Source organism: Anaeromyxobacter diazotrophicus (assembly GCF_013340205.1).
Classification (GTDB): domain Bacteria; phylum Myxococcota; class Myxococcia; order Myxococcales; family Anaeromyxobacteraceae; genus Anaeromyxobacter_A; species Anaeromyxobacter_A diazotrophicus.
Genome location: NZ_BJTG01000008.1, coordinates 57,672 through 281,634, shown reverse-complemented (window position 1 = coordinate 281,634; position 223,963 = coordinate 57,672). Strand labels below are relative to the sequence as shown.

Below are 223,963 nucleotides of genomic sequence, written 5' to 3'. Positions count from 1 at the left end.
CGCGCAGCACCTCGCCGCGCAGCGCGGTGCCCCCGCTCGACAGCCCGGCCACGCCGCGGGCCAGGATCTCGGGGCCGCGCACCACCGCCCGGCTCGCCCGGTCCACGCACACCACCACCGCGCACAGCCCCGCCTCGGCGAGCTGGCGCCGGTCGCCGATGACCGCCTCCTCGACGGCGGCGCCGAGGGCGTCCCGGTCGGCGTAGACGCGGCCCACCGGCGCGCGCTCGTCGAGCACCCGCGCCCCGCCGTCGGAGAGCTCCAGCACCTCGCCGTCGACGAGCAGGTGCCGGTGCTGGACCCCCTCGGCCGAGGCGTGCTGGGCGTGGCGGGCGAGGTGCCGAAACTCGCCGTGGATGGGGACGAAGCGCTCGGGCCGGGTGAGCTGCATGAGCCGCCGCTGCTCGCCCTCCTGGGCGTGGCCGGAGACGTGGAGCGGCCGCACCTCCTCGTAGGCCACCTCGGCGCCGAGCCGGGCGAGCGCGTTCATCACCTCGCCGATCGCGATCTCGTTCCCCGGGATGTAGCGCGACGAGAGCACGACCAGGTCGCCCGGCTGCACCTCGAGGCTCGGGTGCTCCCCGCGCGACAGGCGCGCCAGCGCGCTGCGCGGCTCGCCCTGGGTGCCGGTGGTGAGGACGCACAGCTCGCGCGGCGGGAGCTCGCGCGCCTCCTCCAGCGAGCAGAGCTGCCACCCGGCGAGCTTCAGGTAGCCGAGCTCGCTCGCGAGCCGGACGTTCTGCTCCATCGAGCGGCCGAGCAGCGCCAGCCGCCGCCCGAGCCCCCGCGCCGCGTCGGCCACCTGCTGGATGCGGTGGATGTTGGAGGCGAAGCAGGCCACGAAGATGCGCCCGCGCGAGCGCTCGAAGGCGTGGTCGAGGGCGGCGCCCACCTCGGACTCGGAGAGCGAGCTCCCCGGCCGCTCGGAGTTGGTCGAGTCGGAGAGGAGCAGCCGCACCCCCTCGCGCCCGAGCGCCTCGACCCGCGCCAGGTCGAAGCCTCGGCCGCCGACCGGCGCCTCGTCGATCTTGAAGTCGCCGGTGTGGAAGAGCAGCCCCTGCGGCGTCCGCAGCGCGAGCGCGCAGGCGTCCGGGATGGAGTGCGTCACCGCCACGAACTCGGCCGAGAGCGGCGCGCCGTCGCCGGCGCCGCGCACCTCGCCCGGCCGGACCTCGCGCAGGTCGGCCTGGACGCCCGCCTCGCGCAGCCGGCCCTCCAGGAGCGCCCGCGCGAAGCGCGGCACGTGGACCGGCGCCTTCACCGCCGCGAGGAGCTGGGGCAGCGCGCCGATGTGGTCCTCGTGCCCGTGGGTGACGTAGATCGCGCCCACCTGCTCCTTCCGCGCGACCAGCCAGGACAGATCGGGGACGATGACGTCGACGCCGATCGCCTCGTTCGGGAACATGACCCCGCAGTCGACGACGGCGATCCGCCCGTCGCACTCGACCGCGAGGCAGTTCATGCCGATCTCCCCGAGCCCTCCCAGGGCGACGATGCGGACGGACGGTGCCACGATCGGTCGAGTATCTCCCAGCCCGTTCGCCGGGCCTGGGTTAAAAGGTGGAGACCTGGTTCTAGGGCGGGGGCGCCTCCCCCGCCGCCGCGATCCGACGCCCCCTCCGTGCCCGACCCCATCCTCGACAGCCTCAACGACGCCCAGCGCGAGGCGGTGCTGCACGGCGAGGGGCCGCTGCTCGTCCTGGCCGGGGCCGGCTCGGGCAAGACGCGCGTCATCGTCCACCGGGTGGCGCAGCTCGTCCTCCGCCAGGGCGTCATGCCGTGGCACGTGCTGTGCGTGACCTTCACCAACAAGGCCGCGGGCGAGATGCGGGAGCGGCTCGAGTCCCTGCTCGGACCGTCCGCCGGCCAGCTCTGGGTCTCCACCTTCCACGCCTTCGGCGCGCGCTTCCTGCGGCGTGAGGCGGCCGCCGCCGGGCTCGACCCCTCCTTCCCCATCTACGACACCGACGATCAGCTCCGGCTGGTGAAGCAGCTCATGGGCGAGCTGAAGCTGCCCGAGGGCGAGCCGGTGACGGCCCGCGACGTCCTCTCCTGCCTCGACCGCTGGAAGAACGACGCGCTCCGCCCGGGCGAGGTGCGGGTGGGCGACCTCGACGTGGAGCGCCAGGCCGCGCGGACCGTCTACGCGCGCTACGAGCAGGCGCTGAAGCGCGCCGGCGCGGCCGACTTCGGCGACCTCCTCATGCGCCCGCTCCACCTCCTGGAGGAGGACGCGGGAGTGCGGGCGCGCTGGGCGGGGCGCTTCCGCCACGTGCTCGTCGACGAGTTCCAGGACACGAACCACGCCCAGGTCCGGCTGGTGCGGCTCCTGCTCGGCCCGAAGCGCAACGTGTGCGTGGTGGGCGACGACGACCAGGCCATCTACCGCTGGCGCGGCGCCGACGTGTCGAACATCCTCGACTTCGACCGCGAGTACGAGGGGGCGCGGGTGGTGAAGCTGGAGCAGAACTACCGCTCCACCCGCCCCATCCTCGACGCCGCGCACGCGGTCATCGCCAAGGCGCACCGGCGCCGCGACAAGAAGCTGTGGACGGCCCAGGAGGGCGGCGCGCCGCTGGCGCTCGTCGTGGGGCAGGACGAGCACGACGAGGCGGAGCGCATCGCGCGGGCGGTCGAGGTGGCGCACGCGCAGGGCGCGGCCTGGGACGCGGTGGCGGTGCTCTACCGCACGAACGCCCAGTCGCGGCCGGTCGAGGCGGCGCTGCGGGCGCGGCGCATCCCCTACGTGGTCGTGCGCGGGACGAGCTTCTACGAGCGGGCGGAGGTGAAGGACGCCGCCGCCTACCTCCGCCTGGCGCTCACGCCCCGCTCCGACCTCGACCTCCTGCGCGTCGTGAACCGCCCCGCCCGCGGGGTGGGCGAGAGGTCGGTGGAGCGGCTCGCCGCCTTCGCGCAGGATCGGGGGCAGGCGCTCTTCGACGCGCTGGCCGAGGTGGACGGGATCCCGGAGCTCACGCCGCGGGCCCGCAAGGCGCTGGGCGAGTTCCGCGCGCTGGTGGCGGGGCTGCACGAGCGCGTCGGGGAGCTCGACGCCGGGCTGGCGGTGCAGGAGGTGCTGACCCGCAGCGCGATGATCGACCGGCTCAAGGAGGAGGGCACCGACGAGGCGGTCGAGCGCGCCGAGAACCTCATGGAGCTCCTCGCCGCCGCGCGCGAGTTCGACGAGGCGCAGGCCGGGCGCCCCGAGGCGCGCGGCGCGGAGGACGCGGACGAGCCCACGCCCCCGCCGCTGGCGCGCTTCCTGGAGCAGATCGCGCTCCTCGGCGACGCCGACGCGCCCACGCCGGAGGGGCGGGTGGCGCTCATGACCCTCCACGCGGCCAAGGGGCTCGAGTTCGACGCGGTGGTGCTCACCGGCCTCGAGGAGGGGGTGCTCCCCTATCGCCGGCCCTGGCGCCGCCCCGAGTCGGCCGACGCCTCGCTCGCCGACGACGACGAGGAGCGGCGGCTCTGCTACGTCGGCATGACGCGCGCCCGGCGCCTGCTCACGCTCAGCCTGGCGCGGCGGCGCATGACCTACGGGGAGTCCGGGCCGACCTTCCACCAGCAGGAGCCGTCGCGCTTCCTGGGCGATCTGCCGCCCGAGCTGTTCGGGCTGCCTACCCTCGCCGCGCCGGCGCCCGCCCCGGTGCGCGCCGCGCCGCCGCGCATCCGCCGGCTGCCGGGCGCGCTCGAGGGCGAGCCGGTGATCGAGCTCGACGGCGAGGACGGGTTCAGCGCCCCCGCTCCGCCATCCGCGCCGCGGGCCGGGGAGCGGGGCCGGCTCGCGCCGCCCCGCGGCGAGCCGCACGTGGAGTACGACGCCGACGAGCAGCGCGGGCTCGCCCCCGGCGACCGCGTCGTGCACGCCTCGCTGGGCGAGGGGGTGGTGCGCGCCTGCGAGGGACCCGGGCCCGAGGCCAAGGTCACCGTCGCCTTCTACGACCGGGGCGAGAAGCGCGTCGTCGCCCGCTACCTGCGGAGGGCGTGAGGTGGGCGCGCCCCGCGGCGGTCGCGAGCCGGTCCGCGCCGGCGGGCTGCGGGTCACCGCGCTTGCCGCCGGCCCGGGGCAGGCGCGGGCGCTCGAGCTCGGCGACGAAGGCCCCGCGGTGGTGGTGCTGGCGAGCGCGCCCGGTGGCGCGGGAGCCTTCCGACCCCTGCTGGAGGCGCTCTCCGGCCGGTTCCGGGCGGTGGCGCTCGAGCTCGCCGCGCCCGACCCGGAGCGCGCCGAGGCGCGCGACGCGCAGCTCGTCGAGGTCGCCGCCGCGGCGCTGGAGGCGCTCGAGGTCGGGCGCGCCGCCGTCGTGGGGCAGGGGGCGAGCGGGCGGGTGGCGGTCGAGCTCGCGGTCGCCCGGCCTGGCCTGGTGGCCGGGCTCGTGCTGGCGGCGCCCGCGCCGCTGGCGCGGCTGCAGGACGTGCACGTGCCGGTGCTGCTCTACCGCCGGGGCCGCATCGTCGAGCACCCGGGCCTCTTCGCGCGCGCCCTCGCGGCGTTCGCCCTCCGGCTGCAGCCCCGGACCGCCTAGCGCGCCGGCGCCAGGGCGCCCTGGCCCAACGTCCGGGTGACCCCACCCGAGACCCGGGGAGGACCGGCACACCCGCCGCCGGGCCGCATACCATCGACGGCATGTCCCTCGACGCGCAGGTGACGGAGCTCCTCGCGCGCGGGCAGCGCGACGAGGCCGCCACGCGGGTGCTGGAGGCGCTCGGGCCGGAGGTGCTCGGCTACCTGCGCGCGGTCCTGCGCGACGAGGGCGAGGCCGGCGACGCGTTCTCGCACTTCGCCGAGTCGGTGTGGCGCGGCCTGCCGGGGTTCCGCGGCGACTCGACCGTGCGCACGTGGTGCTACGGCATCGCCTGGCGCTGCGCCGTGTCGCTCCGGCGCGAGCCGCGCCACCGCCGCGGCGAGCGCCTCGGCTCGACGCTCGCGTCGCAGCTCGCCGGGCGCATCTTCGCCACCACCGCGGTGGAGCGCGAACGGCAGGCGGTCGCGCTCGAGCGGCTGCGCGCGACCCTCGACCCCGAGGAGCAGACCCTGCTCACGCTCCGGCTCGACCGGCGGCTCTCCTGGTCCGAGGTGGCCGACGTGCTGGCGAGCGACGCGCCGGCGCGGCCCGACGAGGCGGCGCTGCGCAAGCGCTTCGAGCGCCTCAAGGCGAAGCTCGCCGACGCGGCGCGCGAGGAGGGCCTCGTGCCGTGACGGCGGCGCCGGGACCGGCGCCCGCGGGCGCGGCGGACGACGGCCGCACGCGCTGCCACGAGGGGGCGCTCTCCGCGCTGCTCCAGGAGCTCGCCCGCGCGCCGCCGGTCCAGGAGGAGGGCTGGGAGCGGCTCCTCGTGCCGGGGGCGGTGGTCGGCCGCTTCGAGCTCCTGCGCGAGGTGGGGCAGGGCGGCTTCGGGGTGGTCTTCGAGGCGGAGGACCGCGAGCTGCACCGGCGGGTCGCGTTCAAGGCGCTCCGGCCCGGCGCCGGCGCGCGGGCGCCCGCCTCGGCCTGGATGGCCGAGGAGGCCGAGGCGGTGGCGCGCCTCAACCACCCCGGCATCGTGACGCTCTACGACGCCGGCCGCTGCGAGGCGGGGCCCTACCTCGTGCTGGAGCTGCTCCGCGGCGAGACGCTGGCCGAGCGGCTCGCGCGCGGGCCGCTCGCCCCGGAGCGCGCGGTGGCGCTCGCGGCCGGGGTGGCGGCGGCGCTCGCTCACGCCCACGCGGCGCGGGTGGTCCACCGCGACCTCAAGCCCGGCAACGTCTTCGTGACCGAAGAGGGCGGGGTGAAGCTCCTCGACTTCGGGATCGCCCACGTCCTCGGGCGCGACCTCAAGTCCGCCGGCACGCCCGCCTTCATGGCGCCCGAGCAGCGCCGGGGCGGCCCGGAGGGGCCGGCGGTGGACGTGTACGCGGTGGGCGCGCTCCTCGCCGCCATGGTGGGCGGCGCGCCGCCCCGGGAACCCGGCGCGGCGCCGCGCCTGCCCGCCGGCACCCCGCGCCCGCTGGCGGAGGTGATCGCGCGGGCGCTCCAGCCGGACCCGGCGCTCCGACCGGCGGACGGGGCGGCGCTGCTCGTCGCCCTGGAGGAGGTCGCCGCGGCGCTGCCGGGCGGCGCCCGCCGCCGCGCCGTGCGGAGGAGGCTCGCGCTGGCGGCCGGGCTCGCCTGCGCCATCCTCTCCGGCGCAGTCGCCGGGCACCTGTGGCGCCGCTGGCACGCGCCGGTCGGACCGGTCCCGGTGGCCGTGGCGGACCTCGAGAACGCCACCGGCCAGCCCGCGCTGGACGGGCTGGCGGGGCTGCTCGCCACCTCGCTCGAGCAGTCCCGCGCGCTCGACGTCGTGACGCGGGCCCGGCTGGTCGAGCTCGCCCGCCAGCGCGGGCGCGAGGAGGCGCGCCTGCAGGGCGACCTGGCGCGCGAGGTGGCGCGCGCGGCGGGCGTGAGGGCGCTGCTCCTCGGCCGGCTCACCCGCGACGGCGCGGGCTACGCCCTGGCGCTCGAGGCGGTGGATCCGGCGGCGGAGCGGCGGCTGTTCGAGGTGCGCGAGGTCGCGCCCGGCGAGGCGCAGCTCTCCGCGCTGGTCGACCGCATCTCGGCGCGCGTGCGGCGCGAGCTCAACGAGCGCGCCGAGGACGTGCGCGCCTCGGAGGTGCGGGTCGCCCAGGCGCTCACCGGGAGCCTCGAGGCCTACCAGCGCTACTTCGAGGGCGAGCAGTGCTCGGAGCGGGTGGCGCGCGTCGGGCAGGCGAGCCTGGACGAGTGCGCCGAGCTCTACCGCCGGGCGCTGGAGGTCGATCCGACCTTCGCGCTCGCGCGCTACGCGCTGGCGGTCGCGCCGCCGGGCGGCCGGGAGCCGGGCGAGGAGGAGCGGGCCCAGATCGCGGAGGCCGTGAAGCACCTCGACCGCGTGCCGGAGAAGGAGCGGCTCCTCATCCGCGCCTGGGCCGCGCACCTCGACGGGCGGGACGAGGACGCCCTCGGCCTCTACCGCACCGCGGCGAGCCGCTTCCCGCGCGAGACCAAGGTGCTGCTGACCGCGGGGGAGTTCCTGCACGACCGCGGCGCCTTCTCGGAGGCGCTGCCGTGGCTCGACCGCGTGCTCGCCCTCGATCCCGCCCACGGCTGGGCCCTCGAGTACCTCGTCGACTCGCTCGGCCACCTGGGCCGGGGCGAGGAGCTGCGCCGGCGGATCGAGGTGCTCCAGGCGCTGCCGCGCCAGCCCGCGGTGCTGCACGCGCTCTCGGAGGCGCGCGGGTGGGCGGGAGACCGCGCGGGCGCGATCGCCGCCGCCCGGGACGAGCTGGAGGCCGGGGGCGGCGCGACCGCGGAGGAGGACCTGGTGAAGGCGCTCGTCTTCGACGATCGCCTGGAGGAGGCCGAGCGCGAGCTCCGGCGGCAGCTCGCCCTGGCCCCGAACGACCCCTGGGCGCGGCTCGACCTGGCGGCGGTGCTCGGCACCCAGGGCCGCCGGCGGGAGGGGCTGGAGCTCCTGCGCTCGCCGGGGTTCAGGGCGGATCCCGGCCACGCGCTCGGGCGCTCGTTGCGGGTGAGCTACCTGGCCGGCGGCGACCCCGCCGCGCTCGCGCGCGAGGCCGAGCACCTCGATCCCGCCGGCGAGAGCGCCAACCTCGCCTCCACCCTCGCCTACGGCCGGCTCCCGGCGCTCGCCGAGCGGCTGGCGAGCCGCCTCGATCCGTCCTCGCCGCCGGCGCGCATGTACGCCGCCGTGCGGCTGTGGCGGGCGGGGAGGCCCGAGGACGCGGCGCGCGAGCTCGCGGAGGCGGAGCCGCGCGATCGGTCGCCGAGCTACACGCTCCCCCCGGCCTTCCTCGCGGCCGAGGTGGCGCTCGACGCGGGCCGCGACCGCGAGGCCGTCGACGCGGTGCGGCGCTTCCACGCCGTCTACGACCCGGTGCGCCTGCTGCGGAGCTGGGCCTATCCGCGCAGCTTCCTCGTCCTGGCGCGCGCCAGCCTGCGCCTGGGCGACGAGGACGCGGCGCGCGGCGCGCTGGCGCGCCTCCTCGCGCTCTGGCGCCGCGCCGACGAGGGGGAGCCGCTGCTCGCCGAGGCGCGCGCGCTGCAGCGATCGCTCGGCCCTGAACGGGGCCGCCCTTGACGCTCGGTCGGCGCCGCCTCCAGCGTGCGGAGCTGGCGCGCCGGCGCGCCGGGCGAGGCGGCCGTCACATCCGCCGCGCCCGAGCCACTGACCGTCGTCCCAGGGAGGAGAGCGTCATGTCAGACGAGTCGAGCGGGTTCACGGCGGAGCCGCGGGGAGGGGACCCGAAGAGCACCAGCGCCGCCGGCGAGCGTACGGGCGAGTCGCCGTCCAAGGGCGGCCGCACCCCGCCCGCCCCGGGGGGCGCGCCCGGCAAGCCGTCGCCCGGCGCGACCAAGGCGGCGGGCGAGCGCGTGAGCGAGACCCCGCCGGCGGGCGATCCCCCGGTGACCGACGCGACCGGCGTGGTGGCCGACCACGTCCAGTCGAGCATCATCCCGCCGGGGACGCCGCCCTGGATCGCCGGAGCGCCGGGGCCGGCGGCGGTGCCGTTCGCGCTCGCCACGCCCCACCACTTCCCGGCCGCGCCCGGGCGGTGATCCTCGCGGTCACCCACGGGTCCGACGAGCACGCGCCGCCGCTGCTGGCGGCGCTCGCCGCCCGCGGGGAGCGCTGCGCCCGCTTCGACGCCGCCAGCTTCCCGAGGCGGGCGGCGCTGCGCATGAGGCAGGGCGCGGACGGCGCGGAGGCGGTGCTCCAGGTCGAGGGCGAGCCCCCGGTGACCGCGGCGGAGGTGCGGGCGGTCTGGTGGCGGCGGGTGCGGATGCCGGAGCTCCACCCGGAGATCTCCGACCCGGCGCACCGGCAGTTCGCCTGGGACGAGTGCGAGCACGCGCTGGGCGCCTTCTGGCTCGCGCTCGCCGGCGCGCGCTGGGTGAACCCGCTCGGCGCCGACCGCGATGCGCACCGCAAGCCGCACCAGCTCGCGACCGCGCGGGCGGCGGGGCTGGAGGTGCCGCGGACCCTCGTCACCAACGACCCGGACGCGGCGCGGGCGTTCGTGGAGGAGCTGGGCGGGCCGGGTCGGGTCCTCTACAAGCCGTTCACCGGGTCGGCGGAGCTGTGGCGCGAGGCGCGCCTGCTGCGCCCGGAGGAGCTCGCGCTCCTGCCGGCCCTCCGCTACGCGCCGGTCATCTTCCAGGAGTACGTGCCCGGGCTCGACCTGCGCGCGACCGTGGTCGGCGAGCGCGTCTTCACCTGCCGCATCGACGCGCGCGAGACCGCCTACCCGGTGGACTGGCGGCTCGACCCGGAGCGTGCGCGGTTCGAGGCGGTGGGGCTCCCGGCGGCGGTGGAGCGCCGGCTGCTCGCCCTCCACCGCACCCTGGGCCTGCGCTACGGCGCGGCCGACCTGCGGGAGACGCCGGACGGGAGGGCGGTCTTCCTGGAGGTGAACCCGGGCGGACAGTGGCTGTTCGTCGAGCGGCGGACCGGGCTCCAGCTGACGGACGCGCTGGCGGGCCTCCTCGCGGGCGGGTGATCGTCACGTCGCCGGGCGCCGCGCGTCCACCCGCCAGGCAGGCCGCGGGCCGCGAGCCGCCGCGAGGAGGGACCATGCACCTCGACCCCGAGCGCCGCGCGCGGCTCGACGCACCGCGGCGTCGCTGGGCGGGGGGGCTCCTCCTGCTCCTCGCGCTGGCCGTCGCCTTCGCGCTCGCCTTCGCGGTGGCCTCCGGCCACGCCTGAGCGGGCGCTCCGCGCGCGACCGCGCTCCAGCCTCCGTGACGATGAGTAGATGTCCACGGACCGTGTGACGGCGCAGGCTGCGCTGACAGTGTAAGGTCGCCGCCTTCACTCGCCGGCCGTCTCCACGGAGGTCACATGCGCCACCCCCGCCCCGGTCTCGCGCCGCTCGTCGCCGCCCTCGCGCTCGCCTGCGGAGGGGGCAGCAAGGCCCCGGCGCCCGGCGCCGCGCCGCTCGCGGCCGACGACGTGGCGACCGCGCGCGACGGCGCGCCGGTGACCATCGACGTCCTCGCGAACGACAGCGCGGCGGGCGGCAGGACGCTCACCGTGACCGCCGTCGGGGCGCCGGCGCGCGGGGCCGCCGCCCTCGCCGGCGGCCGGGTCGTCTACACGCCGGACGCGCCCGGCTTCATCGGCCAGGTCGCGTTCTGGTACACGGTGAGCGACGGGGCGCGCGCGGCGACCGCCACCGTCACCGTCCGCGGCGTGCAGACGCTCGCGCTCCGCGGCCGCGTCTACGACGAGCCGGTCCCCGGCGCCACCGTCACCGCCACCACGGGCGGCGAGAGCTTCACCGCGGTGGCCGGGCCCGATGGCGCCTACACGCTCCCGATCGAGGTGGCCGACCCCGCCGCCACCATCACCCTCGTGGCGCAGGGCACGGCCGCCGCGGGCCAGGAGCAGGTCAAGCTGGCGACGGTGCTCCCCGGCCTCGACGCGCTGCCCGCCGACGCCGCCGCGGCGCACGAGCTCGCGGCCGAGGCCGATCCGAACGTCAACCTGACCAACGTGACCACCGCGCGCTACGCGCTCCTGCAGCAGGCGAACGGCGGCGCGCCGCCGGCCGACGCGACGGCGCTGGTGCAGGCGGAGAAGTCGGTGGACCCGGCCCTGGTGCTCGACCTCGCGTCGGCGATCAAGGCCGCCGTCGACCTGGGTGCGGCCCTGCCCGCGGGCTGCCCGGACACGCTCGCGCTCGCCGCCGACCCCGTCCAGACGAGCGCCTTCACCGCCAGCGCCGGCGCCGCGGTCCTGGCGCAGGCGCGCGACGCGACGCTCGCCGACCCGGTGCTCATGCCGCCGGCGGCGCCGGTCCCCCCCTCGGGCACGTCCTACCTCACCACCACCGCGTCGACCCCAGGCTACCTGGCGCGCTCCGGGGACAGGTTCACCATGGCGCTGGACGGCACCGGGCTCTACGTGACGACGACGGGCGCGAACGCGCTCACCTGGAGCCAGAGCGGCTCGACGGTCGTCCTCGACCTCGCGGCGCCGCTCAGGGTCACGAGCTGGGACAGCATCCAGGACTCCCCGTACCCTCAGGCCGTCCAGGACGCCTACATCGCCGAGCGGCACGACGCCGGGATCTCCACCGCCAACGCGATCGGGCGCATCACCTACCAGGTCTTCGCCCGCGGGGCGCTGGTCGACCTGGTCACGGTCCAGCAGGACTTGACCACCACCTGGGAGGCCGTCACCCTCGGCAGCGGTCCCATGGCCGGCACCTACGGCCCCCTCACCAGCTCGCGGCAGTGGCGGTTCGAGGGCTCGCTGCGCGATCCGGCGCGCGTGCCCACCACCCCGTGGACGGCGGCGCTCGCCGCCGGGACGTGGGCCATGCCCGCCTACTACGCCGCCGGCGTCGACCCCTGGGGCGCGACGCTCCCGGCCCAGTTCAACGGCGAGGCGGTGACGCTCGCGCCCGATCAGACCGGCGCCGGCGCCTACGCGGGGCAGAGCCTCGCCTGGAGCCTGGGCGCCGCCGGGGAGCTCCACCTGCGCTACGCGAGCGGGGACGAGCAGGTGGTCACGCTCCTGGACGCGCTCGACGACGTCCGCGCCGTCTACTGCGAGCGCCTCGACGCGGCCGGCCAGGTGGTCGCCGGCACCTACGACTACGCGTTCAAGTCCGACGTGGCGCCGGCCGCGTTCGCGCAGGCGGTGGTCACAGCCCCCGGGACCTTCTGGCAGACCATGATCAACGCCTGGATGGCCGACCAGTGGGCCGGGCCGGACCTGAAGCTCGAGAACAAGTTCGGGTGGTCGCTCTTCGCCGACGGCAGCGGCCAGCGGATCCACGTGGCCGTCGACCCCAGCGCGACCCCCACGACCAGCGTGGTGGGCGACCCGCTCGCCTGGTCGACGTCGGGCGACGAGGTGGTGCTGGACATGGCGCGAAACGGGGACCTTCACAAGGAGCTCCGCCGCTTCCTGCCCTTCCACCTCTCCCAGGACGGCAACCGGGTCTTCGTGATCGAGCGGTCGGTGCTCCGCGCCACCCCGAGCTCCGCCTACGGCGTCTACATCGCGCCGCGGCTCAACATCTACGTGCGCGCCCCCGTGCCCGTCGCGCCCTGAGGGGCGCGTCACCGCCGTCCGGAGCAGACGACCGCGAGGAAGGTCGTCGGGCGCCGCGCGAACAGCGCGCGAAGGCAGCGCAGGTACGTCCGCGGCCCCGAGCAACGGACGATGGTCGGGCCGTGCAGCAGGACGTCGCGGGTGGTGATGGCTCCCTGCATGGCCGAATGCTCCTCCTCGCCATCGGACGTCGCTCGAGCCGAATCGTTCCACTTGCCGCTTCCAGTGGGCCGAGCGGGGCTGCGGAGGCGCTCGCGGCTTGTACCCGTGGTGGCCCCTCGCAGCAACAGCGCTTCAGGGCTGCGCGTGCTCGGCGTGGCAGCGGGCGGCCGCCGTGAGCGGGCAAGGCCGTGGCGCCGGCGCCGGCGAGCCGCGGCCGGCGCCGTCACCACCAGTGACACCAGCGCGGATCGTAGTCGCTGGAGTCGGGGTCGCAGTAAGGGTCGTAGTACGTCGGGTAGAACGGAACGAGGACCCCGAAGCCGAAGAACGGTCCGAAAAACGGCCTGAAGTGGTGTGGAAAGCGCGGGAACCGCGGGAAGGGGCGATACGGCCCCCGGCGGAACGCAGGCCCAAACCTGGCCGACCCGCGCATGCCACCGTGGACGCCGAGGCCTCCGCCGCGCGCGGACACAATCCCGTGCCCGCCGTGTGTCCCTCGAGCGCCCGCTGATCCGGGCAGCGCCATGCCGACGGCAAGCGAGAGAATGACCGCGGCTCTCCGAAGCATGACCCGATCTCCCTTCTCCCTCGGACCGAGCAAGGATCGCGCCGCGCGCGGCCTGCGCCCTGGCGCGGCGGCGCTGGCCTTGCGCCACGACGCCAGCCCGCAACAGTGTGTGTGAACCTCCGCGGGGAGCGGCGAGGCGGGCGGCCCTTCTCCTGCTGGCGAGAGCGCCGCCTGGCTGCTGGCGACCCTGCGCCTTCCCAGGACGGGTGGTCACATCGGTGGAGCAGGCCCGAGGGAGAAGAGAGGACGGTTTGGGCCTCTTGATTTGCCACAGGTCTCCCTCGGCGCGTCCCAGCCGGCCGAGAGGTGCGCGGCCGTCCAGCGCTCGCCGCCTCGTCGAGCCGGGGCGCCGTCCGGCGAGCGGCGCCGACGAGGCGTCGTCCCCGCGTTCGCGGCGCCGTCCGCGAGATCGGCTCACGATCCGGTACCGCGCTGTCGCTGCGTCCGCGTCGAGCCAGCGGCCTCAGCGCCCTCCCCGCACGCCCCAGAAGTGCTTCCGCCAGCGGCGGTGGATGGAGCGCTTCGGTCCGCGTCCTTCCGGAACTTGTCCATGTGCTCCCGGCCGAAGACGTGCTCCGCGTGCAGGGAGTTGTGATCCCAGCAAGCCACTCTCAGGTTGTCGGCGGTGCTGCGCCCACCGAGCGCCACCGGGCGGATGTGGTCGAGCTCGAGTCGCTTCGTCGAGCCGCAGACGCTCCCGTCCGGCAGGCGGAAGCTGCAGCGGCCGCCGTCCCGCTTCCACACCTCCCGCGCGACCGCCGCCGGGACGTGGCGCGGGTCAGCGGAGGGCTTCTGAGGCGCCGGCCGCGGCCGCTTCACGAGGCCGCGCCGGCGGTCGGTCTTCTCGAGGAGGAGGTCGAGCGCGGCGGTGAGCACCGCCTCGGTGTCGCCGTCGGGGATGGCGTGGGAGAGCGCGTCCTTGGCGGCGTCGAGCTTGGCGAGGAACGCCTTCGAGACGGTGACGTGGTAGCGGCGGAGGTCAGCGTCGAGGGGCACCACCTCATCGCGCGGGCGAGCCGGCGCGGAGAAGAGGTCTGCGTCTGGCTGTACCCTTTCGGACTTCGCCGGCGAAGTCCGTTCGGGTGCAGGCGCGGCGGTCAGCGCCTCCGCGGGCGCGCTCGCGCGCAGTGGCGGGGCGGGGCGCGCGAGGGCCGTGACCACCTCGCGGCGCGGCGGATTCGCGACCGGCCTGAGCTCCGCGACGAGCGCCTCCGCCTCGCGCTTCGAGAGGCCGTAGAAGCGCGGCAGCACCTGGCCCGCGTTCTCAGGGGTGAGTGCCTTCGAGAGCTCGCACACGACGGACATGCAGACGCGGCCGTCGCGGAGCGGCTCCACGACCGCGGGGAAGCGCTGGACGAGCGCAGCCGCGGTCATCCGACGAGCGGCGGCGCTGCTCGTGAGCCGGAGCTCGCGCTCGAGGTATTGGAAGAGCGAGGCATAGCCGAGCGTGCCCCACCCGCGCTTCCGGTCGAAGTCCGCCAGGGCGACGAGAAACTCGGCGAGTCGGCTCCGCTCCCCGGCGAGGAGCGAGGCGATGCGGCGGGAGAGGGCACGGGCGTCGGTCATACCCAGAGTGTCTCATGCGTTTCGCGGGGCTCCTGGGACGCGCGAGCTTCGCGCGGAAGCGGTCCGGAGGGAGGACGCGGCGAGAACGGGTTCGGCCGATCGTAAAGGCTTCCAGTCGCCCGGGGCGGCCGCGGGAGAGGCCTCCTCGCGCCTTCGCGTCCGCCGAAGCGCGAGCCGCGCGGGAACGCGTCAAGCTCCCATGTGGGACGACCCAGTATAGTGACGCACCGTGAATGGCGGTCCGCCCAGCCATGCATCGCCGCCGGTCACGCGTGTTCACCCTCAGAACTCGTCGTGAGCCGGGCCACGCGCGGCCGCCTCGAATGCGCGGCCCCGCCTCGGACGCGACGCCCCAACGTCCAGGAGCGCCCGCGGCCGCGGCGCCGCCCGCCCACCTGCCGCGCCCCTCTCAGCCCCAACCCCGCCCGCTCGCCCGAAACCGCTCCGAGCTGCGGGCAGGATCGCGAGGCCTCTCCCCCGGCCCGATCCCCGCTCCGCGGGGCCAGGGAGAGCAGTGAGCCCGCGGGAATCCCGCAGCTCGCGACTTCCGTGAAGACGTGATGAATCGTCAGGTGAGGGCGGCCCCTCTCCCCGCTCCCGCAGGGATCCGAGCGTGCTCCAGCAGGGCGGGTTATGGCCACGCGCCGCCGAGGCCGCAGGGCCTGGCGGGAGGAGGGTGACGCCGTGGCCAAGACGCAGCAGTCCGTGCTCACGCAGGCCCAGCTCGAGGCGCTCCGCCGCAAGCTCCAGGAGGAGCGAAGGCGGGTGCTGTCGGTCCTGCAGCAGCCGCTCTCGAGCGCGCCGACGGACGAGCCGCGGGAGCTGGAGGAGACGGCGCAGCGCGCCAGCGAGCTGGAGGGAGAGCTCGAGGTCGACGCGCCGGAGACCGCGCTGCTGGCGGAGATCGACCGGGCGCTCGGGAAGATGGACGCCGGCAAGTACGGCCTGAGCGAGCGGACGGGCGCGCCCATCCCCTACGAGCGCCTGATCGCGCTGCCCTGGGCGCGCCACGGCGCCGACGAGTGAGGCTGCTCGCCTCGCGCAGCCGCGACGACGTGACGTCAGGGCCCGACGGCTCGTGCGGGACGTACCTCCTGGCGCGCCGCCACCCAGCCGTCGATCGCCTTCCGGATCGCCGGGGCCGCCCGGTGGGCGGCCTCGATGCCCGCCTGCATGCACTGCTTCTTCTGCGTGAAGTCCAGCATGGCGACCGCGCCGACGGCGGGCGCGATGATCACGTCGGCGTCGCGCTTGGAGTGCTCGGCGTTCAGGGCGAACATGATGTTCGTCGCCTGCATCGTCACGTCCAGGAGGTTCGTGATCCTGGTGTTGGCGACGTCCTCGCTGATGTCGCTGGCGATGACGATGTCGGCGCCCTTGGCCCGCGCCACGGACACGGGGATGTTGTCGACCACCCCGCCGTCCACGAGGAGCTTGCCCATGAGCTGCACCGGCTGGAAGACGCCGGGGATGGCCGAGCTCGCGCGCACCGCTCGCGCCAGAGAGCCGCGGTCGAGGACCACCTCGGTGCCCCAGTTGAGATCGGTGGCGACCGCGGCGAAGGGGATCCGGAGGTCCTCGATGTTCTGAGCCTTGGTCCGGCTCCGCACGAACTGCTCGAGCCGGTCCCCTCGGGCGAAGCCCATCCCCATCACGGCGGTCACGACGCCGAAGTCGAACAGGTCGTCCTTCTCCAGCTTGAAGGCTGTCCACTCCAGGTCGAAGCTGTCGAGGTTGCTGGCGTAGAGGGCGCCGATGAGGCTGCCGACGCTGGTCCCGACGACGAGGTCGATCGGGATGTGCTCCTGCTCGAGGGCGCGGATGACCCCGACGTGCGCGAAGCCGCGCGCAGCGCCGCCGCCCAGCACCAGGGCGATCCGGGGCTTCGGCGGCGGGGCAGGCGGCTGCTGCATGAGAGGCGGGGGTGGGGGGAGCGGGGCCGGCGCGCTCTTGCAGGCCAGCGCCAGCGCTAGGCTCCCGAGGAGCGTGAGGCGTGCCAGGCGCATGGGTCAGGTCCTCCGGCCGCGCAGCATACCGCCGCCGCTCGGGCGAGGAGCAGCGCGAGCCCTTCGCGCGCTGACCTGCGTCCGTGAACTTGGACCCCTGCAGCTACTGCGGCGTGAAGGGGGGAGGCATCAGCGGCCCGCCCCGCTCGCTCAGCGGCCGGCATTGGCACACCTCGCAACCCCGCGCGCGGTCGAATGAACACTCAGGAGCCGTGAGGCAGCGCAAGCCCCGGCTGTCCTCGCAGACCGCCTCCGCGTCCTTGAAGTGGGCACAGCCGACGAAGAGGAAGGCGGCGGCCACGAGGAGTGACCGCGCGAGGCCATGGATGCCGGCGCCGCCTACCCGCACGTCAGTTCGCATGGGCGGCGAAGCGTGCCAGAGCTCCCGAGTCCTCGCAACGAGAAGATCCGAGCGGCCCCGCGACTGCGGCCCTCGGCGCTGCGCTCCACGAACTGAACCACGAGGACCGGCGACCCATCGCGTGAAACCAGCACCCAGCGGCGATGCCTGCCGCTACCGCACAACCACCGCGAGCCCGGCCGCCCCCGCCGCGGCGCGGGCGGCGTCGAGCAGCGCCGGCGCGGGCGGCGCGAGGCCGCTCGCCGGGTCGAGGTGGCCGCCGGGGCGGAAGCGCTGGAGCGCCCAGCGGCGCGCGCCCGCCGCCCACCGCGCCAGCGCCTCCACCTGGCGCTCGTCGTGCACCGGCGCCGCGAGCGTGGTGCGGACCTCGTGGTCCACCCCGGCCCGCAGCGCGAGCGCGAGGCAGCGGCGCGCCCCGGCGGCCTGCCGCGCCGCGCCGGTGAGCCACCCCGCGCGCGCCGGCGTCGCCTTGAGGTCGATGGCCAGGTAGTCGACGAGCCCCTCGGCGAGGAGCGCCGCCACGGCCGCGGGGCGCGTACCGTTGGTGTCGAGCTTCACGCCCAGGCCGAGCGCCTTCACGCGCCGCAAGAGCGGAGCGAGCCCGGCGTGCAGCGTGGGCTCGCCCCCGGTCACCACCAGGCCGTCGAGGCGCCCTCGCCGCGCCGCCAGCAGCCGCAGGACCTCGCCCTCCGGCACCGCGCCCGCCGCGCCGGCGGCGCCCCGGGGGACGAGCGCGGGGTTGTGGCAGTAGCGGCAGGCGAGGTTGCAACCCTGCGTGAACGCCACCGCCGCCAGGCGCCCGGGCCAGTCGACGAAGGAGCAGGGGCGGAGCGCCGCGATCACGGCCGCGCCCGGGGCGCCTCGGCGGGGCGGAGCGAGCGCCGCCGCGCGTACTCCGCCTGCTTGCCCGGGTTCCACTGCTGCAGCGGGCGCAGGTACCCCACGATCCGCGAGTAGACCTCCGCCGCCGCGCCGCAGCGCGGGCAGGTGGGGTGCTCGCCGGCCAGGTAGCCGTGCTCGCCGCACACGGAGAACGTCGGCGTCACCGTGAAGTAGGGGAGCCGGTAGCGCTCGCACACCACCTTCACGAACCGCTTCACCGCCGCCGGATCGTGGATGGCCTCGCCCACGAAGACGTGCTGGACCGTGCCGCCGGTGTAGCGCGCCTGGAACGCGTCCTGGTGGTCGAGGACCTCGAACACGTCGTCGGTGGCGTCGACCGGGAGCTGCGACGAGTTCGTGTAGTAGGGGGCGGCGCCCTGGGCCACCGCCGCCTCGTTGGCGCAGCGGATCGCCGGGTGCCGTGCCTTGTCGAGCCGCGCCAGGCGGTAGCTGGTGGCCTCGGCCGGCGTCGCCTCCAGGTTGAAGGGGGTGCCGGTCTCGGCCTGGTAGCGCTCCAGCCGCGCGCGCATGTGGTCGAGGACGCGCAGCCCGAAGGCGCGGCCGGGGTCCTGCGCGAACGGGACGCCGAGCAGGTTCTCCACCGCCTCGGCCAGGCCCACCAGGCCGATGGTCGAGAAGTGGTTCCGCCAGTACGAGCCGCTGCGCGCCCGGATGTGCCGCAGGTAGTGGCGCACGTACGGGTAGAGCCCCTGCTCCGTGTAGCGCTCCAGCACCTTCCGCTTCAGCACCAGGCTGTCGCGGGCCAGGTCCATCACGCGGTCGAGCCGCCGGAGGAAGTCCGCCTCGTCGCGCGCCAGGTGGCCGAGGCGCGGCAGGTTCACGGTGACGACGCCGATGGAGCCGGTGAGCGGGCTCGCGCCGAAGAGGCCGCCGCCGCGCCGCTCCAGCCCGCGCGTGTCGAGCCGCAGCCGGCAGCACATGCTGCGAGCGTCCTCGGGAGAGAGGTCGGAGTTCACGAAGTTGGCGAAGTAGGGCAGCCCGTAGCGGGCGGTGACCTCCCACAGGCCGTCGAGGCGCGGGTCGTCGTAGTCGAAGCCGGGCGTGACGTTGTAGGTGGGGATGGGGAAGGTGAAGACCCGCCCCTTCGCGTCGCCGCCCGCCATCACGTCGAGGAAGGCGCGGTTGAAGAGGTCCATCTCCGGCTGGTGCTCGCCGTAGGTGGTCTGGCCGCGCGCGCCGCCCACGATCACCGCCTCGCCGCGGAGCGCGGCCGGGCACTCCAGGTCGAGCGTGACGTTGGTGAACGGCGTCTGGAACCCGACCCGCGTCGGCACGTTGAGGTTGAAGACGAACTCCTGCAGCGCCTGGCGGACCTCCTCGTAGCCGAGGCCGTCCTGCCGGATGAAGGGCGCGAGGTAGGTGTCGAGGCTGGAGAAGGCCTGGGCGCCGGCCGCCTCGCCCTGCAGCGTGTAGAAGAAGTTGGCGATCTGGCCGAGCGCGGTGCGGAAGTGGCGGGCGGGCGCGCTCTCGGCCTTGCCCGGCGCGCCGCGGAAGCCGTCCTCGAGGAGGTCGGCCAGGTCCCAGCCGACGCAGTAGACCGCGAGCAGGTTGAGGTCGTGCAGGTGCAGGTCGCCGGCGCGGTGGGCGTCGCGCACCTCCGGCGGGTAGAGCCGCTCGAGCCAGTAGGTCGAGCTGACGTGGCTGGCCACGTAGTTGTTGAGCCCCTGCAGGCTGAACGCCATGTTCGCGTTCTCCGACACCTGCCAGTCGGCCCGCTCCAGGTAGGCGTCGACGAGGGCCACGCTGGCCGCGTCGGAGATCTCGCGCAGCGCGCGGTGCTGCTCGCGGTAGACGGCGTAGGCGCGCGCCGTCCGGCGGTGGGGGCTCGCCAGGAGCACGTCCTCGACGACGTCCTGGACGCGCTCGACGGTCGGCCGGCCCTCGAACGTCGCCGCGGCGATGGCGAGGACGCGCTGGCCGAGCCGCCGCGCCTCGCCCGCGTCCAGCTCGCCGGTGGCCGCGCCCGCCTTGGCGATGGCGGCGATGATGCGCTCGGCGTCGAACGGCACCACCCGTCCGTCGCGCTTCTCGATGTGTTCGAACACGGAGCCCCTCCTCGTGGCGGCCTCGCGGGCGCGGAGGAGGGACCACGGCGCGCGTCGCCGCCCGGGGGCGGCCTGGAGCGCCGAGGACCATCCGCCCTCCCACGAGGCGTGTCGGTCGTGCCGCGGCCGGCTCTCTCCGGCCGCGGGCGCTGGCAGGTCTTCGGGCTCGCGAGCGCTCCGGACTTCCGGAACCTACTGTCCGCCGCTTCCCGACCTTACGGTCAGTGCGTGTGGCGGAGGTCGTTCTCGCTTACCGCTGCGGGGCAGCCCCGGAGTCTCACCGGGTTCCCTTTTCGCCCGGAGCATGGCTCCGGGCACCAGCGCGACCACAACCTACGGTGGTTCGCGGTGGCGGTCAACACCAGAGATTGTGGTGCTCCGGGTCCGGCGGGGATGGGGCCCGCGGTGCGAGGGGGTGGCGGCGCGGCTATACGCAGGCCGGCGTGGACGCCCAGAGGGGTCGCCTGTCGATCCGGGCGGTGGCCGTTCGTCGCCTGATCGGAACACCACACCGGAGGAACCACACGATGAGATACCTGACGTTCATCCGCCACGCCGAGACCTACCGTCAGTCCGGGCCGCCCGCGGCCTTGATGGAGGCGATGGGGAAGTTCGTGGAGCAGTCCTTCAAGGACGGCACGCTGGTCGACACGGGGGGCCTGCTGCCTAGCAAGGACGGGACCCGGCTGCGCCTCGCCAAGGGCAAGCTCACGGTGACCGACGGCCCCTTCGGCGAGAGCAAGGAGGTCATCGGTGGGTACGCCATCCTGAAGGCGGCCTCGAAGGCCGACGCGCTCCGGGTCGCGACCGAGTTCATGGAGCTGCACCGGAAGCACTGGCCCGAGTTCGAGGGCGAGGCGGAGGTGCGCCCCATGTTCGAGCCCGGCGAGGGCCCGTGAGCGGGCGCGGCGTCGCGGTTCCAGTGAGCAGCCCCACCCCTGCGAGAGGAGCAGACCGATGCGCGTGATGGTGCTGGTGCCGGGCGACCGGGACTCCGAGGCCGGCAAGATGCCGAGCCAGGAGCTGATCGCGAAGATGATGAAGTTCAACGAGGAGCTGGTGAAGGCCGGCGTGATGCTGGCCGGCGAGGGGCTCACCCCCACCTCCCGGGCGAAGCGGGTGAGGTTCTCGGGCGGGCAGCGGACCGTCCTCGACGGGCCGTTCGCAGAGTCGAAGGAGCTCGTCGCCGGCTACTGGATCTGGCAGGTGAAGTCCGTCGACGAGGCGGTCGAGTGGCTGAAGCGCGCGCCGTTCGACGGCGGCGTCGAGGTGACGATCCGGCCGGTGTTCGAGCCCGAGGACTTCGGCCAGGAGCTCACACCCGAGCTGCGCGCGAAGCAGGAGCAGCTGCAGGCGGAGATCGGGCGGCGGCGCGCGCCGTAGCCGCGCCTCCGGGGTGGGCGATGGGCGGCGGCGCGACGCGGGCGGCCATCGAGGCGGTCTGGCGGATCGAGTCCGCGCGGGTCATCGGCGGGCTCGTCCGCCTCGTCCGCGACGTGGCGCTGGCCGAGGACCTCGCCCAGGAGGCGCTCCTCGCCGCGCTGGAGCGGTGGCCCGAGGCCGGCATTCCCGCCAACCCCGGCGCCTGGCTCACCGCGACGGCGCGGAACCGGGCGATCGACGAGGCGCGCCGGCGCGAGCGGCTGCGCCGCGAGCACGGCCAGCTCGAGGAGGACGCCGCGGGGCGACCCCCCGCGGCGCCCGACCTCGAGGCGGCCCTCGACGAGGACGTGGGCGACGACCTCCTGCGCCTCATCCTCGTCGCCTGCCACCCGGTCCTCTCGGCCGAGGCGCGCGCGGCGCTCACGCTGCGCCTCCTCGGAGGCCTCACCACCCAGGAGATCGCCCGCGCCTTCCTCGTCCCGGAGCCCACCATCGCGCAGCGCATCGTGCGGGCGAAGCGCACCCTGGCCGAGGCGCGCGTCCCGTTCGACGTGCCGCGCGGCGCGGAGCTGTCGGCGCGCCTGTCCTCCGTGCTGGAGGTCATCTACCTCGTCTTCAACGAGGGCTACACCCCGACGGCCGGGGGCGACTGGACGCACCCGGCGGCGTGCGAGGAGGCGCTCCGGCTCGGCCGCATCCTCGCCGAGCTCACCCCGGACGAGCCGGAGGTCCACGGGCTCGTCGCGCTGATGGAGCTCCACGCGTCGCGCCTGCGCGCGCGGCTCGGGCCGTCCGGAGCCCCGGTGCTCCTGCTCGACCAGGACCGCTCCCGCTGGGATCAGCTCCTCGTGCACCGCGGGCTCGTCGCGCTCGCGCGGGCGGAGGCGCTGCAAGCGCCGCTCGGGCCCTACACGCTCCAGGCGGCCATCGCGGCCTGCCACGCGCGGGCGCACACCGCGGGAGAGACGGACTGGCCGCGGATCGTCGCGCTCTACGACGCGCTGGTCGAGGTGACGGGATCGCCCGTGGTCGAGCTGAACCGCGCGGTCGCGGTCTCGATGGCGTTCGGGCCGGCGGCCGGGCTCGAGCTGGTCGACGCCCTGCGGGGCGAGCCGGCGCTCGCGTCGTACCACCTGCTGCCGGCCGTGCGCGGGGACCTGCTCCTGAAGCTGGGCCGCGACGCCGAGGCGCGCGAGGAGCTCGAGCGCGCAGCGTCCCAGACACGGAACGCGCGAGAGCGGGAGCTCCTGCTCGCGCGCGCGGCGGCATGCGCCTTGGGGCGAGGCGCGCCGAGTCCCTAGCCGTTCAGTCTGGCTGGGAGGGTCACGGGTGTTCGGGGCGCGATCCTGGCGCGGCGCCGCCGCGCGCCCCCGCGCGAGGTCCAGGCACCGGGGCGGTGCCCGACAGCGTCGGCCGCGCGCGCGCCACGAGCTCGTCCACCCAGTCGATGACCTCCCGCACGCGCGGCGAGCGGCGCAGATCGCCGTGCACGAGGAGCCAGAGCTCGTGGGGCACGGGCTCGGGTCCCTCCAACCGTACCAGCGCGGCGTCCGCATCCGCCACGAAGCGCGGGAGCACCGCCACGCCGACGCCGATCCGGGCGGCGGCCACCAGCGAGGCCGTGCTGTTGCAGCGGAAGACCACCCGCCGCTCCGGCCCTGCGCGCGCCAGCCACCGCTCCTGCGGCGTGCTGGCCAGGCTCTCCTCGAAGCCGACGAACGGGTCAGCCGCGAAGTCGACGGCTCCGCGCCGCCCGGGGGCGGAATCCCGGCCAGCGTAGAGGCCGTAGGCGACGTCGGAGAGCTTGCGCGTGACGAGGCCGGCCTCGCGCGGGCGGCCCATGCGCAGCGCCAGGTCCGCCTCGCGGCGCGCGAGGTCGAAGGTGCGCTGGTCGGCGACCACCTCCAGCACCAGCCCGGGATGGCGCTCGCGCAGCGCGGGCAGCGCGGGCACGAGCAGGAACGCGGAGAGGTGGGTGGCGGTGGTGAGCCGCACCGTGCCGGAGAGCGTGCGGTCGTGCGCGTCCGCATGTCGCGCCAGCGCGAGCACGTCGGCCTCGACCTGCGACGCCATCTCGGCCAGCTCCTGCCCGGCGGCCGTGCAGCACCACCCCTGCGGCCCGCGCTCGAAGAGCGCCAATCCCAGCTGCTCCTCCATCGACGCCACCCGGCGCGCCACCGTGTTGCGGTCCACGCCGAGCCGCTGCGCGGCGCGGGCGTGGCTGCCCGTGCGCACCAGCTCGAGGAGGAAGCGCAGGTTTCCCCAGTCCAGCCCCGCCGCGCGTTCTTGCGCGGGGGCGGCGCTCACCTGCGCCTTCAACGGCCCCTTTGCCATCGGTAGGTTCCCTCGCGCCGCAGCCGAGCGGTGCCGCCGAGCTCGGTCGGCCGAAAGGAGTATCCAGATGACGTCGCGATCAGCGAGGACCGTTTCATCGCCCTGGTGGGGTGCGCCGCGCGAGCCCGCGCCCGCCCGGTGGCTCGTGCGCGGTGGGCTGGCGCCCGACCTGCTGGGCGCCGGCGCCTTCCTCGCGCTGTGGGTGATGGTGTGGGGCTTCTTCCTCGTCGCCGTGGCCGGGCCAGCGGCGCGGCTGCATGGCGCTGGCCAGCGGGAGGCTCCGGTCACGACCGAGCCCGGCACGCGAGCGCTGGCCGTGGCCGGACCCGGGTCCAGCCCGGAGCGGAGCACGCCATGAGCACGCACGCCGAGGCGCGCGAGCTGATCGGGACGGGCCAGCGCGCGACGCGCGCGGAGGGGTCGCGCGGGTTGCAGGAGCTCCCGCGCGACGCCACGGTCGCCCTGCGCCCGGGCCCCCGCGGCCTGCGCCTGCGCTGCCACCGGGGCACGCTGATGGTCACGCAGGAGGGCGACCCGCTCGATCACGTCCTGGAGCAGGGCGAGGTGGTGGAGCTCGGGCGGCGCGGGCTGGTCGCCGTGTGGGCGCTCTCGGACGCGGCGATGACTGCCGAGCGCGCGTAGGGGACCGCCGTACGGGACTGGAGATCCCGGGGCGAACGCCCCTCACTTCCCGAACCCCCGCAGCACGTCCCCCAGGCCCTTGCGCGCCTGCACCTTCGCCTTCTCCTGCAGGTTCTGCTGGAGCTGCTGCACCTGCTGCTTGGCGGCGCCGGTGACGAGGCCGGCCACCGCCTGCTGCGCCTCGACGTGGACCGACGGCTGGGACAGCGTGCCGCCGAGCGCGAGCGGGACCGCGAGGCCGTTCCCCAGCGGCAGCTTGGTCCCGCCGGTGAGCCCCTGCAGCGCCTGCTTCGACAGGTTGGCCGTCCCCTGGAGCGCCAGCGCGCCGTCGAGGCCGATCTTGCCGCCGAGCTGCGCCGCGCCGAACGGCGCGCCGAAGGAGAGGGGCTTCGCGAGCGCCATGGCCCCGTCCTTCACCGTGAAGCTGGCGGCGAGGTCGCGGAGCTGCGTCTTGCCCGCGGCGCCGCTCACCTGGCCGGCGAGGCCGCCCTTCCCGACCGCCTGGAGCCCCTTCGACACGGCGCCCAGCACCTGACCGCCCAGGTCGGCGGTGGTGAGCTCGCCCTGCTTCACCGCCAGCGCGCCGCGCCCGGTGAGCGCCTGGCGCAGCTTCGCCCAGTCCACCCCGGTGCCGTCGAGGTCGAGCGCGCCGTCGAGCTTGCCGGCCAGCGGCGCCGCGCCCGCGAAGGACTGGAGCGCCGGGCCCAGCTCCACCGCCTCGAGCTTCGCCTTGAGGTTCCACTTCGGGTCCGCCTGCGAGAGGTCCACGCGGGTGCCGCCGGCGTCGACGCGCCCGCCGAAGAAGCGCGCTTGCGCGTCGCGCAGCACGAGCTCCCCGCGGTCGAGGACGGCGCTGGCCTTGAAGTCGTTCGCGACCAGGCCGCCCTTCACCACCTTCTGGATGTCGATCGTGCCGGCCACGTCGAGCGCGCCCACCTGCTTGCGCTGCGCGGCGGTGAGGAGCGGCCCCTCCTGCTTCGCCTGCTGCTGCTGCGGCAGGAGGCCCATGACCTGGCCCAGGTCGAGGAGCGGCCCCGCGATGGCGAAGCGGACGCGCGGCGGCTTCAGGTCGGCGGCGACGCGGCCGCCCAGGTTCACGCCAGGTCCCTCGAGCGCGATCTTCTCCAGCGCGGCCGTCCCGGCGCCGGTGGCCGGGTCGACCGCCGCGTGCAGGTCGAACCCGCCCTGCGCCGGCTCGCCGCGGAGCCGCACCTGCGAGAGCTTCCCCTGGCCGTCCACGTGGTACTTGCCCTCGGCGGTGGCGAGCTTGGCCGAGGCGTCCACCCGGCCGCCGCTCATGAGGTTCGTCACCGAGGGGGGCAGGAAGGCGCGCAGCCGCGCGAGGTCGAGGCCGCGCAGGGCGAGCTGGCCCGTGAGCTCGGGGTACTGGCCGGGGCCGAGCGCTGCCAGGCTCGCCGGCAGCGTCGAGGCGTGGAGGTCGAGCTGGAAGTTCTGCTCGGGGTTCACCAGCGCCGCCGAGATCTTGGCCGCGAGCGGATGGCCGAGCCCGACGTCGTCGGCGGTGAGGTCGATCTTCGAGACCGCCACCGCCGCGTTCGCGCCGGCGAGCGCGTCCACGTAGTGGACCTCGCCCCCGGAGATGGAGGCGTGCCCCACCACCACGCTCGCCGAGGAGCCCGAGCTCGACTTCGCCTCGGGCGGCGGCGCCTTCGCCTGGGCCTCGCCGCCGAGCCCTTCGTAGTTCCAGGTGCCGTCCTTCGCGCGGACGAGGTTCACGATCGGCCGCACGAGCCGGATCTCGCTCACCTGGACGTCCTTCCCCAGCGAGGTGAGGAGCGGCCACAGCCGCAGGCCCACCTCGAACGCCTCCACCTTCACGAGGGGCGGCTCGCCGGGCCGGCCGGCCACGGTGGTGCCGTCGAGCGCGACCCTGGCGTGCGGGATGATCCGGAGCTTCGCCTGCTCCACGGTGACGTCCCGGCCCAGCGCGGCCGAGATCCGCGGCACGACGAGGTCCTTCACCCGCGAGGTGACGGCGCTCGTCTGGAGCAGCAGCGTGAGCGCCACCACGAGCACGACGAGCGCGCCGACGACGCCCACCACGACCTTCAGCAGGGTTCTACCAGGACTCTTCGCCATGCCCTCAAGGTCGGCCCGCTCGCCTGCCGGGGCAACGGCGGCAGGCGCTCGCCCGGCTACAGGCCCCGCAGGCCGAAGACGAGCGACACCAGGAGCGACAGGAGCGTGAGCGCGATGGCGAGCAGGAGCGCCGAGAAGAACCCGATCCCGTAGGCGCCCATCACCGTGGCGAGCCAGATGGCCGCGTAGAGGAGCCAGGGCAGGAGCAGGAACCACAGGAAGCGCGCCAGCGTGAGGTACGACGCGAGGGAGAGGAAGAGCGCCACCAGCGCGGCGCGCCCGACGGTGTTGTACGGGTTCCCCGGATCGACCCACCCCACCGCGGCCCACAGCACGAGCGCCGAGACGACCAGCCGGACCAGGAACGCGCCGAGGTGGCGGAGCATGGCGGGAGGATACTCGGGTCTCCCCCGGCCGCGCGGCCTATGATCGGTGCCGTGCCCCACAACGCGCCCGCCGCCGGCCCCATCCCGGATGGTCCTCTCCCCGCGGTCTCCGAGGAGCTGCTCCGCGCGCTCCCCAAGACCGACCTCCACTGCCACCTCGACGGGTCGCTCCGCCTCGGCACCATCCTGGAGCTGGCCGAGGAGCACGGCGTCCACCTCCCGGCCGACACGCCGGAGGGGCTCGCCCGCGCCATCCACCAGGGCGAGCTGTGCGCCGACCTCGAGGACTACCTCAAGGCCTTCGACGTCACCCTCTCCGTGCTGCAGACGGAGGAGGCGCTCTACCGCGCCGCCTACGAGCTCGCGCTCGACTGCGCGGCCGAGAACGTGCGCTACCTCGAGGTGCGCTACGCGCCGGTGCTGCACACGCGGCGCGGGCTCAAGCCCACCACCATCGTGGACGCCGTGCTCGACGGCCTGCGCGCCGCCAAGCGGGAGACCGGCATCAAGTCCTCGGTCATCATCTGCGGCATCCGCCACATCGACCCGGTCACCTCGCTGCGGCTCGCCGAGCTGGCGGTGGCCTTCAAGAACCGCGGCGTGGTCGGCTACGACCTGGCCGGCGCCGAGGAGGGCTACCCGTCGAAGGACCACGCGGCGGCGTTCCAGCTCATCCTCGCCAACAACGTGAACGTCACCATCCACGCGGGCGAGGCGTACGGCCCGGAGTCCATCGCGCAGGCGGTCCACTACTGCGGCGCGCACCGCATCGGGCACGGGGTGCGGCTGCGCGAGGACGGCGACCTCCTCAACTACGTGAACGACCACCGCCTCCCGCTCGAGATGTGCCCGTCCTCGAACGTCCAGACGCGCTCGGTGGCCGACATGAAGAGCCACCCGCTCAAGTTCTACTTCGACTTCGGCCTGCGGGTGACGGTCAACACCGACAACCGGCTCATCACCGACACCACCTCGACGAAGGAGCTGTGGATCGCCCACCGCGAGATGGGCTTCACGCTCGAGGACCTCGTCACGCTGGTGGTGCAGGGCTTCAAGAGCGCGTTCATGCCCTTCCGCGAGAAGAGCGATCTCCTGAAGCAGGTGAACCGCGAGATCGCCGCCACCCTGACGCGCTTCGCGGCCGGGCCGCGGGCGGTGGACGCGGGCACGCAGCGCTCCGCGACGTGAGAAGGGGCCGCCCCTCTCCCAGGACCCTCAGCGCCTGACCGCGCTCACCACCATGTTGTCGCCCAGGTTCACCGGCACCGGCCACCGCCCCGGCACGAGCCGCCGCGCGAGGCGGAAGAGCGGCGCGGCGGCCGGGAAGCTCGCCGCTGCCTTGCGCAGGAGGTAGTCTGCCGAGACCGTGTGCGTGTAGGCGCGCCGCCGCACGACGCGGAAGCCCGTCTCCTCGAGCAGCCGCGGCAGCGTGCGGCGGTCGAAGTAGACGACGTGCATGTCCATGAGCCACGGCCAGCGCGCGCCGAGCGCCCGCGCGAAGAGGCTCCGCGCGTCGATGGTCGAGACGTGGAGCTCGCCGCCCGGGCGCAGGAGCCGGGCCGCGGCGGAGAGCTCCTGGCGCGGGTCGGGCAGGTGCTCGATCACGTCCCACAGCGTGAGCACGTCGTAGCGCGCCCCGGCGCGGGCCGCCTCGGAGAGGGTCTCGTTGCGCACCGGCAGGCCCTGCGCGCGCGCCTCCCGCACCGCCCAGCGCGAGAGCTCGATGCCCTCGGCCGCGAACCCCGCCTCGCGGGCGACGTCGACGAAGATGCCGCAGTAGGCGCCGACGTCGAGCAGGCGGCGCCCCGCCGGCGGCCCGAGCAGGCCGAGCGCCCGCCGGAAGGTGAGGTACCGGTTCTCCTTCTCGGCGAGGTAGAGCGGGTCCTCGACCGCGCCGTACGCCTCGAGCAGCCGCACCGGATCGGGCGCGGGCCACTGGACGAGGAAGCCGCAGGCCTCGCAAACCCAGATGGGACCGTGGGCGCGGTGCCCGAAGCTGGTACACGCGTAGGCGGCGTGGCTGACGCCTGCGCCTCCGCGGGCCGGAAAGCGCAGCGTGAGCGCGCCCCCGCCGCACAGGTAGCACCGCTCCGGCTCGCCGGGGCGCTCGGAAGGGGTCGCCGGAAGGGGATCGACGGTCGCGGGGTCCACGTGCGGCCCCTTATAACTTCGTCGGCCACCGCGCGGAAGGAGCGACCCTGTTCCTTGCCGGCGGCGTCGCCCCCGCCTAGCATCCGGCCCACCGCGAGGAGCCCGCACCGATGGCGAAAACCCTGGCCATGATCCTCGCGGGCGGTGAAGGGCGGCGGCTCGACCCGCTCACCCGCGAGCGCGCCAAGCCGGCGGTCCCGTTCGGCGGCCGCTACCGGATCATCGACTTCGTCCTCTCGAACTTCGCCAACTCGGGCCTGCTCCGGATGAAGGTGCTGGTCCAGTACAAGTCGGAGTCGCTCAACACGCACATCCAGCGCGCCTGGCGGCTGGCCGCGCTCCTCGACCAGTACGTCGAGCTCGTGCCGGCGCAGATGCGGGTGGGGCCGAAGTGGTTCGAGGGCTCCGCCGACGCCATCTACCAGAACCTCAACATCATCACCGACGAGGAGCCGGAGTTCACCTACGTGTTCGGCGCGGACCACGTCTACCGCATGGACGTGCGGGAGATGCTGGACTACCACCGCGACAACCGGGCCGACTTGACGGTGGCCGCCATCCCCATCCCGGTCGAGGAGGCCCACGAGTTCGGCATCATCGAGGTGGACGGCGAGGGGCGGATGGTCGGCTTCGTGGAGAAGCCGAAGCAGGATCCGAAGACGATGCCCGGCGATCCGACCCGGTGCCTCGCGTCGATGGGGAACTACCTCTTCACCACCGACGTGCTGGTGCAGGAGATCGTCCGCGACGCGGGCGACCCGCAGAGCGCGCACGACTTCGGCAAGTCGATCGTGGCCGGGATGTACGCGCGCAAGCGCGTCTTCGTCTACGACTTCGCGAAGAACGTGGTGCCCGGCCAGTCGGAGCGGGAGCGCGGCTACTGGCGCGACGTGGGGAGCCTCGACGCGTACTACCAGGCGAACATGGACCTCGTGGACGTGGACCCCATCTTCTCGCTCTACAACGACCAGTGGCCGATCTTCACCATCCAGTACAACTACCCGCCGGCCAAGTTCGTCTTCGCGAACGAGCGCGAGGGGCGGGTCGGGCGCGCCACCGACTCGCTCGTCAGCGAGGGGTGCATCATCTCCGGCGGCACCGTGCACGGGTCGATCCTGTCGCCCAAGGTGCGCGTGAACAGCTACGCCAGCGTCGAGGGGTCGATCCTGTTCGAGAACGTCACCATCGGGCGGCACTGCCGCATCCGGAAGGCGATCATCGACAAGCACGTCGAGATCCCGCCCGGTACCTCCATCGGCTACGACCTCGAGGCGGACCGGCGGCGCTTTCACGTCACCGAGACCGGGATCGTGGTCATCCCCAAGGGGATGCGGGTGGACGCGGGGTAGGCCGGGCTTCGTGAACGAGCGCTCCGCTCGACCGCCCACATCCGACGATGGCGTGCGTGGAGGCGACCCCCTCGGCTCGCGGTACACGCACTGTGACCACGATCAACGCTGAGTGATGTCGGGGCGTATACGTTGGCCGGCGCAGGGTGGCTCCATCGTCGTGCACGTCTTCGACGTCTTCAATCTATCCAGCCGGGGAGAGCGATGGTCAAGAACGCGTGGGGTGTCGCAGTGGTGCTGGCCGTCATCCTGGCCGGCTGTGGCGGTGGATCGGATTCCGAAAGCGCGGCGAGCCTTGCGTGCAACGATTGGTCGACGGGGGCCGCGAGCACGCAGTTTTGCGGGTGCGTGGCGGTGCCGGCCGGCACGGGCTCGGGGCGCTGCTCCGAAACGGACTGCTGCGTCATGTATGACGTGAGCGGCTTGGGGAGCGCGTGCGACTGTTACAGCAACGCGTACTTCGCCTATCCCGGAGCTTCGTTTGGATCGTTCGGCAGGAGCTGCTCGGCGGTGCTGCAGTGGCGCGCGTCGCAAGGGAGCCTGAGCAACGTGCGGCAGGTCGCGAGCTGTCCCCTGTGAGGGCCGGCGCGCTGGCGCGGCCCATGCGCGGCTCCCGAACCGATCGCTGATCCCTGACGGCGGTGGGGGGCAGGAGTCGCGCTCGCCGCGGCGGCGGGAGGGGATGTTTCACGGCCCCCCCTCCCGCCACGGCCCCGAAGCTCCGGTCGACGCCCGACCGCCGCCGCGCTATGACGCGCTGCATGCACCTCGCCCTCGCCCTGTGCGGCGCGCTCGCGCTCGCGGCCGCCCCGGCGTCGAAGCCGACGCCCATCCCGGCCACCCCGTACCAGCAGTTCAAGCTGCCGAACGGGCTCAACGTCATCCTCTCCGAGGACCACACCGCGCCCATCGTCGGCGTGGACGTGCACTACGACGTCGGCTCCAAGGACGAGAAGCCGGGCCGCACCGGGTTCGCGCACCTCTTCGAGCACCTCATGTTCCAGGGCTCGGAGCACCTCGCCAAGGGGGAAGCGGACCGGCTCATCGAGAACGTGGGGGGCGGCGCCAACGGCGCGACGAGCCAGGACCAGACCGTCTACTGGGAGCAGGTGCCGTCGAACGCGCTGGAGCAGGCGCTCTTCATCGAGTCCGACCGCATGGGGTGGCTGCTGCCCACCCTCGACCAGGCGAAGCTCGACAACCAGCGCGAGGTGGTGAAGAACGAGCGGCGCCAGTCCTACGAGATGCAGCCGTACGGCACCGCCTTCATCGAGCTCATGGCCAACGTGTGGGACCCCGAGTTCCCGTACCACTGGCTCCCCATCGGCTCGCACGAGGACCTCACCGCCGCGACGCTCCAGGACGTGCGCGACTTCTTCAAGCGGTGGTATGGCCCGAACAACGCCTCGCTGGCCATCGCCGGCGACTTCGACCCGGCCGAGGCGCGGCGGCTGGTCGAGAAGTGGTTCGGCGCCATCCCCGCCTCGCCGCCGCCCGACCACCGCGCCCCCTCGCCGAAGCCCATCGCGGGGGAGAAGCGGGTGACCATCGAGGACGAGGTGGAGCTGCCGCGCGTCTACGTGGCCTGGCAGTCCCCGCGCGCTTTCGCGGCGGACGACGCCGCGCTCGACCTCCTCGCCGACGTGCTCGCCGACGGCAAGAGCGCGCGGCTGGTGAAGCGGCTCGTCATGGACGAGCGGATCGCCCAGAACGTCTCGGCCGGACAGCAGTCGGAGCTGCTCGCCGGCACCTTCCTCGTGGTCGCGACGCCGAAGCCTGGGCAGACGGTGGAGAAGCTGCTCGGGGAGATCGACCAGGAGATCGAGCGGCTGAAGCGCGAGCCGCCGCAGCCCGAGGAGCTCGAGCGCGCCGTCAACAAGACCGAGTCGGGCGCCGTGTTCAGCCTGGAGCCGGTGGGCGGCTTCGGCGGCCGCGCCGCCACCTTGAACCGCTACTGGTTCCAGACCGGCGACCCCGGCTACTTCCCCAAGGACATCGCGCGTTACCGGCAGGTGACGCCGGAGGACGTGCGCGCCGCCGCCGCGCGCTGGCTGAAGAAGGACGCGCGGGTGGTGCTCACCGTGAAGCCCAGGGCGACCGCCGCGAAGGAGACCAAGTGATGCGCAGGCTCGCCGCCCTCTCGTGCCTCACCGCCGCCCTCGCCTGCGCCGGCGCGCCGCCGCGCCCCGCGCCGGAGGCCGCCGCGCCGGCCGCCGCACCGGCCGCGCCGGCCGCGGTCCCGGTGGTGAAGGACGCGGTCGCCCCTGCCGACCGGTCCCAGGTCCCGCAGCCCGGGCCCGCCCCCGCGCTCAAGGTCCCGCCGCAGCGCCACTTCCAGCTCGCGAGCGGCCTCAAGGTGCGGCTCGTCGAGTACCACCGGCTCCCCATCGTCGCCCTCCACCTGGTGGTGGACGCGGGCGCGGTGCACGACCCGAAGGGCCGCCCCGGGCTCGCCAGCTTCACCGCCTCGATGATGACCGAGGGCACGAAGCAACGGAGCGCCACGAAGATCTCCGACGACCTCGGCTTCATCGGGGCCAGCCTCTCGGCCGGCGCCGGCTTCGACTCCGCGTCGCTCTCCGGGTCGGCGCTGGTGGCCCACCTCGACGAGCTGCTGGAGCTCTTCGACGACGTGCTCGAGCACCCGAGCTTCCCGGCGGCCGACTTCGCCCGGGTGCAGGACCAGCGGCTGGTGGGGCTCCTGCAGCAGCGCGACCAGCCCGGCGCGGTGGCGTCGAAGGCCTTCGCGCACCTGTTCTGGGGCGAGCACCCGTACGGCCACTGGATCATGGGCACCGAGAAGTCGGTCAAGGCCATGAAGCGCGCGGACCTGGTCCGCTACCACGCGGCGCGCTGGCGGCCGAACGTCTCCGAGCTGGTGGTGGTGGGCGACGTGACCGAGCCCGAGCTGCGGGCCAAGCTCGAGAAAGCGCTCGCAGGCTGGACCGGCGCCGCCGCCGCCGCGCCGCCGGTGAAGCCCGCGCCGGCGCCGGCGCTCCGCACGGTGCTCGTGAAGAAGCGCGGCGCCGCCCCGCAGTCGTTCGTCATGATGGGCATGCCCGGCTTCCCGCGCGCCTCGCCCGACTACGTGCCCTCGGAGGTGGCGGCGCAGGTGCTGGGCGGCGGCACCGCCTCGCGGCTCTTCCGCGACCTGCGCGAGAAGGAGGGCTACACCTACGGGATCTACGCCCGCGCCGAGGCGCGCAAGCTCGGAGGGACGAGCTTCATCGTCGGCAGCGTCAAGGCGGACGTGACCGGCGCCGCCACCCGCGCCCTGCTGCGCCAGCTCGACGGGCTCCGCGGCGCGCCGGTGCCCGAGCCCGAGCTCGAGGTGGCGCGGAACGCGCTCCTCCTCTCGCTGCCCTCCGACTTCGCGGTGGCGGCCGGGATCGCGGGCAAGGTGGCGGAGGAGGTGGTCTACGGCCTCCCCGACGACTACTGGGACGGCTACGCGGCCCAGGTGGCGAAGGTGGGCCCGGCCGAGGTGCAGCGGGCGGCGCAGCGCTACTTCGACCCCGCCCGCCTCACCACCGTGATGGTGTGCGACCCGACCGCCGTGAAGCCGCAGCTCGAGGGGCTGCCGCTCGGGCCGGTCGAGGTGAGGACCGCGCCGTCAGCCCCGTGAGCTAGGATGGTCGGCCGCTGGGGGGCTGCTCCCCCGGCAGCCCCCATGGCCGACCTCACGAACGACTTCACCTGGTCGAAGTCCCGGCACGAGAAGTTCCGGCAGTGCCTTCGGGCCTACTACTTCCAGTACTACGGCAGCTGGGGCGGCTGGGAGGCGCCGGCCGGCTCGCCGGTGCGCGAGCTGTACGTCCTGAAGAAGCTCTCGTCGCGCTGGCAGTGGGCGGGCTCGGTGGTGCACGAGGCGCTGAAGGGCCTCCTGGCGCGCGCCCGCGGCACCGGGCAGTTCCGGCCCCTCGACGAGCTGCTCGAGCAGACGCGCCAGCGCGCCCGGCGGACCTGGTCCACCTCCCGCGAGAAGAGCTACTGGCGCGAGCCCTCCAAGATCGCGGGCCTGGTCGAGCACGAGTACGGCGAGCCGGTCCCCGGCGCGGAGTGGAAGCGGCTGTGGGACGAGGTGATCGAGGGCTCCCTGCGCGCCTTCTACGCCAGCGAGACCTTCGAGCGCATCCAGCGCACGCCGCGCGCGAAGTGGCTCACGGTCGACGAGCTCGACTCCTGGGTGTTCGAGGGCGTGAAGATCTGGGTCGCCATCGACTTCGCCTACCAGGACGAGGGCGGGCTCATCCACGTCCTCGACTGGAAGACCGGGCGCGAGCGCGGGGTCGACCACACGCAGGTCGGGATCTACGCCCTCTACGCGCAGCAGAAGTGGGGCGTGCCGCCGGAGCAGGTGCTGGGCGGGCTCGTCTACCTGTCGAACCCGGCCGGCGAGCGGGTCAGCGTGGCCGCGGATGCGGCGGGGCTGGACGGGTGCCGCGACGAGATGCGGGGCTCCATCGCCGCCATGCAGGAGCTGCTCGAGGACCGCCCCCGCAACGTGGCGCGGCTGGAGCGCTTCCCGCAGCTCGCCGCGCCCGACGGCTGCGCCCGCTGCGCCTTCCGCCGCCCCTGCGGCCGGATGTAGTCAGGCGCGGGCCGCCTCGGCCGGCCGCGCCTCCCCCGGCGGCCGCCGCCAGGCCCAGGCCACGGCGAAGCGCAGCGCGACCACCAGGAGGAGCGCCAGCGCGACCGGGGGCCGGGCGAAGAAGAGCAGCGTGAAGAGGAACAGCGCCGCGGTGGCCGCCAGGAGCCAGCGGCCGGCGGCCGGGCGGCGCCGGAGCGCGGCCGCCAGCGCGGCCAGGCCGAGCGCCGCGGTGGTGAACCAGAGCGCCACCTCCACCGCCTCCCTCCACGCCGGCTCGACCGGCCGCCCCTCGGCGCGCTCCTTCACCCCGAGCATGAGCCGGCGCTCGAAGGCGAAGTGCAGGGGGTCGAGGACGAGCGCGCCGAGGGCGCTCGCGGCCAGCGACGGCGCGACGTGCTCGGACCCGCGGCGGCTGCGGACCACGAGCCGCGTGCGGCCGTCCGGCTCGGGGGCGAGCACGAAGGCCCAGCTGCCGGAGGGGGGAGGCGCGCCGCCGGCGCCCATCATCCGCAGCGCGTAGGTGCGGAGCACGAGCGCGCGGCCGGGCTCGACCCGCTCGTGGACGGCGTAGGCGCGCCCGCCCATGGCGGGGCGGGGCGACATGAGGAGCTTCTCGCCGGGGCGCGGGTCCGGCAGCCCGAGCAGCCGGTCGCCCCGCGGCATGTCCATGCCGAACAGGTTCTGCAGGAAGCCGTAGGAGTAGAACCCGGCCCGGTCCTGCCCGAGCTGCGCCAGCCAGGGCCAGACCCGCTCCGGCGGCGCGTCGATGGTGAGGGCGCGGGTCTCCACCTCGCGCGCGTCGGGCGCGAGCTCGTCGCCGGGCAGCCGGGCGCGCAGCTCGACCGCGGTCGCGCCCCAGCCCTGGTACCAGGGCCGGATGAGGACGAAGTACTGCACCAGCAGGGCGGTCAGGGCCGCGCCCACCACGGCGACCACGGCGGCGAGCTTCATGGGGTCCTCCGCCGGCACTGCACGCCAGCGAGGCACCGGAAGCAAGGGACCTTGTGGAGCGCGGCCCCCGCTCACCCCGCCTTGGCGCCGTTCTTCTTCCCGTTCGGCTCGCCCTCCTGGACGAGGCCGATCCGGGCCAGCTTCTCGTAGAGCGTGGAGCGGTGCAGGCCCGCCAGCTCGGCCGCCTTCGCCACCGAGCCGGAGGCCGCCTCGAGCAGCTCCTGGAAGTAGCGCTTCTCCCAGGCGTCGCGGGCGTGGCGGTAGTCGCCCTCGCCGTGGTCCGCCTCCGGCACAGCCGCCTTGAGCTCCGGCGGCAGGTCGGCGACGGTGATGACCTCGCCGCGCGCGAGCAGCAGGGCGCGCTCGAGCGCGTGCTCCAGCTCGCGCACGTTCCCGGGCCAGGGGTGGTCGAGGAGGGCGCGCATCGCGTCCTGGTCGGGGACGAGCGGCGGGCGCGCGAGGCGCAGCGCGTGCTTGCGGGTCAGGTGCTCGACCAGCAGCGGGATGTCCTCGCGCCGCTCGCGCAGCGGCGGCAGGCGCACCGGCACCACCCGGATCCGGTAGTAGAGGTCCTCGCGGAACTTGCCCTGCTCCACGTTCTTCTTCAGGTCCTCGTTGGTGGCGCAGACGATCCGGACGTTCGCCTTGCGCGGCTTGCGCGAGCCGACCGGGATGTAGTCGCCGTCCTGCAGCACGCGGAGCAGCTTGGCCTGCAGGGTCGAGGGGAGCAGCCCGATCTCGTCCAGGAAGAGCGTGCCGTTCTCCGCCTCGGCGAAGAACCCGGCGCGCGCCGCCTCGGCCCCGGTGAAGGCCCCCTTCTCGTGCCCGAACAGCTCCGACTCGGCCAGGTGCTCGGGGATGGCGCTCATGTTGAGCGCCACGTAGGGCCCGCCCGCGCGCTTCGACATGCCGTGGATGGCCCGGGCCACCATGTCCTTGCCGGTGCCGCTCTCGCCCTCGATGAGCACCGCCACGTCGGTGGGGGCGATCCGCTCCAGCACCGACACCATCTCCCGCATCGCGCCGGAGCGCCCGACGATCCCGTGCACCGAGAAGGAGCCGTCGAGCGCGCTCTTCAGCTGGGCGTTCTCGCGCTTCAGCCGCGTGTGCTCGACCGCGCGCGCCACGATGAGCTCGAGCTCCTCCGGCTCGAACGGCTTCGTGAGGTAGTCGAAGGCCCCTGCCTTCATCGCCTCGACCGCGGTCTCGACGGTCGCGAAGGCGGTCACGATCACCACCGGGAGGTCGGGGAGCTTCTGGCGGAAGCGGCGCAGCCCCTCCAGGCCGTCGATCTCCGGCATGCGCAGGTCGGTGATGACGCAGTCGAACTCCGCGCGATCCACGGCCGGCAGCGCCTCCGCGACCGACGCGAAGTCGTACACGTCGTAGGAGCGCGACAGCGCCCGCTTCACCATCTGGCGGGCGGAGTCGAGGTCGTCGATGACCATCACGCGCGGCTTCATGCGATCGCCTCCGTGGCGGGCGCCCGGGCGGGCAGCCGGACGCGGAACAGCGCGCCCTGGCCGGGCCGGCTCTCCACCTCGACCGTCCCGCCGTGCGTCTCCGCCGCCTGGCGGACGATGGCGAGGCCGAGGCCGGTGCCGTTGGCCTTGGTGGTGAAGAAGGGCTCGAACACGTGCTTCAGCGCCTCGGCGGCGATCCCGGGCCCGGAGTCCCGGAACTCGGCCACCACCGCGCCGCGGTCGGCGAAGAGCCGCACCGCCAGCGTCCCGCCGCCGGGCTGCATGGCCTGCACCGCGTTCACGCACAGGTTGAGGAACGCCTGGCGGAGCAGCTCCGCGTCGGCGCTCACCTCGGGGAGCCCCGGCTCGATCTCGAGGCTGGTCCGGACGTGCCCCTGGGCGGCGGCGGGCCCCACCACCTCCACCGCCTCGCGCAGGACCGGCTCGAGCGGCTGCGGGGTGACGAGGGTGGTGCGGCTGCGCGCGAAGACGAGGAACCGCTCCATGAGCGAGGCGGCGCGGTGCGTCTCGCGCTTCACCGCCTCCAGGTCGGGCTTGTTGGGGTGCTCCGCCGGGAGCTCGCGCAGCACCACCGCCGTGTAGCCGCGGATGACGTTGAGCGAGTTGCCGAGCTCGTGCGCGAACCCGGCGGCGATGCCGCCCAGGGTCGCCAGCCGGTCGGCGCGCAGCACGTCGCGCGTCTTGTCCTCGACCCGCTTCTCCAGCGTGGCGATGAGGCGCTGGTTCTCGTCGCGCCGCTCCTTCAGCCGGGTGCTCATCGCGTTGAACGCGCCCACCAGGTCCCGGAGCTCCTGGTCGGCGGGCAGCGCGAGCTGGCGGCCGTCCTCCTCCCGCCCGAGCGCGTGCGCCGCGTCGATGACCCGCTGCACCGGTCGGGCGATGCCGGCGAAGAGGAGCGCGGCGAAGGCCTGCCCGAGCACGATCCAGAAGCCGGCCACCAGCGCGGAGCTCCAGGCGAGGCGCCGCGCCGAGCCGACCACCTCCTCGTGGGAGAAGTCGACCCGCACCGCCCCGACCAGCTCGCCCTCGCGCAGCACGGGCGCGCCGGTCACGATCCCCTCCGGCTCGATGAGCCGCTTGAGGGCCTGCACCGGGCTCTCGGCCGGCGCGAACTCGGTCGGCGGCCCCGGCGTGCAGTCCTCGTGGGTGGGCGACACACAGGCCACCACCTTGCCGGCGCGGTCCACCACCCAGGCGCGGTCGAGGGGCGCCGCCTCCACCAGCCGGCCCAGCACCGCCGTGAGCGCCTCGCCGGCGCCGGGCTGCGCGCCGTCCGGGCGGAGCCAGCGCGCCGCCGAGGAGGCGGTCGCCTGCGCCATGGCCGCGCCCTCGCGGTAGAGGAGCTCCTGGCCGCGCTGCACCTCGCGCCAGAGCGCCACCGCGGTGACGCCGGTGGTGGAGAAGACGGTGATGCCCGCCATGAGCAGGAAGAGCTTGAGCCGGAGGCTCATGGGGCGTCCTCCCGGCCGGGGGACACCTGCGGCAGGGCCGCGCAGGGTAGTATGCCCGGCACATGTCGCGCGGACGCCTGGCCCAGCTCGCCTTCGCAGCCGTCGCCGCGGCCGCCCTCGCCGCCGCCTACGGCGCCGCGCGCCTCAAGCGCTACGTCGACACCGACCCGCGGCTCTGCGCGCAGTGCCACAAGAGCACGCCCGAGTTCGCGCTTTGGCTGAAGGGGAGCCACCGCACCGTCGCGTGCCAGCGCTGCCACCACTCGACCCCGCAGGAGGGGCTCGCCATGCTGCGCGCCTTCCTGGCCGGGAAGAGCCCCGACGGCGCGGCGCCGCACGGTCGGGTCGAGGTCGGCGCCTGCGCCTCCTGCCACCTCTCGCACGACACGCGCTGGCCGCAGATAGAGGGATCGCGCGGGCACCGCATCCACGTGGCCAAGGCCAAGATCGAGTGCGTGAGGTGCCACGCCGCCAGCGTGCACGGTTTCGAGCCCGTCGTCGCGAGCTGCAAGGGGTGCCACGGCGAGCACCTCGTCCGGCAGAGCGGGATGCAGAAGCTGCACTGCTTCACCTGCCACAACTTCCTGTCCACCGACCCGGGCCTGCGGCCCACCCGGCGGGACTGCCTCAACTGCCACCGCGCCGAGGGCGTGCTGCCGGCCCGCTTCGCCGACGACGCCCCCATGCAGTTCGAGTGCGGGGCGTGCCACAAGCCGCACGCGCGGACGGACGCCGAGGAGCTGGTCCGATGCCAGAGCTGCCACGAGGACGTGGCGCGCGCCGGCCTGCACGCGCACCGGGGGCACGCGACCTGCGCGTCCTGCCACGCCGCCCACCTGTGGCGCAGCGAGCCGAAGGGCTGCCTGCGCTGCCACGGGAAGGCGGCGGAGCACGCTCGCGGCCGGGCCTGCGCCGCGTGCCACGCCTTCCGCGGGGCGGGGCGCGCGTCGGCCCCGCGGCCCGCCGGAGGGTGAAGCGACCGGGCGGGGCGCAGGGAGGGGCCGCGCGGCCGCCCCTCCAGCTGGACCCCGCCCGGACATCTACCGCTGCTCCTTGTCCTCGCCGAACACGCGGTCGTACTCCGCGGCGTGCTCGTCCTTCATGTACTCGAGGGTCGTCTGCCCGTTCAGCCAGGCCCAGTTCATGGGGAAGATGCTGGGCTTGAGGTGCACGTTGTAGAAGTGCACCACGAACAGGAAGATGGCCGCGAGCGTCGCCTCCTCGCCGTGGATGATCTGGGCGCTGGTGAGGACGAAGGTGGGCAGCACCTTCGCGAACTGGACCGGGAACCAGAAGATGAACCCGGAGCCCACCATCATGATGATGCCCCAGAACACCGCCCAGTAGTCGAACTTCTCCAGGTAGTTGTAGCGCTCGAACTTCGGGCGCTCCTTGCTGAGCCCCAGCATGAAGGTGAGGTTGTCGCGGATGTCGAAGGCGTCCTTGAGCGTCGGGACCATCGACAGGGGCAGCGTCCGCTTCTTGGCGAGGAACGTCAGGTAGACGAGGTGGTAGACGCCGGAGAGGATGATCATCACCGCGGCCACGCGGTGGACGATCCCGGCGCCGTGCGGCCCGCCGAAGAGGGCGAGGAACTTCCGCGAGGACTCGACCCGCTGGGCGAAGTCGCTCATGCCCATCGACTCGACCGCGCCCGCGCCGCGCAGCGGCCAGCCGGTGATGGCGAGCAGGATGACGCCCGCCAGCATGAGCCAGTGCTGGATGCGCTGGTGGATGTCGAACCGCACCACCGTGCGCGTGAGCAGGCTCGCGTCGGCCGCGTGCTTCTTCCCGAACCGCCGGCGCAGCTCGTAGATGAAGTCGACGAGCACGTGGAAGGCGAAGAAGAGCAGCGTGAGGGTCGTGAGGTACGAGAACATCACGTGGATGAAGTGCGGGATGGGGCCCGTCTCCTGCGGCTGCTTGTGCGCGATGAGCGCGGCGAAGCTGGCCGAGGCGCCCCGGTGGCACTGGGCGCAGGTCTGGACCCGGTGGTCGGAGTCCTTGGGCGGCTCGCCGAAGGCGACCGTCGAGGCGGCGATCCCCTTGCCGGAGAGCGTGGCGTGCCCGCCCGCCAGGGCGCCCTTCACGCCGTCGGGGCGCACGGACCAGGCGTGACAGTCGGTGCAGAGCGGCGCGCGCTGGCTGCCGATGGCGACGAGCCGGCCGTGGATGGAGTCGTGGTAGTTGACCGCCACCTCCTCGTCGAGCTTCGCGGCGGCGACGAACTTCGGGTCGTTGTGGCAGCCCTCGCAGCTCTTCGAGAGCTTCGCCCAGTACGGCCGGAACTCGGCGGTGCCGCGCTTCGGCGCCGGCGTCACCTCGTGCGGGGAGCCGTGGCAGCTGGCGCAGGAGGGCCCGGCCACCGCCGTCTCGGCGACCAGCCACTTGGCGTGGCTGGAGGCCTTGAAGCCGTCGACCGAGTCGCCGTGGCAGCCGCCGCAGGCCAGGTAGGCGCGGGGCGACTTCACGCGGGGCTCGCCGTCGGGCGTCTTGCCGGCGGTCAGCCGGGCGAGGAGGGCCTGGTCGGCCGGATCGGTGGGCGCGGCGACCTCGTGCGGGCCCGGCGCCGTGTAGCCGGCGTGGCAGGCGACGCAGTCGAGGGAGGCGTGCACGGACTGGCCGAAGAGGCCGGCCACGACGCCCTGGCGCCCGACCGCGTCCGGCTCGCCGTGCTTCGGCGACTCGTGACAGGCGAGGCAGTCCTGGTTCGCCGGCGCGGCCGGCTGGGCGGCGGCTGCGGCGGCGCCCGGCGAGGGCACCGCGGCGCGGGCCGCGGACGAGAGGGTGAGGGCAACGATGAGGAGGGTGGATCGCATGCGCGTCTAAGCCCCGTGGTGGTGTGGAGCGGAAGAGTCGATGTCGGACGTCGCCGACCTGACCGGCAATTGCGCCGGATCAATCGACCGGAAAATTCAGCGGATCTGCCGTTCCGGTGCGGACGCGTGTGCATGGATTGGGCCCTTATGGTCCGCGCGGAGGCGTCGCCGGTTTCCGCCAAGGCGTGTCGGGGGTTTCGGATCGTGCGGCAGATTGACCCGACAACTCAGCCCGCGAACAGGGGTGCAGCACACCTGAAGTGACGGCATTTCTTGCGCCGTCTATAATGAAGGCGCGACGGGCCGGAGGAGCTGCGGCGTCGCGGCGCACCCTTGACCACGGGTCACACGTCAGGGTGCGGCGAATCGTCACGGGCTCAGGGGATGGCCGAATGACGCACCGGGGAGTCAACTGCGACACCATGGCACGCTCGAGTCTCGCCGCCGCCCTCGCCGCCGTGTTCGCGCTGATGCTGGCCGCGCCCGCGGCCGCCAGCGCGTTCGCGTTCGAGGTGGGGAGCGAGCTGCCCGACGACGAGCTGCCGGTGCTGGGCGGAGGGAAGGCGCACCTGCTCGCCCCCACCCGCGTGAGCGTGTTCGTGTTCTTCCGCACCGGCCAGGAGAACTCGGCCGACGTGCTGGCCCGGCTGGCGCGGGTGGAGAAGGAGCTGGCCGGGAAGGCGGTGCGCTTCGTGGCCGTGGCCTCGGGGGACGAGGCGGAGGCGGAGGTCCGCCGCGTGGTGAAGCAGTCCGGCATCGCCATGCCGGTGCTGCTCGACCGCGGCGACGCGCTCTACGGCAAGCTGGGCGTGCGGCTGCACCCGGTGATCGGGATCGCCGACGAGCAGCACCACCTGGCCGCCTACGAGCACTTCCGGAAGGTGAACCTGGAGGCGCGGGTGGTGGCCCAGGTGCGGCTCCTGCTCGGCGAGATCGGCCGGAGCGAGCTGGCCGCGGTGCTCGACCCGCCGGCCGCGCCGGTGGACGAGTCCGACGCCGTGAAGGCCGGCCTGCAGGCGCGCTTCGCGCGGAAGCTGCTCGAGGCGGGGCAGCTCGACCAGGCGCTGGCGATGGCGCGGACCGCGGTCGAGCGCGCGCCCGGCGCGCCCGAGCCGCACGTCGTGCTGGCCGAGGTGCTCACGGCGCGCGGCGACTGCGCCGGCGCGGCCAAGGAGCAGCAGCTCGCCCGCGCCGCCCAGGCGAAGGGCGCGGTGCTGGCGTCCGCCACCCTGCGCCCCTGCGCCGCCCAGTAGGTCGCTCCGGGGCGCGAGAGCCACAGGGCTGCTCGCTGGGGTGGGGGCCCACCGCAGGTGGGGAGGGGGCGGAGCCCCCTCTTCGGCGGGGCGCCGGAGCGGACGCGGCGAAGCCGCGCGCGAAGGCGCACGGGACCCGCCGAGCAGGGTGGGGCCCCGACGGGCTTCGCTCGGCGGGGCGGGGCGCAGCCCGGCTCTAACTGTGCGCCGCGACCTGCCGGAGGATGTCCAGCTCCTCCAGCGCCTTCCCCGCGCCGATCACGACGGCGGAGAGGGGATCCTCGGCCAGGAACACCGGCAGCCCGGTCTCCTCGCGGAGCAGGGTGTCGAGGTTCTTCAGCAGCGCGCCGCCGCCGGCGAGGACGATGCCGCGGTCGGCGATGTCGCCGGCGAGCTCGGGCGGCGTGCGCTCCAGCGTCACCTTGACCGCCTCGACGATGCCGTTGATGGGCTCGGAGAGCGCCTCGCGGATCTCGCTCGAGGTCACGGTGAGCGTGCGCGGGACGCCGGCCACGAGGTCGCGGCCCTTGATGTCCATCGTCAGCTCCTCCTCGGTCGGATAGGCGGTGCCGATGCCCATCTTGATGAGCTCGGCGGTGCGCTCGCCGATGAGGAGGTTGTACTTGCGCTTGATGTGCTGGATGATCGCCTCGTCCATCTTGTCGCCGGCGATGCGCACCGAGCGGCTGTAGACGATCCCGCCCAGCGAGATGACCGCCACGTCGGAGGTGCCGCCCCCGATGTCGACGATCATGTTCCCCGACGGCTCGGTGATGGGGAGGCCGGCGCCGATGGCGGCCGCCATGGGCTGCTCGATCAGGTAGACCTCGCGCGCGCCCGCGCTCTCCGCCGCCTCGCGCACCGCCCGCTTCTCCACCTCGGTGATCCCGGAAGGGATGCCGATGATGATGCGCGGCCGGACGAACTTCTTCCGGTTGTGGGCCGAGTTGATGAAGTACTTGAGCATCGCCGCCGTGATCTCGAAGTCGGCGATGACGCCGTCCTTCATCGGCCGGATGGCGACGATGTTGCCGGGCGTGCGGCCCAGCATCTCCTTCGCCTCCTTGCCCACGGCGAGCACGCGCCGACCGCCGCGCGCGTCCTGCTGGACGGCCACCACGCTGGGCTCGTTCGAGACGATGCCCATGCCACGGATGTAGATGAGGGTGTTGGCCGTCCCGAGGTCGATCGCGAGATCGCGGGACAGCACGTTGTGGAGCCAGTCGAGCACGGTCTTGTCGTCCGGGGGCGGGAGGGCGGGAGACGGCGGGATATGAACGCTTCCCGCCGAAGATTTCAAGGGTTATCGGGGCGGGCCGCGGGGGCCGGCGATCGGCCCAGGTGGTCCGCGATCCACGACAACACAACATCGTGGAACACGCGCGCATTCTTCGGACGGAGGATCCAGTGCCCTTCGTCGGGGAAGACGAGCAGGCGCGACTCCACCCCGAGCCGCTGCAAGGCGGTGTAGGTGGAGAGGGCCTGCGTCACGGTGACCCGATAGTCCAGTTCACCGTGCGTCACCAGGGTGGGGGTGCGCCAGCGCTGCACGAAGCGGTGGGGCGACCAGCGCTCGTAGGCCGTGCGGTCCTCCCACGGCCGGCCGAGCTCCCACTCCGGGAACCACAGCTCCTCGGTGTCGTAGTACGCCGCCTCGAGGTCGAAGTCGCCGGCGTGCGCGACGAGGCAGCGGAAGCGGTCGGTGTGGCCGTTCATCCAGTTCACCATGTACCCGCCGTAGCTGGCGCCCGCCGCGCAGAGTCGCGCCCCGTCCGCCTCACCCCCTGCCAGGGCCGCGTCGGTGAGCGCCATGACGTCGTCGAAGGGCGCGCCGCCCCAGCTCATCCGGACCGCGTCCTGGTAGGCCTGACCGAACCCGGTCGAGCCGCGCGGGTTGGGCAGCACCACCGTCCAGCCCCGGGCGGCGTAGAGGAGCGGGTTCCAGCGGAAGCTCCAGGCGTCCTTCCACGCCCCCTGCGGCCCGCCGTGGACGAGGACCACGCCCGGATGGCGCTCGCCCGCCCGGTGCCCGGGCGGCGTCATCAGCCAGCCGTGGACCTCGGCCCCGTCCCTGCTCTTCGCCCCGAGCGGGCGGAAGGAGGGCAGGGCGACCCGGGCCATCACCTCGTCGCCGAAGCGGGTGAGCACCTTCACCTTCCCGCCCTGCACCACCGCCACCTCCGGCGGCCGGAGGAACCCGTCCACCAGCGCCGCCAGGGTGCGCCCGTCGCGCGAGGCGGACAGCGCGTGGAGGTTCGCGCCGCCGAGGAGCCGCCGCACCCCGCCCGCGGCGGCGTCCACCTCGTACAGGTTGGCGAGGCCGCCCTCGTCGGCGGTGAAGACCAGGCGCCGCTCCGACGTCCACACGACCTCGTCCACCGACAGGTCGACCCCGGCGGTCAGGTCGCGCGGCTCCTCGCCCGCCGGGCCGCCCACCAGCAGGCGGAAGCGGTCGGCCTCGTAGCCGCTCCGCGCCTGCGAGCGCCAGGCGAGCTGCTTGCCGGAGGGTGAAGGGCGGGGCGACCCGTCCCAGCCGGGCCCCTCGGTGAGGCGCCGCGCCGGTCCGCCCTGGAGCGGGACGGCGTAGAGGTCGGCGTTGGTCGAGATGGCCTCCACCGGGTCGGTGATGCGCGCGTAGAGCAGCGTCCCGCCGTCGGCGGAGAGGGCGAGGTCGCCCGCGTCGCCGCGCTGGTACGGCGGCACGTCCCGGTCGCCCGGCGTGAGGTCCTCCGGCGCGCCCCCGGCGAGCGGCACCCGCAGCACGTGCGTGCGCACCCGCTCGCGCCAGGCGTTCCAGTGGCGGAAGAGGAGCCGCGTGGCGAGGCGGGGCGCGCCCGGCTCGGGCGCCGCGCGCGCCGCGCAGGCGTCCCCGGAGCCACAGGCGGGGTCGACGTCGGTGGCGACGAGGAGCGCCTGCCCGTCGGCGGTCCACAGCAGGTCGCCGGCGCCGGCGGGGAGCCGCGTCACCTGCGCTGCCTCCCCACCGGCGAGCGCGAGCACCCAGGCCTGGGGGGCGCCGCCCCGCGCGGCCGTGAACGCGAGCCGCTTCCCGTCGGGGGAGAAGCGCGGGGTGCTCACCTTCTCGCCGGGCGCCGAGGTGAGCCGGCGCGGCGCGCCGCCGTCGGTCGCCACCACCCACAGCGAGGACTCGATCCCGGACTCGTCGGCGGCGGCGCGGCCGAGCGTGAACGCGACCAGCTTCCCATCGGGCGAGACGGCGGGGGCGCCCACGCGGGGCAGCGCCAGCAGGTCGTCGACGCCGAAGGGGTGCCGCTCGGCGGGCGGGGTGGCGGCGAGGAGCGCGAGCGAGGCGAGCAGCGGGGAGAGCGTCGGCACCGTGATCTCCGGTGAAAAGAGAAGGGGCGCCTGGCTCGCGCCCGCGCCCCTCCTCGAAAGAACTCCTGCGGGTGAGCCGCTACGCGGGCTCGGCCTCGACCTTCACCTTGGCCTTGCCGACCACCTCGCGGTGGAGCTTCACCGGGACCTCGAAGTCGCCCAGCGTCTTGATGGGCTCCGAGAGGTCGATGGTGCGGCGATCGAGCTGGAGGCCGCGGGCGGCGAGCGCCTCGACCACGTCGAGGGCGGTGACCGACCCGTACAGCTTGTCCTGCTCGCCGACCTTGCGCTTCAGGGTGATGGGCGTCTCGGCCAGCCGCTTCGCGACCGCCTCGGCGCTCGCCTTCATCTTGGCCGCCTTGGCCTCGGCGATCTTCTTCTGGTGCTCCAGCTCGCGGACGTTCTTCGGGTTCGCCGTCACCGCCAGCCCGCGGGGGAGCAGGTAGTTGCGGCCGAAGCCGGGCTTCACGTCGACGAGCTCGCCGCCCTTGCCCAGGTTCTCGACGTCTTCACGGAGGATGAGCTTCATGGGATCTCCTTAGGCGCTCGCCACCGTGTAGGGCAGGATGGCCAGCATCCGCGCGCGCTTGATGGCGGTCGCGACCTGGCGCTGGTGGAGCGCGCAGTTGCCGCTGATCCGCCGCGGGATGATCTTGCCGCGCTCGGTGAGGAAGTACTTGAGCTGGCCCTGATCCTTGTAGTCGACCTTGAGGGCCTTGTCGGCGCAGAACCGGCAGACCTTGCGCCGGCCGAAGCCGCGCCCGCGGCCGCCCATCTCGTCGCCGCCGCGATCCTCGCGGCCGCCGCGCTCGCCGCCGCGGTCGTCGCGGCCGCCGCCGCGGCCGAACCCGCCGCCGCCGAAGCCGCCGCCGCCGCCGAACCCACCGCCGAACTTCGCGCCCGCTTCACCAGGACGTGCCATGGATTAGTCCTCCCCGATCTCGGCCGGGGCCTCGAAGGCCTCGCCGTCGCTGCGCTCGCCGAACTCACCCGAGCGCTCCTCGCGCGGGCGGGCCGCGTCCTCCTCGGGAGGCGCCACCTTGATGTCCTGCTCGACCTGGCGGGCCTCGAAGTCGACGTCGTCGGCGAGCCGGATCGACTGGAACTTCACCACCGTGTCGATCATCTTCAGGTTGCGCTCGAGCTCGGCCACGAGCCCCGAGCCGCCGATGTACAGGCAGTGCATGTAGAGCGCGCGCGGGTTCTTGCCGATCGCGAAGGCGGTCTTGCGCTTGCCCTGGTTCGTGAACCGGATGACCTTGCCGCCCTCGCGCGTGACCACCGCGCGGAGCCGCTCCTTGATCTCTTCGACCTGCTCGTCCGGCGTGTCCGCCTTCAGCAGGTAGATGGTCTCGTACTCGCGCACGAGACGCTTCTGCGCTTCCGCCATGTCACTCCCCTCGGGTCCGTGGAGCGGCGGTTCGCCCGCCGCGAGGAGCCAATGTGTCCCGGCGCGGCACCATTGCCGCCGCGGGGTGCATCACCTTCGGTTCACTTCGTTCATCGCCTTGACGGCGCCCTGCTCGCAGATCGTCCGGGCCGCCACCACCGCCCGCGCCACGCCGTCGGAGAGCGCCCCCTCCTCGCCCTTCGCGAAGCGGCCCAGCACGTAGTCGGCCGGGTCCATGCGGGGGGGAGGCCGCCCGATGCCGAAGCGGAGCCGGACGTAGTCCGGGCCGCCGACGTGGGCGTTGACGCTCTTCAGGCCGTTGTGGCCGCCGTGCCCCCCGCCGACCTTCACCTGCAGGCGGAAGGGGTCGAGCTCGAGGTCGTCGTGGACGACCAGCAGGTCCTCGAGGCCGAGCTTCAGGAACCGGAGGGCCGCGCCGACCGCCTCGCCCGACTGGTTCATGTAAGTCTGCGGCTTCACGATCCAGACCCGCTCCTGGCCCACGCTGGCCTCGGCGATCTCGGCCCCGAACTTGCGGGTCGAGAAGGACGCCCGGCACGTGTCCGCCACCCCGTCGGCCACCAGGAACCCGACGTTGTGGCGGGTACGCGCGTACGTCTCGCCGGGGTTGCCCAGGCCGACGACGAGCTTCACGGGAGCTACTTCTTCCCGCCCGCCTTCGCGTCCGCCTTGGGAGCCGCGGCCGGGGCCGCGCCCTTGGCGGCGCCCGCAGCCGGGGCCGCACCCGCGGCCGGAGCCGCGCCCGCGGCGGGAGCCGCGCCCTCGGCCGGCGCCGCGCCGGCGACCGCCACCGGGGCGACGACCTCCTCCTTCTCCGGGGCCGAGACGACGGCGACGGTGAAGTTGGTGGCGTACTTGATCCGGACGCCCTCGGGCGCCTTCACGTCGGCGATGTGGAGCGAGCCGCCGATCTTGAGCGGCGTGACGTCCACCTCGATGCGGACCGGGATCTTCTCCGGGAGCGCCTCGACGGCGATGTCGTGCGCGGAGACGGTGAGGATGCCGCCGGCGGTGACGCCCTCGGCCTTGCCCGTGGTGACCAGCGGGACCTCGACCTTCACCGGCTTCGACAGGTCGACCTCGAGGAAGTCGGCGTGGAGCAGGCGGCGCGAGACCGGGTCGACCTCGTACTCGCGGAAGAGGACGCGCTTCTCCGCCCCGTCCAGCTGGAGCGTGAGCAGCGTGTTGAACTTGTGCGGGGTGGCGATCGCCTTCTCGAGCAGGCCGGGGTCGACGGCGATGTGCGTCGGCTCCTTCTTCTGCCCGTAGACGACGGCGGGGATGAGGCCCTTGGCCCGCAGCCGGCGCGCGGGGCCCTTGCCCTTGTCGCTGCGCGGAGCTGCGCTGAGAACGTTCGTGGACTGCGCCATGTTTTCCTCCCAGTGGACTCGTCCGCGGAGCGCGGCGACGAGGGGCCCGTGCAGGAACGGCTCAGGCCCTGGGGAACACAGAATGAGGGCGGGCTTTTAGCGGACTTCCGCCCGCCCGTCAAGGCGGGCCGGCCGGATCAGGGGACGGAGGCCGCGGCGTAGGCCGCCACCGCCCGCCAGGTCGCCTCGAAGTGGGGCCGGGCGAAGCCGGTCCCCGAGGCGACCCAGTCGAAGTGCGGCGGGACGTGGGTGGGCTGGTGGAAGTGCCCGATCACGTCGTGGTGGTCGGCCCACACCGCCGCGATCACGTCGCCCCAGACCTGGGAGAGCGTGGGGACGATGCCGTCGTTCGCCGCGGCGTCGGGGATGCGACCGTAGGCGACGCGCAGGGCGGCCGCCTGCTCGGCGGTGAGCCGGAGCTGCCGGTCGCGCGGGGTGCGGGAGGCGAAGCGGTAGAGCGCAAGGTAGAGCGCGTGGGTGGCCTGCGCGTAGGGGTCGAGCCCGGCGCGCGCCAGCGAGCGCAGCCCGGGCGGGCGGCCGCGGCTCACCACGCAGCCGTAGCGCACGCCGTCGCGGGCGTGGGTGGAGGTGTTGAAGAGGTCCATCCCGGCGGGCGTGATCTGCTCGACGAGCGCCTGGTCGCAGCGGACCGCGTCGAAGAACTGCTCGACGGCGCGGCGGCGCGCGCCGGAGAAGTCGGCCAGGAGCTGCAGGAAGAGCTGGTCGAGGACGCCCTGCGGCTTCGCGCCCGGCCGCCGCAGGACGCGCGCCAGCCGCAGCGCCACCGCCAGCGGGAGCCGCCCGGTGCGCAGGGCGTGGATGGTGGCGAGCGAGAGCAAGGACAGGAGCTGCTGCCCGAGCAGGCTGCCGAAGAGGTGCGCGAGCGGCGTGCCGTGGTGCGGGGTGGAGATGGTGACCACCGCCCGCACGCGGCGCGCGCAGCGCTCCACGTCCGCGGAGGTGGGGAGCGCCACGCCCGGCTCGACCAGGAGCCGCGCGTCGAGCCCGCCGCTCGAGTGGCCCACCAGCGTCACCTCGCCGTCGCGCTCGTCGAGCAGCGCCGACACCGCCTCGGCGAGGAGCGCGGCCCGGCGCGGCAGCGAGGCGGTGGGCTCGGTGTGCACCACCCGCACCTCGCCCTCGAGCCCGAGCGGCGGCCCCGCCTCGCCGAGCAGGTCGCGGACGTGCGCGAAGTAGGCGAAGTCGCCGAGGTTCGCGAACCCGAAGAACCCCGGGACGAGGACGACGTGGTGGCGGCGCGCCACGCTTTACACGAAGAGGGAGCTCAGCGAGTCGGCGTTGTGGATGCGCTTCACCGCCTCCGCGAAGAGGCGCGCCGTCGGGAGCTGCTTGATCTTGGTGAGCGCCCGCGCCGGCTCGGCGAGCGGGATGGTGTCCGTCACCACGATCTCCTCGATGGGGCTCTTCTGGATGCGCTCCACCGCCGGGCCGGAGAGCACGGCGTGGGTGGCGTAGGCGACGACGCGCGAGGCGCCCTTGTCCATGAGCGCGTTGGCCGCCAGCGTGAGCGTCCCGGCGGTGTCGATCATGTCGTCGAGGAGTACCGCCGTCTTGCCGGACACGTCGCCGATGACGTTCAGGACCTCGGCCACGTTGGGCCGGGTGCGCCGCTTGTCCACGATGCCGAGGCCGGCGCCGAGCCGCTTCGAGTAGGCGCGCGCCCGCTCCACGCCGCCCGCGTCCGGCGAGACCACCACCACGTCCTCGGTGTGGCCGTCGAACCGCCGCCGCAGGTGGTCGAGCAGGACCGGCATGGCGTAGAGGTGGTCGAAGGGGATGTTGAAGAAGCCCTGGATCTGCCCGGCGTGCATGTCCATCGACACGACGCGGGTGGCGCCGGCGGTCTCGATGAGGTCGGCGACCAGCTTGGCGGTGATGGGCGTGCGCGGCGCCACCTTCCGGTCCTGCCGGGCGTAGCCGTAGTAGGGCAGGACGGCCACGATGGAGCCGGCCGACGCGCGCTTCAGCGCGTCGATCATGACGAGCAGCTCCATCAGGTTCTGGTTGGCGTCGCGGCAGGTCGACTGGATGACGAAGGTGTCGGCGCCGCGGACGTTCTCTCCGATCTCGACCTGGATCTCCCCGTCGGAGAAGCGGCCCACCGTCGCCTTGCAGAGCGGGCGCTCGAGCTGCTCGCACACCGCCCGCGCGAGCGGCAGGTTCGAGTTGCCGGCGAAGATCTTGTAGCCGTTCCCGTTGGCGGACATCGGAGGCGCCTCCCAGTGGCGGGACCATCGCGGCCCCGCTGCGAGCGTTTGAACGTATGTGACGAGCCAGCCGGGCGTCCGGGGTGGGCGTCCAGACCGGCGCGTTATACCGAAGCGGTCTGACGGAGTCGACGGGTCGGGCCGGCCCGCGGGCGCCTCAGCCCGCGTCGGTGCCGGTGGGCCGGGGCTCGCCCTTCGCGAGCTCGCGCTCGTACTCGGCCAGGATCACCTTCTCCATCCTCTCGCGCGTCTCGGAGTTGAGGGGGTGGGCGATGTCCTTGAACGTGCCGTCCTTCCGCCGCTTGGCCGGCATGGCGACGAAGAGGCCGGTGGAGCCGTGGATCACCTTGAGATCGCGCACCACGAAGCAGTGGTCGAGCGTGATGGTCACGTACGCCTTGAGCTTCTCCTCGCTGACGGGGAAGACCCGGACCTCGGTGATTTCCATCGAAGGACCCCCGGATGCCGTACCAAGGTGCGGACCACGTGAACCTCGACGTGCTGCCCTGCCCCTTCCCCCGCGGCCAGCGCCGCGCGGCGAGCGGCCGCGCGGTCCTCGAAGATCCCGAACACCGTCGGGCCGCTTCCCGACATTATAGCCGCCTTCGCCCCCTGTCCTACAAGGCGCCCCGCCAGCGCCCGGAGCGCCGGGTGGCGCTCGAAGCAGGGCTCCTGCAGGTCGTTCTCGGCGTGCGCCGGCCGAAAGGAGCCGCGCCGCGCCAGCGGTTTCCGGACGGCCGCCCCCTGGCGCGCCGCGTCGAGCCAGCGGTAGGCCTCCCCCGCACGGATGGCCAGGCGGGGGTCCTCCGGGTAGAGCAGCACGAGGTCGAGCGGCGGCACGATGGCCGGCGCGAGCCGCTCGCCGCGCCCGGCCGCCCAGGCCGGCCCGCTCCCGAGGAAGAACGGCACGTCCGAGCCCACCGCGAGCCCGGCCTCCGCGAGCGCCTGCCGGTCGCGCACCCCGTAGGCGCGGGCGAGCGCGCGCAGCACCGCCGCGGCGTCCGAGCTGCCGCCGCCCAGGCCGGCGGTCACCGGGACGCGCTTCTCGACGGTGAGGGCGACCGCGTCGGCGACGCCGAAGCGGCCCCGGAACGCCTCGGCGGCGCGCGCGGCCAGGTTCGACGGTCCGTCGAGCTCGGGGCGGCCCGGCACGCGGCAGGTGACGGGCCCGCGCCGGCCGCGCGAGAGCCGGACCTCGATCCGGTCGGCCAGGTCGAGCGGCACCATGAGCGTCGCGAGGTCGTGGTAGCCGTCCTCCCGGGGCGGCCCGACCCGCAGGACGAGGTTCACCTTGGCGGGGGCGCGGACGCGGTAGAGCTCGGTGGCCATGGGCGTCACCAGACCCGGCAGACGTGCTCGGGCGCCATGGGCTGCCCGGCGCGGCAGGCGAACGCCTCGCGGAACTCGGGCATGTTGGCGAAGAGGCCGTTCACGCGCCAGCGCGGCGGCGAGTGCGCGTCGGTCACCGCGTGGACCCGCTTCGCCTCGTCGGTCTCGTTCTCGCAGGCCCACTGCGCGTTGCCCACGAAGAAGCGCTGGGCGGGTGTGAGCCCGTCGCGCGGCGCGAGCGGCTGGCCGCGGGTGGCCTCCTGCCAGGCCAGGTACGCGAGCGTGGTGCCGCCCAGGTCGGCCACGTCCTCGCCCACCGTGAGCCGCGAGTTCACCTTCACCTCGTCCACCGCCGGATAGCGGCCGAACTGCTCCACCAAGCAGGCGGTCCGGCGCTCGAACTCGGCCGCGTCCTCGGGCGTCCACCAGCCGCGCAGGTTGCCGCGCCCGTCGAACTGCCGCCCCTCGTCGTCGAAGGCGTGGGTGAGCTCGTGCCCGATGGTGCCGCCGGTGTTGCCGTAGCCGGGGGCCAGATCGAGCGACGGATCCCACAGGGGCGGCAAGAGCACGCCGGCCGGGAAGTTCATGTCGTTGAGCTGCGGGTTGTAGTAGGCGTTCACGGTCGGTGCGGTCATGTCCCAGGCCTCGCGGTCCACCGGCCGCCCCACCTTGGCGAGCTGGCGCGCCGTCTCGAAGCGCCCGGTGCGCGCCACGTTGCCGAAGAAGTCGCCGCGGTCGAGGCGCAGCCGCCGGTAGTCGCGCCAGCGCGCCGGGTAGCCGATCTTGTTCCGCAGGAGCGCGAGCTTCGCGAGCGCCGCCCGCTGCGTGGCGGGCGTCATCCAGGGGCTCTCGGCGATGCGCCGCGCCATGGCGCGCTCCACCCGCCGGGTCAGGTCCTCCACCTGCGCCTTCACCGCCGGCGCGAAGGCGCGCGCCACGAAGAGCTGCCCGAGCGCCTCGCCGAGGTCGCGGTCCACCCACGCCACGCACTTCTTCCAGCGCGCGCGGTCCTCCTTCACCCCCTCCAGGAACGCCCCGTGGAACGCGAAGTGCGCCTCCTGGAACGGGCGCGAGAGGTAGGGCGCGCGCGCGTCGGCGAGGCGCGCCACCAGGTAGGTGCGCCAGGCCTCGAGCGGCTCCTCGGCGAGGCGCGCCTCGAGCTCGAGGAAGAAGGCGGGCTCGGTCACGTTGAAGACCCGCAGGCGCGGCGCGCCGGCGGCGGCGAGGTAGGCCCGCCAGTCGAAGGACGGGGTGAGCGCCTGCAGCTGGCCGAGGCCGAGCCGGTGGTAGACGCGGTACGGATCGCGCTTGTCGACGCGGCTCAGGGCGGCGCGGGCGAGCGCCGTCTCGAGCCGCAGGGCGGTCCGCGCGCCCGCCCGCGCCGCCTCGGGCGGCTCCCCGGCGAGGCGCAGGAGGCCCTCCAGGTAGCTGGCGTAGCGGGCTCGGATCTCCTCCGAGCGCGCGTCGTCCTTGAGGTAGTAGTCGCGGTCCGGAAGGCCCAGCCCGCCGGCGGAGAGCACCGCCAGCACCCGCGTCGCGTCCTTCATGTCCTGCTCGCTGGAGAGGTCGAAGGCGAGCTCGTCCCCGAGCGACGGTTGCAGCCGGCCGAGGAGCGCCGCCAGCGACCGCTTCGAGCGGAGCGCGCGCACCTGGCGCAGCTCCGCCTCGAGCGGCGCCGCGCCGGCGCGCTCCACCGCCCCCTCGTCCATGCAGGCGGCGAAGTAATCGCCCGCCTGCCGCGCGGCGTCGCCGCGCGAGGGGCCGGGCCGCGCCGCCTCCTCGAGCAGCCCCCACAGGAGCTGCCGGTTCTCGTGCGCGAGCTTGCCGTAGACGCCCCAGCGCGACTCGTCGGGCGGGATGGGGTTCTTCGCCAGCCAGCCGCCGCAGGCGAAGGCGTAGAAGTCCACGCACGGGTCGGCGGCGCGGTCCATCGCCGCCGGGTCGAGGCCGGGTGTGTAGGGGAGGCGGGTGAGCGGCGCCTCGCCGGCGGCGCGCGCGGACGGAGCGTGGAGCGCGGCGGCGAGCGCCAGCGCCGCGAGGGGGGGGCGGGCGGTCACGGCGCGAGGGCCCCGTACTTCGCCTCGAGGTAGGCGCGGAAGTCGCCGTCCTGGAGGCCGCGCCCGGTGGCGCGGCGGACGAGCTCCTCCGCCGGCAGCGCCCGGCCGTGCCGGTGGACGTGCTCGCGCAGCCAGTCGCGGAGCGGGAGGAGCCGCCCCGCCGCGAGGTCGCCGTCGAGCCCCGGCAGCGCGGTGCGGGCGGCGGCGAAGAGGCTCGCCGCGTACAGGTTGCCGACGGTGTAGGTCGGGAAGTAGCCGAGCTCGCCCCAGGCCCAGTGGATGTCCTGCAGGACGCCCTCGGCGGCGCGGTGCGGGCGCACCCCGAGCAGCCGCTGCATGCCGTCGTCCCAGGCGGCGGGGAGGTCCTTCACCTGGAGCGTCCCGCGCAGCATCCCGAGCTCCAGCTCGAAGCGCAGCGCGACGTGGAGGTTGTAGGTGACCTCGTCCGACTCGGTGCGGATGAGCGTCCGCTCGACCCGGTTCACGGCGCGGTGGAACGCGTCCGGGTCCACCCCGGCCAGCGCCGGGAAGCGCTGCTGGAGGCGGGGCAGCAGCCAGCGCCAGAACGGGCGCGAGCGGCCGACCAGGTTCTCCCACAGCCGCGACTGCGACTCGTGCAGGCCGAGCGAGGCGGCGGCGCAGAGGAAGGTGCGCCGGTGCGCCACCGGCAGGCCCTGCTCGTAGAGGCCGTGCCCGCCCTCGTGCAGCGTGGAGAAGAGCGCCGAGAGCGGCGCCTCCTCGTGGAGGTGGGTGGTGAGCCGGACGTCGCGCGGGTCGAGGCCGAGCGTGAAGGGGTGGATGGAGCGGTCCTGGCGCCCGGCGTCGAGGTCGAAGCCCATGGCCGCGAGGACCTCGAGCGTGAGCTGCCACTGCTGCTCGGGGTCGAAGCGGCGCCCGGCGAACGGGTCCGGCGGCGGGGGCCGGGCGGCGAGGCGCTCGACCAGCGGCACGAGCCAGCCCTGGAGCTGCTGGAAGAGCGGCTCGAGCCGCGCCACCCGCATCCCCTCCTCGTACCCGTCGAGGAGCACGTCGTAGAGCTCGCCGCCCGCCGGCACGCCGATCGCCTGCACCTGCTCCCGGCGGAGCGCCAGCAGCCGCTCGAGGTGAGGCGCGAAGCGGTCGAACCGGTCCTGCTCGCGCGCCTCGCGCCACGCGACGAGCGCGGCCGACTGCTCCCGCGCCAGCTCGCGCACGAGCCGGGCCGGGACCTTCACCGCGCGGTCGCGGTCGAAGCGGAGCGCGCGGAGCGCAGCGTGTCTCGAGGATGGGGGGTCCGCCGGAGGCGTCCCCCCCATGCCCCCCGCTCGCTCCGGGCCAGCCTCATCCGGCTGCCCCTCCGCTCGCAGCGCCTTTTCCGCCGCGAGGATCGCGTCCCCCAGCGCCGGCGCGGTGAGCTTCTCGTGGTAGAGCCCCTGCAGCGCGGAGAGCTGCTCGCCGCGCGCCTCGGCCCCGGCCTTCGGGAGGTAGGTCTCCTGATCCCAGGTGAGGAGCGTGGCGGCGCCCTGCAGCGCGCGCAGGTCCGCCATCCCCGCCGCGACGAGCTCCCAGGCGTTCTCGGGCATGGCCGCAACATCTATGCGGCCGCCGAGCAGGAGACAAGCGGTGGAGCGATGGCCGGCGGAGAGGTCAGCCCCGGGCGAGGAGCTGCCGCGCGCGCTCGCGCTCCGGCGGGAAGCTGAAGCGCTCCAGGATGCGGCGCTCGTGCTCGCGGTCGAGGATCCGGTCGCGGGTGAGCTCGAGCACCCTCAGCTTCGAGCTCCCGAAGGTGAACGCGTCCAGGAGATCGAGCACCTGATTCACCAGGAAATAGTTGCGGCGCGCGGCCGCCCTCACGCGCTCGAGCTGGCGGACCTCCGGGCCGCGCCCGAGCGACTGCAGCAGGCCGTCGAACGCGTCCGGGTCCATGGGGGCCGGCCCCGCGACCGGCGGCGGGGGGGCGGGCAGGAGCGGGACGGCCGCCCAGGTCGTCGCCACCTGGCCGGCGCTGGCGGCGACCTCGCCGGTGAGCGGTGGGCGGCCGGGGGGGAGGATCTCGACGCGGTAGAGCGCTCCCGGGTGAGCGCGCACGGTGAGGGGCGCGCCGCCCTCGGCGACGAGCCCGCGCTCGTCCGCGATGCGGCACGGCGTGCCGTCAGGGGCGCGCACCGCGACCAGGGTCGCGCCCTGTGGATGCTGCGCGTAGTCGATCGAGAGGGCGGCCCGCGCCGGCGCGGGCGCTGGTGCCGGGTAGGCGGGCGCGGGGCGAGGCTCCGGGCCGAGTTCGCGCGGGCGCGTGAAGCCGGGCAGCTCGGGCGCGGGCTGGGCCCAGGCGGTGAGGGCGGTGGCGGCGAGGGCGACGGCGGCGATCCATTTCATGGTGGGGCCTCCCGCCAGCAGACGTGCGGGCGTGGGCGCGCATTCTGTCAGGCCGCGCCGCCGCTGGGCACCGGGGCGCTCGCCGACACGGACGCACAGTCGCCCACGGGCGAGCCGGCGGGTGGAGGCACGCGGCGCCGCGGCCGTCGGCGATCTTCGTGCGCGTGCGACACCCACCGTCCCGGCTACCCGAGCCCACCCACGACCGTCTCGAACGCGGAAAGGAACTCGTCGAGATCCTCCCGCGCGACGGTGAGGGCCGGGTCGAGCCTGAGGATCTCCAGGCCCGGCCTGCGGACCAGGATGATGCCGCGCTCGAAGAGGGCCTCCGCCACCCGGAGAGCCCTGGACGGACCGTCCGCAGGCACGAACTCGACCGCCAGCATGAGGCCCCTACCACGGACCTCGCGGATGACGGGGTGCCTCGCCCCGATCGCCTCGAGGCCCGCGAGCAGACGGGCGCCGTCCTCCCGCGCCTTCTCGACGAGCCGGCTCCGCTCCAGCTCCTCGATGACCGCCAGGGCCACCGCCGCGCCGAGGGCGTCGTTCTGGTGCGACTGGGCGTAGTGGAAGTGGCCCAGGTCCACGCGGCGCCAGACCTCCCCGAGGGCCACCGCGCTCACCGGGTAGCCGGATCCAAGCCCCTTTCCAATCGCGACGAGGTCTGGCTTCAGCCCGTAGTGGTTGAACCCGAACCACTCGCCCGTGCGACCCAGGCCCGTGGTGACCTCGTTGGCCATGACGAGTCCGCCTGCCTCGCGGACGCGCCGCGCGAGCGCCTCGACCAGCGCGCGCGGGGGGAACCTGACGCGGCCGCTCGAGCTCCCCGGCTCGAGCACGAAGGCCGCCGCCTCTTCCAGAGGCAGGTCCCCGAGGCCCTCGTCCCCTTCCCAGTCCACCTCGATCCATTGGTCGGCCGCGGTCCTCGAGGCCATGCCGTAGGCCCCCAGATAGCTCCCAGCGAGCGTGATGAACCTGCGCCGGCCCGTCGCCTCGGCGGCGATCGCGAGGGCGAGCTCCACCGCCTCGCTGCCCGAGGCCAGGAAGAGGGCCTTTCCGCCCTCGATGCCCGTGACGTCCAGCAGCTTCGCCGCGGCGCGATCCACGACGGGGTGGTAGTAGCAGTAGCCCGTGTGCACGAGCTCGTGGAGCTGCGCCTCGATCGCGGCCGTCACCGCGCCGTGCCCGTGCCCGAGCGAGGTCGACCACACCCCGGACTCGAGGTCGAGGTAGCGCCGCCCCTCCGAGGTCCAGAGCCGGCAGTTCTCGGCCCTGACGACGTCCGTGAGCCTGGGCGTGTGCCCCGTGCATAGAAAGGTGTGTCGCATCGAGGTCGCCATCGGCGAGGATTTTAGTCCAAACGATCCATTCCGATCGGGACCGGCTCGCCCTCGACCGCGAGCCGCTCGAGCCCGCCATCGTCACGGGCTCGCGGCCCGCGCCCCCAGCGACGTCGCTCGAAGCGGCCCGACCATGAGAGGGGCCCGCTCGACCGCCTCCTGCCCCCGGTCCATGCGCCTTGCCGCCGCCGGATCGGGCTGGCAGGATGCGCGCCGTGCCCGACCGCCTCTACGAAAACATCCCGTTCCGCCACTCGGAGATCGAGCACCGGTACGGGCCCAACGTCCACATCCTTTCGAACCCTTACCTCCTCTCGCAGCTCGCCCAGCTCTGCGCCAAGGACACCATCCAGCCCGCCATCAACCGGCTGGTGGTGGACATCTACGGGCGGCTGCTCGAGGACGTGATGAACGCGGAGTTCCCGCGCGTCGTCCGCGACGTCGCCACCCGCATGATCGACGTGACCCCCGCCGGCGTGTTCCACGGCGAGGTGCTCGATCGCTCGGTCCGGGCGGTGACGGTCAACATCGCCCGCGCCGGGGCCATCCCGTCGCAGACGGTCTACGACCTCCTCAACGTGGCGCTCGACCCGCGCGGCGTGCGGCAGGACCACATCATCATGAGCCGCATGCTGGGCGAGAACGAGGAGGTGGTGGGGGCCGGCATCGGCGGCATGAAGATCGGCGGCGACGTCGCGGACGCCTTCCTGCTCTTCCCGGACCCCATGGGCGCGACCGGCAGCTCGCTCTCCGAGGCCATCTCCACCTACAAGAAGAAGGTGCCCGGGACGCCGCGCCGGATCATCAACATCCACCTCATCGTCACCCCCGAGTACCTGCGGCGGATGACGGCCGACCACCCGGACGTCGAGGTCTACGCGGTGCGGCTCGACCGCGGCCTCTCGGCGCCCGACGTCATGGCCACCGTCCCCGGCACGCGCTGGGCCGAGGAGCGCGGCCTCACCGACCACCAGTACATCGTGCCGGGCGGCGGCGGGTTCGGCGAGATCATGAACAACGCCTATGTCTAGGCTCGGGGGCGAGAAGGTCGAGGTCCTGCTCTCGGAGGCGCAGCTCGCCGCGCGCATCGCGGAGCTGGGCGCCCGCATCAGCGCCGACTACGCCGGCCAGCCGCTCACGCTGGTGGGCGTGCTGAAGGGCAGCTTCATGTTCCTGGCCGACCTGGCGCGCGCCATCGACCTGCCGCTCAAGGTGGACTTCATCGGCACCACCTCGTACCAGGGCACGAAGTCGAGCGGCGTGGTGCGCATCACGAACGACCTGTCGCGGCCCATCGACGGCGAGCACATCCTGCTCGTCGAGGACATCGTCGACACCGGGCTCACCATGCAGTACCTGCTCGAGAACCTCGCCACCCGGCACCCGGCCAGCGTGAAGGTGTGCGCGCTGCTCGAGAAGCCGGCCCGCGCCAAGGTGCAGGTGCCCATCGCGTACAAGGGCTTCTCCATCCCCGACGAGTTCGTGATCGGCTACGGGCTCGACTGGGACGGGCGCTTCCGCAACCTCCCCTTCCTCGGGGTCGTGAAGCCATGAGCGCCCCGGCGCGCGGCTCGGCCGGCCGCACCTTCCTGCTGGTGGTGGCGGTGCTGGCGCTGTTCGCGGTGGTGGTCTACCTGCTCTCCGAGCGGAACGCGCGCACCTACACGCTGGCGCTGGAGGACGGTTACCTCACCGTGAAGAAGGGGGTCATGGCGCCGATGGGCCGCCAGACCTTCAAGACCGCCGATCCGGCGCAGGCGCAGGCCTACGCGCCGCTGAAGCCGCCCGCCGGCTTCAAGCTCGACGAGGAGCGCACCTTCGACGACCGGGGCGGCCTCGACCAGGCGCTCTACGAGTACCTCGCCAAGTGGGCGCGCGACGACCTCGCCACCGAGAAGCCCGAGCTGGTGGAGCGCGCGCTGTCGTGGATCGACCGCGCCGAGAAGCTGGCCGGCCTCTCCGCCACCCAGCGCGAGGACCTGCGCACCGTGCGCGCCGAGTCCGGCTACTTCGAGGCGCGCCAGCTCCTCGGGAAGGCCACCGACGCGCTCCGCCAGGCGCGCGAGAAGCTCAAGCTCACCGCCGCCTCGTCCTCCCACCACGCCGGAGAGGCCGGGGAGGCGCTGCGCCTCGTCGGACCCACCGTCGACGAGCTGTACCGGGCCGAGCGCGCGCTCGCGTCGCCGGGCGGCAACCAGCCAGTCCCGCCGGCGGAGGCCGCGCCGCCGGCGCCCGCCGCGCAGGTGCAGCAGCCAGGTCCTGCGCCGGCGCGGTGACGGCGGGCGGCGATCGCGAACCGCGAACCGCGACCGCGAACCGCGACAGGCGACCGCCAGCGGCCGCGCACAGGCCCCGGCGCGCCCCGCTGCGCCGGCCCTTCACCCACCTTGACGCACGCCGGCCCCACGGCTAGCTTCCGCCGCCGTGACCCGGCTGTGGGTGCTCACCGCTGTGCTGCTCGCGCTCGCCATCGCCGCCTGTGGGGCGGACTGCGACAGGGCCCGGGAGTTGCGCCAGGGAGCGCCCTTCGGCGAGGCGGGCCCGGGTCCGGCGGCGCCAGGGGCTGCGCCGGCGCCGGGCACGACTCAGGGTTGAGCCGACCGGATCTCCGCCGGTGCGGGCCCGAGCCCACATGTAAGGGCGTCGCCGCCCCAGCCTGCGCCGCGCGCCGGCGGCGGGCGCCGCGGCTCCGTCGCGCCGGGGCGCCCGGGCGATAGCGCCAGCGGCCAGGCGCCCGGGCGCGGAAGGCACCCCACCCGGTGTAACATCAGCAGCATGAGCACCTTCTACGCGCCGCATGGGGCGGCCGACCTCCTCTCGCGCTACAGCTTCATCGAGCCGATCCTGGGCGGCCGGCGCGTGCTGGAGATCGGCGCGGCGCGCGCGACGGACGGCGCGTCGGCGCTGGCGCTGGCCGAGCGCGGCGCGGCGGCGGTGCTCTCGGTCGAGGACGACGGGCTGGGGCTCGGCCGCGCCGCCGAGGTCTCGGCGCACCCCTTCGTGCAGTTCCGCGCGGCGGCGCTGGAGGAGCTCCCGCAGCACGCCTTCGACCTCGTGCTCGTCGCCGACGGCGCCGCGCTGGCGGCGAGCCCCGAGCGCCTGGCGGCGCTGGCCGAGCTGCTCTCGCCGCGCGGGCACCTCGTCACCGCGCTCGCGGCCGCCGGCGCGCGCGGCCTCGCCGCCCTGGCCGGCGAGCCGCCCATCCTCGACGTGCCCTCGTACGAGAGCTTCGCCGGCGCGCTGGCGGCCCAGTTCGACGTGGTCGAGGTGGCCACGCAGTCGCCGGCGGTGGGCTGGGTCATCGCCCCGGCCGCGCGCGGCGACGACGCGCCCGACCTGGGCGTCGACGGCTCGCTCTCCGGCGCCCCCGAGGCCGCCTACTACGTCGCGCTGTGCGGCGCGCGCCCCACCGGGCTCGCCAGCATGGTGCTCGTGACCCTGCCCCCGGGGCCGCTCGCCGACGCGGCCCTGGCGGGCGCCGAGGCCGCGCACGCGCACGCCGGCTGCGCCGAGGCGCTGGCGGGCCGCGACGAGGCGCTGTCCCGGGCCAGCGCCGCGGGCGCGGAGGCGGAGGCGCGCGCGGGCGCGCTCGAGGAGGTCATCGCCTCGCTGCGCGCCGAGCTCGAGGCGGCGGCGGCGCGCCAGGCCGACGTCGCGGCCCGGCTGGAGACGGAGCGCGCGGGGCGGAACGAGCTCGCGGACGCGGTGGCGCGCGCCGAGGCGGAGCTGGCGGCCCGGAGCGGCGAGCTGGCGGCCGCGCAGGAGGAGGTCGCCGCGCGCGAGGCCGACCTGCGCGGCGCCCGCGTCGAGGCGCGCCTGCGCGAGGAGCGCGTGGCCGCGCTGGAGGAGGAGGCGCGGGCGCGGGCCGAGGAGCGCGACCAGGCGCGGAGCGAGGCGGGCGCGGCCGAGCAGGCGCGCGCGGAGGCGGCGCGGTCGGCGGCCGAGGCGCGCGAGGCGGCGGAGGCGGCCTGGCGCGAGACGGACGCCGCGCGGGCCGCGGCGGACGAGGAGCTCGCCAGCGTCCGCGCCGGTGCGGACGCGGAGCTCGCCACCGCGCGGGCTGCCGCGGACGCGGACCTCGCGAGCGCGCGCGCCGCCGCGGAGGCGGCGGCCGGCGAGCGCGAGGAGGCCCTGGCGCGGCTGGCCGCGGCCGAGGGCGAGCTGGCCGTCGCGCGGGACGGCCGCGCGGCGGCGGAGGCGGGCGCGGCGGAGCAGGCTGCCCTCGCCGAGGCGGCCCGGCGCGAGGCCGAGGCGGCGCGCGCCGAGGCGGCTGCGCTGCGCGAGGCGCAGCGCTCCGCGGAGGAGGCGCGGGCCGCGGAGGCGGCCGCGGCCGAGGCGCGGGAGGCCGAGCTCACCGGCGCGGTCGCCGCGGCCGAGGCGGCGCTCGCCGCCGCGCGGGCCGGGGCGGAGGAGCTCGAGCGCGAGCTGGCCGCGCGGGGCGCCCAGGCCGAGGAGGCGGGGCGCCGCGAGGCGGCGCTGTCCGCCCAGGCGAGCGGGCTCGCCGCCGAGGTCGAGGTGCTGCGGGGCCGCGGCGAGGAGCACGCCGGGGAGGCCGCCGAGCTGGAGACGCGGGCGCTCGCGGCGGAGGCGAAGCTCGCCTCGCTGGAGGCGGAGCGCGCCGACGGGGGCGCGCGGCTCGAGGCCGAGCGGGCCCGGGCGGAGGAGCTCGCGGCGGCGCTCACGGCCGCGCGCGCCGAGCTGGAGGGCACGCGCGCGGAGCTCGCGGCCGCCCAGGCCGAGTCCGGCGCGGCCGGGCCGCGGCTCGCCGAGGCGCTGCGCCGCGCCGAGGACGCCGAGGCGGCCGTGACCCGCGGTCACGCCGAGGCGGACCTGCTCGCCGACCGGCTGAAGGAGGTCGAGGGCCGGGTGGCGGAGGCGACCGCCCGCGCCGAGGAGGCGGAGCGCCGGGCGGCGGCGGTCGGCTCCCAGCGCAGCGAAGAGAGCGCGGCCGCGGCGCGGCTGCGCGGGGAGCTCTCCAGCGCGCGCGAGGCGCTGGCGGCGCGCTTCGCCGAGGTGGAGGAGGAGCGGCAGGCGCTGCGCGATCGGGTGGGGCGGCTGGAGGAGGAGCTGGCCACCCAGAAGGCCGACGCGGCCGCGGCCCGCGCGGCCGCGGGGCAGGCCGAGGCGGCGCGGGCCGAAGCCGAGGCGGCCCGGCGCGCGGCGGAGACCTCGTACGCCGAGGCGCTCACGCCGGCCCAGGCCGAGGCGGCCGGGCTCCGCACCGAGGTCGAGACCGCGCGCGCCGCGGCCGAGACCGCCGAGGCGGAGGCGGCCACCCTGGAGGCCGAGCTGCAGGCGGTGCGCTGGGAGAAGGAGGAGATCGAGGGCCGGCTGCAGGCGGCGCAGGCCTCCGGCGGCGCCGCCTCGGCGGGCGAGGTGGCGCGGCTCCGCGAGGAGCTGGCGGAGCGCGCCGCCGAGGCGGCCGAGCTGCGCGCCGAGGCGGAGCGGCGCGCCGCCGAGCTGACCGCGGCCCAGGGCGAGCTGGCGGAGCGCGCCGCGCAGGCGGCGGCCGCGGGCGCCCCCGAGGTGCGCGCCCGCGAGGCGGAGAGCAAGCTGGCGGACGCGCTGCGGCGGCTCTCCGACGCCGAGGCGGTGGCCGAGGCGGCGCGGACCTCGCCCGACGCCCCCGGGGCGGGCGTGGCCGAGCGGCTGCAGCGGATGGCGCACGAGCGCGACCTCCTGCAGTCCCAGGTGAGCGAGCGCGACACCCGCATCTCCCGCCTCCAGCGCGAGATCGCGGACAAGACGGACCGGCTGGGGCGCCTCGCCAAGGAGATGGGCGAGCTCAAGCTCAAGTCGAAGGGCGGCCTGGGGAAGCTCTTCCGGTAGCGCGGGCGGCGGCGCACCCTCGGCTCCGTTACAGCTCGCACCCGATGGCCAAGGTCCGGCTCGCCTTCCTCTGGCACATGCACCAGCCGCTCTACCGCGCGCCGGAGACGGGCGAGTTCCTCCTGCCGTGGGTGCGCCTGCACGCGACGCGCGCCTACTACGACATGGCGTGGATGCTGGAGCGGCACCCCGCCATCCGCTGCACCGTCAACTTCACCCCGGTGCTGATGGAGCAGCTCGAGGCGTACGCCCGGGGCGAGGCGCGCGATCGCTTCCTCGACCTGTCGAGGAAGCGCGCCCGCGAGCTCCTGCCCGAGGAGCGCCAGGCGGTGCTCCGGTCGTTCTTCATGATCGACTGGGAGACGGTGGTGAAGCCCATGCCCCGCTACTGGGAGCTGCTCCAGAAGCGCGGCCGGGACGTGCGCTACCTGGACCTGGCGCGGGTGGCGAGCGGCTTCAGCGAGGCGGAGCTGGCCGACCTGCAGGTGCTCTTCAACCTCGGCTGGTTCGGGTTCGGGGCCGTCGAGGACGACCCCGGGCTGGCGGCGCTGCGGGCCAAGGGGCGTGGCTACACGGAGGCGGACCTCGACTACGTGCTGGCGGCGCAGCGGCGGGTGGTCGGCGAGATCGCGCCGCGCTGGCGGGCCCTCTCCGAGCGCGGGCAGGTCGAGCTGTCCTCGACGCCCTACTACCACCCGATCCTCCCGCTCGTGTGCGACACCGACTCGGCGCGGCGGGCGCTCCCGCACCTGCCCTTGCCGCCGCGCTTCGCCTGGCCCGAGGACGCGCGCTGGCACGTGCGCGAGGCGATCGCGAGCCACGAGCGCCACTTCGGCGCGCGGCCCGCCGGGATGTGGCCGGCCGAGGGCTCGGTGTCCCCCGAGGCGCTCGAGCTGCTCGCCTCGGAGGGCGTGCGCTGGGCCGCCACCGACGAGGGCGTGCTGCTCCACTCGCTGCCCGAGGGCACCCCGCGGCCGCGGGCGCTCTACCGGCCCTGGCGCGTCCAGGCCGGGGCCCGCGAGCTGCCCATGCTGTTCCGCGACCGCGGGCTCTCCGACCTCATCGGCTTCAGCTACCAGCGCACCGGCGCGGCCGAGGCGGCGGCCGACTTCACCTCGCACCTGGCCGCCATCGGCGAGGCGTGGGAGGACGACGGGCAGCCCGGCCCGGCCACGGTGGGCGTGTTCCTCGACGGCGAGAACCCGTGGGAGCACTTCCAGGGCTCGGGGCGCGACTTCCTGGAGGCGCTCTACCGGCGGCTGGAGAGCTCCCCCGACCTCGCCACCGCCACCCTCACCGAGGCCACCGCCGGCGCGCCGGGGCCGGTCATCCCGCGCATCCACTCCGGGTCCTGGATCGAGGCGTCCTACCGGATCTGGATGGGCCACGAGGAGGACCGGCGCGCCTGGACGGCGCTCGGGCGCGCCCGCGAGGCGCTGGCCCGGGTGGAGGCGGCGCCGGCGCCGAGCGTCACGCGGGAGGCGATCGCGCTGGCGCACCGGCACCTCTACGCCGCCGAGGGATCCGACTGGTACTGGTGGTACGGGGACGACTTCCACACCGAGCTGGCGGTCGAGTTCGACGGGCTGTTCCGGTCCTACGTCATCGCCGCCTGCCAGCTCATCGGCGCGCCCCTGCCCATCGAGGCGCTCGAGCCCATCAAGCGGGCGGAGCTGCCGGCCGGCGCCGAGGCCCAGCCGCTGCGGGAGCCGACCCTGCTCATCACGCCCACCATCGACGGGCGCGAGACCACCTACTTCGAGTGGCAGGGCGGGGGCGTCTACCGGCCCGGCCAGGCGCGCGGCTCGATGTTCGGCGGCGCGCAGGCGTTCGAGGCGCTGCGCTACGGGTTCGACCTCGGCCACCTGTACCTGCGGCTCGATCCGGTGGAGTCGCCGCAGCGGGCCACCGAGGCGTGCAGCGCGGTGCGGGTGGAGCTGCTCGCGACGGGGGTGCAGGCGCAGGTGGACTTCACCCCGGCCTGCGACGGGGTCGAGCGGCCGGGCCGGCGCGACGGCGCCCCGCTCGGGCGGGCGGCCTTCGCGCGCGTGATGGAGCTGGCGCTGCCGTTCGCGGAGCTGGGCCTCGCGCCCGGCGAGCGCGTGGCCCTGGCGCTGCACGTCCTCCGCGGCGGGGTGGAGCTGGAGCGGCTGCCGCGCGCCGGCTACGTGACCTTGACCGTGCCCGACCAGGACTTCGAGCGGATCCACTGGCGGGTGTGAGGGCCCGATATCGCGCCCCGCGCGCCCGCTTGGCGATCCCGGGCGGCCTGTGAGACCCTCCGCGCGATGTCGACGGAGGAGACGCGGCTCTCGGGCTTCGCCCCGCCCGGCCCGGCGGCCGGCGAGGGCTGCCTGGTGGTGATCCACGCGCCGATGCGCCGGCTGCTGGGGGCGCGCCTGCCGCTCGCGCGCCGCGAGGTGGTGCTGGGGCGCGACGCCGGGTGCGACCTGGTGCTGGAGGCGGAGGACGTCTCGCGGCGCCACGCCCGCGTGCGCGGCGAGGGGGAGCGGCACCTCCTGGAGGACCTCGGCTCGACCAACGGCACCTTCGTCGGGGAGGAGCGGGTGTCGGCGCGGGAGCTCTCGCCGGGCGACCACGTCCGCGTCGGCTCGGTGATCCTCAAGTACCTGGCCGGCGGCGACCTCGAGGCGCTCTACCACGCCGAGGTGAAGCGACTCGCCGACGAGGACCCGCTCACCGGGCTCGTCCACAAGGGCGGCTTCGCCGAGGCCCTCCGGCGCGAGGTGTCGAGCGCCCGCCGCCACCTCCACCCGCTGGCGCTGGCGCTGCTCGATCTCGATCACTTCAAGCGGGTGAACGACGGGTTCGGCCACCTGGCCGGCGACCAGGTGCTGCGGGAGCTCGCCGCCCTGGTCCGCCCGCTGGTGCGCGCCGAGCAGCTCTTCGCCCGCATCGGCGGCGAGGAGCTGGCGCTGCTCCTGCCCGGCGTCCCGCTCGAGAAGGCGCGCTTCTTCTCCGAGAAGGTGCGGGGGCTCGTCGAGCAGCACGCGTTCCTCTTCGACGGGGCGCGCATCCCGCTCACGGTGTCGATCGGCGTGGCGGAGCTCTCGCCCGAGGACGAGAGCCCGGAGGCGCTCGTCCGGCGCGCCGACGAGCGGCTCTACCAGGCCAAGGAAGCCGGCCGGAACCGGGTGCTCGCCTGACGCGCGCCCCCGCGCCTCGCCCCCGCCGCGCGCCGGGCACGGGATTCCCGGCGATCTCGGGCGCGCTCCGTTAACATGGCTGCCGCGTGAAGACCCGCCGCTCGCTCGCCATCCTGTTCGTCATCGTCTTCGTCGACCTGCTCGGCTTCGGCATGGTCATCCCGGTCATGGCGCTCTACGCCGAGCGGCTGGGCGCGCCGGACAGCCAGATCGGCTGGCTCATGACCGGCTACTCGGCGATGCAGTTCGTGTTCACGCCGATCTGGGGCCGCCTGTCCGACCGGCTCGGCCGCCGGCCGCTCCTGCTCCTCTCCATCGTCATGACGGCGGTGGCGTTCTTCGGGTACGCGGTCGCGCCCACCTTCGCGTGGCTGCTCGTCTCGCGGCTCTTCGCGGGCGCGGCCACCGCCAACATCGCCATCGCGCAGGCCTACATCGCCGACGTGACGCCGCCCGAGGGGCGCGCCCGCGGCATGGGCCTCATCGGCGCCGCCTTCGGGCTCGGCTTCATCCTCGGGCCGGCCATGGGCGGGCTGCTCTCGAAGGTGTCGCTGGCGGCGCCGGGCTACGCCGCGGCGGCCCTCGCGGCCGTGAACGGGGTGGCCGCCTTCTTCGTCCTGCCGGAGCCGGCGGCCCGCGTCGAGGCGCAGCACCGCCCGCGCTTCCTGCGGCTCGTCGAGGAGTTCAAGAAACCGGGCATCCGCCGCCTGATCCTGATCTACCTCTTCGCCATCCTCGCCTTCAGCGGGATGGAGGCCACCTTCGCGCTGCTGGCCGCGCACCGCTACCACCTCGATCGCAGCGAGGTCTCCTACGTCTTCGCCTTCATCGGCGTGGTGGTCACCGTGGTGCAGGGCGGCCTCATCGGACCGCTCACCCGGCGGTTCGGGGAGCGGGCGCTGCTCGTCGCGGGCCTCCTGGCGCAGGGGGCGGGGCTCGCGGCGCTCCCGTACGCGGGCGGGCTGGGCGGCCTCCTCGGCGCCTGCCTGCCGCTCGCCTTCGGGTCGGGCCTGACCACGCCGGCGCTCACCTCGCTCATCTCGCGGTCCGCGGCGGCCGACGACCAGGGCGGCACGCTCGGGGTGGGGCAGGCGGCGGCGGCGCTGGGGCGGGTGGTGGGGCCCATCTCCGCCACGAACGCCTACGATCACCTCTGGTTCGCCGCCCCCTACCTGGGCGGCGCCGTCATCATGCTCGCCACCGCCGCCGTGGGCTCCACGCTGCGGCGCCCCGCCCCGGCCGGCGGCGCGCCGCTCGAGCCGGCCCGCGGGCGCGACGGCTAGGCCGGTTCGCGAGGAGGGCGCATGCCCGAGCTGCGCAGGGATCCCATCGTCGGCCGCTGGGTCATCATCGCCACCGAGCGGGCCAAGCGCCCGAGCGACGTGCAGCGCCCGCTCGACCACGTCCCCTCCGGCCTGTGCCCCTTCTGCCCCGGGCAGGAGGACAAGACGCCGCACGAGGTGTACGCCGCCGGGCGGCCCGCGGCCGGGCCCGTCGACGGCCCGGGCTGGAAGGTGCGGGTCATCCCGAACCGCTACCCGGCGCTCATGATCGAGGGCGACCTGGAGCGGGAGGCGAACGGCATCTACGACCGGATGAACGGGGTGGGCGCGCACGAGGTCATCGTCGAGACCGCCGACCACACGAAGGACCTGGCCGCGCTCTCCGACGCGGAGGTGACCGAGGTGCTGTTCGCCTTCAAGGCGCGCATCCTCGACCTGCGCAACGACCAGCGCTTCCGGTACATCCTGCTCTTCAAGAACCACGGCCAGGCGGCGGGCGCCACGCTCGAGCACGCGCACTCGCAGCTCATCGCGCTGCCGGTCACCCCGCGGCAGGTGCAGGAGGAGATCGAGGGCGCGCGGCGGCACTTCGACCACCGCGAGCGGTGCATCTTCTGCGACATCGTCATGCAGGAGCGGAAGGACCGCAGCCGCCTCGTGCTGGAGAACGAGGAGTTCGTGGTGTTCGCGCCCTGGGCGCCGCGCAGCCCCTTCGAGACCTGGGTGGTGCCGAAGCGGCACGAGTCGAACTTCGAGGCGGAGCCGAAGGAGCGGCTCGCCTACTGCGCCCAGGCGCTGCGCTCGACGCTGCGGCGCCTCGGGGCGGCGCTCGGCGACCCGGCCTACAACTTCATCCTGCACTCGAACCCGCTCCGCGACCCCGCGAGCCCGTCGTACCACTGGCACATCGAGGTCATGCCGGCGCTCACCCACGTCGCCGGGTTCGAGTGGGGCTCGGGCTTCCACATCAACCCGGTCCCGCCCGAGGAGGCGGCCGAGTTCCTGCGCCTGGTGGTGACTTAGAACGGGGCTGCGCCCCGCCCCATCCAGCAGAGCTGGCTGGGGCCCCACCCCGCGCGGCGGGTCCCGTGCGCTGGCGCGCGCGGCTGCGCCGCCCCCGCGCCCGCGCCCCGCCGAGAGGGCTCCGCCCTCCCCCGCTTCGCGGGGCCCCCACCCGCTTCTGCTGCTAACGTGAACACGGAATGAACGTCCTCTTCGTCGCCTCCGAGGTGGCGCCCTTCTCGAAGACGGGCGGGCTGGGCGACGTGGCCGGCGCGCTGCCCGCGGCGCTCGCGGCGCGCGGGCACGCGGTGAAGGTGGTGACGCCGCGCTACGGCTCCATCGACCCGTCGGCCCACGCGCTCACCCGGCTCCCCGAGGTGGTGCACGCGCGCGGCGAGGTGGGCGGGCTGTGGCGGGGCCGGCTCGGCGGCGCCGAGGCGCTCCTCGTCGAGCACGAGCGCTGGTTCGGCCACCGCCGCGGCCTCTACCAGGAGCACGGGCGCGACTACCCCGACAACGCCCAGCGCTTCGCGTTCCTGTGCCGGGCCGCGCTGGAGGTGCCGCGCGCGCTCGGCTTCGCGCCCGACGTGGTCCACCTGCACGACTGGCAGGCCGCGCTCGGCGCCTGGATGCTGCGCCACGAGCACCCGCAGGCGGGCTGGGCCGGCCGCGCGCGCAGCGTCTACACCATCCACAACCTGGCCTACCAGGGCGTGTTCCCGAAGGAGCTCGTGCCGGCGGTGGGCCTGCCATGGGAGGTGTTCCGCTACGAGGCGGTCGAGTTCTACGACCAGCTCAACTTCATGAAGGCGGGGATCGTCTTCTCCGACGCGGTCACCACGGTCTCCCCCAACTACGCGCGGGAGATCCTCACCCCCGAGCACGGCTGCTCGCTCGACGGGCTCCTGCGCCACCGCGCCGGGCGGCTCTCCGGGATCCTGAACGGCATCGACGACGCGGTGTGGGACCCGGCCCGCGATCCGCAGCTCGCCGCGCACTACGACCGCGCCGCCCTCGCCGGGAAGGCGCGCTGCAAGCAGGCGCTGCAGCGCGAGCTGGGGCTGCCGGTGCGGGCGGACGTTCCCGTGGTCGCCATGGTCGGCCGGCTCGCCGAGCAGAAGGGGATCGACCTCGTGGCGGCGGCGCTCCCGGCGCTGCTCCAGCTCGACGTCCAGCTCGCGCTGCTCGGCAGCGGGCGGCGCGATTACGAGGAGCTGTTCGCGCGGGCGGCGCGCGAGGTGCCCGCGCGGCTGGCGGCGCGGATCGGCTTCGACGAGGAGCTCGCCCACCGGATGGAGGCGGGCGCGGACGCCTTCCTCATGCCGAGCCGCTTCGAGCCGTGCGGGCTCAACCAGATGTACTCGCTCCGCTACGGCACGGTGCCGGTGGTGCGGGCGGTGGGCGGGCTCGCCGACACGGTGGAGGACTTCGACGGCGCCCGGCGCGGCACCGGCTTCACCTTCCACGAGTACCACCCGGCCGCCATGACCACCGCGCTGCGGCGCGCGCTCGACGTCTACCGCGACGCGCGCGCCTGGCGCGGGCTGCAGGAGCGCGGCATGGCGCAGGACTTCTCCTGGCGCGCCAGCGCCGGGGCGTACGAGCGCCTCTTCGCCCGGCTCCGCTCCAGCTAGGGCCCGGCGTTGCCGGCGGCCGAGCGGCGCCTCACCGTTGGAGCGTGAAAGAGCGCCGCAAGAGCCCCCGCCCCTCCCTCGAAGACGACGGTCCCGACCTCCCCGAGCCGACGGTGCGGGCGCGGGAGCGGCCGGACTTCGACGACGAGCGCGGCGAGCGGGTGGTGCCGCTCTCGAACGTCGGGGGCGCCGCGCCGACCCGGCTCGGCGGCGACTCGGGCGGCGACCTGCCCGGCCCCGAGGACGACCTCACGAACCTCATCGAGCCCGAGCCGCCCCAGTCGCCCGAGATGAACGCGATGCACGTGCGGCGGGGCGGCGGGCCGCACGGGCCGCGGCGCAAGCCCTAGCGGGGCGCCACGCGCCTCGGCCGCTCGGCCGGGACCAGCGCGCGGAAGGCGCGCCCGGGGATCGCGGTGACGAGGTAGGTCTGGTCGAGGTGCAGGTAGAGCGCGCCCTCGGGCGTCCGCTCCACCGCCTCCGGGTGGAGCAGCTCGAGCTGCCAGATCGACTCCTCCGAGAGGACGGGCCTGCCCTCGCGCGTGGTGTAGCTCACGCCCCAGCGCTCCCAGCGGTCGCCGTTCGCCATGGGTGAGAGCTAACCGCGCCGGCGCGCGCCCGGTCAAGCGGCGCCTGCCCCGGCTACTCCAGGCCGCGGGCGCGCAGCTCGTCGTCCGACTCCCCGTGCAGGTGCCCGAGCTCGTGCAGGAGCGTGACGCGCACCTGCTCCGAGAGGTCGGCCTGGCTCCGCGCGAAGCGCGCCAGGTTGAGCCGGTAGAGCACCACGCTGCGGCAGCGGGGGCCGTCCTCCGGGAGGCAGGGCTCGCCCTCGGAGGGGCCCCGGAAGAGGCCCAGGATGGAGGGCGACAGGGGCGGATCGACCGCCGTGAGGTCGTCCAGGGCGGGCACGTCGGCCACCTCGAGCGGCACCGCCTGGAGCGCCCGCCGCTCGACCTCCGGCAGCGCCGCCACCGCGCGCCGCACCTCCGCCTCGAAGTCGGCCCGCGCGATGGTGACCCCGCCGCCCAGCTCGTCCGGGGCGAGGGTGCGCGCCCGCCGCTCCAGCTCCTCGGCGTGGCGCCCCTGGCCGGAGCGCTCGGCCACGAGCGCCAGGTAGTGCAGCGTCCAGGCGTCCTCGGGCTTCTGCGCGCGGACGCGCTCCAGCGCCCCGCGCGCCTCGTCGAAGCGGCACAGCTCGTAGAGGGCCACCCCCCGCTCGTACTGCGCGTCGACGTCGCCCCGGTGGAGCGCCAGCGCCCGCTCGGCGTGGGCGAGCGCCGCGCGGCTCTCGCCCAGGTCGTTCTCGGCCATGGCGGCGAGCAGGACGAGCGCCCCGGTGAGCTCCGCGTCGGCGCGGCCGCGCCGCTCGGCGGCCCGGGCGCCGCGCAGGGCGTACTCGAGCCCGAGCTCGAGCGTGGCGCGGTCCCCGGGGAGGCGCGCCACGTACAGGTCGGCCGCGGCGTGGAGCGTCTCCGCGTCGTCGGGGTCGATGGCGAGCGCGCGCGAGAGCGCGAGGCGCGCGTCGTCGAGCCGGTCGAGGTCGACGAGGGCCTCGGCGCGGAGCCGCAGGCCGGCCACCAGCCGCGGCGCGAGGCGCAGCGCCTCCTCGGCGCACGCCAGCGCGCGCGCCGGCTGACCGCGATCGAGCTCGAGGTCCGCCTCCTCCAGCAGGAGCCGGGCGGGGCCGCGCCGGGCGCAGGGGGCGGGGGGCGGGCGGACCTGGGCGAGCTGGCCGCGCGTCGCGGGCGGCGGGGCGCTCGCCTGCGCGGCCGCTGGCGGCCGCGGCGGCACGGGCCGGCTGCAGGCGGCAGCGAGGAGGAGCGCGAGGAGCGGGGAGCGAGGCGATCGTCCGGTCACCGCCCGGGAGTCTGCCACACCCGGCCGGGCCTACCAACGGCCGGGCAGGCGCCAGCCGCTAGAACCCGCGGAGGGTGAGCCGGACCACCACCTTGCCGGGTGGGCGGGCGTCGACCTGGACCGGGATGCCGGAGAGCCAGAGGGCCGCGCGCGCCAGCGGGTGGTCGGCCAGATGGAGCTGGTGAGCCACCGACGACACCCACTCGCTCGGACGGTATGCCGGGCGGAGCGGGCCCTGAACCGGCCCGGTGCCGTACAGGAGCGGGAGGTCGGGACCGTCGAGACCGCCGGGATCGCCGGGGCCGTCGCCCCGCGCCTCCGCCCCGGAGGCGGGGCCGTGGAGGGGGGCCCACGCCGCCGCGCTCTCGACGGCCGCCGCGTGCGCCTCGGCGCGGAAGGAGATGGCCGGCTGGCGGGGCGGCGGGATGGACCCGAACCGGAAGAGGAAGAGGATCGTGAAGGTGGAGAGCATCCCGGCGCCTCAATCTGGGCGGGAGCCGGAGGGCGGACAAGCCAGCCGGCGCGGGCGTAGGAGGGGTGTTGCCTTCGCGACCCAGCCCCACCAGCGAACCCGCGCTCTCCGTGAGAGAGCACCCTCGCGGCGGGGCGGCTGGGCCTCGATGGGGCACGGGCAGCCGCCCGCTCGCCGCTATGAAGCGGGCGTGAACCGCGCCGCCCTCCTGTTCGCCGTGTCGCTGTCCGCCTGCGCCTCGCGCCCACCCGCCGCTCCGGCCTCCCGCGAGCTCCGGCTGCCGCAGGAGCGCCACCTCGCCCACCTCCGCCAGCTCACGTTCGGCGGCGAGAACGCGGAGGCCTACTTCAGCTTCGACGGGCGGGAGCTCGTCTTCCAGTCCACGCGCGACGGGCGCGCCTGCGACCAGGAGTACGTGATGGGCGCCGACGGCTCCTCGCCGCGCCTCGTCTCGACCGGCCGCGGGCGCGTCACCTGCGGCTACTTCTTCCCCGGCGGCGACCGGCTGCTCTACGCGTCGACGCACGAGGCGAGCCCGGACTGCCCGCCGCCGCCGGACATGTCGCACGGCTACAGCTGGGCGCTCTACGACTACCAGCTCTACACGGCGCGCCCGGACGGGAGCGACCTCGCCCCGCTGGCGCACGCCCCGGGCTACAACGCCGAGGCCACCATCTCGAAGGACGGCTGGATCGTCTTCACCTCCACCCGCGACGGCGACCTCGACCTGTACAAGATGCGCCTCGACGGCTCCGGCCTCACCCGCCTCACCGACACGCCCGGCTACGACGGCGGGGCCTTCTTCTCGGCGGACGGGAAGCGCATCGTCTACCGCGCGAGCCGCCCCAAGGACGCGGCGGCGCTGGCGGAGTACCGGGCGCTCCTGGCGCAGAAGCTGGTGCGCCCGACGCAGCTCGAGATCTGGGTGATGGACGCCGACGGCCGGAACCAGCGGCAGGTGACGCACCTCGGCGCCGCCAGCTTCGCGCCCTTCTTCCACCCCGACGGCCGCCGCATCATTTTCGCCTCGAACGTGGCCGATCCGCGGGGGCGCGACTTCGACCTCTACCTCGTGAACGACGACGGCACCGGGCTCGAGCGCATCACCTACAACGACACCTTCGACGGCTTCCCGATGTTCTCGCCCGACGGGAAGAAGCTGGTCTTCGCCTCCAACCGGAACGGCTCGCGCCCGGGCGAGACGAACGTCTTCATCGCCGACTGGGTGGAGTGATCCGGCCGAGCAGCCGCTCCAGGAACTCGAGCAGCTCGCGCGGGCGCTCGCGGTCGCCGGCGCGCAGGTCGATCCGGTGGATGCGGTCCTTGAGGAAGTAGGCCACGTCGAGGTCGGTGGACTCGCCCAGCTCGAGGAAGTGGGCGACCGGGAGCACGTCGAGGTCGCGCAGCTTCGCCCACAGCCAGCGGACGTTGGGGTCGGAGAAGGAGTAGCCGACGAGGAGCACCTCGCGGCCGACCACGTCGGAGCAGAAGCGCAGGTCGATCGGGTGCGAGGCGAGGCCCTGCCGCCGCTGGAAGTCCGACTCGCCCAGCACCAGCGAGCCGGGCCGGCCGAGCGAGCCGTGCAGCTTGTAGATGGGGAAGCGCGGCACGAACTCGCCGTCGATCTCGTCGAAGCGCCAGGCGTGCAGGTCGCGCGGCTCCGCCACCACTTGGTAGGCGCGCCCGGCGGCTCCGAACGCGCGCTCGAGCAGGTCGTCGAAGTTGGTGGTGTAGATGGCGGGCACGTGGTCGGCGAACCGCACCAGCAGGCGGTGGAGCGGCAGGTCGGCGGCGTCGATGTGCGAGGCGTCGAACAGCCGGCGCAGGCGCTCGTGCAGCCGCTCCTCGCCGCAGACCCAGCGGAACGCCTCGCCGATCTTCAGGAAGGCGTCGACCGAGAGCGGGTCGTCCGGCGAGGGGGGCGTGAACCGGCGCGCGGCCTCCGGCACCGCCGCCTCGAGGGCGGGCGCGAGGTCGCGCGCCAGCTCGCAGACGGCCTGCTTCCAGGTGGGCAGCGCCGCCCAGCGCGAGGCGCCGGCGCCGACCAGCACCACCAGCTGCCCGCGGCGGATGCGGCCGGCCAGGTGGTCGAGCACGCGCTCGACGTCGGGGGCGAGGGGCACGCCCCAAAGCTTGGGGGGCCGGGGCGTGCCCGCAACACGGCGCCGCTACGCTCCCCGCGGCGCCAGCCGCTCCACCGAGAAGGGCGCCAGGTCCACCGGGGGCGGCTGGCCCAGCACGGCGGCGGCCACCGCGTCGGCGGTGATGGCGGTGAGGAGGATGCCGTTGCGGGTGTGGCCGGTGGCGTAGAAGAGCCCGGCCACGCTCGACGGCCCGAGCACCGGTGCGCCGTCCGGCGAGGCGGGGCGGAAGTTCGACCAGGTCTCCACCACCGGCACGTGCTCGAGCGCGGGGGCGAGCTCGAGCGCCATGCCCAGCACGCGGTGCAGGCCGCCGGCGGTGACCGCCTTCTCGAAGCCCACCTCCTCCATGGTCGAGCCGCACAGGAGCCGGCCGTCGGCGCGCGGCACGACGTACCCCTTGTCGCTGAAGACGACGCGCGAGAGCAGGCGCTGGCGCGTGTCGAGGAGCGCGATCTGGCCGCGCACCGGGCGCACCGCGCCGCGCGGCAGCCCGCTGCCGGGCACGAGCGCGCTCCAGGCGCCGGCGGCGAGCACCACCGCGCCGGCGTCGAGGCGGCCCGCGTCGTGCTCCACCGCCACGGCGCGCCCGCCCTCGTGGACGATGCGCAGCACCTGCCCGGTCTGGAAGCGGGCGCCGGCGGCGCGCGCCGCGAGGTAGAGCGCGCGCGAGAGGAGGCGCGGGTCGAGCGACGCCTCGTCGGGGAAGAAGAGCGCCCCGCGCGTCTCCGGGGAGAGGCCGGGCTCGAGCCGCCGCGCCGCGGCGTCGTCGAGCACCTCCGCCGGGAGCCCCTGCCGCTCCAGCCGCTCGGCGCGGGCGGCGAGGAGCTGGGCGTGGTCGTCCTCCAGCGCCACCTCGAGCGTGCCGCCCTCGCGGTAGCCGACCGCCACGCCGGTCGCGGCCTCGACCTCCCGCACCAGCGCCGGGTAGCGCGCCAGCGAGGCGCGGCACAGCGCGTAGAAGGGCCCCGGCTCCACCGCCTCCACGCCGGGCGAGAGGATCCCGCCCGCCGCGCTGGAGGCCTCCGCCCCCGGGATGCTCCGCTCCAGCACGAGGACGTCCTTCCCCGCCTGCGCGAGCCGCAGCGCGACCGCGCAGCCCTGCACCCCGGCACCGATCACCACCACGTCGTGACGCATGGCGGGGAGAGTAGCCCCGGAGGGGCGGGGGGAAAACCGAAACGATCAGGCCGCGGGCGGCGGCCCGCCGGCGGGCTGGTCCTGGCAGCCGAGCACGCCGTGCAAGAGCAGGTCGTAGAGGTGCTGGCGCCACACCTCGGCCGGCACCGGCTGGGCGAAGAACGGCCGGGCCGCCTCGTGCGCGGAGGCGACGAGCGCGGCGAGGCCGCCGACGCTCAGCACGACCAGGGTGGGATCCAGGCCGGGGCGGAGGGCCGGGGCGCCGGGGGCCGCCTCGCCGGAGATCGCCTGCACCGCGCGGCGGACAGGCGCGACCAGCTCGGGCTCGGCCTCGAACAGCTCGTTGAGGAAGGGGCCGCCGTCGAGGAACTCGCGGATGATGATCTGCGCGCCGAGCGGGTCGCGCAGGTTCGCGTCCAGGTAGGCGCCGACGACGGCGGGCGCGCCGCGGCCGGTCTCGATGAGCTGCACCACGTTCCCGAGCATGGCGCTCCAGATCGTGCGCAGCACCTCGAGGTAGAGCGCCCGCTTTGACGCCCAGTGACGGTAGAGGAGCGCCACGTTGCAGCCGGCGCGGCGGGCGATGCCCTGCACGCGCGCCCCGTGGTAACCGCGCAGCGAGAACTCGGCGCGGGAGGCCTCCCAGAGCCGGTCCGCGATGGACGGTTTGGCCCCTGGCGTCATCTTTCCCGCGACGAAAGCGTCCACGCAGGGCACATAGTAACGAGTCTTGACGGCCGTCAAGCTGGAACGCGCGGGTCCCCCCCAACGAAGCTGGCGAGCGCGGGGCGCGCAGCCGGAGCGCGCCGGACCCCGGTGCTACAACGGGGCCATGGCCGGGCGGCGCGCCATCCTCCACCTCGACCTCGACGCCTTCTACGCGTCGGTGGAGCAGCTCGACGACCCGTCCCTGCGCGGGCGCCCGGTGGTGGTGGCCGGCCCCTCCGCGCGCGGGGTGGTGTGCGCGGCCAGCTACGAGGCGCGCCGCTTCGGGGTGCGCTCGGCCATGCCGACGCCGCGCGCGCGGCGGCTCTGCCCGGAGGGCGTGTTCGTCCCGCCGCGCTTCCCCCGCTACGAGGAGCTGTCGGGCCGCGTCTTCGCGATCTACCGTGAGTACACGCCGCTCGTGGAGCCCCTCTCGCTCGACGAGGCCTTCCTCGACGTCACCGCCAGCGCCGCGCTGCATGGCGGCGGCCGGGCCATCGCCGAGACCCTGCGGCGGCGGGTCCGGGCGGAGGTGGGCCTCACCGTCTCGGCGGGCGTGGCGGAGGTGAAGCTGGCGGCCAAGATCGCGAGCGACCTGGGCAAGCCGGACGGGCTGGTGGAGGTCCCGGCCGGCGGCACGCGCGCGTTCCTCGCCCCGCTGCCGGTCTCGCGGCTGTGGGGCGTGGGCCAGGTCACCGGCGAGGCGCTGGCGAAGCTGGGCCTGCACCACGTCGGCCAGCTCGCCGCCGCGCCGGAGGCGCTGGTGGCGGGCGCGCTGGGGAGCGGGCCGGCGCGCCACCTCCTGGCGCTGGCGCGCGGCGACGACCCGCGCGAGGTGGTGCCGGACGAGCCCTCGCGCAGCGTCGGCTCGGAGGAGACCTTCGAGCAGGACCTCGCCGGCCGCGCGGCGCTCCTGCCGCGGCTGCTCGCGCAGGCCGAGCGGACCGCCCGCCGCCTGCGCGAGGCGGGGCTGCGCGGGCGGACCGTCACGCTCAAGGTGAAGTACGCCGACTTCACCCTCGTCACCCGCCGCTGCACGCTCGCCGCCTCGACCGACGACGGGGCCGCGGTGTTCGCCGCCGCCCGCGAGCAGCTCGAGCGCGTCGAGCTCGATCGCCCGGTGCGCCTCGTCGGCGTGTCGGTGAGCGGCTTCGAGGAGCGCGCCGAGCAGCTCGGGCTGTTCGAGCCGCGGCCGGCGGCCGACGCCGCCCGCCGCGCCGCCGTGAACGCGGCGGTGGACGCGGTGAACCGGCGGTTCGGGCCGCACGCGGTGCGGCCCGCCACGCTCGCCGACGACGACGACTGAGCGGGCGCCTGCCCGCCCGCGCGCCGACGCGGCCCCGGCCCGCGCGGCCCGGCGGTTCCCCGCCGCAGCGGGCGTGGTCAGGTTTCCGGGATGAAGCGTCCGCGCGCGGGTGAGGAGATCGCCACGGAGCGGCGGAGCGCGGGGGAGCTCGACGCCCGCGCCGACGCGATCGCGGCGTTGAACGAGGCCGAGGTGCCGTTCCTGGTGGCGGGGGCCTACGCCTTCTTCGAGTACACCGGCATCTTCCGGGACACGAAGGACCTCGACGTCTTCCTGCGCCGCCGCGACCTGGAGGACTCCTTCGTCGCCCTGGAGCGGGCCGGGTTCCGCACCGAGCTGCTCGACCCGGGCTGGCTCGGCAAGGGCTACCGCGGCGAGTGGTTCGTGGACGTCATCTTCTCCTCCGGCAACGGCGTGGCGGTGGTGGACGACCTCTGGTTCGAGCACGCGCGGCCGGGCGAGGTCATGGGCCATCCGGTGCTGCTCGCTCCGCCGGAGGAGATGATCTGGTCGAAGGGGTTCGTCTGCGAGCGGGAGCGCTACGACGGCCACGACGTGGCGCACCTCGTCCACGCCTGCGGCGACGGCATGGACTGGGAGCGGCTCCTGGCGCGCTTCGGCCCGCACTGGGAGGTGCTCCTCGCGCAGCTCCTCATGTTCCGCTTCGTCTTCCCCTCCGACCGCTCGCGGGTGCCGGAGCGCGTCATGCGCGAGCTCCTGCGGCGCGCCGGGGAGGGGGTGGCGGAGGGCGACTGGGCGCGGCGCGTCTGCCGCGGGCCGCTCGTCTCCAGGGTCCAGTACCGCCACGCGCTCGACCGCCTCGGCTACGAGGACGGGCGGGCGCTGCACGCGCGGCAGCGGGCGGAGGGCGCCGCGCCCGAAGGGAGCGAGGATGGAGCGGTCGTTTCGCCTGGCCGCGCTCGGTGACCTGCACTGCCGCGAGGACCAGCACGGGCGGTTCCGCGAGCTCGTCCTGGCCGTGAACGGCGAGGCGGAGGGCCTCGTCCTGTGCGGGGACCTCACCGACCGCGGGCTGGTGGAGGAGGCGAAGACGCTGGCGGAGGCGCTCTCGGAGCTGCGGGTCCCCTGCGCCGCCGTGCTCGGGAACCACGACTACGAGGCGGGCCAGCAGCGCGAGATCTGCCGCATCATGCGCGAGGCCAAGGTCCACCTCCTCGACGGCGAGTACGCCATCCTCGACAGGCGGCTCGGGGTGGCCGGCGTGAAGGGCTTCGGGTGCGGCTTCGACCGCGCGACCCTGCAGGCGTTCGGCGAGCCGGCCGTGAAGGCGTTCGTGCAGGAGGCGGTGAACGAGGCGCTCAAGCTCGAGGCGGCGCTGGGGCAGATCGACACCCCGCACCGGATCGTCATCATGCACTACGCGCCCATCGCGGCGACGACGCTGGGCGAGGGGGCGGAGATCAAGGCGTTCCTCGGCACGAGCCGGCTCGCCGCCCCGGTGGACGCCTTCGGCGCCCAAGCGGTGTTCCACGGCCACGCGCACCACGGCACGCTGGAGGGCCGGACGCCCAAGGGCGTCCCCGTCTACAACGTGGCGATGCCGCTCCTCAAGAAGGCGTTCGACCGGCGCTTCCGGATCATCGACGTCGAGCCGCCGGAGGAGCAGCCGCTCGCCGCGGCCGACGGCCAGCCGGCCGGCCTGCACTAGCCCGCTAGTGCCGCATCGGGGGCGGGCCCGCCGCCTTGCGGACGCGGTCCAGGATCTCCTCCATCCCCACCGACTTCGGGATGTACCCCTGGGCGCCCAGCAGCTCGGCCTCCCACTCGAAGCCGTAGGCCGAGAGGATGAGGATCGGCACCGCGGCGCTCTTCGCCTCGCCGCGCATCCGCTCCATCACGCCCCAGCCGTCGAGGACCGGCATCTTGAGGTCGAGCAGCACGATGCCCGGCTGCTCGTCCTTCACGCGGGCGAGCGCGACCTCGCCGTTCTCGGCCTGCTGCACCGGGTACCCGGCCTCGCTCAGGACCTCGGAGAGGGCCTCGCGGAAGTCGTCGTCGTCGTCGACGACCAGGATGTACTGGCCGGGTGTCATGCGGCGCCGCCGTCCCTCAGCATCCCTGCGATCTCCCCCGCCACGCGGCGCGCGTCAAGGATGCGATCGGGGTCGAGGGAGACGGCCCCCACCACGGGGTGCCCGCCGCCGCCGTAGCGCTCGCACAGCCGGGCGATGTCGTGCGTCCGCGTGACCTTCGACCAGGGGTTGGACCCGACCGAGACCTTGGCCCGCTTCGGGTCGCGGGAGACGACCACCGTGTAGCGCGCGTCGGGGAAGAGCTCGTAGGCGATGAACTTGTTCGCGCCCTGCACCTCGGTCTCGGAGAGGTCGACCTCGACCACCCCGCCCTCGACCCGGGCCAGCCGGCGCACCGTCTCGATGGAGCGGAAGTGGCGCTCGAGGATGGGGGCGAGCGGGGCGGTGACCCAGGGCTCGGCCGCGATCTCGGCCAGCGGGCGCACGCGCAGCGCCTCGATGATCCGGGTCTGGAGGGAAGGGTCCTGCGTCGCCTCCAGGAGGGCCATGAGCCGCAGCGCCGGCTCCTCGAGCCGCACCGGCATGGCGGCGCTGGGGAAGCGGGCGGCGTCGATGAGGTCGGCCCAGCGGAGGAGGTCCGCCAGGTCGGGCGCGGTCCAGCCGAAGCGCGCCTGGAGCGTGCGGGCCATGAAGCCGGCGCAGGACGGGGCGGTGGGATCCCAGAACTTCTGCCCGGAGGCGTCGCGCTCGAAGACCGCCCGATCGCCCGCCGGCTTGAACGCGCTCTGGTGGTGGTCGAACCACCAGTGGAGGGCAGGGGAGGGCGAGAAGCGGAAGTCGACGCAGGCGTTCACGTCGGCGTCGAACGCGCCCGGCGGGAAGGGGTCCTTCTGCGCGTGCTGCAGGGGGAAGAAGGAGGTGGCCTCGAGGCGCGCGCCCTCGCGCTCGGCGAAGAAGCGGCTGAAGACGGCCGCCGAGGCGCAGCCGTCGAAGCAGTTGCCGTGGTGGAGGACCTTGAGGCGCATGGCCGGAGTGTGTCGTAGGGCGGGGGCTCGTCCCCCGCCGCGCTTCACGTAGGGCGGGAACTCGTTCCCCGCCGCGCGCGGCAATCTAGTGACGCGCTGCGCGCCCGGTCAAACGAGAAAGCACCCCGCGCCCCGAGGTCGACGGAGCGGCGAGCGCGGGTTAGACTGCGCCCCGCATGGACGCCACGCGTGTCGGGGCACTCCTCGACGACCGCAAGTTCGATCTCCGGCTGACGCTGGTGGCGGGCAAGAAGGGGCTCTCGCGCAAGATCTCCAGCTCCCGCATCCAGAAGCCCGGGCTGGTCCTGGCCGGCTTCATGGAGTACCTGCACAAGGAGCGGCTGCAGGTCTTCGGCAACACCGAGATGAGCTACCTCACCACCATGCCGCCCGAGCGCGCGCAGGAGGTGCTGCGGCAGTTCTTCGCCCAGGACATCGCGTGCCTGGTGGTGACGAAGGGCATCGGCGTCCCCCCGGCGCTGGCGGCCACCGCCGAGGAGGCGGGCGTGCCGGTGCTGCAGACCACCCACCTCTCGTCCACCTTCATCGAGAGCGTCCAGAACTACCTGGAGGAGATCCTCGCCGCGCAGGCCTCGATGCACGGGGTGCTGCTCGACGTCTTCGGCGTCGGCATCCTGCTGCTCGGCAAGAGCGGCATCGGCAAGAGCGAGATCGCGCTCGACCTCGTCATGCGCGGGCACCGCCTGGTGGCCGACGACATCGTCGACGTGAAGCGGATGGCGCCCGAGAGCGTCTACGGCACCGGCTCCGAGATCATCAAGCACCACATGGAGGTCCGCGGCCTCGGCATCATCAACATCAAGGACCTCTTCGGCGTGGCCGCCATCCGCGAGCGGAAGAAGATCGAGATCGTGCTCGAGCTGGTGGAGTGGGACCCGAACGTCGAGTACGACCGGCTGGGCGTGGAGGAGAAGAAGTTCCGCATCCTCGACGTCGAGATCCCCATGCTCATCGTGCCGGTCCGGCCCGGGCGCAACATGACCACCATCATCGAGGTGGCCGCCCGCAACCACCTCCTCAAGCTGCAGGGCCACCACTCCGCCAAGGAGTTCCAGGAGCGGCTCAACCGCGCCATCGCGCTCGCGCCGGGGGCGCGGGGCGGAGAGCTGGACGTCGAATGACGCAGCGCCAGGGCCCCGAGCGCCACCCCGTCGACCTGCGCCCGCCGCTCGAGCCGCGGGTGGTCATCCTCACCGGCGTGTCCGGGTCGGGGAAGTCCACCGCCCTGCGCGCGCTGGAGGACGCCGGCTTCTACTGCGTCGACAACCTCCCCATCGTCTTCCTGGAGAAGCTGCTCGAGCTCTCGGCGCACACCGCCGGCGAGGTGACCCGCATCGCGCTGGTGGTCGACGCGCGCGAGGGGCGCTTCCTGGCCGAGGCGCCGCGCGTCATCGAGGAGGTGCGCCGCCGCGGCACCCGGGTGGACGTGGTCTTCCTCGACGCGACCGACGACGCGCTCCTCCGCCGCTACTCCGAGACGCGCCGCCGCCACCCGCTCGGGAGCGGCTCGGTGCCGGAGGGCATCGCCGCCGAGCGCAAGGCGCTCGAGGGGCTGAAGGCGGTCGCCGACGAGGTGGTCGACTCCTCGTCGCTCAACGTCCACGAGCTGAAGCGGCTGGTGCACGGCCGCTTCGTCGAGGGCGCCATCGAGAAGATGGGCGTGACGGTGGTCTCCTTCGGCTTCCGCTACGGGCTGCCGAGCCACGCCGACGTGGTGCTCGACGTCCGCTTCCTGCCGAATCCGTACTTCGTCCCCGAGCTCAAGCCCTACCCCGGCACCGACGAGCGGGTGCGCGACTACGTGCTCGGCCAGCCCGACGCGCGTGCCTTCCTCGACCGCTCCCTCGACCTCTGCAACTTCCTCCTGCCGCGCTACCGGGCCGAGGGGAAGAGCTACCTCACCATCGCCATCGGCTGCACCGGCGGCCGGCACCGCTCGGTCGCCATCGCCGCCGCCATGGCCAGCGCGCTGCAGGAGGCCGGCACCGACGTGCGCCTCTGGCATCGCGACCTGGAGAAGGAGTAGGTAGACGCCATGGTCGGTCTGGTGGTGGCGGCGCACGGGGGCCTGGCGGAGGAGCTCATCCGCACCGCCGAGGGCGTGTGCGGCAAGCTCGAGCAGTGCCGCGCCGTCTCGGTGAACGGCGCCGCCGGCATGGACGACGCGCGGGCGCACCTGGCCGAGGCGATCAAGGCGGTGGACCAGGGCCAGGGCGTGCTCGTCCTCACCGACATGTTCGGCGGCTCGCCCGCCAACCTGGCGCTCACCTTCCTCGACGACCACATCGAGGTGCTCACCGGCGTGAACCTGCCGATGCTGGTGAAGCTCTCCACCTGCCGCGCCGAGGGCGCCTCGCTCCGCGACACCGCGCAGATGCTGACCGGCTACGGCCAGAAGAACATCACGCTCGCGAGCGAGGTCCTGCGGGTCCGCGCCCGGACGGCGCGGTGAGGGGAAGCGGGAAGGGCGCCGCCCCCTCGCGCTCCCCGCTCGCTCCGGCCGAGCCTCCTCCGGCTGCCCCTCCGCCCGCAGCCTGCGCGAATTCCGGCGCGCTCTCGCTTAGACTCGTGGGGTGATCACCCTCCTCCGGGTCGACAACCGCCTCCTCCACGGCCAGATCCTCGAGACGTGGGCGCCGCGGCTGCGCGCCCGGCGGGTGGTCGTCGCGGACGACGAGGCCGCGGCGAGCCCGCTGGCGCAGGCGGCCATGACGCTCTGCCTGCCCCCCGACCTGCCGGTCGACATCCGCCGCCTGGCCGAGATCGACTGGGGCGCGCTCGGGGCGAGCCCGGACGCCGTGCTGGTGCTGGTGCGCGAGGTGTCGGCGCTGGCGCGCGCGGTCGAGGCCGGGCTCACCCCGGCGCTGGCGCCCCGCGTCAACCTGGGCAACGTCCACTACGCGCCGGGGCGCCTGTCGCTGACGCCGTCCGTCTACCTCTCCGAGGAGGAGGTGCGGACGGTGCAGGAGCTCGCGCGGCGCGGCTTCGAGCTCGAGGCGCGGGCGGTGCCGTCGGACGCCCCGGTCGGAGCGGCCGCCCTCGCGGACAAGTACGCGGCCGCCAGGGGCGGGCGCTAGTGTACATTCCCGTGGCCGTGTCCTACCTCGCCCTGGGCCTCGTGGCCGGTCTCGCCGCCGTCGAGCGGAAGGGCTTCCTGCAGGCGATGCTCTCGCGCCCCATCGCCATCGGTCCGCTGGCGGGCCTGGCGGTGGGCGACGCCGCCTCCGGCCTGTTCGTGGGCGCCCCCCTCGAGCTGCTCTGGCTGGGCGCCGTGAACCTGGGCGCGGCCCTGCCGGTCCACGAGGCGCTCGGGACCTGCGCGGTGGCGGCGGGCACCGCGCTCGCGCTGCACGGGCTCGGCGCCGCGGGGATCGGGGGTCCGGCCGCTCTGCCGGCGGCGGCCGCGCTGGCGCTCGCCCTGTGCGCCCCGCTGGCGCTCCTCGGCCGCCGCGCCGACCGCCTCGTCGAGCGGGTGAACGAGCGGCTGTACGCCCGCGCCGAGGCCGACCTCGCCGCGGGCGACGCCGACGCGGCGGCGCGGGTGAACCTCTACGGCCTGGCGCTGCCGTTCGGCATCGCCTTCGTGCTCGCGCCGCTCGGCGCGGGGCTGGCGGCGCTCCTCATCCCGCCGCTCCTCGAGCGCGCCGGGGCGGCCGGAGCGGCGGCGCTGGCGGTGGGCTGGGCCGCCTTCGGCGGGTTCGCCTGCGCCTCGGGCGCGAAGGCGCTGCGGGCCGCCCGGGCGCGCACCTACTACCTCGGCGCGCTCGGCGCCGGCGCCGCCGCGCTCCTGGCGGTGTGGGCGCTGCGGAGGACGTGGTGAGCGCCCCCGCCGCCGCGCTCGCCCGGCGCGTGCCGGCGCTGGTCCTCGCTCGCTGCTTCGGCCGCGGGCTCTTCCTGCAGGCGGCCTGGAACCGCCGCGGCATGCAGAACCTGGGCTTCGCCTACGCCATCGCGCCGGCCTTGCGGGCGCTCTACCCCGAGCCGGCGGCGCGTCGGGCGGCGCTGGCACGCCACCTGGGGTTCTTCAACTGCCACCCGTACGCCGCCGCGGCCATCCTCGGGGGCGCCATTCACCACGAGGAACGGGTCGCCGCCGGTGCCGAGCCGCCGCAGGCGCCGGTGACCTACAAGGCGACGCTGCAGGGGCCGCTCGCCGCGGTGGGCGACGGCTTCTTCTGGACGGCGCTCCGCCCCTCCTTCGGCGCGCTGGCGGCCGTGGCGGCGCTCGTCTTCGGCTGGCCGGGGGTGGTGGCCGCGCTTACGCTCTACAACGCGATCCACCTCACCCTGCGCATCGGCCTGTTCCGGGCGGGCTACCGCGAGGGCGACGCCGTCGTCGGCGCCATCGCCCGCCTGAGCTTGCCCGTCGTCGCCGACCGCCTCCGCCTCGCCGGCGCCGCGCTCTGCGGCGCCGCCGCCGCCACCTACGCCGCCCTGCCCGCCACCCGCGCCGTGGCGCCGCTGCTCGCCCCGGCCGCCACCGCCGCCGCCGCCGCGGCCGGTTACCTCCTGCTCGCCCGCGGGGCGCGCCTCTTCCCTGCCACCTACGCCGCCCTCGCCGGCGGCACCGGCGCCGCGCTGCTGGCCGGCCGCCTCCACGGGAGCCTCTAGTGGCGCGCCTCGAGCGGATGTTCCTCATCGTCAACACCCTCGGGCTCCACGCCCGGGCCGCGGCGCAGCTCGTCCAGACCGCCAACCGCTACCGGGCCGAGGTGCAGGTGACGAAGGACGGGGCGGAGGTGAACGGGAAGAGCATCATGGGCGTCCTCACCCTCGCGGCGGCCAAGGGGACGCAGATCGTGGTCGCCTGCGAAGGCGAGGACGCGCAGGCGGCGATGGACGCGCTGGCGAAGGTCATCGAGAACGGCTTCGGGGAGAAGTGAGCGACGGATGGGCTCTCACACGCTCATGGGTCTCGCCGCCAGCCCCGGCATCGTCGTCGGGCGCTGCTGGCCGGTCGACCGCAAGCGGGTGCGGGCGCCGCGGCGGCGCGTGACGGTCGAGGAGGTCCCGGCCGAGATCGCGCGCTTCAAGGCGGCGCTGGAGGCCTCCGATCGCCAGCTGGCCGAGGTGCGCGAGAAGGTGGAGCAGCTGGAGGGCGCCGAGCACACGGCCATCATCGACACCCACCGGCTCATGCTGAAGGACGAGATGCTGGTGGACGAGGCGCAGCGCCTCATCCGCGAGGATCAGATCAACGCGGAGTGGGCGGTCAAGCGCGCCATCCGCAAGATCAAGGCCGCCTTCTCCGAGCTCGCCGACGACTACTTCAAGGAGCGGCGCGCCGACGTCGAGTACGTGGGCGAGCGCATCATCAAGAACCTCACCGGCGAGGCGGCCGAGGTGCCGGAGCCGCCGCCGGAGGGCGCCGTCATCGTGGCGCGCGACCTGTCCCCGGCCGACACCGCGCTGCTCCTCCACGAGCGCAAGGTGGCCGCCTTCGTGACCGACCTCGGCACGAAGACCTCCCACACCGCCATCGTGGCGCGGGCGCTCGACGTCCCGGCGGTGGTCGGGGTGGGACGCCTCAGCGCCCTCGCCGACCGCGGCGACTGGATCGTGGTCGACGGGCAGCGCGGGGTGGTGGTGCTGAACCCGTCGCCGGGCGAGCGGAGCGACTACGAGGCGGCCCGCGAGCGGTGGCTCACGCAGGAGCGGGAGCTCATGGCGACGAGCCAGCTCCCCGCCACCACCACCGACGGGGTGCGGGTGGAGCTGGACGGCAACATCGAGTTCGCCGAGGAGGTGAAGAGCCTGCTCGCCCACGGCGGGGAGGGCGTGGGCCTCTACCGCACCGAGTTTCTCTACATGGGCCGCAGCGACCTGCCCACCGAGGAGGAGCACTACCGCACCTACCGGCAGATCCTGGAGCAGCTCGCGCCGCGCCCGGTCACCATCCGCACCTTCGACCTGGGCGGCGACAAGCTGCCGCTCGGCGTGCGCACCCACGACGACAACCCGGCGCTGGGCCTGCGCGCGGTGCGCTACTGCCTGCGCCACCCCGACATGTTCCGCACCCAGCTGCGGGGCATGCTCCGCGCCAGCGTGCACGGCCACCTGCGCATCATGTTCCCCATGGTCTCGGGGGTGAACGAGCTCCGGGCGGCGAAGCGCTTCCTGGGCGAGGCGCGCGAGGAGCTCCGCCGCGAGGGCGTCGAGACGCGGCTGCCGCCGGTCGGCATCATGGTGGAGCTGCCGTCGGCGGCGATCATCGCCGACCGCCTGGCGCGCGAGTGCGACTTCTTCTCCATCGGCACGAACGACCTCATCCAGTACACGATGGCGATCGACCGGCAGAACAAGGACGTCGCGTACCTGTACCGGCCGCTGCACCTCGCCGTGCTGCGCACCCTGAAGCTCGTCTGCGACGCCGGGCGGCAGGCCGGCATCCCGGTCTCGATGTGCGGCGAGATGGCGGGCGAGCCGCTCTTCGTGCTCGTGCTGCTCGGGCTCGGCATGACCGAGCTCTCCATGAACGGCGGCAGCATCCCGCTCGTGAAGCGCATCGTCCGTCAGGCGAGCGCCGCCGACGGCCAGCGCCTGGTCGGGCGGCTCCTCGAGCTCACCGCCGCCGACGAGATCGAGCGCGAGGTGCGCTCGGAGATGGGCCTGCGCTTCCCGGGGCTCCTCGACGACATGGCCGTGGGCCCGGTCGCCGGGTGAGGGGCCGTCCGCTCGCTCCCGCGCCCTCCGCTCCCGGGGCTGCGGCGGCGAAGCGTCCGTGATATTGACAGGTTCGACCTCCGCCGCGTAGCTTCGCCCCCCGCTCACCACCACCACCAGGGACCACCCGCATGCCCGCCAGCGACTACCTCTTCACCTCCGAGTCGGTCACGGAAGGCCACCCCGACAAGATGGCCGACCAGGTGTCGGACGCGGTCCTCGACGCCGTGCTGTCCCAGGACGAGAAGGGGCGGGTCGCCTGCGAGACGCTGCTCAAGACCGGCTACGTCATGATCGCGGGCGAGATCACGACCAGCGCCAAGGTCGACTACCCGCGCCTCGCGCGCGAGGTGGTGAAGCGCATCGGGTACACCTCCGGCGAGATGGGCTTCGACGGGAACACCTGCGCCGTGCTGGTGGCGGTCGACCAGCAGTCGCCGGACATCGGCCAGGGCGTGGACACCGGCGGCGCCGGCGACCAGGGCATGATGTTCGGCTACGCCTGCGACGAGACGCCGGAGCTCATGCCGGCGCCCATCCACTACGCGCACGCGGTCACGCGCCAGCTCGCCAAGGCGCGCAAGGCCGGCCTCGACTTCCTCCGGCCGGACGGCAAGAGCCAGGTGACCGTGGAGTACCAGGACGGCAAGATCGTCCGCCTCGACACGGTGGTGGTCTCGACCCAGCACGCCGAGGACGTCTCCAACCGCAAGCTGCACGCCGCCATCCGCGAGGAGGTCATCGCGAAGGCGCTGCCGAAGAAGCTGGTCGACCGCAAGACCAAGATCTTCATCAACCCCACCGGCCGCTTCGTCATCGGCGGCCCCATGGGCGACACCGGCGTCACCGGCCGCAAGATCATCGTCGACACCTACGGCGGCATGGGGCGGCACGGCGGCGGCGCCTTCAGCGGCAAGGACCCCTCCAAGGTGGATCGCTCGGCCGCCTACATGGGGCGCTACATCGCGAAGAACGTGGTCGCCTCCGGGCTGGCGCGCCGCTGCGAGGTGCAGGTCGCCTACGCCATCGGCGTGGCCGAGCCGGTCTCGGTCATGGTCGACACCTTCGGCACCGGCAAGGTGTCCGAGGAGCGGATCGCGGCCGCCGTGCGCGAGGTGTTCTCGCTCACCCCGCGCGCCATCATCGAGCACCTCGACCTGCTCCGCCCCATCTACGAGAAGACCGCCGCGTACGGCCACTTCGGCCGCTCCGAGAAGGAGTTCACCTGGGAGCGGACCGACAAGAAGGACGCGCTGCGCGACGCGGCCGGCACCGGGAAGGTGCGCGCGGCCGTCGCCTAGCGCGCGGGCGCCGCCATGGTCGACGCGCGCGTCCTCGCCTTCGCCGGCATCGCCGCGCTCCTCACCCTCACGCCGGGCGCGGACACCATGCTGGTGGTCCGCAGCGCGCTGGTGCGCGGCCGGCGGGCGGGCCTGCTCACGGTGCTCGGCGTCGGCAGCGGGCTCTTCGTCCACGCCACGCTCTCCGCGGTGGGGCTCTCCGCCCTGCTCGTGCGCTCGGCCCGCGCCTTCGAGCTCGTGAAGCTGGCGGGCGCGCTCTACCTGGTGTTCCTGGGCGTGCAGGCGCTCCGCGCCGCCGCCCGGCCCGGCCCGGCGCGCGCCCCGGAGCCCGCCGCGGCCGGCGAGCGCCGCGCCTTCCTCGAGGGGCTCCTCACCAACGTCCTCAACCCCAAGGTGGCGGTCTTCTACCTCGCCTTCCTGCCGCAGTTCATCGGGCCGGGCGACCCGGTGCTGCGCCGGTCCATCCTGCTCGCCTCCATCCACTTCGCCGAGGGGCTCGTCTGGCTCTCGCTGGTGACGCTCTTCGTGGCGCGGCTCAGGCCGGTCCTGGCGCGGCCCGGGGTGCAGCGGGGCCTGGAGGGGGTCACCGGGGCCGTGTTCATCGCCTTCGGGGTGCGGCTCGCGACGAGCCGGAGCTGACCTCGCGCCCCGGCCCGGTGGCGCGGGGGCGGAGCGGCTCATAAGATGCCGCGCCCATGACCCTCCTCGTCGCGGTCGTCCTCGGCCTGGTCCAGGCGGCCACCGAGTTCCTGCCCGTCTCGTCGACCGCCCACCTCCTCGTGTTCGGCGAGCTGCTCGGGCAGCGCCTGTCCGACGAGCAGTTCCGCGCCTTCGTCACCATCATCCAGACCGGCACCACCCTGGCGGTCATCCTGTTCTTCCGCGAGGAGCTGTACGCGCTCACCCGCGCCGCGCTCCGCGGGCTCGCCCGGGGCAAGCCGCTCGAGAGCGGCGAGGCGCGCCTCGCCTGGCTCATCGTGCTCGGCACCATCCCGGCGGCGGTGGCGGGGAAGCTCCTCGAGCGGCGCATCGAGGCGCTCGGGAACCTCACCATCGCCTTCTCGCTCGTGGTCTGGGGGCTCATCCTGCTCGCCGCCGAGCGGCTGGCGCGCCACCGCCGCACGATCGAGGACGTCGGCCTGGCCGACGCGCTCGCCATCGGCTGCGGGCAGGCCCTGGCGCTCGTGCCCGGCACCTCGCGCTCGGGCGCCACCATCACCACCGGCATGGCCCTCGGCCTCAAGCGGGAGGACGCGGCGCGCTTCAGCTTCCTGCTCTCGGTGCCCATCACGCTCGGCGCCGGCCTCTACAAGCTGAAGAAGGCGCTGCCGGCGCTCTCGGGGCAGCACGCCTGGGCCATCGCCACCGTCGTCGGGACGCTCACCGCGCTCTTCGCCGGCTACCTCGTCATCGGCTGGCTGCTCGCCTACCTCCGCACGCGCACCACCTACCTCTTCGTCGCCTGGCGGCTCGTCGCCGGCGTCCTCATCGGCGTCCTCCTCTGGAAGGGCGTCCTCCCCGGCTCCGACGAGGCGCCGGCGCCGGCGCCCGTGCACGCCCCCGCCGCCGCGAACGCGCCATGACGCTGGGGGGGCTCCGCGCCGTGCTGGAGGGGCACGTCCCGGGGGCGTTCCCCTTCGACCGGCTCCGCCCCGAGCACCTGCCCGACGGCGGCCTCGCCCGCGCCGCCGTGCTCGTGCCGCTGTTCGAGCACGAGGGCGAGCCGCACGTGCTGCTCACCGTCCGGCCGGGCCACCTCAAGCGCCACCCGGGCCAGGTGAGCTTCCCCGGCGGCCGCATCGAGGAGGGCGAGGAGCCGCGGTCGGCGGCGCTGCGGGAGGCCGAGGAGGAGATCGGCCTCGAGCCGGCGCGCGTGGAGGTGCTGGGTCAGCTCGACGAGACGCTCGTGCTCGTCTCCGGCTTTCGCTTGACGCCCTGGGTCGGGCTGGTGCCATATCCCTACCCCTACGTGGCCCGCCCTGGCGAGGTGGAGGCGATCGTGTACGTGCCGCTCTCCGCCCTGGCGCGTCCCGGCGTCCACCGCACCGAGCACCGCGAGGCGTACGGGGAGCGGCACCTGGTGCACTACTACGATCTGCCGGGGCTGACGATCTGGGGCGCCACCGCGCGCGTCCTCGACGAGCTGCTCGGCCTGTGGAGCGGACGATGAAGCTCTTCCCGGTGGTGATGGCTGGCGGGTCCGGCACGCGCTTCTGGCCGCTCTCGCGCAAGGCGCGCCCGAAGCAGTTCCTGGCCCTGGTCGGCGAGACGCCGCTGCTCGCGGCCACCGTCGCGCGCCTGCCGCCGCTGGCGAAGCTCGACCGCACCTTCGTGGTGTGCGGGCCAGCGCACGCGGCCGCAGCGCGCCGCATCCTCCCGGACCTGCCCAAGGACAACCTCCTGGTCGAGCCGTGCGCGCGCAACACCGCCCCCTGCGTCGGGCTGGCCGCGCTGCACGTGGCCCGCCTCGACAAGAAGGGCGTCCTCGCCATGCTGCCGGCCGACCACCACGTGGCGCGGCCGGCGGCGTTCCGCGAGGCGCTCGCGGCGGCGGCGGAGGTGGCGCAGGGCGGGGCCATCGTCACCCTGGGCGTGAAGCCGTCGCGGCCGGAGACCGGCTACGGCTACCTCAAGGTCGGCGCGCGGCTCGACGGCCCGCCGGGCGAGGGCCGCGAGAAGCCGCGCGGGAAGGCGAAGCCGGCGCCGGCCAAGCCCGCCGCCGACGGCGGCGCGGTCGCCCGCCGCGTCGCGAAGTTCGTCGAGAAGCCGGATCGCGCCACCGCCCAGCGCTACCTCGCGGACGGCGGGTACCTGTGGAACAGCGGCATCTTCGTGTTCCGGGCCGACGTCATCCTGGACGAGATCCGGCGCACCCTGCCCGACCTCGGCGAGCAGCTCGAGCGGATCGACCGGGCCATCGGCACGCCGCGGGCGGCGCGCGCGCTGGCCGAGGCGTTCCCGCGCTGCCCCGCCATCTCCATCGACTACGGCGTCATGGAGAAGAGCGACCGGATCGCGGTGGTGCCGGGGGACTTCGGCTGGAGCGACGTGGGCAGCTTCGACGCGCTCCGCGAGGTCCGGGCCCAGGACGCGCGCGGCAACGTGGTCGAGGGCGAGGCGATGATCTTCGACGGGAAGGACAACGTCGTGCTGGGGCTGCCCGGGCGCCCGCTGGCGGTCATCGGCGTGGACGACCTGATCGTCGTGGACGCGGGCGACGCGGTGCTGGTGTGCCGCCGCGACCGCGCCCAGGACGTGCGCAAGGCGGTGGACGAGCTGAAGCGCCGTGGCCGCGAAGAGATGACCTGAGGCGCGCGGCGCCGGCGCCGCCCCGTCCGCCCCGGGCGGGCGCCCGGGCCCGGCGCGGGCGGCCACCTTCGGGCGCGACGCGGAGCCGCCACCCCCCTTACATTCCCGACCGAGGCCCCGCACATGGCGAGCACCATCTCCCCCACCATCTTCCGCGAGTACGACGTCCGGGGGCTCGTCGACCAGGATCTCACCGAGGACGCGGTCGAGGCGATCGCCCGCGGGCTCGGGACGATGGTGCGCCGCGCCGGCGGGAAGCGGGTGGTGCTCGGCCGGGACTGCCGCCTGTCCGGCGAGCGCTTCGCGCGGCGCGCCCTCGCCGGGCTCACCGCCACCGGCGTGGACGTGGTGGACCTCGGGGTGGTCCCGACGCCGCTCACCTACTTCGCCGCTTACACGCTGCCGGTGGACGGGCTGTGCATGATCACCGGCTCTCACAACCCGGCCGAGTACAACGGGCTCAAGGTGGGCGTCGGCAAGCGGACGCTCCACGGCGAGGAGATCCAGGAGCTCCGCCGGCTGGTGGCCGCCGGGCGGTTCGCCGCCGGGCAGGGCCGGGTCGAGCCGCACGACGTCGTCGGCCCCTACCGCGCCTACGTCGGCGAGAACCTGCAGCTCGGCCCCCGCAAGCTCAAGGTGGTGGTCGACGCCGGCAACGGGACCGGCGGGGCGGTGGCGGTCCCGATCTTCCAGGCGCTCGGGCTCGAGGTGGTGCCGCTCTTCCTGGAGATGGACGGGCGCTTCCCCCACCACCACCCCGATCCCACCGTCGAGAAGAACCTCGAGCCGCTGCGGCGGAAGGTGCTGGAGGTGAAGGCGGACGTGGGCATCGCCTACGACGGCGACGCCGACCGGGTGGGCGCGGTGGACGAGCGCGGGAACGTGCTCTGGGGCGACCAGCTCATGGTCCTCTTCTCGCGCGCCCTGCTGGAGGAGAACCCCGGCGCCGCCATCGTCGGGGAGGTGAAGTGCTCGATGAACCTCTACGACGACATCGCGCGCAAGGGCGGGCGTCCCATCATGTGGCGGGCGGGCCACAGCCTCATCAAGGCGAAGATGAAGGAGGCGGGCGCGCTCCTCGCCGGCGAGATGAGCGGGCACATCTTCTTCGCCAACCGCTGGTTCGGCTTCGACGACGGCATCTACGCGTCGGGGCGCCTCCTCGAGCTCCTGAGCCGGACGGACGCGCCGCTCTCCTCGCTGCTGGCCGACCTGCCCGAGACCTTCGCCTCACCCGAGATCCGGATGGACTGCCCGGAGGAGAAGAAGTTCGAGGTGGTCCGGCGGGCGCAGGCCTGGTTCTCCGCGCGCTACGAGACGGTCACCGTGGACGGGGTGCGGATCACCTTCCCCGACGGCTGGGGCCTGGTGCGCGCCTCCAACACGCAGCCGCTGCTCGTGCTGCGCTTCGAGGCGACCAGCGCGCAGCGGCTCCGCGAGATCGAGCAGCTCGTCACCGAGCGCGTGCAGGCGCTCGGCCGCGAGGTGGGCGCCTAGGAGCGCCGGCCATGGCGGCGCGCGCGCTCGGGGTGGATCTCGGCGGCACCAACGCCCGCGCGGCGGTGGTGGACCGCGACTCGGGCGAGATCGTCGCCTCCCACAAGGAGCCGCACCGGGATCGCTCGCCGGCGGCGGTGGTCGAGACGGTCGCGCACGCCGTGGCGGCGGCGCTGGAAGGCGCCGGGGACGCGGCGCGCACCTTCGGCCGGGTGGGCGTGGGGGTGGCGGGGCAGTGCCTGGGGCGCACCGGGGTCGTGCTCAACGCGCCGAACCTGGGCTGGCGCGACGTGCCGCTGGGGGAGCTGCTCGAGGAGCGCCTCGGCGCCAAGGTGCGCATCGCGAACGACCTCTCGGCGGCGGCCTGGGGCGAGCGCCGGTTCGGGGCCGCGCGCGGGGTGGACGACGCGGTGCTGGTGTTCGTGGGCTCGGGCGTCGGCTCGGGCCTCATCCTGGGCGGGCGGCTGCACGACGGGCACCGGGGCGTGGCGGGCGAGCTCGGGCACGTCAAGGTGCGCCCGTCGCGCGCCAGCACCGCGCCCCGCCGCTGCGGCTGCGGCGAGCTGGGCTGCCTGGAGGCGTACACGAGCGGCATGAACCTCGCGGCGCGGGTCCGCGAGGAGCTCGCGGCCGGGGCGAGCTCGCGCCTCGGCGCGCTGCTGCAGGGCGACCTGTCGCGGCTCTCCGCCAGCGTGATCGACGAGGCCTGCGTGCAGGGCGATCCCTACGCCTGTGCGCTGTGGGAGGAGGTGGCGGACCTGCTCGGCAACGCCATCGCCTCGGTGGTGACCCTGCTCAACCCCGCCCGCGTCATCCTGGGCGGCGGCGTCCTCCTCGGCTGTCCCGACCTGCGCCGGCGGGTGGACGAGGTGTTCCAGGCGCGGGTCTCCCGCAGCGCCCTGGTCGGGCTCACGCTGGAGCGCGCCTTCCTGGGCGACGACGCCGGCGTGATCGGGGCGGCGCTGCTGGAGTAGGGCGCCCGCGCTGCCGGGCCGTGCTGCCTTGGAGGCGGGTCTCGACGGTGGGTGCGCGTGCGCCCGCCTCGCCCGACCCGTGGCCGTCGGAGGCGCCGCGGCTTCACCGCGCTGGAGCCGCGGGCTACAGTGTTCACCGTCGGAGATCGAGCATGCGACAGGCCGCCACATCCCGCCCGCTCCCGGCCGCCGAGCTCGACGAGCGCAGCGGGATGCTCGCGACCGTGCTCGCCACCGTCGACGCGCTCGTGCTGGCGATGGACGCCGAGGGGCGGATCCAGGTGTTCAACGGCGCGTGCGAGCGCGTCAGCGGCTACCGCTTCGACGAGGTGCGCGGCCGGTACGCGTGGGATGTCGTGCTCCGGCCGGCCGACGTGGAGCCGGTGAAGGGCGTCTTCCGCCGCCTGAGCGCCGGCCAGCGGAGCACCTACGAGAACGTCTGGGTGGCGAAGGACGGCACCGAGCGGCTGATCGCGTGGTCGAACGCGGTCCAGAGCGACCCCGACGGCCGGGTGCGCTTCGTCGTCGCGACCGGGATCGACGTCACCGAGCTGCGCCAGACGGAGCGGGCGCTGGCCGAGAACGAGCGGCGGTACCGGGATCAGCTCACCCAGGCCGCCAAGCTCGAGGCCATCGGGCGGCTGGCCGGCGGCGTGGCGCACGACTTCAACAACCTGCTCACGGTGATCCTCGGGTGCGCGGGCGCGCTGTGCCACGAGCTGCCGGCGGGGCACCCGCTGCGCGAGGAGGCCGAGGAGATCGCGGCGGCGGGGGGCGAGGCCGCCCGGCTGACCCGGCAGCTGCTCGAGTTCGCGCGCCAGCGGCCGGTGCAACCGGTGCCGGTCGTCCTCAACCACACGGTGGAGGAGATGACCGGCGTGCTGGCCCGGCTCCTGGGCGACGAGCTCCAGCTCGCGACGGCGCTCGCGCCGGACCTGGGGCGGGTGGTCGCCGATCCCACCAGCCTCCGGCAGGTGATCCTGAACCTGGTCGTGAACGCCCGCGACGCGATGGCGGGGGGCGCCGGCACCATCTCGATCCAGACGGAGAACGCCGAGCTCGGCGCGCGCGACGTGCCCGGGGTACCCGCGGGCCGGTACGCCCTGCTGTCCGTGCGCGACACCGGCTGCGGGATGTCGGCCGAGACGAGGTCGCACCTCTTCGAGCCGTTCTTCACGACCAAGCCCGAGGGGTGCGGCACCGGCCTGGGCCTCGCCACCGTCTTCGGCGCGGTGAAGCAGGCGGGCGGCCACGTGCTGGTGGAGTCCGCGGAGGGCGAGGGCGCCTGCTTCCGGATCTACCTGCCGCTGGCGTGACGCGGATCCGCGCGGCGCCTTACAGCTCGAACCGGATGGTGTACGGGATCTCGGTCGCCACCGCCGCGCCGTCCTTCCGCGCCGGGCGGAAGCGGCAGTAGGCGCGGGCGGCGCGGGCCGCCACCGCGCCGAAGCCGTGGCCGGGATCGCGCACCACCCGCGCCTCGCGCACCCGGCCCTCCTCGTCCACCAGCAGCCGCAGCCGGACCTCGCCCTCGACGCCGAGCCGGCGCGCCTCCTCCGGATACTCGGCCTTCGGGATCTCGCAGCCGAGCGGCTCGGGGAGGGTGGTCACCTGCGACGGCGCGGCGTAGCGCTCGGCGCGGTAGGGCTTCACCGCGGCGGGATCCTCCGCCCGCTCCGGCGGGCGGCCGTAGAGCGTGTTCCCGACCGGCGCGGCCACCCCGCCGGCGGTGGTGGTCGACTCCATCGAGATCCCGATGCGCGGCGGCGCGGCGCGGCTGGCGTCGGGCGGCGGGGGCGCGTTGGGCGGCGGGGGCGCCGGAGGCGCGCGCGGCGGGGGAGCCTCGCGCGGGGCCGGGAGCTTCGCCACCCGGGGGGGCCGCGGCGGCGAGCGCGGCGCCTCGCGGGCCGGCTCGGGCCGGGGAGGCTCGGGGGCCGGCAGCGCCTTCGGCGCCTCGACCAGCTCCACCTCGACCGGCGTCGCGCGTCGCGCCGCCGGCGGGCGCACCGCCAGCAGGGCCGCGAAGAGCAGCCCGTGCAGCGCCAGCGAGGCGCCGTAGAAGGCGGGCGCGCGCAGCCCGCCCGGGCGGGAGCTCACGGTTCCTTCTCGATGTTGATGGCGAAGCGCGACACCCCGGCGCCCTTCACCACGTCGATGACGCGCACCACCGCCCCGTGCAGCGAGGCCCGGTCGGCGCTGATGATGGCGCGGGTGCCCTGGTCCTTCGCCACCGCCTCCCGGCTGCGCGCCGCCAGCTCCTCCTCGGTCCGGCGGACGCCGTCGAGGTAGATCGCGCCGTCGCGCGTCAGCACCACCGCCAGGGTGGTCCCGGTCGCCTCGCCGCCGTGCGCCGCCCGGGGCAGGTCCACCTCGATCGCCTCCCGCACGATGTACGTGGCGGTCACCATGAAGATGATGAGCAGGACCAGCACGATGTCGACCAGCGGCGTGATGTTGATGCCGCTGATGAGATCGTCGTCGCCGTCCCGGCCGGCGCCGCCGCCCGCGAGGCTCGCCATGGCTCAGCGCGCCTCCGGCCGGGCGCGCAGCCAGGCCACCGCCGCGTGCCCGAGCGCGGAGGCGCGCTGGGTCGTGCGCCGCAGCCAGCGCTGGTACAGGTTGAACATCACCACCGCCGGGAGGGCCACGAAGAGGCCGACCGCGGTCGCGATGAGCGCGTCGGAGATGCCGGCCATCACCGAGCCGGCGCCGGCCGCGCCCGGGTGGGCCGCCAGGTCGGCGAAGGCGCGGATGACGCCCAGCACCGTCCCGAACAGCCCGATGAAGGGGGCGTTGTTGCCGAGGGTGCCGAGGAAGGCGAGCCGCTCCTCGTAGTCGAGGCGCGAGCGCTCGAGGTGCGCGCTCACCACCTCGGCCACCGCGTCGGGCCCCTTGGCGGCGTGCTCGACCGCCGCGCGCACGACCTCCGCCTCCATCCCGCGCCGGCCCTCCACCGCCGCGCGCGCCCCGGCGAAGTCGCCCGCCAGGAGCTGGCGCGCCAGCGCGTCCAGGCCCGGGAGGCGGCGGACGCGGAAGAAGGCGGCGCGCTCGAGCATCACCGCGACCGAGACGACGGAGAGCCCGACGAGCAGCCACAGCACCCAGTCGGCGCCGAGCTGGGTCACGGCGAGGAGCTTCTGCGTGAGCATGGTGAGGGATTCCCCGCGAGGGTGAGGCGGCTAATTAAGGAGCGGCCCGGTGGAGTGTCAAGCGGCCGGGGCGCGCCGAGAGGTCGCACGCACGGTGAATCGGCGGAGCGTCCGGTGGTGCCCCCGCCCGCGCCGCGCGCGTCCGGCGAGGTGCAAATCCATGCAAGCCAAGTTGCGCGGCCGATCTGGGCGCGGTAACCTGCCGCTCGTCTGAACCCGGAGCGCGGCCGACGAGGCGGCTCCCACACGCAGGCACCTCAACGGAGGGAAAAGATGGCGCCCAAGAAGAAGACCGCGACGAAGAAGACCGCCGCCAAGAAGCCGGCTGCGAAGAAGACCGCCAAGAAGACCACGCGGAAGGCGGCGAAGTAGCTTCACCTCGAGCCGATTCCGCTCGTTGCTGCGGCCGCCTTCGGGCGGCCGTCGCATTTTTGGGATCGCATGTCGCTCTCCGCCGCCGAGATCGCCGCCGTCGTCGCCGAGCTGCAGCCGCTCGCCGGCTCCAGGGTCGACGCGCTCCGGATGCACGCCGAGCGGGCGCTCACGCTCGAGCTGTACGGCCGGGCCGGCGCGGCCACGCTGCTCCTCTCCGCCGAGGCCGACCTCACGCGGCTCCACGCCGTGGCCCGCCGCCCGCCCCAGCCGCCGGCGCCGTTCGGCGCCCAGGCGGTGCTCCGGCGCGAGCTGGAGGGCGCCCGGCTCGCCTCGCTGTCGGCGCGTCCGGACGACCGGGTGGTGGAGCTCGCCTTCGACGCGCCCGCGGGCCCGCTCCGGCTGGTGGCGGAGCTCACCGGCCGGCACGGGAACCTCTTCCTCGTCGGCGGCGACGGGATCATCCGCCAGAGCGTCGCCCGGAACCTGTCGCAGCGGCGCGACCTCGTCCCCGGCAAGCCGTACGTGCCCCCTGCCCCGCGCGCCGCGACGGCGGCGGCGCCCGGCGGCGAGGCGGAGCCGGAGGCGGAGCGGCGTCCCGGGGCCGCCGCCGCCCAGGCCGCCGTCCGCTTCCCGCTCTCCGCCGCGCTCGAGGAGCGTTACGCCGCGCTCGAGGAGGAGCGCGCCGCGCTCGAGGGGCGGCGGCGCCTGCGGGAGCCGGTGCGCGCCGCGCTGGCGCGGGCGCGGCGGGCGCTCGAGAAGCTCTCCGAGGAGGCGGCGCGGGTGCCGGCCGCCGAGGAGGACCGGCGCCGCGCGGACCTCCTGAAGCAGAACCTGCACGCGGTGAAGCGCGGGGCCGCCCAGGCGCGGCTCACCGAGTGGACGGCCGACGGGGCGCGCGAGGTGATGGTCGCGCTCGACCCCGCGCTCTCGGCGCAGGCCAACATGGAGCGCTACTACCGCCGCTACCGGCGCATCGCCGAGAGCGCCGCCCGGGTCGCCTCGCGCGCCGCGGAGGTGCGCGGGCGCGAGGCGGAGCTCCGCGCGCTCCTCGACGCGCTCGACGCCGCCCCGCGCGCCGACCTGCCCCGGCTGGAGCGGGAGGCGCGCCGCCTCGGCGCCGCGCCGCGGCCGCCTCCTCGCCCGCGCGCCCGCCGCGACGAGCCGCTCCCGCCCTACCGCCTGTTCCGCTCGGTCGCCGGCGCCCCCATCCTGGTCGGCCGGAGCGCCGAGGCCAACGACGCCCTGACCGTCAAGGTGGCGAAGGGCAACGACCTCTGGCTCCACGCCCGCGGCCTCCCAGGCTCGCACGTGGTGGTGAAGCTGGAGAAGGGCCGCGCCCCCGACGGAGAGACGCTCCTCGACGCCGCCCACCTCGCGGTGCACTTCAGCGACGCGCGCAACGAGCCGCAGGTCGAGGTGGTGGCGACCCGGGCCAAGTACGTCCGGAAGGTGAAGGGCGCGGCGCCCGGGGCGGTCACGTACAGCCAGGAGCGGACCATTCTGCTCAGGGTCGAGCGGGAGCGCGTGGAGCGGCTGCTGGCGGCGGAGGAAGAGGTGGGGTGAGGGAAGGGGCCCCCCGGCCCGCACGCCGAGTCGGGCGGGCGTCGCCGTGACCCCGACCCCGACCTCGACCCCGACCTGGACCGCGACCTCGACCCCGACCTCGACCGCGACCTGGACCGCGACCTGCGGACGGCGACGCCCGCCAGCGGGCGGCGGGGTGGCCCTCCGAAGGAGCGCAGGCCGACCTGCGTGAGACTCCCGCCCGCCGTACTGCCGCCAGCAACGCCGGTGCCGCGCCGGCGCGCGGACCTCGTGCGCCGCGTCGGCGCGGCACGATGCGTTGCCGGCCTCCGCGCGCTTCTGAGCCGGCCGCCGTACGAACCCGGTAGGTCGTCCGGAGCGACGCCGGCGGGCCACCCCGCCGCCCGCTCGGAACCGCTGCCCGCGTTTCGCGGAGGGAGGCTCGAGTGGAGGGGGGCCCGCACCGCGGGTGCTTCCCCCGCTCCCCGCAGCCCCCGGGGGCCGTGCGCCCGCTCGGAAGCCCGCCCTCCAGGCGCCCGGCCTCACGTTCGGGGGTGTGGCCCTTGATAGGCCGGCCCGGGGCCTCGTAGCATGCCCCCGCCGTGGGCACCCGCCAGCTCGACCGCCAGCTCGATCTCTTCGGGGCGCGCCTCTGGAACCGCGAGCGGCGGGTGGCGGCCGCGAGCTCGCTCGCCGATCAGCTCTCCGATCGGTGCGGGGAGCGCGTCCGGCTCTTCGTCCACGACAACCGCTCCACCATGGTCTCGTTTCGCCGCGTCGGCGGGATGCTGCACTACCGGGTCCACCACATGTTCCTGGACGCTCCAGGCGAGGTGGTCGAAGCGCTGGCGGCGTTCGCCGGCCCCGGGCGGGGCATGGCGGCGCGGCGACGCGGCGCCGGCGAGCGGATCGACGCTTACGTCCGGGAGCACCGCGCCCGGATCGGGGACCCCCGCCCGGCGCGCCTCGAGCCGCGCGGCCGGGTCCACGACCTCCAGGCCATCTTCGACCGCGTCAACGCCGAGCAGTTCGGCGGCCGGGTCGAGGCGCGCATCGGCTGGGGGCCGAACCGGGGTGGCCGGCGGCGGCGCACCATCAAGACCGGCGTCTACGTGCAGGACGCGCGGCTCATCCGGATCCACCCCGCCCTCGACCGGCGCGAGGTCCCCGAGATGTACGTCGCGACGGTGGTGTTCCACGAGATGCTGCACCAGGTGGTGCCGGCGCTCGAGCGCGGCGGGCGCCGCGTCGTCCACGGCGCCGAGTTCCGCCGGCGCGAGCGCGCCTACCCCGACTACCGCCGCGCCAAGGCCTGGGAGGAGGCGAACCTGAGCTTCCTCCTCGAGAGCTGATCGCCGCGCGGCGCGCGCCCCGCCGAAACCGAGCGGCGGGCCGCCTGGCTGTGACATCATCCGCCCCGCGTGACCTCGTCCCACCGCCGCGCCCGGCGCCCGGGCCTCGCGCTCGCCCTGCTCGCGCTCGCGCTCCAGGGCTGCTTCCTGTGGCCCCAGCCGCGCGGGACCGAGGAGCACCCCACCGTCGTCGCGTTCGACATCGAGGGGGCGCGCGCGGTCCCGGCCCGGGAGCTGCGCACGCACCTCGCCACGCAGGAGTCCGGCCGCCGCTGGCTGCTCGTCCCCCAGCCGCAGCCGTTCGACGTCGACGCCTTCGCCAACGACAAGAAGCGCATCGCCCGCTACTACCAGGCGCGCGGCTACTACCACGCGAGGGTCACCTCGGCCGACGTCGTGCCCGACGGCCCGGGCCGGGTGCGGATCCGGATCCGGATCGAGGAGGGGCCGCCGGTCCACGTCACCCGCCTCGACGTCGATGGGCTCGACGAGGCGCCCGAGGCGCGGGCGCGCCTCAAGCTCCCGCTCAAGGTGGGCGACGTCTTCACCGAGGCCGCGTACGACGCGGCGCGCGCCGCCATCCAGGACGCCCTCACCTCCACCGGCTGGGCGCGGGCCGAGGTGGCCCAGGCGGCCCAGGTCGACCCCGGGCTCGACGAGGCGCACGTCCGGTACACCGTGAAGGCGGGGCCGCGCTACCGCTTCGGGAGCGTCTTCGTCAGCGGGGCCGCCGCCATCCCCCGGGCCCGCATCCGCGAGGAGGCGGAGCTGGCGGTGAAGCCCGGCCAGGTGTTCGACGCGACCGAGCTGCCCAAGGCGCAGGCGCGCATCTTCGACCTGGGGGTGTTCGGTGGCGTGCGGGTCAGCCCGTCGCTCCAGGCCGCGGACGAGCAGAAGAAGACCGTGCCGGTGGTGGTGGCGGTGCGCGAGGCGCCGTTCCGCACCATCCGCGCCGGCCCGGGCTTCGCGTTCCAGGCGACGCGCTGGGAGGCGGACGCCATCGCCGGCTGGCAGCACCGGAACTGGCTCGGCGGGCTCCGAAAGCTGAGCCTCGACGCGCGGGTCGGGTACGCCTGGCTGCCGAACCTCATCACCGAGACGAAGCAGGGGCCGGTGGCGCTCTTCACCGCCGACTTCACCCAGCCCGGCATCGCCAGCCGCTACGTCGACCTGAACCTCCGGGCCGAGGTGGAGCGGGGCCTCGAGCAGGCCTACGACTTCTGGGCCGAGCGGGTGCGGCTCGGGACACCCTTCAAGCTGGGCCGGCTCGTCACCTTCGTGCCCTCGGTGAACCTCGAGCTCTACGAGCTGGGCGGGATCGTCAGCCAGGAGACCTCGCTCCCCGGCGGCCAGACGAGCCAGGTGCTGCAGCTCGCCACCTGCCCCGGCCAGGACCCGAGCCTGTGCCTCCTGTCGTACTTCGAGCAGCGCCTCGCCTTCGACTTCCGCGACGACCCGCTCAACACGACCAAGGGCCTCTACCTGTCGCTCACGGTGCAGGAGGGGTTCAGCGTCAAGGGGAACGGCGCGTCGTACCTGCGGCTCCTGCCCGAGGCGCGCGCGTTCGTGAGCCTGCCGCTGGGCCTGGTGCTGGCCGGGCGCGGCCGCATCGGGCTCCTCAGCTCCGGGAGCGAGGTGCCCATCGTGGCGCGCTTCACCAGCGGCGGCCCGAACCTCATGCGCGGCTACTACACGCGCCAGCTGTCGCCCGTGTACGGGTTCTGCACCAAGCAGCCCTGCCCGCCGAACGGGACCGACTACCTGCCGGTGGGCGGGGCCGGGCTCATCGACGGGTCGGTCGAGCTCCGCTTTCCCATCTCGGGCGAGCTGGGCGGGGCCACCTTCCTCGACTTCGGCGACGTGCGGTTCAAGGCGGCCGACGCGCTCAACGTCGCGAACCTCCAGTACGCGGTGGGCGCCGGCATCCGGTACAAGACCGTCTTCGGCCCGCTCCGCCTCGACCTGGCGGCGCGGCTGCCAGGGCCGGACGGCCAGCCTGGGGTCGAGGTGATGAAGCTGTGCTCCGCCAGCGGCTGCGACTCGACCACGCCGAGCACGCGCTCGCAGCTCGTCCCCACCGGCGCCCTCCACCGCGGCACCATCCTCTCGTTCCACCTCTCCATCGGAGAGGCGTTCTAGGGAGGCGCGGGTTACGGCATGGGCGTGGGAGCGGCCACGCGGCGAGCGCTCGCCGGCTTCGGTTACGTCGTCCTCGGCCTCCTCGCGGCGGCCGGGGTGGTGCTCTCCTGCGCCTTCCTAGCCATCTCGACCGACCTCGGGCGCGGGCTCATCGTGCCCCCCGCGCTCCGGGCCGCGGACGACGCCATCGCCGGCAGCATCCAGCTGCAGGGCTTCCGGCTGCTCGGCCAGGGCGGCCTGGAGCTCCTGGGCGCGAAGGTGATCGACCCGGACGGCGACGTCGTCCTCGCGCTGCGCCGCGCCCGCGTCTACCCGGACCTGGGCCGGATCCGGTCCAAGGTGATCGGGCTCCGGATCGAGCTCGACGGACCCGAGGTGGTGCTGAAGCGCGAGGAGGACGGCGGGCTCTCCCTGGCGCGCGCGTTCGCGCCGACGCACCCGAGCCCGAAGACCCAGACCTCCTCCACCACCTGGACCTTCCGCCTGGTGCGGCTCACCCTGCGCGGCGGCAGCGTCCGCTACGTCCCCGGGGACGGCGGGCCCGGGTACGCGGCGAGCGGGCTCGACGCCGACGCCCGCGCCCTGTACGCGCCGGACCGGGCCGGCGGGGAGCTGTCGCTCCGGGGCGAGCTGACCGAGCCGGAGCGGGCGCCGCTCGCGCTCGAGCTGGCCGGGGGCCTGCGCGGCAAGGTCGTCCGCCTGCGGCAGCTGCGCCTGGCGGTGGGCGACACGGCGCTCGAGGCGGTGGCGCAGCTCGACCAGGCCACCTGGCGGGGCCGCGCCGCGGTCCTGTCGCTGGCCGTGGACGCCGCCGAGGTGCGGCGCCTCGCGCCGCGCGCGCCCCTGGCGGGCGATCTCACCGGGACGCTCTACGCCGAGTCCGACGGGAGCGAGGCCACCGCCGCGCTCGACCTCCGCCCGCGGGGCGGCGGGGCGGCGCGGGCGGCGGCGGCGGTGCAGCTCCCGCCGGCGGCGCTGGCGGGCGGCGCCGAGGTGCACCTCGACGACCTGGACCTCTCGCGGGTGCTGCGCGGCGCGCCCGCGACCTCGCTCAGGCTGCAGGCGCGGGGGAGGGCGCGCGGCCGCGACCTCGCCTCGCTCCAGGCGGCGCTCGCGCTCTCGCTCGCGCCGTCGCGGGTGCGGGCGGGGCGGCTCGGGCCGGTCGAGCTGCGCGCCTCCGCGGCGGGGGGCGCGTACGACCTCTCCCGCCTCGACGCGACCCTGCCCGGCGCGGCGCTCACCGGCAGCGGGAGGTGGCGGCCGAAGGGCGCGCTGGCGGGCCACCTCGCGCTCGACGCCCGCGACCTGGCCCTGCTGCGCCGCAACCTCCAGGACCTGCTCGGCCGTCCGCTCCCGCCGCTCTCCGGCGCGGTGGCGGTGGACGCCGACCTCTCCGGCACCGAGGCGGCGCCCTCGGTGCAGCTCCGCGCCCGCGCCCCCTCCATCGGCGCGGGCGGGGTCTCGGCCGCCGGGGTCGCGCTCACCGCCTCCACCTCCGGGGCGCTCTCCTCGCCGCGGGTCCAGCTGGACGGCCGGGCCGACCGCCTCGTCGCGGGCCGCCTCGACGCGCGGGCGCTCGCGGTGCGGGGCCAGGTGGAGCGCCTGGCGGGGGAGCTCGCGGTCACCGCCTCGGTGCCGCTGGTCGGCCCGGACCCGCTCGCGCTGCGCGCCACCGGCGCGCTCTCGCCCGACCGCCGCGTGCTGACCCTGTCGGCGCTCTCGCTCGCCTGGCCGGGCGACCGCTTCGAGCTCGCCGCCCCCGCCCGCGTGACCCTGGCCGGACCGTCCGTCGATCGGCTCGCGCTCGCCGCGGGGTCGCAGCGGATCGAGCTGGCGGGCGGCCTCTCGGGCCCTCCCGCCCGGCGCGCGCTCGACGCCCGGCTGCACCTCGCCGCGCTCGACCTGGCGCACCTGCCCCGGGCGCTCCTGCCGCCGCGGCTCGCGCTGGCCGGCCGGCTCGACGCCGACGCCGAGGCGAAGGGGTCGCCGGCCGAGCCCGCGGTGACGGCGCAGGTGCGCCTCGCGGACGGCGCGCTGCTCGGGATGGAGGGCCTCACGGCCCGCGCCGACCTCGGCTACGACGGCGCGCGCCGGCGAGCGCGCCTGGACCTCGCCGCGCAGCGGGCCGCCGGCGGCGCGCTCGAGGTCCGGGGGGAGCTGCCGGTGGCGCTCGCGCGCGCGGGGTCCCGCGAGCCGCTCGACCTGCACCTCGCCGTCCGGGACTTCCCGCTCGGCGAGGCGCTGCGGCTCGCGCGGGTGGAGCCGCCCGAACCGGTGGCCGGGGCGCTCGGCCTGGAGGCGCGCCTCGGCGGCACGGCCGGGGCGCCCACCGCCGAGGCCACGGCGGCGCTCGAGCGCGCCTCCTACGGCGCGCTCGACGGCGTGGCGGTGCGGCTGGCCCTCCGCGGCGCCGGGCGCGAGACGCACCTCACCGCGACCGCGGACGCGCGGGCCACGCGGGCCGCCGAGGTGGAGGCGTCCTTGCCGCTCGACTGGGCGCGGCTGCTGCGCGCGCCCGGGGAGGTGGCGCGCGGCCTCGCCGCCGCGCCGCTCACCGCGCAGGCCGCGGTGCCCGGCTACGACCTGTCGCTCCTCGCCGGCCGGCTGGGCGTCCCCAAGGAGCTGCGCGGCCGACTCGCGGCGCGGCTCACGGTGAAGGGCACGGCGCGCGCGCCGCGCGGGGACGGGACGGTGGATCTCACCGGCGGCACGGTGGCGGGGTACCCGGACGTCGAGGCGCACCTCGCCGCGGTCGCCGCGGCGGACGCGACCCGGCTCGAGGGGCGCGGGGCGCTGGAGCGCGAGGAGGTGCTCCGGTTCACGGCCTCGCTGGCGCTCCCGGTCGAGCGGCTGGGCGACGCCGCCGCGCGCGAGGCGGCGGCCGTCCGGGCGCGGCTCGACCTGCCCCGGTCCGACCTGCGCCGCGCCGGCGCCCCGGTCCCGCTCACCGGCCACCTCGAGGGCTGGGCGGAGCTGGCCGGCAGCCTCGCCGCGCCGCGCCTCGCGGCCGACGTGAAGGGCCACGGGATCGCGATCGACGAGCGGCCGCTCGGCGACGTGGCGCTCACGGCGCAGGGCGGCGGAGGGGCGCTCCATGCCGGCGTCGCGCTCGCCGTCGCGAGCGGCGGGACGCTCACGGGCGCGCTCGACGCGCAGGCCGACCTGGGCCTGCCGGCGCTGCGCCGCGGTGAGCTGGCCCGGGCGCCGGCGCGCGCGACGCTGCGGGCGCGGGCGCTGGACCTGGGCTTCCTGCCGGCGGTCGCCCCGCGGCTCGTGCGCGCCGCCGCGGGCAAGCTCGAGGCGGACGTGACCGCGGAGGGGCCGCTGGCGCGGATGGTCCCGCGGGGCACCGCCTCGCTGAAGGACGGGAGCGCGGCGGTGGTCGAGTTCGGCGACTGGACCGGCATCGCGCTCGACGCCTCCCTGTCGGACGACGTCTTCAGGCTCGACCGCCTCACCGCCCACCGCGGGCACGGGCGGGTCGAGCTCAAGGCCGAGGCGGTGGGGCTCGCCCGCAAGGGCGCGCCGGCCGACCTCACCGGCTCCCTCGAGGCGAGCGAGCTCACCATCTCCCGCGCCGGCCAGGACTTCGCCACCCTGACCGCCAGCGCCACGCTCACCGGCAAGCTCGCCGCCGGCGACCTCGACGCCGAGCTCCGCATCCCGCGCGCGCTGGTGAAGCTCCCCGAGAAGCTCCCCACCCGCAAGATCCAGCCGCTCGACCAGCGGCCCGACATCGCCGTGGGGCCGTTCCACGCCAAGGCGCCGCGCGGCGGGGTGGTCGCTGCGGCCGGCCCGCCCTTCCACGCCAAGGTCCACCTGCTCGTGCCGAACCGGTTCCAGATCAAGGGGGACAGCCCGCGCGTCGACGTGGAGCTGCGCGCCGACGTGGTGGCCGAGGAGGACGAGGGCGACCTCTACCTCACCGGCACCGTGGAGACGCTGCGCGGGCAGGTGGAGCCCGTCGGCGGGCGGAGCTTCGACCTCAAGCGGGCCCGGGTCCAGTTCACCGGAGAGGACTACAAGGCGGGCGTGCTCGACGTGCAGGCCGTGTACGTGAACCCCAACGCCACCGCCACCGTCACCATCACCGGGACCGTCGAGAAGCCGGAGGTGAAGCTCACGAGCGACCCGCCCATGGACGAGGGGCAGATCGCGCTCCTCATCGCCACCGGCCGCACCGAGTTCAAGGCCGGCGCCGGGGGCGTGCAGAACCCCGTGCAGGAGGCGGGCAACGCGGCGCTCGGCGCCCTGTCGCAGCAGGTGTTCAAGGACCTCATCGCCGACAAGCTTCCGGTGGACACGGTCTCGCTCGACAGCTCGCAGCTGCGCGCCGGCAAGTACCTGACCGACAAGATCTACGTCGGCTACACGCGGCGCTTCAACGCCAGGACCGAGGAGAACGAGAACACCAACGAGGTGCGGGCCGAGTACCAGATCTCGCGGCGCTGGACCTTCGACGTGCGTTACGGCGACGCCGGCACGGGCGGCGGCAGCCTCATCTGGTCCAAGGATTACTGATCGCAGCCCCCGTCCCCGGCCCCTCCCGTTGACGCGCCGGTGCCCCCGGTGTATCGCCGGGAGCCCTCGATCGACCGAGGCAGGAGGACCGACGATGCCCCCCAGCGCCGCCCGCGCCGCGAAGAAGAGCTCCACCCGCCTCGAGTTCAAGGTGAAGGACCTCGGCCTGGCCGAGTGGGGGCGCAAGGAGATCGAGCTCGCCGAGAAGGAGATGCCCGGCCTCATGGCGGTCCGGCGCGAGTATGCGAAGAAGCGCCCCCTCGCCGGCCAGCGCGTCACCGGCTCGCTGCACATGACCATCCAGACCGCGGTGCTCCTCGAGACCCTCCGCGACCTCGGCGCCGACGTCCGCTGGGCCTCCTGCAACATCTTCTCGACCCAGGACCACGCGGCGGCGGCGGTGGCGGTGGGCCGGGACGGGACGCCCGACGATCCGCGCGGCGTGCCGGTCTTCGCCTGGAAGGGCGAGACGCTCGAGGAGTACTGGGACTGCACCGAGCGCGCGCTCGACTTCGGCGGCGGCCTCGGGCCGACCCAGATCGTGGACGACGGCGGCGACGCCACCCTGCTCCTGCACAAGGGCGTCGAGTTCGAGCGTGCGGGCAAGGTCCCGCCGGCGTCGAGCGCCGACTCGGAGGAGCTGGCGGTGGTGCTCACGGTCCTCGCGCGCGAGCTGAAGAAGAACCCGCGCCGCTGGACCAAGGTGGCGGCGGACTGCCACGGCGTGACCGAGGAGACCACCACCGGCGTGCACCGGCTCTACGAGATGCAGAAGGCGGGGACGCTCCTCTTCCCCGCCATCAACGTGAACGACTCGGTGACGAAGTCCAAGTTCGACAACCTGTACGGCTGCCGGCACTCGCTGGTGGACGGCCTCATGCGCGCCACCGACGTCATGCTGTCCGGCAAGCTGTGCGTGGTGTGCGGCTACGGCGACGTGGGCAAGGGCTGCGCCCAGTCGCTGCGCGGGCAGGGCGCGAGGGTGGTGGTCACCGAGATCGACCCCATCAACGCGCTGCAGGCGGCGATGGAGGGGTACCAGGTGGTGCGGCTGGAGGACGTGGTGAAGACCGCCGACGTCTTCGTCACCGCCACCGGCAACCTCGACATCATCACCGCCGAGCACATGCGGAAGATGAAGGACTGCGCCATCGTCGGGAACATCGGCCACTTCGACAACGAGATCGACATGGCCGGCCTGAAGAAGGTGCCGGGCATCGAACGCGTCAACATCAAGCCGCAGTACGACGCCTGGAAGTTCCCCGACGGCCACCGGGTGCTCATCCTGGCCGAGGGCCGGCTCCTCAACCTGGGCTGCGCCACCGGGCACCCGAGCTTCGTCATGTCGAACAGCTTCACGAACCAGACGCTGGCCCAGATCGAGCTCGCCACCCGCGGCGCGAAGTACGAGCGGAAGGTCTACGTCCTCCCGAAGCACCTCGACGAGAAGGTGGCCCGGCTGCACCTCGACCAGATCGGCGCCAAGCTCACCAAGCTCTCGAAGAAGCAGGCCGACTACATCGGCGTCTCGCCGAGCGGGCCTTTCAAGCCGGAGCACTACCGCTACTAGCGCCCGCTCGACCTTTCCACTCCCTCTCCCCCACCGGGGAGAGGGCCAGGGAGAGGGGGCCGTTCAAGCGGGCCGAAGTCGCCGCCACGCGAGCGCGGCGGCGAGGAGCGCCGCGGTCAGGGCGCCGACCGCCACCCCTCGCCCGAGCTGCGTCGGCCGGTAGGCGAGCCGGACCACGTGCTCCCCCGCCGGCACCGGGACCGCCATGAACGCGTAGTCCGCGCGCGCGAGCGGCGCCGGCGCGCCGTCCACGGTGGCGGTCCACCCCGGGAACCAGGGGTCGAGGACCACCGCCAGGCCGGGGCGCGGCGCGGTCACCGTCGCCTCCACCGCGCCGCCGTCGGCGCGCACCGCGCGCGCGGCGAGCGGTCCCTCGGGCGCGCCGGTGGCCAGCCGCGGAAGCGGCGTCTCCGGCGCGAGCACCGCCCGGTCGCCTCGCGCCGCCGCGAGGAGCGCGCCCCCCTCGCGCAGCTCCGCGTCGCCGGCGGTGGTCCACGCGCCGGTCCAGAACACCCGCGGCAGCGCCGGGGCGGCGTAGGCGAAGGTGGGGAGGTCGTACTCCGGCGCGAGCCGCGCCACCCGCGGGAGCGGCAGCCCGCGGTCCGCCACCACGAGCGGCGTGGCGAGGAGCGGCCACAGCGCCGAGGAGGGGCGCGGGCGCGGGAAGTTCGTGTCCGCCACCACCGGGCCGAGCGGCGGCAGCCGGTCGCGGCGGGTGGCCTCGAGGAGCTGGCGCACGCGGTCGATGACGCTGGGCCCGTAGCCGGTGGTCCCCTCCCAGCTGTTGCGCAGCGGCGCGTTGGCGGTGCGCCCCCAGTTCGCGAGCACCGCCACCCGGCGCGGCGCCGGCGGCGCGGGCACCTGCGGGGCGAGGTCCGCCAGCGCGGGCCGCTCGCCGGCGGCGGGCGCGGTCGGGTTCATGTCGCCGAAGGTGAGGAAGAGGTCGATCGCGCACAGCGCCGCCGCGCCGAGTCCCCAGGCCGGGCGCCAGCGAGGCGAGGCCGCCAGCCACCAGCCCGCGGCGAGCCAGGCGAGCGCGCCCGCGGCGAGCGCGACGGTGAGGCGGGCGCCCTCGCGCGCGCGGCCCAGGTCGAGCGAGAAGCCGGCGAGGTGCGGCAGCGCCGGGGCGACGGCCGCCGCCAGCGCGAGGGCGGCCGCCGCCCGCGCGAGCCGCCGGCCCCGCCCCTCCGGCGCGCCGAGCGCCTCGAGCGCCTCCGCGGCGAGGAGCGCGCTCGCGAAGGAGGTCACCATGAGCGAGCGGGTCGGGTTGCGGAACGAGCCGTAGCCGGGGAGGAGCCGGTAGAGCGCCTGGTGCAGCCCGAGCCAGGCGTCCTCGCCGAAGCAGAGCCACACGCCGAGCACGCCGAGCGCGAGGAACAGCCACAGCCCCCGCCGCCGCAGCGGCGCGGCGGCGGCGAGGCCGAGCGGGAGGATGCCGAGGTAGCCGGTCGCCTCCCACAGGTTCATCTCGGGGAGGTACCAGCGGCCGCCGAAGGCGCGGGGCATGAGGAAGAGCGAGAGGCCGTGGCGGTCGGGCCACTTCCAGCTGGTCGCGAACCGGTAGCCCACCCCGGCGCCGCGCGGGCCGAGCCCCGCCAGCTCGAGCACCGGCAGCACCACCGGCGCTGCGAGGAGGAGCCCGAGCGGCGCGGCGGCGAGGGCCAGCAGGGCGTCGGCGGGCCGGCGCCGCCAGAGGGCGGGGGCCAGCGCCAGCGCGTAGACGCCGGCGACGAGCGTCCCGAAGTAGGCCATCTGCGCCGCGCCGCCGAGCCAGGAGAGGGCGGCCGCGGCGGCGGTGAGCGCGAGGAAGCGGCCCTGCCCGCGCGCCGCGAACCCGTCCAGCCCGCACAGCATCCACGGCCACCAGGCGCAGGAGGCGGCGAAGTTCCAGTGCTGGAGGTGGGCGGTCTGCTTCGCGCCCAGCGCGAACAGGACGGCGCCGAGCAGCCCCGCCGCCGGCGAGAGCCCGCGCTGGCGCAGCCAGGCCAGCATGCCCCAGCCGGCGACGCAGAGGTGGAGCAGGACGCCGAGCGTGAGCGCGCGCGGCGCGTCCCAGGGCAGGGTGAGCCAGGTGGCCGGGTCGAGCACCGCCGCCTGGGGATCGCCGAGGAGCGGGTACCCGAGGAAGAAGCCGCGCTGCCAGCCCGGGACCTGGCCGGCGCGCAGCGCGGCGGCGGTCGCCTCCCGCACGGCGAAGAAGAAGTTGCGCAGGTCGGTCCCGACGAACGCCTGGCCCGGCGCGGCGGCCCGCGCGTGGAACGCGATCACCAGCGCCGGCACCGCCAGCGCCGCCGCCCACCACCCGGACGCGCTCCGCGCCCCCACGGCGGCTCCGGCCCGCTCCCCGCCGGGCGTGCTCCGCGCGGTCACGGCGACACCACAGGGCCGTAGGGCGGGGGCTCGTCCCCCGCCGCGCGCGCCACCCGCCACAGCTCGCGCCCGAGCCAGGCCGCGAGGAGCGCGTAGGCGCCGAACCGCAGCACCTCCTCGCCCAGGTAGAGCGCGTCGAAGTAGTGGACCAGCCCGCGCGTGGCGCGGGCCTCGAACGCCACGTGGTAGTCGGCCACCGCGACCGCCGCGTGCAGGGCGAGCAGCGCGCGCGGGGCGGCCGCCAGCGCTCCGGCGGCGCAGGCCCACAGCGCGTACTGCGGGCTCCACACCTTGTTGGTGCCGATCCAGACCACCAGCACGAAGGCGGCGCCGAGCCGGACCGCCCGGCCCGGGTCGCGGGCCGCGGCGCGGGCGGCGAGCGCGGCGGCGAGGGCCGCCAGCGCGACCAGGAGCGCCGTGACGGCGTTCAGGAAGCCGGCGTCGAAGACGAGGTGGGCGAGCCGCGGCGAGACCCGCAGGAGCTCCCAGACCGAGTTCTCGGCGCCGCGCCCGGCGTTGAAGCGCCAGAACCAGCTCCAGCCGTCGGGGGCGGCGAGCGCCAGCGGCAGGTTCACCGCCAGGAGGACGGCCGCGAAGGCCGCGCCCACCGCGAGGAGCGCGCGGCCGCGGCCGGGGCGGGAGCCGGCGCCGAGGAGCGGCGGGACGAGGACCAGGGGGAAGAGCTTGGCCGAGGCGCCCAGGGCCGCCAGCGCCCCCGCGCCCCGGAGGCGGCCGCGCTCGTGCGCGAGCGCCGCGGCGGCGAGGAGCGCGATGGGGAGGAGATCCCAGTTGAGCCCGCCGTAGTAGGCGAGCGCGGGCCCGCCGGCGAGCCACCAGGCGTCGGCGCCGCGCAGGCGGAGGAGGAGCGCCACGGCGAGGAGCCCGCAGGCGGCGAGGAACGCGTAGCTCACCGTGAAGTAGGCGAGCGGCGCGTGCGAGGCGAAGGAGGGGAGCCACAGCGCCAGGGCGAGGAGCGGTGGGTACTCGACGCGATCGCCGAGGTAGGGGGTGGGCCGGCCGCCGCCGAAGTAGCGGTCGCCGCCCATGGCCAGGAGATCGGAGTAGGCGTGGTGGTCGAACGCCCAGGGCCGGTAGGCGACGCCGGGGTGCGCCGCTCCGCGCGCGAGCCACGCCCAGCCCAGCGCGAGCCAGCAGGCCGCGACGGCGAGGGGGAGCCAGCGGGGATGGGGGCGCGCGGTGACCATCGCGAGGGCGGCGGACTATAGCGCAGCTCGTCCCGGGCGATCGCCGCTCCCCTCGCCCAGGCGGCGGGCGGGCGAGCCACGCGCGCCCCGGAGCGCCAGATTTTGCACAGAGCGGCCGCACGCGCCGCAAGGAGATGCCATGCTGTGGATCCTCGCCGCCATCCTCTTCGCCTTCTGGATCGTGGGGCTCGCGCTGAAGGTGACCACCGGTCTCATCCACATCGCCCTCGTCGCCGCCGTCATCCTGTTCGTGCTCGGCTTCTTCCGCGGCCGCCGCTCCACCGCCGCCGTGCCGTGAGGCGCTCGCCGGGGACGGGGTAGCACCCGGGGTGTGGCCCCCGGTGCTGCCCCCTTTCCCTGGCCCTCTCCCCCGGTGGGGGAGAGGGAACCGTGACCTGGAGTCCCCTCTCCCCTCGCCCCGCGCAGCGGGGAGAGGGGGCCGGGGGAGAGGTGCCTCTCGACCACGTCCGCCGGTCCCGCTAGCATCCCCGCCGCGTGAGCTCCCTCGACCGCGCCGCGGCGCTGCTCTCGGACGTGGTCGCCCGCACCGGCCCGTTCGCGCCGGCGGTCCTCTTCGGCGCGAGCTTCGTCGAGTACGTGTTCCCGCCCTTCCCCGGCGACCTGGTGGTGCTGCTCGGCGCCTGGTACGCGGTGCGCGGCACGCTCTCCTGGCCGCTGGCCTTCGCCGCGGTGACGGCCGGAGCGGTGGCGGGCGCCTGGGTCGACTGGCGCGTCGGGCGCGCGCTGGCGCCGGCGCTGGAGGCGCGCGCCGCGGTCCGCGGGCCCCTCGACGCGGGGCGCCTGGCCCGCTTCGACGCCGCGTACCGGAAGCACGGCGGGCTGCTGCTCCTCGCCAACCGCTTCCTGCCGGGGATCCGCGCCTTCCTCTTCGTGGCCGCGGGCGCGGCGCGCCTCCCGCTCGGGCGCGTGCTCCTCCTGGGCGGCCTCTCCGCCGCGCTCTGGAACGCGCTCCTCCTGGCGGTGGGCGCGCTCCTCGCCCGCAACCTGGACGAGCTGGTGGCCTTCTTCGACCGCTACACCCGGGCCGCCTGGTGGGTGATGGCGCTCGCCGCGGCGGCGCTCGCGGTCCGCCTCCTCCTGCGCCGCCGCCGTCCCCGGGGCGCGGCGTGATCGCGCTCGCCGCCGCGCTGCTCGCCGCCGCCACCGCCGCCGCGCTGCCCGAGGTGGACGCCCGCTACCGCGTCGAGATCGGCGGCGAGGCGGTCGGGTGGGCCCGGCTCGCGCTTCACTGCCAGGCGGACGGCTGCCGCGGCCGGTGGGAGAGCGAGCTGCGGGCTCCGGCGGAGGCGGGCGGGGGCGTCATCGGCTGGCTGGCGGAGCTCGACACCGCGCCCGGCGGCGAGGCGCGGGCGGTCCGGGTGCGCATCGCCGCGGACGGCCGCGAGCGGCGCCGCGCGCAGGGCCCGGGGCCCATCCCCGCCAGCCTGGCCGAGCTCGTGCTCGCGCGGGCCCGGGACGGCGAGGAGCGGTGCGTCCGCGTCCGCGACGAGGAGAGCGGCGAGGAGGGCGAGGCGTGCGCGCGGCGCGTTGGCGGCTGGCTCGAGGGCCGCGTGCTGGGGGCGCCGCTCCGGTACCGCGCCGCGCCCGGCGCCGCGCCGGACGAGGTGCTCCTCGCCGCGCAGGCGACCCGCTTCGTGCGCGACGCGGAGGCCCGGCTGCCGGCGGCGGCGCCCCGCGTCTCGGGCGCCGCGCTGCCGCGGCCGCGCGACGCAGCCGCGCTGTGCGGCGTGCCGCGCGACCCCGCCTCCGGCGCCGCGCCCCCCGCTGTCCCGCGCAGCTGGCCCCCAGGCGAGAGCTGCCGCGAGCGCACCGCGCGCTACCTCGCGCTCGCGGCGCGCGCGGGCTGGCGCGGCCGGCACGCGGTGGGGGTCGCCTACGACGGGCGCGCCCTGGTGTGGCACGAGTGGGCCGAGCTCCTCGTCGAGGGCCGCTGGGTCCCGGTGGATCCGTCCTTCGAGCAGGCGCCCGCGGAGGGGCCGCGCTTCACGCTCGGGCGCTTCGAGGAGGGCGACGATCGCGCGCGCGCCTCGGCGGGCCGGGCGCTCGCCGCGTGCTGGCTCGCGGGCGGGTAGCGGGCCGCCGCCGCGCGGGCTGCCCCGGCGGGGGACGAGCCCCCCGCCCTACGGGAAGGCGCTCGGATCAGCCGGCGGACATCACCCGCCGCGGCCGCCCAGGAAGCGCGCCACCGCCAGCGCCTTCGGCACGAGCGAGGCGAGGTCCACCCGCTCCTCGACCGTGTGGAACCCGGAGCCGCGCGGGCCGAGGCCGTCGATGGAGGGGATGCCCATGTCGCTGGTGGTGCTCGCGTCCGAGCCGCCGCCCGAGAGCGGCGCCTCGCCCGAGGCGAGGCCGCTCTCCTCCTGGCAGCGCCCGAACTCGCGCGCCAGCTCGGCCGAGGCGTCGGTGCGCACCATCGGCGGGCGCCAGGCGCTCTTCACCAGCTCCAGGCGCGTGCCCTCCACCGCGGCGGCCGCCGCGGCCTCCTCCAGCGCGGCGTAGAGCTGCTGCCCGTCCTCGGTCGTCACGTAGCGCAGGTCGACCTCCGCCCGCGCCAGCTCGGGGACGGTGTTGCGGGTGGTGCCGCCCTGGAACAGCCCCACGTTGACGGTGGAGCCGCGCCCGTAGTCGGTGAGCGCCTGGGCCCGGTCCACGAAGCGCGCCAGCGCCCAGACCGCGTTCTTGCCCCGCTGGTGCTCGGCGCCGGCGTGCGCCGCCACGCCGCGCGCGATCGCCGAGAGCGAGGCGACCCCCTTGCGCCGGGTGACGATCGCGTCCCCGGCGCGGCCCGGCTCGAAGCCGAGCGCGTAGGCCGCGCCCTGGGCCCGCTGCCGCAGGTGCGCCTGCGAGTCGGGCGAGCCCACCTCCTCGTCGGAGACGATGAGCCCGCGCACCGGGACGTGCCGCAGGAGCGCCGCGCGGGCCAGCGCCTCCAGCGCGAAGAGCGTCACCACCAGGCCGCCCTTCATGTCGAAGACGCCCGGGCCCTTGGCGAGATCGCCGGCGAGCTCGAAGCCGTCGAAGGCCCGGCGCGCGTGGACCGTGTCGGTGTGCCCGATGAGGAAGGTGAAGGGGCCCTGGCCGCTGCTCTCGAAGTACAGGTGGTCGCCGTACTTGGGCGAGCGGAGGCGCTCGGTCTTGAGCCCGATGCGGCGCAGCTCCTGGTCGAGCATGGCCACCACCGCGTTGACGCCGGGTGGATCGAGGGTGAACGAGCTCTGCCGCACCAGCCGCTCGAGCAGGCGCTGCATGGCGAAGCGCTGCCCCTGGAGCCAGGACAGCCCGATCTCGACCCGCTCCGCCAGCATGCGAACCCGTCGCCCCCTCGCGGCCCACGCCGCGCGCCGCGCCGCGGCGCGGGACGGTATAAGAGGAGACCATGGCGGCGAGCAAGCGTTACCGGGCGGCCGTGATCGGGGGCTCGGGCTACGGCGGGGCCGAGCTCATCCGGCGCCTGCTGCTGCACCCGGAGGTCGAGCTCGCGCGGGTGGCGTCGGTGGACCACGTGGGCGAGCCGCTCGCGGCGGCGCACCCCTCGCTGGAGGGCGCGACGGAGCTCCTCTTCGAGGAGCTCGCGCCGGCGCGGGCGGCCGAGGGAATGGACGCCGTCCTGCTCGGGCTGCCTCACAAGGTGTCGGCGCACCAGGTCCCGGCGCTCGTGGCGAGCGGGGTGCGCGTGGTGGACATGAGCGGCGACTTCCGCCTCAAGGACCCGGCCGACTACGCGCGGTACTACGGCGTGGAGCACCCGCACCCGGAGCTGCTCGCGCGGTTCGTCTACGGGCTCCCGGAGCTGAACCGGGAGCGCCTGCGCGGGGCGCGCCTGGTGGCGGCGCCGGGGTGCTTCGCCACCTGCATCGAGCTCACCCTCCTGCCGCTGGCGCGGGCGGGGCTGCTCGAGGGCGTGGTGCACGTGCAGGGGCTCACCGGCAGCTCCGGCTCCGGCGTCGCCCCCTCGGCCGGGACGCACCACCCGGTCCGCGCCGGGAACCTCCGCACCTACAAGCCGCTCGAGCACCAGCACCTGCCCGAGATCGCCGAGGCGCTGGCCCAGGCGGGGGCGCGCGAGCTCGCGCTGCGCTTCGTGCCGGTGTCGGCGCCGCTCTCGCGCGGCATCTTCGCCACCGCCTTCGTCGAGCTGCCGGACGCCTGGGACGAGGCGCGGCTGCGCCGCCTCTACGAGGAGGCGTACGCGGGCGAGCCGTTCGTGCGCGTCCCGCGGCGGCGCCTGCCGGAGGTGGCGGCGGTGTCCGGCTCCAACCACGCCGAGGTGGGCGTGGCGGTCGGGCCGGCCGTGAAGGGCCGCCGCACCGCCGCGCTCTTCGGCGCGCTCGACAACCTCGTGAAGGGTGGCGCCGGGCAGGCCATCCAGGACCTGAACCTCGCCCTCGGGCTGCCCGAGGGGCTGTCGCTCTCGGATACGGGACCGTGGCCGCCATGATGACCGTCGTCGTGAAGCTGGGGGGCGAGGTGGTCGCCTCGCCCGAGCTGGACCTCATCGCGCGCGACGTGCGGGCGCTCGTCGGCGCCTGGCACCGCGTGGCGCTCGTGCACGGCGGCGGGCCGCAGGCGAGCGCGCTGCAGCGCCGGCTCGGCCAGGAGCCGCGCCTCGTCGCCGGCAAGCGCGTCACCGACGAGGCGACGCTCGAGGTGATGAAGTACACGGTGGCGGGCCAGGTGAACGTGGACCTCTGCGCCCGCCTGCTCGCGAGCGGCGTCATGCCGGTGGGCCTGCACGGCGCGAGCGGGCACGTGCTGCAGGCGCGCCGCCGGCCGCCGCGCGCCATGACCGGCGCCGGGGAGGCGCCGGTGGACCTGGGCCTGGTCGGCGACGTGACCGGCTTCAACCTGGGCCTCCTGGGCGATCTCTGGGAGCGCCGCTACGTGCCGGTGCTGGCGTGCCTGGGGATGAGCGCGGAGGGGCAGGCGCTCAACATCAACGGCGACACGGTGGCGAGCCAGCTCGCCGGGGCGCTGCGGGCCGACGCGCTGGTGCTCGTCACCTCCACGCCGGGGGTGCTGCGCGACGTGAAGGACCCGTCGAGCCGGGTGGCGCGCATGACGCGGGCGGAGTTCGAGCGCGGCGTGGCCGACGGCTCGATCTCGGGGGGCATGATCCCGAAGCTGGAGGAGAGCTTCGCCGTGCTCGCGGGGGGCGCGCGCTCGGTGGTGATCGTGGGGCGGCTCGCCGAGGGGGAGCTCGCCCGCGCCGTCCTCGACCCGGGCAGCGTCGGGACGGTGCTGGCCGGCGGCTGACCCGAGGTCCGCCGCCGGCCGAGCGGGCCGCGTCTAGTGGAACTGCAGGCCGACGGTGGGGAACGAGACGAACGTGCTCGAGCCGCTGCGGGTGTAGAGGTCGAGGCGGATCTCGCCGAGCAGGTTCACGCGCGGGTTGATCGCGTAGGCGACGCCGCCGCCCATCTGGAACGCGACCGTGAGGGTGGAGTCCGAGCCGCCGGGGAAGGGGGGCTGGGCGTCGACGCTGACGTGATGCACCGCCAGGCCGAGCCCCACGTCGCCATAGAGCGCGACCAGGTCCGTGAGGGCGAGCGTGATCTTCGCGTCCGGGACCGCGTCGAGCAGCCAGAACGAGCCGCCCGGGAAGCCGTGGTAGCCGAACGCGCCGCGGACGCCGAGCTTGAGGCGCGCCTTGGGGGCGAGGTCCATCACGCTGTACATGATCTCGCCGGTGAGGCGCGGGCCGACGTCCATGCCGTCGGGCGGGAACTCGAGCCCGAGCAGCGCGCTGTAGTCCACCTGGCCCACGGCGGCGCCGAGCGAGGGCTCGCTGTTGCCGTAGGTGGAGGCACGGGTGGAGTGGGTGGGCGCCGCCTCGGCCGCGAGGGGCGCGAGCGCGAGGAGGGCAGCGAGGGTGAGGGTGAGCCGTGAGGTCTTGGTCATGGCGGCGCATTTGACCCGGAGTTCCGGGCGGCGGCAAGGGGCATGTGCCTCGGTCCACCGACGCGGCGCCGCCGGCGTTGGCCCCGCGCGCCGCGGCGCGTTAACCTGGCGACATGACGGGCGTGCGCCGGTGTGGGTGGGCAGGCGAAGACCCCCTCTACGTCGCCTACCATGACGAGGAGTGGGGCGCGCCGCTGCGCGACGACCGCGCGCTCTACGAGCTGCTCGTGCTGGAGGGCTTCCAGGCCGGCCTCTCCTGGATCACGGTGCTGCGGAAGCGCGAGGCGTTCCGGCGCGCCTTCGACGGGTTCGACCCGGAGCGGGTGGCGCGCCTCGGGCCGCGCCGGGTCGAGGCGCTCCTGCGCGATCCGGGGATCATCCGCCACCGGGGCAAGATCGAGGGGGCGGTGGCGAGCGCCCGGGCCTTCCTGGCGCTGCGCGAGGCCGAGGGCTCCTTCGCGCGCTTCGTCTGGAGCTTCGTGGGCGGCGCGCCGCGCCTGAACGCGCCGCGCTCCCCGGCGGAGGTGCCCGCGGAGACGGCGGAGAGCCGCGCGCTCTCGAAGGCGCTGCGGGCGCGCGGCTTCGCCTTCGTCGGCCCGAAGAGCTGCTACGCCTTCATGCAGTCGGCCGGGCTCGTGAACGACCACCTCACCTCGTGCTTCCGGCGCGCCGAGCTCGCGCGCGGGCAGGGGTGATCGCCGGCGGCAGGTGCGTTACCGTCATCTCAATGCCCGCGAGCGTCTTCGACCTCTTCAAGATCGGCATCGGCCCGTCGTCCTCGCACACGGTCGGCCCCATGCGCGCCGCGCGCGCCTTCGCGCAGGCGCTCGACGACGCCGGGCTGCTCGGCCGCGCGGCGGCGGTGCGGGTGGAGCTCTTCGGCTCGCTCGGCGCCACGGGCCGCGGCCACGGCACCGACAAGGCGGTGCTGCTCGGGCTCATGGGCGAGGCGCCGGAGTCGGTGGACGTCGCGACCCTCGCCGCCCGGGTGGCCGCGGCGCGCGCCGCGGGCGGCCTCGCGCTGCTCGGGCGCCAGCCGGTCCGCCTCCGGCCGGCGGAGGACCTCCACTTCGAGCGGAAGGTCCTGCCCTACCACCCGAACGCGCTGCGCTTCACCGCCGAGGGCGCGGCCGGCGAGGTGCTGGCCGCGCGCGTCTACTACTCGGTGGGCGGCGGCTTCGTGGTGGACGAGGAGACCGCGCGCGCCGGCGCCGCCGCGCCGCCCCCGGCCGTGCCGCACCCGTTCCACACCGCCGCCGAGCTCCTCCTCCGCTGCCGCGAGACCGGGCTCCCCATCTCCGGCGTGATGTTCGAGAACGAGCGGGCGCTGCGGCCCGAGGCGGAGGTGCGGGCGGGCCTCACCCGGCTCTGGGAGGCGATGCAGGGCTGCGTCCGGCGCGGCTGCGAGACGGAGGGGGTCCTCCCCGGCGGCCTCAAGGTGGCGCGCCGGGCACCGCGGCTGGCGCGCGAGCTCCGCACCCAGCGCGCCGACGGCGATCCGCTGGCGGCGCTCGACTGGGTGACCTTGTGGGCGCTGGCGGTGAACGAGGAGAACGCGGCCGGCGGCCGGGTGGTGACCGCCCCCACCAACGGCGCGGCCGGCATCGTGCCGGCGGTCATGCACTACCACCGCCGCCTCGTGCCGGGCGCGACCGACGAGGACCTGCACCGCTTCCTGCTCGCCGCCGGCGCCATCGGCGCGCTCTACAAGGAGAACGCCAGCATCAGCGGCGCCGAGGTGGGCTGCCAGGGCGAGGTGGGCAGCGCCTGCTCCATGGCGGCCGGCGCGCTGTGCGAGGTGCTCGGCGGCACGCCCGAGCAGGCGGAGAACGCGGCCGAGATCGCGATGGAGCACAACCTCGGCCTCACCTGCGACCCGGTGGGCGGCCTGGTGCAGATCCCCTGCATCGAGCGCAACGCCACCGCCGCCGTGAAGGCGATCCACGCCGCGCGCATGGCGCTGCACGGGGACGGCCGGCACTTCGTCTCGCTGGATCAGGTCATCCGGACCATGCGCGAGACCGGCGCCGACATGAAGTCGAAGTACAAGGAGACGGCGCGCGGCGGCCTGGCCCTGTCGGCGGCCCCGGCCGGCGATCTGAGCGTCGGGCTCCCCGAGTGCTGAAGGCGCGCGCGGCGCCGCGGTCGCCGGTGCACCCGGGGCGACCGCGCGGCGGCTAGTAGACCTGCCGCAGCGTGAGGGCCGGGCTGAAGCCGGTGGCGCCGGTGGTGCTCCAGCCGAGGGCCAGGTACACGTCGATCTGGAACTGGTCGGCGAGCAGCAGGTGGAGCGCCGGCCCCCCGGCGCCCCCGGCGCCCAGCGACTCGACCATGGTGGTGCGATCGATCGCGCCGAACAGGACCTGGTCGTAGAACGCCCCCACCTTGATCACGTCGCGCAGGAGCGAGTAGCGGAACTCCAGCCCGGTGCTGCCCAGCTTGCGGGCGAAGTCCGAGCCCGCGAACCCGTGCAGGTGGCTCCCCACGGACTCCTCGTCCGGGAAGAGCACCTCGCCGGCGAGCAGCGTCCCGTGCGCCTGCCACCAGAGCTCGTGCCAGCCGAAGGGGAACCGGCGCTGGTAGGAGGAGCGCAGCCAGACGGCGGGGTCGCTGGAGGGCGACCCGGTGTAGGCGCGCGCCTCGAGGTCCAGGGTGTGCTTGCGGTCGGTGCGGAGCTCGCCCGGGTTGAACACGAGCCTCGCCAGCGCCTCGCCGTAGGGCCGGGTCTGCGCCCGCGGCGTCTGGTCGATGAGCGGGTTCGCGCCGGTCGCCTTGACCAGCGAGAAGAGGAGGCGCCGCTCGACGCCGAGGCCGAGGCCGACCGTGAGGCGCGGGCTGAAGAGGCTCGCGTCGAGCGACGCGGCGAAGGTCGCCTGGTGGAAGTCGTCGAGGCGCAGATCGGACCGCTGCAGGGACAGCATGTCCGCGCGGACCGTGAGCGAGGGCCGGAGCGAGTCGGTCCACACCGGCGGGGAGAACCACCGCCCCTGCCCGAGGAGGCGGGTCAGCACCGGCCGGGAGGAGTCCGAGTCGAGGTGCTGGCGGAGGTTGCCCGCCGCGCGGACGCGGAACTCCCACCGGTCGTCCGTCAGGACGCGATCCTGCCCGCGGTAGTGTCCGCCCGCGCCGAGGCCCTCGGGGGAGTCGAGGGAGAGGTCGGGCGAGAACCCGCGGGACCACGGGCTGCTCGCGATGAGGATGTGCAGCTCGTACTTCTGGCCGGGCCGCAGCCGGGTGCCCGACACGACCGGCGCCTCACCTTCCCCGGGGACGGTCACCACCAGCTCGGGCTCGTCGAGCGTGGGCTCCTCGCCCTCCTGCTCCCCCACGGGGATGAGCTGGTACGAGTACTCCTGGAGCCGGAAGCGGGCCGCGAGCAGGCGCAGCTGCCGCTCCAGGGCGGGCCGGTTGAAGACGCCCGCTGGCATCGAGAGCTCCAGCCTGAACCGGATGGTCTCGATGTCGCTCCGCCCCAGGATGACGATCTTGTCGAGGCGGCCCTCGTCCATGCGGACGGCGATCTGGTCGCCCTGCACCTCGGCGTGGACGGTGGCCAGCTCGTAGCCCGCGCGGCGCAGGAAGCTCCGCAGCTTCGCCGCGACGGTGCGCGCCAGCGCGGGGTCGGCGCGGGCGTTCCGCGGCAGGTCCAGGACGCTCAGGTAGACGAGCTCGTCGTAGAGCACGTTCCCCTGAAAGACGACCCGCGGCCGCGGCGCGTGCTCTTCGGCGAAGGCGGGGGCGGCGAGCAGTGAAAACAGGAGGAAGAGCGCCTTCGTCGCCATGGTCCGGGTCCGCGGAGACTACTACACGGTCGAGATCCGGCGGCGGCCCGGGGCGGCTGCGCGTTGACGCGGGTCAACGAGCACGCCGCACCGCGTTGACGCTGAGAGTACCCTCGCGGGGCGGACGGCTTGCGGCGAAACGCCGCAGCCTCGTAAGCTCGTTTTCAACAGGCGCACTCACCCTTAGCGAACACGACCTCCTCCGCGAGGCCCGTCCATGGCGCTGCTCGAGGTGCGGAACGTCACGCTGCACTTCCGCGGGCTCACCGCGCTGGCGGACGTGCGGTTCTCCGTCGAGCAGGGCTCGATCCACGCCATCATCGGGCCGAACGGCGCCGGCAAGACGAGCATGCTCAACTGCGTGTCCGGGGTGTACCGGCCGCAGCGCGGCGCGATCCTGCTCGACGGCAAGGACGTCTCGGGCCTCGCGCCCTCGGCGCGCACCCGGCTCGGCGTCGCCCGCACCTTCCAGAACATCGCCCTCTTCAAGGGGATGACGGTGCTCGACAACCTCCTCATCGGCCGCCACGTGCACCAGCGCACCGACGTCCTGATGGGCGGGCTGTACTGGGGGCCGGGGCAGCGGGAGGAGATCGCCGAGCGGCGCCGCGTCGAGGAGGTGATCGACTTCCTCGAGATCCAGCACGTGCGCCACCAGACCGTGGGGACCCTCGCCTACGGGCTGCAGAAGCGCGTCGAGCTGGCGCGGGCGCTGGCGCTCGAGCCGAAGCTCCTGCTCCTCGACGAGCCCATGGCCGGCATGAACGCCGAGGAGAAGGAGGACATGGCGCGCTTCATCCTCGACGTGAACGAGGAGCGCGGCACCACCGTCCTCATGATCGAGCACGACATGGGCGTCGTCATGGACCTGTCGCACCGCATCACCGTCCTCAACTTCGGCGAGCGCATCGCCGACGGCACGCCCGACGAGGTGCGCGCCGAGCCGGCCGTCCAGGCCGCCTACCTGGGCGAGCCCACCACCTCGGCCTGGGGGAAAGCGTGAGCGCGCTCGAGCTCCTGCGCGGCGACGACACCTTCCCGAAGCTGCTCGTGCGCAACGCGCGGCGCCACCCCGGCCGCACCGCGCTGCGCGAGAAGGAGCTCGGCATCTGGCAGTCCTTCTCCTGGCAGGCCTACCTGGACGCGGTGCGCGAGCTCGCGCTCGGCTTCCGCGAGCTGGGGCTCGCGCGCGGCGACAAGGTCGCCATCGTGGGCGGCAACCGGCCGGAGTGGGTGATGTCCGAGCTGGCGGCCCAGGCCATGGGCGGCGCCTCGGTGGGCATCTACCAGGACTCGACCCTGAACGAGGTCGCCTACGTCATCGACCACTGCGACGCCGGCATCGTGGTGGCCGAGGACCAGGAGCAGGTCGACAAGATCCTCGACATGATGGACCGGCTGCCCAAGGTCCGGCACGTCGTCTACACCGATCCCCGCGGGCTGCGCGGCTACCGGCACCCGGCGCTCCTGTCGTTCGACGACGTCCGCGCGCGCGGGCGGGCGGTGCTGGCGCGGCAGCCGAGGCTCTTCGACGAGGAGGTGGCGAAGGGGACGGCGGAGGACCTCGCCATCATCTCCTACACCTCCGGGACGACCGGGTTCCCCAAGGGCGCCATGCTCTCCTTCCGGAACCTCCTCGCCATGGCGCTCGCGTTGCACGAGGTGGACCCGAAGCGCGAGTCGGACGAGTTCGTCTCGTTCCTGCCGCTGGCCTGGATCGGCGAGCAGATGGTCTGCCTCTCCTCGGCGCTCGCGATCGGCTTCACCGTCAACTTCCCGGAGGAGCCCGAGACGGTGATGGAGAACGTGCGCGAGATCGGGCCGCACGTGATGTTCGCGCCGCCGCGGGTGTGGGAGGGGATGGTCTCGTCGGTCCAGGTCCGCATCATGGACACGACGCCCTTCAAGCGGTTCATGTACGAGCGGCTCATGCCGGTCGGCTACCGGGTGGCCGACCTGCGCTTCCAGCGGAAGCCCGTGCCGCTCCTCTGGCGCGTCCTCCACGCGCTCGCCCACCTGCTCCTCTTCCGCGCGCTCAAGGATCGGCTCGGGCTGTCGCGCCTGCGCACCGCCTCCACCGGCGGCGCGGCGCTCGGCCCGGACGTCTTCCGCTTCTTCCACGGCATGGGGGTCCCGCTGAAGCAGATCTACGGGCAGACCGAGATCGCCGGCATCTCCTGCATCCACCGCGAGCAGGACATCCGCTTCCACACCGTGGGCGAGCCCATCCCCGGCACCGAGGTCGCCATCTCGCCCGCGGGCGAGATCCTGTCGCGCAGCCCCTCCGTCTTCCTCGGCTACTACAAGAACGAGGCCGCCACCGCCGAGGCGGTGAAGGACGGCTGGCTGCACTCGGGCGACGCGGGGCACCTCGAGGACGGCCACCTGGTCGTCATCGACCGGCTGAAGGACGTGATGCGGCTCGCCGACGGGACGCGCTTCTCGCCCCAGTTCATCGAGAACCGCCTCAAGTTCTCTCCCTACGTGAAGGAGGCGGTGGTGGTGGGGCAGGACCGGCCCTTCCTCGGCGCGCTCCTCTGCATCGACATGGGCATCGTGGGGAAGTGGGCCGAGAAGCAGAAGATCGGCTACACGACCTACACCGACCTCTCCTCGCGCACGGAGGTGTACGACCTCGTCGAGCGCGAGGTGACGGCGGTGAACGCGACCCTGCCGGCGGCCGCCCGCATCCAGAAGTTCGTGCTCCTCTACAAGGAGCTCGACGCCGACGACGACGAGCTCACCCGCACCCGCAAGGTGCGCCGGTCGGTGGTGGAGCAGCGGTACGGCGACGTCATCGGCGCGGTGTACGGCGAGGCCGAGGCGGTGGACATCGACGCCACCATCAAGTTCCAGGACGGCAAGACGGCGCGGGTGCAGGCGCGGCTGCCGGTGCGGCGGCTCGGGCCTGACACGCCGCCCAGGAAGGTCGCCTGAGCGTGGACTTCTTCCTCCAGCTGGTGGTGAACGGCGTCGTGGTCGGGTCGATCTACGCGCTGGTCGCGCTCGGCTTCGTCGTCATCTACAAGTCCTCCTCCATCCTCAACTTCGCGCAGGGCGAGTTCCTCATGCTCGGCGCGTACGTCTGCCTGGGCGTGATGGCCTCCTCGGCGCCGTTCTGGGCCGCGGCGCTGCTCACGCTGGCCTTCTCGGTCGTGCTCGGCCTCCTGCTCGAGCGCGTCGCGCTGCGGCCCATGATCGGCGAGCCGGTCATCTCGGTCATCATGCTGACCCTGGGCCTCTCCGCCGTGCTCCGGGCGGTGGTGCAGGGCATCTGGGGCACCGACACCCGGCCCTTCCCGCCCATCTTCCCCTCGGAGCCGGTGCACCTCGGCCCCTTCCCCGTCTCGCAGGGCTACCTGTGGAGCGTCGGCTCGGTCTCGGTGCTGCTGGTCGCGTTCGCGGTGTTCTTCAAGTACTCGCGCCCGGGCATCGCCATGCGCGCCACCGCCTTCTCGCAGCAGGTGGCGCTGTCGATGGGCATCTCGGTGCGGCACATCTTCGCGCTCTCCTGGAGCATCGCGGCGGTGGTCTCCGCCATCGGCGGCATCCTCCTCGGCGCGGTGCGCGGCGGCGTGGACGGCTCGCTGGCGGTGTTCGGGCTCAAGGTGGTCCCGGTCGTCATCCTGGGCGGCCTCGACAGCGTGCTCGGCGCCATCGTGGGCGGGATCTCCATCGGGATCCTGGAGAACCTGTCGGGCGGCTACCTCGACCCGGTCTTCGGCGGCGGGGTGAAGGAGGTGGCGCCCTTCGTGGCGCTGGTCCTCATCCTCATGGTGAAGCCGTACGGACTGTTCGGGAAGATCAAGATCGAGCGGGTCTGAGGGTTCCCCATGCGCTGCGGCGACTTCAAGACGAGCTACGCGGCCGACATGGCCATCTTCGAGACCCCCGTCTCGCGCTGGGTGACCGTCGCCTTCCTGGTGGCGCTCTTGACCGTCCCCGCGTTCGCCTCGAGCTACTGGCTCGACGTCCTCAACCGCATCGCCATCGCCGCCATCGCGGCGCTCGGCCTCAACATCCTCACCGGCTTCACCGGCCAGATCTCGCTCGGCAACGCCGCCTTCATGGCGGTCGGCGCCTACGCCACCGCCGCCCTGGCGGGCAAGGCGGGGCTGCCCTTCGCCATGACCATCCCGCTCTCGGGGCTGGTGGCGGCGGCGGCCGGGATGGTGTTCGGCATCCCGTCGCTCCGGCTCAAGGGCCTCTACCTGGCGATGGCCACCCTGGCCGCGCACTTCATCGTCGAGTTCACCGCCTCGCACTGGGACGGCATGACCGGCGGCGTGAACGGCATCTCGATCCCGCCCGCCAGCCTGGGGAGCTTCGAGCTCGGGGACGACGCGCGCCTCTTCTACCTGTTCATCCCGCTGGCCGCCTTCCTCACCCTGTTCGCCCGGAACCTCTTCCGGACGCGGGTGGGGAAGGCGTTCGTCGCCATCCGCGACCAGGACATCTCGGCCGAGGTCATGGGCGTGCGGGTCTTCCGCTACAAGCTGCTCGCCTTCGGCGTCTCGTCCTTCTACGTCGGCGTGGCGGGGTCGCTCACCGCCTACCAGGCGCGCATCATCAGCCCGGAGAACTTCCCCATCTCGCTCGCCATCGACCAGCTCGGGATGGTGATCATCGGCGGGCTGGGCAGCGTCCAGGGCGCGCTCTTCGGCGCCGCCTTCATGACGCTGCTGCCCGAGCTGCTCCGGCTCGCCACCGGCGCGCTCACCGGGGAGTTCCCGCACCTCACCACGCTCTTCGCACCGCTCCGGACGGGCCTGTTCGGGCTCGTCATCGTGCTGTTCCTGGTGTTCGAGCCGGACGGCCTGGCCGCCCGGTGGCGGCTCATCAAGACGTACTGGAAGCTGTACCCCTTCTCGTACTGACGGAGAACGACATGACGCGACGGCGGCTCCTCCCGATGCTCGCGCTGCTCCTCCTGCCCGCGGCCGGGCTCGCCCAGCAGGAGATCAAGGTGGGCGGCATCTTCGACCTCACCGGCGTCACGGCCGACGTCGGCAAGCCCTACGCCCAGGGCGTGCGCGACGGCGTGGCCTGGGTGAACGCGAACGGCGGGATCCACGGGAAGAAGATCCGGCTCATCGACTCGGACTACGGGTACAAGATCCCGGAGGCCAACGCGACCTACAAGCGGCTCACCGGGACCGACAAGGTCATCATGATCAACGGCTGGGGCACCGGGGACACCGAGGCGCTCAAGGACACGGTGGCGCGCGACCGGATGCCGTACTTCTCGGCCTCCTTCTCGGCGCACCTCACCGACCCGAAGAAGACGCCCTACAACTTCTTCGTCGGCGCCTCCTACTCCGACGTGCTCCGCTCCTGGCTGGCCTGGGTGAAGCAAGACTGGAAGGACAAGAGCCGGAACCCGAAGGTCGCCTTCTTCTACGGCGACAACGCCTACGGCAAGGCGCCCATCGAGGCGGGCCGCCGCTACTGCAAGGAGATCGGCGTCGACCTGGTGGCGGAGGAGATCCTGCCCGGCATCGTGCAGGACGCGACCTCGCAGCTCCTCGACATGAAGCAGAAGGGGGCGGACTACGGGTTCACCCAGGTGACGGTCACCAACTTCTCGGTGGTGCTGCGCGACGCGAAGAAGCTCGGCATGACCGCCAAGTGGGGCACGAACACCTGGGGCCTGGGCGAGAACCTCCTCGCGGTGGCGAAGGACGCGGCCGAGGGCGTGGTCGGCGCCATGCTGAACCCGCCCTTCGGCGAGAACGTGCCCGGCATGGCCAAGGTGGTCGAGTTCCACCAGAAGAACCACCCGAACGACACGCACGACACGAACTACGTGCGCGGCTGGTCCTACGCGCTGGTCTGGACGGAGGGGCTGAAGCGCGCCGACCAGGCCGGGAAGCTCACCGGCGAGGGCATCAAGGCGGCGCTCGAGACGCTCAAGGACTTCGAGGTGCAAGGCCTCGCCGCCCCGGTCACCTACACGCCCACCGACCACCGCCCGACCACGCGGGTGGACCTGTACCAGGTCCAGGGCGGGAAGCTGGTGCGGCTGAAGGAGGTCGAGCAGCCGCGCAAGGCCGAGTGGCTGGGAATTTGAGGGACCGGGAGAGGCCCCGATGCTGACCCTGAAGAACGTCGAGGTCGTCTACGACGACGTGATCCTGGTCCTGAAGGGCCTCTCCCTGCACGTGCCGCAGGGGAAGATCGTGGCGCTGCTCGGCTCGAACGGCGCCGGGAAGTCCACCACGCTCAAGGCCATCTCCGGCCTCCTCGCGGCCGAGGACGGCGAGGTGACCGACGGCGCCATCGAGCTCGACGGCCAGCGGATCGAGGAGCTCCCGCCGGAGGACGTGGTCCGGCGCGGCATCTTCCAGGTGATGGAGGGGCGCCGCGTCTTCGAGGATCTCACCGTGGACGAGAACCTCGTCATGGGCGGCTACACCCGGCGCGACCGCGCCGGGCTGCGCCGCGACCACGACCTCTGCTTCGACTACTTCCCGCGCCTCAAGGAGCGGCGGAAGCGGCTCGCCGGCTACCTCTCCGGCGGCGAGCAGCAGATGGTGGCCATCGGGCGGGCGCTCATGGCGCGCCCGCGCCTCATCCTCCTGGACGAGCCGTCGCTCGGCCTCGCCCCGCTGCTCGTCTCGGAGATCTTCCGGATCATCGCGCGCATCAACGCCGAGGAGAAGACCACCTTCCTCGTCGTGGAGCAGAACGCCCGCATCGCCCTGGCGGTGGCGCACCACGGCTACGTCATGGAGGGCGGCCGGATCGTGCTGGAGGGCGACCCGGACAAGCTGGCCGCGAACGAGGACGTGAAGGAGTTCTACCTGGGCGGCGGCGCCGGCGGCGAGCGGCGCAGCTTCAAGAACCTGAAGTCCTACCGGCGGCGAAAGCGGTGGATCTCGTGAAGCGCCATCCGGCTCACTTCACCCTCTCCCCCACCGGGGGAGAGGGCCGGGGAGAGGGGGCCGCACCATGAGCGCACCCAGGCTCCGCCCCTCCCGCATCCTCGACCCCGCGCTCGAGCAGCAGTCCCCCGCCGCGCGCGAGGCCTACCTCGCGGAGCGCCTCCGCGCCACGGTGGCCCACGCCGCCGCCGCCTCGCCCGCCTTCCAGCGCAGGCTGGCGGCGGCGAACCTCGCCGCCGGCGACCTCCGCGGCCCGGCCGACCTCGCGAGGCTCCCGCCGCTCCGCAAGGACGCGCTCCCGGGGCTCCAGGCCGGGGACCCGCCCTTCGGCGGCCTGCTCGCGGTCGCGCCCGGCGCGCTCGCCCGGGTGTTCATGTCGCCCGGACCCATCTACGACCCGGAGGGCGACGGCGCGGACTTCTGGCGCTTCCGCCACGCGCTCGCCGCCGCCGGCTTCCGGGCGGGCGAGATCGCCCACAACGCCGCCTCGTACCACCTCACGCCGCTCGGCTTCATGCTCGACGCGGCGGCGCGGGCGCTCGGCTGCGCCGTCATCCCCGCCGGCGTGGGGCAGACCGAGCTGCAGGTGAAGGTGGCGGCGCACCTGGGCGCCACCGCCTACCTCGGCACCCCGAGCTTCCTCTACGCGCTGCTCGGCAAGGCGCGTGAGCTGGGGACGCCGCTCCGCTTCGAGACCGCCTTCGTGCTGGCCGAGATGCTGCCGGAGTCCCTGCGCGCCGAGCTGGAGGGCGAGTTCGGGGTGCGGGTGCTGCAGGGCTACGGCACCGCCGACCTCGGCTGCCTCGCCTACGAGTGCCCGGAGAAGGGCGGCTGGCACCTTCACCCAGAGTGCCTGGTGGAGGTGCTCGACCTCGAGACCGGCCAGCCCGCCGCGCCGGGCCAGCCGGGCGAGGTGGTGGCCACGCTGTTCGACCCGGTGTACCCGCTCGTCCGGCTCGGCACCGGCGACCTGGCCGCGCTGGCGCCCGAGGCGCCGTGCCCGTGCGGCCGCACCGCCCCCAAGCTCGCGGGGCTGCTCGGCCGCCTCGGCGACGCGGTCAAGGTGAAGGGGATGTTCGTCCGCGGCGGCGAGCTCGCGGCCGCGCTGCAGAAGTTCCCCGAGGTGAAGCGCTTCCAGGCGGTGGTCACCCGCGAGCAGCACCAGGACCACCTCGCCTACGACGTGGAGCTCTCGGCCCCCGCCGGGGACGAGCCCGCCCTGGCGGCGCGCATCGGCGAGGCGCTGCGCGAGGCGGTCAAGGTGCGCGGCGAGGTGCGCTTCGTGCCGCCGGGCGCCATCCCCGAGGGCGCGAAGCGAGTGGACGACCGGCGGGTGTGGAAGTGACGCGCGAGGGGCGAGCGGAGGCTCAGTCCTCCCGGTACCGCCCGGGCGCGAGCCGCGCGGCCAGGAAGCCGGTCGCGGCCGCGGGATCGACGTCGGCCTGCACCAGCGCCGGCTCGTGGAGCGGCCCCGCCGCCACGCAGCGGCCCTCGGGCGACACCACGCTCGTCGCGCACTCCTGCACCGGCAGGGCGAAGTTGACGCTCGCGAACCAGACGTGGTTCTCGCCGGCGCGGCAGGCCATCGCCTTCTCGTAGAAGCTCTCGCCCCACCGCGGCGCGGCGGTGTCCCACGCGCCGGGCGCGCCGCAGAAGGTGGGGTGGAAGACGAGCTTGGCCCCGCGCGCGGCCCCCCAGCGCACGGTCTCCGGGTAGCGCCAGCCCTCGTGGCAGATGACGACGGCGAAGGGCACGCCGTCGAGGTGGAACAGGCGCCGGCTCGTCCCGGGCTCGAAGAGGGGCTCCTCGTCGGGCGGGAGCTGGTTCTTCGTCTGGTAGCCCTGGAGCGAGCCGTCGTCGGAGATCACGTACGCACCGTTCTGCCAGGCCGCCGCCCAGGGGCGCTCGGTGGGCAGGATCACGTGGATCCGGTGCGCCGCGGCGGCGTTGCGGACCTGCTCGAGGCCGAGGTCGTGCTCGTGCTCGGTGAGCGGCTCGATGGGGAAGCCGGTCCCGCGCATCCCCTTCAGGGTGCACTCCGGAAAGCACACCAGGCGGGCGCCGCCGGCGGCGGCCGCCGCCACGGCGCGCACGACCTCGGCGAGGCCTCCCTCGAAGGACGTCGGGTGCGGGACCTGCGCCAGGGCGATCTGCACGCGATTGCCATAACGCGCCGGGCGCGCTCAGTCGAACGGGATGGCGTGCACCCGCTCGCCGGGCCCCACCTCGAGCAGCGCCCGCGCCTCGGCCGGGAGGAGCGCCTCCTCCCCGCGGACGCGCAGGGCGGTGCGGACGGCGCGGAAGCGCACCTTCCCCTCCGGCCGCTCGACCGCCACCAGCCGCACCGGCGCGCGGGTGCGCGGGGAGAGGTCGCCCGCGGCCACCCGGAGCCGGCGGTGAGCGCGCACCACCGTGAGGTCCTCGACCCGCGCCTCGTAGTGCGGCCCGCCGTCGAACGGGTCGATCCGGTCCACGTACCGGAAGCCGAGCGCCTCGAGCATGTGCTTCACGCCCTGCGTGCCCGGGCCCACCGCGCCGAGCGCCTGCTGCACGCGGGGAGGGAAGAGCGTGGCGTAGATGTCGCCGGGCGGGAAGAGCTGCTGGATGAACTCCTTGTTCTCCCGGCTCTTCTTGTCCGCGTCCTGGTACTCGAGCCCGGTGAAGCGCTTGCCGCACGACTCCCAGAACGCGCTCCGGCCGTCGGGGAGCAGGGGCGGCATGAGCTCGGCCAGCACCTTCTCCCGGAACCGCTCGCGGTGCATGGCGAGGTAGAGGAAGCGCACGAAGGCGAGCTGCTTGCCCGGCTTCGCCGCGCCGCCGCGGTCGCGCGGGTGCACCACCAGGCCGCCGATCTCGGTGGGCCCGTCGAAGTGGTAGCCGATGGAGAGGACGCGGTGCCTGAAGTGGCGGTCGAGCGTGGAGGAGTAGTGCTCCCGCTCCGAGACGTCGAAGAACGTGCAGGGCGACTCGCGGGTGCCGTGCTGCGCGATGATCATCGAGGTGCCGACGAGCCGCCCCGAGCGCGGCTCCGCCAGCACGAAGACGTACGAGCGCTGCAGCGGGTCGCGGATCTTCCCGGCGAAGCTCCTGCGGCTGTGGTCGACGATGGAGGCGAGCGCGCGCTCGTCGTCCGGCAGGTTCACCGAGTCGAGCTCGGCCGCCAGCGCGCGGAGCGCCCCGAGGTCGGCCTTCTGCGCGTCGCGGAGGAGGAGCATGCGGTCGGGCCCGGGATCCCTGTAGCACGCGCCCCCGGGGGTGTCACCGCGCCGATCCACCTCCGGGCCGCGGCGCGTCCGGTTGCGGCGGCGCACGCGGCGTGCGATGCAAGCGGGCGCATGCGAGCGGTGGTGCAGCGCGTCTCCCGCGCCGAGGTGCGGGTCGAGGGCCGGGTGACCGGGGCGGTGGCCCGCGGGCTCCTCGTCCTCGTCGGCGTGGCGCAGGGCGACGGGGAGGACGCGGCGCGGCTCCTCGCCGACAAGGTGGCGGCGCTCCGCATCTTCGAGGACGATGCCGGCAAGATGAACCGCGCGGTGGCCGAGGTGGGCGGCGGCGTGCTGGTCGTGTCGCAGTTCACGCTCCTCGGCGACGCGCGCAAGGGGAACCGCCCCAGCTTCACCGCGGCGGCGCCGCCCGAGGCGGCCGACGCGCTGTACCAGCGCTTCTGCGCGCTCCTGCGGGAGAAGGGCCTGCCGGTCGCGACGGGCGTCTTCCGGGCCCAGATGGAGGTCGAGCTGGTGAACGACGGGCCGGTGACGCTGCTCCTCGACACGCAGAGGACGTTCTGACGGCGTCGGCGCGCGCCGCCCGCCACGGAGGACCGATGGAAGACTGCCTCTTCTGCAAGATCGCCGCGAAGCAGATGCCGGCGAAGATCGTCCACGAGGACGCGGACACGCTCGCCTTCGAGGACATCAACCCGCAGGCGCCGACGCACGTGCTCGTCATCCCGAAGAAGCACATCCCGACGCTCAACGACGTCGCGCCGGAGGACGCCGCCAGCATGGGCCACCTCTTCGCGACCGCCGCGCTGCTCGCCCGGCGGGGCGGCTTCGCCGAGCGGGGCTGGCGGGTGGTGGTGAACGTCAACCGCGACGCGCACCAGCTCGTGTTCCACGTGCACCTCCACCTCCTGGCGGGGCGCGCGTTCCACTGGCCGCCGGGCTGATCGACGGCTCCCCAGTTGGTGCGGACCCGTGGCGGGCCCTCGATCGACGCGCACGATCGGTATTAGGTGGCTGGCATGGGCTCGCTCGCCGGGCGATGGTCGAGGCGGCTGGTGGAGGTCGGGCCGTGGCTCGTGCTGCCGGCCGTCGCCATCGTCATCGCGGCGCGCTGGGACGCCTGGCCGCGCGTCTACCCGGTGCACTTCGGGCTGCGGGAGCCCGCGCGCCTGGTCGAGCGCTCGATGCGCTCGGTGGCGGCGCCGCTAGCCGTCGCGGCGGCGCTGCTCGCCTGGCTGGAGGCGGTGCGCGCGCACGTCCTCCGGTACGCCGACCCGACGCTCGACCGCGGCAGGACGCTGCGCCTCGTCGCCTCCGGGCTGCGCGCCGTGCAGTGGACGCTGGCGGTGATGAGCGGCGCGGTCGCGCTCCCCTCGGCCCACCCGGCCCTGGCCGCCGTCGCCTGGGGCGCCGCGCTCACGCTCGTCCCGCTCAGCCTGGCGGTGGGCGAGGCGCGCGGGGCCGCGCCGGCGCCGCGGGGCCGGCCGCCGCCGGGCGGGTGGCTCTACGTGCCGCGCGCCATCGGCTTCGGCCTCGCCATCGCGCGCGGCCACCCCGCCGCGCAGCGCGCGTGGCTGCTCCTCCTCGGCCCGCCGCTCGCGATCCTGGCGCTGGCGCGCCTCTTCCTCGCCTGAGGGGGACGAGGCCGCTGTTGAAGCAGCGGCCCGGGATGCCGTAGAGTCAAAAGTTCCCCATGGCGTCACCGCTCCCGCACCCGCTCGGCGTCGTCGGCCTCGGGCTCATGGGCGCGTCGCTGGCGCGCGCCGCCCGCGCCGCCGACCCGGGGCTGCGGGTGGTGGCGGTCGAGCCGCGGCCGGAGGTGCGGCGGGCGGCGCTCGAGGACGGCGTGGCCCAGGTCGCGCTGGCCGAGCCCGGGCCCGAGCTGGCGAGCTGCCCGGTGGTCGTGCTCTGCACGCCCATCGCGGCCATCGAGGCGCTGCTCGGGCCGCTCTCGCGGCTCGTCGGCGACGGCGCGGTCCTCACCGACGTCGGCGGCGCCAAGGAGCACCTCGCCGCGCGCGCGGCCGAGCAGGTGCGCCCGGGCGTCGCCTTCGTGGGCGCGCACCCCATGTTCGGCGGCCACGGCGGCTACGGCGGGGCGCGGGCCGACCTGTGGCGCGGGGGCCGCGTCGCCGTCTGCACCGACGGCGCGCCGGAGGCGGTGGAGCGGGTCGCCGCGCTGCACGCGGCGCTCGGCGCGGAGGTGATCCGCTGCCGCGCCGCCGAGCACGACGCCGCGGTGGCGATGGTCTCGCACCTGCCCTACCTGGTGGCGAGCGCGCTGGCGGTGGCGGCCGGCGAGGCGGGGCCGCTGGCGCTCCGGCTGGCCGGGCCGGGCCTCAAGGACACGACGCGCCTCGCGCAGTTCCCGTTCGACATCCAGGGCGAGGTCTCGCGGCGCAACGCGCGGCTGCCGGAGGCGGCCGAGCGGCTCTCGCGGCACCTCGGGCGCCTGCTCGCGGCGGTGGCCGACTCGCCCGAGGCGGCGCGCGCCGCGCTGGAGCAGGCGCGCGCCGCGCGCGAGGCGCTCTACCCGCCGCGCGGCGAGGGGGGGACGTGAAGGGCTCCATGATCTGCCGGCGGCGGGGACCGCTCCAGGGCGCGTTCGAGGTGCCGGGCGACAAGTCCGTGTCGCATCGCGCGCTCCTCTTCTCGGCCCTCGCCACCTCGCCGTCCAAGGTGCGCGGTCTGCTCGCGGCGGAGGACGTGGGCGCCACCCGCCGCGCCGTCGAGGCGCTCGGCGCGGTGGTGCGCGACGAGGGCGCCTTCGTGGTGGTCGAGCCCCCCGAGCGCCTCTCCGAGCCGCAGGACGTGGTCGACTGCGGCAACTCGGGCACCAGCCTGCGCCTGCTCTGCGGCGTGCTGGCGGCCGTGCCCGGCCTGTCGGTCCTCACCGGCGACGCCAGCCTCCGGCGGCGCCCGGTCCGCCGCGTGCTCGACCCGCTCCGGCGCATGGGCGCGGTGCTGCACGCGCGCGACGGCGACCGGCTGCCGCCGGTGGTGGTGCGCGGCGCGCCGCTGCGCGGGACGCGGCACGTGCTGGAGGTGGCGAGCGCGCAGGTGAAGAGCGCGCTGCTCCTCGCCGGCCTGTTCGCCGACGGCCCCACCACGGTGGAGGAGCCCCACCTCTCGCGCGATCACACCGAGCGCATGCTGCGCGGGATGGGCGTCTCGCTGGCGGTGGACGGCCTCGCGGTGACGGTCACGCCGGGGCGCCCGCGCGGCGGCACGGTGGAGGTGCCGGGCGACATCTCCTCGGCCGCGTTCCTCCTCTGCGCGGCGGCGGCGCTCCCCGGCTCGCGCGTCACCGCGCGCAACGTGGGCCTCAACCCCTCGCGCACCGGCCTCCTCGACGTGCTCCAGGCCATGGGCGCGCGGGTGCGGATCGAGCCCCGGGCCGACGAGGGCGAGCCGCGCGGCGACGTGACCGTCGAGGCGGCGCCGCTCTCGGGCACGGTCATCGAGGGCGCGCTCGTGCCGCGCCTCATCGACGAGCTGCCGGTGGTCATGGTGATGGCGACCCAGGCGCGCGGCCGCACCGTCATCCGCGACGCGCGCGAGCTCCGGGTGAAGGAGTCGGACCGGCTCGCGTCCATGGGCGAGGCGCTCGCCGCCGCGGGCGCCAAGGTGGAGCTGTTCGAGGACGGCTGCGCCATCGATGGGCCGACGCCGCTCGGGCCGGTCGCGGTCCGCACCCGCCTCGACCACCGGGTGGCCATGAGCATGGCGGTGGCGCAGCTCTTCGCGGACGGCGGCGAGGTCCACCTCGACGACGTCGCCTGCGTCGCCACCAGCTTCCCCTCCTTCTTCGACGTGCTCGACCGGCTGTGCGGGGGCGGGCGGTGATCTCCGGCCGCACCCAGCTCTACGGCGTGCTCGGCCACCCGGTCGGCCACAGCCTCTCGCCGGCCATGCACAACGCCGCCTTCGAGGCGCTCGGCCTCGACGCGGCCTACGTCGCCTTGCCGGTCGCCCCCGAGCGGCTCCCGGAGGCGCTCGCCGGCGCGCACGCGCTCGGCTTCCGCGGCCTCAACGTCACCGTGCCCCACAAGCAGCGCGCGGCGGAGCTGTGCGGCGCGCTCGACGAGGTCTCCCGGCTGTGCGGGGCGGTGAACACGCTCCGGCGCGCCGCCGAGGGGTGGGAGGGCTTCAACACCGACGCGCCCGCCTGCCGCGACCTGGCGCAGGCGGCGGGCGCCGGCCCGGGCCAGCGGGCGGTGGTGCTGGGGGCGGGCGGCGCCGCGCTGGCGGGCGCCTGGGCGCTCCTCGCGCTCGGCCTCGAGGTGAAGCTCGCCGCGCGCCGGCCGGCGGCGGCGGCCGGGGCGGCGGCGCGGCTCCGGGCCGCGTTCCCCGCCGGGCCGGCGGTGGGCGCGGTGCCCTGGGAGGCGGCCGGCGGCGAGGCGGCGCGCGCCGAGGTCCTGCTCCAGGCCACCTCGGTCGGCCTCGCCGGGGCCGCGCCCGGCGCGCTCCCGGCCTCGCCTCGCCCGGGCCAGCTCGCCATCGAGTTCGTCTACGGCGACACCGCCTTCGCCCGGGCCGCCCGGGCGGCGGGGACGGCGCTCGTCACCGGCGAGGCGCTCCTGCTGCGGCAGGGCGCGCTCGCCTTCACCCTCTTCACCGGCCGGGCCGCCCCGGAGCCGGTCATGGCGCGCGCCCTCGGCGCCGCCCCGCGAGCCCCATGAGCCTCCGCTACCTCACCGCAGGTGAATCCCACGGCCCCGCCCTGTGCGCCATCGCCGAGGGGTTCCCGGCCGGCCTCCAGGTCGACTTCGGCGCCGTGAACGACGAGCTGGCGCGCCGGCAGCGCGGCTACGGCCGCGGCGGCCGCCAGCAGATCGAGCGCGACGAGGCGCAGTTCCTCTCCGGCCTGCGCGGCGGCGAGACGCTCGGCTCGCCCATCGCGGTGGTGGTGTGGAACAAGGACCACCAGAGCTGGAAGGAGCTCGTCTCGCCCTACGCGCGCGGCGGGCGCAAGTTCACCCAGGTGCGCCCCGGTCACGCCGACCTGCCCGGCGCGCTCAAGTACGGCTTCGACGACGCGCGCGACGCCCTCGAGCGCGCCAGCGCCCGCAGCACGGCCGCGACCGTGGCGCTGGGCGCCCTGGCGCGGCAGCTCCTCCTGCGCTTCGGCGTGCGGGTGTCGAGCCGGGTCACCGCCATCGGCGAGCGCGAGCGCAAGGTCGGGCTGCCGCCGGACGCGGCGGCGCGGGCGGCCATCCTCGCCTCGGACCTCGGCGTGGACGACGAGGCGGTGGCGGCCGAGTGGCGCGCCCTCATCGACGCGGAGAAGGCGCGCGGCGGCTCCATCGGCGGCGCCTTCGAGGTCTACGCCGAGGGGCTCCCCACCGGGCTCGGCAGCTACGTGCACCCGGACCGCCGGCTCGACGCGCGCCTCGCCGGCGCGCTCTGCGGCATCCCCGCCATCCGCGCCGCCGAGATCGGCGAGGGGACGCGGGTCGAGCTGCGCGGCGACGCCTTCCACGACGCCATCCACCACGACGCGGCGCGCGGCTTCTACCGCGACACCAACCGCGCCGGGGGCCTCGAGGCCGGGGTGACGAACGGCGCGCCGCTGGTGGTGCGCGGCTACATGAAGCCCATCCCCACCATGACGAAGGGGCTCGCCACGGTGGACCTGGCGAGCCGCCAGGCGACCACCGCCAAGTACGAGCGGAGCGACGTGTGCGCGGTCCCGGCCGCGGCGGTGGTCGGCGAGGCGGTGGTGGCGTGGACGCTGGCCGACGCGCTGCTGGAGAAGTTCGGCGGGGACCGGGTGGGCGACATCGAGCAGGCGATCGAGGCCTATGCCGCGCGCGTCCGCTGACGCCCGGCCGGTGGCCCTCACCGGGATGATGGCGGCCGGGAAGTCCACCGTGGCGGCGCACCTGGGCCGGCTCCTCCGCCGCCCGGTGGTCTCCACCGACGCCGAGGTGGAGCGCCGCGCCGGCAAGCCCATCGCCCGCATCTTCGCCGAGGAGGGCGAGCCGGCGTTCCGCGCGCTGGAGCGCGAGGTGCTGGCGGGCCTCGCGGGCCCGGCGGTGGTGGACCTCGGCGGCGGCGCCTTCTGCGACGCCGAGACGCAGGCGCGGCTGCTCGAGACGGCGACGGTGGTCTTCCTCGACGTGTCGGCGGCCGAGGCGGCCCGGCGGCTGGGCGGCGGCGAGGGCCGGCCGCTCGCGAAGCGCTGGGAAGAGCTCCTCGCGGCCCGCCTGCCGCTCTACCGGCGGGCGCACCACACGCTGCGGGTGGACGGGCTCGCCGCGGAGGCGGTGGCGCGGCGCATCGCCGAGCTCCTGGCCGCGGCCCCCTCGGCTGGCTCGTCGGCCTCGGAGGTGGAGCGGGAGGCCGGTGGGGCCGGAGAGGACTCGCCGTGAAGCCGGCCCTGGTCCTCGACGCACGGCAGGAGGGGCACGCCTGCGAGGTGCGGGTCGGCGGCGGCGTGCCGGCCCGGCTCGCGGAGCTGGCGGCCGGGCACGACCGGGTGGCGCTCGTCACCTGCGCCCGGGTCCGCCGCACGCCGTTCGCCCGCCGGGCGGAGCGGGCGCTCGCGGGGAGCGGCAAGCTCGCGCTGGCGCACGTGCTGCCCGACGGCGAGCGGGGCAAGACGCTCGCCGAGCTGGAGCGGGCGGCGACGCGGCTCCTCCGCGCCGGCGCGACCCGCCGCACGCTGGTGGTGGCGCTGGGCGGCGGGGCGGTCACCGACGCCGCCGGCTTCCTCGCCGCCACCTTCATGCGCGGCGTGCCGTGGGTCGCGGTGCCGACCACCCTGCTCGCCATGGTGGACGCCGCGCTGGGCGGCAAGACCGCCGTGAACCTGCCCCTGGCCAAGAACGCGGTGGGCGCCTTCCACCCGCCGCGGGCGGTGCTGGCCGATCCGGTGGCGCTCGCGACGCTGCCCGCGCGCGAGCTGGCGAGCGGCATGGGCGAGGTGGTGAAGTACGCCGCGCTCGACCCGGCGCTCCTGCCCGAGGTGCGCGCGGCCGCCCGCGCCGGCCGGGCCGGCCAGGCGCTCGTCGCGGCCTGCGCCCGCTACAAGCTCCAGGTGGTGGCGCGCGACCCGCGCGAGCAGGCCGAGCGCAAGCTCCTCAACCTGGGCCACACCTTCGGCCACGGGGTGGAGGCGGCGGGCGGCTTCTCGCGCTACACCCACGGCGAGGCGGTGGCGGTGGGGCTCGCCTTCGCCTTCCGGCTGGCGCGCGCGATGGGCCGCGTCGACGCGGCGGCGGTGGCGGAGGTCGGGGACCTGCTCGACCGCGCCGGCCTGCCGCGGCGGGTGCCACCCACCGTCGCCCGCCGCGCGGCCCGCCTCATGAGCTATGACAAGAAGCGGACGGCGGCCGGGCTGCGCTGGGTCCTGCCGCGCGCCCGCGGCAACGCGTGGGTGGTGGAGTGGGACGTCGCCGCGCCGGACGGCGCGGTGGCGGCGGCGGTCGCTGAGATCGGAGAGGCGCCATGATCCTGCTCGTGAACGGCCCCAACCTGAACCTGCTCGGCGAGCGCGAGCCGGAGATCTACGGGAGCGACACGCTCGACGACGTGGAGCGCTCGGTGCGCGAGACCTGCGCCGGCTACGGACTGGAGGTCGCCGCGTTCCAGTCGAACTCCGAGGGCGCCATCCTCGACTTCCTGCAGGAGCACCGGCGCGAGGCGCAGGGCGTCATCCTCAACCCCGGCGCGCTCACGCACACGAGCCGCGCGCTCCCCGACTGCCTGCGCGCGCTGCCCTGCCCGACCATCGAGGTGCACATCTCCAACATCCACGCCCGGGAGCCGTGGCGGCACGAGAGCTTCGTGGCGCCGGCCGCGGCGGGGCAGATCGTCGGGCTGGGGGTGGCGGGCTACCACTACGCCGCCCTGCACCTGTGCGCGCTCCTGGCGGCGCACGCCGCGCGCAAGCCGGCCGCCCGCCACGCGCCGACGGCGCCCCCCGGGGCGGCGGCGGGCGGCGAGCCGGAGCTCGAGCCGGCCGAGGCGGTGCCGGTCGACGCGAACGCCCGGGGCGACTACGAGCCGTAGCGCCGCCCCTGGGCGCCGCGGCGGGGGCGGCCCGTGCCGCGCGTCGCCGTCCTGATGCCCGCGCGCGACGCGGCCGGCACCGTCCGGGCCGCGGCGCGCTCCATCCTGCGCCAGACGGAGCGCGATCTCGCCCTGGTGGCGGTGGACGACGGCTCCACCGACGGCACCGCCGAGGTGCTGGCCCGGCTGGCAGAGGGCGACCCGCGGGTCGTCCTGGTGCGCGGCCCGGGCGAGGGGATCGCCGGGGCGCTGCAGCGCGGGCTCGTGCGCTGCGACGCCGAGGTGGTCGCCCGCATGGACGCCGACGACCTGGCCCATCCCCGGCGGCTCGCGCTGCAGCGCGCGGCGCTGGAGGCGGACCGGGCGCTCTGGGCGGTGGGCGCCCAGGTGCGCGCCTTCCCGCGGCGCGCCGTGCGGGACGGCATGCGGCGCTACGTCGGCTGGCTGAACGGCCTCGTCACGCCCGCGCTCGTCGCGCGGGACCTGCTGGTCGAGGCGCCGCTCGTGCACCCGGCGGCGGCCCTCCGCCGGGACGCGCTGGAGCGCCTGGGAGGCTGGCGCGACGGCGCCTTCCCGGAGGACTACGACCTGTGGCTGCGCCTCGCCGCGGCCGGCGGGCGGATGACGAACCTGCCCGCCCCGCTGCTCCTCTGGCGGGAGCGGCCGGAGCGCGCCACCCGGGTGGACGGGCGCTACGCGCGCGCGCGGCACGTGGCCCTGAAGTGCGCCCACCTCGCCGCCGAGGTGCTGCGCGGCCGGCGCGAGGTGGCGGTGTGGGGCGCGGGCGAGACCGGGAAGGCGTTCTCGGACGCGCTCGCCGCGGAGGGCGTGCGGGTGGCGCTGTTCCTGGAGGTGGACCCGCGCAAGGTGGGCCGCACGGTGCGCGGCGCGCCGGTGTTCGGCCACGCCGAGGCCTCCCGCGCGCGCGGGCTCCCCCTGCTGGTCGCGGTCGGCGCGCCCGGCGCGCGCCCGCTCATCCGCGCGGAGCTGGAGCAGCAGGGGTTCCGGGAGCTGAGGGACTTCTGGTGCGTGAGCTGAAGAGGAGGCGCTGCGCGGGGCGAGGGAGAAAGAGAAACCCGGTGGGGCGCCTCCCAAAGGGAGCGGACCCCGCCCCGGGGGATGCCTACCCTGAGCGCACACGCCAACACGCCCCAGGGGAGCACCGATGGCCAACTCCGCCGGCTACCACGAGCCGTTCGAAAGCCTCTCGCCCAAGACCCGCGATCTGCACCGCGCGTACACCTCGCTGCAGGAGGAGCTGGAGGCGGTCGACTGGTACCAGCAGCGCATCGACGTCATCGCGGACGCGGAGCTGAAGAGCATCCTCGAGCACAACCGCGACGAGGAGAAGGAGCACGCGGCGATGATCCTGGAGTGGATCCGCCGCAACGACCCCGCCTTCGCCCGGCAGCTCGACCGCAAGCTCGAGAAGCCGGGACCCATCGCCGAGGAGGAGGAGAAGGAGGAGGCCTCGGGCGAGCTCGAGCCGGGCGACCGCGGCAAGCGCAAGTGAAGGCTCGGGGCGGCGCGCGCTCGCCCGGAGCGACACGCCGCCGCCTGCCCGGGCGGCCCCGTCAGTAGAGGCCGTCGAGCCCGGCCAGGACCGAGATCCCGCCCAGCGTGTCGGTCGCGCTGGTGGCGACGCCGAGCCGCCCCATGGCGGAGAGCCGCAGGCGCAGCCACGCGGCGAGGTCCCGGGTGGCGCTCGCGACGAAGCCGACGGTGGTGGTGTCGGACAGCGGCGGCGGGCGCGCGTCCATGTACAAGGACGCGCGCAGGAGCAGGCGCGCGCCGAGGAGGGCGTCGCCCTCGCCCTGCACCCAGACGCTCCGCCCGCCCGCCCAGCCGCGCTCCTCCAGCCAGCCGGCCGAGGCGGACCCGTACCGGCCGAAGAGGTGCGGCAGCGCCAGCTCCGGGCCGGCGTACTTGCGGTCGAGCCCGCTCGAGAGGTCGCGGGCGTAGCCGGCGATGGCGCGCAGGGTGAGGTGGCGCGAGGCGTCCCACGAGGCGGTGAGGTCGGCGTGCCGCGCCGGGCCGGGGAAGAGCGCCGGCGAGGCGGCGTCCGGGGTGAAGAGGCCGACGTACCGGAAGCTGGCGGTGAGCCAGAGCGGCTCGGCCAGCCGGCCCGACAGGTCCACCCGCGCCGCGTCGAGCGCTGCGGGGGCGTTGCGGTCGCCGCCGAAGCCGAGCCGCGCCTGCCCCGAGAGGTCGAGCGCGCGCCACAGCCAGCCGTGGCCGAGCGCCTCGGTCTCGAGGCGCGTGCCGAGCTCGGGCGAGCGCACCATGGCGACGCGCCCCTCGGCGCGCACGAGCACCGCGTCGGTCGCGTGCTCGAGGGCGCCGTACGCGCCGGCGGTGGCGCGGCTCGTGCCGAGGCCGGTGGTGACGGCGTCCGGCACCGCCCCGCCGAACACGCCCAGCTCCCCGAGGCGCCCGCGCCAGCCGAGCTGCGCGCCGTCGAAGACGGTCGAGCCGGGGGCGGCCCAGGGCAGGATCCGCCCCACCGACAAGGCGTACGCACGGTCCGGCTCGCGGGTGGTGAGCTGCAGCTCGCGCACCTCCAGGTAGGCCGCGTCGCCCGGGCGGAAGCGCTCGGACGGCGACGAGGCGGTGGCGCGGTAGACGCCGCTCGCGTCGAGGAAGAGGCGCAGGCCGGCGCCGACCTCCGCCCCGTACACGCGCGCCTCCAGCCGGTCCTGCGACAGGCCCGGACCGCCCGAGCTGAAGGAGCTGAGGTGGAGGAAGCTCACCTCGACCCGCTGCGGGCCCCGCGCCGTCTCGAGCCGCGGCGGCGCCACGTACTCCACCCGGGCGACCGGAGCGGCCTCGAGCGCGGCGCGGCGGCGGGACACCTCGGCCGGCGCCAGCGGGGGCGGAGGCGCCGCCTGCGTGCGCGAGACGGCGGCGGCCGGGGGCGGCGCGGCGAGCGCGAAGGTGTCGCCGGCGCGCAGGTCCTGCCCGGCGCAGGTGGCGCCGCGGTCCGAGACGGCCTCGACGGTGCAGCGGCCGGCCGGGCGACCCTTGCGCTCGAGCCGCAGCTCGCGGCCCGGGGCGAGGCCGTCCTTCGCGCCGGCGTCGAGGTAGGCGCGGCGCGCGGTCACGGAGAGCACGGTCCCGAGGCCGGCCGCCCGCGCGTGCAGCTTCACCGGCTTCACCGCCACCGGGCCGGCCGCCTTCGGCTGCGCGAGCGCGGGAAACGGCCGCGCCGGCGCCTTGGCCGCGCGCCGGGGCGGCGGCGCGTCCGCGGCCTCCTGGGCGCGGGCGGGCGCGCCGGCCGCGAGCGCCGCGGCGGCGAGGAGGAGGGCCAGCCAGCGCGCGCGGACCGTCACCCTCCACCCCCGCCGCTGTTGTTGGTGTGGCAGTCGAGGCAGGTGAAGGTCTTGAAGTCCTGCCCCCACGGCTTCACGCCGCTCGCCGGGCGCATCGTCTGATGGCAGGCGAGGCAGAAGGGGCGGTGGTGATCCGACACCATCGAGGTGCCGCTCGCCGACGGGTGCTGCGAGAGGTGGTAGCCGCCGTCGGCGTGGCAGGCCATGCAGGCGGCGAGTACGTACTGGTAGTTCGCGAAGGTCTTGTTGCTGAGGCGGCCGGTGGCCGAGCCGGGCACCGCCGCGTGCGTCGTCGCCATGTCCGTCTTCGCGTGGCAGCCGAGGCACTGGAGGTCCGCGAGCGCCTTGGTCGCGCCGTGGCACTGCGAGCAGGCGATCGCCGCGTGCGGGGTCCCGGTCACCGGGAAGAGCTCGGCGTCGTGGTTCGACGGCAGGCCGCCGCGCCCGTCCTTGTGACAGCCGTAGCAGGAGGGCGAGTCGTAGCTGTAGCCGGTCACGCCGGTGTGGGCCGCGTTGGTGGTGGTGGGGTCGTGGGTGTGGCAGGTGATGCACTGCAGGTCCGCCACCGCCCGCGTCGCGCCGTGGCAGTCGGCGCAGGCGAGGTTCTGGTGGGGCGCGCCGGCGGCGATGGGGAAGAAGGTGTGGTCGAACTGGGGCGTCTTCCCGTCCTTGTGGCAGCCGATGCAGGAGGCGTCGTCGTAGCCGAAGCCCCCCACGCCGGCGTGCATCGGCGTCACGTCCGCCTGCGCGTGGCAGTGCAGGCAGTCGACGCCGCCGTCCGCCAGCGCGAAGGAGGGCTTCGCCGGGTCGTGGCAGTCGGCGCAGGCGAGCGCCTGGTGCGAGCCCGTCACGACGAACTTGGAGGCGTGGGAGAAGGTCGCGCCGGACGAGCCGCCAGGGAGGCCGCAGGCGCCGGCGAGCGCCAGCGCGGTGCCGGCGCCCAGGGCGCCGAGCGCGAGCGGGAAGGAGAGGCGCGCGCTCATGGTCCGATCCTCCCGCCGCGGCGCAGGGCGGCGCTCCCGCCCCCGCGCAGCGCGCTCGTCCCGGCGTTGCCGCCCGGGTGGCACTGGTAGCACTTCGCGTCGAAGCAGCCGAAGCCGGCCACCTGCGGGTGGCGGCCGCAGTCGTGGCACTTCTGGCAGTGCGCGGTCCCCGTGTTGCACTGACCGTTGAGGTTGATCGGGCCGGTGAAGCTGGTGTGGCAGTCGAGGCACCGGATCCCGGCGTGGCGGCCGGAGGCGATGGGGAAGCACGCCTCGTGCTGCGCGAAGAAGGCGCCCGCGAAGCGCCAGGGCTGGTGGCACTGCTGGCAGGTGGTGGGGAAGCCGGCCGCGCGGTGGTCGATGGCGGTGACGGCGGTCCGGTCGTAGTCGCGCTGGTGGCAGGCGAGGCACTGCGGCGTGGGCCGGCTGAAGCCGCGGTCGCGCCGGTCGCCGTGGCACTCCTGGCAGGGGATGAAGGCGTGGCGCCCCACCAGCGGGAAGTTCCCGCGCCGGTGCGCGTCGGCGTCGAAGCGCGTCTTCCAGTCGGTCTCCTCGTGGCAGCCGGCGCAGCGCGCGCCGAGGCGGCCCTGGTGCACGTCGCGGTGGCACGACCCGCAGTCGCGGCCCAGCGCGCGGGTGAAGCTCTCGGCGTGGCACGCCTTGCAGCTCGCGCGCCGGTGCGCGCCGGCGAGCGGGAAGCCGGTCCGCTCGTGCGCGAAGGCCACCTCCTGCCAGCCGTCGGTGGTGTGGCACTTCTCGCAGTGGGTGTCGTCCGGGTGGGGCGGGCGCGGGCGCAGGTCGGGCGCCGCGGCCAGCGCCAGCGCGAGGAGGAGCGGAGTCATCGGCTGAACCTCGTCGGCTCGAAGCCGCGGAAGGCGCCCTGGTGGAAGTCGGCGTGGCACGCCTCGCAGGCGCGCGGCAGCCCGCGGTAGCGCCGCGCGAGCGTCCCCGGCGCGACCTGCACCGCGGGGTGGCACTTGGCGCAGGCGACCTTCAGGTGCTTCCCGGTGAGCGCGTAGTCGGTGAAGGGCGGCTGGTGCTGGAAGCGCGTCTTCTTCCAGTCGTCGGCGCCGTGGCAGCGGGCGCAGTCGGTCGGCCCGCCCTCCTTCGGCGCGAGCTGGCCGAGGTGGGCGTCCTGGTGGCAGCCGGCGCAGGCGACCGCGAGGGGCTTGTAGCGGACCGCCGCGCCGGACGGCCCGGGCTCCGGCCGGTGGCAGGCGGCGCAGGGCGCGGAGGCGTGCTTCCCGGCGAGCGCGAAGCGGCTCTCCCGCTGGTGGTCGAACCGCACCCGGTGGAAGGAGTCCACCGCGTGGCAGGCGGCGCACCCCTGCGGGCGCACGAGCTGCCCCTGGTGCGGGTCGGCGTGGCAGGTCTCGCAGCGGGCGAGGTCGCCCGCCAGCGCGTACACGGCCAGGGAGACGCGCGCCGGGCGGCCGCGGCGCGCCAGCTCGGCCCGGGTCGCCTCCGGCAGCCGGTCGGCGAGCCGCGGCTCCTGCGGGTGGCAGGCGGCGCAGGCCACCACCCGGTGCGCGCCGGCGAGCGGGTAGCGCGTCTTCTCGTGCTCCTCCAGGCCGAACTTGACCGGCTGGAAGCCGCGCACCTCGTGGCACCGGTCGCAGCGGCCGGCCGCCGGCCCCTGGCGCGCCAGCTGCCCGGCGTGCGCGTCGGCGTGGCAGTCGGTGCAGGCGCCGAAGGCGAGCGGCTTGAAGCGGGCCGGCTCGCCGCGGAACGGCCCGTGGCAAGCCACGCACGCGACGGTCTGGTGCGCGCCCTCGAGCGGGTAGCGCGTCTTCTGGTGGAAGGCGCGCTCGGCGCCCGCGCCGGAGACGATGCGGCGCCAGTCCTCGGTGGTGTGGCACCGGGCGCAGTCCTGGCCGAAGCGCCCCTCGTGCGCGTCCTTGTGGCAGTCGAGGCAGCTCGCGTGCGCGAGCGGGCGGTAGCGCGCGAAGGCGTCGGGGTGGACCGGGGCGGTGAGCGCTCCCGGCTCGGCGGCGGGGGCGGCGGCGGGCGCGTGGCACTTCGCGCAGGCGACGCGGGCGTGCTTCCCGGTGAGCGGGTAGCTGGTGCGGGCGTGCTCGAAGCCCGGGGCGGGCTTCCAGCCGCCGTCGCGGTGGCAGCGCGCGCAGTCGGCGCCGAGCTGGCCGCGGTGCTCGTCGAAGTGGCAGCTGGCGCAGGCGGTGAGGGCGGGCGCGCCGAGGTAGGTCTTGCGGCGCGGCTGCTCGGCGAGGAGCTTCCTCACGGCGGAGTCCTGCACCAGGCGGGGATCGTGGCACCGGTCGCACGCGACCGCCTGGTGCTTGCCCCCGAGCTGCGCGCCCGTGCGGGCGTGATCGAACCGCCGCGCGCCGCCCGGGCCCCACTCGACCAGCGCCGCGTCCCGGCCCTGGTGCTCGTGGTGGCAGGCCCAGCAGTCGCGCTCCTTGGGCGCGAGCCGGCCGTGGAAACCCTGCCCGGCCTGCACCCGGGGCGCCAGCTCGCGGTGGCACTCGAGGCAGTGCGCCTGCGAGAGCTGCTCGCCGCGGGGGTGGCACTTGGTGCAGTTCTGGAGGCCCGACAGCGCGGCGTGGGCGCGCGAGAGGTCGCCGGGGGAGAAGACGTCGGCGGCCCGCGCGGCCGGCGCGGCGAGGAGGAGCGCGGCGAGGGCGAGCGGGAGGGAGCGCATCAGCGGAGGAGCCCGAGGCCGTAGCCGAGGTAGAGGGAGAGGCCGATGTGGGCGGCGATGGCGAGCACCAGGAACACCGCCAGCGAGGCGTGGAAGACGCGCCAGCCGCCGAGGAGCCGCTTCAGCGAGCGGTAGAAGCCGATCTGGACCGTGAGCCGCCGGAGCCGCAGGTAGGCGTCGTGGACCACCTGGTAGGTCTCGCGGGCGGGGAAGAGGCGCCGCACGCGCAGGAGGTCGGCGCGGGTGGCGAGGGAGAGGAAGGGCAGCTCGACGAGGAGGAGCAGCAGCGAGCCGCGGGCGGCCGGGACGGTGGCGCGGTCGAAGAGGCGCCGGATGCGCTCGGGATCGCGGGCGCGCCCCATGAGCGGCTCGATCTCGTCCCGGAGCCGGACGAAGGCGCCCTGCAGCTCCTCCAGCTCGAGCGCCTTGCCGCCGGACGAGGGCACGAGCCCGTAGATGTACCGGCCGACGATGCCCGTCAGGACCACCACCGCCAGCGACGAGGCGGTGCCGGTGGCGAGCAGGTTCTTCGACTGGAACGCCGCGTGGAAGGCGATCACGAGCGGGCTCATGAAGCCGACGAAGACGTGGAAGTGCAGCCAGGAGCGGATGTGCCCCCAGCGCGTCATGAAGGCGAAGCGCTTGCGCGCCGCGTAGAGGAAGTTCGACAGCATGAACAGGGTCGCGCCGATGCCGACCCCGTGGCCCCACGGCCCGGCCGAGCGCATCGAGCGGTGCAGCGGGGAGAGGCGCCGGTCGGGCGCGGCGAGCGGGTAGTAGTGGCGGCCCTTCCAGGCCAGGAACGCGAGGAGGAGCGCCCCCGCGGCGGCGAAGGCGAGCGCCAGCCGGTGCTCGAAGCGGCGCTGCGCGCGGTCCTTCTCCAGCGCCCCCGCGAGGAGCCGCTCGCGCGCGCCCGCCGGGCCGTGCCGGTGCGCGCCGGGCGCCTCGCCGAAGTAGCGGCGCATCTGCACCCCGCACTGCTGGAGCAGCTCGAGCGGCAGCTCGCCGCCGACGTTCACCACCACGTGGTCGTTGGGGAGCCGCTGCTCGGCCCCTCCGACGGAGAGGACCACCTCGCGCGGCGCGACGCGCCGCACCTCGGACGCGAGGAGGAGCGCGAGCCGGCCCGCTGCGGCTGCCGCCTCCACCTCTCGGCGGTTCGCCTCGCGGCAGCGGGCGAGCGCCGCGCCGCGGTAGGAGAGCGTCACCTCGGTGCCGGGCTCGCCGGCGAGCGCCAGCGCCGCCTCCAGCGCCGCGTCGCCGCCGCCCACCACCAGCACCTTGGCGCCGCGGTACTGCTCGGGGTCGGTGAGCCCGTACACCACCTTCTCGAGCTCCTCCCCCGGCACGCCGAGGCGGCGGGGCGTGCCGCGCCGGCCGACCGCCAGCACGACCTTGCGGGCGCGCACCCGGCCGTGCCCGGCGGTCAGCACCTCGAACGCGCCGTCGGCGCCTTCGAGGCCCACCACCTTGACGCCCTCCTCGACGCGGAGCTGCCCCTTCGCCGCCATCTTCTCGAAGCTGTGGAGCAGCTCCTCCTTGGAGATGCGGCGCTTCCCGAACCGCCCGTAGAACGGCAGCTCGACCGTCTCGCTCATCACCACCTTCTGCCGCGGGTAGTGCGCCACCGCGCCGCCGAGGGTGGACTGCTCCAGGACGCGGAAGTCGAGGCCGGCGTGCCGGAGGCCGAGCGCGGTGGCGAGGCCGGCCGGGCCAGCGCCGACGATGGCGACGTCCACGACCCCCTCGCCGCCCGGGCCGGGGCGGCGCGCCAGCGCCTCCGCGAGGTACTCCGCGCACTCGAGCCCCTGCCGGATGGCGTTCTTGATGAGGCCCATGCCGCCCAGCTCGCCCACGACGTGGACGCCGGGGCGGGAGGACTCGAACGCGGCGTCCACCTCCGGCAGGTCCACGCCGCGCCGCGCGGTGCCGAAGACGAGCTGGATGGCCCCCACCGGGCACTCGGCGGCGCAGCGCCCGTGGCCGACGCAGTGGTCGGCGTGGACGAGGTGGGCGGCGCCGCCGACGATGCCGAGGATGTCGCCCTCGGGGCAGCTCTTCAGGCAGGAGAGGCTGCCGATGCAGATGTCCGGGTCGATGACCGGGTGCAGCGAGCGCGGCAGGTCGCGCTGGCGCGCGGTGAGCTCCGCCAGCGCCCGCGCGTCGGCCCGCGCCCGCAGCGCGCGCCGGCCCACCATGCCGGCCGCGAAGGTCGCGGCGACGCCGATCGAGGTGGCGACGATGGAGGCGGTGCCGAGATCCATGTTCCTCGCGGGCGAGCTGCGCCGATGGGGAAGGGACCCGAACTTGGCCGGAGGAGCCACCGGCCAGATGGGGCGCCGTTCGGGTTCCCCCTCCCATCCCAGGAACCTCCTGTCCGGATCAGGGTTACCCGTTGCTTCGGGGACAGCGCGCCGCCCCCGTTCCGGGTAATCTGAGATCCCAGGAAGGTTCCACCTCGTGCTCGAACGTTCTCGCAGGGAGCCCGCCTGATGATGTCCGCCGCCACGCCGCTCTCCAGCGGCCCGCGCGTCACCCCCTCGACCTGTCACGTCCTCGTCGTCGACGACGACCGCGACATCCGCGAGACGCTCCAGGAGATCCTGGAGAGCGAGGGCTACGAGGTGAACACGGCGCGCAACGGGGCCGACGGCCTCGCCCGCGCGCGCGAGCTTCGGCCGGCGCTCATCCTGCTCGACCTCTTCATGCCGGTGATGGACGGGGCCGAGTTCCGCCAGCAGCAGCTCAGCGATCCGGAGCTGGCGCGGATCCCGGTGGTGATCGTCTCGGCGGCGGCCGGCCTCGAGGAGCGGATCGCGGCGCTCGGCGTCGCGGCGCACCTGGAGAAGCCGCTCGACCTCGACGAGCTGTTCGAGGTGGTGGGCCGCTACTGCCGGTGAGCGCGCCCGTGGTAGGACTTCCCTGAACCAAGCGGTCGGGTCACCCGGCCGGGTGCACGCCGTGCGCCCGGGCGCGCGCTCGTGGACCGGGGGGGAACGCCATGACTCGCTTCGTCGGCATCGACCTGGGCGCGGAGACGCTCAAGGTCGTGGAGCTGGTCCGCGACGAGGGCGGCTGCCGCGTGGCGCGCCGCGCGCTCGTCGAGCACCACAAGGAGCCCGGGCCGCGGCTGCTGGAGGTCCTCTCCGGCTGGTCGTGGGAGGAGGTCGGCGGGGCGGCGGTGACCGGGCGGCTCGGGCGCCAGGTGCAGCTCTCGCGCGTGCCGGTGAAGCAGGCCGTCGCCTGCGCCCACCGGCACCTGCACGGCGACGCGCCGGCCACCCTGGTCTCGATCGGCGGCCACGGCTTCTCCGTGCTCGAGCTGCGCGGCGGCGGCCAGCAGGTCTTCCGCGAGAACTCGCGCTGCGCGCAGGGCACCGGCAACTTCCTGCGCCAGCTCGTGGAGCGCTTCGACCTCGGCGTGGCGGAGGCCGCCGAGCTGGCGGCGGGGGTGGCGGAGCCGGCGCCGCTCTCCGGCCGCTGCCCGGTCATCCTCAAGACCGACATGACCCACCTCGCCAACAAGGGCGAGGGCAAGGACCGCATCCTGGCGGGGCTGCTCGACGCCATCTGCGAGAACGTCGAGGTGCTGCTCAAGCCGAGCCTCTCGCCGCCGCGGGTCTGGCTGGCGGGCGGGGTGGCGCGCGCGCGGCGGGTCCGGGAGCACTTCCGCGCCTTCCTCGAGCGGCACGGGATGGAGCTCGTCGCCGGCGATCCCGAGGACGGGCTCTACCTCGAGGCGCTCGGCTGCGCGCTGGTGGCGGCCGAGCACCCGGGGACGCGGGTGCCGCCGCTCTCCGAGCTCATCCTCCCGCCGCTCGAGACCACGCTCGAGAAGCTGCCGGCGCTCTCGGCGTCGCGGGCGCGGGTGAAGCGGCTCCCGGCCTCGCCGGTGGTCGAGGTGGAGGGCGTCCGGCACGTGGTGCTCGGCTTCGACATCGGGTCCACCGGCTCGAAGGCGGTGGCGCTCGACGCCGCCACCCGCGCGCCGCTGTGGGAGGGCTACCTGCGCACGAACGGCGCGCCGGTGGCGGCGGCGCAGGAGCTGGTGCGCCTCTTCCTCGACGGGCCGGCGGCGCTGCACCGGGTGCGCGGCTTCGGCGCCACCGGCTCCGGGCGCGAGATCGTGGGCTCGCTGCTCGCCACCGTGTACGGCCGCGAGGCGGTCCACGTCCTCAACGAGATCGCCGCCCACGCCACCGGCGCGCTGGCGCTCGACCCGCGGGTCGACACCATCTTCGAGATCGGCGGGCAGGACGCGAAGTACATCCGGCTCAGCGAGGGGCGGGTGGTCGACGCCGCCATGAACGAGGCGTGCAGCGCCGGGACCGGCTCCTTCATCGAGGAGCAGGGCAAGCGATTCCAGGGCATCGAGAGCGTCGCGCAGCTCGGCGAGGAGGCGCTGGCGGCGAAGGGGGGCGTCGCGCTCGGCCAGCACTGCTCGGTGTTCATGGCCGAGATCATCGACGAGGCGCTCGCCTCGGGGGTGGCGCGCGACCGCATCGTGGCCGGCATCTACGACTCGGTGGTGGCGAACTACCTGAACCGCGTGAAGGGCAGCCGCTCCGTGGGCGAGGTGATCTTCTGCCAGGGCATGCCGTTCGCCTCCGACGCGCTGGCGGCGGCGGTGGCGCGGCAGACCGGGGCGGAGGTGATCGTCCCGCCCAAGCCGGGGCTCATGGGGGCGGTGGGCATCGCGCTCCTCGCGCTCGACGAGCTGCCGCTGGCGGGCGCGCCGGCGCTCGACCTGCGCCGCTTCCTCGCGGCGCGGGTGGAGCGCAAGGACGAGTTCGTGTGCGGCTCGACGCAGGGCTGCGGCGGCGCCGGCAACAAGTGCCGCATCGACCGGCTCACCACCGTCGTCGCCGGCGCGCAGGCGCGCTTCACCTGGGGCGGCGGCTGCTCGCTGTGGGACCAGGGCACCCGCCGCAAGAAGCTCCCCGACCTGGCCCCCGACCCCTTCCGCGAGCGCGAGGCGCTGGTGGAGGCGGTGGCGGCGCGCGCGAGCGTCCGCCGCGGGCGGCCGGTGGTGGCGATGACGGACGAGTTCCAGCTGAAGGGGCTCTTCCCGTTCTTCGCCACCTTCGTGCACGCGCTCGGCCTCGACGTGCGGGTGGCGCGCGGCGCCGGTCGCGGCGCGCTCCGGCGCGGCATCGAGGAGGCGAACGTCCCGTTCTGCGCGCCGATGCAGCAGTACCACGGGCTCGTCTCGGAGATGGCCGACGCCCGGCCCGACTTCCTCTTCCTGCCGATGCTGCGCGAGATCCCGCGCGCGCACGCCCAGGAGCGGGTCTCGGCGGTGTGCCCCATCGTGCAGGGCGCGCCGGACATGCTGCGCTGGGACCTCGGGGCGCGCGCGCCGCGCGTCGTCTCGCCGGTGGTGGACATGGGCCCGGGCTTCCTCGACTCGGAGCGGTTCCTGGAGGGGTGCCGCGCCCTGGCCGAGGCGCTGGGCGTGACGCGCGAGGGCGCGTGGCGGGCGGCGTGGCGGGCGGCGCGGATCGAGCAGGAGCAGTTCGAGGCGGCGCTGCTCGACATCGGCGCGCGCGCGCTCGCCTTCTGCCGCGCCGAGGGCGTGACCCCGGTGGTGGTGCTGGGCCGCAGCTACACCATCCACAACGACGTCCTCAACTCGCACGTGCCCTCCATCCTGCGCGAGCAGGGCGCGATCGCCATCCCGGTCGACTGCTACCCGGTGCCGGACGAGGCGCCGGTGTTCGAGGACGTCTTCTGGGGCTACGGGCAGCGCATCCTGCGCGCCGCCTGGCACCTGCGCCGGGAGCCAGGCCTCTACTCCATCTTCTGCTCCAACTACTCCTGCGGCCCGGACAGCTTCACGGTGCACGCCTACGCCTGGCTCATGGAGGGGCGCCCCTTCGCCATCATCGAGACCGACGGGCACGCGGGCGACGCGGGCACGAAGACCCGGGTCGAGGCGTTCCTGCACTGCGTGCGCGAGGACCAGCGCGCCCCGCGCGCGACCCCTCCGCGCGACGCGGGCCGGCTCACCGTCCCGCCGCGCTCGCTGCTGGCGCTGGCGCGGGCGGGCGCGCGCATGCTGGTCCCGCGGATGGGGCCGGAGGCGGAGGCGGTGGCGGCGGCGGCGCGCGGGCTGGGCGCCCGCGCCGAGACCCTGGCCCGGCCGACCCGCGAGACCCTGCGCCTCGGCCGGCGGCACACCTCGGGCAAGGAGTGCCTGCCGCTCACCCTCACCCTGGGCAGCCTGCTCGAGCGCATCGAGCGCCCGGGCGAGGAGCGCGAGCGGTTCACCTTCCTCATGCCCGGCTCGGACGGCCCCTGCCGCTTCGGCGCCTACAAGCAGCTGCACCAGCTCGTGCTCGACCGGCTGGGCCACGGCGAGCGGGTGGACCTGTGGTCGCCCACCTTCGGCGACTACTTCCACGGCATGCCGCCAGGCTTCAAGGCCATCATCTTCGCCGGCGTCTGCGCGGCGGGGGTGCTGGAGGAGGCGCTCCACGACGTGCGCCCGGTGGAGACGCGCGACGGCGCGGCGGCCGAGCTGCACCGGCGCTGGTCGGAGGCGCTGTGGGCGCGCATCGAGGGCGCGGCGGCGGGGGACCTGTCGGCGGCGCGGGTGCTCCTGGAGGTGGCGACGGGCCGCGTCTACGGCATCCCGGAGCTGCTCCGGCGCGCGGCGGAGGAGCTGGCCGCGGTGAAGTCGCGGAAGGAGGTGCCGAGCGTGCTGGTGGTGGGCGAGATCTACGTCCGCTCCGACCCCTTCGCGAACGACTACGTCTCCGAGGCGCTGGAGCGGCGCGGCATCCGCGCCCGGCTGGAGCCGGTGTCCGAGTTCATCCAGTACTCGGACTTCATCGCCGCGAAGAGCGGCGCCAACCGCGGCCCGGCCGACCGGCTCGAGACCGCGCTCCGGAACCGCATCCTGGGCCTGTGCCACCGGGCGGGGGCGGGGGTGCTGGGCTGGCCGGAGCACGTGCCGGTGAAGGCCGCGCTGGCCGCGGCGGCGCCGTACCTGCGCGAGGAGCTGGAGGTGGAGTCGGTGCTCACCATCGGCGTCCCGGTCCACGCCTGGCGCCGGGGCGAGATCGACGCGGTGGTCTCGGTGGGCCCGCTCGAGTGCATGCCGAACAAGATCGCCGAGGCGCAGTTCCACCACGTGGCGGAGCGGGAGGGCCTGCTCTCCCTCACCTTGTCCTTGAACGGCGACCCGATCGACCCGGAGGTGCTGGACGGCTTCGCCTTCGAGGTCCACCAGCGCTTCCGCGGCCGCCGCACCCGCCGCCCCGCCGCCTCCACCGCCGAGCCCCTGCCCCACGCCCTCGCCCCCGCGCGCGTCGGCCCCGCAGGGCAGTGACGTCGAGTCGGCCCGGGTCGCGGTTGCGGTCGAGGTCGAGGTCGCAGTCGTTTCCCTCGCCCGCGCGCGAAGGGGCTGCCCCCGCCGCCCCGCGCTCGCGCGCGCGTCGGCGCCCGTGCTCCGCGCCGCGCCGGACTGCTCCCACGGCCGGAACGCGCACCGCTGGCCGCGCGACGCGGGCTGCGGAACCTTGCACCGCGCCGCCTCCGCGGCGCGGAGCTTCGAGCAGTCCTCGCCCGCGGCGAGGTCCCCTCGGCGCGTTCCGGCGAGCGCGTGACCTGGGGCGGCGCTCCGCAATGGCGCCTCGTGCGCGCGCGGGCGCGGTGCGGCGCGTCCGGTGCGCCGTGCCGCACGTGAGCGCCCCGACTCACCGCGCCAGCGCGCGCAGCATGTGCTTCACCCGGACCGCGAGCGCCTGCGCGCGCCGCGCGGGCTCGGGCGCGAGCGCCCCGATGGCCTGCGCCAGATCCACGGCCCCGACCACCTCGTGCAACGAGCCGTTCGCGAGCGCGAAGTGCTTGCGTCGCATGGGCCCGCTGTCGCTGGGCAGCCCCTCGCAGAGGTTGAGAAAGACCGACTTCGCGGCCCGCGTGGCCTGGTCGCGGAGCTCCGCGTCCGCGATGCGAAAAGCGTGCACGAGCGCCGCGAGCTCGCGGGCCGCGACGTAAACATCGAGTGTCTGAAACGGGAGCACCTCGACCTCGACGACGATTGATGAACGAGATGAATGAGCCATTTCCGCCTCCTCACTCCGAAGGAGGGAGGCGGAAATGGCGATGGCCTCCCTCGTCGCCGTCGAGGTCGAGGTCGAACTCGCCGGAGTCGCGTCGCAGTCGCAGTCCCAATTCGCGGTCGCGGTCGAGGTCGCGGTCGAGGTCGTGGTCGTGGTCGAGGTCGCGGTCGCGGTCGCGGTCGAGGTCGCAGGTCGCAGGTCGAGGTCGCCCCCCACTGTCAGATCCCCCCTCCACACTCCCCCCGCGAAAGCGAGGAGTCTCCATGAGCCGTTTCGGCTGCGTCGTCTGCGGTGAACCCGTCGAACCTGGCCAGGACACCTGCTCCGAGGACTGCGAGCTGGTGCAGGACGCGGCGCTCTGCCCGGAGTGCAGCCACGCGGTGGAGCCCTTCAGCTGGCACACCGGCGCGCCGCTCCGGCGCGAGGCGCACGCGGCGGGGTGCTCGCGGATGGGCGACGACCTCGCCCTCGGCGCGCCGAGGTAGGTCCGGCGCCCACGGCGCTCCACCCCGCCCGCCCGAACGCGTGGACCGCGGGCGGCCCCGCTGTGCGATGCTGGCGCTCCGGAGGTGCCCATGGTCGGCGCGCTGGTGGTCCTCGTCGTGGTGGTGGTCCTGGGGTCGGCGGTGGCGCGGCTCTACAACGGGCTCGTCGCCCGGCGGAACGGCTACCGCAACGCCTACAGCCAGATCGACGTCCAGCTCCGCCGCCGGCACGACCTCATCCCGAACCTGGTCGAGGCGACGCGCGCGTACCTGAAGCACGAGCGCGAGACGCTCGACGCGGTGGTCCAGGCGCGCGCGCAGGCGGAGGGGGCGGCGCGGGGCGCGGCGGCGGCGCCGGGCGACGCGGGCGCGATGCAGCGGCTGGCGGGGGCGGAGGGCGCGCTCTCGGGCGCGCTGGCGCGGCTCGTCGCGGTGGCGGAGGCCTACCCCGACCTCAAGGCCAACGGCAGCGTGGCGCAGCTCTTCGAGGAGCTCGCCTCCACCGAGAACCGCGTCGCCTTCGCACGGCAGGCCTACAACGACGCGGTCATGGAGTACAACGTCGGCCGCGAGTCGTTCCCGGCCAGCGCGCTCGCGGGCACCTTCGGCTTCACCGAGGCGGCGCCCTACGAGTCCGCCAGCGAGACCGAGCGGGCGCCGGTGCGGGTGGCGCTGTAGTGGCCCGCACCACCGTCCCCGCGGGGCCGGGCTAGCGCCGCCATGGCGCCGCGGCGCGCCACCCTCGACTTCTTCGCCGGGCAGGCCTCCGCGCGCCGCCGGACGGCGCTCCTGCTGGTCGCGTTCGCGCTGTCGGCGGCGCTGGTCGTCGCGCTCGTGTACCTGGGGGCGCTCCTCCCGTTCGGCCTCTACACCGGCCAGGCGCGGCTGTGGAACGGGCGGCTCCTCGCCTGGGTCGTGGCGGGCGTCGCCGCGGTGGTGGCGCTCGGCGCGGGCTGGCAGGCGGTGGCGCTCGGGCCGGACGGCGGCGACGCGGTGGCGCGGCGCCTCGGCGCGGTGCCGCTCGCCCCCGACCCGAGCTATCCGCCCGCGCGCCGGCTGCGCGACGTCCTCGAGGAGATGGCCATCGCCTCGGGCCTGCCGGTGCCGCGCGCCTACGTGCTGCCGGACGAGCCGGGGGTGAACGCGTTCGCCGCCGGGGCCTCGTCTTCGCGGGCGGTGGTGGTGGTGACGCGCGGCGCGCTCGAGGCGCTCGACCGGGACGAGCTGCAGGGGGTGGTGGCCCACGAGCTCTCGCACGTGCTGAACCTCGACGTCCGGCTCAACGGGCGGCTCATGGCGGCGGTGGGCGGGCTCTCGGCGCTGGCGCTCGCCGGCAGGCTGCTCATCCGCGGGGTCATGCAGGGGCGCCGGCGCGGCGCCGCCCAGGTCTCGGCGCTGGTGCTCCTGGCGGGCTGCGCGCTGGTGGTGGCGGGCGCCGTCGGCCAGCTGTGCGGCGAGCTCCTGCGCTTCGCGGTGGTGCGGGAGCGCGAGTTCCTGGCCGACGCCGCGGCGGTGCAGTTCACCCGCAACCCCGCCGGGCTGGCGGGCGCGCTGCGCAAGGCGGCCGAGCGCGGCTCGCGGCTGCGGGCGCCGGGCGCCTCCCAGGTGAACCACTTCCTGTTCGCGAACGGCGTGGTGGGTGTCCTCGAGACGTGGTTCGCCACCCACCCCCCCATCGCGGAGCGCCTGCGCCGCCTGGAGCCGGCCGGCCCCGCCGCAGCCTCGCACCAGGCTCCGCCCCCGCTCGAGTCCGCGGCCGCGCCAGGCCCGCCGGCGGCCGGCGCGCTCGTGGCCGCCGGCGGCGGGCCCGGGCCGGCGCACCTCGCCGCCGCGGGGGCCCTGCTGGCGGCGCTGCCGCCGGCGCTGGCGAGCGCCGCCCGCGAGCCGTGGGGCGCGAGGGCGCTCTCGTGCGCGCTCCTCCTCGCGCCGCCGGGACCGACGCGCGAGCGGCAGCTCGCCGGGCTCGCGGCGGGCGACGGGGCGGGCGCCACCGCGGCGGAGGTCGCCCGCCTGGCGCCGCTCCTCGACGGGCAGCGCGGCGAGGCGCGCGTGGCGCTGTACGATCTGCTGTCGCCCGCGCTCGACGCGCTCTCGGCGCCGCAGGCGCGGGCGCTGCGGGAGGAGCTGGCGGCGCTCGCGCGCGAGGCGGGGCACGGGGCGGTGCTGCCGTGGGCCTTCCACCGCGCCCTGACGCGCCGCCTCGACCGCCGCCTCGCGGGGCGCGCGGTGACGCCCGTCCGGTATCGCGCCCTGTCCGACGTGGAGCCGGAGGCGCTGGTGGTCCTGTCCCTGCTCAGCTGGGCCGGCGCGCGCGAGCCCGCCCTGGCCCAGGCGGCGCTCGACGGCGCGACGGCGGCGCTCGGCGCCCGCCAGCGCTGGCGGCTCCTGCCGCGCGACCGGCTGGCGAGCGAGGGTCCGGCGCGCGCGCTCGAGGTGCTCGACGGGGCCTCGCCCGCGCTCAAGCTGCGGGTCCTCGCCGCCTGCGCCGCGGCCGCCAGCAGCGACGGCCGCGTCACGCCGCAGGAGGCGGCGCTGGTGCGCGCGGTCGCGGCGTCGCTCGGGTGCCCGCTCCCGCCGCTGGTCGCGCCCGCCGGGGCGGACGCGGCGGCGGGGGGCGCCGCGGCCAGCGCGTGATCGGGATCACCCCGCGGCGGCGCACCGCGTACGATGGGTGCGTCTCTCGCTGGGCGGGCCGCGCGGCGTCCGCTATGCTGGGCGACGGTCACGGACGCGGGGGATGGCCGTGCGGGAGACGTCTCAGCGCGCAGCGTGGGGGGCCGTCCTGGCGCTCTGCTCGGCCGCGGTGGTCGTGGCCGCCTGGCGCTACGACCGGCGGCTCGAGCGCGAGCTGTGGGCCGCCGCCGCCGACCACCTCGCGGCGGAGGCCAGCCTCGGCGCGAAGCTCATCGCGGCCTGGCGCGACGAGCGGTCCGGCGACATGGCGGTGCTCGCGGTCGAGCCGATCCTCGGCGCCGCCGCGGGGGGCGCCTTCCCCGGCGAGGCGCTGGAGGGGCTGCTCCGCGCCGCGGCGGCCCGCTACCGCTGCCGCGACATCGCCCTCGTCCGGCGGGACGGCTCCCTGGCCTTCTCGCTGTCCGGGCGCGGCGCGCTCGACGAGGGCGAGGCGCGGCTGGTCGGGCAGGCGGTGCAGGGTCGCGACGTCGCGACCACCGCGCTCCGGGCCGGCGCCGGCGGCGACCTCACGATGCAGGTGGCCGCGGCGCTCCCCGAGGGAGGCGCCGTGCTCGCGCTGGCGGAGGCGCGGGCCACCCTCTTGCCGCAGCTGGCGGCGCTGGCGGCCGCCCGGCCCGCGCTCGAGCTGGCGGTGGTCCGGCCGGGCGAGGCCGGCGCGGAGCTCGTGATGACGACCCGCGGCCCGCTCGCCGGTCCCACGGCCGCGAACCCGCGCGAGGCGCTCTGGCTGGCGCTGGGGCGGCGCGGCGCGGTGGTGGGCGCGGGGCCTGGAGGAGCCCGCCTCGTCGCCGTCGGCGCGCCGGTGGCCGGGAGCGAGCTCACCGCGGTGGCGCTCCTGCCGGAGGCGGAGGTGCTCGGGCCGCGGCGCACCGCGCGCGCGGCGCTGCTCTTCTCCCTGGCGAGCTTCGCGGCGCTGGCGGCCGCCGCGGCCTCCCAGGTGCTGCGCCGCCGGCGCGAGCAGATCGCCGCGCTCCGCTCCTCCGGCGAGCGGCTCGACGCCGCGCTGCAAGCCTCGGGCGCCGGCGTCTGGGAGCTCGACGTGCCGACCGGCCACGTCCAGCCGACCGCGTCCTGGAACCGGGTGCTCGGCTACGCGCCCGACGAGCTGCAGGAGCCCGCCGACTTCGAGGCGCTCGTCCACCCCGAGGACGCGCCGGCGCGGCGGGCGGCCTACGCGGCGCTGCTGGAGGGGCGCGCGCCCTGCTACGACGTGGAGCTGCGCTACCGCCGGAAGGACGGCGCGTACCAGTGGATGCACTCGCGCGGGGTGATCCTCCGGCGCGACGCGCAGGGGCGGCCCCTGCGCGTGGTGGGCACGTCGGTCGACGTGACCGAGCAGCGCCGCCTCCGCGAGCAGCTCCTCCTCAGCGAGCGCCTCGCCTCGGTGGGCACGCTCGCCGCCGGCGTCGCGCACGAGCTCAACAACCCGCTGGCCTACGTCGCGACCAACCTCGACTACGCGCTCGGCGAGCTCTCGCGGCTCGCCGAGCGGCCCGGCGCCGGGTTCGACGCGGCCGAGCTCGCGCGCGTCGCGCCCGAGGTGCTGGCCGCGCTGCGCGAGGCGTCCGACGGGGCGGCGCGGCTGCGCGTCATCGTGGCCGACGTGCGCGCCTTCGCGCGCAGCCCCCGGCGGGAGGACGGGCCGGTCGAGCTGGCGCGGGTGATCGCCTCGGCCGTCAACATGGCGCGCCACGAGCTCAAGCACCGGGCGCGGGTGGTGACCGAGCTCGACCCGGTGCCGCCGGTGCGCGGCGACGCCGGCCGGCTGGGGCAGGTGGTGCTGAACCTGCTCGTCAACGCCGCCCACGCCATCCCGGAGGGGCGCGTCGACGCGAACGAGGTGCGGATCACGGTGCGCCCGGCCCCGGGCGGCCGCGTCGCGCTGGCGGTGCGCGACAGCGGCCGCGGGATCTCCCCCGAGGTGCTGCCGCGCCTGTTCGAGCCGTTCTTCACCACCGACGAGGGCGGGGGCGGGACGGGCCTCGGCCTCGCCATCTGTCACCGCATCGTGACCGAGCTCGGCGGCGCGATCGGGGCCGAGTCCACCCCGGGCCAGGGCAGCACCTTCACGGTGCTGCTCCCGCAGGCGGCGCCGTCGGCCGGCACGACGCCCGCGCCGGTCGCGGCCGACGGAGGCGAGCCGAGGTCGCGGGTGCTGGTCGTCGACGACGATCCGCTGGTGGCGCGCGCGGTCGAGCGCGCCCTGGCGCGCCGCCACCAGGTGACGGTGGTCGCGAGCGGGCTCGGCGCGCTGGCCGCCGTCGAGCGGGAGCGCTTCGACGTGGTGGTCTCCGACGTGCTGATGCCGGAGATGACGGGGCTCGAGCTGCAGCGCGAGCTCGCCCGGGCGGCGCCGCGGCTGGCGCGCGGGATGGTCTTCGTGACCGGCGCCCTCCTGGACGAGGCGGCCCGGCGCCAGATCGCGGACTCGGGCAGCACGGTGGTCGAGAAGCCGTTCACGCCCGCGCAGCTCCTGCGGGCGGTGGACGAAGCGCTGGCGGCGGGCGGCGAGCCGGCCGGCGGGCCCCGGGCGCGCCAGGCCGGGCCGTAGCGCCCCGCGCCGGCCCTCCCCAACTCGGCCGCGGCCGTCCGCCCGCGCGCGCGGCCGCCCCGTTAGATCCCGGGCGCGAGCCGGCGCTCGCGAGGGGCGTTCTTCCCGGGCGCCCGGGCCGCGGAGGGGCGCGATGCAGATCGGCATGTACGGGCTGGGCAGGATGGGAGCGAACATGGCGCGGCGGCTCGCCCGCCGCGGCCACGCGCCGGTGGTGTGGAACATCACCCCCGAGCCGTTCGCGGAGCTGGCCGCCGAGGGCGCGGTGGTGGCCTCCTCGCTCGCCGATCTGGTGGCGCGGCTCACCGCTCCCCGGACGGTCTGGCTCATGCTGCCGGCCGGCGCGCCGACCGAGCGCGCCGTGGAGGAGCTCTCCGCCCTGCTCGCGCCGGGCGACGCGCTCGTCGACGGGGGCAACACCTTCTACAAGGACGACGTGCGGCGGGCCGAGCAGCTCCGCGCCCGCGGCCTGCACTACCTCGACGTCGGCACCAGCGGAGGGGTGTGGGGCCTCGAGCGCGGCTACTGCCTCATGATCGGCGGCCCGGCCGAGCCGGTGGCGCGCCTCGGCCCCGTCTTCCGCGCCCTGGCGCCGGGGGACCTCGGGCTCGCGCCCGCGCTGGCGGGCGCGCCGCCCGCGGCCACCACCGCCCCGCACGGCTTCCTGCACTGCGGGCCTGCCGGCGCCGGGCACTTCGTGAAGATGATCCACAACGGCATCGAGTACGGCCTCATGCAGGCCTACGCCGAGGGGTTCGACCTCCTGCGCCACGCCGGCGACGCCGGGCGGCCGGAGGGGCAGCGCTACCCGCTCGACCTCGCCGCCATCGCCGAGCTGTGGCGCCGGGGCAGCGTCGTGTCGTCGTGGCTCCTCGACCTCGCGGCGCGCGCGCTGGCGGAGGACCCGCGCCTGGCCGCCTTCAGCGGGCGCGTGGCGGACTCCGGCGAGGGCCGCTGGACGCTCGAGGCCGCCCTCGAGGAGGCGGTCCCGGCGGGCGTGCTGGCGGCGGCGCTCTTCGCCCGCTTCCGCTCGCGCGAGGAGCACGGCTTCGCCGACCAGCTGCTCTCGGCGCTGCGCCACCAGTTCGGTGGCCACGGCGAGGCGCCGCCGGCGGGCGGCGCGAAGGAGGGCCGATGATGGCCGCGCCCCCCGCCTCCTGCCTCGACTGCCCCGGCGATCCCTGCGCCATCGTCATCTTCGGCGCCACCGGGGATCTCACCCGCCGCAAGCTCCTGCCCTCGCTCTACAACCTGCACGCGAACGGGCTCCTGCCGACCGAGTTCGCCTTCGTGGGCGTGGTGCGCAAGCCCATGGACGACGAGGCGTTCCGCGAGCTCATGAGCGAGGACATCCGCGAGTTCGCGACCCGCCCCATCGACCCGAAGCTGTGGGCCGACTTCCGCGCCCGGCTGCACGCCGTGGCGGGCGACCCGGCCGCGCCGGACCTGTACCAGCGCCTCGGCGCGCGCCTCGCCGAGCTCGACCGCGAGCACCGCACCGGCGGCAACGCGCTCTTCTACCTCGCCACCCCGCCCGACGCGTTCGGGCCCATCGCGGAGCGGCTGGGCGCGGCCGGGCTCCTCGGCGAGGAGGGCGGGCGCTGGCGGCGGCTGGTGGTCGAGAAGCCCTTCGGGCGCGACCTCGACAGCGCGCGCGCGCTCAACGCGGCGCTGGTGCGGGTCATGAAGGAGCGGCAGATCTTCCGCATCGACCACTACCTGGGGAAGGAGACGGTCCAGAACATCCTCGTCTTCCGCTTCGCCAACGGCCTGTTCGAGCCCATCTGGAACCGACGCTACGTCGACCACGTCCAGATCACGGTGGCGGAGGAGCTGGGCGTGGAGGGGCGCGGCGCGTACTACGAGTCGGCCGGGGTGCTGCGGGACATCATCCAGAACCACATCTTCCAGCTCCTCACGCTGGTGGCGATGGAGCCGCCGAGCTCGCTGGGCGCGGAGGCGGTGCGCAACGAGAAGACGAAGGTGCTGGAGGCGATCCGCCCCATGCAGCCGGAGGAGGTGATCGCCTCCACCGTGCGCGGCCAGTACGGCGAGGGGGTGGTGGGCGGGCGGCGCGTGACCGGCTACCGGGAGGAGCCCGGGGTCGACCCCGCCTCGCGCACCGAGACCTACGCGGCGATGAAGCTCGTGGTCGAGAACTGGCGCTGGGCCGGGGTGCCGTTCTACGTCCGCTCCGGCAAGCGGCTCGCCCGGCGCGAGACGCTCATCGCGCTCGAGTTCAAGAGCCCGCCGCTCATGCTCTTCCGCGGCGCCGGCGTGGAGGCGATCGACCGCAACCGCCTCGAGCTGCGCATCCAGCCGGACGAGGGCATCGCGCTGCGCATGAAGGCGAAGATCCCGGGCCAGGGGATCCGCCTCACCGACGTGGACCTGCGCTTCGGGTACCAGGACTTCGGCCCGCTCGTCCCGGCCACCGGCTACGAGCGCCTCCTCTACGACGTCATGGTCGGGGACGCGACGCTCTTCCACCGCTGGGACACGGTCGAGGCCGCCTGGCGCCTCGCCTCGCCGGTGCTCGACCTGTGGTCGAGCCTGCCGCCGCGCGACTTCCCCAACTACGCGGCGGGGAGCTGGGGGCCGGCCGCCGCCGAGGAGCTCTTGCGCAGGGAGGGCCGGCGATGGGTGAACCCGGGGGGCTGAGCGGCGCGCGGGTCCTCGTCGCGCCGGACCTGGCCGGCGCGGCGGAGCTGGCCGCCCAGGAGGTGGTGGCGCGCGGGCAGGCCGCGGCGGCGCTGCGCGGCCGCTTCGCGCTGGCGCTCGCCGGCGGGCACACCCCGCGGGCGCTCCACGCGCTCCTCGCCGACCCGGCCCAGCCGTTCCGCGCCCGGATCCCCTGGGCGCGCACGGAGATCTTCTTCGGGGACGAGCGGTGCGTGCCCCCCGATCACCCCGACTCGAACTACCGCGCCGCCCGGGAGGCGCTCCTCGCCCGCGTCCCGGTGCCGGAGCGGCAGGTGCACCGCCTGCGCGGCGAGGACCCCGATCCCGCCGCGGCGGCGCGCGCCTACGAGGCGGAGCTGCGCGCGGCCCTGGGGTCGGAGGAGGGCGACGGCGTCCCGCGGCTCGACCTCGTCCTGCTGGGGCTCGGCCCGGACGGCCACACCGCCTCGCTCTTCCCCGGCACCGCGGCGCTGGAGGCGTCCGACCGGCTGGTGGCGGCGAACCACGTCCCGCGCCTCGGCGCCTGGCGGCTCACCTTCACCCTCCCGCTCCTCGACGCGGCGCGCGCGGTGATCTTCCTCGTCGCCGGCGCGGAGAAGGCCCCCGCCGTCGCGGCGGTGCTGGAGGGCGGCGCGGACCTGCCCGCCGCGCGCGTGCGGCCCGAGCGCGGCGAGCTGCTGTGGGCGCTCGACGCCGCGGCCGCGTCGGGGCTGCGCCGCTAGCCCAGCCGCAGCCCCACGATGTCGAGGTCGCGCTCGACGCCCTCCAGCACGGCGACGCGCGGCAGGTGGCCCCAGCGGACGAACCCGAAGCCGCCGAGCAGCGCCAGGCTGGGGGCGTTGTGGCCGAAGACGAAGCCGAGCAGGGTGGTCAGCCCGAGCGCGGGCGACGCGGCGACCGCGTGCGCCACCAGCGCGCGGGCGACGCCCCGGCGCTGCGCCTCGGGCGCGACGTAGATGCTGAGCTCGGCGGTCGCGCCGTAGGCGGGGCGGCCGTAGAAGTCGGTGAGGCTGGCCCACCCGATCACCTCCCCGTCGCGCTCGTCCACCCAGATCGGCCGGCGCGGCCCGTGCTTCTCGAACCAGGCGCGCCGCGCCTCGACCGTGACCGGCTCGGTGTCGGCGGTGGCGAGGCGACCGGGGATGGCGGCGTTGTAGATCTCGACGATGCGGGGCAGGTCGGCCGGGGCGGCGAGGCGGATCATGGCGGGGGATGCTACCGCACCCGCCGCCGCGGATCAGGCGGAGGCGAGGAGGTCGCGGCCGAGCTTGACCACCAGCGCCACCACCACCAGCAGCACCACGCGCCGCACGAAGACGTCGCCGCGACGGACCGCCAGGTGCGCGCCCAGGGTGCTGCCGGCGAACTGCGCCGCCGCCATGGGGAGCGCCACCTTCCACAGGATGACCCCGCGCGCCGCGAAGAGCGCCAGCGCCGCCAGGTTCGAGGCGAAGTTGACCGCCTTCGCCTCGCCCGAGGCGCGGGTGAGGCCGTCGCCGAGGACCAGCACGAACGCGACGATGAGGAAGGTGCCGGTGCCCGGCCCGAAGAAGCCGTCGTAGGCGCCGATCACCGCCGCGATGACCGCGGCCGCCAGCGGGGCGTGCGCCGGGCCGAGCGGGAGGACCCCCCGGGCCGCGCCGGGCGCGGGCGCCGCCAGCGGCGGGCGGAAGGCCATGAAGGCGGCCACCGCCACCAGCAGCCCGAGGACGATGGGGCGCAGCACGGCGGGGGAGAGGAGCAGCACCAGGGCGGCGCCGGCGAGCGAGCCGGCGAAGCCGGCCGGGAAGGCCACCCGCGCCCGCGCCGGGTCCACCAGGCCGGCGCGCGCGAAGCGCAGGAGCGAGGCGCCGGAGCCGAAGACCGCCTGGCCCTTGTTGGTGGCGATGGCGAGGTGGGGCGGGAGCCCGGCCGCGAGCAGGGCCGGCATGGTCACGAGGCCGCCGCCGCCCGCGACGGCGTCCACCACGCCGGCGGCGAAGGCGGCCAGGGCGAGCAGGGCGAGCGCGCCCGGGCCGAGGTGCACCGCCGGCTCCATCGCGGTCAGCGGATCACGCCGCAGGCGATCCGCGCGCCGGAGTTGCCGGCCGGGTCGCTCTTGCCGTCGTCGGGCCCGGCGTGGACCACGAGCGCGGTGCCCTCCGGGCCGAGGAGCGAGCGCGGGCCGGCGGCGAGCGTCGCGCCGGTCAGGGTGGCCTTGAGCTGGCCCTGGCCCTCGGCGTTCACGACCAGGTTCGGCAGGTCGCCGCCGTGGTGGCCGGCGGGGTTCGCGAGGCCGTGCTGCTTCTGGTCGGGGTTGAAGTGGGGGCCGGCGCTCTTGAACTCGGGGCCTTCGCACTTGCCCGCCGCGTGCACGTGGATCCCGTGGGTGCCGGGGGGCAGGCCGCGCGCCTCCACCGTGAGCTCCACGCCCCCCTTCGCCCCGGTGAAGGTGGCCGTGCCCACCTCGCGCCCCTGGGCGTCCTTGAGCACGGCGTGGGCGGGGCCGGCGGCGAGCGCGGCGGCGGGCAGGAGCAGGGACAGGGCGGCCAGGAAGGTTGCACGCATGGTCATGTTCCTCCTCGGGCCCGGGGGCGGGCCGGGCGGGACCTTATCCGGACCTGGCGTCCCGCGCCGCCCCGAGTTACGAGCAGGCGGTCCGCTCACCCGAGGTGTCACCCCGTGCTCCCGCTCCGCCTGCGCCCCACCGCCCTCCTCCTCGCCGCCGCGCTCACCGCCCCGGCCGCCGCCGCCGATCGCCCGGTGCTCCGGGTCTCCGCCATCCCCGACGAGGCGCCGACCGAGCTGCAGCGCAAGTTCCAGCCCCTGGGCGAGTACCTGGCCCGTCAGCTCGGGGTGGAGGTGAAGTTCCAGCCGGTGACCGACTACGCCGCCACCGTCGAGGCGCTGGCCGGCGGCCGCCTGGACCTCGTCTGGTACGGCGGCTTCACCTTCGTGCAGGCGCGCCGGCGGACCGGGACCGCCCTCCCGCTGGTACAGCGCGAGGAGGACGCCCACTTCCACTCCAAGTTCATCACCCGCGCCGGGTCCGGCATCCGCACCCTCCAGGACCTCCGGGGCAAGACCCTCGCCTTCGGCTCGGAGAGCAGCACCTCCGGCCACCTCATGCCGCGCTACGACCTGCTTCAGGCCGGCCTCGACCCCGACAAGGACCTCGCTCGCTACGCCTTCACCGGCGCCCACGACGCCACCGTCAAGTGGGTGGAGCAGGGGAAGGTGGACGCCGGCGCGCTCAACGAGTCCGTGTGGAACAAGCTCGTCGAGGAGAAGAAGGTGGACCCGGCGAAGGTGGTGGTCTTCCACACGACGCCGGACTTCCACGACTACAACTGGACCGTCCGCGGCGACCTCGACCCGAAGCTCGTGCAGCAGCTCAAGGCGGCCTTCCTGGCGCTCGACCCGGCCAAGCCCGAGCAGAAGGCCATCCTCGACCTGCAGCGCACGAAGCGCTTCGTCGAGACGCGGCCGGAGAACTACCTGAAGATCGAGGAGGCGGCGAAGAGCGCCGGGCTCATCCGCTGATCTTCACGCGGCGAGCGCGCGCTCGGCGTCGGCGCCGCCGGGCGTCGTCCCGGCGCAGGTGGCCCGCCCGGCGAGGGCGCGCCGGCGCACCACCGCCGAGAGGCCGTCCACCGCCAGCACGAGCGCGAGGATGGCCAGCACCAGGGTGGCGGCGCGCGGGTAGTCGAACCACGAGAGCGCGAGCTTGAGGTCGCGCCCGAGCCCGCCCGCGCCCACCACGCCCAGCACCGCGGAGGCGCGGATGTTCACCTCCCACCGGTAGAGCGTGTAGGCGACGAGCTGCGGCCAGACCTGCGGCAGGACGCCGAGGAGCGCGGTCGCCGCGCGCGAGGCGCCCACCCCGCGCAGCGCGGCCAGCGGCGCGGCGGGCACCTCCTCCAGCGCCTCGAAGTAAAGCCGGCCCAGCACGCCAGCCGTGTGGACGCCGAGCGCCAGCGCGCCCGCGAACGGCCCGAGCCCGACCACCATCACGAGCGCCAGCGCCCACAGCAGCTCCGGCAGCGTGCGCGCCAGGTTCATGATCGCCCGCGCCCCCCATGCCGCGGCGGCGCGGCCGGCGTGGCGCGCCTCGCCCGGCACGCGCGCGAGCGGGCGCGCCGCGCACCAGGCGAGCGCGAGCCCGCCGGCGGCGGCGAGGGCGGTCCCGAGCACCGAGACCGCGAGCGTCTCGAGCGCCGCCGGGAGGGCCCCCGCGAGCACCTTCGGCGCGAGGTCGGGCGGCCAGAGCCCGGCCGCGAAGGCGCGGAGGCCCCGCCGCGCCTCCGCGGAGAGGAGCGCGGCGGGGGAGAGCTCGAGGAAGCGCGCCGCCGCGACCGTCAGCGCCGCGAGCCCGGCGGCCGCCGCCGCGCGCCGCGCCAGCGCGCCCGGCGAGGCCGGGAAGAGCGACCGCCGCGCGGCCACCCGGCGCCGCAGCGCCTGCGAGGCGAGGTCGACCGCCGCGACCAGCGCGAAGAGCGCCAGCACCCAGGTGGCCACCTCGTCGTACCGGAGCATCTTGAGCGACAGCTCCAGCTGCTGCCCGAGGCCGCCGGCGCCGACGAGCCCCAGCACCGCCGAGGCGCGCAGCGCGCAGTCGAACCGGTACAGGGTGTAGGAGACGAGGAGCGGCCGGGCCGGCGGCAGGAGCCCGAGCGCGAAGGCGGTCCACGGGCGCGCGCCGGCGGCGCCGAGCGCGCCCGCCGCCGCGCGCGGGACGCCCTCCAGCAGGTCGGCGAACACCTTGCCCACCACCCCCCCGTAGGCGACGCCGATGGCGAGCACGCCCGCCGCGGGCCCGAGCCCGAGCGCCCGCACGAAGAGCAGCGCCCACACGAGCTCGGGGACGGAGCGCATCACCGCCAGCGCCCCGCGGGCGAGGACCTGCGCGGCGCGGCGGCCCGGGCCGGGGCGCGCGCCGCAGGCGCGGAGCACCTCGGGGGCCAGCGCGGCGAGCGCGAGCGGCGCGCCCAGCGCGAGCGCCAGCGCCATCCCGCACAGCGCGATGGCGCAGGTCTCGGCGAGCGGCCGCAGGAGCGCGGCGAGCGTCGCCGGGTCGTGGGCGGGCGGCCAGAAGCCGCGCGCGAAGTCGAGCGCCGCGCTCCGCGCGCCGGGCGACGCCAGCGCGGCGAGGCTCCCGCCCGAGCCGCGCCAGGCGAGCGCGAGCGCGGTCGCCAGGAGGAGGCCGGGCCAGGAGAGGAACCAGGGCCGCGGCGCCGGGGCGAGCGCCGGCGCGGCGGGCGCGATCACGGCCCGCCCCCGCCGGCGGCGCGGCGGGCGAGCGCCAGGAAGCGCGCCGCCGGCCCGGAGAGCGCCGCGTCGCGCCGCCACGCCACGAAGAACCGCCGGGGGATCTGGACCCCCTCGACCGCGACGAGGCGCACCCGCCGCTGCGCCAGCGCGCGCGCCACCGAGCGCCGGGAGGCGAAGCCGACCCCCAGGCCCGCCGAGACCGCCTCGACCAGCGCGGCCAGGCTCCCCGCCTCCAGCACCGCGGCGCCGGGGTCGAGCGGCGCCCCCATGGCGGCGAGCTGCGCCTCGGCGATGGCGCGGGTCGCCGAGGAGGGCTCGCGATCGACGCGCGGCAGGCGGGCCACCGCCGCGGGGTGGAGCGGCTCCGGCAGCCCGGCGAAGCTGGCGGCCGCGACGAGCGCGATCTCGTCCTCGGCGAAGTCCTCGAAGTGCAGCCCGGCCCGCTCCTCGCGCGCGCCGACGAAGGCGAGCTCCACCCGGCCGGCGGCGAGGTCGCGCAGCACCTCGGCCGTGCCCTTCACCGCCAGGCGGAGCGTGACCTGGGGCTCCTCGGCCGCGAAGGCGGCCACCGCGGCGGGGAGGATGTGCTCGCCGGGCGTGGTGGAGGCGCCCACCCGCAGCTCCGCCGGCGAGGGCGCCCCGGCGGGCTCCGTCACCACCCGGCGCGGCTCCGGCGCGCGGGTCGCGCCCTCCGGCTGGTACAGGAGCGCGAGGTCGCGCGGCGTGACCTCCTCCCGCCGCTTGTCGAAGAGCACGCGCCCCTCGCGCAGCCCCACCACCCGCGGGAAGTGCGGCAGGACCGGGGCGAGCTGGTGCGTCGAGAGCAGCAGCGCGCGCCCCTCGGCGGCGCGGAGGAGCAGCGCGATGACCGCGCGGCTCCGCTCCGGGTCCACCGAGGAGAAGGGCTCGTCGGCGACGACCAGGTCCGGCGCCTGGTACAGCACGCGCGCCACCGCCACCCGCTGCTGCTCGCCGCCCGAGAGCCGGTCCACCCGCTCGTCGAGCTTGCCGGCGATCCCGATCTCCGCCAGCAGCGCCGCCACCTCCTCGCGCTCGCGCCGCCGGAGCGCCCCGAGCGCGACCGCCAGCGCGGAGCGCCGGCCCAGCCGGCCCATGAGCACGTTCTCGAGCACGCTCGCCTGCGGCACGAGCTGGAGCTGCTGGTGCACCGTCCCGACGCGGGCGCGCAGCGCCCGGAGCCGCCGCGGCCCGAGGCGCGCCACCTCCTCGCCGAGGACGCGCACCGCGCCCTCGGTCGGCGCGAGCGCGCCGCTGGCGAGGCGGAGCAGGGTGGACTTGCCGGCGCCGCTCGGGCCGACCAGCGCCACCCGCTCCCCGGGGAGGACCGACAGGGTCACCCCCGAGAGCGCCCGGAAGCGGCCGAAGGCGCGCCCCGCCCCGCCGAGCTCGACCGCGGGTGTGGGGCCGCCCGCGGCGGGCGCCTCGCGTGCGATTCCGGAGGCGTCGGGGATGGGCGCGGACATGCGGGGCGCCGACGGACCTAACCCGCGCCGCCGCGGGCGGCAAGCGCCGCGGCGCTTGCGGCGCCCGCGCGAGGCCCGTACAACTCGGGGCATGCGCGTCGCCGTCGTCGGAGCGGGCGGGGTGGGTGGGCTCATCGGCGGGCTGCTCGCCCGCGCCGGTCACGAGGTCGCCTTCGTGGCGCGCGGCGCCACCCTGGCGGCGCTGCGCGAGCGCGGGCTCGAGGTCGAGAGCCCGCGGGGGACCTTCCGCGTCGCGCCGGTCGAGGCGAGCGACGACCCCGGCGCGCTCCGCCCCGCCGAGGCGGTGCTGGTGGCGGTGAAGGGCTGGCAGGTGCGCGAGGTCGCGCCGCGGCTCGCGCCGCTGCTGGCGCCCGGCGGGCTGGTGCTCCCGCTCGAGAACGGCGTCGAGGCCGCGCCGACCCTGGCCCGGGCGCTGGGGGAGGAGCGGGTGGTGGGCGGGCTCTGCCACCTCTTCGCCTGGACCGAGGCGCCCGGGGTCGTGAAGCACGCCGGAGACCTGCTGCGGGTGACCATGGGCGAGCGGCGCGGCGGCTCGAGCGCGCGCCTCGAGCGCCTGGCGGCCGCGCTGCGCGAGGCCAAGGTCGACGCGGTGATCTCGCCGGACATCGAGGCGGCCGCCTGGGAGAAGTTCCTCTTCATCGACGCCTTCGGCTCGGTCGGCGCGGTGACCCGCGCGCCGGTGGGCGTGGTGCGGACGCTGCCAGAGAGCCGGGCGCTGCTCCGGGCCGCGATGGAGGAGACCGCCGCCGTCGGGCGCGCGCGCGGGGTGCGGCTGACGGCCGACGCGGTCGAGAAGGCGCTCGCCCTCATCGACGCCGTGAAGCCCGAGTCCACCGCCTCCATGCAGCGCGACATCCAGGGCGGCCGGCCCTCCGAGCTGTTCGACCAGCCCGGGGCGGTGGTCCGGCTGGCGGCGGAGGCGGGGGTGGACGCTCCGGTCCACCGCTTCCTGTACGCCGCGCTCCTGCCGCAGGAGACCGCGGCGCGCGGGCCCGCTCGACCCGTTCCCTGACCCACCGGGTCGCGCAGGACTCGTTCGCTCCCGCGCCGGAGAGCGTTCGATATCGCCGCGTAAGTCAAGAAAGTTGCTCGCGATCGGGGTGTCCCGGGTCCTGGGTACGTCACGCCATGGGGCGGCATGAAGCGTGCGTCAGGAAGTTGGCGGAGGAGACGCTCCCCGACCATGCAGGCCGCCGCGGCACATCCCGACAGCTACCCCTACGACCTCGCGTTCGCGAGCCTCCCCGAGCCGACATTGCTCGTGGACGAGGGCGGCAGCCTCACCGGGATGAACGGCGCGGCCGAGGCGTTGCTGGGCCCCGCGGCGGTGGCCTCGGCCGAGGCGGGCGAGCCGCTCGCGCGGGCCTTGCCCTGGCTCGCGCCCGCGGCGGCCGACGTGCTCGGCGGCGCGCCCGAGGCGGCCCTGGAGGCGGAGGTGCGCACCGGCGGCGGCCGCCGCTGCCTCTCGGCGCGGCTGCGCCGCGTGAGCGGGCCCGGGGGCGCGCTGCGCGGGGCGGTGGTGGTGCTCGAGGACCTCACCGAGCGGCGGGCGCTGGACGCCCGGCTGCGCGCGGCCGAGCAGCTGGCGGCGCTCGGCACGCTCGCGGCCGGCATCGCCCACGAGGTGAACAGCCCGCTCGCCTGCGTGGTGGCGGGGCTCTCCTTCGTGGAGGCCGAGCACGAGCGGCTCGGCCCGGCGGTGGCGGAGGCCGACCTGGTGGAGGCGCGCGCGGCGCTGGAGGAGGCGCGGGCGGCGGCGCTCCGCGTCGGCCGGATCGTGCGGTCGCTCCAGGTCTTCGGCCGCCCGACGGCGCCGCTCCTGGGCGAGGTCGAGCTGGCGCGCGCCATCCGCGACGCGGCGCTCCTCGCCGAGCCCGCGCTGCGGGGCCGCGCGCGGCTCGCGCTCTCGCTGGCGGAGGGGATCGCGGTGCGCGCGAGCGAGGCCGCGCTGACCGAGCTCTTCCTGGGGATCGTCGCGCACGCGGCGCAGTCGCTCCCGGCGGCGGCCGGCGGCGAGGAGGGGACGCTGCGGGTCGGCCTGGAGGTGCGGGGAGGCGAGGCGCGGGTGGAGGTCGCGGCGGAGGGCGCCGGGGCGCGCCCGCTCGCCGCGCCCGAGCCGGCGGCCGAGCGCCCGGATCTGGGGCTCCTGGTGTGTCACGGCCTCGCCTCCGCGCTCGGCGGGAGCGTCGCCGTCGGCACCGGCGAAGGGGGCGGGGTGACCGCGCTGGTGCGGCTGCCGCTGGCCTGAGTCGCGGGGGACGAAACGCGCGGTCCCCGGTGCGAGCCTGCCCCACGCTCGCCCTCTCGACCAGTCGCCCCGGAATGTGGCACAACGCGGTCGATGATCCGCGAAATCCTCGAGATCGACGAGTCGAAGTGCGACGGCTGCGGCCAGTGCATCCCCTCCTGCGCGGAGGGGGCGCTCTACCTCGAGGGCGGCAAGGTGCGGCTCAAGGACGACGCGCTCTGCGACGGCCTCGGCGCCTGCCTGGGCGAGTGTCCGAAGGGCGCGCTCAAGGTCACGCGGCGCGAGGCGCCGGCGTTCGACGAGGCGGCCGTGAAGGCGCACGCGGCGCACCCGCGCCCCGCGCTCACCGTGGCGCCCTCGCCGGCCGAGCTGGGCTGCCCCGGCGCGCGCCCGCGGACCCTCGCGCCGGTGTCCGAGCCTCGGCCGGCCGCCCGGCCCCGGCTCTCGATCGTGACCGAGGCGCCGCCGCCGCTGGTGCCGGAGGGGGGGAGCAAGCTCGGGCAGTGGCCGGTGCAGATCCACCTCGTCTCGCCCGACGCCCCCTACCTCCGCGGCGCCGACGTGCTCGTCGCGGCGGACTGCGTCCCCTTCGCCTACGCCCGCTTCCACGACGACTTCCTGGCCGGCCGCCGCGTGCTGGTCGGCTGCCCCAAGCTCGACGACCTCTCCGCCTATGCCGCGAAGCTGGCCGAGACCTTCCGCCGCGCGCAGCCGCGCAGCGTGACGGTGGTGAAGATGGAGGTCCCCTGCTGCAACGGGATCGCCGCGGCGGTCCGGCAGGCGCTGGCGCTCTCCGGGCACGCCGCGCCGCTCGAGGTGGCGACGGTCGGGATCGCGGGCAGCGTCGTCTCGCGCGTGAGCTGACGCGCCCGGCGCGCGTCAGCTCGCGAGCCCGAGGCCGTGCCCGACGTCGCCGCGGCGCACCGGCGGCGGGGTGTTCGGGCCGACCGGCGGGCCGGAGAGCGGCCGGTGCTCGACCGGGAGGCCGCGCGCGGCCGACTGCCGGACGTACTCGTAGCGGTCGAGCTCCAGCGAGGCGGCGATGGCCTGGCCGAGCCGCGCCAGCTCCTGCTCCTCCTCGTCGGCGGCGTCGGCCGCCACCCGCTCGGCCGAGATGCTGCGCTGCTGCAGCGCCCGCAGCCGGCGCACCGCCAGCAGGCGCTCCGCCTCGAGGCGCATGAGCCGGCGCTCCTCCTCGCCCAGCGCCGCGGCGCGGCGCGAGAGCTCCGCGAAGGAGCGGTAGTGCTCGTGGTCCCAGGCGCGGGCCCGCGCCAGCGCCTCGCCCCGCTCCTCGCCCATCCGCTTCGCGAGCTGCATGAGCCAGGCGGTGGTGAGCGGGATGGCGAGCGCGACCAGGAACAGCGTCACCCGCGCGTACTCGAGGTTCACCGGGTGGCTCGCGCCCGGCCGCATCCCGGCGATCGACCAGGCCATCGAGACCGCCAGCGCCAGCGCGCCGGTGGCGGCGAGGCCGGCCCAGAGCCGCCGGCGCCCCGGCTGCTCGCCGAACAGGTCGCGCCCGCGCCGCAGCGCCAGGTGCGCGAAGAGGAAGAGGCTGGCCGAGGCGCCGAGCGCGAACACGCCGCCGAGCACCAGGCCGACCGGGTTGCGGTGCAGCTCGGCCTGCAGGTCGAGCGTGCGGATGCCGGCCGCCTCCAGGCAGGGCACCGCCAGCTGCCAGGTCTCGGCGAGCAGGAGCGCCAGCCCGAAGAGCTGCAGGCCGAAGCCGACCGGCGGCGGCACCGGCGGGCGGCCCATCTGCGCCGCCTGGGCCTCGTCGGCGGGATCGGCGAGCTCCTGGCCGCGGGTCGCGTCCTCCAGCTCGCGCCCGAGCTCGTCCACCCGGCGCCGCTGGCCCTCCAGGCGCGCGGCGAGGCGCGCCACGTCCGCCTGGGCCAGCTGGATCTCCGGGGCGAGGGCGGCCGCGCCCTCCGCGCGGAGGAAGGACTCGAGCCACGGGGCGCGGCGCGCCTGCGGCTGCTGCGTGACCGTGAGGATGGCGCCGCGCTCCTCGACGGTGATCGCGACCGGCAGGCGGGCCGGCGGGACCGGCAGCGCCGCCACGCGCTGCGACAGGCGGTGCTGCAGGAAGTCCTCGACCGCGATGCCGGACCGCACCGCCTGCCGCGCGCTCCAGAACGAGGAGAGCCAGCTCACCCGCATCGGGGCGATCCTGGCGCGGCGCGGGAGGCGCACCGCCGGGGCCGCGCGCGGGGCGCGCAGCTCCGCGAGGCGCTCGCGGAGCCAGAGCAGCGGGTTCTTGCCCGGACCCGGATCGGCGGGCGCGGTGGGCGTCTTGTTCGTCTGCGGTGTCAAAGCCGACCTCCGGCGCTCGCCCCAGGCCGTCTCGCTCGGCCAGGGGAGCGCGTTCAAGGCCGAACCTAGGGCTCGCTGCGGGCGCCGGAAACGGCATGGGAGGGGCGCACGTCGGCTCGCCTCCACACCTCGCGGCGTGTGGCCCCGAGGGATGGGCGCTGGCCCCCGCGGACGGGGGCCGCCGCGCCCGTGCTATGACTCGCGCGGATGGTGCTCAGCGACTTCCACGGGGCGCTCGATCTCCGGCTCTTCCAGCTGGTGAACCGGGACGGCGGACCGCTCCTCGACGCCGTCATGCGCGCGCTCTCGGCGCGGGCCTTCGGGATCGCCTTCGGGGTCCTGCTGGCCGCCGTCCTCCTGGCCCGGCTCGGGCGCGGCGCGGCGCGGCCGCTGCTGGCGCTCGCGATCGCCATCCTCCTGAGCGACCTCGTCGGGTCCCAGCTCCTGCGGCCCCTCTTCGGCCGGATGCGGCCCTGCTACGCGCTCCCGCCGGGGACGTTCCGCTTCGTCGGGGCCGCCGCCAACGGGCCGTCCCTGCCGAGCCTGCACGCCTCGAACATGTTCGCCCTGGCGTGGGTGGTGGCCTGGGCGCGCCCGCGGCTCGGGCCGCTCGCCTTCGCGGTGGCGCTGGCGGTGGCGGTGTCGCGCGTCTACCTCGGGGTCCACTGGCCGAGCGACGTCGCGGCCGGCGCGCTGTGGGGGACGTTCGCGGCGGCGGCGGGGCGGGCCTTCGCGGCGAGGTTCGAGGACGGCGGCCTCAGCCGTCGCCCTCCGGGCTGACCTCGCGCGCGGCCTCGCGCAGCAGGAGCGCCGGCGCTTCCTCCGGGGAGAGCTCCTGCACTCCCCGGAGCTGACGCTCGATGGCGCGGCTGCGCGTGCCGACCACGCCGAGCTTGTGCGACGCCTCGACGAGCTTCTTCTCGACCGCGGCCAGCACCTCGCCGAACTTGCCGAACTCGGCCTTCACCGCCCCGAGCACCTGCCACACCTCGCTCGAGCGCCGCTGGATGGCGAGGGTGCGAAAGCCCATCTGCAGGCTGTTGAGCAGCGCCGCCAGCGTGGTCGGCCCGGCCAGCACCACCCGCTGCTCGCGCTGCAGCCGCTCGATGAGGCCGCTCCGCCGCGCCGCCTCGGCGTAGAGCCCCTCGGTGGGCAGGAACAGCAGGCCGAAGTCCGTGGTGGAGGGCGGGTTCAGGTACTTGTCCCGGATGTCCTGCGCGCACGCCTCGAGGCGCGCCTCGAGCTGCCGGCCGCACGCCTCGACCGCCGCGGCGTCGCCGCGCTCGGAGGCCTCGACCAGCCGCTGGTAGTCCTCGACCGGGAACTTCGAGTCGATGGGCAGGAGCACCTCCTCGCCCCGCTCGCCGCCCGGCAGCCGGACGGCGAACTCGACGCGCTCGGAGGCGTGCGGCCGGGTCGTCACGTTCGCCGCGTACTGCTCCGGCGCGAGCACCTGCGCGAGCAGGTGCCCGAGCTGGATCTCGCCCCAGGTGCCCCGCACCTTCACGTTGGAGAGCACCTTCTTGAGATCGCCGACGCCGCTCGCCAGCGTCTGCATCTCGCCCAGGCCGCGCTGCACCGCCTCGAGCCGCTCGCCCACCAGCCGGAACGCCTCGCCGAGCCGCTGCTCCAGCGTGCCCTGCAGCTTCTCGTCGACGGTCCGGCGCATCTCCTCGAGCTGCCGGGCGCTCTCCTGCTGGAGCGCGGCCAGCTTCTCGTCCACCGCCCGCCGCAGCGCCTCGAGCCGGAGCTCCACGCCCTGGAGCGCGCCGCGCAGCTCGGCCCGCAGCTGCGCCGCGGACGCCGCCTGCTCCGCGCGGAGCCCCGAGAGCTCCTCGCGGAGGGCGCGCTCCTCGCGCTCCTGCCCGCGGGCGAGGGCGTCGAGCCGGTCCGCCAGGGCGGCGCGCACCGCGGCCGCCGCGCGCCCCGGCGCCGCCAGGGCGAGCGCGGCCGACCCCAGCGCGGCGAGGCAGGTCACGGCGAGGAGGGCGAGCACCATCGCGGGCAGCGTAGCGCCGCCGTCCGACACCTCACCCGAAGAGGATCCGCTCCAGCGCAGGCGGCAACGCCGCGTAGTCGCGCAGGAACCAGCCGGCGCCGGCGGCGGCGAGCTCCGCCTCGCCCGCGGAGGTGAGCACGCCCACCACCGCCATCCCGGCGGCGCGGGCCGAGAGGACGCCGTTCACCGCGTCCTCGAAGGCCAGGCAGGCGGCGGGCGGGAGGTCGAGCGCGCGGGCCGCGGCCAGGTAGATGTCGGGGGCGGGCTTGCCCCGCACGTGGCCGCCCTCGGGGCCGGCCACCACCTCGAAGCGCTCCGCGAGCCCGAGCGCGGCGAGCACCATCTCCCGGTTCTCGCGCGGGGCAGCGGTGGCCACCGCCAGGCGCACCCCGGCCGCCTCGAGCCGGTCGAGGAAGGGGAGGAGCCCCGGGACCGGCGCCACCAGCGGGCGGTACGCCGCGCGGTAGGCGCGCTCCTTCTCGTCCTCGAGCCGAGCGGTCTCCTCGGGCGACGGCGTCCGGCCGAGGAGGTACCCGAAGATCTCGTCCGCCTTCTTGCCCGCCCAGCGGTGCTCGAAGTCGTGGCGGGTGGCGGATGCGCCGAGCCGCCGGGCGAGCGCCAGCCAGGCGTCGCCGTGGTACCGCATGTTGTCGACCAGGGTGCCGTCCAGGTCGAAGATGGCGGCGCGCAGGCGGGCCTTCACGTCCGCCGCGCCCGCAGCTCGGCGAGCACCGCCTGGTGGTCCTCGGGCCGCAAGAGCGCGCGGAGCGCCGGGAAGAGGACGCGCTCCTCGGCCGCGAGGTGCTCGTCGAAGTGCCGCTCGAGGTCGAGCGCGGCCGCCTCCAGCTCCGGCGCCACCCGCGCCAGCTCCGCCGGGCGCGCGCTCACCGCGGCGCAGGCGGCGAGCAGGCGCCCGACCGCCGCCTCGTGCTCGCGGTGCTCGCGCACCATGACCGCGAGCGCCGCGTCGAGCGCGGGCTCGCGGCCGCGCAGGCGCGGCAGGATGGACTCCTCCTCGTCGCGCGCGTGGAGCGGCAGGGCGGCCGAGAAGTAGCGGTGGACGGCCGCCGCCGCGTCGCGGGCCTCGGGCTCGGCGAGATCGTGCGCCCGCGCGAGCCGCAGCGCGAGCGCGGTGAAGGACCGGATGCGGTCGTGGCAGTCGAGCAGCGCCGAGACCGCGTCGCCGGCGGGGGAGGCCTTGAGGAGGGAGATCATCGCCGGGGAGCCTTAAGCCGGGCCCTCCGGCGGCGCCGCGCCGTCGCACAGCACCCGCAGACAGCCGAGCAGCGCGTCGCGCTCGAACGGTTTGCGCAGCACCGGCGCGCCCGACTCCGCCAGCAGGCGGCCGGCCTCGGCGGAGAAGGCGCCGCCCGTCATGAAGGCGAACCGCGCCGCCAGCGCGGGGGCGATCTCCGCCACCGCGCGCTGGAGCTGCACCCCGTTCAGCTCGGGCATCATGACGTCGCAGAGGACGGCGTCGAACTGCTCGCCGGCGCGGAGGAGCTCCAGCGCCGCGCGCCCGCAGCTGGCGCCGCGCAGCTCGTGCTGGCCGCTCACCAGGCGCGCCAGCGCGTCGCACACGCGCGGCTCGTCGTCCACCACCAGCACCCGGCCGCGGCGACCGCGCGCGGGCCCCACGCCGGGAGCCGGAGCGGCCGGCGCGGGCGGCGGGAGCCCCGGCGAGAGGACGACCCGGACGCAGGTGCCCTGGCCGGGGCGGGTCTCCACCTCGATGTGGCCGCCGTGCGCGCGGACGATGCTGTCGCAGATGGAGAGCCCGAGCCCGGTCCCGAGGCCCTTGGGCTTGGTGGTGAAGAAGGGGTCGAACAGGCGCGGCAGGTGCTCGGCGAGGATCCCCTGGCCGGTGTCGCTGACCTCGACCGCCAGGCGACCGCCGGGCCACGGGATGACCTCGATGCTGACGGTGTGCTCGTCGGCGCGGCCGTCCGGGATGGCCTGCGCGGCGTTGACGAGCAGGTTCACGAACACCTGCGCCAGCTTCCCCTCGTCCCCGCGCACCCAGGTGCCGGGCGCGTAGCGCTGGACCAGGCGGGCGCGGTGCTTCACCTCGTTGCGGCTCATGCTGCAGGCCGCCTCCAGCGCGGCGTGCAGGTCCACCGGCTGGAACGGCTCCTCGTCGACGCGCGAGAAGGTCTTGAGGTTGCGGACGAGATCGCGCACCCGCTCGAGCCCGAGGCGCGCGTCGCGCAGCGCCCCGCCGAGCTCGTGCGCGTCGCCCGGCGACGGCGCGGCGGCGAGCAGCGGCTCGACGGCCTCGGCCGCGAACGAGACGTTGGCGAGCGCGTAGGAGATGGGGTTGTTGATCTCGTGCACCAGGCCGGCCGCCAGCTCGCCGAGCGAGCTCATGCGGCCGGCCGCCGCCAGGCGGGCCTCCAGGAGCCGCCGGGCGGTGAGGTCGCGGCCGAAGGCGAGGACGGCGGGGCCGCCGTCGAAGGCCACCGCCACCACCCTGAACTCGACGCGCAGCTCGCCGCCGTCGGCGCGGAGGAGGCGCAGCTCCTCGGAGGGCGCGTGCGGCTCCTGCTGCGCGCGCGCCACGATCTCGGCCACCCGCGCGCGGTCGTCCGGGTGGACGAAGCGGACCGCCTCCTCCCCCAGCAGCGCGTCGCGGGCGTGGCCGAGCGCGGCGGTGACGGCCGCGTTCGCGTAGACCACCCGCTCCTCGCGCAGGACGACGACGAGGTCGGGCGCGCTCTCGATGGCGGCGCGGAAGCTCTCCTCGGAGCGCCGCAGCGCCTCCTCGGCCGCCTTCTGCTCGGTGACGTCGCGGACGGTGAGGAGGCGCGCCTTGCGCCGGCCCAGCTCGAAGTCGGCGGCGAGGACCTCGACGTCGACGACCGCGCCGCCCTTCTTCACGTGGCGCCACAGCCCGCGCGTCTCGGCGGCGGCCGCCACCGGCCGGGCGGCCGAGCGCCGGGCGCGCTCGACGTCCTCCGGGGGCCGGATGTCGAGCATCGAGCGGGCGAGGAACTCCGCGCGCGTGTAGCCGTAGTGCCGCAGCGCCGCCTCGTTCACGTCGACGAACGCGAGCGTCTCGCGGTCGACGACGAACTGGGGGAGCGGGCTGTGATCGAAGAGCGCCCGGACGAGCTCCGGTGACGCGGCCGTCATCATCGCCGGCCAGACTACACGCGAGGCCCGCGGCGCCGAAAGGTGGGAGAAGCGCGCCGACGCGAGGCGGCGGCCCCTCAGCTGCGGTAGTCCGCGTTCTCGGTGATGTACTCGTGGCTGCGGTCGGCCCCGAGGACCTCGGCCGCGTGGCCGCCCGGGACGCCGAGGTCCACCTCCAGCTCCACCGAGCGCTCGTGCGGCGGGTGGCGGAGGGGCGGCCGGAAGGTGAGGCCGTCCGCGGGCGGGGCGGAGGCGTACAGCTCCGCGGCGCGCAGGTGCCGCACCAGCCGCTCCTCCTTGGCCGGGTCGAGCTGCATCAGGCCGCCCTCGAGCAGGAGCTCGCCGCCCATGCGGATCCGGACCCGGCTCATGTCGAGCGGCAGGCCGGCCGCGCCGACGTGCTTGCCGATGGCGCACAGCAGCCGGCCCACGTTCGGATCGTTGCCGTTCACCGCGCACTGGAAGAGCGGCGAGTTGGCGACCGCCTTCCCGACCGCGCGCGCGACGGCGCGATCGGGCGCGCCGCTCACCTGGAGGCGCAGGACGTGGTGCACGCCCTCCCCGTTGCGCACGAGGTCCTCGGCGAGATCGCGGCACACGCGGCGCAGCGCGTCGCGGAAGGCGGCGCGCGCCGGGGCCGGCCGGGCGCGCGAGGCGAGCAGGACCACCATGTCGGAGGTGCTGGTGTCGGAGTCCACCGTGATGCCGTGGAAGCTCCCCTCGATCGCCTCGTCGAGCGCCGCGCGCAGCTCGTCGCGCGCGACGTCGAGGTCGGTGAGCAGGAACACCAGCATGGTGGCGAGGTTCGGCTCGATCATGCCGGCGCCCTTGGCGATGCCGACGATCGCGCCGCCGCCCACCTCCGCCCGGCGCACCTTGGGGTAGAGGTCGGTGGTCATGATCGCCTCCGCCGCCGGCAGCACCGAGCGCGGCTGCAGCGCCGCCGCCGCCCCGGGCAGCGCCTGGACCATGGCGGCGTCGGGCAGCCGCCAGCCGATGACGCCGGTGGAGGCCGGCAGCACCTCGTCCGGCGCGAGGCCGAGGGCGCGCCCCGCCGCGGCGCAGACGCGCTCGGCCGCCTCCACGCCGCCGGGCGCGCAGACGTTCGAGACCTTGTTGTTCACCACCACCGCGCCGAGTCGCGCGCCCTCGCGCCGCTGGCGCGCCACGAGGATGGGCGCGCCGGGGAAGGCGTTGGTGGTGAGCGCGAGCGCGAAGGCGTCGGTGGGGCGGTCCAGCGCCAGCAGCGTCAGGTTCATCTTCGACGGCTTCGACACCTCGACCGGGGTGAAGGCGAAGCTGGCGGTCCCGACGCGGAAGCCGGCCGGCAGCGCGGCCTGCGTCTCGAGCCAGGCGCGGTGCGCCTCGGCGGACGCGAAGGCGAGGGAGGTGCTGGGCATGACGCCCTCTACCCCCATCGTCGAGCGCGGCGCAAGCCGCGCGAGGCCCGTCACCGCACCGACAGCGACTCGTTGCGCGGCGCGGCGCACGCCTCGAGCGTGCGGGGCGACTCGTGCCCCTCCTCGTCGACGGCGCCGACGCGGTAGCAGTGGCGCTCGCCGGGCTTGAGGCCCACCGCGCTGTAGCCGGTGAGGCGGGTGACGCCGATGCTCTTCCCGTCCTCCCAGTACACCCGGTAGACCACGTCCTCGCGCGCGGACGGCCGCCAGGAGAGGCGCACCGCCTTCTCCGAGGCGGGCTCCGCCTGCAGCCGGAAGGGCGCCGGCGGCACCTCCGGATCGGCGGTCGTCATGCACGTGGCGGGGGAGAGCGCCGAGCGGTTCCCCGCCTGGTCGACGGCGCGCACCCGGAAGCAGTGCTTGCCGGCCGTGAGCGCCGTCGCCAGCGCGTCCGGGACCGCCACCTTCGCCGCGAGCTCGCCGTCCCGCACGACCTCGTAGCCGGTGACGCCGACGTCGTCGCTCGAGGCGTCCCAGGCGAGGAACATCGCCGAGGAGGAGACCGGCTGGGCCGCCAGCGCGCCCGGCACGGTGGGCGGCGTGAGATCGGGCGTGACGGCGCAGGCGGTCGCGCTCTTGGCCGAGCGGTTGCCCGCCGGATCGACCGCGCGCACCGCGTAGCAGTAGCGCACGCCCGGCCGGAGCTCGTGCTCGTCGGCCCAGGCGGCGGACGACTCGGCCACCACGTCCCCTTCGCGGAGGAGCTCGTACTTCTCCACCCGGACGTTGTCGGTGGAGGCCTGCCAGAGGACCTGCACGCTCTTGTCGGAGGTGGCGCTCGCCACGAGGTGCAGGGGGGTGGAGGGCGGGGTGAGGTCGAGGGTGCGGGCGCAGGCCGCCGGGGAGGGCGGGGAGCGGTTCCCGGCGGCGTCGAAGGCGCGCACGGCCCAGCAGTAGCTGGACCAGGCGGCGAGCCCCTTCTCGCGGGCCCCGAGCCCCGGCCCGCCGGCGACGACGCGCCCGTCGCGCACGACCTCGTAGCCGGCGACGCCCACCTCGTCGGTGGCGGCCGTCCAGCGCAGCTCGACCTCGGTCTCGCCGAGCGCCGTGGCGGTGAGCTCGGCAGGCGCGGTGGGCGGAGTGAGATCGGGGGGAGGCGGCTCCGGCGCGGCCGGCGGCGCGACCTCCTCCTGCGCCCGAGCCACCGGACCCGCGGCCCGACCCCCACGCGGCGTCGCGGCGCTCGAGGCCGCAGCCGCAGCCGCAGCCGCGGTCGCAGTCGCAGTCGCAGTCGCAGTCGCGGTCGCGGTCGCAGTCGCGGTCGAGGTCGCAGTCGAGGTCGAAGTCGCGTTCGCCGCCTCGGGCGCTGGATCCGGATCCGCCCACGCCCGCGGCGTCGCCTCGCGGGCGACGCGCGCCGGCGGCTCGGCGGGGACCGCCCGCTCCTGCCGGCAACCAGCCACGAGGAACGCAGCGCATCCGGCCGCGATCGCGATACGGGTCGTCACGATCGGTCCTCCTTCGCCGGTCCAGGTGGGCGATCCGGCTCCCGGCGACTCCAGTTCCCGACGAGAGCGCACACGATACCATACGGGTGGTACGAGCGAGCGAGCGCTTGGCTGGGGTGAGGTGTTGCGCCGCAGGTGCGCTCCTGTAGGATGGGCGTTTCGCCCTCGGTCACCCCCCTCCATCACGCGTCGTGGAGACCCCCCATGTCCGCCGACTCCCCTCGCAAGTCCCTGCCGGATCTCAGTGATTCCCAGCGGGCCGCCATCAGCGCCCTCGCCCACGACGAGAAGGTCATCCAGCCGCCGGTGTGGCTGGCGCAGCAGGCCACCGTCCCGAACGACGCCATCGAGCGCGCCTACGCCTCGGAGGACCCGGAGCGGTTCTGGCGCGAGAAGGCCAAGCTCGTCGACTGGATGAGGCCCTTCGAGGAGGTGACGCGGTTCGAGGCGCCGGACCACCAGTGGTTCGTCGGCGGGAAGCTCAACGCCACCGTCTCCTGCATCGACCGGCACGTGCACGGCGACCGGCGCCTCAAGGCGGCGCTGATCTGGGTGGGGGAGAACGGCGAGGAGCACACGTACACGTACAACCGGCTCTACCGCGAGGTGAACCGGTTCGCGAACGCGCTCAAGCGGCTCGGGGTGAAGAAGGGCGACCGGGTCATCGTGTACATGCCGCTCTGCCCGGAGGGCATCGTCACGATGCTCGCCTGCGCGCGCATCGGCGCCATCCACTCGGTGGTCTTCGCCGGGATGGGCACCCAGGCGCTGCGCAGCCGGATCGAGGACTCGGGCGCGAAGGTGGTGGTCTGCTCCGACTTCACCTTCCGGCGCGGGAAGAAGATCCCGCTCAAGCCGACGGTGGACGAGGCGGTGCGCGACCTCTACTCGGTGGAGCACGTGGTGGTGCACCGCCGCGGCTCGCGCCCGGGCGACGCGCCGGTCACCTTCGACTCCGACCGCGAGCACGACTTCTACGACATCCAGGAGGGCCGCGAGATCCACTGCAAGCCGGAGCCGATGGACTCGGAGGACCCGCTCTTCATCCTCTACACCTCGGGCACCACCGGGAAGCCGAAGGGCGTCGTCCACACCACCGGCGGCTACCTCGTCGGCACCACCTACCTGGCGCGCGCCTTCTACCAGATCGGCGAGCGGGACATCTACTGGAGCACCTCGGACATCGGCTGGATCGTCGGGCACTCGTTCATCGTCTACGGCCCGCTCTCCTGCGGCGCGACCATCTTCTGCCGCGAGGGCGTGCCCGACTACCCGTCGCCCGACGTCACCTGGGAGCTCTGCGAGCGGTACGGCGTCGACATCCTCTTCACCGCGCCCACCGCGGTGCGCATGTGGATGAGCCACGGCGGCGACGCGCCGGCCCGCTACGACCTGAAGAAGCTCCGGCTGGTCGCCTGCGCCGGCGAGCCGCTCAACCCGGAGGCGCACCACTGGGCGCAGGCGAACCTGGTCGGCCAGTCGAGGGGGATGGTGGTCGACAACTGGTGGCAGACCGAGATCGCGGCGCCGGTGCTCGGCACCATGCCGACCTTCGAGGCCAGGCCGGGCAAGGTGGGCAAGCCGCTGCCCGGCGCCGACGTGGCGGTGGTGGACCCGCAGGGCAAGGAGGTGGCGGCCGGCGAGGGCGGCCTGCTCGTCATCCGCAAGCCGCTGCCGTACATGCTCCGGACGGTGTGGGGCGACCACAAGCGCTACGAGAACTACTGGCGGCAGATCCCGGGCTTCTACACGGCGGGTGACATCGCCGTGAAGGACCGGGACGGGTACTTCGCGGTGCTCGGCCGCGCCGACGACGTCATGAACGTGGCCGGCCACCGCATCGGCACCGCCGACGTGGAGGGCTCGCTGCTCCGCCACCCCGCGGTCGCCGAGAGCGCGGTGGTGGGCCTGCCCGACCCGGTGAAGGGCGAGCGCATCAAGGCCTTCGTGGTGCTGAAGGCGGGCGTGCCGCAGGGCGCTGGCCTGGTCGGCTCGCTCAAGGACCACGTCCGGCAGGACCTCGGCCCCATCGCCACCCCGTCCGACGTGGAGATCCGCACCTCGCTCCCGAAGACGCGCTCCGGCAAGATCGTCCGCCGCTACCTCAAGGCGGTGGAGCTGGGGCAGGACCCGGGCGACCTGTCGACGCTGGCGGACTGAGCGGCCGGGTGGGCAGGCCGGCGGTCCGGGCGGGGGCGGCCCCGGGCCGGCGGGCCGGTTAGGCTCGGGCCATGTCCGCCTTCCGCTGCGCCGCCTGCGGCGCCATGAACCGCGTGCGGCTCCCGCCGCCGGCGCCGCCGGTGTGCGGGCGCTGCAAGCGCGACCTCGACCTGTCCGGCGCGCCGCAGCCGCTCGACGCGGGCCAGCTCGACGCGGCGGTGCGGAGCGCGCCCGTGCCGCTGCTCGTCGACTTCTGGGCGCCCTGGTGCGGGCCGTGCCGCGCCGCGGCGCCGATCCTGGAGCAGCTCGCGCAGCGCCGGGCCGGCCGGCTCCTCGTCGGCAAGGTGAACAGCGACGACGCGGCCAGCGCCGCGGCGCGGCACGGGATCCAGGCCATCCCGACCTTCATCCTCTTCTCCGAGGGCCGCGAGCTGGCGCGCCACAGCGGCGTGCTCGCGCTGCCGGAGCTCGAGCGGTGGCTGGAGCGCGCCGGGGCGGGGGCGGCGTAGTGCCTCCACCCAGCGTCACTTTCCGCTCGCCGTGACTGTAACGGTCAGCTAACATCCTCCGCCTGGCGCTTCCCGGTGCGCGCCGCCCGGCGGGTCGGACCCGCCGGGCGCGGCGTGCCCGCCCCCTCGGAGGAGTCCATGAGAAGAGGTCTCGCCTGGTGCTTCGCGCTGCTCCCCCTCGTGGCCGCGGCGGTGGACCCGGCCCCCGCCCCGCCGGCGCCGGCGCCGGCGCCGACGTTCACGCTCACCGGCAAGGTCACCGGTGCGGTCGTCGCAGGTGTCACGATCGCGCTGCCGGGCGCGGGCGTCCCGTCGAAGGTCACCGTCACCGACGCGGCCGGCAACTACGCCTTCGACGGGCTCGCGGCGGGGGCCTACAAGGTGACGCCCGCGCTGGCGGGGTACGTGTTCGCGCCCGCGAGCGCGGACGTGTCCGTCGGGGGGGGCGCTCCTGGCACGGCCCCGGACCTCGTCGCGTCGGCCCTCGCCCCGGCCAGCTACGCGGTGTCGGGCACGATCTCGGGCGCCGCGAAGAAGGACGTCGCGGTCACGCTCACCACGGGCGACGGCACGAAGAGCACGAAGTCCGATGCCAACGGCGCCTTCAGCTTCGCGAAGCTGCCTCCCGGCGCGTACACCGTCGCCCCGTCCAGCAAGGAGTACGTGTTCACCCCGGCGAGCACGCGGATCGTGGTGAGCCGCGAGGACGTCCCCGGGGTGGACTTCGTGGCGGACAAGACGGAGCCGCACGCCATCTCGGGTACGATCTCCGGGGCGGTGGTGTCCGGGATCACTTTGACCGTGAGCGGAAGCAACAGCGCGAGCGCGACCTCGAGTTCCTCCGGCAGGTACGAGATCCGGAACCTCGCGAACGGGACCTACACCGTCAAGCCGTCGGCGGACGGCTACCTCTTCACGCCCGCCGCGGCGACGGTCACGGTCAAGGACGAGGACGTCCCGGCGATGGACTTCAAGGCCGTCGCCACGCGCTGCGTGCCGCCGGTCGTGACGTTCCGGTGGATCGGCACCCACGGATCGTTCATGACGACCAACGCCAAGTTCGCCCCCGTCGAGCCGTCGACGCTGGAGCGCGTCGCCAGCACGCGGGACGCGAGGGAGCTCCCGTCCATCCGCATCCTCTCGAAGGACCGGCCGCTCGCCGAGTTCAAGGACGTGGCGTACTTCCGGCGCTGCGCCAGCGGGGACGCCAACGGCTGCGAGGAGCAGGTTTTCCGAGTCGACTTCGAGAACCAGGACGCGCAGCTCCTCGAGAACGGCGGGCGCGTCCAGGTCGAGTTCACCGGGCTGCAGGACTGCTCGGGCCGGGTCCGGATCGAGGACGTGGTCGTGCTCGAGCAGCACCACCTCGCCATCGACGTCGGCGCCGCGTTCGCCCTCGACGCCGCCGGCTCGTTCGCGTCGCACGTCGAGGCGGCGCTCAACGCCAACTCGCGCTGGCTCAGCTGGCTCAGCGGGGACGTCGACCTGCGGCTCACGAAGGTGGAGGTGCTCCAGACGCCGCCGCCCGGCGCCACGCAGACCTCCTTCCTCAACACCGGCGGCACGACGCTCGACGTCGCAGGGCGGGCCCTGCTCGACCTCGACGGCAGGTCGTCGTTCCCGTTCCTCGCCGGCGCGAAGGAGAGCCACCAGCCGTGGCTCGCCCCCGTCCTGGGCGCCGGGATGCGCAGCCTCATCTCGGGCGACAAGACGGACGTCCGCGGCCGCCTCTTCACGGGGCTCCGGATGCAGGTCCTCGGCTACAACGCGGGTGAGCCGGCCGAGAGCTTCGGCAACACGCGCGGCTTCGTCGAGGCCGGGTACGCGAACGACCAGTTCTGGAGGGGCGCCAACCAGAACCGCGTCTACGCCGAGGGCCAGATCGAGGTCCCGTCGTTCGGGAGCAAGTGGGTGCGCCTGCTGCTACGGATGAAGGTCGATCGCGGGATCGGGCCGCCGGGCGATCCGTCGGAGGTGAGGATCAGCCTGCTCACGAGCCTCAACCCCTCCGCGCTCGGCACGTTCCTCGGGTTCGCGCCCGCGAAGAAGTGAGCCGGGGCAGGCCACGCGGGGCCGCGCCACGGCCCCGCGGACCAGCTCCTCGAAGAGCTCCGGGCGGCAGGCGAGCGGCGTGTGTCCCGGCGCGCCCGCAGGCCGGGTCGGGAAGCGGCAGGCGCGCGCGAACTCGCGCTGCCCGTCGCCCAGCACCGGGTCCGCCTCGGAGAAGAAGACGAGGTACGCCTCGCGCCGCGCCTCGCACAGCCACCGCGGCGGCGCGTCGGCGACGGGGTCGGTCATCGCCTCGGGGTGCGCGGCCGTGCGGCGCAGCACCTCGCGGAAGCTGGGCGCCGGGTCCTCGCCGTAGCGGCCGGCGAGGATGCGCCGGAAGTAGGCCTGCACCGCGTCCACCGCGAGCGGGTGCCAGAAGCTGTCGAGGTGGTCGGCGACGAGCGCGAAGTCGAGCAGCGGATCGAGGACCGCCGCCCGGGTGTCCAGGCCGCGCCCGAGCGCCTCGCGGTTCGCGAGCAGCGCCTCGAGCCCGCCCATGGAGATGCCGACGAACGCCAGCCGGCGCGGATCCTCGATCGCGCACGCGCTCGCGATCTGCTCGGCAGCGTCGAGCGCGCGCGTCGCCTCGCGGCGCGGGTCGAACCAGATCGGGCGCGCCGCCTCGTCGCGGACCGGCGCGAACGTGGCGAGCCCGGAGCGCGCCGCGACCTCCGCGAAGCGCTCGTTCACCCAGCCCGAGGCGGGCATCCCGAGGCCGCTGAAGGCGACGAGGAGACCCGTCGCCGACTTCGGCGCGTGGAGGTACCCGTGCACCGGCCCGTGGGGCGTCTCGAGGCGGACGAGGGGCGGCGCGCGATTGGGCCATCCCTCACCGCTCGACCGCGCGTCCGGGCAGGCGCGCTCGAGCGGGATCGCCCGGTCGAGCGGCTCGGGCGGCTCCACCACCGCCAGCGCGTCGGGGCCGAGCGTCACGAGCGAGCAGAGCGCGCCGTCGAGCCGCGCCGGGCCGACCAGCGGGAACCCGCTGTGGAACAGCGGCTCGCGCGGCGAGGTGCGCACGACCGTCGGCCAGAACCACGAGCAGCCGCCGGCGGAGAGCAGGAGCGAGGCGAGGAGGAGCCGGGCGTGGAGGCGCATGGTGGCCGGGCGGCGGCCGCGGCCAGGCCAGCCTACCGCACCGTGAAGCTCGCCAGCGCCTTCTCGAACGTCGGCAGGTCCTTCTGGAAGTACACCCGCTCGGGCGCGTCGTAGGCGAGCTGCCACACGCGGTCGCCCACGAACGCGCCCGTCAGCACGGCGCGGCGGCCGAGGCCCTCCGCGTCCTTGTAGGCGAGGACGGCGCGGAAGCCCTTCGCGCCGGCCAGCGTCGCCGGCTTGGTCTCGACCACCGAGAGGCCGTGCGCGCCCGACGCGCGCACGTCGTCCACGAGCACCTCCGCCAGCTCGCGCGGCGCCATGCCGGCGCGGAGCGTCTTCTTGGTGTGGCCGAGCGGCTTGTCCGGATCGAGCACGCGGACGGTGATCTTCTGCAGCGTCCACCCGTCGCGGGTGCTGGTGAGGCCCTCCCCGGCGTTGAGCTTGAGCCAGCCCTCCGGGATGTCGAGCGCGTACTTCGGGCCGAACCAGTTGCTCGAGGCGTAGCGCGGGCCGATGGGATCCCACGGCGTCTGCGGGCCCATGCAGCCGGTGAGCCCCAGCGCGAGGAGCAGTGCGGCGACGACCCTCATGGCTTCCCCTCCAGCTCGGCCAGCTCGGCCTCGATCCAGGCGCGGTCCTCGGCGCGCGGGCGCAGCTCCAGGTACCGGCGCAGCGCGGGGCGCGCGCCCTTCTTGTCGCCGGCGCGGGCGAGCGCGAGGCCGAGCCCGCGCTGCGCCTCGGGGCAGGCGGGGTCGATCGCGAGCGCCTTCCGGTAGTGCTCGGCGGCCTTCGCCTCCGAGCCCTTCTCCTGGCGCTGGCCGGCGACGTCGCCCAAGAGCGCCAGCGCCGGCGCCGAGCGGGGCCGGAGCTCCAGGTACCGGGCGGCGCCGCGCTCGGCCGGGCCGAAGCGGCCGGCGGCGAGGTCGAGCCGCGCGTTGCGGAGGTACAGCTCGCGCACCGCGGCGAGGTACCGGTCCTGGCCCTTCTCGCCGCCCTTGCGGCCGGCGTAGGCCGTGGCGAGGAGCCGGCGGTAGTTCCCGATCCGGTCCTTCAGACGCGGGTGGTCCGCGAACAGGAACGGCTCCTCGAGCTCCTCCTCCTCCATCCACGCCAGGAGGTGCTCGAAGGGCCGCGGCGCCTCGGCCACGTCGTAGCCGGCCCCGGCGGCGAGCGCGAGGCCTTCCTCGTCCGCCTCGCGCTCCAGTTCGCGCGAGTAGCCGGCCACGGTGGCGAGCGCGCCCAGGCGCCCCAGGCCCAGCCCGCCCCCGAAGCTGGCGGAGACCGCCGCGCTGTTCTTGACCGTCCGGTGCTCGACCACCGCGTGCCGGTGGAGCGCGTGGGTGAGCTCGTGCCCGAGCAGGATCGCGAGCTGGGCCTCGTTCTCGAGCCGGCAGAGCAGGCCGGTCGAGACGAAGATGGCCCCGTCCGCCAGCGCGAAGGCGTCGAGGCGGGGATCGGCCACCGCGAAGACGTGTGCGCGGAGGCGGCCGGCGGCGCGCGCCGGGAGGAGCTTCTTCAGCACCTGCCCCAGGTAGCGATCGAGCGCCGGGTCGGGGTCGAGCGCGCCGTTGTGCCGCGCGTCGTCCTCCGCCTCCTCGGCCACCCGCCACATGCGCCGCTCGTCCTGCTCCATCACCGGCTCGCCGTCGGCGAGGGACGGCAGGCGCGCGGCCGCGCAGCCGGTGGCGAGCACGAGCGCGACCGCGGCGAGCGCCAGCGGGCGGGACGTCACCGGTCCTCCCCCGGCAGGCGGTCGAGGAGCCCCGCCACCGCGCGCCCCACGGTCCCGGGGTCGCGCAGGTCTTCGGCGCCGGCCAGGTCGAACCACACCAGGTGGCCCTTGCGGTCGAGGAGCCCCACCGTGAGCAGGTTGAAGTCGGACTGTCCGCCGAAGAGGGCGCGGGTGATGGCGCGCCCGGTGGTGGAGACGTTGGACTTGCCGTAGGCGACGAGCAGGGCGTCGGCGCGGGCGCGCTCGAGCACGCGCTCGAGCGACCCCACCTCGTAGTCGAAGTGCTCGAGCACGTGGCGCGAGGCGAAGGGCGGGTAGGCGAGGAGGTAGACGCCCAGGCTCACCTCCTCGTAGAGCAGGCGGACCTCCCGCAGCTCCGGGTCGGCCTTCTCCGCCTTGGGGTCGAGGACGCGCGGGGTGAGGCCCCGCTCGGCCAGGCCGGCCGAGAGCGCGTCCGCCACGAGGCGGGTGCCCTCCGCGGACCAGTCGTCGCGCTGCTCCCGAACCTCGCCGGCCGACACCTCGTAGACGCGGATGGACGGCAGCACCGCCACCGTCTTCACGCCCCGGCGCCACCGGTCCGCGTCCGGCCTCACCCGGGCGGTCGACATGCAGCCCGCGCCGAGCAGCGCCAGCAGCACCACCAGAACTCGTCTGCGCAAGACCCCTCCCGCGCTGCGTGGCCGGCGAGTCTAGCAGAGCCGCGCGGCCCGGCCATCACGCAGCGTGTATGAGGAGGGCGCAGGGTGTGCGCCGGCCCGGGTCTCGGGGTATCCTGCCGCCCCGATGAAGCCCTGGGAGACGATCGATCGCGCGCTCGCGCCGGACGGCACGGAGCTCGTGCTGGCGCGGCGCGGCGCGGAGTGGGTGGTGCGGGCCGGCGGCCACGTGCTGGTGTCGTCCCGCGCCCACGGCTCCGAGGAGGGGCTGGCGGCGCTGGGGCTGGAGCGCGCGGCCCGGCGCGACACGGTGCTGGTGGGGGGCCTCGGGCTCGGCTACACGGTGCGCGCGGTGCTCGACCGCGTGCCCGCCGGCGCGCGCGTCATCGTGGCGGAGCTGTCGCGGGCGCTCGTGGACTGGAACCGCGGGCCGGTGTCGGCGCTGGCCGGCCGCCCGCTCGACGACCCGCGCGTGCGCCTCCAGGTCTCCGACGTCGCGGACCGCATCGCCGAGGCGACCCGCGCCTTCGACGCCATCCTGCTCGACGTGGACAACGGGCCGTCGGCGCTGGTCCACGGCCGCAACGAGCGGCTGTACGGCGAGGCCGGCGTGCACCTGGCGTTCGAGGCGCTGAAGCCCGGGGGCGCGCTGGCGGTGTGGTCGGCCGGCCCCGACGATCGCTACCTGGCGGCGCTGCGGCGGGCCGGCTTCGCGGCCGAGGCGGTGCCCGCGCCGGCGCGCGCCGGCTCGGCGGGGGCGCGGCACGTCGTCTTCCTGGGCGTGAAGTCGCCCCGCCCCGCGCCGCGCCGGCGGACCTCCGCCGGCCGTCCGTGAGCGGGCCCTGAGCCGAGCGCCGGCCGCCAGCGGCTCACGCGCCGCGGGCGGCCAGGAAGCGCGCGGTCACGAGGTCCATCGTCTCGATGTGGCGGCGGAGCCAGTCGGGCAGCGCGCGGTCCACGTAGCGGGCGAGGCGCGCCGCGTCGCCGTCCTGGAGGAACGCCTGCTCCTCCGTCTCCATGGCGGAGAGCACCAGCTCGTGCTCGGCCCGGTGCACGTCGCGCGGCGGGAAGCGCGTCTGCTCCATGGCGCGCTCCTCGCGGGCGAAGTGCTCGCGGGTGTGCTGCACGAGCGCCGTCCACCGGCGGACGACCTCGCCGCGATCGCCCCGTCCCTGGCTCAGCGCCGACAGGGCCTCGGTGAGGGCGACCAGCCGGCGCGCCTCCTCGCGGTGATCGGCGTTCATGAACGCCACCGCCACCTCGGGCAGCGCGTCCGGGTCGAGCGTGCTCACGGGACCTCCGGCGGGACGAGCTGCTTGCACAGCGCGACGAGCGCGGCCTCGTCGCCCTTGCGGAGGTGGGCGTCCGCTCCGCACCGCTCGGCCAGGACCGCGAGGTCGTGCTCGCGCAGCCCCGAGTAGAGCACCAGGCGCGCCCCGACGCAGCGCGGGTTCCGGCGGAGCTGCATCGCCATGACGTCGCCGCTCACCATGCCCGGCATCGTCACGTCGAGCACGATGAGCGCCGGGACGTCGCGGGCGAGCGCGCGCCGGCACTCGGCCCAGTCCACCGCGCTGTGCACGGGCGCGTAGCCCGCGCGCGTCAGCGCCGCGGCGATGCCGAGCACCTGGCTGGCGGAGTCGTCGACGACGAGGGCACACGGCACGGGCGCAGCATACCCGACCGGCGCCCGCCGGACGTAGGGGGTGGCCGGCCCGCCTCAGCGGGCGAGGTCCTGCACGACCACCCGGTAGTTGTGCACCAGCGGCTCCGGGTCCACGAGGAACTCCGGATCGCGCGGCAGCGCCCGGGTGCGGGAGATGTCGTCGCCCGCGTAGGCGTGGATGGCCTGCGCCGTCGTCCAGTAGCTCACGACCATGAAGTGCGTCTCGGCGCCTCCGTCCTCGCGCAGCAGCTCGTAGCCGAGGTTACCGGGGAGGGTCCGGAACTTGGTGATGGCGCTCGCCAGGTAGGCGGCGTACGCGTCCGCCTTCTCCGCCTGGACGCGCCCGTGCCACACCCGCGCGACCCCGGGCGGCGGGGGCGCGGTGGCCTCGGGCGGCGCGGGAGGGCCCGCCGGGCGGTGGCTGCAGGCGAGGGCGACGAGGGCGGCGGCGAGGCCAAGGCGGAGCGTGCGCAAGGGGGACCTCCTGGCTCGCGGCGGAACATAGGGGACGGCGGCGCCCGCGGCTCCCCGCGCGCGGCGCCCGGATGAGGCGTGGCCGCGGGTGGCGCCCTGCGGCGCCCCGGGCCCGTGCCCACCCTCCCGGCGTGGCTCTCGCGCTCCTCGCCGCCGCGCTCCTCGCCGCCGCGGCCCCGGCCGCGCCGGGGGTCTTCGGGACCGCCGGCGCCCTCGACAAGCTCCGGCCGGGGGACCCGCTGCCGCCGGGGCGCGCCATCGAGCTCTCCGCCGCGCGCGGGGAGTGCGAGTCGGCCCAGATCGCGGTGCGCGCCGCGCGGCCCCTCGCCGCGCTCACGGCCGAGGCGCCCGCGCTGGCCGGCCCCTCCGCCCTCGCGCCCGCCCTCTACCGCGTCGCGACGGTGGAGCTCGCCGCGCCCTCCGGCCCCGACGGCGCGCGCGGCGCCTGGCCCGACCCGCTCGTGCCGGTCCGCGACGGCTTCTTCGGCGAGCCGCGGCGCGCGTTCCCGGTGGCGGTCCCGGCGGGGCGGCTGCAGGCGATCTGGGTCGAGCTGTGCGTCCCGGCCGGCGCCGCGCCCGGCCGCTACCGCGGGGCGGTCCGGCTCGCCGACGGCGCCCGCGCGCTCGCCGAGGTGCCGGTGCGGCTCGAGGTGTGGCCGTTCGCGCTCCCCGCCACGAGCGCGCACACGGTCACCTTCGGCCTCCCGACGCGCGTCGGCACGAAGGCGCTCGGCCGCCCCGACGATCCGGTCCTGGCGCGCGCCCTCGCCGCCGCGCTGCTGCGGCACCGCGTCTCGCCGCACGGGCTCAGCTACGACCCGCCGGCCGGCGACTGCACCGCGGCGCGCTGCGCGCTCGACTGGAGCGCCTACGACGCCGAGGTCGGGCCCATCCTCGACGGCACGCTCGTGCCCGGCGTGCGCGGCACCTTCGCCGACGCGCGCGTCCGCGCCCGCGACTGGGAGGCGCCGCTGGCGGATCAGGTGGCGCTCCTGCGCGCCTGGCGCGAGCACTTCCAGGCGCGCGGCTGGGAGGGGGCGCTCTGGCTCTACACGCTCGACGAGCCGAAGCCCGGCGAGCTGCCGGCGCTGGCGCGGCGGGCGCGGGCGGCGCGCGAGGCGGGCGTGCGCACCTTCGTCACGAGCGAGCCGCGCCCCGGGCTCGAGGGGCTGGTCGAGGCCTGGGCGCCGAACCTCGTCTTCTTCGACGGGAAGGGCCCGGCCGCGTTCCCGGGCGCGCGCCGCGGCGGATCGGGCGGCTGGGACGGGCGCCCGTTCTGGTACGCCTCCTGCCTGAGCCACGGGTGCGACGAGCTGCCGGCCGCGGGGCGCGCGCGCGAGCGGATGGTGCGCGAGTTCGCCGGCTGGCCCGGGTACGAGGTGGACCGCCCTGGCGCGAGCGTGCGCGCGCTGGGCTGGCTCGCCGAGCGCGCCGGCGTGGCGGGCGAGCTGTATTACCAGACCCTCGAGGCGTGGACCCGCGAGCCGTGGCGGGACGTGCGCGCGTTCGCCGGGAACGGCGACGGGACGCTCCTCTACCCGGGCCTGCCGGGCGAGCTCGGCGGGGCGAACCCGTTCCCGGTCGAGTCGATCCGGCTCAAGCTCGTCCGCGACGCCATCGAGGACCGCGAGCTGGCAGCCCTGGCGCGCCGGGCCGGGCTGGGCGGGCTGGTGGACCGGCTCGCCGCCCGGCTCGCGCCCTCCCTGCGCGGCTTCCCGCGCGAGGCGCGGCCCTGGCTCGCCGCGCACGACGAGCTGGGGCGCGCGCTGGCGGAAGCGCTCAGCGCGCCGCGCCCGCGCGGAGGCGACGCCGCCGCCAGGCGAGCGCCAGCGGACCGCCGAGGAAGGTGAGGAGGCCGGCCGGGTCGCCGCCGGCCGCGCCGCAGCCGGACGCGGCGCCGGAGCCGGAGCCGGACGCGCCGGACGCGGTGCCCGACGCGGATGAGCCGGCGGAGCCGCCGGGGGAGCTGGTCGCGGCCGAGCCCCCCGCCCCGCTCGAGCTCGCCGCCGGCGCGGCCTGGGACGAGAGGGCCACGATGCGCGCCGCGAGCTGCGCCCGGGCCGCCAGCAGGTCGGCCGGCTTCGCGTCCGACTGCCACGGGTGCGGGAAGAGCTGCTTCGCGATGGCCTGCGCCTCGTCGCCGCCGCCCAGGTCGGTGAGGAGCTTCAGGTACTCGTAGTCCTCCATTCCCTCGCGGACGAGCTTGAGGCGGAGCGAGGCGAGCGGGATGTCGGTCGTGCCGCCGATGCGGTCGGGGGTGCCGGGCCAGAAGAGCGTGCCGTCGCCGTTGCCGGTGAAGTCCCACAGCCCGCCGGTCCAGGGATCGCGCGCGTAGTAGGCCTGGGTGGTCTCGTAGTACAGCTCGCCCGACGCCCCGTACCGGAAGCTGAACCACTCCATGGCGCGGTTCCGCACCGCGCTCGCGTCCACCATGTAGCTCGGCCAGCCGGTCCAGTAGAGGTCGCTCGCGGTGGGGTTGCCGATGTCCACCGTGCCGCCGCAGCCGTGGCTCATGCAGCTCTGGTAGAGCCACAGCTCCTTGCCCGGCGCCGAGAGGAAGGCGTCGTAGGCGGGCCGCGTCTCGCCGCCGGCGGTCCACCCGTAGGCGTCGTACGGCCGGTCGTCGAGGTAGTTGATGACCGGCACCATGAGGTCGATCGATCCGAGCACGCCGTTCTGGGTGGCCTGGGCGGCGTCGGTGGTGACGAGGGTGCGGAAGCTCGGGTCGGCCTGCTTCGCGTTCTGCGCGCGGGCGGCGATGTCCGACCAGGCGCAGGTGATGGGCGGCTCGTCGCAGGTGTACTGGAAGAGCCGGCCGAACCAGCCCCTGGCCTTGAAGTGCGCCGCCCAGTCGGCGTGCTGCGCCGCGGAGGCGAGGTCGGCGCCGCTCGACATCGAGGTGAGCCGCGCCCCGGCGAGCTGGGTGGGCATCGCGCCGTCGAGGAGCGGCCCATACCACCGGTCGAAGTGGGCCCAGTCCGGGTTCGCGCCGTCGCGCACGTCGTGGAGCGAGACGCGGTGGTCGAGCGCGAGCTGCGCGTAGCGCGTCTCGAGCGCGGTGAGCGCGTCGCCCGAGAGCGCGTGCCGGGCGGCGGCGCCGCCCTCGCCGAAGGCCGAGCGCAGGGACGAGGTGGAGGGGAGCGCGAAGTCCCACACGGTGAGCTTCACCGGGACGACCGCGTCGCCCTCGGCGGCGTGGACCGTCACCGTCCCCGCGTAGTCGCCGGCCGCGGCGCCGGGTGGGACGTGCACCTCGACGTAGAGCACCCAGGTCTGGCCGGCCGGCACGTCGAAGGGGAACGCGTTGCGCTTCTCGCCCACCACGTCGTCGACGTCCGGGATGAGCGCGTCGGGGAAGCTGCCCGTCGCGCCGTCGGCGGCCGACGCGTACTGGAGGTCGATGAGCGCCTCGCGGTAGAGCCGCGGGGCCGCGATCACGCCCGGCCCGGTGAGCGCGGTGGCTGTCGCGGAGACGCCGGTGGCGGGGCCCACCACCGCGATCTGGAACGCCTCGAACTCGTTCTTCGCGGCCGAGAGCGTCCCCGCCGCGTCGGCCCGGGCGGCCGCGCCGGGGCGGATCTTCTCGGTCCCCGTCGCCGTCCAGACGGTGGTGGCGCGCGCGGCGACCGGCAGCGCCAGGGCGACGGCGAGCGCCAGGAGGGGGCGGGCGGGCGGCAAGGGCGGCTCCTTTCGGGGTGGTCCTGCGCTCCCCGAACGACTCGCCGAGCGAGCCTGTTCCCCCCGGCCGAGGGGTGGTGCGGGTGTAGCACACGCCTTCGCTCACACCGCCGCATACCAGCGGACAAGGTGTGCGAGAGGGCCGCGACCGCGGAGATTTCACGCGGGCGGGGGGTTCACCGATCGTCCGGCCGGCGTACGGGCGATGGCCCAGGCGCTCGCCCGCTCGGTGCGACAGGCCCCATCTTCGACGCGGCCGGGGAGGCGAGCGCCTGCAGGGCGAGAAGCGCTGGACGGCTCACCAGGGCGCCCGGCGAACGTCGGCCCGCATCGCGCGGCTCGGCGTAGAATCGCGCCCGCGCCGCGCGTCCCCCGGCGCGCGAAGGGGCCACTCGGTGACCACCTGGATCGGGATCGCGCTCGCCGTGTTCGCGGCCCTGGCGCTGCTCGTCCTGGAGCGGCGGGAGCGCTTCGAGCGGAGCGCCGCGGCGGAGGGCGCGGCGCTCGCGGCGCGCGCGGCCGCTTCCGCGCCGAATTCCCACCGCCCGCAGCTCGACGGCCTCCCGGCGCCGGTGCGCCGCTACCTGGAGGTGTCCGGGGCGGGGCGGCACGCGCCGCTGCGCGCCGCGCACCTCCGCCACGGGGGCACGTTCCGGCCCGGGCTCGACAAACCCTGGCTGCCCATCCGCGGCGAGCAGTGGCTCTCGAGCGCGCCGCCCGGCTTCGTCTGGCACGGGCGGGTGCGGGCCGGGGCCGGGCTGTGGATCGACGCGCGGGACCGCTCCGTCGACGGCGAGGGCGAGATGCTCGTGAAGCTCGCGTCCACGGTCACGCTCCAGCGCGCGCGCGGCGCCGCGCTGGACCAGGGCGCGCTGCTCCGGCTGCTCGGCGAGCTCGCCTGGATGCCGACCGCCTTCCTCGACGCGCGCCACCTGCGGTGGGAGGCGATCGACGCGGACCACGCCCGCGCCACGCTGGCGGTGGGCGGCCGCGCCGTGACCGCCACCTTCGCCTTCGGCCCCGACGGGCTCATGACCGGGATGAGCGGCGAGCGGGAGCGCGACCTCGGCGGCGGCCGGAGCGTGAAGACGCCGTTCCACGGCGCGTCCGGCGACTTCCGCCCGGTGGACGGCGTGCTCGTCCCCTTTCACATGGAGGCGAGCTGGATCATCGAGGGGCGGCCCTTCCCGTACGCGCGCTTCGAGGTCGAGGAGGTGGCGTTCGACGGACTGTAGGTGTGCGGCGCGGGTGAGGGGCCGCCGACCCGGGGCGTCGCGGCCGGGTCGGGCGGGGCGTCAGCCCGCCGGGGGACGCCCCGCGCCCGCGCGCTCGTGTAGGCTGCGCCGGCGGCAGAGGCGCCGCACCCCGTGACGCTCGACCTCGCCCGCATCGGCGCGCTCCCCGCGCTCCCCGCCGCCGCGCCCGCCGACGGCGAGGCAGCGCGCGCCGCCACGCACGCGGAGAAGGTCACGCTCACGGCCGAGGCGCGCGAGGCGAGCCGCGGCGCGGCGCCGGTGCCGCGCGGCACCGTGCGCTGGTACCGCGCGGCGCGCTCGCGCCCTCCCGCGCCCCCGCCGTCCCGCGCGCCGGCGCCCGAGCGCGCCACCCACGCCGGCGTGGCGGCTTACCGCCGCGCCATGGCGGGCGGGGCGGCAGCCAGCGCCGCGGCGGCGGCGTGAGCGGCGCCCGCGGCAGGAAAGTCAGAACCGGTCGATGACCGTGACGCCCACCCCGGCGAACTCGTCCATGCGCTGCAGCGCCTCGATGGACTCGGCGAGCGCGACGCGGCGGCCGATGAGGCGGCGCGGGTCGAGCGCGCCGCGCTGGATCATCCCGAGCATGTCCGGGTAGGCGTGGGCCTGCATGCCGTGGCTGCCGAGGAGGCGAAGCTCCTTGGCGATGACCTCGTCCATGGGGATGGGCGGGTGCCGGTGGCCGGCGAGCATGAGGCCGACCTGGACGTGGCGGCCGCGCTTCCGGAGGCTGCGGACGGAGTTGAAGCAGGTCGTCGGGTGTCCCAGCGCGTCGATCGAGACGTGGGCGCCGCCGCCGGTGAGCTCCTGGATGGCGCGGGCGACGTCGGGGACGCGGAGGCCGTGCACGGTCGCGCTCGCGCCGGCCGCCGCGGCGCTCCGCAGCCGGTCGTCGCCGACGTCGACCGCCACCACGCTCGCGCCCAGGGCGCGCCCGATCAGGATGGCCGAGAGGCCGACGCCGCCGCAGCCGTGGACGGCGAGCCACTCGCCGCCGCGGAGCGCGGCCTGGTGCACCACCGCGCGGAACGAGGTCGCGAACCGGCACCCCAGGCTGGCGGCGGTCACGTCGTCCATCTCCTCCGGGAGGCGGACCAGGTTACCGTCCGCGTAGCGGATGGCGACGTACTCGGCGAACGAGCCCCAGTGGGTGAAGCCGGGCTGGAACTGGTGGTCGCACACCTGCTGGTTCCCGCTCGCGCACTCCGGGCAGGCGCCGCAGCCGCAGACGAAGGGGAGGGTCACCCGGTCGCCCGCTCGCCAGCGGCGGACCTCCGCGCCGGCCGCGACCACCTCGCCCGCCAGCTCGTGCCCGGGGACGTGGGGGAGGCGGATGTCCGGGTCGTGACCCATCCAGCCGTGCCAGTCGCTGCGGCAGAGCCCCGAGGCGCCGACCCGGAGGACGACTCCGTCCCGGCTCGGCGAGGGGTCGGGCACGGTCCGGAGCTCGGGCGTCCCCTGGAAGGCTTCGTAGACCACGGCTCTCATGGCGACCCCTCTCCCGGGCGAGCGCCTGGCGCGCCTCTCCGAACATACCCCGGCCCGACGCGCCGCGGCGATGGGATGTCACGCTGCGTCAACCGGCTTGCTTGGGGCTGGTCCTTGAAGCGCCCTGACCATCTTTTTACGGTCCGCCTCACCCCTCATGACTCCTACCCTGAAGCTCTGGATCGGCGGCGAGGAGGTCGCGAGCGCGGGCGGCCGGCTCGGCGACGTCTTCGACCCCGCGCTGGGCCAGGTCGTCCGCCGCGTCCACTTCGCCGGCCGCGAGGACGTGGCCCGCGCCGTGGCCGCCGCCGAGGCGGCGCTGCCGGGCTGGCGCGACACGCCGCCTCTCCGCCGCGCGCGCATCCTGATGCGGTTCCGCGAGCTCCTCGAGGCGCACCGCGACGAGCTGGCGCGGCTCGTGACCGAGGAGCACGGGAAGACGCTCCCCGACGCGGCGGGCTCGGTGCAGCGCGGCCTCGAGGTGGTCGAGTTCGCGACCGGCATCCCGCACCTCCTCAAGGGCGAGCTGTCGGAGGACGTGGCGAAGGGCGTCTCCTGCCACTCGCTCCGGCAGCCGGTGGGGGTCTGCGCCGGGATCACGCCGTTCAACTTCCCGGCCATGGTGCCGATGTGGATGTTCCCGGTGGCGCTGGCCTGCGGGAACACCTTCGTCCTCAAGCCCTCCGAGAAGGTGCCCTCCACCTCGCTCCGGCTGGCGAGCCTGCTCGGCGAGGCGGGCCTCCCGCCCGGCGTCCTGAACGTCGTGCCGGGCGACGCCGAGGCGGTCGGGGCGCTGCTCGCCCACCCGGGCGTGAGCGCCGTCTCGTTCGTCGGCTCGACGCCGGTGGCGCGCCACGTCTACGAGACGGCGGCCAAGGCGGGCAAGCGGGTGCAGGCGCTGGGCGGCGCCAAGAACCACGCGGTGGTGCTCCCCGACGCCGACCTCGACCTCGCCGCCGACGCGCTCATCGGGGCGGGCTACGGCTCGGCCGGCGAGCGGTGCATGGCGATCTCGGCGGTGGTGGCGGTGGGCGCGGCCGCCGAGCCGCTGGTGGCGCGGCTGCGCGACCGCGCCGCCGCCCTGCGCGTCGGGGCCGGGACCCGCGCCGGCGTCGAGATGGGCCCGCTCATCACCGCCGCGCACCGCGAGCGGGTCCGCGGCCTCATCGCGGCCGGGATCGCGGAGGGCGCCGTGCCGGTGCTGGACGGCCGCGCGCTGCGCGTCGAGGAGCCGACGGCCGGCTTCTTCCTCGGCCCGACGCTGCTCGACCGCGTCACGACCTCGATGAGCGTCTACCGCGAGGAGATCTTCGGCCCGGTGCTGATCGTCCTGCGCGTGGGCTCCCTCGACGAGGCCATCGCCCTCGTCAACGCGAACCCCTACGGCAACGGGACCGCCGTCTTCACGGGCTCGGGGTACGCGGCGCAGCGCTTCGAGCGCGAGGTCCAGGTCGGGATGGTGGGCGTGAACGTGGCCATCCCGGTGCCGATGGCCTTCTTCTCCTTCGGCGGCTGGAAGCAGTCGCTGTTCGGCGACCTGCACGTGCACGGCGCCGAGGGCGTGAAGTTCTACACCCGCACCAAGACCGTCACGACCCGCTGGCCGGAGCCCTCGGCCGCGACCGCCGCCAGCCTCGCCATGCCGACGCTCGGCTGATCGCGCCCCGCCTGCCGGCCCGGCGCAGCGCCCGCGCGCCCCCGCGCCGTCGCGACGCGGTACGCTGGGGCCGGCGGCAGGCGCGGCGGAGGCTGCGCGCGGCGCTGCAGCGCCGGGGAGCGAGAGATGGCCGAGGCGGCGGACGTGCTCATCGTGGGGGGCGGCGTCATCGGGCTCACGCTCGCGCGCGAGCTCCTCGCCGCGGGGCGCGAGAACGTGGTGGTGCTGGAGAAGGAGCCCTCGCTGGGCCGGCACGCCTCGGGGAGGAACAGCGGCGTCCTGCACGCCGGCATCTACTACGCGCCCGACAGCCTGAAGGCGCGCTCCTGCCTGCGCGGCAACATGCTCATGCGCGCGTACTGCCGCGAGCGCGGGCTGCCGCTCGTCGAGTGCGGCAAGGTGATCGTGGCGCGCGACGCCGCCGAGCTGCCCACGCTGGACGAGCTGCACCGCCGCGCCCTCGCCAACGGCGCGCGGGTCGAGTTCGTCGACGAGCGGCAGCTCGCCGACCTCGAGCCCTCGGCGCGCACGGTGGAGAAGGCGCTCCTCTCCCGCGACACCGCGGTGGTGGACCCGAAGGCGGTGCTGGAGAGCCTGCGCCAGGAGCTCACCGGGAGCGGCCGCGTCCGCATCCTGACCGGCCGCGCCTTCACCGGGCTCGCCGGTCCGCGGACGGCCGCCACCTCCGGCGGCCCCATCGCCTACGCCCGGCTCGTCAACGCCGCCGGCGCGCACTGCGATCGCGTGGCGCGCCACTTCGGGGTGGGCGAGGGCTACCGGCTCATCCCGTTCAAGGGCATCTACCGCAAGCTGCGGCCGGGTGCCTCGTTCCCGGTGAACGGCAACATCTACCCGGTGCCCGACATCCGGAACCCGTTCCTGGGGGTGCACTTCACGCGCAGCGTCCACGGCGAGGTCTACGTCGGGCCGACCGCCATCCCGGCCTTCGGGCGCGAGAACTACGGGTTCTTCGGGGGGATGGACCGGGAGGCGCTCGCCATCGTCGGGGCGGACGCGCGGCTCTTCTTCGCGAACCCCAGGTTCCGCGGGGTGGCGCTCACCGAGCCGCGCAAGTACGTGCCGGCCTTCTTCCACCGCGACGCCGCCCGGCTGGTGAAGCGCTTCGACCCCGCGCTCTTCGAGCGCGCCGCCAAGGTCGGCATCCGCCCGCAGCTCGTCGACTGGCGCACGAAGGAGCTGGTGATGGACTTCGTCGTCGCGGCCCGGGACGAGACGGTGCACGTCCTCAACCCCATCTCGCCCGCCTTCACCAGCTCGATGGACCTCGCGCGCACGGTGGTGCAGCAGCACCTCCGCGCCTGAGCCCGACCGCGCGGCGGCGCCGCCGCCTGCTCGCGCGCCCGCGGGTCGACCTCAGCGCCGCACGGAGTAGATGGTGCGCTCCTGCTTCAACCGCGCGAGATCGGAGGTCGCGAGCAGGACCGGGGTCGGTCCGAAGTAGTCGGCCCGCGCGAGGTCGCCGCCGCGGATCGCGCGGTCCGCGCCGCTGGGCCGGCTGTAGGCGTAGGTGCCGAGGCGCAGCTCCACGTGATCCGGCGAGACCTTGGCGACGCGCAGGACGCCGTACGGGTGCTGCGCGTCGGGGACCTTCACGAACCCGGCCAGCTTCACCACGTAACAGTCGCCCACGGCGGGCGCGCCGAGGTACTCGGCCTCCTTCGCGGACTGCTGGGCGCCGCCGTACGCCGCGGTCGCGCCGAGGAGCGCGACCAGGGCGAGCCCGGTGAACAGCGGGAGCACGCGCCGCCTGGTGAAGACCTGGGCCGCGACCTCCGCGCGGACGCGCTCCGGGATCTCCTTCCCGCGGAGCGCCTTCTTGCAGTGCAGGCACTCCATGCCCGGCTGCTTCAGCGTCGGGAACATGGGGATCCAGAAGACGTGGAAGTAGCGGAGGAGGCCGTAGGTCGCGTGCACGTCCATCCCGCACGAGGCGCACGGGACGCCGCGCCGCTGGGGTCCCTGCACGACGCTGCCGCGGGTTCCGAAGACGATCATGGCCAGCCCTCCCGTCGAGTGCCGGCGCATCCTAGAACGAACCGGCGAACGTCGTCACTCATCGTGCAAGAGGCGCGGCGGAGGTGCGACATGTGGGCGCCGCCCGCACGGCGTGCCCGGGACCGCCCGCCCCGCCGCGCCGGCGCGACCCCTCCGAGGCTGGCGCGGTCGCGCTGCAGCGCCCATCGTCCCCTCGATGGCGCGAACGGTCGTCCGGCGGCGCCGGGATGGCATCCTCAGGATCGCCCGCATCGAGCGCTGGCGCGTCCTCTGGCTCGTGGTCGGCGGACTGTGCGTCGTCCCGCCGCTCGTCCTCTCGGCCGTGTTCGTGCTGCCGCCGATCATCCTGGCGCTCCCGCCCATGACGCTCGGCCTGGCGATCTGGATCCTGTTCCGGCGGCTCGACGCGCCCGAGGCGCCGCCCCGGGCGGCGGGATCGCCTCCGGCCACCGTCATCCCGCTCGCGCCGGCGCGGCGGCGCAGCGGCTGAGGGCGCCGCGCTCGCCTCCCGCTCAGGCGAGGCCCGCGAGCGCCTCCGCCAGGCCGAGGAGGTCGGGCGCGGAGACGTCCGGCGGCGCCATCGCGGGGTGATGGCGGCGCTCGAGGCGAGAGGCCCAGGCGGTGGAGAGCCCGGCGCGGCGCGCGCCCTCGAGATCCCAGGCGTGCACGGCGACCATCGCCACGCGGCCGGGGTCCTGCCCGAGCGTCCGCGCCGCGTGCAGGTAGACCTCCCTCGCCGGCTTGTAGCGGCGGACCTCGTCGACGCCCATCACGCGCGTCACGAGCGGGAGGAGCCCGCACCGCTCGAGCAGGCCGCGCGTGGCCTCGACGCCGCCGTTGGAGAGCGTCGCCACGGCGACGCCAGCGGCGCGCAGCCGCTCGAACGCCGGCGCGGCCTCGGGGTGCGGGTCGAGGGTCATGAAGCCGTCGAGCACCGCCGCGACCGCGCCGGGGTCCGGGGCCAGGCTGCGCTGCGCGGCGAGCACCTCGAGCGCCCCGCCCGCGATCTCGCGGAACGGCTTGAACGTGCCGCTCGCGTCGAGCGCGAAGGCGTCCCGCAGGATCCGCGTGAACCAGAGGTCGAGCGCGTCCGGGAGGCCCAGCGCGGCGAGCCTCGGGCGCAGCGGCTCGAGCGGGAAGAGGGTCTCGATCACGTCGAAGACGGCGGCGGCGGGGCGGCGCATGCCCGGGGGCTAACGCCGCGCCCGCCGCCTCGCCAGCGCGCGCTCGGCGGCGCGCCGGTGCCCGTCAGTGCACCCGCTGCGGCCGCTGCATGAACGCGTAGGGGCGCGCGTCGAGCCACTGCCAGCTCTCGCCCTTCTTCTGGGCCAGGATGACGACGTGCAGCTTCAGCGTGCCGCTCGAGCCGTCCGGGCGCGTCCAGTTCTGCGCCTCGTGGTCGAGGTCGAGCAGCGCGCAGTCGTCGCCGATCCGGCGCACGCTCGCGATGCGGAAGGAGGAGGTCGTGCCGCCCAGGATCGCCTCGGCGTCCTCCCGGAAGACCCGCTCGACCCCCGCGCGCCCCTGGCCGTGGTTGCCGATCGGGTTGATGAGCGTGCCGTCCTCCGCCCAGCAGGAGGCGACCGCCTTCGCGTCGAGCCGGTTGAACGCCTCGGTGAACTGCCGCAGCGCCGCCTCCAGGGACGCCTCCACCCCCTTCGCCTGTTGCTGCGGTCCTGCCACGTTCGTGCCCGTCTGTTCCATGAGGACACCTCCGGCGCTGAAGCCTGGCGAGGGGCGCGGCCGCCGCAAGCGGCAGATGGGGAGGCGGCGCGCGGGGCGGGCGCACGCTTGCGCATGGCGGCCACGCGATCCCGCGCCGGCTCGGTCGCAGGTGGTATGGCTAGGACGAGCCCCACGCGCGCCGCCACGCTCCGGCCATCGAGGAGGGAGTCCGCCATGCCCATCCACGTCCCCGCGCCCACCAGACCGACCGACAAGTGTCCGAAGTGCGGCGCCCAGGGCACCGCGCAGCAGACCGCCGGCAACATGACGAGCTACGTGTGTCCCCGCTGCGGGGAGCGGTGGGTCGCGATGCGCTGAGGTCGGCGCGGCCCGCGCCCGCGCCCGACCGCGGCGCCGCGGGTGGCGAGCGGAACCTGGCGCGGCCGGGCCGGCGAAGCTTCGGCTCGCGCAGCTTTCCCGCCACGCACGCACTCGTGACTTGTCGTTGCGTGGTGACGGTCCGTGTGGTTGCCTGCCAGTATGTCCAACCCGGCAACAGCGCGTTTCGGAACGAGGCCCCCCGGGCGACGCCCCACCACGTCCTTCAGCGGCGCCTGCGGGCCGCCCACTGTTCGACGGCCCGCCATGCGAAGTAGAGGCAGGTGAGCCCAATCACCACGCGGCCCAGGCCGAAGCTGCGGCTGTACCCGCGTGGATGGAACGCGATCCAAAGGAACCATCCGCCGACCGCCGCGGACACCGCGGCCACGAGCAGTCTGGGGATGCGGCTCGGTACATCCGATCCACCGTCTCCGCCCACGAGCACGTCGTAGATGTCGTCGAGCGACACGTCGCGCCTGCTCGCTGGAGCTGGTTCGTGCCCGCTCCGGATCGCGTGATCCACGCGGCGGCGCCGGTCGTACCGCTCCAGTCCTCCCTCCCGCAGGAAACGACGGATCTCCCCGAGCTCGCCTCGATCGAACCAGGCGCCGTCCGCGCGGCACACGTCGATGACGACGCCGGAGACCCGGCCGAAGTTGGACCGGTTCATGATCTCCCCGCACGCAGGACACGGACGGTAACGGACTCGCGACTCCTGGCGTGGACGGCCTCTGGGCGGGCGAGAGCGCGCGACGGCGAGGGCGCCGCCATCGTCCAGGGGGCGAGACTCCTCCTCGCAGATGCGCCGGAACGAGGCAGGGTCGAGCCAGACGCCGCGGCAGCGGCCACAGCGACGAGCGACGACGGACCCCGACTCCACGCCGGTGAGGTCCAGCTTGCAGTCCGGGCAGGTGAGGCGCTTTGCGGAAGACATCCGTTCGCTGCTCGAGTTGCCACAAACGCCGAGGGGTCCCGCCTCGCGACGGGACCCCTCGGAAGACTGGAGCGGGAAACCGGATTCGAACCGGCGACCCTCAGCTTGGGAAGCTGATGCTCTACCAACTGAGCTATTCCCGCGTGACCTGACGCTGATTTCTGCCGTGAACGCGGCCGCGAGTCAAGGCGCGCGTGGGGGGCGTTCCGGGCGGCCGGGGCCACGGGCGGACGTTATCTCTCACCGCCATGGCTGGCGCTTCCAGGGACGTGCAGGCGACGCTCGCCGGGCTCGAGGAGGGGCGGCGGGCGCTGCGGGCGCGGTTCGACGTGCGGATGCGCGCCACCCCCAGCCTGTCCGACCGCACGCCGCTCGGCTCGGGGCCGCCCAACCGCCACGGCATGCCGCGGCTGCCGCCCGGGCAGGGGGAGCAGGACGAGCTGCCGGTGCTCGACCTGGGCGACCAGCCGGAGACGCCGCTCGACCGCTGGACGCTGGCCATCGACGGCGCGGTCGAGGCGCCGGTCACGCTCTCCTGGGCCGACCTCCTGGCGCTGCCGCAGGTGGAGCTCGCGGCCGACTTCCACTGCGTGACCGGCTGGTCGATGCTCGACCTCACCTGGCGCGGCGTGCCGCTCGACGCGCTCCTGGGGCTGGCGCGGCCGGCCGCGGACGCGACGCACCTCCTCGTCCACGGCCGCGACGGCTACGTCACGAACCTGCCGCTCGAGGAGGCGCTCAAGGCGGACGTCCTCGTGGCGCACGGCCTCGGCGGCGGGCCGCTCCCCCGCGAGCACGGCGGCCCGGCGCGCCTGGTCGTCCCGCAGCTCTACGGCTGGAAGAGCGCCAAGTGGGTCTCGCGCCTCGAGCTCATGACGCACGACCGGCGCGGGTACTGGGAGATCCGCGGGTACTCGAACACCGGCTACCCGTGGCGCGACGACCGGGAGTGGTGATGGACGAGAAGGAGCAGCGCATCGTCGCCGCGCGCCTCGCGCTCCGCGACAGGTTCAAGGCGCGGGCGGCGCGCACCCCGTCGCGCGCCGACGCGCGGCCGCTCGGCTCCGGGCCGCCCAACCGGCACGGGATGCCGAAGCTGCCGGTCGGCCAGTCCGTCACGACGAAGTGGCCGGTGCTCGACCTGGGCCGCCACCCCGAGGTGCCGCGCGAGCGCTGGCGGCTTACCGTGGACGGCGCGGTGGAGGAGCCGGTGACGCTCGCCTGGGCGGACCTCCTCGCGCTCCCGCAGGTGGAGGACGTCTCGGATTTCCACTGCGTCACCGGCTGGAGCCAGATGGACCTGCGCTTCGGCGGAGTGCGCCTCGCCGACCTGCTCGCGCTGGCGCGCCCGCAGGAAGGCGCGAGCCACCTCATGCTCCACGGCTACGACGGCTACTCCACGAACGTCGCACTGGAGGAGGCGCTCGAGGACGACGTGCTGGTGGCGCACACGGTGAACGGCGCGCCGCTGCCCGTCGAGCACGGCGGCCCGGCCCGGGTGGTGACGCCGCGGCTCTACGCGTGGAAGGGCGCGAAGTGGGTGAACCGGGTGGAGGTGATGAAGGGCGATCGGCCCGGGTACTGGGAGGAGCGGGGGTACTCGGACACTGCGCGGCCGTGGCGGGACGATCGGTACCGGTGACCCCAAGCGCCGCGTCACTGCGGGCAGCGCCGGCCGCGCCGCTCCGAGTCCGCGCGCGCGGGAGGAGCCATTGCGGAGCGCCGCCCCCGGGCGGCGAGGGAGAGGCGACTCGCCCTACTTCTTCCGGAACTTCCGGTAGAAGTCGACGATCTCCTTCTCCGCGTCCTTGGGGCTGAGCTGCTCCGGCACCTCGTCGACGTCCGGGCCCTCCAGCCAGATGCCGCCGCAGGACTCGCAGGTGTCGTAGTGGAGCGACCGCTTCTCGCCCCCCTCCACCGCCACCAGGTCGACGTGGCAGGCCGGGCACATGCCCGCGATCTCGTCCGGGTTCACGTAGCCGCCCACCGCCGACAGCGAGGGCAGGTTGGCGTGGAGCATCACCCGGTTCAGATCGGCGCTGTCGATCCACAGGCCTCCACAGGTGGAGCAGCGCTGGAGCGTGGAGTCACCGCTCGCGATCTCGCTCATCTCGACGCTGCACCGGGGGCAATCCATACGGGAACCGATCTCCTCAAGACCTCGCGGACGAGGCGGTGGATGGGGCGGGGTGGTGTAGGAGAGGAGGATAGGCGGTTTGACGCTCGCCGATCAACCAGTTCAGGCAGGCCCCGCCGAGGCGGCGGCCCGCAGGGCGGCGATCAGGCGGCGCAGCCGCTCCGCGTGGAGCTTCAGCGCCACCCGGTTGACGATGAGGCGCGCCGAGACCGAGAGGACCTCCTCCTCGATCACCAGCCCATTGGCCCGCAGGGTCTCGCCCGTCTCGGTGATGTCGACGATGACGTCGGCCAGCCCGAGCGAGGGGGCCACCTCGATCGAGCCGTGCAGCTCGATGATCTCGGCCGGCAGCGACTTCTTCGCGAAGTGGGCCGAGGCCAGCGACACGTACTTCGTGGCGACGCGAGGGGCGACCCCCTTCGGCAGCGCCGCGGCCCCCTTGGGCCGGGCCACGATGACCGCGCACCGGCCGATCCCGAGGTCCAGCGGCTCGTACAGCTCGCGCGGCTCCTCGCGCAGGACGTCGAGCCCCGCCACGCCCACGGCGGCGGCGCCGTGCTCCACGTAGCTCGCCACGTCGCCGGCCCGGATGGAGATGAAGCGCAGCCCCGCCTCGGGCGCGTCGGCCGCGAGCTTGCGGGTGTGCTCGAGCAGCGCGCGCGGCGAGACGCCGACCGCCTTCTCGAACAGCGCGGACGACTCCTGCAGGAGCCGGCCCTTGGGGACGGCGACGGTGATGAGGTCGGCTGCCGGGCGCTTCACGCCTTCACCCTCCGGATCCGGGCGCCGAGCGCCGACAGCTTCTCCTCCAGCCGCTCGTAGCCGCGGTCCAGATGATACACGCGCTGCACCTCGGTCGTGCCGCTCGCGACGAGGCCCGCCAGCACCAGCGCCGCCGAGGCGCGCAGGTCGCTCGCCATCACCGGCGCGCCGGAGAGCTTGGGGACGCCCTTCACCACCGCCGTCTTGCCGTCCACCGTGACGTCGGCGCCGAGCCGCCTCAGCTCGAGCACGTGCATGTACCGGTTCTCGAAGATGGTCTCGGTCACCACCGAGGAGCCCGCCCCCACCGCCAGGAGCACCATCATCTGCGCCTGCATGTCGGTGGGGAAGCCGGGGTGGGGCGCGGTGCGGAGCTGGATGGGCCGGGCCGGGCCGTTCCCGCGGACCCGCACCCCGCCCGCCTCGGCCTCGACGTGGGCCCCCGCCTCGCGCAGCTTCTCGATGAGCGCCGAGAGGTGCGCCGCGTCCGCCCCGCGCACCAGGACGTCGCCCCCCGTGAGCGCGCCCGCCACGAGCAGCGTGCCCGCCTCGATGCGGTCGGCGATGACCGCGTGGTGGAGCGCGCCCAGCCGCTCCACCCCGTCCACCTGGATCTCGGTCCGGCCGGCGCCCTCGATGCGCGCGCCCATGGCGCCGAGGGCGCGGGCCAGGTCCGCCACCTCCGGCTCGCGGGCGCAGTTCCGGAGGGTCGTGCGCCCCTCGGCCAGCGCCGCCGCCATGAGGGCGTTCTCGGTCCCGGTGACGGTCTGCACGTCGAAGACGAAGTCGGTCCCGCGGAGCCGGCCGCCCGGGACCCGCGCGTTCACGTACCCGTGGTCGATCGCGATCTCCGCCCCCATGGCGGCGAGCGCCTTGAGGTGCTGGTCGATGGGGCGCGCGCCGATGGCGCAGCCGCCCGGCAAGGACACCCGCGCCTGCCCGAAGCGCGCCAGGAGCGGCCCGAGCACGAGCACGCTGGCGCGCATGGTCTTCACGAGCTCGTAGGGCGCCTCCGGACGCAGCAGGGCCGGGACCCGCAGCACCGCCGCGCGCGCGTCGCCGCCCGCCGCCGCCCGGCCCACCTCGCAGCCCAGGTGCGCCAGCAGGCGACCCATCGTCCGCACGTCCGCCAGGTCGGGCAGGTTGGTGACGACGTGCTCGCCCTCGGCGAGGAGGGTGGCGGCGAGGACCGGCAGGCCCGCGTTCTTGGCGCCCGAGACCTGCACCTCGCCGCGCAGCGCCGGGCCCCCCTCGACGACGATCTTGTCCATGGCGGCGCCTTCCTATCCCATCGCGCGCGCCACCACCAGCCGCGGCAGGCCGGCCAGGTCGCGCCGCACCTCGGCCGCCAGCCCCGCCTCGCGGCACAGCGCCGGGAGCGGGCCGGCGTGGCTCTCGTGCATCTCGAGGAGGAGCGCGCCGCCGGGGGCGAGGAAGCGGGGGGCGTCGGCCACCACCCGCCGCAGCACGCTCAGGCCGTCCGGGCCGCCGTCGAGCGCCAGGCGCGGCTCGCGGGCGAGCTCGCGGGCGAGGCCGGCCAGCTCGCCGGTGGGCACGTAGGGCGGGTTCGCCGTCAGGACGTCGAAGCGGGCGCCGGCCGGGACGGGCGCGAAGAGGTCGCCCTGGAGGAGCGTCACCGGCGCCGCCAGGCGGGCGGCGTTCTCGGCCGCCAGGGCGAGCGCCTCGGGCGACAGGTCGGTGGCGGTGACGCGGGCGCGCGGCCTCGCCAGGGCGAGCGCGATCGCCACGCAGCCGGTCCCGGTGCACAGGTCGAGCGCGGCGCCCTCCTCCGGCAGCGCCGCCAGGGCCGCCTCCACCAGCAGCTCGGTCTCGGGCCGCGGGATGAGCGCCCGGGCGTCGACGCGCAGCGCGTGGCCGTAGAACTCCTTCGCGCCGGTGAGGTAGGCGGTCGGCTCGCCCTCGCCGCGCCGCTTCACCAGCGCGCGGTAGCGGGCGAGCTCGTCGGGGCCGAGCGGCTTGTCGAAGTCGAGGTAGAGCCGGACCCGGTCGCAGCCGAGCGCGTGCGCCAGGAGGAGCTCGGCGGTGAGGCGCGGCGCGTCCACCCCGGCGCGGGCGAAGTAGCCCTGCGTCCAGGTGAGGAGCTTGAGCGGCGTCCAGATCTCGGTCGACATCCGCCTCGTCTCCCCTGCCAGGGGAGGGCCGGGAGAGGGTGGAGGCTACGCCCGCCGCTCCGCCGCCGGCGCGCCGGCCTGCTCGCGCGACGCCTCCCGCAGCGCCTCGGCGGCGTAGTGGGTGCGGCAGGCCTCGATGACGTCCTGCACGTCGCCGTCCATCACCGCCGGCAGGTTGTGGCGGGTGTAGTTGATGCGGTGATCGGTGAGGCGGTCCTGCGGGAAGTTGTAGGTCCGGATCTTCTCGGAGCGGTCGCCGGTGCCGACCTGGCTCTTGCGCGCCGCGTCCCGGGCGCTCTGCTGCTTCTCCAGCTCCATCTCGAACAGCTTCGCCCGCAGCATCTTCATCGCCATGTTGCGGTTCTTGAGCTGCGACTTCTCCTGCTGGCACTTCACCACCACGCCGCTCGGCTTGTGGGTGAGGCGGACGGCCGAGTCGGTGGTGTTCACCGACTGCCCGCCCGAGCCGGTGGAGCGGAAGACGTCCATCTCCAGGTCGGCCGGGTTGATCTGGACGTCGATCTCCTCCGCCTCCGGCATGACCGCCACGGTCACCGTCGAGGTGTGGATGCGCCCCTGCGCCTCGGTGGCGGGCACGCGCTGGACGCGGTGCACGCCCGACTCGTACTTGAGCGACGAGTAGACCGCGTCGCCGGCGATGGTGACGGTCACGTCCTTCACGCCGTTGAGCGCGCCCGGCGAGGAGTCGACCACCTCGCAGCGCCAGCCGCGGCGCTCGGCGTAGCGCAGGTACATGCGCAGCACCTCGGCCGCGAACAGCCCCGCCTCGTCGCCGCCCGCGCCCGCCCGCACCTCGAGGATGACGTCCTTCTCGTCGTTGGGGTCCTTCGGCACGAGGTGCAGCTTGAGCTGCTCCTCAGCGGGACCGACGAGCGGCCGCAGCCCCGCCAGCTCCTCCTTCGCCAGCTCGCGCAGCTCCGGGTCCTTCTCGCCGAGGAGCGCCTCGTTGTCGGCCAGGTCCTGCTGCAGCTTGCGGTAGGCGCGCAGCGCGGTGACGGTCGCCTCGAGGCCGGCCCGCTCCTTCGAGATCTTCCGGTAGCGCTCGCCCGAGGAGACGACCTCCGGGTCCGAGAGCCGGTGCGTCAGCTCGTCGAACCGCGACTCGATCGCGTCGAGCCTCTTCAGGACGTCGGGGGAGAGCATGGGACGGCTTCTTTAACCGCTCTCGAGGCGTCCCGGCAAGGACGGCGGGTCGCGGTCCCCCGTTCAGCTCCGGCGGGTGAGCGCGTCGCTGAGGAGCTTGAGCGGCCCGATGTCGACCCGGGCGCTGTCGAGCAGCACCCGGAGCAGGTTCTGGCCCACGCGGCAGAGCTGGGCCAGCTGCTCCAGCCGCTGCAGCCGGAAGCGGGCGCCGGCCTTCACCTCGGGGTCGACGTCGGAGAGGGCGCCCCGCACGTCCGCCAGCGCCGCCTCGACGGTGGCCAGCGCCGACTCGATGGCGTGCCGCTCCCGCTCGGCCAGCACCCGGCGCACCAGCGACCAGATGTTCGTCTCCGCCTCGAAGTGCTCCTTGCGGTCGCCCGGCACGGCCACGCTCCGCACCACCCCCCAGCGCCGCAGCTCGGCGAGGCTCATGGAGAGGAGCCCGGTCGAGATGCGCAGCCGGTCGCACAGGTCGGGCGCGGCCAGCGGGCGCTCGGAGAGGAAGAGCACCGCCCAGATCCGCCCGAGCTGCCGGCGGAAGCCCCACAGCTCCATGAGCTCGCCCACCGCGTCGGCCACGGTGAGCTCGGCGCGCGAGAGGGCGAACGAGCCGGGGCGGTGCGCGCCGCGGTCCTGGTGCTCGGTGGCGCTCACCGCGGGGCCACCCGGAGCGCCACGTCGGCCAGGGCGCAGGCGGCGAAGGCGACCGAGGCGAAGGCGTTGAAGGTGAAGAAGGCGGCGCCGATGCGCTCCGGGCGGAGCTTCCCGCCCGGCGCCGCGTAGGCGTGCTCGGCGCCCAGCACCGCCATCATGAGCACCGACCCGACCAGCCAGCCCGGCCCGCGCCCCGCCACCAGGCCCGCCCCGGCGATGCCCAGCGCGGCGGCGAGGTGGAGGAGCCGCGCCCACAGCAGCGCGCCCTGCACGCCGAAGCGGGCCGGGATGGAGCGGAGCCGCTCGCCCCGGTCGAAGTCCATGTCCTGCAGCGAGTACAGGACGTCGAAGCCGGCCACCCAGGCGCCGACGCCCAGGCCGAGCACGACCGCCGCGGCGGGGACGCGCCCGGTGAGCGCGAGCGCGACGCCGATGGGCCCGAGCGCCTGCGCCACCCCGAGCCACAGGTGGACCGCCCAGGTGAACCGCTTCGCGTAGGAGTAGCCGAGCAGGATCGCGAGCACCGGCAGGGAGAGCGCGCCGCACAGGGGCGAGATGAGCGCGGCGGCGGCCACCAGGGCGGCGCTCGAGCCGAGGAGCAGGGCCCAGGCCGCGCCGGGCGAGACCTCGCCGGTGACGAGCTCGCGCCGCCGCGTGCGCGGGTTCCTGGCGTCGAAGGCGCGGTCGGCGATGCGGTTCATCGCCATCGCCGCCGTGCGCGCCGCCACCACCGCGACCGCGACGAGCAGGAGGCGCCGGGCGTCGAGCGCCGCCTCGGGCAGCACCAGTACGGCTGCGCTGGCCGCGAACGGCAGCGCAAAGAGCGAGTGCTCGAACTTCACCATCCGGGAGAGGGCGGCAAGGCTCATGTCGTCATCCTGGGGGGCTCGTCTCCCCCGCGGGAGGCGCGGGCCGGGGAGCGGAGGTGGCGGGGGCCGGGCGATGCCGGGCGATCCAGGTGAAGCGCCGCTCCTCCGCGCCGAACGTCTCGACCAGCCACCGCGCCGGGTCGGCCGGGCGCACGCCGCCGAGCGGCGCGGCGAGGATCCCCGGGGCGGCGCCGGCGGCGAGCCGCCCCACCGCCGGGGCGCCCACCGCCGCGCCGTTCCAGGCGAGCGGCAGGAGCCGCGACGGCGGCACCTGGGGGAAGGCGCGCGCCAGCGCCGCCAGCTCGGCCAGCGGCGAGAGCGTGGGCGCGGAGGCGAGCGAGTCGGTCCCCACCGCGAGCGGGAGGCCGGCGGCGAGGAGCCGCGGCAGGTCGGCGAGCCGCCCGCCGATGTGGAGGTTCGAGCGCGGGCAGAGGACCACGGTGGCGCCGGACTGGCCGAGCACGGCCAGGTCCTCCTCGTCGAGGTCGACCGCGTGCACCGCCAGCGACCCGCGCCCGAGGTGCGGGCCGGCGACCGCCACGGCGGAGCGCCCCAGCGCCGGCAGCGGGGCCGAGCCGAGGGCCCGGTTCATGGCGGCGAACGGGCCGCTCCCCGCGACGCAGAACTCGCGCTCGGCGGGGTCCTCCGCCAGGTGGACCGAGGCCGGCCCGGCCCGCAGCAGCTCGGCGAGGACGCGCGGGTGGGTCGAGTAGACCGCGTGCGGCGAGGTCGCGACGCGGAGGCCCGGGGCGGCCGCCGGGGCCGCCTCGCGCAGCGCGCGCGCCTGCGCGAGCGCCGCCTCGATGCGCCGCTCCGAGAAGCCGAACACCTCGTGGAAGACCGTGCCGGCCACCCCGGCGCGGCCGAGCGGCTCGAGCGAGGCGAGCGTGTTCGAGACGTCGCCCACCGCGGCCACGCCCAGGTCCACCAGGTCGAGCACCGCCTCCTCGAGCGCGCGGCCGGGCCCGGGATCCTGGGCGCGGGTGGCGACGAGGAGGTGGACCCAGGCCGGCAGCCCCTCGCCCCCCGGGATGCGCCCGCCGAGGTGCGACAGCTCGAGGTGGGTGTGCGCGTTCACCAGCGCGGGGAGCAGCACCGCGTCGAGCCGCTCGGCGGGGCCGAAGCGGGGCTCGAGCTCGGCGCGCGGGCCCACCGCGGCGACCGCGTCGCCGTCGAGCGCGATCGCGCCGTCCGCGAGCACGGCCGCGCCCGTGAACACCCACCGGCCGGCGACGACCCGCACGCTCACGCTCAGGCCGCCTTCACCGGCGAGAGCCGGTCGTAGCGCATGTTGCGCCGGGCCGGGACGAACCCGGCGCCGACGATGTGCCGCTCCACCTCGTCCGCGTCCATGTTGAAGGTGGTGCCGGCGGCCGAGACGACGTTCTCCTCGATCATGACCTGGCCGAAGTCGTTGCAGCCCATGTGCAGCGCCGCCTGCGCCACCCCGCCGCCCATGGTCACCCACGAGGCCTGCAGGTTCGGCACGTTGTCGAGGACGAGCCGCGCCAGCGCGTTCTCGCGCAGGTAGGCGTGGGCGCTGTTGTCGCCCGGCGCGAGCCGGGTGTGCTCGGGCTGGAAGGTCCAGCAGATGAAGGCGGTGAAACCGCCGGTCTCGTCCTGCAGCTCGCGCAGCCGCAGCAGGTGGCGGGTGCGGTGCCCCGCGTCCTCGCCCACCCCGAACATCATGGTGCCGGTGGAGCGCAGGCCCTTCTTGTGCGCGGCGCGCATGACGGTGAGCCACTCGTCGGTCGAGCACTTGAGGGGCGCGATGCGCCGGCGGACCTCGTCGTCGAGGATCTCCGCCCCGCCGCCCGGGATCGAGTCGAGCCCGGCCGCGACCAGCTTGTCGATGGTGGCGTCGAGCGGGAGCTGGCTCGTCCGCGCGATGTGCCAGATCTCCTCCGGCGAGAGCGCGTGCAGGTTGATGGTGGGGTAGGTGGACTTCACCCAGCGGAAGAGGTCCTCGTACCACTCGACGCCGAGGTCGGGGTGGAGCCCGCCCTGGAGGAGCAGCTCGATGCCGCCGAGCGCGATCGTCTCCTCGATCTTCTTCGCCAGCACCTCGCGCGAGAGGACGTAGGCCTCCTCGTGCCCGCGCGGCCGGTAGAACGCGCAGAAGTGGCAGGCCGTGGTGCAGACGTTCGTGTAGTTGACGTTGCGCGAGACGATGTAGGTGACGACGCCGTCCGGGTGGAGCGCGCGCCGGCGGGCGTCGGCGGCGAGGCCGAGCTCGAGCAGCGGCGCCTTCTCGTCGAGCAGCTCCGCCTCGTCCGCGTCGAGCCGCTCGCCGTCGGCGCCCTTCTGGAGCGCGGTGTCGAGCGAGACCTGGCGGCGGGCGCGCCGGGTGCGGACGTGGTCGTCCGCGAAGCGGAGGGTGGTGGGCGGCGCGAAGCCGTGCTTCGCCACCCGCTCCACGAACGCCTCCAGGCCCTGCAGCTCGTAGGGCCCGAGGCCGTAGCGGATCTTCTGGGTGAGGTAGCGGCGGTAGCGCTCCGGGTCGCCGCCCCGCTCCTTCGCGAACGCCTGCGCCAGCTCGGTGCGGAGCCCGAGGCCCTCGTGCGCGGCGCGGGCGAGCTCGGCCACGTCCTCGGGCGCGAGCACGCCGGGCTTGGCGGCCCACAGCGCGAACACCATGGGGAAGCCGGAGAGCTTCACCCACTCGCGGCCGAGGTCGAGCACGTGCTTCGCCTTCACGTCGAAGGCGCGGTCGCCGATGACCAGGGCGCCCTTCGTCCCCTGGGCGCGGGCGAGCCCCTCCAGCGCCGGCATGGGCGTGAACTTCGGGTGCAGCCCGCGCTCGGCCAGCACCACCTTGGAGAGGAGCTGCGAGGTGCGCGAGGCGGTGTCGAGGAAGACCTCGTCCCAGGTCTCCGGCGGCTGCTCGCCGGCGAGCAGCACCGTCGTCACCGGCCCGTCGGCGCCGATGGCGATGCCGGGCACGATCTCGTAGTCCTTCCCGACCAGCCCGCCCACCGGCAGGAGCGCGATCTCGACCTCGCCGGCCTCGAGCTTGGCGGCGCACTGCGCCGGCTCGGCCAGCACCAGCTCGATGCGGCCGGTGCGCTCCAGGGCGGCGGTGAGCGGGAGCGCGTTGAGGAAGGAGACGGCGGCGGCGCGGAGCTTCGGCATGGTGCGGATCCTCAGGCGGCGACGGGCGCGGGGTGCACGCGCAGGACGTGGTACAGGCTGTCGCGCTCGGCCGGGACGCGGCCGGCGGCGCGGATGAGGCGGTGCAGCTGCCCCTCGGAGAGCGCCTGCGGCGTCTTCGCGCCGGCCATGTGGTAGATGCGCTCCTCGATGACCGTGCCGTCGAGGTCGTCCACCCCGAAGCTGAGCGCGGTCTGCGCCAGGCGCTCCCCCAGCATCACCCAGTACGCCTTCAGGTGGTCGAAGTTGTCGAGGTAGAGCCGCGCCACCGCGTAGGTGCGTAGGCCGTCGAAGCCGGTCGGCTTGGGGAACGCCTTCCCGATCATGTTGTGCTCGGGGTGGAAGGCGAGCGGGATGAAGACCTGGAAGCCGCCGGTCTCGTCCTGGAGCTCGCGCAGGCGGCGCATGTGGTCGACCCGCTCCTCCAGCCGCTCGATGGTGCCGTAGAGCATGGTGGCGTTGGTCTTCATGCCGAGCCGGTGCGCCACCCGGTGCACCTCCAGCCACTCCTCGGCGGTGGCCTTGTCGTCGCAGAGCTTCCGGCGCACGCGGCTGGCGAAGATCTCGGCCCCGCCGCCGGGGAGCGTCTCGACCCCGGCGGCCTGGAGCTCGCGCAGCACCTGCTCGTAGCTCTTGCCGAACTTCTGGGCGAAGAAGTGGATCTCGACCGCCGTGTACCCCTTGATGCGCAGCTCCGGCCAGGCGGCGTGGATGCGCCGCGGGACCTCCAGGTAGAACTCCCACCCGAGGTCCGGGTGGAGCCCGTTCACGATGTGCACCTCGGTGATGCCGAGGTCGCGCTTCGAGAGGACGTGGTTCACGGCCTCGTCGAGGCTCATCGTGTAGCCCTCGCTCGCGGCCCGGTCGTCCGGGCGCGCGAACGAGCAGAACTTGCAGGAGGCGACGCAGACGTTGGTGAAGTTGAGGTGGACGTTGCGGTTGTAGAAGGTGAGGTCGCCGTGGCGCTCCTCGCGGACGTGGTTCGCGAGCGCGCCCAGCGCCGCCAGGTCCTTCGCCTCGAACAGCCGCAGCGCCTCCGCGTCGGTGAGCCGCTCCCGGGCGAGCACCTTGTCGCGGATGGGGCCGAGGCCGTCCTGCTCGAGGGCGTGGTGCGCGAGCTTCGAGAGCATGGTCAGTCCTCCGCCGGCTCGAGGCGCGCGCGAGGGGCGAGCCCCTCCCAGCGCCGCATGAGCGTGTTCGGGATGCCGAGGCGATCGAGGAGCCGGGCGACCACCGTGTCGACGAGCTCGCCGAGGTCCTTCGGGCGCGAGTAGAAGCTGGGGCAGGCGGGCACCACCATCGCGCCCGCCTCGAGGGCGGCCGTCATGGCGCGCGCGTGCACGAGCGAGAGCGGGGTCTCGCGCAGGCAGAGCACGAGCCGGCGGCGCTCCTTCAGCATGACGTCGGCGGCGCGGCCGACGAGGTCCAGCGAGACGCCGTGGGCGATGCGCGCCATCATGCCGGCCGAGCAGGGCACCACCACCATGGCCTCGTAGCCGGCGCTGCCGGAGGCGAACGGCGCGGTGAAGTCGCGCGGCTTCCAGACCGGGAACGGGTAGGCGGGCTCGGCCCCGATCTCGGCCTTCCACACCTGCCGGCCGGTCTCGGTGAAGACGAGGTCGCACGAGACGCCCTGCGCGGCGCCCTCGGCCGCCAGGAAGTCGAGCAGCCGCTTCGCGTAGGGCGCGCCGGACGCGCCGCTGACCGCGACCACGAGCTTCATGCCCGCACCGCGGTGACGAGGCCGCACACGCCCGGGAAGAGCGTCGCGCCGCGCACCTCGCGGAAGCCGGCCTTCCGGCAGGCCTCCTCGAACTCGGGGCGCGAGGCGAAGCGCTCCATCGACGCGACGAGGTAGCGGTACGCCTCGGGGTCGGGCGACAGCACGCGCCCCAGCACCGGCAGCGCCAGCCGGTTGTAGGCGCCGTGCACGAAGCGCGAGCCCTGCGACTCGGGGCGGAAGAACTCGAGCACGCCCAGGCGGCCGCCGGGCCGGAGGACCCGCGCCAGCTCGGAGAGCCCCTGGTCGAGCCGCTCCAGGTTGCGCACGCCGAACGCGACCGTGGCGGCGTCGAAGCGCCCGGAGGCGAACGGCAGCGCCAGCGCGTCGGCCTGGGCGGCGGGGAGGCCGGTCTTGGCGGCGCCGCGGGCCAGCATCTCGCGGGAGAAGTCGGCGCCCACCACGGCGAGCCCGGGCGCGCGGCGCCGCGCCTCGGCGGCCACGTCCATCGTCCCGGCGCACAGGTCGAGCAGCCGCTCGCCGTCCCGGAGCGCCAGCGCGCCGATGAGCCGGCGCCGCCAGCGCTGGTCCACCCGGAAGGTCATGACGCGGTTGAGGAGGTCGTAGGAGGGCGCGATGCGGTCGAACATCGCCTGCACCGCGCGCCCGCGGTTCGCCTCGCCGGGGAGCGGGACGCGCTCGGGGGTGGCGCCGCTCACGCGACCCCCTTCTTCGGGCTCCAGCTGGCGGCGCGCGGCACCGGGATGCGCGGCCGGCGCGGCGGCGGCGCGCCGGGGACGAGCCGCGCGTAGAGCGCGTCCATCCGCGCCAGGATCTCCGGCGGGTGGACGCACGGCTCCGGCCACTCGCGCCCGCCCTCCTCGGCCCACTTCCGCGTGGCGTCGACGCCGATCTTGCCGCCCAGGGCGAAGAAGGGCGCGGCGTGGTCGAGCACGTCCACCGGCCCGTCCACCACCACCAGGTCGCGCTTGGCGTCCACGTTGGCGAAGGCGCGCCAGGCGCACTGCGCGTGGTCCTGCACGTCCACGTCGTCGTCGAACACCACCAGCGTCTTCGTGTTCGCCATCTGCCCGGAGCCCCACATCCCGTGCATGAGCTTCTTCGCGTGCCCGGGGTACTCCTTGCGCATGGCGACGAAGCACAGGTTGTGGAACACGCCCTCCGCCGGGAAGGACATGTCGGTGACCTCGGGGAACACCATCTGCAGCATGGGCAGGAAGAGCCGCTCGGTGGCCTTGCCGAGCCAGAGGTCCTCCATGGGCGGCGGGCCCACCACCGTGGCCGGGTAGACGGCGTCGGCGCGGCGGGTGATGGCGGTCACCTCGAGCACCGGGTAGTCGTCGGCCAGCGAGTAGTAGCCGGTGTGGTCGCCGAACGGGCCCTCGCGGACGAGCGGCGCGCGCGGGTCGACGAACCCCTCGATGACGAGGTCGGCCTCGGCCGGCACCTCGAGGTCGTGGCTGACGCACTTCACGAGCGGCACGCCCTCCTTCCGGAGGAAGCCGGCGAAGAGGTACTCGTCGATGCCGGGCGGCAGCGGCGCCGAGGCGCAGTAGGTGAGGGCGGGGTCGCCGCCCAGCGCGATGGCGACCGGCATCCGCTCGCCGCGCTTCTGGTAGGCGCGGTAGTGGGCGGTGGCGGTCTTGTGGAGCTGCCAGTGCATCGCCAGCCGGCGCGGCCCGAGGACCTGCAGCCGGTACATCCCGACGTTGCGCAGCCCCGTCTCGGGGTCGCGCGTCACGACCTGCGGCAGGGTGATGAAGGGGCCGCCGTCGTGCGGCCAGGTGGTGAGCACCGGCAGCGCGCCCAGGTCGGGCTCGTCCTCGACGATCTCGCGCACCGGGCCGTCCGCCACGTGCTTCGGCATGTACGCCGCGAGCTTCCCCAGGCGGGGGAGGAGCTTCACCTTCTCCCAGAAGCTCACCGGGGGGGCGAGGTGGAGCAGCTCGCGCAGCTCGCTCGCCGGCTGCTCGAGGTCCTCGCAGGAGAGCGCCCAGGCCGTCCGCCGGCGCGTGCCGAACAGGTTCATCGCGACCGGGAAGGCGCTGCTCGCCCCGGCGCTCGGGGCGCGCGGCCGCTCGAAGAGGAGCGCGGGGCCCTCCTGCTTCGCGGCGCGGTCCGCCAGCGCCGCCATCTCCAGCACCGGATCGACGGGCTCGGAGACGCGCACCAGCTCGCCGGCGCGCTCGAGCCTTTCGAGGAAGGTCCGCAGCGAGCGATAGGCCATGAGGCGGACCTATCTACTCCCCTTCCCAGCGAGTTTCAATGTTCGTTGAAGGAAACGCCCGCCCGTCGCTACCTACGCGCCCGCGTCGCGCGCGGCGACGGAGAGCGGGCGGTTGCGGCGCGCGAGGGTGAGCACGGTGGCCGGGGGCGTGGCCGGGCGGCTGGCGCGCCGGACGAGGAGGAACCCGGCCGCGGCCACCAGGAGCGGGAGGCCGATGACGAGGTAGACGACCGCGGCGGTCGTGACCGCCACGGCCATCGCGAGCGCGGTGAGCAACGTCGCGAAGGCGACCGCGGCGCGCCGGAACCTACGCCCCTGGCCGATGATCAGGTAGACGCCGTCCGACCGCTGCCTCCAGCTCGATCGCGCCATGCTCCTTCGACGATAAGTAGCCTGGAGCGGTCCTGCTCAGCGGAGGTTGGCCCCCTGACGGGCGGTCGGTCCCTCTGCGGGGCGCGGGGGAGGCGCCGCCGCGCGCGCCTCCTAGAAAGCGCGCTCGGTGAGGTGGCGCGCCGCCTCGGCCATCGCGCGGCGGTGCGTGCCGTCCGGCACCCGGGTGAGCGCCTCCATCGCGGAGGCGGTGTGCTCCCGGGCGACGGCGCGGGCGGCCTCGACGCCGCCGGTCCGCTTCACCGCCTCGATGACGTCCGCCGCGACGGCCGCGCCGTCGAGCTTGCCCTCGAGCAGCGCCGCCAGCCGCTGGCGCAGCGCCGGCTCGCGCTGGAGGGCGCGGATGAGCGGCAGGGTCGCCTTGCCCTCCAGGAAGTCCTGGCCGAGGCGCTTGCCGAGCAGCTCCGGGTCGGCGGCGTAGTCGAGGGCGTCGTCGACGAGCTGGAAGGCCATCCCGATGCCCTCGCCGAACTCGGCCAGCGCGTCCGGGATCTCGCCGCGGAGGCCGGCGGCCCACGCGCCGGCCGCGGCGCTCCAGCCGAAGAGCGAGGCGGTCTTCCCGCGCACGACGTCGAAGTAGTCCTGCTCGGTGGCCTCGAAGCTGCCGCGGAGCGAGAGCTGCAGCACCTCGCCCTCGACCAGCCGGCGCATGGTGGCGAGCAGCGCCGGGAGCGCCGCGGAGCGGGCCGGCTCGGCGGCGACGATCTCGAGCGCGCGGGTGAGGAGCCAGTCGCCGGAGAGGACCGAGACGGCGTTGCCCCACAGCACGCGCGAGGCGGGCTGGCCGCGGCGCGTCGGGCCGTCGTCGATGACGTCGTCGTGGAGCAGGGTGGCGGAGTGCGTGAGCTCGGCGGCGCAGGCGAACGGCACCGCGTGCCGCAGGATCCCGCCGCACGCGCCGCAGGCGAGCAAGGTCACCGTGGGCCGGATGCGCTTGCCGCCCGAGCCCACCAGGTGCCGCGCGGCGGCGCGGAGCGTCTCCTCCGCGTCCTCGGTGGCGCGCGTGAGCTCCGCCTCGAGCGAGGAGAGCTCGAGCGCGAGCGACGGCACCTCCTGCAGCGCCGACTGCGCCTTCTCGGGGCGGACCCCGCGTCCGGCGCTGGCGTCGAGCTGCGACAGGATGGCCTGCTCTCGGCTCATGCTCCC

The 223,963-nt window shown here is 75.4% G+C and carries 202 protein-coding genes, 1 tRNA gene, 1 pseudogene and 1 riboswitch (1 of these 205 running past the window's edge); of the genes and pseudogenes, 110 read left to right on the top strand and 94 right to left on the bottom strand.

What is annotated here, in order from left to right:
* Positions 1-1,513 carry the 5' portion of a ribonuclease J gene (locus HWY08_RS17265; RefSeq protein ID WP_176067496.1) on the bottom strand. It extends 137 nt beyond the left edge of the window, so only the first 1,513 of its 1,650 coding nucleotides appear in the window; its start codon is at positions 1,511-1,513; its stop codon lies off the left edge, out of view.
* 108 nt (positions 1,514-1,621) lie between these two features.
* Here HWY08_RS17265 and HWY08_RS17260 point away from each other — a divergent pair, with 108 nt between their 5' ends.
* The 8 genes from HWY08_RS17260 (at position 1,622) to HWY08_RS17230 (ending at position 12,084) form a co-directional block, all read left to right on the top strand.
* Positions 1,622-3,991, top strand: a complete 2,370-nt coding sequence (locus HWY08_RS17260; protein ID WP_176067494.1) for an ATP-dependent helicase — start codon at positions 1,622-1,624, stop codon at positions 3,989-3,991.
* 1 nt (position 3,992) lies between these two features.
* Positions 3,993-4,526, top strand: a complete 534-nt coding sequence (locus HWY08_RS17255) for an alpha/beta fold hydrolase (RefSeq protein ID WP_176067492.1) — start codon at positions 3,993-3,995, stop codon at positions 4,524-4,526.
* 101 nt (positions 4,527-4,627) lie between these two features.
* Entirely contained in the window at positions 4,628-5,200 is a 573-nt protein-coding gene (locus tag HWY08_RS17250; protein ID WP_176067490.1) for an RNA polymerase sigma factor, read from the top strand.
* Positions 5,197-8,100, top strand: a complete 2,904-nt coding sequence (locus tag HWY08_RS17245; protein WP_176067488.1) for a serine/threonine-protein kinase — start codon at positions 5,197-5,199, stop codon at positions 8,098-8,100. Before HWY08_RS17250 ends, HWY08_RS17245 begins: the two co-directional genes overlap by 4 nt.
* Before the next feature lie 116 nt (positions 8,101-8,216).
* Positions 8,217-8,579 (top strand): hypothetical protein, encoded by a 363-nt coding sequence (locus HWY08_RS17240; protein WP_176067486.1) that lies wholly within the window; start codon positions 8,217-8,219, stop codon positions 8,577-8,579.
* Positions 8,576-9,520, top strand: a complete 945-nt coding sequence (locus tag HWY08_RS17235; RefSeq protein ID WP_176067484.1) for an MvdC/MvdD family ATP grasp protein — start codon at positions 8,576-8,578, stop codon at positions 9,518-9,520. Before HWY08_RS17240 ends, HWY08_RS17235 begins: the two co-directional genes overlap by 4 nt.
* 74 nt (positions 9,521-9,594) lie before the next feature.
* Complete coding sequence (locus tag HWY08_RS22055) at positions 9,595-9,726, top strand: hypothetical protein (RefSeq protein ID WP_255499698.1); 132 nt, start codon at positions 9,595-9,597, stop codon at positions 9,724-9,726.
* A 135-nt stretch (positions 9,727-9,861) separates the two neighbouring features.
* Complete coding sequence (locus tag HWY08_RS17230) at positions 9,862-12,084, top strand: Ig-like domain-containing protein (RefSeq protein WP_176067482.1); 2,223 nt, start codon at positions 9,862-9,864, stop codon at positions 12,082-12,084.
* An 8-nt stretch (positions 12,085-12,092) separates the two neighbouring features.
* On the opposite strand, the gene HWY08_RS17225 is transcribed toward HWY08_RS17230, so the two are convergent.
* Entirely contained in the window at positions 12,093-12,245 is a 153-nt protein-coding gene (locus HWY08_RS17225; protein WP_176067480.1) for a hypothetical protein, read from the bottom strand.
* Positions 12,246-13,228: 983 nt separating this feature from the next.
* Positions 13,229-14,380 carry an HNH endonuclease signature motif containing protein gene (locus tag HWY08_RS17220; protein ID WP_176067478.1) on the bottom strand — a complete coding sequence of 384 codons (1,152 nt, stop codon included), beginning with the start codon at positions 14,378-14,380 and terminating at the stop codon, positions 13,229-13,231.
* A gap of 684 nt (positions 14,381-15,064) precedes the next feature.
* Here HWY08_RS17220 and HWY08_RS17215 point away from each other — a divergent pair.
* Positions 15,065-15,406 (top strand): TraR/DksA family transcriptional regulator, encoded by a 342-nt coding sequence (locus tag HWY08_RS17215; protein WP_176067476.1) that lies wholly within the window; start codon positions 15,065-15,067, stop codon positions 15,404-15,406.
* A gap of 35 nt (positions 15,407-15,441) precedes the next feature.
* On the opposite strand, the gene HWY08_RS17210 is transcribed toward HWY08_RS17215, so the two are convergent.
* The 3 genes from HWY08_RS17210 to HWY08_RS17200 all read right to left on the bottom strand — a co-directional run bounded on the left by HWY08_RS17210 (position 15,442) and on the right by HWY08_RS17200 (position 19,695).
* Positions 15,442-16,386: a patatin-like phospholipase family protein gene (locus HWY08_RS17210; protein ID WP_176067474.1), complete on the bottom strand. Its 945-nt coding sequence runs from the start codon at positions 16,384-16,386 to the stop codon at positions 15,442-15,444.
* Between the two features lie 514 nt (positions 16,387-16,900).
* Positions 16,901-17,590, bottom strand: coding sequence for an anaerobic ribonucleoside-triphosphate reductase activating protein (locus HWY08_RS17205; protein WP_176067472.1), 690 nt, complete (start codon positions 17,588-17,590; stop codon positions 16,901-16,903).
* A complete protein-coding gene (locus HWY08_RS17200; protein ID WP_176067470.1) occupies positions 17,587-19,695 on the bottom strand; it encodes a ribonucleoside triphosphate reductase in 2,109 nt (702 codons plus the stop codon). Before HWY08_RS17200 ends, HWY08_RS17205 begins: the two co-directional genes overlap by 4 nt.
* A gap of 134 nt (positions 19,696-19,829) precedes the next feature.
* Positions 19,830-20,032: riboswitch (cobalamin riboswitch) on the bottom strand.
* A gap of 190 nt (positions 20,033-20,222) precedes the next feature.
* Here HWY08_RS17200 and HWY08_RS17195 point away from each other — a divergent pair.
* The 3 genes from HWY08_RS17195 to HWY08_RS17185 are packed head-to-tail and all read left to right on the top strand — an operon-like array spanning position 20,223 to position 22,379.
* Positions 20,223-20,594, top strand: coding sequence for a YciI family protein (locus tag HWY08_RS17195; protein ID WP_176067468.1), 372 nt, complete (start codon positions 20,223-20,225; stop codon positions 20,592-20,594).
* 58 nt (positions 20,595-20,652) lie between these two features.
* Positions 20,653-21,078 carry a YciI family protein gene (locus tag HWY08_RS17190; protein ID WP_176067466.1) on the top strand — a complete coding sequence of 142 codons (426 nt, stop codon included), beginning with the start codon at positions 20,653-20,655 and terminating at the stop codon, positions 21,076-21,078.
* A gap of 20 nt (positions 21,079-21,098) precedes the next feature.
* Positions 21,099-22,379: an RNA polymerase sigma factor gene (locus HWY08_RS17185; protein WP_176067464.1), complete on the top strand. Its 1,281-nt coding sequence runs from the start codon at positions 21,099-21,101 to the stop codon at positions 22,377-22,379.
* 22 nt (positions 22,380-22,401) lie between these two features.
* On the opposite strand, the gene HWY08_RS17180 is transcribed toward HWY08_RS17185, so the two are convergent.
* A complete protein-coding gene (locus HWY08_RS17180) occupies positions 22,402-23,412 on the bottom strand; it encodes a LysR family transcriptional regulator (protein WP_176067462.1) in 1,011 nt (336 codons plus the stop codon).
* A gap of 145 nt (positions 23,413-23,557) precedes the next feature.
* On the opposite strand from HWY08_RS17180, the gene HWY08_RS17175 reads away from it, so the two are divergent.
* Positions 23,558-23,770 carry a hypothetical protein gene (locus HWY08_RS17175; RefSeq protein WP_176067461.1) on the top strand — a complete coding sequence of 71 codons (213 nt, stop codon included), beginning with the start codon at positions 23,558-23,560 and terminating at the stop codon, positions 23,768-23,770.
* Positions 23,767-24,054: a DUF2917 domain-containing protein gene (locus tag HWY08_RS17170; RefSeq protein ID WP_176067459.1), complete on the top strand. Its 288-nt coding sequence runs from the start codon at positions 23,767-23,769 to the stop codon at positions 24,052-24,054. Before HWY08_RS17175 ends, HWY08_RS17170 begins: the two co-directional genes overlap by 4 nt.
* A 42-nt stretch (positions 24,055-24,096) precedes the next feature.
* Here HWY08_RS17170 and HWY08_RS17165 read toward each other — a convergent pair whose 3' ends face one another.
* Both HWY08_RS17165 and HWY08_RS17160 read right to left on the bottom strand, forming a co-directional pair.
* The gene (locus tag HWY08_RS17165) at positions 24,097-26,154 is read right to left on the bottom strand and encodes an AsmA family protein (RefSeq protein ID WP_176067457.1); all 2,058 of its coding nucleotides are present in this window, start codon (positions 26,152-26,154) and stop codon (positions 24,097-24,099) included.
* A 56-nt stretch (positions 26,155-26,210) separates the two neighbouring features.
* The gene (locus tag HWY08_RS17160; RefSeq protein WP_176067455.1) at positions 26,211-26,540 is read right to left on the bottom strand and encodes a hypothetical protein; all 330 of its coding nucleotides are present in this window, start codon (positions 26,538-26,540) and stop codon (positions 26,211-26,213) included.
* A 51-nt stretch (positions 26,541-26,591) separates the two neighbouring features.
* Here HWY08_RS17160 and add point away from each other — a divergent pair, with 51 nt between their 5' ends.
* Positions 26,592-27,728: an adenosine deaminase gene (add, locus tag HWY08_RS17155; RefSeq protein WP_235969682.1), complete on the top strand. Its 1,137-nt coding sequence runs from the start codon at positions 26,592-26,594 to the stop codon at positions 27,726-27,728.
* Positions 27,729-27,755: 27 nt separating this feature from the next.
* Here add and HWY08_RS17150 read toward each other — a convergent pair whose 3' ends face one another.
* Positions 27,756-28,691 (bottom strand): class I SAM-dependent methyltransferase, encoded by a 936-nt coding sequence (locus HWY08_RS17150; RefSeq protein WP_235969681.1) that lies wholly within the window; start codon positions 28,689-28,691, stop codon positions 27,756-27,758.
* A 110-nt stretch (positions 28,692-28,801) separates the two neighbouring features.
* Between HWY08_RS17150 and glgC the strand changes: the two genes are divergently transcribed.
* From glgC to HWY08_RS17125, 5 genes are all read left to right on the top strand, one after another.
* Complete coding sequence (glgC, locus tag HWY08_RS17145; RefSeq protein ID WP_176067451.1) at positions 28,802-30,040, top strand: glucose-1-phosphate adenylyltransferase; 1,239 nt, start codon at positions 28,802-28,804, stop codon at positions 30,038-30,040.
* Positions 30,041-30,244: 204 nt separating this feature from the next.
* Positions 30,245-30,619: a hypothetical protein gene (locus HWY08_RS17140; RefSeq protein ID WP_176067449.1), complete on the top strand. Its 375-nt coding sequence runs from the start codon at positions 30,245-30,247 to the stop codon at positions 30,617-30,619.
* Positions 30,620-30,801: 182 nt separating this feature from the next.
* Entirely contained in the window at positions 30,802-32,160 is a 1,359-nt protein-coding gene (locus HWY08_RS17135; RefSeq protein ID WP_176067447.1) for a M16 family metallopeptidase, read from the top strand.
* On the top strand, positions 32,160-33,665 hold the full coding sequence (locus HWY08_RS17130; protein WP_176067445.1) for a M16 family metallopeptidase: 1,506 nt from the start codon (positions 32,160-32,162) through the stop codon (positions 33,663-33,665). The genes HWY08_RS17135 and HWY08_RS17130 overlap by 1 nt, the downstream gene beginning before the upstream one ends.
* 45 nt (positions 33,666-33,710) lie before the next feature.
* Positions 33,711-34,631, top strand: a complete 921-nt coding sequence (locus HWY08_RS17125) for a PD-(D/E)XK nuclease family protein (RefSeq protein ID WP_176067443.1) — start codon at positions 33,711-33,713, stop codon at positions 34,629-34,631.
* Here HWY08_RS17125 and HWY08_RS17120 read toward each other — a convergent pair whose 3' ends face one another.
* From HWY08_RS17120 to HWY08_RS17110, 3 genes are all read right to left on the bottom strand, one after another.
* A complete protein-coding gene (locus HWY08_RS17120) occupies positions 34,632-35,582 on the bottom strand; it encodes an SRPBCC family protein (RefSeq protein WP_176067441.1) in 951 nt (316 codons plus the stop codon).
* 71 nt (positions 35,583-35,653) lie between these two features.
* Positions 35,654-37,045 carry a sigma-54-dependent transcriptional regulator gene (locus HWY08_RS17115; protein ID WP_176067439.1) on the bottom strand — a complete coding sequence of 464 codons (1,392 nt, stop codon included), beginning with the start codon at positions 37,043-37,045 and terminating at the stop codon, positions 35,654-35,656.
* Positions 37,042-38,517 (bottom strand): two-component system sensor histidine kinase NtrB, encoded by a 1,476-nt coding sequence (locus tag HWY08_RS17110; RefSeq protein WP_176067437.1) that lies wholly within the window; start codon positions 38,515-38,517, stop codon positions 37,042-37,044. The genes HWY08_RS17115 and HWY08_RS17110 overlap by 4 nt, the downstream gene beginning before the upstream one ends.
* 62 nt (positions 38,518-38,579) lie before the next feature.
* Here HWY08_RS17110 and HWY08_RS17105 point away from each other — a divergent pair, with 62 nt between their 5' ends.
* On the top strand, positions 38,580-39,491 hold the full coding sequence (locus tag HWY08_RS17105; RefSeq protein WP_176067435.1) for a hypothetical protein: 912 nt from the start codon (positions 38,580-38,582) through the stop codon (positions 39,489-39,491).
* Between the two features lie 66 nt (positions 39,492-39,557).
* Here the strand turns inward: HWY08_RS17105 and HWY08_RS17100 are convergent, their stop codons facing one another.
* Entirely contained in the window at positions 39,558-41,336 is a 1,779-nt protein-coding gene (locus HWY08_RS17100; protein WP_176067433.1) for a cytochrome b/b6 domain-containing protein, read from the bottom strand.
* A 422-nt stretch (positions 41,337-41,758) separates the two neighbouring features.
* On the opposite strand from HWY08_RS17100, the gene HWY08_RS17095 reads away from it, so the two are divergent.
* A complete protein-coding gene (locus HWY08_RS17095; protein ID WP_176067431.1) occupies positions 41,759-42,589 on the top strand; it encodes a thioredoxin domain-containing protein in 831 nt (276 codons plus the stop codon).
* A gap of 196 nt (positions 42,590-42,785) precedes the next feature.
* Here HWY08_RS17095 and HWY08_RS17090 read toward each other — a convergent pair whose 3' ends face one another.
* The 15 genes from HWY08_RS17090 to HWY08_RS17020 all read right to left on the bottom strand — a co-directional run bounded on the left by HWY08_RS17090 (position 42,786) and on the right by HWY08_RS17020 (position 58,015).
* Positions 42,786-43,820, bottom strand: coding sequence for a rod shape-determining protein (locus HWY08_RS17090; protein ID WP_176067429.1), 1,035 nt, complete (start codon positions 43,818-43,820; stop codon positions 42,786-42,788).
* A gap of 65 nt (positions 43,821-43,885) precedes the next feature.
* Positions 43,886-45,925, bottom strand: a complete 2,040-nt coding sequence (locus HWY08_RS17085; protein ID WP_235969680.1) for an alpha/beta hydrolase family protein — start codon at positions 45,923-45,925, stop codon at positions 43,886-43,888.
* A gap of 79 nt (positions 45,926-46,004) precedes the next feature.
* Positions 46,005-46,454, bottom strand: coding sequence for a 50S ribosomal protein L9 (rplI, locus tag HWY08_RS17080; protein WP_176067427.1), 450 nt, complete (start codon positions 46,452-46,454; stop codon positions 46,005-46,007).
* 9 nt (positions 46,455-46,463) lie between these two features.
* Positions 46,464-46,847 (bottom strand): 30S ribosomal protein S18, encoded by a 384-nt coding sequence (rpsR, locus tag HWY08_RS17075; protein ID WP_176067425.1) that lies wholly within the window; start codon positions 46,845-46,847, stop codon positions 46,464-46,466.
* 3 nt (positions 46,848-46,850) lie between these two features.
* Positions 46,851-47,315 (bottom strand): 30S ribosomal protein S6, encoded by a 465-nt coding sequence (gene rpsF / locus HWY08_RS17070; protein WP_176067424.1) that lies wholly within the window; start codon positions 47,313-47,315, stop codon positions 46,851-46,853.
* A 90-nt stretch (positions 47,316-47,405) separates the two neighbouring features.
* Entirely contained in the window at positions 47,406-47,969 is a 564-nt protein-coding gene (gene pth, locus HWY08_RS17065) for an aminoacyl-tRNA hydrolase (protein WP_176067422.1), read from the bottom strand.
* A 5-nt stretch (positions 47,970-47,974) separates the two neighbouring features.
* Positions 47,975-48,706 carry a 50S ribosomal protein L25/general stress protein Ctc gene (locus HWY08_RS17060; protein ID WP_176067420.1) on the bottom strand — a complete coding sequence of 244 codons (732 nt, stop codon included), beginning with the start codon at positions 48,704-48,706 and terminating at the stop codon, positions 47,975-47,977.
* A 137-nt stretch (positions 48,707-48,843) separates the two neighbouring features.
* Positions 48,844-49,971 carry an esterase/lipase family protein gene (locus tag HWY08_RS17055; RefSeq protein ID WP_176067418.1) on the bottom strand — a complete coding sequence of 376 codons (1,128 nt, stop codon included), beginning with the start codon at positions 49,969-49,971 and terminating at the stop codon, positions 48,844-48,846.
* A gap of 3 nt (positions 49,972-49,974) precedes the next feature.
* Positions 49,975-50,934, bottom strand: a complete 960-nt coding sequence (locus HWY08_RS17050) for a ribose-phosphate pyrophosphokinase (RefSeq protein ID WP_176067416.1) — start codon at positions 50,932-50,934, stop codon at positions 49,975-49,977.
* 157 nt (positions 50,935-51,091) lie between these two features.
* Positions 51,092-51,382 (bottom strand): septation regulator SpoVG, encoded by a 291-nt coding sequence (gene spoVG / locus HWY08_RS17045; RefSeq protein WP_176067414.1) that lies wholly within the window; start codon positions 51,380-51,382, stop codon positions 51,092-51,094.
* Complete coding sequence (gene ispE, locus HWY08_RS17040; RefSeq protein ID WP_176067412.1) at positions 51,322-52,263, bottom strand: 4-(cytidine 5'-diphospho)-2-C-methyl-D-erythritol kinase; 942 nt, start codon at positions 52,261-52,263, stop codon at positions 51,322-51,324. Before ispE ends, spoVG begins: the two co-directional genes overlap by 61 nt.
* 5 nt (positions 52,264-52,268) lie before the next feature.
* Positions 52,269-54,320: a M13 family metallopeptidase gene (locus HWY08_RS17035; RefSeq protein ID WP_176067410.1), complete on the bottom strand. Its 2,052-nt coding sequence runs from the start codon at positions 54,318-54,320 to the stop codon at positions 52,269-52,271.
* Entirely contained in the window at positions 54,317-55,882 is a 1,566-nt protein-coding gene (locus tag HWY08_RS17030; RefSeq protein WP_176067407.1) for a carboxypeptidase M32, read from the bottom strand. Before HWY08_RS17030 ends, HWY08_RS17035 begins: the two co-directional genes overlap by 4 nt.
* Positions 55,883-55,946: 64 nt before the next feature.
* Positions 55,947-56,675, bottom strand: coding sequence for a proline and serine-rich protein 1 family protein (locus HWY08_RS17025; RefSeq protein WP_176067405.1), 729 nt, complete (start codon positions 56,673-56,675; stop codon positions 55,947-55,949).
* A gap of 185 nt (positions 56,676-56,860) precedes the next feature.
* On the bottom strand, positions 56,861-58,015 hold the full coding sequence (locus tag HWY08_RS17020) for an aminotransferase class III-fold pyridoxal phosphate-dependent enzyme (RefSeq protein WP_176067403.1): 1,155 nt from the start codon (positions 58,013-58,015) through the stop codon (positions 56,861-56,863).
* A 215-nt stretch (positions 58,016-58,230) separates the two neighbouring features.
* Between HWY08_RS17020 and HWY08_RS17015 the strand changes: the two genes are divergently transcribed.
* From HWY08_RS17015 to HWY08_RS16970, 10 genes are all read left to right on the top strand, one after another.
* Positions 58,231-59,046 (top strand): uracil phosphoribosyltransferase, encoded by an 816-nt coding sequence (locus HWY08_RS17015; protein WP_176067401.1) that lies wholly within the window; start codon positions 58,231-58,233, stop codon positions 59,044-59,046.
* A complete protein-coding gene (gene hpt / locus HWY08_RS17010) occupies positions 59,039-59,569 on the top strand; it encodes a hypoxanthine phosphoribosyltransferase (RefSeq protein WP_176067399.1) in 531 nt (176 codons plus the stop codon). Before HWY08_RS17015 ends, hpt begins: the two co-directional genes overlap by 8 nt.
* The gene (locus tag HWY08_RS17005) at positions 59,566-60,291 is read left to right on the top strand and encodes a hypothetical protein (RefSeq protein ID WP_176067397.1); all 726 of its coding nucleotides are present in this window, start codon (positions 59,566-59,568) and stop codon (positions 60,289-60,291) included. The genes hpt and HWY08_RS17005 overlap by 4 nt, the downstream gene beginning before the upstream one ends.
* A gap of 499 nt (positions 60,292-60,790) precedes the next feature.
* Positions 60,791-63,844, top strand: a complete 3,054-nt coding sequence (locus HWY08_RS17000; protein ID WP_176067395.1) for a class I SAM-dependent methyltransferase — start codon at positions 60,791-60,793, stop codon at positions 63,842-63,844.
* A gap of 44 nt (positions 63,845-63,888) precedes the next feature.
* On the top strand, positions 63,889-66,066 hold the full coding sequence (locus HWY08_RS16995; protein WP_176067393.1) for a glycoside hydrolase family 57 protein: 2,178 nt from the start codon (positions 63,889-63,891) through the stop codon (positions 66,064-66,066).
* Positions 66,067-66,132: 66 nt separating this feature from the next.
* The gene (locus HWY08_RS16990; protein WP_176067391.1) at positions 66,133-67,011 is read left to right on the top strand and encodes a GGDEF domain-containing protein; all 879 of its coding nucleotides are present in this window, start codon (positions 66,133-66,135) and stop codon (positions 67,009-67,011) included.
* A gap of 86 nt (positions 67,012-67,097) precedes the next feature.
* A complete protein-coding gene (locus HWY08_RS16985) occupies positions 67,098-68,294 on the top strand; it encodes an MFS transporter (RefSeq protein WP_176067389.1) in 1,197 nt (398 codons plus the stop codon).
* Between the two features lie 21 nt (positions 68,295-68,315).
* A complete protein-coding gene (gene galT, locus HWY08_RS16980; protein WP_176067387.1) occupies positions 68,316-69,317 on the top strand; it encodes a galactose-1-phosphate uridylyltransferase in 1,002 nt (333 codons plus the stop codon).
* A gap of 179 nt (positions 69,318-69,496) precedes the next feature.
* Positions 69,497-70,930, top strand: a complete 1,434-nt coding sequence (gene glgA / locus HWY08_RS16975) for a glycogen synthase GlgA (RefSeq protein ID WP_176067385.1) — start codon at positions 69,497-69,499, stop codon at positions 70,928-70,930.
* A gap of 44 nt (positions 70,931-70,974) precedes the next feature.
* Positions 70,975-71,280, top strand: a complete 306-nt coding sequence (locus HWY08_RS16970) for a hypothetical protein (RefSeq protein ID WP_176067383.1) — start codon at positions 70,975-70,977, stop codon at positions 71,278-71,280.
* Here HWY08_RS16970 and HWY08_RS16965 read toward each other — a convergent pair.
* From HWY08_RS16965 to HWY08_RS16955, 3 genes are read right to left on the bottom strand one after another with little or no spacing between them, the layout of a single operon-like run.
* Positions 71,277-71,519 (bottom strand): hypothetical protein, encoded by a 243-nt coding sequence (locus HWY08_RS16965; RefSeq protein WP_176067381.1) that lies wholly within the window; start codon positions 71,517-71,519, stop codon positions 71,277-71,279. The genes HWY08_RS16970 and HWY08_RS16965 overlap by 4 nt on opposite strands.
* A 53-nt stretch (positions 71,520-71,572) precedes the next feature.
* Positions 71,573-72,787, bottom strand: coding sequence for a metallopeptidase family protein (locus HWY08_RS16960; RefSeq protein WP_235969679.1), 1,215 nt, complete (start codon positions 72,785-72,787; stop codon positions 71,573-71,575).
* Positions 72,788-72,845: 58 nt separating this feature from the next.
* Positions 72,846-73,259 (bottom strand): hypothetical protein, encoded by a 414-nt coding sequence (locus HWY08_RS16955; RefSeq protein WP_176067376.1) that lies wholly within the window; start codon positions 73,257-73,259, stop codon positions 72,846-72,848.
* Between the two features lie 190 nt (positions 73,260-73,449).
* Between HWY08_RS16955 and HWY08_RS16950 the strand changes: the two genes are divergently transcribed.
* Positions 73,450-74,493, top strand: a complete 1,044-nt coding sequence (locus tag HWY08_RS16950) for a TolB-like translocation protein (protein ID WP_235969678.1) — start codon at positions 73,450-73,452, stop codon at positions 74,491-74,493.
* On the opposite strand, the gene HWY08_RS16945 is transcribed toward HWY08_RS16950, so the two are convergent.
* The 3 genes from HWY08_RS16945 to HWY08_RS16935 are packed head-to-tail and all read right to left on the bottom strand — an operon-like array spanning position 74,471 to position 77,248.
* Positions 74,471-75,382: an SIR2 family protein gene (locus tag HWY08_RS16945; RefSeq protein WP_176067372.1), complete on the bottom strand. Its 912-nt coding sequence runs from the start codon at positions 75,380-75,382 to the stop codon at positions 74,471-74,473. The two genes, HWY08_RS16950 and HWY08_RS16945, sit on opposite strands and share 23 nt — an antisense overlap.
* Before the next feature lie 45 nt (positions 75,383-75,427).
* Entirely contained in the window at positions 75,428-76,540 is a 1,113-nt protein-coding gene (gene thiO, locus HWY08_RS16940; RefSeq protein ID WP_176067370.1) for a glycine oxidase ThiO, read from the bottom strand.
* A gap of 45 nt (positions 76,541-76,585) precedes the next feature.
* Entirely contained in the window at positions 76,586-77,248 is a 663-nt protein-coding gene (locus HWY08_RS16935) for a TetR/AcrR family transcriptional regulator (protein ID WP_235969677.1), read from the bottom strand.
* Between the two features lie 124 nt (positions 77,249-77,372).
* Between HWY08_RS16935 and HWY08_RS16930 the strand changes: the two genes are divergently transcribed.
* From HWY08_RS16930 to HWY08_RS16920, 3 genes are all read left to right on the top strand, one after another.
* Positions 77,373-78,551 carry a DNA polymerase IV gene (locus HWY08_RS16930; RefSeq protein ID WP_176067368.1) on the top strand — a complete coding sequence of 393 codons (1,179 nt, stop codon included), beginning with the start codon at positions 77,373-77,375 and terminating at the stop codon, positions 78,549-78,551.
* Between the two features lie 90 nt (positions 78,552-78,641).
* Positions 78,642-79,478: a nucleotidyltransferase family protein gene (locus tag HWY08_RS16925; RefSeq protein ID WP_176067366.1), complete on the top strand. Its 837-nt coding sequence runs from the start codon at positions 78,642-78,644 to the stop codon at positions 79,476-79,478.
* Positions 79,444-80,220: a metallophosphoesterase family protein gene (locus HWY08_RS16920; RefSeq protein ID WP_176067364.1), complete on the top strand. Its 777-nt coding sequence runs from the start codon at positions 79,444-79,446 to the stop codon at positions 80,218-80,220. The genes HWY08_RS16925 and HWY08_RS16920 overlap by 35 nt, the downstream gene beginning before the upstream one ends.
* A 4-nt stretch (positions 80,221-80,224) precedes the next feature.
* On the opposite strand, the gene HWY08_RS16915 is transcribed toward HWY08_RS16920, so the two are convergent.
* Both HWY08_RS16915 and HWY08_RS16910 read right to left on the bottom strand, forming a co-directional pair.
* Positions 80,225-80,605 carry a response regulator gene (locus HWY08_RS16915; RefSeq protein ID WP_176067362.1) on the bottom strand — a complete coding sequence of 127 codons (381 nt, stop codon included), beginning with the start codon at positions 80,603-80,605 and terminating at the stop codon, positions 80,225-80,227.
* The gene (locus tag HWY08_RS16910) at positions 80,602-81,570 is read right to left on the bottom strand and encodes a DHH family phosphoesterase (RefSeq protein ID WP_176067360.1); all 969 of its coding nucleotides are present in this window, start codon (positions 81,568-81,570) and stop codon (positions 80,602-80,604) included. The genes HWY08_RS16915 and HWY08_RS16910 overlap by 4 nt, the downstream gene beginning before the upstream one ends.
* A gap of 176 nt (positions 81,571-81,746) precedes the next feature.
* Between HWY08_RS16910 and hprK the strand changes: the two genes are divergently transcribed.
* The 16 genes from hprK (at position 81,747) to HWY08_RS16830 (ending at position 96,651) form a co-directional block, all read left to right on the top strand.
* Positions 81,747-82,712, top strand: a complete 966-nt coding sequence (gene hprK / locus HWY08_RS16905) for an HPr(Ser) kinase/phosphatase (protein ID WP_176067358.1) — start codon at positions 81,747-81,749, stop codon at positions 82,710-82,712.
* Positions 82,709-83,617 (top strand): RNase adapter RapZ, encoded by a 909-nt coding sequence (rapZ, locus tag HWY08_RS16900; RefSeq protein ID WP_176067355.1) that lies wholly within the window; start codon positions 82,709-82,711, stop codon positions 83,615-83,617. The genes hprK and rapZ overlap by 4 nt, the downstream gene beginning before the upstream one ends.
* A gap of 9 nt (positions 83,618-83,626) precedes the next feature.
* Complete coding sequence (locus HWY08_RS16895) at positions 83,627-84,043, top strand: PTS sugar transporter subunit IIA (RefSeq protein WP_176067353.1); 417 nt, start codon at positions 83,627-83,629, stop codon at positions 84,041-84,043.
* A 121-nt stretch (positions 84,044-84,164) separates the two neighbouring features.
* Complete coding sequence (locus HWY08_RS16890; RefSeq protein ID WP_176067351.1) at positions 84,165-84,668, top strand: PTS sugar transporter subunit IIB; 504 nt, start codon at positions 84,165-84,167, stop codon at positions 84,666-84,668.
* A gap of 17 nt (positions 84,669-84,685) precedes the next feature.
* On the top strand, positions 84,686-85,411 hold the full coding sequence (locus tag HWY08_RS16885; protein WP_176067349.1) for a PTS sugar transporter subunit IIC: 726 nt from the start codon (positions 84,686-84,688) through the stop codon (positions 85,409-85,411).
* On the top strand, positions 85,408-86,202 hold the full coding sequence (locus tag HWY08_RS22050) for a PTS system mannose/fructose/sorbose family transporter subunit IID (RefSeq protein ID WP_176067347.1): 795 nt from the start codon (positions 85,408-85,410) through the stop codon (positions 86,200-86,202). The genes HWY08_RS16885 and HWY08_RS22050 overlap by 4 nt, the downstream gene beginning before the upstream one ends.
* A 17-nt stretch (positions 86,203-86,219) precedes the next feature.
* Positions 86,220-86,474 (top strand): HPr family phosphocarrier protein, encoded by a 255-nt coding sequence (locus HWY08_RS16875; RefSeq protein WP_235969689.1) that lies wholly within the window; start codon positions 86,220-86,222, stop codon positions 86,472-86,474.
* 7 nt (positions 86,475-86,481) lie between these two features.
* Entirely contained in the window at positions 86,482-88,254 is a 1,773-nt protein-coding gene (gene ptsP, locus HWY08_RS16870) for a phosphoenolpyruvate--protein phosphotransferase (RefSeq protein WP_176067343.1), read from the top strand.
* A gap of 131 nt (positions 88,255-88,385) precedes the next feature.
* Positions 88,386-89,555: a methionine adenosyltransferase gene (metK, locus tag HWY08_RS16865; protein ID WP_176067341.1), complete on the top strand. Its 1,170-nt coding sequence runs from the start codon at positions 88,386-88,388 to the stop codon at positions 89,553-89,555.
* Between the two features lie 15 nt (positions 89,556-89,570).
* Positions 89,571-90,194, top strand: coding sequence for a LysE family translocator (locus tag HWY08_RS16860; protein WP_176067339.1), 624 nt, complete (start codon positions 89,571-89,573; stop codon positions 90,192-90,194).
* A 56-nt stretch (positions 90,195-90,250) separates the two neighbouring features.
* Complete coding sequence (gene uppP, locus HWY08_RS16855; protein WP_176067338.1) at positions 90,251-91,138, top strand: undecaprenyl-diphosphatase UppP; 888 nt, start codon at positions 90,251-90,253, stop codon at positions 91,136-91,138.
* Positions 91,135-91,725, top strand: coding sequence for an NUDIX hydrolase (locus tag HWY08_RS16850; protein WP_176067336.1), 591 nt, complete (start codon positions 91,135-91,137; stop codon positions 91,723-91,725). Before uppP ends, HWY08_RS16850 begins: the two co-directional genes overlap by 4 nt.
* Positions 91,722-92,864: a mannose-1-phosphate guanylyltransferase gene (locus HWY08_RS16845; protein WP_176067334.1), complete on the top strand. Its 1,143-nt coding sequence runs from the start codon at positions 91,722-91,724 to the stop codon at positions 92,862-92,864. Before HWY08_RS16850 ends, HWY08_RS16845 begins: the two co-directional genes overlap by 4 nt.
* Before the next feature lie 123 nt (positions 92,865-92,987).
* On the top strand, positions 92,988-94,361 hold the full coding sequence (locus HWY08_RS16840) for a phosphomannomutase/phosphoglucomutase (protein ID WP_176067332.1): 1,374 nt from the start codon (positions 92,988-92,990) through the stop codon (positions 94,359-94,361).
* Between the two features lie 11 nt (positions 94,362-94,372).
* On the top strand, positions 94,373-95,335 hold the full coding sequence (locus HWY08_RS16835; protein ID WP_176067330.1) for an ROK family protein: 963 nt from the start codon (positions 94,373-94,375) through the stop codon (positions 95,333-95,335).
* 152 nt (positions 95,336-95,487) lie between these two features.
* Positions 95,488-96,651, top strand: a complete 1,164-nt coding sequence (locus tag HWY08_RS16830; protein WP_176067328.1) for a two-component system sensor histidine kinase NtrB — start codon at positions 95,488-95,490, stop codon at positions 96,649-96,651.
* A 19-nt stretch (positions 96,652-96,670) separates the two neighbouring features.
* Here the strand turns inward: HWY08_RS16830 and HWY08_RS16825 are convergent, their stop codons facing one another.
* Genes HWY08_RS16825 through HWY08_RS16815 form a run of 3 tightly spaced genes read right to left on the bottom strand, consistent with a single transcriptional unit; the run spans position 96,671 to position 98,484 of the window.
* On the bottom strand, positions 96,671-97,432 hold the full coding sequence (locus HWY08_RS16825; RefSeq protein WP_176067326.1) for an energy transducer TonB: 762 nt from the start codon (positions 97,430-97,432) through the stop codon (positions 96,671-96,673).
* On the bottom strand, positions 97,429-97,854 hold the full coding sequence (locus tag HWY08_RS16820; RefSeq protein ID WP_176067324.1) for an ExbD/TolR family protein: 426 nt from the start codon (positions 97,852-97,854) through the stop codon (positions 97,429-97,431). Before HWY08_RS16820 ends, HWY08_RS16825 begins: the two co-directional genes overlap by 4 nt.
* Positions 97,855-97,857: 3 nt before the next feature.
* Positions 97,858-98,484: a MotA/TolQ/ExbB proton channel family protein gene (locus tag HWY08_RS16815; RefSeq protein ID WP_176067321.1), complete on the bottom strand. Its 627-nt coding sequence runs from the start codon at positions 98,482-98,484 to the stop codon at positions 97,858-97,860.
* 441 nt (positions 98,485-98,925) lie between these two features.
* On the opposite strand from HWY08_RS16815, the gene HWY08_RS16810 reads away from it, so the two are divergent.
* The 5 genes from HWY08_RS16810 (at position 98,926) to ahcY (ending at position 109,965) form a co-directional block, all read left to right on the top strand.
* Entirely contained in the window at positions 98,926-100,422 is a 1,497-nt protein-coding gene (locus HWY08_RS16810) for an NFACT RNA binding domain-containing protein (RefSeq protein WP_176067319.1), read from the top strand.
* Positions 100,423-100,985: 563 nt separating this feature from the next.
* Positions 100,986-101,735 (top strand): SprT-like domain-containing protein, encoded by a 750-nt coding sequence (locus HWY08_RS16805; RefSeq protein WP_176067317.1) that lies wholly within the window; start codon positions 100,986-100,988, stop codon positions 101,733-101,735.
* A gap of 69 nt (positions 101,736-101,804) precedes the next feature.
* Entirely contained in the window at positions 101,805-103,874 is a 2,070-nt protein-coding gene (locus HWY08_RS16800; protein WP_176067315.1) for a BamA/OMP85 family outer membrane protein, read from the top strand.
* A gap of 24 nt (positions 103,875-103,898) precedes the next feature.
* Complete coding sequence (locus HWY08_RS16795) at positions 103,899-108,395, top strand: translocation/assembly module TamB domain-containing protein (RefSeq protein ID WP_176067313.1); 4,497 nt, start codon at positions 103,899-103,901, stop codon at positions 108,393-108,395.
* A 94-nt stretch (positions 108,396-108,489) separates the two neighbouring features.
* Complete coding sequence (gene ahcY / locus HWY08_RS16790; RefSeq protein WP_176067311.1) at positions 108,490-109,965, top strand: adenosylhomocysteinase; 1,476 nt, start codon at positions 108,490-108,492, stop codon at positions 109,963-109,965.
* A gap of 63 nt (positions 109,966-110,028) precedes the next feature.
* Here the strand turns inward: ahcY and HWY08_RS16785 are convergent, their stop codons facing one another.
* Together HWY08_RS16785 and HWY08_RS16780 are read right to left on the bottom strand one after the other, a co-directional pair.
* A complete protein-coding gene (locus tag HWY08_RS16785) occupies positions 110,029-112,290 on the bottom strand; it encodes a YfhO family protein (RefSeq protein ID WP_176067309.1) in 2,262 nt (753 codons plus the stop codon).
* 41 nt (positions 112,291-112,331) lie between these two features.
* Complete coding sequence (locus tag HWY08_RS16780; protein WP_176067307.1) at positions 112,332-113,540, bottom strand: glycosyltransferase 87 family protein; 1,209 nt, start codon at positions 113,538-113,540, stop codon at positions 112,332-112,334.
* Positions 113,541-113,679: 139 nt separating this feature from the next.
* Between HWY08_RS16780 and HWY08_RS16775 the strand changes: the two genes are divergently transcribed.
* The 3 genes from HWY08_RS16775 (at position 113,680) to HWY08_RS16765 (ending at position 115,633) form a co-directional block, all read left to right on the top strand.
* A complete protein-coding gene (locus HWY08_RS16775; RefSeq protein WP_176067305.1) occupies positions 113,680-113,838 on the top strand; it encodes a lmo0937 family membrane protein in 159 nt (52 codons plus the stop codon).
* A 197-nt stretch (positions 113,839-114,035) separates the two neighbouring features.
* A complete protein-coding gene (locus HWY08_RS16770) occupies positions 114,036-114,671 on the top strand; it encodes a DedA family protein (protein ID WP_176067303.1) in 636 nt (211 codons plus the stop codon).
* The gene (locus HWY08_RS16765; RefSeq protein WP_176067301.1) at positions 114,668-115,633 is read left to right on the top strand and encodes a transglutaminase domain-containing protein; all 966 of its coding nucleotides are present in this window, start codon (positions 114,668-114,670) and stop codon (positions 115,631-115,633) included. Before HWY08_RS16770 ends, HWY08_RS16765 begins: the two co-directional genes overlap by 4 nt.
* Before the next feature lie 81 nt (positions 115,634-115,714).
* Here HWY08_RS16765 and HWY08_RS16760 read toward each other — a convergent pair whose 3' ends face one another.
* On the bottom strand, positions 115,715-116,866 hold the full coding sequence (locus tag HWY08_RS16760; RefSeq protein WP_235969676.1) for a M20/M25/M40 family metallo-hydrolase: 1,152 nt from the start codon (positions 116,864-116,866) through the stop codon (positions 115,715-115,717).
* A gap of 71 nt (positions 116,867-116,937) precedes the next feature.
* Between HWY08_RS16760 and argC the strand changes: the two genes are divergently transcribed.
* Positions 116,938-117,999: an N-acetyl-gamma-glutamyl-phosphate reductase gene (gene argC, locus HWY08_RS16755; RefSeq protein WP_176067299.1), complete on the top strand. Its 1,062-nt coding sequence runs from the start codon at positions 116,938-116,940 to the stop codon at positions 117,997-117,999.
* Complete coding sequence (gene argB, locus HWY08_RS16750) at positions 117,996-118,814, top strand: acetylglutamate kinase (RefSeq protein WP_176067297.1); 819 nt, start codon at positions 117,996-117,998, stop codon at positions 118,812-118,814. Before argC ends, argB begins: the two co-directional genes overlap by 4 nt.
* Positions 118,815-118,847: 33 nt before the next feature.
* On the opposite strand, the gene HWY08_RS16745 is transcribed toward argB, so the two are convergent.
* Positions 118,848-119,459: an outer membrane beta-barrel protein gene (locus HWY08_RS16745; RefSeq protein WP_176067295.1), complete on the bottom strand. Its 612-nt coding sequence runs from the start codon at positions 119,457-119,459 to the stop codon at positions 118,848-118,850.
* 113 nt (positions 119,460-119,572) lie between these two features.
* Between HWY08_RS16745 and HWY08_RS16740 the strand changes: the two genes are divergently transcribed.
* Positions 119,573-120,154 (top strand): DNA-3-methyladenine glycosylase I, encoded by a 582-nt coding sequence (locus HWY08_RS16740; protein WP_209005172.1) that lies wholly within the window; start codon positions 119,573-119,575, stop codon positions 120,152-120,154.
* A gap of 32 nt (positions 120,155-120,186) precedes the next feature.
* The gene (locus HWY08_RS16735) at positions 120,187-121,584 is read left to right on the top strand and encodes an L-serine ammonia-lyase (RefSeq protein WP_176067293.1); all 1,398 of its coding nucleotides are present in this window, start codon (positions 120,187-120,189) and stop codon (positions 121,582-121,584) included.
* A 52-nt stretch (positions 121,585-121,636) separates the two neighbouring features.
* On the opposite strand, the gene HWY08_RS16730 is transcribed toward HWY08_RS16735, so the two are convergent.
* A complete protein-coding gene (locus HWY08_RS16730) occupies positions 121,637-123,241 on the bottom strand; it encodes a BamA/TamA family outer membrane protein (protein ID WP_176067291.1) in 1,605 nt (534 codons plus the stop codon).
* A 217-nt stretch (positions 123,242-123,458) separates the two neighbouring features.
* Between HWY08_RS16730 and HWY08_RS16725 the strand changes: the two genes are divergently transcribed.
* The 7 genes from HWY08_RS16725 to HWY08_RS16695 all read left to right on the top strand — a co-directional run bounded on the left by HWY08_RS16725 (position 123,459) and on the right by HWY08_RS16695 (position 131,470).
* Positions 123,459-124,244, top strand: a complete 786-nt coding sequence (locus HWY08_RS16725; protein WP_176067289.1) for an ABC transporter ATP-binding protein — start codon at positions 123,459-123,461, stop codon at positions 124,242-124,244.
* Positions 124,241-126,178 (top strand): AMP-binding protein, encoded by a 1,938-nt coding sequence (locus HWY08_RS16720; RefSeq protein ID WP_209005171.1) that lies wholly within the window; start codon positions 124,241-124,243, stop codon positions 126,176-126,178. Before HWY08_RS16725 ends, HWY08_RS16720 begins: the two co-directional genes overlap by 4 nt.
* 2 nt (positions 126,179-126,180) lie before the next feature.
* Positions 126,181-127,065, top strand: coding sequence for a branched-chain amino acid ABC transporter permease (locus HWY08_RS16715; RefSeq protein WP_176067287.1), 885 nt, complete (start codon positions 126,181-126,183; stop codon positions 127,063-127,065).
* 9 nt (positions 127,066-127,074) lie between these two features.
* Positions 127,075-128,118, top strand: coding sequence for a branched-chain amino acid ABC transporter permease (locus HWY08_RS16710; protein WP_176067285.1), 1,044 nt, complete (start codon positions 127,075-127,077; stop codon positions 128,116-128,118).
* 11 nt (positions 128,119-128,129) lie between these two features.
* Positions 128,130-129,311: an ABC transporter substrate-binding protein gene (locus tag HWY08_RS16705; RefSeq protein WP_176067283.1), complete on the top strand. Its 1,182-nt coding sequence runs from the start codon at positions 128,130-128,132 to the stop codon at positions 129,309-129,311.
* A 19-nt stretch (positions 129,312-129,330) separates the two neighbouring features.
* The gene (locus HWY08_RS16700) at positions 129,331-130,125 is read left to right on the top strand and encodes an ABC transporter ATP-binding protein (protein WP_176067281.1); all 795 of its coding nucleotides are present in this window, start codon (positions 129,331-129,333) and stop codon (positions 130,123-130,125) included.
* A gap of 67 nt (positions 130,126-130,192) precedes the next feature.
* Positions 130,193-131,470: a phenylacetate--CoA ligase family protein gene (locus HWY08_RS16695; protein ID WP_176067279.1), complete on the top strand. Its 1,278-nt coding sequence runs from the start codon at positions 130,193-130,195 to the stop codon at positions 131,468-131,470.
* Between the two features lie 22 nt (positions 131,471-131,492).
* On the opposite strand, the gene HWY08_RS16690 is transcribed toward HWY08_RS16695, so the two are convergent.
* Together HWY08_RS16690 and HWY08_RS16685 are read right to left on the bottom strand one after the other, a co-directional pair.
* A complete protein-coding gene (locus tag HWY08_RS16690) occupies positions 131,493-132,281 on the bottom strand; it encodes a carbon-nitrogen hydrolase family protein (RefSeq protein ID WP_176067277.1) in 789 nt (262 codons plus the stop codon).
* 27 nt (positions 132,282-132,308) lie between these two features.
* The gene (locus HWY08_RS16685) at positions 132,309-133,340 is read right to left on the bottom strand and encodes an arginine N-succinyltransferase (protein WP_176067275.1); all 1,032 of its coding nucleotides are present in this window, start codon (positions 133,338-133,340) and stop codon (positions 132,309-132,311) included.
* A gap of 120 nt (positions 133,341-133,460) precedes the next feature.
* On the opposite strand from HWY08_RS16685, the gene dtd reads away from it, so the two are divergent.
* From dtd to HWY08_RS16625, 12 genes are all read left to right on the top strand, one after another.
* Positions 133,461-133,910 carry a D-aminoacyl-tRNA deacylase gene (gene dtd / locus HWY08_RS16680; protein WP_176067273.1) on the top strand — a complete coding sequence of 150 codons (450 nt, stop codon included), beginning with the start codon at positions 133,461-133,463 and terminating at the stop codon, positions 133,908-133,910.
* A gap of 35 nt (positions 133,911-133,945) precedes the next feature.
* Positions 133,946-134,290, top strand: a complete 345-nt coding sequence (locus tag HWY08_RS16675; RefSeq protein ID WP_176067271.1) for a histidine triad nucleotide-binding protein — start codon at positions 133,946-133,948, stop codon at positions 134,288-134,290.
* Between the two features lie 75 nt (positions 134,291-134,365).
* Positions 134,366-134,980, top strand: coding sequence for a hypothetical protein (locus tag HWY08_RS16670; protein ID WP_176067269.1), 615 nt, complete (start codon positions 134,366-134,368; stop codon positions 134,978-134,980).
* 59 nt (positions 134,981-135,039) lie between these two features.
* Positions 135,040-135,906 carry a prephenate dehydrogenase gene (locus HWY08_RS16665; protein WP_176067267.1) on the top strand — a complete coding sequence of 289 codons (867 nt, stop codon included), beginning with the start codon at positions 135,040-135,042 and terminating at the stop codon, positions 135,904-135,906.
* A gap of 8 nt (positions 135,907-135,914) precedes the next feature.
* The gene (gene aroA, locus HWY08_RS16660; RefSeq protein WP_176067550.1) at positions 135,915-137,192 is read left to right on the top strand and encodes a 3-phosphoshikimate 1-carboxyvinyltransferase; all 1,278 of its coding nucleotides are present in this window, start codon (positions 135,915-135,917) and stop codon (positions 137,190-137,192) included.
* Entirely contained in the window at positions 137,189-138,028 is an 840-nt protein-coding gene (locus HWY08_RS16655; protein WP_176067265.1) for a shikimate dehydrogenase (NADP+), read from the top strand. Before aroA ends, HWY08_RS16655 begins: the two co-directional genes overlap by 4 nt.
* Positions 138,025-139,170 carry a chorismate synthase gene (gene aroC, locus HWY08_RS16650; RefSeq protein WP_176067263.1) on the top strand — a complete coding sequence of 382 codons (1,146 nt, stop codon included), beginning with the start codon at positions 138,025-138,027 and terminating at the stop codon, positions 139,168-139,170. The genes HWY08_RS16655 and aroC overlap by 4 nt, the downstream gene beginning before the upstream one ends.
* Complete coding sequence (locus tag HWY08_RS16645; protein WP_176067261.1) at positions 139,151-139,720, top strand: shikimate kinase; 570 nt, start codon at positions 139,151-139,153, stop codon at positions 139,718-139,720. The genes aroC and HWY08_RS16645 overlap by 20 nt, the downstream gene beginning before the upstream one ends.
* Positions 139,717-140,802 carry a 3-dehydroquinate synthase gene (locus tag HWY08_RS16640; RefSeq protein WP_176067259.1) on the top strand — a complete coding sequence of 362 codons (1,086 nt, stop codon included), beginning with the start codon at positions 139,717-139,719 and terminating at the stop codon, positions 140,800-140,802. The genes HWY08_RS16645 and HWY08_RS16640 overlap by 4 nt, the downstream gene beginning before the upstream one ends.
* The gene (aroQ, locus tag HWY08_RS16635) at positions 140,799-141,362 is read left to right on the top strand and encodes a type II 3-dehydroquinate dehydratase (RefSeq protein ID WP_176067257.1); all 564 of its coding nucleotides are present in this window, start codon (positions 140,799-140,801) and stop codon (positions 141,360-141,362) included. The genes HWY08_RS16640 and aroQ overlap by 4 nt, the downstream gene beginning before the upstream one ends.
* Before the next feature lie 33 nt (positions 141,363-141,395).
* On the top strand, positions 141,396-142,400 hold the full coding sequence (locus tag HWY08_RS16630) for a glycosyltransferase (protein ID WP_176067255.1): 1,005 nt from the start codon (positions 141,396-141,398) through the stop codon (positions 142,398-142,400).
* A 127-nt stretch (positions 142,401-142,527) separates the two neighbouring features.
* A complete protein-coding gene (locus HWY08_RS16625) occupies positions 142,528-142,875 on the top strand; it encodes an encapsulin-associated ferritin-like protein (protein ID WP_176067252.1) in 348 nt (115 codons plus the stop codon).
* Positions 142,876-142,936: 61 nt separating this feature from the next.
* Here the strand turns inward: HWY08_RS16625 and HWY08_RS16620 are convergent, their stop codons facing one another.
* Genes HWY08_RS16620 through HWY08_RS16600 form a run of 5 tightly spaced genes read right to left on the bottom strand, consistent with a single transcriptional unit; the run spans position 142,937 to position 150,600 of the window.
* On the bottom strand, positions 142,937-144,691 hold the full coding sequence (locus HWY08_RS16620; protein WP_176067250.1) for a hypothetical protein: 1,755 nt from the start codon (positions 144,689-144,691) through the stop codon (positions 142,937-142,939).
* A complete protein-coding gene (locus HWY08_RS16615) occupies positions 144,688-145,674 on the bottom strand; it encodes a hypothetical protein (RefSeq protein WP_176067248.1) in 987 nt (328 codons plus the stop codon). Before HWY08_RS16615 ends, HWY08_RS16620 begins: the two co-directional genes overlap by 4 nt.
* The gene (locus HWY08_RS16610; RefSeq protein ID WP_176067246.1) at positions 145,671-146,516 is read right to left on the bottom strand and encodes a cytochrome c3 family protein; all 846 of its coding nucleotides are present in this window, start codon (positions 146,514-146,516) and stop codon (positions 145,671-145,673) included. The genes HWY08_RS16615 and HWY08_RS16610 overlap by 4 nt, the downstream gene beginning before the upstream one ends.
* Positions 146,513-148,336 carry a cytochrome c3 family protein gene (locus HWY08_RS16605; RefSeq protein ID WP_176067244.1) on the bottom strand — a complete coding sequence of 608 codons (1,824 nt, stop codon included), beginning with the start codon at positions 148,334-148,336 and terminating at the stop codon, positions 146,513-146,515. The genes HWY08_RS16610 and HWY08_RS16605 overlap by 4 nt, the downstream gene beginning before the upstream one ends.
* Positions 148,336-150,600 carry an NAD(P)-binding domain-containing protein gene (locus HWY08_RS16600; RefSeq protein WP_176067241.1) on the bottom strand — a complete coding sequence of 755 codons (2,265 nt, stop codon included), beginning with the start codon at positions 150,598-150,600 and terminating at the stop codon, positions 148,336-148,338. The genes HWY08_RS16605 and HWY08_RS16600 overlap by 1 nt, the downstream gene beginning before the upstream one ends.
* A 228-nt stretch (positions 150,601-150,828) precedes the next feature.
* Between HWY08_RS16600 and HWY08_RS16595 the strand changes: the two genes are divergently transcribed.
* Together HWY08_RS16595 and HWY08_RS16590 are read left to right on the top strand one after the other, a co-directional pair.
* Positions 150,829-151,236, top strand: coding sequence for a response regulator (locus HWY08_RS16595; protein WP_235969675.1), 408 nt, complete (start codon positions 150,829-150,831; stop codon positions 151,234-151,236).
* A 101-nt stretch (positions 151,237-151,337) separates the two neighbouring features.
* Complete coding sequence (locus HWY08_RS16590; protein WP_176067239.1) at positions 151,338-155,669, top strand: BadF/BadG/BcrA/BcrD ATPase family protein; 4,332 nt, start codon at positions 151,338-151,340, stop codon at positions 155,667-155,669.
* Between the two features lie 367 nt (positions 155,670-156,036).
* On the opposite strand, the gene HWY08_RS16585 is transcribed toward HWY08_RS16590, so the two are convergent.
* Positions 156,037-156,405 carry a four helix bundle protein gene (locus HWY08_RS16585; RefSeq protein WP_176067237.1) on the bottom strand — a complete coding sequence of 123 codons (369 nt, stop codon included), beginning with the start codon at positions 156,403-156,405 and terminating at the stop codon, positions 156,037-156,039.
* A 260-nt stretch (positions 156,406-156,665) separates the two neighbouring features.
* Here HWY08_RS16585 and HWY08_RS16580 point away from each other — a divergent pair, with 260 nt between their 5' ends.
* The 7 genes from HWY08_RS16580 to pgl all read left to right on the top strand — a co-directional run bounded on the left by HWY08_RS16580 (position 156,666) and on the right by pgl (position 165,536).
* A complete protein-coding gene (locus HWY08_RS16580) occupies positions 156,666-156,887 on the top strand; it encodes a DUF2116 family Zn-ribbon domain-containing protein (RefSeq protein WP_176067234.1) in 222 nt (73 codons plus the stop codon).
* 90 nt (positions 156,888-156,977) lie between these two features.
* Positions 156,978-157,565 carry a LemA family protein gene (locus tag HWY08_RS16575; protein WP_176067232.1) on the top strand — a complete coding sequence of 196 codons (588 nt, stop codon included), beginning with the start codon at positions 156,978-156,980 and terminating at the stop codon, positions 157,563-157,565.
* Positions 157,566-157,607: 42 nt separating this feature from the next.
* Positions 157,608-159,521 (top strand): M48 family metalloprotease, encoded by a 1,914-nt coding sequence (locus HWY08_RS16570; RefSeq protein ID WP_176067230.1) that lies wholly within the window; start codon positions 157,608-157,610, stop codon positions 159,519-159,521.
* A 109-nt stretch (positions 159,522-159,630) separates the two neighbouring features.
* Positions 159,631-162,132 (top strand): hybrid sensor histidine kinase/response regulator, encoded by a 2,502-nt coding sequence (locus HWY08_RS16565; RefSeq protein WP_176067228.1) that lies wholly within the window; start codon positions 159,631-159,633, stop codon positions 162,130-162,132.
* Between the two features lie 133 nt (positions 162,133-162,265).
* Positions 162,266-163,270 (top strand): phosphogluconate dehydrogenase (NAD(+)-dependent, decarboxylating), encoded by a 1,005-nt coding sequence (gnd, locus tag HWY08_RS16560; RefSeq protein ID WP_176067226.1) that lies wholly within the window; start codon positions 162,266-162,268, stop codon positions 163,268-163,270.
* Positions 163,270-164,793, top strand: coding sequence for a glucose-6-phosphate dehydrogenase (gene zwf, locus HWY08_RS16555; RefSeq protein ID WP_176067224.1), 1,524 nt, complete (start codon positions 163,270-163,272; stop codon positions 164,791-164,793). Before gnd ends, zwf begins: the two co-directional genes overlap by 1 nt.
* Positions 164,772-165,536: a 6-phosphogluconolactonase gene (gene pgl / locus HWY08_RS16550; protein ID WP_176067222.1), complete on the top strand. Its 765-nt coding sequence runs from the start codon at positions 164,772-164,774 to the stop codon at positions 165,534-165,536. The genes zwf and pgl overlap by 22 nt, the downstream gene beginning before the upstream one ends.
* On the opposite strand, the gene HWY08_RS16545 is transcribed toward pgl, so the two are convergent.
* From HWY08_RS16545 to HWY08_RS16535, 3 genes are read right to left on the bottom strand one after another with little or no spacing between them, the layout of a single operon-like run.
* Positions 165,533-166,018 (bottom strand): GNAT family N-acetyltransferase, encoded by a 486-nt coding sequence (locus HWY08_RS16545; RefSeq protein ID WP_176067220.1) that lies wholly within the window; start codon positions 166,016-166,018, stop codon positions 165,533-165,535. The genes pgl and HWY08_RS16545 overlap by 4 nt on opposite strands.
* Positions 166,019-166,051: 33 nt before the next feature.
* A complete protein-coding gene (locus HWY08_RS16540) occupies positions 166,052-166,852 on the bottom strand; it encodes a TSUP family transporter (RefSeq protein ID WP_176067218.1) in 801 nt (266 codons plus the stop codon).
* A 5-nt stretch (positions 166,853-166,857) separates the two neighbouring features.
* Positions 166,858-167,367, bottom strand: coding sequence for a superoxide dismutase family protein (locus HWY08_RS16535; RefSeq protein ID WP_235969674.1), 510 nt, complete (start codon positions 167,365-167,367; stop codon positions 166,858-166,860).
* Between the two features lie 108 nt (positions 167,368-167,475).
* Between HWY08_RS16535 and HWY08_RS16530 the strand changes: the two genes are divergently transcribed.
* Positions 167,476-168,336, top strand: coding sequence for a putative selenate ABC transporter substrate-binding protein (locus HWY08_RS16530; protein WP_235969673.1), 861 nt, complete (start codon positions 167,476-167,478; stop codon positions 168,334-168,336).
* A gap of 3 nt (positions 168,337-168,339) precedes the next feature.
* On the opposite strand, the gene phnE is transcribed toward HWY08_RS16530, so the two are convergent.
* From phnE to HWY08_RS22230, 3 genes and pseudogenes are all read right to left on the bottom strand, one after another.
* On the bottom strand, positions 168,340-170,061 hold the full coding sequence (gene phnE / locus HWY08_RS16525) for a phosphonate ABC transporter, permease protein PhnE (protein WP_235969672.1): 1,722 nt from the start codon (positions 170,059-170,061) through the stop codon (positions 168,340-168,342).
* The gene (locus tag HWY08_RS22235; protein ID WP_443092840.1) at positions 170,058-170,987 is read right to left on the bottom strand and encodes a LysR substrate-binding domain-containing protein; all 930 of its coding nucleotides are present in this window, start codon (positions 170,985-170,987) and stop codon (positions 170,058-170,060) included. Before HWY08_RS22235 ends, phnE begins: the two co-directional genes overlap by 4 nt.
* Positions 170,976-171,419, bottom strand: a pseudogene (locus HWY08_RS22230) (ATP-binding cassette domain-containing protein); the annotation flags it as partial. The gene HWY08_RS22235 and the pseudogene HWY08_RS22230, both read right to left, overlap by 12 nt.
* Before the next feature lie 220 nt (positions 171,420-171,639).
* Here HWY08_RS22230 and HWY08_RS16515 point away from each other — a divergent pair.
* The 3 genes from HWY08_RS16515 (at position 171,640) to HWY08_RS16505 (ending at position 174,681) form a co-directional block, all read left to right on the top strand.
* Positions 171,640-172,581 (top strand): 2-dehydropantoate 2-reductase, encoded by a 942-nt coding sequence (locus tag HWY08_RS16515; RefSeq protein WP_176067213.1) that lies wholly within the window; start codon positions 171,640-171,642, stop codon positions 172,579-172,581.
* 171 nt (positions 172,582-172,752) lie between these two features.
* Positions 172,753-173,817 carry a PAS domain-containing protein gene (locus HWY08_RS16510; protein ID WP_176067210.1) on the top strand — a complete coding sequence of 355 codons (1,065 nt, stop codon included), beginning with the start codon at positions 172,753-172,755 and terminating at the stop codon, positions 173,815-173,817.
* Between the two features lie 93 nt (positions 173,818-173,910).
* A complete protein-coding gene (locus HWY08_RS16505) occupies positions 173,911-174,681 on the top strand; it encodes an ATP-binding protein (RefSeq protein WP_176067208.1) in 771 nt (256 codons plus the stop codon).
* 15 nt (positions 174,682-174,696) lie between these two features.
* Here the strand turns inward: HWY08_RS16505 and HWY08_RS16500 are convergent, their stop codons facing one another.
* Entirely contained in the window at positions 174,697-176,133 is a 1,437-nt protein-coding gene (locus HWY08_RS16500; RefSeq protein ID WP_176067206.1) for an ATP-binding protein, read from the bottom strand.
* 207 nt (positions 176,134-176,340) lie between these two features.
* Here HWY08_RS16500 and HWY08_RS16495 point away from each other — a divergent pair, with 207 nt between their 5' ends.
* Complete coding sequence (locus tag HWY08_RS16495; protein ID WP_176067204.1) at positions 176,341-176,913, top strand: phosphatase PAP2 family protein; 573 nt, start codon at positions 176,341-176,343, stop codon at positions 176,911-176,913.
* Here the strand turns inward: HWY08_RS16495 and HWY08_RS16490 are convergent.
* The 6 genes from HWY08_RS16490 to HWY08_RS16465 form a co-directional block, all read right to left on the bottom strand.
* A complete protein-coding gene (locus HWY08_RS16490) occupies positions 176,891-178,132 on the bottom strand; it encodes a DNA recombination protein RmuC (protein ID WP_176067203.1) in 1,242 nt (413 codons plus the stop codon). The two genes, HWY08_RS16495 and HWY08_RS16490, sit on opposite strands and share 23 nt — an antisense overlap.
* A gap of 31 nt (positions 178,133-178,163) precedes the next feature.
* Complete coding sequence (locus HWY08_RS16485; RefSeq protein WP_235969671.1) at positions 178,164-178,835, bottom strand: HAD family hydrolase; 672 nt, start codon at positions 178,833-178,835, stop codon at positions 178,164-178,166.
* The gene (locus tag HWY08_RS16480) at positions 178,832-179,347 is read right to left on the bottom strand and encodes a hemerythrin domain-containing protein (RefSeq protein ID WP_176067201.1); all 516 of its coding nucleotides are present in this window, start codon (positions 179,345-179,347) and stop codon (positions 178,832-178,834) included. The genes HWY08_RS16485 and HWY08_RS16480 overlap by 4 nt, the downstream gene beginning before the upstream one ends.
* 12 nt (positions 179,348-179,359) lie before the next feature.
* Positions 179,360-181,267, bottom strand: coding sequence for a hybrid sensor histidine kinase/response regulator (locus HWY08_RS16475; protein ID WP_176067199.1), 1,908 nt, complete (start codon positions 181,265-181,267; stop codon positions 179,360-179,362).
* Positions 181,268-181,341: 74 nt separating this feature from the next.
* Complete coding sequence (locus HWY08_RS16470; protein ID WP_176067197.1) at positions 181,342-182,664, bottom strand: bifunctional ornithine acetyltransferase/N-acetylglutamate synthase; 1,323 nt, start codon at positions 182,662-182,664, stop codon at positions 181,342-181,344.
* Positions 182,665-182,714: 50 nt separating this feature from the next.
* Entirely contained in the window at positions 182,715-183,869 is a 1,155-nt protein-coding gene (locus HWY08_RS16465; RefSeq protein WP_176067195.1) for a fibronectin type III domain-containing protein, read from the bottom strand.
* A 507-nt stretch (positions 183,870-184,376) separates the two neighbouring features.
* On the opposite strand from HWY08_RS16465, the gene acs reads away from it, so the two are divergent.
* From acs to HWY08_RS16450, 3 genes are all read left to right on the top strand, one after another.
* Entirely contained in the window at positions 184,377-186,332 is a 1,956-nt protein-coding gene (gene acs / locus HWY08_RS16460; RefSeq protein ID WP_176067193.1) for an acetate--CoA ligase, read from the top strand.
* 71 nt (positions 186,333-186,403) lie between these two features.
* Positions 186,404-186,841 carry a thioredoxin family protein gene (locus tag HWY08_RS16455; protein WP_176067191.1) on the top strand — a complete coding sequence of 146 codons (438 nt, stop codon included), beginning with the start codon at positions 186,404-186,406 and terminating at the stop codon, positions 186,839-186,841.
* Positions 186,842-186,979: 138 nt separating this feature from the next.
* On the top strand, positions 186,980-188,893 hold the full coding sequence (locus HWY08_RS16450) for an MSCRAMM family protein (RefSeq protein WP_176067189.1): 1,914 nt from the start codon (positions 186,980-186,982) through the stop codon (positions 188,891-188,893).
* A 1,127-nt stretch (positions 188,894-190,020) separates the two neighbouring features.
* Here the strand turns inward: HWY08_RS16450 and HWY08_RS16445 are convergent.
* From HWY08_RS16445 to HWY08_RS16435, 3 genes are read right to left on the bottom strand one after another with little or no spacing between them, the layout of a single operon-like run.
* Positions 190,021-190,578 (bottom strand): hypothetical protein, encoded by a 558-nt coding sequence (locus HWY08_RS16445; RefSeq protein ID WP_176067187.1) that lies wholly within the window; start codon positions 190,576-190,578, stop codon positions 190,021-190,023.
* A complete protein-coding gene (locus tag HWY08_RS16440; protein ID WP_176067185.1) occupies positions 190,575-191,720 on the bottom strand; it encodes a M48 family metallopeptidase in 1,146 nt (381 codons plus the stop codon). The genes HWY08_RS16445 and HWY08_RS16440 overlap by 4 nt, the downstream gene beginning before the upstream one ends.
* Positions 191,717-192,382 (bottom strand): hypothetical protein, encoded by a 666-nt coding sequence (locus tag HWY08_RS16435; protein ID WP_176067183.1) that lies wholly within the window; start codon positions 192,380-192,382, stop codon positions 191,717-191,719. Before HWY08_RS16435 ends, HWY08_RS16440 begins: the two co-directional genes overlap by 4 nt.
* A 124-nt stretch (positions 192,383-192,506) precedes the next feature.
* Here HWY08_RS16435 and HWY08_RS16430 point away from each other — a divergent pair, with 124 nt between their 5' ends.
* The gene (locus tag HWY08_RS16430) at positions 192,507-193,214 is read left to right on the top strand and encodes a spermidine synthase (protein WP_176067181.1); all 708 of its coding nucleotides are present in this window, start codon (positions 192,507-192,509) and stop codon (positions 193,212-193,214) included.
* A 34-nt stretch (positions 193,215-193,248) separates the two neighbouring features.
* On the opposite strand, the gene HWY08_RS16425 is transcribed toward HWY08_RS16430, so the two are convergent.
* From HWY08_RS16425 to HWY08_RS16415, 3 genes are read right to left on the bottom strand one after another with little or no spacing between them, the layout of a single operon-like run.
* Positions 193,249-193,671, bottom strand: coding sequence for a bacteriohemerythrin (locus tag HWY08_RS16425; protein WP_176067178.1), 423 nt, complete (start codon positions 193,669-193,671; stop codon positions 193,249-193,251).
* Positions 193,668-194,045: a response regulator gene (locus HWY08_RS16420; protein WP_176067176.1), complete on the bottom strand. Its 378-nt coding sequence runs from the start codon at positions 194,043-194,045 to the stop codon at positions 193,668-193,670. The genes HWY08_RS16425 and HWY08_RS16420 overlap by 4 nt, the downstream gene beginning before the upstream one ends.
* A 54-nt stretch (positions 194,046-194,099) precedes the next feature.
* Entirely contained in the window at positions 194,100-194,519 is a 420-nt protein-coding gene (locus HWY08_RS16415) for an antibiotic biosynthesis monooxygenase family protein (protein WP_176067174.1), read from the bottom strand.
* A 131-nt stretch (positions 194,520-194,650) separates the two neighbouring features.
* Here HWY08_RS16415 and HWY08_RS16410 point away from each other — a divergent pair, with 131 nt between their 5' ends.
* The gene (locus tag HWY08_RS16410) at positions 194,651-196,369 is read left to right on the top strand and encodes a DUF4091 domain-containing protein (RefSeq protein ID WP_235969670.1); all 1,719 of its coding nucleotides are present in this window, start codon (positions 194,651-194,653) and stop codon (positions 196,367-196,369) included.
* On the opposite strand, the gene HWY08_RS16405 is transcribed toward HWY08_RS16410, so the two are convergent.
* A complete protein-coding gene (locus tag HWY08_RS16405; RefSeq protein ID WP_176067170.1) occupies positions 196,299-198,197 on the bottom strand; it encodes a DUF4091 domain-containing protein in 1,899 nt (632 codons plus the stop codon). The genes HWY08_RS16410 and HWY08_RS16405 overlap by 71 nt on opposite strands.
* 395 nt (positions 198,198-198,592) lie before the next feature.
* Between HWY08_RS16405 and HWY08_RS16400 the strand changes: the two genes are divergently transcribed.
* Positions 198,593-199,432: a DUF6544 family protein gene (locus HWY08_RS16400; RefSeq protein ID WP_176067168.1), complete on the top strand. Its 840-nt coding sequence runs from the start codon at positions 198,593-198,595 to the stop codon at positions 199,430-199,432.
* 132 nt (positions 199,433-199,564) lie between these two features.
* The gene (locus HWY08_RS16395; protein ID WP_176067166.1) at positions 199,565-199,876 is read left to right on the top strand and encodes a hypothetical protein; all 312 of its coding nucleotides are present in this window, start codon (positions 199,565-199,567) and stop codon (positions 199,874-199,876) included.
* A 21-nt stretch (positions 199,877-199,897) separates the two neighbouring features.
* Here HWY08_RS16395 and HWY08_RS16390 read toward each other — a convergent pair whose 3' ends face one another.
* Complete coding sequence (locus tag HWY08_RS16390) at positions 199,898-200,938, bottom strand: zinc-dependent alcohol dehydrogenase family protein (RefSeq protein ID WP_176067164.1); 1,041 nt, start codon at positions 200,936-200,938, stop codon at positions 199,898-199,900.
* Positions 200,939-201,095: 157 nt separating this feature from the next.
* On the opposite strand from HWY08_RS16390, the gene HWY08_RS16385 reads away from it, so the two are divergent.
* Positions 201,096-202,595, top strand: a complete 1,500-nt coding sequence (locus HWY08_RS16385; RefSeq protein ID WP_176067162.1) for a CoA-acylating methylmalonate-semialdehyde dehydrogenase — start codon at positions 201,096-201,098, stop codon at positions 202,593-202,595.
* Positions 202,596-202,721: 126 nt separating this feature from the next.
* A complete protein-coding gene (gene lhgD / locus HWY08_RS16380) occupies positions 202,722-203,918 on the top strand; it encodes an L-2-hydroxyglutarate dehydrogenase (RefSeq protein ID WP_176067160.1) in 1,197 nt (398 codons plus the stop codon).
* Between the two features lie 51 nt (positions 203,919-203,969).
* Here the strand turns inward: lhgD and HWY08_RS16375 are convergent, their stop codons facing one another.
* Positions 203,970-204,611, bottom strand: coding sequence for a hypothetical protein (locus HWY08_RS16375; RefSeq protein WP_176067158.1), 642 nt, complete (start codon positions 204,609-204,611; stop codon positions 203,970-203,972).
* A 196-nt stretch (positions 204,612-204,807) separates the two neighbouring features.
* On the opposite strand from HWY08_RS16375, the gene HWY08_RS16370 reads away from it, so the two are divergent.
* Positions 204,808-205,101, top strand: a complete 294-nt coding sequence (locus HWY08_RS16370; RefSeq protein ID WP_176067156.1) for a hypothetical protein — start codon at positions 204,808-204,810, stop codon at positions 205,099-205,101.
* A 22-nt stretch (positions 205,102-205,123) separates the two neighbouring features.
* On the opposite strand, the gene HWY08_RS16365 is transcribed toward HWY08_RS16370, so the two are convergent.
* Together HWY08_RS16365 and HWY08_RS16360 are read right to left on the bottom strand one after the other, a co-directional pair.
* The gene (locus HWY08_RS16365; protein WP_176067154.1) at positions 205,124-205,795 is read right to left on the bottom strand and encodes a haloacid dehalogenase type II; all 672 of its coding nucleotides are present in this window, start codon (positions 205,793-205,795) and stop codon (positions 205,124-205,126) included.
* A gap of 64 nt (positions 205,796-205,859) precedes the next feature.
* On the bottom strand, positions 205,860-206,315 hold the full coding sequence (locus HWY08_RS16360) for a YybH family protein (protein ID WP_176067152.1): 456 nt from the start codon (positions 206,313-206,315) through the stop codon (positions 205,860-205,862).
* Positions 206,316-206,510: 195 nt separating this feature from the next.
* Here HWY08_RS16360 and HWY08_RS16355 point away from each other — a divergent pair, with 195 nt between their 5' ends.
* Positions 206,511-206,654 carry a zf-TFIIB domain-containing protein gene (locus HWY08_RS16355; protein ID WP_176067150.1) on the top strand — a complete coding sequence of 48 codons (144 nt, stop codon included), beginning with the start codon at positions 206,511-206,513 and terminating at the stop codon, positions 206,652-206,654.
* Between the two features lie 226 nt (positions 206,655-206,880).
* Here the strand turns inward: HWY08_RS16355 and HWY08_RS22250 are convergent, their stop codons facing one another.
* A complete protein-coding gene (locus HWY08_RS22250) occupies positions 206,881-207,591 on the bottom strand; it encodes a TFIIB-type zinc ribbon-containing protein (protein WP_176067148.1) in 711 nt (236 codons plus the stop codon).
* A gap of 67 nt (positions 207,592-207,658) precedes the next feature.
* Positions 207,659-207,734: transfer RNA gene (locus tag HWY08_RS16345), tRNA-Gly, on the bottom strand.
* Between the two features lie 105 nt (positions 207,735-207,839).
* On the opposite strand from HWY08_RS16345, the gene HWY08_RS16340 reads away from it, so the two are divergent.
* Together HWY08_RS16340 and HWY08_RS16335 are read left to right on the top strand one after the other, a co-directional pair.
* Positions 207,840-208,547, top strand: a complete 708-nt coding sequence (locus tag HWY08_RS16340) for a sulfite oxidase-like oxidoreductase (protein ID WP_176067146.1) — start codon at positions 207,840-207,842, stop codon at positions 208,545-208,547.
* Positions 208,547-209,233, top strand: coding sequence for a sulfite oxidase-like oxidoreductase (locus tag HWY08_RS16335; protein ID WP_176067144.1), 687 nt, complete (start codon positions 208,547-208,549; stop codon positions 209,231-209,233). The genes HWY08_RS16340 and HWY08_RS16335 overlap by 1 nt, the downstream gene beginning before the upstream one ends.
* 114 nt (positions 209,234-209,347) lie before the next feature.
* On the opposite strand, the gene HWY08_RS16330 is transcribed toward HWY08_RS16335, so the two are convergent.
* The 15 genes from HWY08_RS16330 to HWY08_RS16260 form a co-directional block, all read right to left on the bottom strand.
* A complete protein-coding gene (locus HWY08_RS16330; protein WP_176067143.1) occupies positions 209,348-209,728 on the bottom strand; it encodes a TFIIB-type zinc ribbon-containing protein in 381 nt (126 codons plus the stop codon).
* A gap of 102 nt (positions 209,729-209,830) precedes the next feature.
* Positions 209,831-210,490 (bottom strand): ATP phosphoribosyltransferase, encoded by a 660-nt coding sequence (gene hisG, locus HWY08_RS16325; RefSeq protein ID WP_176067140.1) that lies wholly within the window; start codon positions 210,488-210,490, stop codon positions 209,831-209,833.
* Positions 210,487-211,761 (bottom strand): UDP-N-acetylglucosamine 1-carboxyvinyltransferase, encoded by a 1,275-nt coding sequence (gene murA / locus HWY08_RS16320; protein ID WP_176067138.1) that lies wholly within the window; start codon positions 211,759-211,761, stop codon positions 210,487-210,489. The genes hisG and murA overlap by 4 nt, the downstream gene beginning before the upstream one ends.
* A 12-nt stretch (positions 211,762-211,773) precedes the next feature.
* The gene (gene prmC / locus HWY08_RS16315) at positions 211,774-212,622 is read right to left on the bottom strand and encodes a peptide chain release factor N(5)-glutamine methyltransferase (RefSeq protein WP_176067136.1); all 849 of its coding nucleotides are present in this window, start codon (positions 212,620-212,622) and stop codon (positions 211,774-211,776) included.
* Positions 212,623-212,667: 45 nt separating this feature from the next.
* Entirely contained in the window at positions 212,668-213,786 is a 1,119-nt protein-coding gene (prfA, locus tag HWY08_RS16310) for a peptide chain release factor 1 (protein WP_176067134.1), read from the bottom strand.
* Between the two features lie 63 nt (positions 213,787-213,849).
* Entirely contained in the window at positions 213,850-214,440 is a 591-nt protein-coding gene (locus tag HWY08_RS16305) for a GbsR/MarR family transcriptional regulator (protein ID WP_176067132.1), read from the bottom strand.
* Entirely contained in the window at positions 214,437-215,309 is an 873-nt protein-coding gene (locus HWY08_RS16300; protein ID WP_176067130.1) for a UbiA-like polyprenyltransferase, read from the bottom strand. The genes HWY08_RS16305 and HWY08_RS16300 overlap by 4 nt, the downstream gene beginning before the upstream one ends.
* A gap of 4 nt (positions 215,310-215,313) precedes the next feature.
* Positions 215,314-216,558, bottom strand: coding sequence for an amidohydrolase family protein (locus tag HWY08_RS16295; RefSeq protein WP_235969668.1), 1,245 nt, complete (start codon positions 216,556-216,558; stop codon positions 215,314-215,316).
* Positions 216,559-216,560: 2 nt separating this feature from the next.
* Positions 216,561-218,441: a cyclic dehypoxanthinyl futalosine synthase gene (gene mqnC / locus HWY08_RS16290; RefSeq protein WP_176067128.1), complete on the bottom strand. Its 1,881-nt coding sequence runs from the start codon at positions 218,439-218,441 to the stop codon at positions 216,561-216,563.
* A gap of 11 nt (positions 218,442-218,452) precedes the next feature.
* The gene (gene mqnE, locus HWY08_RS16285) at positions 218,453-219,589 is read right to left on the bottom strand and encodes an aminofutalosine synthase MqnE (protein ID WP_176067126.1); all 1,137 of its coding nucleotides are present in this window, start codon (positions 219,587-219,589) and stop codon (positions 218,453-218,455) included.
* A gap of 2 nt (positions 219,590-219,591) precedes the next feature.
* Positions 219,592-220,182, bottom strand: coding sequence for a UbiX family flavin prenyltransferase (locus HWY08_RS16280; RefSeq protein WP_176067124.1), 591 nt, complete (start codon positions 220,180-220,182; stop codon positions 219,592-219,594).
* A complete protein-coding gene (locus HWY08_RS16275) occupies positions 220,179-220,898 on the bottom strand; it encodes a ubiquinone/menaquinone biosynthesis methyltransferase (protein ID WP_235969667.1) in 720 nt (239 codons plus the stop codon). The genes HWY08_RS16280 and HWY08_RS16275 overlap by 4 nt, the downstream gene beginning before the upstream one ends.
* Positions 220,895-222,427 carry a menaquinone biosynthesis decarboxylase gene (locus HWY08_RS16270; protein ID WP_176067122.1) on the bottom strand — a complete coding sequence of 511 codons (1,533 nt, stop codon included), beginning with the start codon at positions 222,425-222,427 and terminating at the stop codon, positions 220,895-220,897. The genes HWY08_RS16275 and HWY08_RS16270 overlap by 4 nt, the downstream gene beginning before the upstream one ends.
* A gap of 72 nt (positions 222,428-222,499) precedes the next feature.
* Entirely contained in the window at positions 222,500-222,799 is a 300-nt protein-coding gene (locus HWY08_RS16265) for a hypothetical protein (RefSeq protein WP_176067120.1), read from the bottom strand.
* A gap of 111 nt (positions 222,800-222,910) precedes the next feature.
* Positions 222,911-223,957, bottom strand: a complete 1,047-nt coding sequence (locus tag HWY08_RS16260) for a polyprenyl synthetase family protein (protein ID WP_176067118.1) — start codon at positions 223,955-223,957, stop codon at positions 222,911-222,913.
* Positions 223,958-223,963: the final 6 nt, after the last annotated feature.

Bases quoted from the DNA above. Each gene is read 5' to 3' on its own strand.
- HWY08_RS16815 (WP_176067321.1), bottom strand. From the start codon at position 98,484: ATGCTCACGCAGAAGCTCCTCGCCGTGACCCAGCTCGGCGCCGACTGG.
- HWY08_RS16480 (WP_176067201.1), bottom strand. From the start codon at position 179,347: ATGATCTCCCTCCTCAAGGCCTCCCCCGCCGGCGACGCGGTCTCGGCG.
- hpt (WP_176067399.1), top strand. From the start codon at position 59,039: ATGTCTAGGCTCGGGGGCGAGAAGGTCGAGGTCCTGCTCTCGGAGGCG.
- HWY08_RS17185 (WP_176067464.1), top strand. From the start codon at position 21,099: ATGGGCGGCGGCGCGACGCGGGCGGCCATCGAGGCGGTCTGGCGGATC.
- metK (WP_176067341.1), top strand. From the start codon at position 88,386: ATGCCCGCCAGCGACTACCTCTTCACCTCCGAGTCGGTCACGGAAGGC.
- HWY08_RS16510 (WP_176067210.1), top strand. From the start codon at position 172,753: ATGCAGGCCGCCGCGGCACATCCCGACAGCTACCCCTACGACCTCGCG.
- HWY08_RS16610 (WP_176067246.1), bottom strand. From the start codon at position 146,516: ATGACTCCGCTCCTCCTCGCGCTGGCGCTGGCCGCGGCGCCCGACCTG.
- HWY08_RS16585 (WP_176067237.1), bottom strand. From the start codon at position 156,405: ATGGCTCATTCATCTCGTTCATCAATCGTCGTCGAGGTCGAGGTGCTC.
- dtd (WP_176067273.1), top strand. From the start codon at position 133,461: ATGCGAGCGGTGGTGCAGCGCGTCTCCCGCGCCGAGGTGCGGGTCGAG.
- HWY08_RS17000 (WP_176067395.1), top strand. From the start codon at position 60,791: ATGAGCACCTTCTACGCGCCGCATGGGGCGGCCGACCTCCTCTCGCGC.
- HWY08_RS16365 (WP_176067154.1), bottom strand. From the start codon at position 205,795: ATGCGCCGCCCCGCCGCCGCCGTCTTCGACGTGATCGAGACCCTCTTC.
- prfA (WP_176067134.1), bottom strand. From the start codon at position 213,786: ATGCTCTCCCCCGACGTCCTGAAGAGGCTCGACGCGATCGAGTCGCGG.
- HWY08_RS17115 (WP_176067439.1), bottom strand. From the start codon at position 37,045: ATGAAGCCGCGCGTGATGGTCATCGACGACCTCGACTCCGCCCGCCAG.
- HWY08_RS17135 (WP_176067447.1), top strand. From the start codon at position 30,802: ATGCACCTCGCCCTCGCCCTGTGCGGCGCGCTCGCGCTCGCGGCCGCC.
- glgA (WP_176067385.1), top strand. From the start codon at position 69,497: ATGAACGTCCTCTTCGTCGCCTCCGAGGTGGCGCCCTTCTCGAAGACG.
- HWY08_RS16995 (WP_176067393.1), top strand. From the start codon at position 63,889: ATGGCCAAGGTCCGGCTCGCCTTCCTCTGGCACATGCACCAGCCGCTC.
- HWY08_RS17100 (WP_176067433.1), bottom strand. From the start codon at position 41,336: ATGCGATCCACCCTCCTCATCGTTGCCCTCACCCTCTCGTCCGCGGCC.
- HWY08_RS22055 (WP_255499698.1), top strand. From the start codon at position 9,595: ATGCACCTCGACCCCGAGCGCCGCGCGCGGCTCGACGCACCGCGGCGT.
- ispE (WP_176067412.1), bottom strand. From the start codon at position 52,263: ATGGCCACCGAGCTCTACCGCGTCCGCGCCCCCGCCAAGGTGAACCTC.
- HWY08_RS17020 (WP_176067403.1), bottom strand. From the start codon at position 58,015: ATGGCGACCTCGATGCGACACACCTTTCTATGCACGGGGCACACGCCC.
- HWY08_RS16955 (WP_176067376.1), bottom strand. From the start codon at position 73,259: ATGCTCTCCACCTTCACGATCCTCTTCCTCTTCCGGTTCGGGTCCATC.
- HWY08_RS16625 (WP_176067252.1), top strand. From the start codon at position 142,528: ATGGCCAACTCCGCCGGCTACCACGAGCCGTTCGAAAGCCTCTCGCCC.
- HWY08_RS17130 (WP_176067445.1), top strand. From the start codon at position 32,160: ATGCGCAGGCTCGCCGCCCTCTCGTGCCTCACCGCCGCCCTCGCCTGC.
- HWY08_RS16545 (WP_176067220.1), bottom strand. From the start codon at position 166,018: ATGATCCGCCTCGCCGCCCCGGCCGACCTGCCCCGCATCGTCGAGATC.
- ahcY (WP_176067311.1), top strand. From the start codon at position 108,490: ATGCCCCCCAGCGCCGCCCGCGCCGCGAAGAAGAGCTCCACCCGCCTC.
- HWY08_RS16280 (WP_176067124.1), bottom strand. From the start codon at position 220,182: ATGAAGCTCGTGGTCGCGGTCAGCGGCGCGTCCGGCGCGCCCTACGCG.
- HWY08_RS16265 (WP_176067120.1), bottom strand. From the start codon at position 222,799: ATGGCGCGATCGAGCTGGAGGCAGCGGTCGGACGGCGTCTACCTGATC.
- HWY08_RS16990 (WP_176067391.1), top strand. From the start codon at position 66,133: ATGTCGACGGAGGAGACGCGGCTCTCGGGCTTCGCCCCGCCCGGCCCG.
- HWY08_RS16370 (WP_176067156.1), top strand. From the start codon at position 204,808: ATGGCGCGAACGGTCGTCCGGCGGCGCCGGGATGGCATCCTCAGGATC.
- HWY08_RS16910 (WP_176067360.1), bottom strand. From the start codon at position 81,570: ATGCGCCTCAAGGTCCTCCACCACGGCAACTGCTTCGACGGCTGCGCC.
- HWY08_RS16475 (WP_176067199.1), bottom strand. From the start codon at position 181,267: ATGATGACGGCCGCGTCACCGGAGCTCGTCCGGGCGCTCTTCGATCAC.
- galT (WP_176067387.1), top strand. From the start codon at position 68,316: ATGCCCGAGCTGCGCAGGGATCCCATCGTCGGCCGCTGGGTCATCATC.
- hprK (WP_176067358.1), top strand. From the start codon at position 81,747: ATGGACGCCACGCGTGTCGGGGCACTCCTCGACGACCGCAAGTTCGAT.
- HWY08_RS16335 (WP_176067144.1), top strand. From the start codon at position 208,547: ATGGACGAGAAGGAGCAGCGCATCGTCGCCGCGCGCCTCGCGCTCCGC.
- HWY08_RS17030 (WP_176067407.1), bottom strand. From the start codon at position 55,882: ATGCCCGAGAACGCCTGGGAGCTCGTCGCGGCGGGGATGGCGGACCTG.
- HWY08_RS16850 (WP_176067336.1), top strand. From the start codon at position 91,135: ATGACGCTGGGGGGGCTCCGCGCCGTGCTGGAGGGGCACGTCCCGGGG.
- rapZ (WP_176067355.1), top strand. From the start codon at position 82,709: ATGACGCAGCGCCAGGGCCCCGAGCGCCACCCCGTCGACCTGCGCCCG.
- HWY08_RS16385 (WP_176067162.1), top strand. From the start codon at position 201,096: ATGACTCCTACCCTGAAGCTCTGGATCGGCGGCGAGGAGGTCGCGAGC.
- HWY08_RS17095 (WP_176067431.1), top strand. From the start codon at position 41,759: ATGGCACGCTCGAGTCTCGCCGCCGCCCTCGCCGCCGTGTTCGCGCTG.
- HWY08_RS16670 (WP_176067269.1), top strand. From the start codon at position 134,366: ATGGGCTCGCTCGCCGGGCGATGGTCGAGGCGGCTGGTGGAGGTCGGG.
- HWY08_RS16725 (WP_176067289.1), top strand. From the start codon at position 123,459: ATGGCGCTGCTCGAGGTGCGGAACGTCACGCTGCACTTCCGCGGGCTC.
- HWY08_RS16775 (WP_176067305.1), top strand. From the start codon at position 113,680: ATGCTGTGGATCCTCGCCGCCATCCTCTTCGCCTTCTGGATCGTGGGG.
- mqnC (WP_176067128.1), bottom strand. From the start codon at position 218,441: ATGCCGAAGCTCCGCGCCGCCGCCGTCTCCTTCCTCAACGCGCTCCCG.
- HWY08_RS16615 (WP_176067248.1), bottom strand. From the start codon at position 145,674: ATGAGCGCGCGCCTCTCCTTCCCGCTCGCGCTCGGCGCCCTGGGCGCC.
- HWY08_RS16675 (WP_176067271.1), top strand. From the start codon at position 133,946: ATGGAAGACTGCCTCTTCTGCAAGATCGCCGCGAAGCAGATGCCGGCG.
- thiO (WP_176067370.1), bottom strand. From the start codon at position 76,540: ATGCGTCACGACGTGGTGGTGATCGGTGCCGGGGTGCAGGGCTGCGCG.
- HWY08_RS16740 (WP_209005172.1), top strand. From the start codon at position 119,573: ATGACGGGCGTGCGCCGGTGTGGGTGGGCAGGCGAAGACCCCCTCTAC.
- HWY08_RS16695 (WP_176067279.1), top strand. From the start codon at position 130,193: ATGAGCGCACCCAGGCTCCGCCCCTCCCGCATCCTCGACCCCGCGCTC.
- HWY08_RS17190 (WP_176067466.1), top strand. From the start codon at position 20,653: ATGCGCGTGATGGTGCTGGTGCCGGGCGACCGGGACTCCGAGGCCGGC.
- spoVG (WP_176067414.1), bottom strand. From the start codon at position 51,382: ATGGAAATCACCGAGGTCCGGGTCTTCCCCGTCAGCGAGGAGAAGCTC.
- aroQ (WP_176067257.1), top strand. From the start codon at position 140,799: ATGATCCTGCTCGTGAACGGCCCCAACCTGAACCTGCTCGGCGAGCGC.
- HWY08_RS16840 (WP_176067332.1), top strand. From the start codon at position 92,988: ATGGCGAGCACCATCTCCCCCACCATCTTCCGCGAGTACGACGTCCGG.
- HWY08_RS16490 (WP_176067203.1), bottom strand. From the start codon at position 178,132: ATGGTGCTCGCCCTCCTCGCCGTGACCTGCCTCGCCGCGCTGGGGTCG.
- murA (WP_176067138.1), bottom strand. From the start codon at position 211,761: ATGGACAAGATCGTCGTCGAGGGGGGCCCGGCGCTGCGCGGCGAGGTG.
- zwf (WP_176067224.1), top strand. From the start codon at position 163,270: ATGGCCGCGCCCCCCGCCTCCTGCCTCGACTGCCCCGGCGATCCCTGC.
- HWY08_RS16705 (WP_176067283.1), top strand. From the start codon at position 128,130: ATGACGCGACGGCGGCTCCTCCCGATGCTCGCGCTGCTCCTCCTGCCC.
- HWY08_RS16965 (WP_176067381.1), bottom strand. From the start codon at position 71,519: ATGGCGAACGGCGACCGCTGGGAGCGCTGGGGCGTGAGCTACACCACG.
- HWY08_RS16590 (WP_176067239.1), top strand. From the start codon at position 151,338: ATGACTCGCTTCGTCGGCATCGACCTGGGCGCGGAGACGCTCAAGGTC.
- glgC (WP_176067451.1), top strand. From the start codon at position 28,802: ATGGCGAAAACCCTGGCCATGATCCTCGCGGGCGGTGAAGGGCGGCGG.
- mqnE (WP_176067126.1), bottom strand. From the start codon at position 219,589: ATGCTCTCGAAGCTCGCGCACCACGCCCTCGAGCAGGACGGCCTCGGC.
- HWY08_RS16355 (WP_176067150.1), top strand. From the start codon at position 206,511: ATGCCCATCCACGTCCCCGCGCCCACCAGACCGACCGACAAGTGTCCG.
- HWY08_RS16535 (WP_235969674.1), bottom strand. From the start codon at position 167,367: ATGACCATGCGTGCAACCTTCCTGGCCGCCCTGTCCCTGCTCCTGCCC.
- HWY08_RS16260 (WP_176067118.1), bottom strand. From the start codon at position 223,957: ATGAGCCGAGAGCAGGCCATCCTGTCGCAGCTCGACGCCAGCGCCGGA.
- HWY08_RS16665 (WP_176067267.1), top strand. From the start codon at position 135,040: ATGGCGTCACCGCTCCCGCACCCGCTCGGCGTCGTCGGCCTCGGGCTC.
- HWY08_RS17170 (WP_176067459.1), top strand. From the start codon at position 23,767: ATGAGCACGCACGCCGAGGCGCGCGAGCTGATCGGGACGGGCCAGCGC.
- HWY08_RS17240 (WP_176067486.1), top strand. From the start codon at position 8,217: ATGTCAGACGAGTCGAGCGGGTTCACGGCGGAGCCGCGGGGAGGGGAC.
- HWY08_RS17025 (WP_176067405.1), bottom strand. From the start codon at position 56,675: ATGAAATGGATCGCCGCCGTCGCCCTCGCCGCCACCGCCCTCACCGCC.
- HWY08_RS16930 (WP_176067368.1), top strand. From the start codon at position 77,373: ATGGCCGGGCGGCGCGCCATCCTCCACCTCGACCTCGACGCCTTCTAC.
- rplI (WP_176067427.1), bottom strand. From the start codon at position 46,454: ATGAAGCTCATCCTCCGTGAAGACGTCGAGAACCTGGGCAAGGGCGGC.
- HWY08_RS16645 (WP_176067261.1), top strand. From the start codon at position 139,151: ATGCCGCGCGCGTCCGCTGACGCCCGGCCGGTGGCCCTCACCGGGATG.
- HWY08_RS16605 (WP_176067244.1), bottom strand. From the start codon at position 148,336: ATGCGCTCCCTCCCGCTCGCCCTCGCCGCGCTCCTCCTCGCCGCGCCG.
- aroA (WP_176067550.1), top strand. From the start codon at position 135,915: ATGATCTGCCGGCGGCGGGGACCGCTCCAGGGCGCGTTCGAGGTGCCG.
- HWY08_RS17005 (WP_176067397.1), top strand. From the start codon at position 59,566: ATGAGCGCCCCGGCGCGCGGCTCGGCCGGCCGCACCTTCCTGCTGGTG.
- prmC (WP_176067136.1), bottom strand. From the start codon at position 212,622: ATGTCGACCGAGATCTGGACGCCGCTCAAGCTCCTCACCTGGACGCAG.
- acs (WP_176067193.1), top strand. From the start codon at position 184,377: ATGTCCGCCGACTCCCCTCGCAAGTCCCTGCCGGATCTCAGTGATTCC.
- argB (WP_176067297.1), top strand. From the start codon at position 117,996: ATGATGACCGTCGTCGTGAAGCTGGGGGGCGAGGTGGTCGCCTCGCCC.
- HWY08_RS16595 (WP_235969675.1), top strand. From the start codon at position 150,829: ATGATGTCCGCCGCCACGCCGCTCTCCAGCGGCCCGCGCGTCACCCCC.
- HWY08_RS16895 (WP_176067353.1), top strand. From the start codon at position 83,627: ATGGTCGGTCTGGTGGTGGCGGCGCACGGGGGCCTGGCGGAGGAGCTC.
- lhgD (WP_176067160.1), top strand. From the start codon at position 202,722: ATGGCCGAGGCGGCGGACGTGCTCATCGTGGGGGGCGGCGTCATCGGG.
- HWY08_RS17125 (WP_176067443.1), top strand. From the start codon at position 33,711: ATGGCCGACCTCACGAACGACTTCACCTGGTCGAAGTCCCGGCACGAG.
- HWY08_RS16830 (WP_176067328.1), top strand. From the start codon at position 95,488: ATGCGACAGGCCGCCACATCCCGCCCGCTCCCGGCCGCCGAGCTCGAC.
- HWY08_RS17110 (WP_176067437.1), bottom strand. From the start codon at position 38,517: ATGAGCCTCCGGCTCAAGCTCTTCCTGCTCATGGCGGGCATCACCGTC.
- argC (WP_176067299.1), top strand. From the start codon at position 116,938: ATGGCGGCGAGCAAGCGTTACCGGGCGGCCGTGATCGGGGGCTCGGGC.
- HWY08_RS17050 (WP_176067416.1), bottom strand. From the start codon at position 50,934: ATGTCCGCCAACGGGAACGGCTACAAGATCTTCGCCGGCAACTCGAAC.
- HWY08_RS16270 (WP_176067122.1), bottom strand. From the start codon at position 222,427: ATGGCCTATCGCTCGCTGCGGACCTTCCTCGAAAGGCTCGAGCGCGCC.
- HWY08_RS16455 (WP_176067191.1), top strand. From the start codon at position 186,404: ATGTCCGCCTTCCGCTGCGCCGCCTGCGGCGCCATGAACCGCGTGCGG.
- HWY08_RS16835 (WP_176067330.1), top strand. From the start codon at position 94,373: ATGGCGGCGCGCGCGCTCGGGGTGGATCTCGGCGGCACCAACGCCCGC.
- HWY08_RS17140 (WP_176067449.1), top strand. From the start codon at position 30,245: ATGGTCAAGAACGCGTGGGGTGTCGCAGTGGTGCTGGCCGTCATCCTG.
- HWY08_RS16745 (WP_176067295.1), bottom strand. From the start codon at position 119,459: ATGACCAAGACCTCACGGCTCACCCTCACCCTCGCTGCCCTCCTCGCG.
- HWY08_RS17210 (WP_176067474.1), bottom strand. From the start codon at position 16,386: ATGCGCCTGGCACGCCTCACGCTCCTCGGGAGCCTAGCGCTGGCGCTG.
- HWY08_RS16570 (WP_176067230.1), top strand. From the start codon at position 157,608: ATGGCGCCGCGGCGCGCCACCCTCGACTTCTTCGCCGGGCAGGCCTCC.
- gnd (WP_176067226.1), top strand. From the start codon at position 162,266: ATGCAGATCGGCATGTACGGGCTGGGCAGGATGGGAGCGAACATGGCG.
- HWY08_RS16780 (WP_176067307.1), bottom strand. From the start codon at position 113,540: ATGGTCACCGCGCGCCCCCATCCCCGCTGGCTCCCCCTCGCCGTCGCG.
- pgl (WP_176067222.1), top strand. From the start codon at position 164,772: ATGGGTGAACCCGGGGGGCTGAGCGGCGCGCGGGTCCTCGTCGCGCCG.
- HWY08_RS17225 (WP_176067480.1), bottom strand. From the start codon at position 12,245: ATGCAGGGAGCCATCACCACCCGCGACGTCCTGCTGCACGGCCCGACC.
- HWY08_RS17220 (WP_176067478.1), bottom strand. From the start codon at position 14,380: ATGACCGACGCCCGTGCCCTCTCCCGCCGCATCGCCTCGCTCCTCGCC.
- HWY08_RS16575 (WP_176067232.1), top strand. From the start codon at position 156,978: ATGGTCGGCGCGCTGGTGGTCCTCGTCGTGGTGGTGGTCCTGGGGTCG.
- ptsP (WP_176067343.1), top strand. From the start codon at position 86,482: ATGGGCTCTCACACGCTCATGGGTCTCGCCGCCAGCCCCGGCATCGTC.
- HWY08_RS16470 (WP_176067197.1), bottom strand. From the start codon at position 182,664: ATGCCCAGCACCTCCCTCGCCTTCGCGTCCGCCGAGGCGCACCGCGCC.
- HWY08_RS17230 (WP_176067482.1), top strand. From the start codon at position 9,862: ATGCGCCACCCCCGCCCCGGTCTCGCGCCGCTCGTCGCCGCCCTCGCG.
- HWY08_RS17195 (WP_176067468.1), top strand. From the start codon at position 20,223: ATGAGATACCTGACGTTCATCCGCCACGCCGAGACCTACCGTCAGTCC.
- HWY08_RS16390 (WP_176067164.1), bottom strand. From the start codon at position 200,938: ATGAGAGCCGTGGTCTACGAAGCCTTCCAGGGGACGCCCGAGCTCCGG.
- HWY08_RS16820 (WP_176067324.1), bottom strand. From the start codon at position 97,854: ATGGCGAGCCTCGCGGGCGGCGGCGCCGGCCGGGACGGCGACGACGAT.
- HWY08_RS17250 (WP_176067490.1), top strand. From the start codon at position 4,628: ATGTCCCTCGACGCGCAGGTGACGGAGCTCCTCGCGCGCGGGCAGCGC.
- HWY08_RS16700 (WP_176067281.1), top strand. From the start codon at position 129,331: ATGCTGACCCTGAAGAACGTCGAGGTCGTCTACGACGACGTGATCCTG.
- HWY08_RS16495 (WP_176067204.1), top strand. From the start codon at position 176,341: ATGGTGCTCAGCGACTTCCACGGGGCGCTCGATCTCCGGCTCTTCCAG.
- HWY08_RS22250 (WP_176067148.1), bottom strand. From the start codon at position 207,591: ATGTCTTCCGCAAAGCGCCTCACCTGCCCGGACTGCAAGCTGGACCTC.
- HWY08_RS17120 (WP_176067441.1), bottom strand. From the start codon at position 35,582: ATGAAGCTCGCCGCCGTGGTCGCCGTGGTGGGCGCGGCCCTGACCGCC.
- HWY08_RS16445 (WP_176067187.1), bottom strand. From the start codon at position 190,578: ATGAGGGTCGTCGCCGCACTGCTCCTCGCGCTGGGGCTCACCGGCTGC.
- aroC (WP_176067263.1), top strand. From the start codon at position 138,025: ATGAGCCTCCGCTACCTCACCGCAGGTGAATCCCACGGCCCCGCCCTG.
- HWY08_RS16710 (WP_176067285.1), top strand. From the start codon at position 127,075: ATGCGCTGCGGCGACTTCAAGACGAGCTACGCGGCCGACATGGCCATC.
- HWY08_RS16580 (WP_176067234.1), top strand. From the start codon at position 156,666: ATGAGCCGTTTCGGCTGCGTCGTCTGCGGTGAACCCGTCGAACCTGGC.
- HWY08_RS16600 (WP_176067241.1), bottom strand. From the start codon at position 150,600: ATGGATCTCGGCACCGCCTCCATCGTCGCCACCTCGATCGGCGTCGCC.
- HWY08_RS16915 (WP_176067362.1), bottom strand. From the start codon at position 80,605: ATGACACCCGGCCAGTACATCCTGGTCGTCGACGACGACGACGACTTC.
- rpsR (WP_176067425.1), bottom strand. From the start codon at position 46,847: ATGGCACGTCCTGGTGAAGCGGGCGCGAAGTTCGGCGGTGGGTTCGGC.
- HWY08_RS16920 (WP_176067364.1), top strand. From the start codon at position 79,444: ATGGAGCGGTCGTTTCGCCTGGCCGCGCTCGGTGACCTGCACTGCCGC.
- HWY08_RS16540 (WP_176067218.1), bottom strand. From the start codon at position 166,852: ATGGAGCCGGCGGTGCACCTCGGCCCGGGCGCGCTCGCCCTGCTCGCC.
- HWY08_RS16300 (WP_176067130.1), bottom strand. From the start codon at position 215,309: ATGAGCCTTGCCGCCCTCTCCCGGATGGTGAAGTTCGAGCACTCGCTC.
- HWY08_RS16735 (WP_176067293.1), top strand. From the start codon at position 120,187: ATGCCCGCGAGCGTCTTCGACCTCTTCAAGATCGGCATCGGCCCGTCG.
- HWY08_RS16925 (WP_176067366.1), top strand. From the start codon at position 78,642: ATGAAGCGTCCGCGCGCGGGTGAGGAGATCGCCACGGAGCGGCGGAGC.
- HWY08_RS17060 (WP_176067420.1), bottom strand. From the start codon at position 48,706: ATGGCGCAGTCCACGAACGTTCTCAGCGCAGCTCCGCGCAGCGACAAG.
- HWY08_RS16330 (WP_176067143.1), bottom strand. From the start codon at position 209,728: ATGGATTGCCCCCGGTGCAGCGTCGAGATGAGCGAGATCGCGAGCGGT.
- HWY08_RS16860 (WP_176067339.1), top strand. From the start codon at position 89,571: ATGGTCGACGCGCGCGTCCTCGCCTTCGCCGGCATCGCCGCGCTCCTC.
- HWY08_RS16685 (WP_176067275.1), bottom strand. From the start codon at position 133,340: ATGCTCCTCCTCCGCGACGCGCAGAAGGCCGACCTCGGGGCGCTCCGC.
- HWY08_RS16875 (WP_235969689.1), top strand. From the start codon at position 86,220: ATGTTCCTCATCGTCAACACCCTCGGGCTCCACGCCCGGGCCGCGGCG.
- HWY08_RS17105 (WP_176067435.1), top strand. From the start codon at position 38,580: ATGTCGCGCGGACGCCTGGCCCAGCTCGCCTTCGCAGCCGTCGCCGCG.
- HWY08_RS16810 (WP_176067319.1), top strand. From the start codon at position 98,926: ATGTCGCTCTCCGCCGCCGAGATCGCCGCCGTCGTCGCCGAGCTGCAG.
- HWY08_RS16360 (WP_176067152.1), bottom strand. From the start codon at position 206,315: ATGGAACAGACGGGCACGAACGTGGCAGGACCGCAGCAACAGGCGAAG.
- HWY08_RS16505 (WP_176067208.1), top strand. From the start codon at position 173,911: ATGATCCGCGAAATCCTCGAGATCGACGAGTCGAAGTGCGACGGCTGC.
- HWY08_RS16430 (WP_176067181.1), top strand. From the start codon at position 192,507: ATGAAGCCCTGGGAGACGATCGATCGCGCGCTCGCGCCGGACGGCACG.
- HWY08_RS16845 (WP_176067334.1), top strand. From the start codon at position 91,722: ATGAAGCTCTTCCCGGTGGTGATGGCTGGCGGGTCCGGCACGCGCTTC.
- HWY08_RS16340 (WP_176067146.1), top strand. From the start codon at position 207,840: ATGGCTGGCGCTTCCAGGGACGTGCAGGCGACGCTCGCCGGGCTCGAG.
- HWY08_RS16375 (WP_176067158.1), bottom strand. From the start codon at position 204,611: ATGATCGTCTTCGGAACCCGCGGCAGCGTCGTGCAGGGACCCCAGCGG.
- rpsF (WP_176067424.1), bottom strand. From the start codon at position 47,315: ATGGCGGAAGCGCAGAAGCGTCTCGTGCGCGAGTACGAGACCATCTAC.
- HWY08_RS17180 (WP_176067462.1), bottom strand. From the start codon at position 23,412: ATGGCAAAGGGGCCGTTGAAGGCGCAGGTGAGCGCCGCCCCCGCGCAA.
- HWY08_RS16515 (WP_176067213.1), top strand. From the start codon at position 171,640: ATGCGCGTCGCCGTCGTCGGAGCGGGCGGGGTGGGTGGGCTCATCGGC.
- HWY08_RS17165 (WP_176067457.1), bottom strand. From the start codon at position 26,154: ATGGCGAAGAGTCCTGGTAGAACCCTGCTGAAGGTCGTGGTGGGCGTC.
- HWY08_RS16450 (WP_176067189.1), top strand. From the start codon at position 186,980: ATGAGAAGAGGTCTCGCCTGGTGCTTCGCGCTGCTCCCCCTCGTGGCC.
- uppP (WP_176067338.1), top strand. From the start codon at position 90,251: ATGACCCTCCTCGTCGCGGTCGTCCTCGGCCTGGTCCAGGCGGCCACC.
- HWY08_RS16760 (WP_235969676.1), bottom strand. From the start codon at position 116,866: ATGCTGGCGGAGCGGGTCGAGATCGGGCTGTCCTGGCTCCAGGGGCAG.
- HWY08_RS16730 (WP_176067291.1), bottom strand. From the start codon at position 123,241: ATGGCGACGAAGGCGCTCTTCCTCCTGTTTTCACTGCTCGCCGCCCCC.
- HWY08_RS17160 (WP_176067455.1), bottom strand. From the start codon at position 26,540: ATGCTCCGCCACCTCGGCGCGTTCCTGGTCCGGCTGGTCGTCTCGGCG.